The sequence below is a fragment of the Serinicoccus sp. CNJ-927 genome (assembly GCF_001942435.1).
Lineage (GTDB): Bacteria > Actinomycetota > Actinomycetes > Actinomycetales > Dermatophilaceae > Ornithinicoccus > Ornithinicoccus marinus.
Window position 1 is genome coordinate 56190 of record NZ_MKKF01000044.1, and the last position, 169738, is coordinate 225927.

The 169738-nt window shown below is 72.9% G+C and carries 171 protein-coding genes, 7 pseudogenes and 1 riboswitch (1 of these 179 running past the window's edge); of the genes and pseudogenes, 101 read left to right on the top strand and 77 right to left on the bottom strand.

The features are described 5' to 3' along the window. On the bottom strand, window positions 1-167 hold the beginning of the coding sequence (locus BJF86_RS11410; protein ID WP_075819053.1) for an NAD(P)/FAD-dependent oxidoreductase. The gene continues 961 nt to the left of window position 1, outside the view; only the first 167 of its 1128 coding nucleotides appear in the window; it begins with the start codon at window positions 165-167; its stop codon lies off the left edge, out of view. A 117-nt stretch (window positions 168-284) separates the two neighbouring features. On the opposite strand from BJF86_RS11410, the gene BJF86_RS11415 reads away from it, so the two are divergent. Beyond that, a complete protein-coding gene (locus BJF86_RS11415) occupies window positions 285-1349 on the top strand; it encodes a LacI family DNA-binding transcriptional regulator (protein ID WP_075819055.1) in 1065 nt (354 codons plus the stop codon). 36 nt (window positions 1350-1385) lie between these two features. Here the strand turns inward: BJF86_RS11415 and BJF86_RS11420 are convergent, their stop codons facing one another. From BJF86_RS11420 to BJF86_RS11435, 4 genes and pseudogenes are all read right to left on the bottom strand, one after another. Next, the gene (locus BJF86_RS11420) at window positions 1386-2849 is read right to left on the bottom strand and encodes a protein adenylyltransferase SelO (RefSeq protein ID WP_075819057.1); all 1464 of its coding nucleotides are present in this window, start codon (window positions 2847-2849) and stop codon (window positions 1386-1388) included. Window positions 2850-2874: 25 nt separating this feature from the next. Next, window positions 2875-3240, bottom strand: a pseudogene (locus tag BJF86_RS11425) (DUF2252 family protein); the annotation flags it as partial. A 969-nt stretch (window positions 3241-4209) separates the two neighbouring features. Further along, complete coding sequence (locus BJF86_RS11430; protein ID WP_143553822.1) at window positions 4210-4953, bottom strand: hypothetical protein; 744 nt, start codon at window positions 4951-4953, stop codon at window positions 4210-4212. Window positions 4954-5109: 156 nt separating this feature from the next. Next, window positions 5110-5463: a hypothetical protein gene (locus tag BJF86_RS11435; RefSeq protein WP_075819063.1), complete on the bottom strand. Its 354-nt coding sequence runs from the start codon at window positions 5461-5463 to the stop codon at window positions 5110-5112. Between the two features lie 148 nt (window positions 5464-5611). Between BJF86_RS11435 and BJF86_RS11440 the strand changes: the two genes are divergently transcribed. The 8 genes from BJF86_RS11440 to BJF86_RS11470 all read left to right on the top strand — a co-directional run bounded on the left by BJF86_RS11440 (window position 5612) and on the right by BJF86_RS11470 (window position 9481). Then, window positions 5612-5836, top strand: a complete 225-nt coding sequence (locus BJF86_RS11440) for a hypothetical protein (RefSeq protein ID WP_075814566.1) — start codon at window positions 5612-5614, stop codon at window positions 5834-5836. A gap of 127 nt (window positions 5837-5963) precedes the next feature. Next, window positions 5964-6371: a VOC family protein gene (locus BJF86_RS11445; RefSeq protein WP_321166183.1), complete on the top strand. Its 408-nt coding sequence runs from the start codon at window positions 5964-5966 to the stop codon at window positions 6369-6371. A 234-nt stretch (window positions 6372-6605) separates the two neighbouring features. Next, window positions 6606-6746, top strand: coding sequence for a hypothetical protein (locus tag BJF86_RS17975; RefSeq protein ID WP_158068412.1), 141 nt, complete (start codon window positions 6606-6608; stop codon window positions 6744-6746). 31 nt (window positions 6747-6777) lie between these two features. Further along, window positions 6778-7689, top strand: a complete 912-nt coding sequence (locus BJF86_RS11450) for an alpha/beta hydrolase (protein ID WP_075819065.1) — start codon at window positions 6778-6780, stop codon at window positions 7687-7689. After that, window positions 7686-8078, top strand: coding sequence for a PH domain-containing protein (locus BJF86_RS11455; RefSeq protein WP_075819067.1), 393 nt, complete (start codon window positions 7686-7688; stop codon window positions 8076-8078). The genes BJF86_RS11450 and BJF86_RS11455 overlap by 4 nt, the downstream gene beginning before the upstream one ends. A gap of 45 nt (window positions 8079-8123) precedes the next feature. Then, window positions 8124-8339: a DUF2945 domain-containing protein gene (locus tag BJF86_RS11460; RefSeq protein WP_075814743.1), complete on the top strand. Its 216-nt coding sequence runs from the start codon at window positions 8124-8126 to the stop codon at window positions 8337-8339. Between the two features lie 25 nt (window positions 8340-8364). Further along, window positions 8365-8787, top strand: a complete 423-nt coding sequence (locus tag BJF86_RS11465) for a hypothetical protein (RefSeq protein WP_075819069.1) — start codon at window positions 8365-8367, stop codon at window positions 8785-8787. 274 nt (window positions 8788-9061) lie between these two features. Next, a complete protein-coding gene (locus BJF86_RS11470) occupies window positions 9062-9481 on the top strand; it encodes a DoxX family membrane protein (protein WP_022925139.1) in 420 nt (139 codons plus the stop codon). Between the two features lie 27 nt (window positions 9482-9508). On the opposite strand, the gene BJF86_RS11475 is transcribed toward BJF86_RS11470, so the two are convergent. The 8 genes from BJF86_RS11475 to BJF86_RS11510 all read right to left on the bottom strand — a co-directional run bounded on the left by BJF86_RS11475 (window position 9509) and on the right by BJF86_RS11510 (window position 16507). Beyond that, entirely contained in the window at window positions 9509-10297 is a 789-nt protein-coding gene (locus BJF86_RS11475; RefSeq protein WP_075819071.1) for an SDR family NAD(P)-dependent oxidoreductase, read from the bottom strand. Window positions 10298-10361: 64 nt separating this feature from the next. After that, a complete protein-coding gene (locus BJF86_RS11480) occupies window positions 10362-11552 on the bottom strand; it encodes an acyl-CoA dehydrogenase family protein (protein ID WP_075819073.1) in 1191 nt (396 codons plus the stop codon). Window positions 11553-11634: 82 nt separating this feature from the next. Further along, window positions 11635-12831 (bottom strand): ATP-binding cassette domain-containing protein, encoded by a 1197-nt coding sequence (locus BJF86_RS11485; RefSeq protein ID WP_237768192.1) that lies wholly within the window; start codon window positions 12829-12831, stop codon window positions 11635-11637. Beyond that, the gene (locus BJF86_RS11490) at window positions 12828-13622 is read right to left on the bottom strand and encodes an ABC transporter permease (RefSeq protein ID WP_202817346.1); all 795 of its coding nucleotides are present in this window, start codon (window positions 13620-13622) and stop codon (window positions 12828-12830) included. The genes BJF86_RS11485 and BJF86_RS11490 overlap by 4 nt, the downstream gene beginning before the upstream one ends. A gap of 29 nt (window positions 13623-13651) precedes the next feature. Then, complete coding sequence (gene modA / locus BJF86_RS11495; protein WP_202817347.1) at window positions 13652-14500, bottom strand: molybdate ABC transporter substrate-binding protein; 849 nt, start codon at window positions 14498-14500, stop codon at window positions 13652-13654. Continuing rightward, window positions 14497-14892: a TOBE domain-containing protein gene (locus tag BJF86_RS11500; protein WP_022925145.1), complete on the bottom strand. Its 396-nt coding sequence runs from the start codon at window positions 14890-14892 to the stop codon at window positions 14497-14499. The genes modA and BJF86_RS11500 overlap by 4 nt, the downstream gene beginning before the upstream one ends. Before the next feature lie 53 nt (window positions 14893-14945). Next, entirely contained in the window at window positions 14946-15833 is an 888-nt protein-coding gene (locus BJF86_RS11505) for an SGNH/GDSL hydrolase family protein (RefSeq protein WP_321166184.1), read from the bottom strand. Further along, complete coding sequence (locus BJF86_RS11510; protein ID WP_075819323.1) at window positions 15830-16507, bottom strand: uracil-DNA glycosylase; 678 nt, start codon at window positions 16505-16507, stop codon at window positions 15830-15832. The genes BJF86_RS11505 and BJF86_RS11510 overlap by 4 nt, the downstream gene beginning before the upstream one ends. Before the next feature lie 239 nt (window positions 16508-16746). Between BJF86_RS11510 and BJF86_RS11515 the strand changes: the two genes are divergently transcribed. Both BJF86_RS11515 and BJF86_RS11520 read left to right on the top strand, forming a co-directional pair. Further along, entirely contained in the window at window positions 16747-17037 is a 291-nt protein-coding gene (locus tag BJF86_RS11515; protein WP_075819077.1) for a DUF3263 domain-containing protein, read from the top strand. Between the two features lie 90 nt (window positions 17038-17127). Next, entirely contained in the window at window positions 17128-18795 is a 1668-nt protein-coding gene (locus BJF86_RS11520; protein WP_075819079.1) for a formate--tetrahydrofolate ligase, read from the top strand. Here BJF86_RS11520 and BJF86_RS11525 read toward each other — a convergent pair. Together BJF86_RS11525 and BJF86_RS11530 are read right to left on the bottom strand one after the other, a co-directional pair. Continuing rightward, window positions 18792-20468, bottom strand: a complete 1677-nt coding sequence (locus BJF86_RS11525) for a sodium:solute symporter family transporter (RefSeq protein WP_083652998.1) — start codon at window positions 20466-20468, stop codon at window positions 18792-18794. The genes BJF86_RS11520 and BJF86_RS11525 overlap by 4 nt on opposite strands. Beyond that, window positions 20465-20908, bottom strand: coding sequence for a universal stress protein (locus tag BJF86_RS11530; RefSeq protein WP_075819081.1), 444 nt, complete (start codon window positions 20906-20908; stop codon window positions 20465-20467). Before BJF86_RS11530 ends, BJF86_RS11525 begins: the two co-directional genes overlap by 4 nt. 148 nt (window positions 20909-21056) lie before the next feature. Here BJF86_RS11530 and BJF86_RS11535 point away from each other — a divergent pair, with 148 nt between their 5' ends. Both BJF86_RS11535 and groL read left to right on the top strand, forming a co-directional pair. After that, entirely contained in the window at window positions 21057-21893 is an 837-nt protein-coding gene (locus tag BJF86_RS11535; RefSeq protein ID WP_075819327.1) for an MBL fold metallo-hydrolase, read from the top strand. A 256-nt stretch (window positions 21894-22149) separates the two neighbouring features. Further along, the gene (gene groL / locus BJF86_RS11540) at window positions 22150-23775 is read left to right on the top strand and encodes a chaperonin GroEL (RefSeq protein ID WP_075819082.1); all 1626 of its coding nucleotides are present in this window, start codon (window positions 22150-22152) and stop codon (window positions 23773-23775) included. 221 nt (window positions 23776-23996) lie between these two features. Here groL and BJF86_RS11545 read toward each other — a convergent pair whose 3' ends face one another. Continuing rightward, on the bottom strand, window positions 23997-24293 hold the full coding sequence (locus BJF86_RS11545; RefSeq protein WP_022925154.1) for a WXG100 family type VII secretion target: 297 nt from the start codon (window positions 24291-24293) through the stop codon (window positions 23997-23999). Window positions 24294-24399: 106 nt separating this feature from the next. Here BJF86_RS11545 and BJF86_RS17590 point away from each other — a divergent pair. Beyond that, window positions 24400-24570, top strand: a pseudogene (locus BJF86_RS17590) (DUF4031 domain-containing protein); the annotation flags it as partial. Here BJF86_RS17590 and BJF86_RS18190 read toward each other — a convergent pair. Then, entirely contained in the window at window positions 24540-24806 is a 267-nt protein-coding gene (locus BJF86_RS18190) for a hypothetical protein (RefSeq protein WP_187345623.1), read from the bottom strand. The pseudogene BJF86_RS17590 and the gene BJF86_RS18190 overlap by 31 nt on opposite strands. 33 nt (window positions 24807-24839) lie before the next feature. Between BJF86_RS18190 and BJF86_RS17595 the strand changes: the two are divergent. Further along, window positions 24840-25178: pseudogene (locus tag BJF86_RS17595) on the top strand (NUDIX domain-containing protein); the annotation flags it as partial. Between the two features lie 216 nt (window positions 25179-25394). Here the strand turns inward: BJF86_RS17595 and BJF86_RS18990 are convergent. The 5 genes and pseudogenes from BJF86_RS18990 to dnaA all read right to left on the bottom strand — a co-directional run bounded on the left by BJF86_RS18990 (window position 25395) and on the right by dnaA (window position 31421). Further along, window positions 25395-25709 carry a DUF721 domain-containing protein gene (locus BJF86_RS18990; RefSeq protein ID WP_237768193.1) on the bottom strand — a complete coding sequence of 105 codons (315 nt, stop codon included), beginning with the start codon at window positions 25707-25709 and terminating at the stop codon, window positions 25395-25397. A 222-nt stretch (window positions 25710-25931) separates the two neighbouring features. Continuing rightward, window positions 25932-27194, bottom strand: a complete 1263-nt coding sequence (gene recF, locus BJF86_RS11560) for a DNA replication/repair protein RecF (protein WP_414819945.1) — start codon at window positions 27192-27194, stop codon at window positions 25932-25934. A 15-nt stretch (window positions 27195-27209) separates the two neighbouring features. Next, window positions 27210-28216: pseudogene (gene gnd, locus BJF86_RS11565) on the bottom strand (phosphogluconate dehydrogenase (NAD(+)-dependent, decarboxylating)). Between the two features lie 42 nt (window positions 28217-28258). Then, window positions 28259-29392: a DNA polymerase III subunit beta gene (gene dnaN / locus BJF86_RS11570; protein ID WP_075811510.1), complete on the bottom strand. Its 1134-nt coding sequence runs from the start codon at window positions 29390-29392 to the stop codon at window positions 28259-28261. 523 nt (window positions 29393-29915) lie between these two features. Continuing rightward, window positions 29916-31421 (bottom strand): chromosomal replication initiator protein DnaA, encoded by a 1506-nt coding sequence (gene dnaA / locus BJF86_RS11575; protein WP_075819086.1) that lies wholly within the window; start codon window positions 31419-31421, stop codon window positions 29916-29918. 426 nt (window positions 31422-31847) lie between these two features. Here dnaA and rpmH point away from each other — a divergent pair, with 426 nt between their 5' ends. Genes rpmH through rsmG form a run of 6 tightly spaced genes read left to right on the top strand, consistent with a single transcriptional unit; the run spans window position 31848 to window position 35121 of the window. Next, entirely contained in the window at window positions 31848-31985 is a 138-nt protein-coding gene (gene rpmH / locus BJF86_RS11580) for a 50S ribosomal protein L34 (RefSeq protein ID WP_028130745.1), read from the top strand. A gap of 28 nt (window positions 31986-32013) precedes the next feature. Continuing rightward, entirely contained in the window at window positions 32014-32388 is a 375-nt protein-coding gene (rnpA, locus tag BJF86_RS11585; protein WP_075819088.1) for a ribonuclease P protein component, read from the top strand. Next, complete coding sequence (gene yidD, locus BJF86_RS18995; RefSeq protein WP_083653001.1) at window positions 32385-32762, top strand: membrane protein insertion efficiency factor YidD; 378 nt, start codon at window positions 32385-32387, stop codon at window positions 32760-32762. Before rnpA ends, yidD begins: the two co-directional genes overlap by 4 nt. A 7-nt stretch (window positions 32763-32769) precedes the next feature. Then, a complete protein-coding gene (gene yidC / locus BJF86_RS11595; protein ID WP_075819093.1) occupies window positions 32770-33744 on the top strand; it encodes a membrane protein insertase YidC in 975 nt (324 codons plus the stop codon). Between the two features lie 59 nt (window positions 33745-33803). Beyond that, on the top strand, window positions 33804-34400 hold the full coding sequence (locus BJF86_RS11600; protein ID WP_075819094.1) for a protein jag: 597 nt from the start codon (window positions 33804-33806) through the stop codon (window positions 34398-34400). Window positions 34401-34407: 7 nt separating this feature from the next. Further along, window positions 34408-35121 carry a 16S rRNA (guanine(527)-N(7))-methyltransferase RsmG gene (gene rsmG / locus BJF86_RS11605; RefSeq protein ID WP_075819096.1) on the top strand — a complete coding sequence of 238 codons (714 nt, stop codon included), beginning with the start codon at window positions 34408-34410 and terminating at the stop codon, window positions 35119-35121. Window position 35122: 1 nt separating this feature from the next. Here the strand turns inward: rsmG and BJF86_RS11610 are convergent, their stop codons facing one another. The 9 genes and pseudogenes from BJF86_RS11610 to BJF86_RS11650 form a co-directional block, all read right to left on the bottom strand. Then, window positions 35123-36253 carry a ParB/RepB/Spo0J family partition protein gene (locus BJF86_RS11610; RefSeq protein ID WP_075819098.1) on the bottom strand — a complete coding sequence of 377 codons (1131 nt, stop codon included), beginning with the start codon at window positions 36251-36253 and terminating at the stop codon, window positions 35123-35125. Beyond that, window positions 36250-37265: pseudogene (locus BJF86_RS11615) on the bottom strand (AAA family ATPase). The gene BJF86_RS11610 and the pseudogene BJF86_RS11615 overlap by 4 nt, the downstream one beginning before the upstream one ends. 127 nt (window positions 37266-37392) lie before the next feature. After that, window positions 37393-37716: a thioredoxin gene (gene trxA / locus BJF86_RS11620; protein WP_022923472.1), complete on the bottom strand. Its 324-nt coding sequence runs from the start codon at window positions 37714-37716 to the stop codon at window positions 37393-37395. Continuing rightward, on the bottom strand, window positions 37713-38756 hold the full coding sequence (trxB, locus tag BJF86_RS11625) for a thioredoxin-disulfide reductase (RefSeq protein ID WP_083653002.1): 1044 nt from the start codon (window positions 38754-38756) through the stop codon (window positions 37713-37715). The genes trxA and trxB overlap by 4 nt, the downstream gene beginning before the upstream one ends. A gap of 130 nt (window positions 38757-38886) precedes the next feature. Next, window positions 38887-39801, bottom strand: a complete 915-nt coding sequence (locus tag BJF86_RS11630; protein WP_075819100.1) for a hypothetical protein — start codon at window positions 39799-39801, stop codon at window positions 38887-38889. 144 nt (window positions 39802-39945) lie between these two features. Then, entirely contained in the window at window positions 39946-40509 is a 564-nt protein-coding gene (sigM, locus tag BJF86_RS11635) for an RNA polymerase sigma factor SigM (protein WP_075811492.1), read from the bottom strand. Then, window positions 40506-44240, bottom strand: a complete 3735-nt coding sequence (locus BJF86_RS11640; RefSeq protein ID WP_083653004.1) for a lipid II flippase MurJ — start codon at window positions 44238-44240, stop codon at window positions 40506-40508. The genes sigM and BJF86_RS11640 overlap by 4 nt, the downstream gene beginning before the upstream one ends. Beyond that, window positions 44237-46606 (bottom strand): DUF6049 family protein, encoded by a 2370-nt coding sequence (locus tag BJF86_RS11645; protein ID WP_075819104.1) that lies wholly within the window; start codon window positions 46604-46606, stop codon window positions 44237-44239. The genes BJF86_RS11640 and BJF86_RS11645 overlap by 4 nt, the downstream gene beginning before the upstream one ends. 61 nt (window positions 46607-46667) lie before the next feature. After that, the gene (locus tag BJF86_RS11650) at window positions 46668-47153 is read right to left on the bottom strand and encodes an NUDIX hydrolase (RefSeq protein WP_022923478.1); all 486 of its coding nucleotides are present in this window, start codon (window positions 47151-47153) and stop codon (window positions 46668-46670) included. An 81-nt stretch (window positions 47154-47234) separates the two neighbouring features. On the opposite strand from BJF86_RS11650, the gene BJF86_RS11655 reads away from it, so the two are divergent. Genes BJF86_RS11655 through BJF86_RS11665 form a run of 3 tightly spaced genes read left to right on the top strand, consistent with a single transcriptional unit; the run spans window position 47235 to window position 51584 of the window. Beyond that, window positions 47235-48710 carry a CCA tRNA nucleotidyltransferase gene (locus BJF86_RS11655; protein WP_075819106.1) on the top strand — a complete coding sequence of 492 codons (1476 nt, stop codon included), beginning with the start codon at window positions 47235-47237 and terminating at the stop codon, window positions 48708-48710. Continuing rightward, window positions 48703-49287 (top strand): hypothetical protein, encoded by a 585-nt coding sequence (locus BJF86_RS11660; protein ID WP_075819108.1) that lies wholly within the window; start codon window positions 48703-48705, stop codon window positions 49285-49287. The genes BJF86_RS11655 and BJF86_RS11660 overlap by 8 nt, the downstream gene beginning before the upstream one ends. Then, complete coding sequence (locus tag BJF86_RS11665; RefSeq protein ID WP_075819110.1) at window positions 49284-51584, top strand: acyltransferase family protein; 2301 nt, start codon at window positions 49284-49286, stop codon at window positions 51582-51584. Before BJF86_RS11660 ends, BJF86_RS11665 begins: the two co-directional genes overlap by 4 nt. Here the strand turns inward: BJF86_RS11665 and BJF86_RS11670 are convergent. Next, window positions 51533-52888, bottom strand: coding sequence for a hypothetical protein (locus BJF86_RS11670; RefSeq protein WP_075819112.1), 1356 nt, complete (start codon window positions 52886-52888; stop codon window positions 51533-51535). The genes BJF86_RS11665 and BJF86_RS11670 overlap by 52 nt on opposite strands. Then, the gene (locus BJF86_RS11675; RefSeq protein ID WP_083653006.1) at window positions 52885-55086 is read right to left on the bottom strand and encodes a transglycosylase domain-containing protein; all 2202 of its coding nucleotides are present in this window, start codon (window positions 55084-55086) and stop codon (window positions 52885-52887) included. The genes BJF86_RS11670 and BJF86_RS11675 overlap by 4 nt, the downstream gene beginning before the upstream one ends. A 122-nt stretch (window positions 55087-55208) precedes the next feature. Here BJF86_RS11675 and BJF86_RS11680 point away from each other — a divergent pair, with 122 nt between their 5' ends. Together BJF86_RS11680 and BJF86_RS11685 are read left to right on the top strand one after the other, a co-directional pair. Continuing rightward, on the top strand, window positions 55209-56276 hold the full coding sequence (locus tag BJF86_RS11680; RefSeq protein WP_075819117.1) for an inositol-3-phosphate synthase: 1068 nt from the start codon (window positions 55209-55211) through the stop codon (window positions 56274-56276). A gap of 22 nt (window positions 56277-56298) precedes the next feature. After that, entirely contained in the window at window positions 56299-58431 is a 2133-nt protein-coding gene (locus BJF86_RS11685) for a glycosyltransferase family 4 protein (RefSeq protein WP_075819119.1), read from the top strand. Window positions 58432-58535: 104 nt separating this feature from the next. On the opposite strand, the gene BJF86_RS11690 is transcribed toward BJF86_RS11685, so the two are convergent. The 5 genes from BJF86_RS11690 to BJF86_RS11710 are packed head-to-tail and all read right to left on the bottom strand — an operon-like array spanning window position 58536 to window position 65233. Then, window positions 58536-59759, bottom strand: coding sequence for a hypothetical protein (locus BJF86_RS11690; RefSeq protein ID WP_075819121.1), 1224 nt, complete (start codon window positions 59757-59759; stop codon window positions 58536-58538). Next, complete coding sequence (locus tag BJF86_RS11695; protein ID WP_075819123.1) at window positions 59752-62439, bottom strand: hypothetical protein; 2688 nt, start codon at window positions 62437-62439, stop codon at window positions 59752-59754. Before BJF86_RS11695 ends, BJF86_RS11690 begins: the two co-directional genes overlap by 8 nt. Then, window positions 62440-63549: a non-hydrolyzing UDP-N-acetylglucosamine 2-epimerase gene (gene wecB, locus BJF86_RS11700; protein ID WP_075819125.1), complete on the bottom strand. Its 1110-nt coding sequence runs from the start codon at window positions 63547-63549 to the stop codon at window positions 62440-62442. Next, the gene (locus BJF86_RS11705; protein WP_075819127.1) at window positions 63546-64175 is read right to left on the bottom strand and encodes a hypothetical protein; all 630 of its coding nucleotides are present in this window, start codon (window positions 64173-64175) and stop codon (window positions 63546-63548) included. Before BJF86_RS11705 ends, wecB begins: the two co-directional genes overlap by 4 nt. Continuing rightward, window positions 64172-65233 (bottom strand): glycosyltransferase, encoded by a 1062-nt coding sequence (locus BJF86_RS11710; RefSeq protein WP_075819331.1) that lies wholly within the window; start codon window positions 65231-65233, stop codon window positions 64172-64174. Before BJF86_RS11710 ends, BJF86_RS11705 begins: the two co-directional genes overlap by 4 nt. 81 nt (window positions 65234-65314) lie before the next feature. Between BJF86_RS11710 and BJF86_RS11715 the strand changes: the two genes are divergently transcribed. Genes BJF86_RS11715 through BJF86_RS11730 form a run of 3 tightly spaced genes read left to right on the top strand, consistent with a single transcriptional unit; the run spans window position 65315 to window position 69548 of the window. Then, window positions 65315-66580, top strand: coding sequence for a nucleotide sugar dehydrogenase (locus BJF86_RS11715; RefSeq protein WP_075819129.1), 1266 nt, complete (start codon window positions 65315-65317; stop codon window positions 66578-66580). After that, window positions 66577-68412 (top strand): ATP-binding cassette domain-containing protein, encoded by a 1836-nt coding sequence (locus tag BJF86_RS17010; protein ID WP_083653008.1) that lies wholly within the window; start codon window positions 66577-66579, stop codon window positions 68410-68412. Before BJF86_RS11715 ends, BJF86_RS17010 begins: the two co-directional genes overlap by 4 nt. Further along, window positions 68409-69548, top strand: a complete 1140-nt coding sequence (locus tag BJF86_RS11730) for a glycosyltransferase (RefSeq protein WP_075819131.1) — start codon at window positions 68409-68411, stop codon at window positions 69546-69548. Before BJF86_RS17010 ends, BJF86_RS11730 begins: the two co-directional genes overlap by 4 nt. Here the strand turns inward: BJF86_RS11730 and BJF86_RS11735 are convergent. Next, window positions 69498-70784 carry a glycosyltransferase family 4 protein gene (locus BJF86_RS11735; protein ID WP_075819133.1) on the bottom strand — a complete coding sequence of 429 codons (1287 nt, stop codon included), beginning with the start codon at window positions 70782-70784 and terminating at the stop codon, window positions 69498-69500. The two genes, BJF86_RS11730 and BJF86_RS11735, sit on opposite strands and share 51 nt — an antisense overlap. A 4-nt stretch (window positions 70785-70788) precedes the next feature. Between BJF86_RS11735 and BJF86_RS11740 the strand changes: the two genes are divergently transcribed. Next, window positions 70789-71115: a hypothetical protein gene (locus BJF86_RS11740; protein WP_075819135.1), complete on the top strand. Its 327-nt coding sequence runs from the start codon at window positions 70789-70791 to the stop codon at window positions 71113-71115. Between the two features lie 47 nt (window positions 71116-71162). Here BJF86_RS11740 and BJF86_RS11745 read toward each other — a convergent pair whose 3' ends face one another. Then, window positions 71163-72617 carry a hypothetical protein gene (locus BJF86_RS11745; protein ID WP_075819137.1) on the bottom strand — a complete coding sequence of 485 codons (1455 nt, stop codon included), beginning with the start codon at window positions 72615-72617 and terminating at the stop codon, window positions 71163-71165. Next, complete coding sequence (locus BJF86_RS11750) at window positions 72607-74604, bottom strand: glycosyltransferase family 2 protein (protein ID WP_075819139.1); 1998 nt, start codon at window positions 74602-74604, stop codon at window positions 72607-72609. Before BJF86_RS11750 ends, BJF86_RS11745 begins: the two co-directional genes overlap by 11 nt. Window positions 74605-74735: 131 nt before the next feature. Between BJF86_RS11750 and BJF86_RS11755 the strand changes: the two genes are divergently transcribed. From BJF86_RS11755 to BJF86_RS11770, 4 genes are read left to right on the top strand one after another with little or no spacing between them, the layout of a single operon-like run. Beyond that, window positions 74736-75134, top strand: coding sequence for a hypothetical protein (locus BJF86_RS11755; protein WP_075819141.1), 399 nt, complete (start codon window positions 74736-74738; stop codon window positions 75132-75134). Then, a complete protein-coding gene (locus BJF86_RS11760; protein WP_075819143.1) occupies window positions 75131-75742 on the top strand; it encodes a hypothetical protein in 612 nt (203 codons plus the stop codon). Before BJF86_RS11755 ends, BJF86_RS11760 begins: the two co-directional genes overlap by 4 nt. Continuing rightward, the gene (locus BJF86_RS11765) at window positions 75739-78183 is read left to right on the top strand and encodes a glycosyltransferase (RefSeq protein ID WP_075819145.1); all 2445 of its coding nucleotides are present in this window, start codon (window positions 75739-75741) and stop codon (window positions 78181-78183) included. The genes BJF86_RS11760 and BJF86_RS11765 overlap by 4 nt, the downstream gene beginning before the upstream one ends. Continuing rightward, window positions 78180-79316 (top strand): ATP-grasp domain-containing protein, encoded by a 1137-nt coding sequence (locus BJF86_RS11770; RefSeq protein ID WP_075819147.1) that lies wholly within the window; start codon window positions 78180-78182, stop codon window positions 79314-79316. Before BJF86_RS11765 ends, BJF86_RS11770 begins: the two co-directional genes overlap by 4 nt. Before the next feature lie 20 nt (window positions 79317-79336). Here BJF86_RS11770 and BJF86_RS11775 read toward each other — a convergent pair whose 3' ends face one another. Next, on the bottom strand, window positions 79337-81397 hold the full coding sequence (locus tag BJF86_RS11775; RefSeq protein WP_158068413.1) for an acyltransferase family protein: 2061 nt from the start codon (window positions 81395-81397) through the stop codon (window positions 79337-79339). A 45-nt stretch (window positions 81398-81442) separates the two neighbouring features. Next, the gene (locus BJF86_RS11780) at window positions 81443-82609 is read right to left on the bottom strand and encodes a nucleotide sugar dehydrogenase (protein ID WP_075819151.1); all 1167 of its coding nucleotides are present in this window, start codon (window positions 82607-82609) and stop codon (window positions 81443-81445) included. A 319-nt stretch (window positions 82610-82928) separates the two neighbouring features. Between BJF86_RS11780 and rpsF the strand changes: the two genes are divergently transcribed. From rpsF to rplI, 4 genes are all read left to right on the top strand, one after another. Further along, window positions 82929-83216, top strand: coding sequence for a 30S ribosomal protein S6 (gene rpsF / locus BJF86_RS11785; RefSeq protein WP_075819153.1), 288 nt, complete (start codon window positions 82929-82931; stop codon window positions 83214-83216). A 62-nt stretch (window positions 83217-83278) separates the two neighbouring features. Next, on the top strand, window positions 83279-83899 hold the full coding sequence (locus BJF86_RS11790) for a single-stranded DNA-binding protein (protein ID WP_075819155.1): 621 nt from the start codon (window positions 83279-83281) through the stop codon (window positions 83897-83899). An 86-nt stretch (window positions 83900-83985) separates the two neighbouring features. Continuing rightward, window positions 83986-84222: a 30S ribosomal protein S18 gene (gene rpsR / locus BJF86_RS11795; RefSeq protein WP_066639385.1), complete on the top strand. Its 237-nt coding sequence runs from the start codon at window positions 83986-83988 to the stop codon at window positions 84220-84222. A gap of 24 nt (window positions 84223-84246) precedes the next feature. Then, window positions 84247-84696: a 50S ribosomal protein L9 gene (gene rplI / locus BJF86_RS11800; protein ID WP_075819157.1), complete on the top strand. Its 450-nt coding sequence runs from the start codon at window positions 84247-84249 to the stop codon at window positions 84694-84696. 440 nt (window positions 84697-85136) lie between these two features. Here the strand turns inward: rplI and BJF86_RS11805 are convergent, their stop codons facing one another. The 3 genes from BJF86_RS11805 to BJF86_RS11815 form a co-directional block, all read right to left on the bottom strand. Continuing rightward, complete coding sequence (locus BJF86_RS11805) at window positions 85137-86105, bottom strand: hypothetical protein (RefSeq protein ID WP_075819159.1); 969 nt, start codon at window positions 86103-86105, stop codon at window positions 85137-85139. Between the two features lie 211 nt (window positions 86106-86316). Further along, window positions 86317-87657, bottom strand: a complete 1341-nt coding sequence (locus BJF86_RS11810) for an MATE family efflux transporter (protein WP_075819161.1) — start codon at window positions 87655-87657, stop codon at window positions 86317-86319. Window positions 87658-87688: 31 nt separating this feature from the next. Continuing rightward, on the bottom strand, window positions 87689-88144 hold the full coding sequence (locus BJF86_RS11815) for an Hsp20/alpha crystallin family protein (protein WP_022923508.1): 456 nt from the start codon (window positions 88142-88144) through the stop codon (window positions 87689-87691). Window positions 88145-88641: 497 nt separating this feature from the next. Here BJF86_RS11815 and dnaB point away from each other — a divergent pair, with 497 nt between their 5' ends. After that, window positions 88642-90873 (top strand): replicative DNA helicase, encoded by a 2232-nt coding sequence (gene dnaB / locus BJF86_RS11820; protein ID WP_414819946.1) that lies wholly within the window; start codon window positions 88642-88644, stop codon window positions 90871-90873. 55 nt (window positions 90874-90928) lie between these two features. On the opposite strand, the gene BJF86_RS11825 is transcribed toward dnaB, so the two are convergent. Next, window positions 90929-91504 (bottom strand): DUF402 domain-containing protein, encoded by a 576-nt coding sequence (locus BJF86_RS11825; protein ID WP_158068414.1) that lies wholly within the window; start codon window positions 91502-91504, stop codon window positions 90929-90931. Window positions 91505-91842: 338 nt separating this feature from the next. Here BJF86_RS11825 and BJF86_RS11830 point away from each other — a divergent pair, with 338 nt between their 5' ends. The 9 genes from BJF86_RS11830 (at window position 91843) to BJF86_RS11870 (ending at window position 96774) form a co-directional block, all read left to right on the top strand. Further along, window positions 91843-92124 (top strand): hypothetical protein, encoded by a 282-nt coding sequence (locus BJF86_RS11830; protein ID WP_075819167.1) that lies wholly within the window; start codon window positions 91843-91845, stop codon window positions 92122-92124. A 22-nt stretch (window positions 92125-92146) separates the two neighbouring features. Further along, window positions 92147-92806, top strand: a complete 660-nt coding sequence (locus BJF86_RS11835) for a hypothetical protein (RefSeq protein ID WP_237768194.1) — start codon at window positions 92147-92149, stop codon at window positions 92804-92806. Window positions 92807-92831: 25 nt separating this feature from the next. Continuing rightward, the gene (locus BJF86_RS17980) at window positions 92832-93065 is read left to right on the top strand and encodes a hypothetical protein (RefSeq protein ID WP_075819171.1); all 234 of its coding nucleotides are present in this window, start codon (window positions 92832-92834) and stop codon (window positions 93063-93065) included. Next, window positions 93058-93465 (top strand): PIN domain-containing protein, encoded by a 408-nt coding sequence (locus tag BJF86_RS11845; RefSeq protein WP_075819173.1) that lies wholly within the window; start codon window positions 93058-93060, stop codon window positions 93463-93465. The genes BJF86_RS17980 and BJF86_RS11845 overlap by 8 nt, the downstream gene beginning before the upstream one ends. Window positions 93466-93507: 42 nt before the next feature. Beyond that, on the top strand, window positions 93508-93849 hold the full coding sequence (locus BJF86_RS11850) for a PIN domain-containing protein (RefSeq protein ID WP_321166186.1): 342 nt from the start codon (window positions 93508-93510) through the stop codon (window positions 93847-93849). A gap of 197 nt (window positions 93850-94046) precedes the next feature. Beyond that, window positions 94047-94538 carry a hypothetical protein gene (locus BJF86_RS11855; RefSeq protein WP_075819177.1) on the top strand — a complete coding sequence of 164 codons (492 nt, stop codon included), beginning with the start codon at window positions 94047-94049 and terminating at the stop codon, window positions 94536-94538. Beyond that, window positions 94535-95533: a hypothetical protein gene (locus tag BJF86_RS11860; protein WP_075819179.1), complete on the top strand. Its 999-nt coding sequence runs from the start codon at window positions 94535-94537 to the stop codon at window positions 95531-95533. The genes BJF86_RS11855 and BJF86_RS11860 overlap by 4 nt, the downstream gene beginning before the upstream one ends. Before the next feature lie 14 nt (window positions 95534-95547). Beyond that, a complete protein-coding gene (locus BJF86_RS11865) occupies window positions 95548-95946 on the top strand; it encodes a hypothetical protein (protein WP_075819181.1) in 399 nt (132 codons plus the stop codon). 219 nt (window positions 95947-96165) lie between these two features. Then, on the top strand, window positions 96166-96774 hold the full coding sequence (locus BJF86_RS11870) for a GNAT family N-acetyltransferase (protein ID WP_075819183.1): 609 nt from the start codon (window positions 96166-96168) through the stop codon (window positions 96772-96774). 37 nt (window positions 96775-96811) lie between these two features. On the opposite strand, the gene BJF86_RS11875 is transcribed toward BJF86_RS11870, so the two are convergent. Continuing rightward, on the bottom strand, window positions 96812-97366 hold the full coding sequence (locus BJF86_RS11875) for a helix-turn-helix domain-containing protein (protein WP_075813522.1): 555 nt from the start codon (window positions 97364-97366) through the stop codon (window positions 96812-96814). Between the two features lie 76 nt (window positions 97367-97442). On the opposite strand from BJF86_RS11875, the gene BJF86_RS11880 reads away from it, so the two are divergent. Then, complete coding sequence (locus tag BJF86_RS11880; RefSeq protein WP_075819185.1) at window positions 97443-99086, top strand: FAD-dependent oxidoreductase; 1644 nt, start codon at window positions 97443-97445, stop codon at window positions 99084-99086. Here BJF86_RS11880 and BJF86_RS11885 read toward each other — a convergent pair. Both BJF86_RS11885 and BJF86_RS11890 read right to left on the bottom strand, forming a co-directional pair. Next, window positions 99064-100080, bottom strand: a complete 1017-nt coding sequence (locus BJF86_RS11885) for a zinc-dependent alcohol dehydrogenase family protein (RefSeq protein WP_075819187.1) — start codon at window positions 100078-100080, stop codon at window positions 99064-99066. The two genes, BJF86_RS11880 and BJF86_RS11885, sit on opposite strands and share 23 nt — an antisense overlap. Window positions 100081-100304: 224 nt before the next feature. Further along, entirely contained in the window at window positions 100305-100487 is a 183-nt protein-coding gene (locus BJF86_RS11890) for a sigma factor (RefSeq protein ID WP_075819189.1), read from the bottom strand. Window positions 100488-100616: 129 nt separating this feature from the next. On the opposite strand from BJF86_RS11890, the gene BJF86_RS11895 reads away from it, so the two are divergent. Together BJF86_RS11895 and BJF86_RS11900 are read left to right on the top strand one after the other, a co-directional pair. Further along, a complete protein-coding gene (locus BJF86_RS11895; RefSeq protein ID WP_075813598.1) occupies window positions 100617-100871 on the top strand; it encodes a type II toxin-antitoxin system VapB family antitoxin in 255 nt (84 codons plus the stop codon). Next, window positions 100868-101260 carry a type II toxin-antitoxin system VapC family toxin gene (locus tag BJF86_RS11900; protein WP_075819191.1) on the top strand — a complete coding sequence of 131 codons (393 nt, stop codon included), beginning with the start codon at window positions 100868-100870 and terminating at the stop codon, window positions 101258-101260. Before BJF86_RS11895 ends, BJF86_RS11900 begins: the two co-directional genes overlap by 4 nt. Window positions 101261-101290: 30 nt before the next feature. On the opposite strand, the gene BJF86_RS18375 is transcribed toward BJF86_RS11900, so the two are convergent. Continuing rightward, window positions 101291-101494, bottom strand: coding sequence for a hypothetical protein (locus BJF86_RS18375; protein WP_202817348.1), 204 nt, complete (start codon window positions 101492-101494; stop codon window positions 101291-101293). 227 nt (window positions 101495-101721) lie between these two features. Between BJF86_RS18375 and BJF86_RS11910 the strand changes: the two genes are divergently transcribed. The 3 genes from BJF86_RS11910 (at window position 101722) to BJF86_RS11920 (ending at window position 105095) form a co-directional block, all read left to right on the top strand. Then, on the top strand, window positions 101722-102918 hold the full coding sequence (locus BJF86_RS11910) for an MFS transporter (protein WP_075819193.1): 1197 nt from the start codon (window positions 101722-101724) through the stop codon (window positions 102916-102918). A 12-nt stretch (window positions 102919-102930) separates the two neighbouring features. Beyond that, window positions 102931-103968 carry an alcohol dehydrogenase catalytic domain-containing protein gene (locus tag BJF86_RS11915; RefSeq protein WP_075819195.1) on the top strand — a complete coding sequence of 346 codons (1038 nt, stop codon included), beginning with the start codon at window positions 102931-102933 and terminating at the stop codon, window positions 103966-103968. A gap of 131 nt (window positions 103969-104099) precedes the next feature. Continuing rightward, window positions 104100-105095, top strand: coding sequence for a GTP pyrophosphokinase family protein (locus BJF86_RS11920; RefSeq protein WP_075819197.1), 996 nt, complete (start codon window positions 104100-104102; stop codon window positions 105093-105095). Window positions 105096-105252: 157 nt separating this feature from the next. Here the strand turns inward: BJF86_RS11920 and BJF86_RS11925 are convergent, their stop codons facing one another. The 4 genes from BJF86_RS11925 to BJF86_RS19850 all read right to left on the bottom strand — a co-directional run bounded on the left by BJF86_RS11925 (window position 105253) and on the right by BJF86_RS19850 (window position 109347). Beyond that, the gene (locus BJF86_RS11925; RefSeq protein ID WP_075819199.1) at window positions 105253-105774 is read right to left on the bottom strand and encodes a hypothetical protein; all 522 of its coding nucleotides are present in this window, start codon (window positions 105772-105774) and stop codon (window positions 105253-105255) included. A 94-nt stretch (window positions 105775-105868) separates the two neighbouring features. After that, window positions 105869-106729: an SDR family oxidoreductase gene (locus BJF86_RS11930; protein ID WP_075819201.1), complete on the bottom strand. Its 861-nt coding sequence runs from the start codon at window positions 106727-106729 to the stop codon at window positions 105869-105871. 30 nt (window positions 106730-106759) lie between these two features. Continuing rightward, a complete protein-coding gene (locus BJF86_RS11935; protein ID WP_075819203.1) occupies window positions 106760-108955 on the bottom strand; it encodes a catalase in 2196 nt (731 codons plus the stop codon). 122 nt (window positions 108956-109077) lie between these two features. Then, window positions 109078-109347, bottom strand: a complete 270-nt coding sequence (locus tag BJF86_RS19850; protein WP_083653038.1) for an antitoxin — start codon at window positions 109345-109347, stop codon at window positions 109078-109080. A 128-nt stretch (window positions 109348-109475) separates the two neighbouring features. Between BJF86_RS19850 and BJF86_RS11945 the strand changes: the two genes are divergently transcribed. Next, window positions 109476-110447, top strand: coding sequence for a TIGR03557 family F420-dependent LLM class oxidoreductase (locus tag BJF86_RS11945; protein ID WP_075819205.1), 972 nt, complete (start codon window positions 109476-109478; stop codon window positions 110445-110447). A 359-nt stretch (window positions 110448-110806) separates the two neighbouring features. Here the strand turns inward: BJF86_RS11945 and BJF86_RS18380 are convergent, their stop codons facing one another. From BJF86_RS18380 to BJF86_RS11960, 5 genes are read right to left on the bottom strand one after another with little or no spacing between them, the layout of a single operon-like run. After that, window positions 110807-111304 (bottom strand): 2Fe-2S iron-sulfur cluster-binding protein, encoded by a 498-nt coding sequence (locus tag BJF86_RS18380; RefSeq protein WP_202817349.1) that lies wholly within the window; start codon window positions 111302-111304, stop codon window positions 110807-110809. A gap of 8 nt (window positions 111305-111312) precedes the next feature. Further along, window positions 111313-111456, bottom strand: coding sequence for a hypothetical protein (locus tag BJF86_RS18385; protein ID WP_202817350.1), 144 nt, complete (start codon window positions 111454-111456; stop codon window positions 111313-111315). 21 nt (window positions 111457-111477) lie between these two features. After that, window positions 111478-111921 (bottom strand): FAD-binding oxidoreductase, encoded by a 444-nt coding sequence (locus BJF86_RS18390; RefSeq protein WP_202817351.1) that lies wholly within the window; start codon window positions 111919-111921, stop codon window positions 111478-111480. Then, a complete protein-coding gene (locus tag BJF86_RS11955) occupies window positions 111918-113201 on the bottom strand; it encodes an aromatic ring-hydroxylating oxygenase subunit alpha (RefSeq protein WP_075819207.1) in 1284 nt (427 codons plus the stop codon). Before BJF86_RS11955 ends, BJF86_RS18390 begins: the two co-directional genes overlap by 4 nt. Before the next feature lie 24 nt (window positions 113202-113225). Beyond that, complete coding sequence (locus BJF86_RS11960; RefSeq protein ID WP_075819209.1) at window positions 113226-115319, bottom strand: NADH:flavin oxidoreductase; 2094 nt, start codon at window positions 115317-115319, stop codon at window positions 113226-113228. 73 nt (window positions 115320-115392) lie between these two features. On the opposite strand from BJF86_RS11960, the gene BJF86_RS11965 reads away from it, so the two are divergent. After that, window positions 115393-116292, top strand: a complete 900-nt coding sequence (locus BJF86_RS11965; protein WP_075819212.1) for a LysR family transcriptional regulator — start codon at window positions 115393-115395, stop codon at window positions 116290-116292. An 18-nt stretch (window positions 116293-116310) separates the two neighbouring features. On the opposite strand, the gene BJF86_RS11970 is transcribed toward BJF86_RS11965, so the two are convergent. Beyond that, window positions 116311-116604 carry an antitoxin gene (locus tag BJF86_RS11970; RefSeq protein WP_237768195.1) on the bottom strand — a complete coding sequence of 98 codons (294 nt, stop codon included), beginning with the start codon at window positions 116602-116604 and terminating at the stop codon, window positions 116311-116313. Window positions 116605-116714: 110 nt separating this feature from the next. Beyond that, window positions 116715-117584: a LysR family transcriptional regulator gene (locus BJF86_RS11975; protein ID WP_075819216.1), complete on the bottom strand. Its 870-nt coding sequence runs from the start codon at window positions 117582-117584 to the stop codon at window positions 116715-116717. 68 nt (window positions 117585-117652) lie between these two features. Between BJF86_RS11975 and BJF86_RS11980 the strand changes: the two genes are divergently transcribed. The 6 genes from BJF86_RS11980 to BJF86_RS12000 all read left to right on the top strand — a co-directional run bounded on the left by BJF86_RS11980 (window position 117653) and on the right by BJF86_RS12000 (window position 123644). Beyond that, window positions 117653-118570, top strand: a complete 918-nt coding sequence (locus BJF86_RS11980; protein WP_083653019.1) for an EamA family transporter — start codon at window positions 117653-117655, stop codon at window positions 118568-118570. 122 nt (window positions 118571-118692) lie between these two features. Continuing rightward, window positions 118693-119154 carry an SRPBCC family protein gene (locus tag BJF86_RS11985; protein WP_075819218.1) on the top strand — a complete coding sequence of 154 codons (462 nt, stop codon included), beginning with the start codon at window positions 118693-118695 and terminating at the stop codon, window positions 119152-119154. 264 nt (window positions 119155-119418) lie between these two features. After that, window positions 119419-119886, top strand: coding sequence for an SRPBCC family protein (locus BJF86_RS11990; RefSeq protein WP_075819220.1), 468 nt, complete (start codon window positions 119419-119421; stop codon window positions 119884-119886). A gap of 175 nt (window positions 119887-120061) precedes the next feature. Further along, on the top strand, window positions 120062-121570 hold the full coding sequence (locus BJF86_RS11995; protein ID WP_075819222.1) for a SulP family inorganic anion transporter: 1509 nt from the start codon (window positions 120062-120064) through the stop codon (window positions 121568-121570). Window positions 121571-121647: 77 nt separating this feature from the next. Further along, the gene (locus BJF86_RS19390) at window positions 121648-122127 is read left to right on the top strand and encodes a BCCT family transporter (RefSeq protein WP_269087278.1); all 480 of its coding nucleotides are present in this window, start codon (window positions 121648-121650) and stop codon (window positions 122125-122127) included. Then, window positions 122097-123644: a BCCT family transporter gene (locus tag BJF86_RS12000; protein WP_269087279.1), complete on the top strand. Its 1548-nt coding sequence runs from the start codon at window positions 122097-122099 to the stop codon at window positions 123642-123644. The genes BJF86_RS19390 and BJF86_RS12000 overlap by 31 nt, the downstream gene beginning before the upstream one ends. Here the strand turns inward: BJF86_RS12000 and BJF86_RS12005 are convergent. Beyond that, window positions 123636-124793 (bottom strand): hypothetical protein, encoded by a 1158-nt coding sequence (locus tag BJF86_RS12005; RefSeq protein ID WP_075819224.1) that lies wholly within the window; start codon window positions 124791-124793, stop codon window positions 123636-123638. The genes BJF86_RS12000 and BJF86_RS12005 overlap by 9 nt on opposite strands. A gap of 54 nt (window positions 124794-124847) precedes the next feature. On the opposite strand from BJF86_RS12005, the gene glsA reads away from it, so the two are divergent. The 8 genes from glsA to BJF86_RS12040 all read left to right on the top strand — a co-directional run bounded on the left by glsA (window position 124848) and on the right by BJF86_RS12040 (window position 133251). Beyond that, on the top strand, window positions 124848-126005 hold the full coding sequence (gene glsA, locus BJF86_RS17025; RefSeq protein WP_083653021.1) for a glutaminase A: 1158 nt from the start codon (window positions 124848-124850) through the stop codon (window positions 126003-126005). Continuing rightward, the gene (locus BJF86_RS17030) at window positions 126002-126643 is read left to right on the top strand and encodes a cyclic nucleotide-binding domain-containing protein (RefSeq protein ID WP_083653024.1); all 642 of its coding nucleotides are present in this window, start codon (window positions 126002-126004) and stop codon (window positions 126641-126643) included. The genes glsA and BJF86_RS17030 overlap by 4 nt, the downstream gene beginning before the upstream one ends. 416 nt (window positions 126644-127059) lie before the next feature. Beyond that, a complete protein-coding gene (locus tag BJF86_RS12015) occupies window positions 127060-127980 on the top strand; it encodes a DUF559 domain-containing protein (RefSeq protein WP_237768196.1) in 921 nt (306 codons plus the stop codon). Window positions 127981-128213: 233 nt separating this feature from the next. Beyond that, window positions 128214-128885 carry a PAQR family membrane homeostasis protein TrhA gene (gene trhA / locus BJF86_RS12020; protein ID WP_075819228.1) on the top strand — a complete coding sequence of 224 codons (672 nt, stop codon included), beginning with the start codon at window positions 128214-128216 and terminating at the stop codon, window positions 128883-128885. Next, window positions 128882-129526: an alpha/beta fold hydrolase gene (locus BJF86_RS12025; RefSeq protein ID WP_075819230.1), complete on the top strand. Its 645-nt coding sequence runs from the start codon at window positions 128882-128884 to the stop codon at window positions 129524-129526. Before trhA ends, BJF86_RS12025 begins: the two co-directional genes overlap by 4 nt. Before the next feature lie 4 nt (window positions 129527-129530). After that, complete coding sequence (locus tag BJF86_RS12030; RefSeq protein WP_075819232.1) at window positions 129531-130115, top strand: 2Fe-2S iron-sulfur cluster-binding protein; 585 nt, start codon at window positions 129531-129533, stop codon at window positions 130113-130115. Next, on the top strand, window positions 130112-131113 hold the full coding sequence (locus tag BJF86_RS12035; RefSeq protein WP_075819234.1) for an FAD binding domain-containing protein: 1002 nt from the start codon (window positions 130112-130114) through the stop codon (window positions 131111-131113). The genes BJF86_RS12030 and BJF86_RS12035 overlap by 4 nt, the downstream gene beginning before the upstream one ends. Beyond that, on the top strand, window positions 131110-133251 hold the full coding sequence (locus tag BJF86_RS12040) for a xanthine dehydrogenase family protein molybdopterin-binding subunit (RefSeq protein WP_075819236.1): 2142 nt from the start codon (window positions 131110-131112) through the stop codon (window positions 133249-133251). The genes BJF86_RS12035 and BJF86_RS12040 overlap by 4 nt, the downstream gene beginning before the upstream one ends. A 427-nt stretch (window positions 133252-133678) precedes the next feature. On the opposite strand, the gene BJF86_RS12050 is transcribed toward BJF86_RS12040, so the two are convergent. Beyond that, complete coding sequence (locus BJF86_RS12050) at window positions 133679-134335, bottom strand: DUF2461 domain-containing protein (RefSeq protein WP_075819238.1); 657 nt, start codon at window positions 134333-134335, stop codon at window positions 133679-133681. Between the two features lie 74 nt (window positions 134336-134409). Between BJF86_RS12050 and BJF86_RS12055 the strand changes: the two genes are divergently transcribed. From BJF86_RS12055 to BJF86_RS12070, 4 genes are all read left to right on the top strand, one after another. Continuing rightward, complete coding sequence (locus BJF86_RS12055; RefSeq protein WP_075819240.1) at window positions 134410-135102, top strand: hypothetical protein; 693 nt, start codon at window positions 134410-134412, stop codon at window positions 135100-135102. Then, window positions 135099-135545, top strand: a complete 447-nt coding sequence (locus BJF86_RS12060; RefSeq protein WP_075819242.1) for a helix-turn-helix domain-containing protein — start codon at window positions 135099-135101, stop codon at window positions 135543-135545. The genes BJF86_RS12055 and BJF86_RS12060 overlap by 4 nt, the downstream gene beginning before the upstream one ends. 61 nt (window positions 135546-135606) lie before the next feature. After that, window positions 135607-136332, top strand: coding sequence for a class I SAM-dependent DNA methyltransferase (locus tag BJF86_RS12065; protein ID WP_075819244.1), 726 nt, complete (start codon window positions 135607-135609; stop codon window positions 136330-136332). 50 nt (window positions 136333-136382) lie between these two features. Next, the gene (locus tag BJF86_RS12070) at window positions 136383-137063 is read left to right on the top strand and encodes a nucleoside/nucleotide kinase family protein (RefSeq protein WP_075819246.1); all 681 of its coding nucleotides are present in this window, start codon (window positions 136383-136385) and stop codon (window positions 137061-137063) included. Between the two features lie 145 nt (window positions 137064-137208). On the opposite strand, the gene BJF86_RS12075 is transcribed toward BJF86_RS12070, so the two are convergent. The 3 genes and pseudogenes from BJF86_RS12075 to BJF86_RS19855 all read right to left on the bottom strand — a co-directional run. After that, window positions 137209-137475 carry a YdeI/OmpD-associated family protein gene (locus tag BJF86_RS12075; RefSeq protein WP_075819248.1) on the bottom strand — a complete coding sequence of 89 codons (267 nt, stop codon included), beginning with the start codon at window positions 137473-137475 and terminating at the stop codon, window positions 137209-137211. Window positions 137476-137535: 60 nt separating this feature from the next. Continuing rightward, window positions 137536-138276: a PLP-dependent aminotransferase family protein gene (locus tag BJF86_RS18395; protein ID WP_202817352.1), complete on the bottom strand. Its 741-nt coding sequence runs from the start codon at window positions 138274-138276 to the stop codon at window positions 137536-137538. Between the two features lie 538 nt (window positions 138277-138814). After that, window positions 138815-139165: pseudogene (locus BJF86_RS19855) on the bottom strand (GntR family transcriptional regulator); the annotation flags it as partial. Here BJF86_RS19855 and BJF86_RS12085 point away from each other — a divergent pair. Next, entirely contained in the window at window positions 139164-139823 is a 660-nt protein-coding gene (locus tag BJF86_RS12085; RefSeq protein ID WP_075819250.1) for a pyridoxamine 5'-phosphate oxidase family protein, read from the top strand. The pseudogene BJF86_RS19855 and the gene BJF86_RS12085 overlap by 2 nt on opposite strands. Here the strand turns inward: BJF86_RS12085 and BJF86_RS12090 are convergent. Continuing rightward, window positions 139804-140382 (bottom strand): TetR/AcrR family transcriptional regulator, encoded by a 579-nt coding sequence (locus BJF86_RS12090; protein WP_075819252.1) that lies wholly within the window; start codon window positions 140380-140382, stop codon window positions 139804-139806. The two genes, BJF86_RS12085 and BJF86_RS12090, sit on opposite strands and share 20 nt — an antisense overlap. A gap of 90 nt (window positions 140383-140472) precedes the next feature. On the opposite strand from BJF86_RS12090, the gene BJF86_RS12095 reads away from it, so the two are divergent. Then, window positions 140473-140949, top strand: coding sequence for a hypothetical protein (locus BJF86_RS12095; protein ID WP_075819337.1), 477 nt, complete (start codon window positions 140473-140475; stop codon window positions 140947-140949). Between the two features lie 158 nt (window positions 140950-141107). Here BJF86_RS12095 and BJF86_RS12100 read toward each other — a convergent pair whose 3' ends face one another. Further along, a complete protein-coding gene (locus tag BJF86_RS12100; protein WP_075819254.1) occupies window positions 141108-143150 on the bottom strand; it encodes an NADPH-dependent 2,4-dienoyl-CoA reductase in 2043 nt (680 codons plus the stop codon). Between the two features lie 97 nt (window positions 143151-143247). Between BJF86_RS12100 and BJF86_RS12105 the strand changes: the two genes are divergently transcribed. From BJF86_RS12105 to BJF86_RS12115, 4 genes are all read left to right on the top strand, one after another. Then, window positions 143248-143808 carry a hypothetical protein gene (locus tag BJF86_RS12105; protein WP_075819256.1) on the top strand — a complete coding sequence of 187 codons (561 nt, stop codon included), beginning with the start codon at window positions 143248-143250 and terminating at the stop codon, window positions 143806-143808. A gap of 107 nt (window positions 143809-143915) precedes the next feature. Beyond that, entirely contained in the window at window positions 143916-144800 is an 885-nt protein-coding gene (locus BJF86_RS12110) for an alpha-amylase family glycosyl hydrolase (protein ID WP_237768197.1), read from the top strand. Between the two features lie 11 nt (window positions 144801-144811). Beyond that, on the top strand, window positions 144812-145159 hold the full coding sequence (locus BJF86_RS19000) for a hypothetical protein (protein WP_237768198.1): 348 nt from the start codon (window positions 144812-144814) through the stop codon (window positions 145157-145159). Window positions 145160-145193: 34 nt separating this feature from the next. Beyond that, the gene (locus tag BJF86_RS12115) at window positions 145194-146228 is read left to right on the top strand and encodes a lactonase family protein (RefSeq protein ID WP_075819258.1); all 1035 of its coding nucleotides are present in this window, start codon (window positions 145194-145196) and stop codon (window positions 146226-146228) included. A gap of 36 nt (window positions 146229-146264) precedes the next feature. Here the strand turns inward: BJF86_RS12115 and BJF86_RS12120 are convergent, their stop codons facing one another. Continuing rightward, the gene (locus tag BJF86_RS12120) at window positions 146265-147266 is read right to left on the bottom strand and encodes an NAD-dependent epimerase/dehydratase family protein (RefSeq protein WP_075819260.1); all 1002 of its coding nucleotides are present in this window, start codon (window positions 147264-147266) and stop codon (window positions 146265-146267) included. Between the two features lie 45 nt (window positions 147267-147311). Beyond that, window positions 147312-147719: a VOC family protein gene (locus tag BJF86_RS12125; RefSeq protein WP_075819262.1), complete on the bottom strand. Its 408-nt coding sequence runs from the start codon at window positions 147717-147719 to the stop codon at window positions 147312-147314. A gap of 102 nt (window positions 147720-147821) precedes the next feature. On the opposite strand from BJF86_RS12125, the gene BJF86_RS12130 reads away from it, so the two are divergent. Then, complete coding sequence (locus BJF86_RS12130; RefSeq protein ID WP_075819264.1) at window positions 147822-148304, top strand: MarR family winged helix-turn-helix transcriptional regulator; 483 nt, start codon at window positions 147822-147824, stop codon at window positions 148302-148304. Between the two features lie 40 nt (window positions 148305-148344). Beyond that, on the top strand, window positions 148345-149745 hold the full coding sequence (locus BJF86_RS12135) for an MFS transporter (RefSeq protein ID WP_237768199.1): 1401 nt from the start codon (window positions 148345-148347) through the stop codon (window positions 149743-149745). A gap of 123 nt (window positions 149746-149868) precedes the next feature. Here BJF86_RS12135 and BJF86_RS12140 read toward each other — a convergent pair whose 3' ends face one another. From BJF86_RS12140 to BJF86_RS12155, 4 genes are all read right to left on the bottom strand, one after another. Continuing rightward, entirely contained in the window at window positions 149869-150885 is a 1017-nt protein-coding gene (locus BJF86_RS12140) for an LLM class flavin-dependent oxidoreductase (protein WP_075819268.1), read from the bottom strand. 286 nt (window positions 150886-151171) lie between these two features. Further along, complete coding sequence (locus BJF86_RS12145) at window positions 151172-151774, bottom strand: rhomboid family intramembrane serine protease (RefSeq protein ID WP_075819270.1); 603 nt, start codon at window positions 151772-151774, stop codon at window positions 151172-151174. A gap of 108 nt (window positions 151775-151882) precedes the next feature. After that, window positions 151883-152290: a hypothetical protein gene (locus BJF86_RS12150; RefSeq protein ID WP_075819272.1), complete on the bottom strand. Its 408-nt coding sequence runs from the start codon at window positions 152288-152290 to the stop codon at window positions 151883-151885. A 16-nt stretch (window positions 152291-152306) separates the two neighbouring features. Further along, window positions 152307-153449: a citrate/2-methylcitrate synthase gene (locus BJF86_RS12155; RefSeq protein WP_075819274.1), complete on the bottom strand. Its 1143-nt coding sequence runs from the start codon at window positions 153447-153449 to the stop codon at window positions 152307-152309. Window positions 153450-153500: 51 nt separating this feature from the next. Between BJF86_RS12155 and BJF86_RS12160 the strand changes: the two genes are divergently transcribed. Both BJF86_RS12160 and BJF86_RS12165 read left to right on the top strand, forming a co-directional pair. Then, window positions 153501-154787 (top strand): citrate synthase, encoded by a 1287-nt coding sequence (locus tag BJF86_RS12160; protein WP_083653026.1) that lies wholly within the window; start codon window positions 153501-153503, stop codon window positions 154785-154787. A 34-nt stretch (window positions 154788-154821) separates the two neighbouring features. After that, window positions 154822-155982: an alpha/beta fold hydrolase gene (locus tag BJF86_RS12165; RefSeq protein ID WP_083653027.1), complete on the top strand. Its 1161-nt coding sequence runs from the start codon at window positions 154822-154824 to the stop codon at window positions 155980-155982. Between the two features lie 25 nt (window positions 155983-156007). On the opposite strand, the gene BJF86_RS12170 is transcribed toward BJF86_RS12165, so the two are convergent. Next, window positions 156008-156586 carry a TIGR03086 family metal-binding protein gene (locus BJF86_RS12170; protein ID WP_075819276.1) on the bottom strand — a complete coding sequence of 193 codons (579 nt, stop codon included), beginning with the start codon at window positions 156584-156586 and terminating at the stop codon, window positions 156008-156010. Between the two features lie 101 nt (window positions 156587-156687). Here BJF86_RS12170 and BJF86_RS12175 point away from each other — a divergent pair, with 101 nt between their 5' ends. The 7 genes from BJF86_RS12175 (at window position 156688) to BJF86_RS12205 (ending at window position 160349) form a co-directional block, all read left to right on the top strand. Beyond that, window positions 156688-157662, top strand: coding sequence for a helix-turn-helix transcriptional regulator (locus tag BJF86_RS12175; protein ID WP_075819278.1), 975 nt, complete (start codon window positions 156688-156690; stop codon window positions 157660-157662). Window positions 157663-157879: 217 nt separating this feature from the next. Next, window positions 157880-158368, top strand: coding sequence for a DUF2087 domain-containing protein (locus BJF86_RS12180; RefSeq protein WP_075819280.1), 489 nt, complete (start codon window positions 157880-157882; stop codon window positions 158366-158368). 184 nt (window positions 158369-158552) lie between these two features. After that, on the top strand, window positions 158553-158741 hold the full coding sequence (locus BJF86_RS12185) for a PspC domain-containing protein (RefSeq protein ID WP_075819282.1): 189 nt from the start codon (window positions 158553-158555) through the stop codon (window positions 158739-158741). 29 nt (window positions 158742-158770) lie between these two features. Next, window positions 158771-159010, top strand: a complete 240-nt coding sequence (locus tag BJF86_RS12190) for a type II toxin-antitoxin system VapB family antitoxin (protein ID WP_075819285.1) — start codon at window positions 158771-158773, stop codon at window positions 159008-159010. Between the two features lie 2 nt (window positions 159011-159012). After that, on the top strand, window positions 159013-159342 hold the full coding sequence (locus tag BJF86_RS12195) for a type II toxin-antitoxin system PemK/MazF family toxin (RefSeq protein WP_075819287.1): 330 nt from the start codon (window positions 159013-159015) through the stop codon (window positions 159340-159342). Further along, a complete protein-coding gene (locus BJF86_RS12200; protein ID WP_075819289.1) occupies window positions 159339-159734 on the top strand; it encodes a VOC family protein in 396 nt (131 codons plus the stop codon). The genes BJF86_RS12195 and BJF86_RS12200 overlap by 4 nt, the downstream gene beginning before the upstream one ends. Before the next feature lie 36 nt (window positions 159735-159770). Then, window positions 159771-160349 carry a sulfotransferase family 2 domain-containing protein gene (locus tag BJF86_RS12205; RefSeq protein WP_075819291.1) on the top strand — a complete coding sequence of 193 codons (579 nt, stop codon included), beginning with the start codon at window positions 159771-159773 and terminating at the stop codon, window positions 160347-160349. A 63-nt stretch (window positions 160350-160412) separates the two neighbouring features. Here the strand turns inward: BJF86_RS12205 and BJF86_RS12210 are convergent, their stop codons facing one another. Further along, entirely contained in the window at window positions 160413-161114 is a 702-nt protein-coding gene (locus BJF86_RS12210; protein WP_075819293.1) for a M50 family metallopeptidase, read from the bottom strand. Window positions 161115-161208: 94 nt separating this feature from the next. Between BJF86_RS12210 and fdhA the strand changes: the two genes are divergently transcribed. From fdhA to BJF86_RS12260, 10 genes and pseudogenes are all read left to right on the top strand, one after another. Then, entirely contained in the window at window positions 161209-162423 is a 1215-nt protein-coding gene (gene fdhA, locus BJF86_RS12215) for a formaldehyde dehydrogenase, glutathione-independent (RefSeq protein WP_075819295.1), read from the top strand. 69 nt (window positions 162424-162492) lie between these two features. Continuing rightward, window positions 162493-163062 carry a DUF664 domain-containing protein gene (locus BJF86_RS12220; RefSeq protein ID WP_075819297.1) on the top strand — a complete coding sequence of 190 codons (570 nt, stop codon included), beginning with the start codon at window positions 162493-162495 and terminating at the stop codon, window positions 163060-163062. A 1-nt stretch (window position 163063) separates the two neighbouring features. Beyond that, window positions 163064-163393, top strand: a complete 330-nt coding sequence (locus BJF86_RS12225) for a TfoX/Sxy family protein (protein ID WP_075813407.1) — start codon at window positions 163064-163066, stop codon at window positions 163391-163393. Next, window positions 163351-164538, top strand: coding sequence for a DNA glycosylase AlkZ-like family protein (locus BJF86_RS12230; RefSeq protein WP_237768200.1), 1188 nt, complete (start codon window positions 163351-163353; stop codon window positions 164536-164538). Before BJF86_RS12225 ends, BJF86_RS12230 begins: the two co-directional genes overlap by 43 nt. Before the next feature lie 44 nt (window positions 164539-164582). Beyond that, a pseudogene (locus BJF86_RS19005) lies at window positions 164583-164654 on the top strand (type II toxin-antitoxin system prevent-host-death family antitoxin); the annotation flags it as partial. A 381-nt stretch (window positions 164655-165035) separates the two neighbouring features. Next, window positions 165036-165243, top strand: a riboswitch (cobalamin riboswitch). A 40-nt stretch (window positions 165244-165283) separates the two neighbouring features. After that, window positions 165284-166369 (top strand): homocysteine S-methyltransferase family protein, encoded by a 1086-nt coding sequence (locus tag BJF86_RS12240; RefSeq protein WP_075819299.1) that lies wholly within the window; start codon window positions 165284-165286, stop codon window positions 166367-166369. Continuing rightward, window positions 166366-166884, top strand: coding sequence for an acyl-CoA thioesterase (locus BJF86_RS12245; RefSeq protein WP_075819301.1), 519 nt, complete (start codon window positions 166366-166368; stop codon window positions 166882-166884). Before BJF86_RS12240 ends, BJF86_RS12245 begins: the two co-directional genes overlap by 4 nt. Window positions 166885-166955: 71 nt before the next feature. Next, entirely contained in the window at window positions 166956-167576 is a 621-nt protein-coding gene (locus tag BJF86_RS12250; protein ID WP_075819303.1) for a thioesterase family protein, read from the top strand. Between the two features lie 110 nt (window positions 167577-167686). Next, a complete protein-coding gene (gene cobA / locus BJF86_RS12255) occupies window positions 167687-168922 on the top strand; it encodes a uroporphyrinogen-III C-methyltransferase (protein ID WP_075819305.1) in 1236 nt (411 codons plus the stop codon). After that, window positions 168919-169629, top strand: coding sequence for a sirohydrochlorin chelatase (locus BJF86_RS12260; RefSeq protein ID WP_075819345.1), 711 nt, complete (start codon window positions 168919-168921; stop codon window positions 169627-169629). The genes cobA and BJF86_RS12260 overlap by 4 nt, the downstream gene beginning before the upstream one ends. Window positions 169630-169738 lie beyond the last annotated feature (109 nt).

Below are 169738 nucleotides of genomic sequence, written 5' to 3' on the forward strand. Positions count from 1 at the left end.
TAGGAGTTGAGCCAGGAGAGCGAGCGACCCGAGGCGCCGCTGGACGGCTTGGCGTCCGTGATGAGGGTGACCTGCGCCCCCTCTTTCGTCAGGGCTGCGGCGGTCGCGGCTCCGAGGACGCCGGCGCCGACGACGGCGACCCGGGAGGCGTGCACGCGTTCTGTCATCTGGTTCTTCCTCTGCATGAGTGGTTGAGAACGTTCTCAAGTGGACGAGGTGATAACGTTCTCACCACGGTCTGCGGATCGTCAAGGGGTCGGTAGACAATTTTTTGGAGGGCCGCCATGGGCAAGGGACGCACACGACGCGACCAGGTCTCCATACCGCAGGTGGCACAGGCCGCCGGAGTGTCGACGGCGACGGCGGGCCGTGCGCTGGGGGGCTACGGGTCGGTCAGCCAGGAGGCCCGGGAGAGGGTGCTGGCCGCGGCCGCAGAGCTGGGCTACCAGCGCAACGACCTGGCCAGGGCGATCATCACCGGCCGCAGCGACACCATCGGCCTGGTGGTGGCAGACATCGAGAACCCGTTCTTCGCCGCGGCGGTGCGCGGTGTGAGCGATGCGGCCCGGGCCGGGGGGTACGAGGTGCTGCTCGCCAACACGGACGAGGACCCCGCGCGGGAGCGGTCGGCGGTGGACGTCCTGCTCGCCAAGCGGGTCGACGGGCTGATCGTCGCCCCCACCGCGGGCAGCGCGGAACACCTGGTCCGCGCGCAGCGATCGGGCTGCCCGGTCGTTCTGCTCGACCGGCGCGCCGAGGGTGTGGAGCTCGACACGGTGCTGGTGGACAACGACAGGGCGAGCGCCGACGTGGTGGCCCATCTCCTCCAGGCCGGGCACCGGAGGATCGCGCTGGTCACCGGCGGCATGCGCGCCGCGGACCCGGTGGCGTCCGACCAGACCGGCGTGTCGACCGGTCGCGACCGAGTCGAGGGTTTCCTCCGCGGGATGCGCGATGCAGACATCCCGCAACCGGAGCGCTACCTGAGGACGGCTGCCGGCACTCCGGAGCGAGCCTATGCCGCCACCCGCGACCTGCTGGCCACGGCCGAACCCCCCACAGCGCTATTCGCCTCCGACAACCGCGTCGCGCTCGGGGTCCTGCGGGCCGTCCGCGAGGCCTCGCTGCGGGTGCCGGACGACATCTCGCTCGTCGCGTTCGACGACGCCGACTGGACGCGGGTCGTCACCCCCGCGATCACCGTCGTCTCCCAGCCCGCCCAGGCGCTCGGTCAGCGCGCCGGCGAGCTTCTCATCGCTCGCATAGCCGGCTCCGAGGAGCCGCCCCACAGCGAGCTGATGCCGACCACGTTCGTCGAGCGGGAGTCCGTCGCAGCGCCCTCGAGTTGACGACTGCTTGGTCCTGCGGGCTCGGTATGCGGTGAGTCAGGTGCCGCAGTACGTCCGGTAGCGACCGAAGTCGGACGGCGCAGGCTCGGCATACCGCTCGAGGCCGGGGCGCTCCCGGTAGGGGTCGGTGACGGCGTGCAGGAGCCGGACCATCGGCTCGAGGTCACCATCGCTGCCGGCTGCGAGAGCTTCCTCGACCAGGTGGTTGCGGGGGATGTAGACGGGGTTGACCCGGTCCATCTGCTCGGCGCGCGGATCGAGGGCGAGCCACCGCTCGGCCCAGGCGTCGAAACCCGCCAGATCCACGAAGAGGCTGCGGGCCGGCTCGGCGTCGCCGCGGACCGCGTCGCCGAGTCGGCGGTAGAAGGAGGTGTGGTCGACATGGTTGTCCTGCAGCAGGCTCAGCAGCTCGGCGACCAAGGGCTCGACGACCTCGACGCTCACCGAGTCCGCCAGGCCCAGCTTGGCCCTCATGCCGCTCGACCAGGCCGATGCGAACTGCGCAGAGAACGTGCCGAGGGAGCCCATCGCCAGATCGACCGCCTGCTCCTCCTCGGTGTGCAGGAGGGGGAGCAGCGCCTCGGCGAGGCGAGCGAGGTTCCACCGGGCGACGCCGGGCTGGTTGCCGTAGGCATACCGGCCGCCGGTGTCGATCGAGCTGTAGACCGTCGCCGGGTCGACGGCCTCCATGAAGGCGCAGGGGCCGTAGTCGATGGTCTCCCCGGAGATCGTCATGTTGTCCGTGTTCATCACCCCGTGGACGAACCCGACGAGCATCCACCGGGCGACGAGCTGTGCCTGGCCGACGACGACCGCCTCGAAGAGCGCGAGGTAGGGGCTCTGAGCCGCGGCGGCGTCGGGGTGGTGGCGGCGGATCGCGTGGTCGGCGAGGCGGCGCAGGAGATCGGTGTCGCCGGTGGCGCGGGCGTACTGGAAGGTGCCGACGCGCAGGTGGCTGGAGGCCACCCGCGTGAGCACCGCTCCGGGCAGCAGCGTCTCGCGCTGCACCGGACGTCCGGTGCCCACCACGGCCAGGGACCGTGTGGTCGGGATGCCCAGAGCGTGCATCGCCTCGCTGATGACGTACTCGCGCAGCATCGGACCGACCGCTGCCAGTCCGTCACCGCCCCGGGCGAAGGGCGTGCGACCGGAGCCCTTGAGGGCGATGTCGACCTTCCGCCCCGCCGTGTCGTCGACCTCGCCGAGGAGGAGGGCGCGGCCGTCGCCCAGGCGGGGGGAGTAGCCGCCGAACTGGTGCCCGGCGTAGGCCTGCGCCACCGGGGTGGCGCCGTCGGGGACGAGGTGACCCGTCAGCAGGCGCAGACCCTCAGGACTGCGCAGCCAGGACGGGTCGAGGTCCAGCTCGGCAGCCAACAATTCGTTGAGCACCAGGAGCCGGGGGTCCGGGGTGTCGTCGGCCTGCCACGGCACGGCGAGCTCCCCCAGCTCACGGGCGAACTGTCGGTCGAGGGACACGGTCTGCCGAGGCACGACACTCATCCATCGAGCGTAGGCGAGAGACCCCTCAGGGGCGGAAGGCGGAGCTCGCGCCGTCCAGCGCGCCCTCCTGGACGGGGAGCTCGCCGCGGGTGACCGCGGCCAGCAGCTGCTCGTGGTCGGCCTCGGTCTGGTCGGCATACAGCCGGGCGAACATGCTCAGGGCGACGTCCACCTTGTCCGAGCCACCGGCATACCCCGCGATCATCGATGCCCCGCTGGTGCGGGAGTGCCCCTTGGCGAGCAGGTGACCGACGATGCCGGCGTAGTCGGCCAGCGCCGGCGCGTCGATCGCGTCCAGGGGGATGGTGCCCTTGCTGTTGCGGAACTGTCGCACGTAGTAGGTGTAGTCCTCGCCGACGGTCGCCCACCCCAGCAGCGGGTCGCTGACCGCTCTCCGCCGTCGCCGTCACGCCCGCTGTCCCCGTCGTCCTCGTCGCATCCGGTCCATTCGGCCCACGCGCTGCATGCCGCACCCTCCGGGACGCCACGGCATGCACCCCTGACGGTGGCGGCTCGGGTTGCCAGACCCGGACGGCTGCCTAGGGTCGAGGGGTGAGGACACAGCGGGGAGAGAGTCGGTCCGGCCGTGCGCGTGGGCTCAGCCCGCGGGGCCCAGTGCGACAGGAGGGGCGGCCATGATGTCGTCAGGACAGCGGGCAGAGGACCCGCCCGAGCGGGAGCTGCTGCAGATCTACCTGGAGGACCACCTGACGGGTGCCACGGGGATGGTCCAGCGGCTCACGATGATGCACCAGAACTACGGTGACCTGCCGGTCGCCGGGGAAGTCGCCCAGCTGCTGCAGGAGGTGAGCGAGGACCGCAGCCGGCTCGTGGCGGTCATCAGGTCGTTGGGCCTGGAGCGCAGCGGCGCCAAGCTGCTGCTGGCCCGCACCGGGGAGCTGGCCGGGCGGCTCAAGACGAACGGCCGCCTCCGGCGTCGCTCACCGCTGACGCCCCTTCTGGAGCTCGAGCTGGTCCAGTCGGGCATCAGCGGCAAGTCCGGGTTGTGGCGCTCGCTCACCGTCCATGCCGACAGCCTGGCTTGGACGCCGAGGAGTTCAGGAGTCTGGAGAAGCGGGCCTACCGGCAGCTGGACGACGTCGTGGCCGCCCACCGCCGGCTCACGCGTGAGGCGTTCAGGGCGGACAGTTCGGCCGCAGGCTGAGCCACGGTCGGCACCGGTCGTGACCCGGTCCGGTCCGCCCCTGGTTCGCCCGGCCGGGGAGGGTTCGCCCACCTCGGAGCGTCGTCGTCCTTGGCCTGCGCGCGGTCGTGGCCCCTCAAGGGCCACCACCGCACACGGACCCAGCCCGTCGAGCACCTACCTAGCGCCACCGCGCCCGGACGGGCCGGCCGACGCTCAGGCCGGGGTGAACCCGAAGCCGGTGACGGTGACCTCGAAGGGCGCGGTCGCGGTCTCGTCGTCCTCGTTGGCCGAGGTCACCCACAGGTTCACGTGCACGCGCTCGGCAGCGGGGACCGGCAGGGCCGAGCTGTCCACGCGGGAGGAGGCGATGAGCGTGGTCGCGGCGGTGGCACCGGCATACGTCGCGAAGGACACCGAGCCCGGCCCCCACGTCATCGTCGACCGGAAGACCCGCAGGCCCGTGGGCGGGGACTCGTGGTGGCTGAGCACGTTGGTCGGTCCCGGCAGCCAGTAGCCGGCCGTCAGCCGCGGGGCGATGCCCGGGACGCCCCAGGCCGAGATCTCGCCGGCGTCGATCTCGTTGTGACTCGCGTCCCATGGGTGGGTCGAGTCGTAGGTGAACAGGTTGCCCCACACCACCGACTGCGACACCACGTCGAAGTCGGCCCGGCAGTCGAGCGAGTAGCTGCCATAGCCCCAGCCGGTGCGCGTCGACAGCAGCTCGGCCGCCACCGGTGACCCACCTGGGTTGGAGAGCCGCAGCGTCACCGTGCCGTCGCCGTTGAGCACGACGTTGTCGCCGGACCACTGGCCGTTGTAGTGCGGTGCACCCGGCCAGGTGCGGCGCAGCCAGTCGTAGCCGCTGAAGGAGAAGTCGCCCGCGCCATGTTGCCTCGCCGTGTCGTGAGACTCTTCTCCCGCAGGAGAGCGGCATGCGCGGTGGCCAAGACGAGTCATGAGGCGCCAGCCAGGATGCACGAAACGGTCCGGACGTCTCTTGTTGGGCTGTTTGTGCAGGTCAGCGCGTTGCAGTAGGGAGTCTTGTCAACAGGTTGATGGACGATGTCCCCGCGCCGCTCCAGCACCTAGGCAGAGACGGGTGTGCAACGAGAGTCAGCGACCTCGACGGTCTAGCAGCAACGCCGCTGTATTCAGGGCACCCCATGCCAGCGGCACGCCCGCAAGCTTGCCGCGCGCCGACTCCGGCCCGGTGGAGCTCAGGATCGCCGCGTCACCCACGTCCCCACTGATGCGCAGCACGGCGGCGACGGGCGCCATACCGGGCACGAAGGCCAGCGCCGACGTGCTCAGGTCGCGCACGGCATACGTCCACGCGAGCCGGTCCGTCTCACGGGCGGCTTCGCCACTCTCTTCCAGCGCGTGAGAGAGGTGATGTGGGCGGAGGGCGGCGAAGACGGCATACCCCGCGGTGCCCAGCGCCATGGCCTTGGTCAGCGGATAGCTCATCGCTCCAAGGTAGGACCGCCCGTTGCGTCTCACCCGGCGGAGCGCTCCACGGGCAGACCAGTGCCAGCCGTCTCACGCTGCGCCCCGCCACACCCCGGGTGACGATGGAGGCTCCCAACCCCGCGACCCCTACCCAAGGAGAAGCACCATGCTCAGCACCCTCTCGTCCTACGGGGTCCGCTCGGACCACTGCTACGTCGCCGGCTTCGCCTCGATCGGCCTGTCCTTCGTGAGCCACTTCATCTCGCGCGGCAAGGCCGACGACAGCAAGGCCCAGGCCGACCGGTGGGGCCTCTTCGTCGGGGAGTGGGCGCCGACCTTCTTCGCGCTCGGGGTCGCCCTCAAGCTCGAGGAGTCGACGACCGTCCTCTGACGCCACGTCGGGCACCGAGGCGACGCCTCGGGGCTCGCTCGAGTGTGCCCTGCCAGGCCTGACCTGGCAGGGCACACCTGTTCACCGAGGTCGTCAATGTCCCGCTGTCCACCGGCGCACCACCCCCGTGCCTGGATCTCGACATGCACGACTCGCGGTCGCAGACTGGCGCCATGGACATCACCATGCGGGTCGTCGTCTTCGACGCGGCGGACCGGAGACCGAGGCCACGTTCTGGGCCACCCTGCTGGGCGGCACCGTCGACCACGAGGAGGACGACTGGTGGTCGGTCCGCGTCGGCGACGACGAACCCGTCTGCGTCCAGCTCGCCCCGGACCACCAGCCGCCGCAGTGGCCCGACGGCCTGCCGCAGCAGGTCCACCTCGACCTCGTTGTCCCTGCGCTCGGCCCCGCGCACGACGAGGCCATGGCCGCTGGAGCGACGCTGCTCCAGGCGGCCGACCAGCCCGACGCCGAGCACGGCTTCCAGGTGTATGCCGACCCCGCGGGCCACCCGTTCTGCCTCTGCTGGTGAGTCGGTGACCCACCTCGGGGACGAGGAGCGGCGGCGCCGGATCGCCGTCCGCCACGGGCTCCACCCGCAGCACCGGTATGCCGACGCCCTAGCCTGCGCGCGGAATCGCCGCGCTGCACGCCACCGACGCCTCCACGACCTGGCGCTCGCCGCCCGTGTCGAGGGACCACGCCCGGGCGCTGGCTCGGCGACGTCGAGCCCGACCTGCGCGCGGAGGAGGGCTACGCGCACCTGGTGCAGCGCTACCTGCGCGCCTTCGGCCCCGCCACCGGCGCGCTCGCCGCCGAGGCGGGTCGCCTCACCGACTGGCTCGACGGGCGGGTCGTCAGCGACGTCTACGCCGCCAAGCAGGCCGCCGGCCAGGTGCTCGGCTGAGGGCGGGCGAGCCCGCGCATACCCTGTCGTCATGGACATCCGCGACCTGCGCCCGGAGGAGGGCGAGGGCGACCCCGCGCCCCCGACGCACCTGCCGCCACTCACCGGCCAGCACGTCGCCGGCGCGCGCAGCTGGACCGGGCTGACCTACGCGATCCTCTACGGCTACCGCTACCTCACGCTCGACCTGCACGTCCCCGAGGGCGTCGAGCGGCCGCCGCTGGTGGTCTGGATCCACGGCGGCGGGTGGAACGAGGGCGACCGGCGCTACCTCCCGCTGTGGTGGCCGGAGCAGTCGCTCTTCGAGAAGGTCGTCGCCTCGGGGATGGCGGTCGCGACCATCGACTACCGGCACCTGCGCGAGGCGGTCTTCCCCGCGTGCGTCCACGACGTGCACGCGGCGGTGCGCTACCTCGTGCGGTATGCCGACACCCTCGGCGTCGACGCCTCGCGCCTGGGGTTGTGGGGCGAGTCGGCGGGCGGTCACCTCGCGTGCCTGGCGTCCTTCGTGCCGCCCCGCGTTGCCGCTGATGAGGTGGTGGACGGGGTGGACCTCGTCGGATCGGTCGGGGTCGGCGGACCGCAGCCGACGCCCGAGGCGCTCGTCTCCTGGTATGCCCCGAACGAGCAGTTCCGCGACTTCCTCGCCGGGTGGGACGGGCAGGGCGCCGACCCGGTGATCGTCGACGCGCTGCTGCCGGTGTCGCAGGTCAGCGCTGCTGCGCCGCCGACGCTCGTCGTGCACGGGACCGACGACCAGGTCGTGCCGCTCGCCGACGCCCACCAGATCCACGGGGCGCTCCGCGATGCCGGGGTCGAGGCGGAGCTGTCGGTCGTCGAGGGTGCGGACCACTGCTTCGTGGGGCGGCCGATCGGGCCGATCCTGGACGAGTCGGTGGCCTTCCTGGCGCGGCACCTGGGGGCGGAGGGGGCGGCCCGATGACGTGGACCCGGCACCGGCCCAAGGCGCTGTCCTGGGCGCTGCTGCTCGCCTTCGTGCTGGTCATCGGGTTCACAATCGCGCGCTACGTCGGTGGCGAGGTCTCCGTCGGTGACGACGTGCTCGGGCTGGTGCTGCGATTGGCGGTGCTGGTCGTGGTGGTCGTCGCCTACCTGCGCTCCGGCGGCAGCACGACCGCCTCGACCGACGGGCTCGTCGTGCACAACGGGGTGCGCGCCACCGAGGTGCCCGCCGCCGCGATCAAGGGCGTCGAGGAGGACCCACGCCGGGGTGGGGCCGTGGCGACGCTCGCGGCCGGGGGAGCGGTCGAGCTGCCCGGCGTGCCGGCCGCCGACGTGCGCCAGGTGCGGCGCGCGCTCAAGGGGCGCTGAGGCGACCGCCGGGGCACACTGGGAGCCCCGACGAGAGGAGTGGTCATGGCGATCAGGACAGGCACGACGGTGCGCTGGGAGTGGGGCGACTCGCACGCCGAGGGCACCGTCACCGAGGTGCACCACGACAAGGTCAGCCGGACCACCAAGGGCAACACGGTGACCCGTAACGGCAGCGAGGACGACCCCGCCTACGTCATCGAGCAGGACGACGGCACCACGGTGCTCAAGCTGCGCAGCGAGGTCGAGCGCGCGGAGTGAGCGGGCGGCATACCTCTGCAGGCGCGTGAGTGCCCCCGACCCGGCGCGGGAGTGGCTCATGCAGCCGCGCTGGCTGCCCACGATGCGCGCCGCCATCGGGGTGGCGGTGGTGCTCAGTGCGGTCGCCGCGCTCGCCCTCGCGTGGCCCTGGCGGGTGGTCGAGGTCGTGCTGGCGCTGCTGTGGCTCGGGTATGGCGTCTTCCTCGTCTGGGCGAGCCGGCGCGAGCGCAGTGGCACCCGGCTGGAGCAGGACGCGCTGGTCGTGACCGCGGGGCGTGAGGTGGAGCGGCTGACCCGGGCGGACATCCTCGACCTGCGCACCGACCAGCCGGGGGAGCGGGCCTGGCGGGTCCAGGCGGTGCACCGGGACGGACGGCTCATCACGCTGCTCGCCGTGCCGCCGGGAGAGCTGGACCGGCTGCGGCGCTGGCACGTGGGCGCCGAGTGACCGTGGATCTCTGGCCATGGGCGGACTCTCACGGTCGGTGGCGCTGCGGGCCGGGCCGGGTGACCGTGGTTCTGCTGCCATGGGCGGACTTCCACGGTCGGTGGCGCTGCGGCCGGGCCGGTGACCGTGGTTCTCCTGCCATGGGCGGACTTTCACGGTCGGTGGCGCTGCGGGCCGGCTGGGTGACCGTGGATCTCCTGCCATGGCCGGACATCCGCAGTCAGGCGGTGGGGTCTGTGGCGCGCCTGTCGGTGGGTCCGCATACGCTCACTGCATGAGCATCGGGAGCATCGCGCGGACCGTCGGCCGGCTCGCCCTGGGCGGCACGCTGATCTTCACCGGGGTCTCGCACCTCACGGTGGCACGCGAGGAGTTCCAGGCGCAGGTGCCCTCGTGGGTGCCCGTCGACCCCGACCTCGTCGTGGTGCTCTCTGGCGTGGCCGAGGTCGGGCTCGGGGCGGCGCTCGTGGCGCTGCCGCGGTGGAAGGTGCCGGTCGGGTGGGCCACCGGGGCCTTCTTCGTCGCGATCTTCCCAGGCAACATCGCGCAGTACGTCGAGGGCAAGGACGGCTTCGGCCTCGACACCGACCAGGCGCGGCTCACCCGGCTGTTCTTCCAGCCGGTGCTCGTCGCCTGGGCGCTGTGGTCGACCGAGGCGTGGAAGACGTGGAGGGAGGGGCGCAAGAACAGCTGACGGGTATGCCCGGGTCGGGCTGCCACCTCAGCGCGGGGGCATGCGCAGGGCGCCGTCGAGGCGGACGACCTCGCCGTTGAGCATCGGGTTGTCCACGATGTGGGCGACGAGGGCGGCATACTCCTCGGGCTTCCCGAGCCGGGAGGGGTGCGGGACCATCGCCTCGAGCGAGTCCTTCACGTCGTCGCCGAGGCCAGCCATCATCGGCGTCTCGAAGACGCCGGGGGCGATGGTCATGACCCGGATGCCCTTGTCCGCGAGGTCGCGGGCGGCGGGCAGGGTGAGCCCGGCGACGCCGGCCTTGGAGCTGGCGTAGGCCGCCTGCCCGATCTGGCCGTCGAAGGCCGCCACGCTGGCGGTCATGACGATGACGCCGCGATCGCCGTGCTCGGTCAGGTCGGGCTCGTTGGCGACCATCGCCTCCGCCGCGAGGCGCAGCACGTTGAAGGTGCCGACGAGGTTGATCTCGACGACGGTGCGGTAGGCGTCGAGGTCATGGACGCCGCGGCGCGACAGGATGCGGCCCGGCGTGGCGACGCCGGCGCAGTTGACGACGATCCGCAGCTCGCCGAGGTCGGTCGCGGCCCGGACGGCAGCGGCCACCTGGTCGGCGTCGCGCACGTCGGCGGGCGCGAAGGCGACGCGCCCCTCGCCGTGCTCCCCGGAGAGCTCACCGGCCAGCGCCTCCCCGCGACCACCGGGCAGGTCGACGAGCAGGACGCGCGCCCCGGCGTCGAGGAGCCGGCGGGCGCTCTGCTCGCCGAGCCCGCTGGCGGCTCCGGTGACGAGGGCGACGGTGCTGTCGGTGATCTGCATGCTCGGTCCTTTCGGGGGCGCGGTGCGTCCAGTGTGGCGGAGGTTCCGGTCGGGCGGGAGCCGCTCAGCGGCTGTCGGTCAGCAGGTGGCGGGAGATGACGACTCGTTGGATCTGGTTGGTGCCCTCGAAGATCTGGGTCACCTTGGCCTCGCGCATGAGCCGTTCGACCGGGAAGTCGGTGGTGTAGCCGTAGCCGCCCAGCACCTGCACCGCGTCGGTCGTGACCTTCATCGCCGCATCGGTGGCGACGAGCTTCGCGATCGAGCACTCCTGGCTGTGCGGCTGCTCGGCGTCCTTGAGCCGGGCGGCGTGCAGATAGCTCGCCCGCGCCGACCCCACGGCTGCGGCCATGTCGGCGAGGAGGAAGGCGAGGCCCTGGTTGCTCGCGACGGGCCGGCCGAACTGCTCGCGCTCCTGGGCGTAGTCGGTCGCGACCTCGAGCGCCCGCTGCGCCAGGCCGGTGGCCGCGGCGGCGATCCCGAGGCGGCCGGCGTCGAGGGCGGCGAGCGCGATCGGCATACCCTGACCCTCCTCACCGATGCGGTGCGAAGCGGGGACGCGCACGCCGTCCAAGAGGACCTCACGCACGGTGTCGCAGTGCAGGCCCATCTTGCGCTCGGGCTCGGCGAAGGTCAGACCCTCGGCATCGGCGGGGACGTGGAAGCAGGACAGGCCGCGGCTGCCGTCGTCGGAGGTCCGCGCGAAGACCGTGTAATAGTCGGCGTGACCGGCGTGGCTGATCCACGACTTGGTGCCGGTGAGGACGTAGTGGTCGCCGTCGCGCACGGCGCGGGTCCGGATCGAGGCCACGTCGGAGCCGGCCTGCGGCTCGGACAGGCAGTACGCGCCGAGCTGGCCGCCGGAGAGCATGCCGTGCAGCCACTGCTCCTGCTGCTCGGCCGTGCCGAAGGTGGCCATGGGGAAGGCGGTGAGCGAGTGCACCGAGACGCCGACCGCGATCGACATCCAGCCGCGCGCGATCTCCTCGACCGCCTGGAGGTAGACCTCGTAGGGCTGGGCGCCGCCGCCGAACTCCTCGGCGTAGGGGAGGGAGAGCAGCCCGGCCTGGCCCAGCATCGCGAAGACCTCCCGCGGGAAGCGGGCGGCCGCCTCGGCCTCGTCGACATGGGGCAGCAGCTCCTCGTCGGTGATCTCGCGGACCAGCGCGAGCAGGTCGGCGGCCTCCTCGGTGGGCAGGACGCGGGAGACGGGCGCGGGGCCGGAGACGGGTGTCGCGCGGGCGGCGGGCGGCATACCCGGCACGCTAGCCCTGGACGTCGCGTCACCACCTAACCGATCGACCGCGCGGTCGGTGTCGGGTCGGGGGCAGGCGGGCTCAGGCGGGGTAGGTGTGGACCTCGGTCGCCTTCACGCCGGCCCACAGCTCCCGCCCGGTGGTGATGCCCAGCGCGGCGACGGCGCCGATCGTCACCTCGGCCACGAGCGGCACCTCACCGGCGAGGTGGATGCGCGCCCGTTGGCCGGTGACGGTGACCGCCTCGACCGTGAGCCGCCACAGGTTGCGGGCCGAGGTCGTCGGGCGGTCGGTGAAGAGCGCCACGGCCTCCGGGTTGACCGTCGCCCAGACCCGGTCGCCCTCGCCGGCGCCGTCCGGCGGCTCGGCCAGGACGAGCCGCGCCGCTCCGCCCTGATGCCCGGCGAGCGCGACCGCCCAGCCACCGTCACCCGTGTCGGTGGCTGTACCTGTGCCGGCCCGGTACGACACCTCCATCGTCCGGGCGACGGACGCGTCACGCCATTCGCGCACCAGCGTCCCGGAGAGCAGGTTGAGACCGACGAGCGAGGCGACGTATGCCGTCCGCGGCCGGGCGACCACCTCGCCCGGTGTCCCGGTCTGGGTGACCCGCCCGGCCTCGAGGAAGACGAGCTGGTCCGCGAGGGTCAGCGCGTCGAGCGGGTCGTGCGTCGTCAGCACCGTCACCCCGGGGTAGTCGCGCAGCCGGTGGGCCAGGTCGGCGCGGGTCCGCGACCGGGTCTCGGGATCGAGCGCCGACAGCGGCTCGTCGAGCAGCAGCAGCTCGGGATCGGTCGCGAGCGCGCGAGCCAGGGCCGCGCGCTGGGCCTGCCCGCCGGACACCTGGCCCGGACCTCGGCCCGCCAGGTCCGCCAGGCCGACCCGGTCCAGCTCCTCCCGGGCACGCTCGCGGGCCCGGGCCCGCGGCATACCTCGTGAGCGGGGACCGAAGGCCACGTTGTCCAGCAGCGTCAGGTGCGGGAACAGCATCGGCTCGGCGAGCACGAGCCCGACGCTGCGCCGCTCCGGCGCCCGGCCGCGACCGGTGCCGGCCCACTCCTGCGACCCGAGGCGCACGTGCCCGTCGGTCAGACCGACCAGCCCCGCGAGCCCGAGGAGCGCGGTGGTCTTGCCCGACCCGTTGGGCCCGAGCAGCGCGGTCACGCCGTGCGGCGCGCGCAGCTCCGCGTCGAGCACGAAGTCGCCCCGGTCCACCACCACCCGGGCGTCGAGCACCAGCGCGGGTATGCCGGTGCGCACCCCGGCGTCGGCGCTCACCGCAACCACCGGCTGCGCAGCGCGCCCAGCACCAGGACGCTGACCGTCAGCATCACCACCGAGAGCGCGATGGCGGCCTGCGGGTCCTGCTCGAGCGCGGCATACACCCCGAGCGGTGCCGTCTGCGTGCGCCCCGGGAAGCTGCCCGCGAAGGTGATCGTCGCGCCGAACTCGCCGAGCGCACGTGCCCACGCCAGCGCTGAGCCGGCGGCGATGCCGGGCAGCACCATGGGGACGGCGACGGTGAGGAAGGTGCGCACCGGACCGGCGCCGAGCGTCGCCGCGACCTGGTCGTAGCGGCGGTCCAGGCCGCGCATCGCGCCCTCGACGGAGACGACGTAGAACGGGAGGGCGACGAAGAGCTCGGCCATGACCACGGCGACGGTCGTGAACGGCACGCTGATCCCGAACCACGACTCGAGCGGGCCGCCCAGCACCCCGCGCCGTCCCCAGGCGAGCAGCAGCGCCACGCCACCGACGACCGGCGGCAGCACCAGGGGCACGGTGACCAGCGCGCGGGCCCAGGCGGTGAGGCGGCTGTCGGAGCGGGCCAGCAGCCAGGCGAGCGGTGTGCCCAGCAGCCACACCAGCACGATCGTGACGCTCGTCGTCACGGCGGACAGGCGCAGCGACTGACCGACGACCGGCGCCGAGAGGTGGGTGGTCAGGCCCGCCCAGTCGGTGCGCAGGAGCAGCGCGACCAGCGGCAGCAGGATGAAGGCGAGCCCGATGCCGGCGGGTATGCGCAGCGACCAGCCCGACCCACGCCCGGCCGGGCGGTCCGCGACCACCGTGCGCGGATGTCGGGTCGTCCCCGGTGTCACGGGTCGGACGGGGCCGCGCCGAAGCCCGCGTCGGTGAGGGTCCGTTGGGAGGTGTCCGAGAGGAGGTGGTCGACGAAGGACCGGGCCAGCTCCTGCTCCGAGACGGCCACGGCGGGGTAGTGGTTGACGACGTTGCGCTCCTCGGGGATCGCGACGCCTCGCACCCGGTCTGCCGCGGCGGCGACGTCGGTGCGGTAGACCAGCCCGGCGTCGGCCTCGCCGAGCTCGACCTTGGTGAGCGTGGCCCGCACGTCCGGCTCGTAGGAGGCGATCTGCACGGTGATGTCCTGCCTCTCGAGCAGGGTGGCGGCCGCCTGCCCGCACGGCACCTGCTCGGCGCAGGCCACCACGGTGAGCCCGTCCTGGGCGAGGTCGTCGAGGCTCTCCACGGCGCCGGGGTTGTCCACCGGCACGGCGATCTCGAGCTGGTTGGTGGCGAAGATCGTGACGTCCCCGTGACGGTGCTCGTCGGCCAGCGGCTCGAGCGAGGACTCCCCGGCCAGGGCGACGACATCGGCCCCGGCGCCCTCGTTGACCTGCTGGACCACGGTGGAGCTCGCGGCGAAGCTCAGCTCCACGTCGACGCCCGGATGATCGCCCTCGAAGCCGTCGGCGATCGGCTCCAGCACGTCGGTCAGCGAGGCCGCCGCGAGCACGGTCAGCGTCAGTGCCTCGGCCGGTTGGCCCGCGCTGTCCTGGCCCGCTGCGCAGGCGCCGAGCGGGAGGGCGGCCAGGGTGACTGCGGGTGCCAGCGTGCGCAGGGGGGAGGAGGCTCGGCGGTCCGCGACCCGAGGTATACCGGCGCGCCGGGGGTGGCGTCGTCGTCGGGTGCCCGCGCCGTTCACGCCGGCAGCCCCACGCTGACGTTGGTCGCCTTGACGCTGGCGATGGCGACCGAGCCGACCTCCAGGCCCATCTCGCGCACCGCCTCGGTCGAGAGCAGCGAGACCAGCCGGAACGGTCCGGCCTGGATGTCGACCTGCGACATGACGGGGTCGCTGACGATCCGCGTCACCACTCCGCGCAACTGGTTGCGGGGCGAGGAGAGGCCGACCGCGCCCACCTCGGCCGGGTGCGCCTGCTGCTGCGCGAGGGCGGCGACGTCGGCTCCCTCGACGACGGCCCGCCCGCCGGCATCCTTGGTGCTGGGCAACCGTCCTGCCTCGATGGCCCGCCGGACCGTGTCGGGGGACACCCCGAGCAGCTCGGCCGCCTCCGAGACACGCATCTGCGTCATGCAGGGCAATCTAGACGTGCATCTGCGCCGGCACAAGGCTCTGTGGTCCTTGCTCACTCCTCGCGGGCCAGCTCACTCCCCGAGGGGTCGGAGCTCTGGCCGCTTGGCCAGCACGTGGTCCCCGGAGGAGCGACCGGTGAGGCGCCGCTGCACCCAGGGCCCGGCATACTCCCGCGCCCACCGCGCATGCCCGCGGAGCGTCTCGACGGTCCCGGCCGGCGCCTGCGGTGGCAGTGCGCCCGCCAGTCGGCCTCGTCGGCGGTGTGCCCGAGCGCGACGTAGGCGGTCAGCGCGATCCGGCGGTGACCCTCGGGCGTCATGTGGATCCGGTCCTGCGCCCACATCCGCCAGTCCTTGAGGAAGTCGCACGCCCACTGGTTGAGCACGAAGCACCCGTGCCGCTGCGCGATGGACCAGATGTGCGCGATGTATGCCGCTGCCCGCCCCCGGGTGCGGCCGATGATCGGGGCGCCGGACGGGTCGGTGGGGGTCGCCATGAGCACGTCCGCGCCGGTCGCGCGCGCCCGGGCGACGGCCGCGTCGAGCTGCGCGGCGAGGTCGTCGATGTCGGCCTTGGGGCGCAGGATGTCGTTGCCGCCGCCGACGATGCTCAGCAGGTCGGGCTGCAGGGCGAGGGCGGCGTCGAGCTGCGGGCCGGCGACGTCGGCGAGCTTGCGGCCGCGCACCGCGAGGTTGGCGTAGGAGAAGTCGTCGACGTGCGGCGAGAGCAAGGCCGCGAGCCGGTCGGCCCAGCCGACGTAGGCGCCGGGCGTGGCCGGGTCGGGGTCGCTCATCCCCTCGGTGAAGGAGTCGCCGATCGCCACGTAGCGGCCCCAGGCGCGCGGCTCGGGCCGGATGCTGCCGGCCTGCCCGTGGACCGTCGGGCCGACGTCGCCGTGGACGAGGCGCAGCGGGTGCTCGGTCGTGTTGCGGTCGCTCACGGCAGCCTCCAGTCGATCGCCTCGCCGCCCTGCTGGCGCAGCAGCTCGTCGGCCCGGCTGAACGGCCGGCTCCCGAAGAAGCCGCCCCGCGCCGACAGGGGCGAGGGGTGTGCGCTCTCGACCCGGGGCACGTCGCCGAGCCGGGAGGCGAGATCGCGCGCGTCTCGGCCCCACAGGATCGCGACGAGCGGTCCCCCGCGGCGCACCAGTGCGTCGATCGCCAGGTCGGTGACCTTCTCCCAGCCCTTGCCGCGGTGGCTGGCCGGCGTGCCCGGGCGCACGGTGAGCACCCGGTTGAGCAGCATGACCCCCGCATCGGCCCAGGGGGAGAGGTCGCCGGTGGTGGGGCGCGGTATACCCAGGTCGTCGACGAGCTCGGTGTAGATGTTCTGCAGGCTGCGCGGCACGGGGGAGACGTCGGGCGCCACGGAGAAGCTGAGGCCGACGGCGTGCCCGGGCGTGGGGTAGGGGTCCTGCCCCACGATGAGCACGCGCACGTCGTCGAGCGGCCGGGTGAAGACGCGCAGCACGTGGTCACCGCCGGGCAGATAACCGCGGCCGGCCGCCACCTCCCCGCGCAGGAACTCGCCCAGCTCGGCCACGGTCTCCTCCACGGGCGCGAGCGCCTCGGCCCAGCTCGGGTGCACCAGGTCGCGCAGGGGGGTGGGGGTCACCACGCCAGGGTATGCCCGCCCCCGCCAACCGTCGCCCCGCGCCCGCCGAGCCACCGGGCGTCGCTTGTGGTTGCCGGCCCAACCATTCGCGGCGCTCGGTGGGAAGAAGGAGGGGAGGGAAGGGGGCGGCAGGGAGTAGCCGGGGACGCGCGCGGGCAAATGACACGGCTGTAAGTCGTGTGCCCTAGACTGGCTCTCGATCCGGCCAGATCAAGCGTTGTGACGAGAGGACATCACCCATGGGCGCTGCCAGGCACGTGCAGCAGGTGGAACCCCCCGCCGGCCTGTCCGAGCGGGACCAGGAGATCCTCGACTTCGAGAACCGTCACTGGACCTATGCCGGCTCCAAGGAGCAGGGCATCAAGGACCTCTTCGACCTGAGCTCGACGCGCTACTACCAGCTGCTCAACCAGCTCATCGACGACGAGGCCGCGCTCGCCTACAAGCCGCTGCTCATCAAGCGCCTGCGCCGCGACCGGTCCCGCCGCCAGCGTGCCCGCTCGATGCGCCGGCTCGGCTTCGAGGGCTGACGCGCGACACCCGCCAGGCCCACTGCCCCTCCGGGCGGTGGGCCTTGTAGTTTGTGCGGACGATCACCGGCTGCGAGGAGGCAGGCAGGGATGATGACCGACGTTCAGATCGCGCAGGGGGCCACGCTCGAGCGGATCGCCGACATCGCGGCGGGGTTGGGGCTGACCGAGGACGAGTTCGAGCCCTACGGGCACGACAAGGCCAAGATCGCGCTGCAGGTGCTCGATCGCCTGGCCGACCGGCCGGACGGCAAGCTGATCCTGGTCACGGCGATCAACCCGACCGCCGCGGGGGAGGGCAAGACGACGACCAACGTCGGCCTGTCCATGGCGCTCAACCGGATCGGCGCCCAGGCCATCACCACCCTGCGCGAGCCCTCGCTGGGCCCGTGCTTCGGCATGAAGGGCGGCGCCGCCGGCGGCGGGTATGCCCAGGTCGTCCCGATGGACGACATCAACCTGCACTTCACCGGCGACTTCCACGCCATCACCTCGGCGCACAACCTGCTCGCCGCGCTGCTCGACAACTCGCTGCACCAGGGCAACCCGCTGGGCCTGGACCCCAAGCGCATCACCTGGACCCGCGTCCTCGACATGAACGACCGCGCCCTGCGCAACATCGTCGTCGGCATGGGCAAGAAGGGCGACGGGGTGGTGCGGGAGTCCGGCTTCGAGATCACCGTGGCCAGCGAGATCATGGCGGCGCTGTGTCTCGCCACGGGGTTGGAGGACCTCAAGGAGCGCTTCGGGCGCATCGTCGTCGGCTACACCTACGACAAGGAGCCGGTGACCGCCGGGCAGCTCGAGGCGGCGGGCGCCATGGCCATGCTCATGAAGGACGCCGTCAAGCCCAACCTGGTCCAGACCCTGGAGAACACCCCGGCGATCATCCACGGCGGCCCCTTCGCCAACATCGCGCACGGCAACAACTCGGTGCTCGCCACCCGCACCGCGCTCAAGCTCGCCGACTACGTCGTCACCGAGGCCGGCTTCGGCGCCGACCTGGGGGCCGAGAAGTTCTTCGACATCGTCTGCCCGGCGGGCGGTCTGCGCCCCGACGCCGCCGTCATCGTCGCCACGGTCCGCGCGCTCAAGCTCAACGGCGGCGCGCCGAAGTCCGACCTGGGCACCGAGGACGTCGAGGCCCTGGGCGCCGGGCTGGCGAACCTCGAGCAGCACCTGGAGAACCTCGCGAAGTTCGGCGTCCCCGTCGTCGTCGCGCTCAACCGCTTCCCGAGCGACAGCGACGCCGAGCTCGACCTGGTGCGCGAACGCTGCGGCCAGCTCGGGGTGGAGGTGGCGCGCTCGGAGGTCTTCACCCGCGGCGGTGAAGGCGGCGAGGAGCTCGCCCGCGCGGTCGTCCAGCTGTGCGAGCGGGGCAGCGACTACGCGCCGCTGTATGCCGCGGACGCGGACCTGCAGACCAAGATCGAGACCGTGGCACGCGAGGTATACCGCGCCGACGGCGTCTCCTTCGCCCCGGCCGCGCAGACGCAGCTGACCCAGCTCACCGAGCAGGGGTACGGCGACCTGCCGGTCTGCATGGCCAAGACGCAGTACTCCTTCTCCGACGACCCGACGCTGCTCGGGGCGCCCCGCGGCTTCACGATCACCGTCCGCGACCTGGTCGTCAACGCCGGCGCCGGCTTCGTCGTCGCCCTCACCGGCGACATCATGCGCATGCCCGGGCTGCCGAAGGTCCCCGCTGCGCTCGGCATGGACATCGCCGAGGACGGCACCATCACCGGCCTGAGCTAGGCCCAGATCACCACGATCACCGCCGTCGTGACGAGCAGGACGATCGAGAGCACCCGGTAGTTCGCCCAGACCGCGGTGCCCTGCAGCGCCTGGCTCTCCTCGGTCCAGTAGTCGCTCTTCCACGTGAGCTCGGCCGTCTTGGACTCATCCGGCGAGGGTCCGAGCAGACTGATGACGACCAGCAGCAGCACCGAGGCCGCCGTGCTGATGCCCGCGGCGTAGAGGAACTGGATCGAGGGCTCCTCCGGCAGCACCTGGGTGAGGATGAACATCAGCAGCCCGAGCGGCTGCATGATCACCAGCGTGAGGAAGGCCGCCGTGGCGCTGATCCGCTTCGAGGCGATGCCGACGAGGAAGACCGCGACGACCGGCGGCACGAGGAAGGACAGCACCGACTGCAGGTAGTTGTAGAGCGTGTCGAACTGGGCGATGAAGGGCGCCCAGACGATCGCCACGACCAGCGCGACGACGGTGGCGACCCGACCGGTGAGCACCAGACCGCGCTGCGAGGTGTTGGGGCGCAGCGTCTTGACGAAGTCCATCGTCACGATCGTCGAGGCCGAGTTGAGGATCGAGTCGACGGTCGAGGTGATCGCCGCGATGACCGCCGCAAGGATGAGGCCGCGCAGGCCCACCGGCAACAGGTCGAAGACGAGGGTCGGGAAGACCGTGTCGGGACTCTCGAGGTTCGGGTACAGCGAGAGCGCCATGACCCCGGGGAAGATGAAGAGGAAGAGGAAGGCCAGCTTGATGAAGCCGGCCAGCAGCGAGCCCCACCGGCCGTGGTCCAGCGACTTCGCACCCAGGGTGCGCTGCACGACGAGCTGGTTGGTGGTCCAGTAGTAGAGCCCGACGATGAGCACCCCGGTGAGCAGCCCCGGCCACGGCAGGTCGGGGTGGTCCGCGGGCAGGATGAGGCTCATCTTCTCGTCACCCGCGACCTGCGCCATGGAGTCCCACGACTCGATCGCATTGAAGGTCGCGATGAGGACGATCACGCCGCCCAGCAGGGTGACGGTCGCCTGGATCGAGTCGCTCACCATGACCGCGCCCAACCCGCCGATGACGGTGTAGATCGCGGCCAGGATGGCGAGCACCGCGACCGAGACGATCATCGGGATGTCGGGGTAGAGCACCTTGACGACGACGGCGCCGGCGAAGAGCGCGGCGGCCATGTCGATGAACATGTTGGCGAAGAGGTTGAACCCGGCGAAGGCCATCCGCGCCCGCCGGTCGTAGCGCTGCTCGAGGAACTCCGGCAGCGTGAAGACCTTGGAGCGCAGGTAGAACGGCAGGATGAAGAAGATGAAGACGACGAGGATGATCGCCGACATCCACTCGTAGGCAAAGATCGAGATGCCCTGCTCGTAGGCCCCGCCGGCCAGCCCGACGAAGGTCGCGCCGGACATGTTGGTCGCCACCAGCGAGAGCCCGACGAAGGGCCAGATGAAGTTGCGACCCCCGAGGAAGTAGTCCTCGGAGGCGTCGCTCTCCTTGCCGCTCGCCTTCGCCTCGGCGTGCGCCTTCTTCTGCATCCGGGAGCCGACCACCAGCGGGATGATCCGGCTGAGCACGAGGTAGCCGATGATGACCGAGAGGTCGAGCGCGCGGACGGTGAAGTCCGGCATACCTCCTCCGGCGTCGGCGAGCGGGAGCATCACGTCGGCGGTCATCGGGTCTCCTCCTCGGTGCGGACGACGAGCACGGCGCAGGGCGCGTGCCGGACGATGCCCTCGGCGTCGTTGCCGAGCAGGACGCGCACGAAGGCGTTCTGCCCGCGGCTGCCGATGACGACGAGGTCGGCGTCGATCTCGTCGCGCAGGCGCAGGATCTCGTCGGTGGCGCGGCCGGTGCGCAGGTGGCTGCCGGCGACGGCGACGTGCGCCCCCTGCAGCTGGCTGACCGCGTCGGCGAGCACCGGTCTGGCCTCGGCCACGACCCGTTCGCGCAGCGAGGGGCTCAGCGGCGTCGGGTTGGTCCACGGCGAGACGAGGGCGACGTGCACGACGTGCACCTCGGCCTCGGTATGCCGCACCAGGTCGATCACGCGCTCGCGGGCGAGGGCCGCGCTGGGCGAGCCGTCGGTCGCGAGCAGGATCCGGGTCGGGAACATGTGGTGCCTCCCGTGGGCAGGTCGTGTCGGCGCTGACGGGACCCAGCCTGACAAGCCGACGCGGTCCGCGCCCGCTGAAATGACGCGGCGTCAAGTCGGCTCCGGGGCCGGGCAGCCGCGGGCCGGGCAGCCCGTAGACTGGCGCGGCATGAGTGAGGCGACCTGGCGAGAAGTGGCTCCGGGGGTCCACGTCCGTCGGCACGAGGAGCTCAAGCTCAACTGCGGCCTGGTCGTGGGGGAGGAGCGCTCGCTCGTCGTCGACACCCGCAGCTTCCACGCGCAGGGCCAGGACCTGCTGGAGGCGGTGCGCCGCATCACCGACACCGAGCTGGTCGTGGTCAACACGCACGCGCACTACGACCATTGCTTCGGCAACGCCGCCTTCCGCGACTCCCAGATCTATGCCCACTCCGGCGCGGCCGAAGGGCTGCGGCGCACCGGCGAGCACCAGCGGCAGCAGGTGGTCGACCACCTGCGCTCGACCGACCGCGAGCACCTCGCCGAGCAGGTGGAGGACACCGAGATCGTGCTGCCCTTCTACCTCATCGAGGACGACACCGCGCTCGACCTGGGTGGTCGGACCGTCGAGCTGCAGTATGCCGGGCGCGGGCACACCGACCACGACCTGGCGGTGGGGGTGCCCGACGCCGGGGTCGTCTTCGCCGGCGACCTCGTCGAGGAGGGTGCCGACCCGGCGATGGAGGACGCCTTCCCGATGGAGTGGGCGCCGACGCTGCGCTCGCTGCTCGAGCGCCGCTCCGGGGAGACGGCGGACACCTGGGTGCCCGGGCACGGCCACGTCGTGGACCGCACCTTCGTCGAGGCGCAGGCCGAGCAGCTCGCCGCCATGGCCGAGCGTTTCACCGAGGTGCTGGGCACCGGGATCGCCGGCGTGGACTCGCTGGCCAACGCGGGCCGCGGCCTCGGTCTCGGCGAGGACACACTCCGGCTGGCCGCCATCCGGGCGCTGGAGCTGCGGCACTGATTCCCGTCCGGGGACCGGGCGATCCACGGTGGTGGCGCCGGCCAGCCCGGGCGCCTCCGGGCATACCGGCCGCGTCATTTGCACTCGGAGGCCCCGAGTGCTCATCATGGTCCTAGCACTCTCACCATGAGAGTGATAATCCGACCGGCCTGTCGAGGGTCGGGAGCCGGGGAGACCTGATCCCCGCGCCTCCGGCTCGTCCGTCGCGGGCGGCACCCGGTCACCCGTCCATCCGCATGTGGAGGAAGCAGCTCAGATGGCCAAGACCATTGCTTTCGACGAGGAGGCTCGCCGCGGGCTCGAGAAGGGTATGAACACCCTTGCCGACGCCGTCAAGGTGACCCTCGGCCCCAAGGGCCGCAACGTCGTGCTCGAGAAGAAGTGGGGCGCTCCCACCATCACCAACGACGGTGTGAGCATCGCCAAGGAGATCGAGCTCGAGGACCCCTACGAGAAGATCGGCGCCGAGCTGGTCAAGGAGGTCGCCAAGAAGACCGACGACGTCGCCGGTGACGGCACGACGACGGCGACCGTCCTGGCCCAGGCCATGGTGAAGGAGGGCCTGCGCAACGTCGCCGCCGGCGCCAACCCGATGGCCCTCAAGCGGGGCATCGAGGTCGCCGTGAAGGCCGTCAACGACGACCTGCTCGAGATGGCCAAGCCGGTGGAGACCAAGGAGCAGATCGCGCAGTCCGCGTCGATCTCTGCGGCCGACACCGAGATCGGCGGCATGATCGCCGAGGCCATGGACAAGGTCGGCAACGAGGGTGTCATCACCGTCGAGGAGTCCAACACCTTCGGGCTGGAGCTGGAGCTCACCGAGGGTATGCGCTTCGACAAGGGCTACATCAGCCCCTACTTCGTCACCGACACCGAGCGCATGGAGTCCGTCCTCGAGGACGCCTACGTGCTGGTCGTCAACTCCAAGATCTCGTCGGTCAAGGACCTGCTGCCGCTGCTGGAGAAGGTCATGCAGTCCGGCAAGCCGCTGATGATCATCGCCGAGGACGTCGAGGGCGAGGGTCTGGCGACCCTCGTCGTCAACAAGATCCGCGGCAACTTCAAGTCCGTGGCCGTCAAGGCCCCGGGCTTCGGTGACCGCCGCAAGGCCATGCTGGCCGACATCGCCATCCTCACCGGCGGCCAGGTCATCTCCGAGGAGGTCGGCCTCAAGCTGGAGAACGCCGAGCTCGACATGCTGGGCACCGCCCGCAAGGTCGTCGTCACCAAGGACGAGACCACCATCGTCGAGGGCGGCGGTGACGCCGACCAGATCGCCGGCCGGGTCTCCCAGATCCGCACCGAGATCGACAACTCCGACTCCGACTACGACCGCGAGAAGCTGCAGGAGCGGCTGGCCAAGCTGGCCGGCGGCGTCGCCGTCATCAAGGCGGGCGCGGCGACCGAGGTCGAGCTCAAGGAGCGCAAGCACCGCATCGAGGACGCGATGCGCAACGCCAAGGCGGCCGTCGAGGAGGGCATCGTCGCCGGTGGTGGCGTCGCCCTCATCCAGGCCTCCCGCGCCTTCGACGGGCTGTCCGTCGACGGCGACGAGGCCACCGGCGCCAACATCGTCAAGGTGGCCATCGAGGCGCCGCTCAAGCAGATCGCGATCAACGCCGGTCTCGAGGGTGGCGTCGTGGCGGAGAAGGTCCGCGGGCTCACCCCCGGCGAGGGCCTCAACGCCGCGACCGGTGAGTACGGCGACATGCTCGAGTTCGGCGTCGCCGACCCGGTGAAGGTGACCCGCTCTGCGCTGCAGAACGCCGCCTCCATCGCCGCGCTCTTCCTCACCACCGAGGCGGTCATCGCCGACAAGCCGGAGAAGGCCCCGGCCATGCCGGCCGGCGCCGACGGCGGCATGGGTGGCATGGACTTCTGATCGATCCCGTGATCAGACGCTAGGCGCGCTCGCGTTCCTCGCGGGCGAACCACCACCGACGGGCGGTCCCTCCACTGCGGAGGGGCCCGCCCGTCGGCCTGTGCCGGGGAGCTCGCGACGGCGGGGCTGGGGACCCCTGCGCCCGCGACGCCTGCCACGGCGCGCGGCGGTGCCGTCACTCGGGGTAGGTCGCTCGACCCGGACATGTCACCCTGCAGCGGTCACGCCGGGGTGAAGCGGGTGCGGTTGGTCTGCTCGACCAGCTCGTAGTCCTGGCCGGCCGTGCGCAGCGTCGTGGAGATCTGCTGCAGCGAGGTGCGGACCTTCTCCTGGGTGGCGCTCCAGTCCTGGGTGACGCTGTGGAAGCTGCCGGCCGCTGACCCGCGCCAGCAGTCCTGGAGCGCGTTGAGCTTGGCCATCATCGCGCGGACCTCGCCCTCGATGCTGGTGGCGATGCGCTCGATGTCGCCGGAGGCGGCGGCGATCCGTGCCGTGTCGACGGCGAAGGTGTTGCTCATGGGTTCCCTCCCTCGTGACGGTGGCCGGGTGGCCACCTCGTGCCTCCGACGCTAGGCGGTGTCGCGCCTGCTCCGCAGAAGTTGTCCACAGGTAGGGTCTGCGGTCATGACCGTCCTCGTCGACCCGCCGCTGTGGCGGGCCCACGGCAGGCTCTGGTCGCACCTCGCGAGCGACATCTCGCTCGCCGAGCTGCACGCCTTCGCGCAACGGTCGGGCATACCCCGGCGGTCCTTCGAGGGCGACCACTACGACATCCCCGAGGAGCGGTATGCCGAGGTCGTCGCTGCGGGCGCGGCCGAGGTGAGCGGGGGCGAGCTGGCCCGGCGGCTGCGGGACAGCGGGTTGCGCTTCCGCAAGCGCAAGGGGGAGCGGCCGCTGGCCCGGGTCGAGGACGGGCTGGCGGGGGCCGCGCCGACCCCGCACCTGCTGGAGGTGGTCGCCTCCCCGCTGGAGCGTCTCGGCGCCGGGGCGTCGGTGGTGCTGGCCCGGGCGCAGGGGGTCCCGGAGCGCATGGCCCTCGTGCGCAACTCGACCCGGGAGGCTGGGGCGCCCCCGGCGGCAAGCGCGAGGTCACCGATGCCTCCGCGCGGGCGGCGGCCGTGCGCGAGGTCGCCGAGGAGATCGCGGTCGAGCTGGAGCAGGAGCGGCTGGTCGCCGTGGGCTACCAGCGGATCACCCTGCCCCCCGGGCACGGCGCCCGCAGCTGGGACGAGGGCGACAACTACGTCCAGGTGTATGCCGCCACGCTGCCCTCCCCGGTCCCGCTGCGGCCGGACGGGGTCGAGGTGCTCGAGGCGCGCTGGCTGAGTCTGGCCGAGGCGCGGGGTGTCGCGGGCCAGGCTGCTTGGTGGCCGCTCGCCGAGTGGTGGTGGGCCCGGGGGTAGGGCTCCGCAGGTCGTGCCTCCGGCAGGTCTACGGGTATGCGGGTCTACTGGGCCCGGCCGGACGGCGGCGTCCCGACCGGGAGGTCCGAGGAGCAAGTCTAGGGGGAGGCCGGTTGTGAGCGATGCGACCCCGGATCAGGGGTCCCCCCACGTGCGCGACGCCCCGACGCTCCCGCGGGGCGTCCGCCGTCGAGCACCGTCGCCGATCCCGACGGCTCAGCCGTAGGTGTCCCGCGGCCCGCGACCGCCGGAGGAGAGCGGGCCCTTGCGCCAGTGCGGCCCCGCCGGTCCCTGCACCACGATGTCGCGCACGACGTCCTCGCCGATGAGCTCCTCGATCCGCCCGAGGACGGTGGAGGTCAGCAGCCTCATCTGGGTGGCCCACGCGGTCGACCTGGCCCGGACGGTCAGCGTGCTGCCCTCGAAGGCGACCACCTCGACGTTCGAGGCCACCTGGTCGCCGACGATGGCACGCCACCGTCCCACCACCCCGCCGACCTGCACGTCGTCGGCCCAGCCCCGGCCGGCCACGAGGCGGTCGACCTCGTCCCCCAGGAGCTGCGGGTCACGCCGGCCGTCGGCACCGGGCTCGGTGGACGCCGCCCCCCGGTGGCGCCGGGCCCGCCCCGCGCGCCCGGACGCAGCCCTTTGTCGCGGGCCGTCCGCCGCGCCCGGGTGAGGGCCTCACGCGCGGCGTCCATCGGCTCCGGCACCGCCCCCGGGGCGCCGTCCGGTTCGTCCCCCGAGGTCTGGTCAGGGGCCTGTTCGGGGGTCACGGCGCTGCGCCCGGGGCCCGCTCGCGGCGGGAGACCGACCCGAGCTCCACGTCGAAGACCCTGGACCCCTCACCGAGCAAGCGGTCCGGGACGTCGGCCGCGACCGCCGCGGTGACGAGCACCTGCTCGCAGTCGCCCACCAGGTCGGCCAGCCGCTCACGCCGGCCCGAGTCCAGCTCGGCGAAGACGTCGTCCAGGACCAGGACCGGGTCGGTGCCCAGGTCGTGGCGCAGCAGGTGGAAGCCGGCCAGCCGGAGCGCGAGCGCCAGGCTCCACGACTCCCCATGACTGGCGTAGCCTTCGCCGGGAGGTCACCCAGGGTGAGGGTGAGGTCGTCACGGTGCGGTCCGACCAGGCATACCCCGCGCTCCTGCTCCTGGCCGCGGAGCTCCTCGATCGAGCCCAGGAGCGCGGTGACCAGCTCGGTCTGCTCGGGCACCTCTGCGGCCGCGAGCCCACGAGCCGTCTCGGACCCCTCGGTCAGGCTGCTGCGGTAGGTGGCGCGCGCTGGGGTGTCGCTGTCGCTGATGGTGCGGTATGCCTCGTCGAGGTAGGGCTGGAGGTCCCGCAGCAGCCGCAGCCGGGCATACAGCAAGGCGCCGCCAATCTGGGCCAGCTGGTCGTCGAAGACGGCCAGCGTGGCCAGCGCGGAGGAGCGCGCGTCCTCGAGGCTCTCGCCGGGTGCCAGCCGGGGTCCGCCGGACCGACGGGTGGGTGCCCGCCAGAGGTGGGCGGCCTGCTTGAGCAGCGCACCGCGCTGCCGGACCGTCCGGTCGTAGTCGGCCCGCACCGCCGCCCACCGCGGCTGCCGGGCGACGAGCAGGTCGTCCAGGAACCGCCGCCGTTCCCCGGGGTCCCCCTTGACCAGCGCCAGGTCCTCGGGGGCGAAGAGCACGCTGCGCAAGGTGCCGAGCACGTCCCGTTGCCGCGCGACCGGCGAACGGTTGAGCCGGGCCCGGTTGGCCCGACCCGGCACGATCTCCAGCTCGACCAGGGACTCGCGGCCGTCGCGGACCACGGTCGCGCGGACGATCGCCGCACCCGGGGCGCCCGCCCGGACGAGCGGGGCGTCCTGGGCCACGCGGTGGCTGCTGAGGGAGGCGACGTAACCGGCGGCCTCGACGAGGTTGGTCTTGCCCTGCCCGTTGCGCCCCAGCAGCACGGTGACACCCGGGGCCAGGTCGACGTCGGCGGCCGGATAGCTCCGGAAGTCGGCGATCCCGAGATGACTCAGGTGCACGCGCGTCGAGTCTGGTCAGGGCCGACTGCGGCGGCGGCCGTGCTCAGGAGTCGTCGCCGGGGCGGGACTCGCCCGGCTCGGCGTGCTTGGGCTCGGCGCCTGGTGCACCTCGACCTGGTCGGCGTCGCGCGTCCCCTCGTCGTCGAGCATGCGCACCGCGTGCCCCCCGAACTGGCCGCGCAGTGCCGCCACCGCCTGCATGGCGGGGGAGTTCTCCTGGCGGGAGGCGAAACGGGCGAAGAGCGCGGCGCTGATGACCGGCATGGGCACGGCGTTGTCGATGGCCTCCTCGACGGTCCAGCGCCCCTCGCCGGAGTCCGTGGTGTACTCGTCGATGCCCTCGAGCTCGGGGGTCTCGCCGAGCGCGTTGACCAGCAGGTCCAGCAACCAGGAGCGGACCACGGTGCCGCGGCTCCAGGCCTGGAAGCAGCCCTTGACATCCTTGACGATGTCCTTGGCGAGGAGCAGCTCGAAGCCTCGGCGTAGGCGTGCATGAGGCCGTACTCGATGCCGTTGTGCACCATCTTGGCGTAGTGGCCCGCACCGACGTCGCCCGCGTGGACGAAGCCCTCCTCGCGCGGGCCCTCCGGGCGCAGCGCGTCGAAGACGGGCATGGCCTTCTCCACGTCGGCCTCGCGGCCGCCGCACATGAGCCCGTAGCCGTTGTCCAGGCCCCAGATGCCGCCGGAGACCCCGCAGTCGACGTAGCCGATGCCCTTGGGCTCCATGAGCGCGTCCAGCTCACGGTCCTCGGTGTACTTCGAGTTGCCCCCCTCGATGATGAGGTCGCCCTCCTGCAGCAGCTCGCCGAGCTGCTCGACGGTCGACCGGGTCGGCTTGCCGTGCGGCACCATGACCCAGACGACGCGTGGCGCCTCGAGGGCCTCCACCATCGCCTCGACGCTGTCCACGTCGCGCACCTGCTCGTCGAGGTCGAAGCCCACGACTTCGTGCCCCGCGCGGCGCAGCCGCTCGCGCATGTTGCCGCCCATCTTGCCGAGGCCGATCATGCCGATCTTCATGGTGCTCCTCCTTGGTCGAAACTGGACTGGCGCGTCGCCGCCTCAGCCGGCGAAACGCACCGGCATCAGGACGTAGCGGTAGCTGTCGTCGGCCTCGCCCTCGAGCTCGGGCTGGCCGGAGATGACGGCGGGACGGGAGGGCTGGGTGAAGGACAACCGGGTGTAGGGCTGCCCGAGCACTCCCAGGCCGTCGAGCAGGAACTGCGGGTTGAAGGCGATCTCGATCTCCGGTCCCTCGAGCGTGGACTCGACCGCCTCGCTGCCCTGGGCGTCGTCCCCGGTGCCGGCCTCGATCGCCAGCTGACCCTCGGAGAACCGGAGGCGGACCGGGGTGTTGCGTTCGGCGACGAGGGCGACGCGGCGCACCGCCTCGATGAAGGCCTGCGTGTCGACGACGGCAACGGAGTCCACCGAGGACGGGAAGATGGAGGTGACCTTCGGATACTCACCGTCCAGCAGCCGCGTGGTGGTGCGCCGCTGCCCTGCCTCGAAGGCGACCAGACCGTCACCGCGACCGGCCTCACCCAGGGAGAGGTCGACCGAGGCGCTGGCTCCCAGGGACTTGGCGGTCTCGGAGAGGGTGCGGGCCGGGATGAGGCAGACGTGGTCCGCGTCGCTGCTGCCGGGGGACCACGTGAGCTCACGCTGCGCCAGCCGGTAGCGGTCCGTGGCGAGCATGGTGATCTTCTCGCCGTCGATCTCCACCCGGACCCCGGTCAGGATGGGCAGGGTGTCACCGCGGTCGGCCGCGATCGAGACCTGGTTGACGGCCTGGGTGAAGGAGTCGCCGGGCACCGACCCGCTGGTCTCGGCCTGGCCAGGGAGCTGCGGGTAGTCGCCCACGGGCATCTGGATGAGGGAGAACCTGCTGGAGCCGCAGGTCAGCGAGACCTTGCTGCCGTCCGTGGAGACCTCCACCGGCTTGGCCGGCAGGTTCCGCGCGATGTCCGCGAGCAGCCGCCCGAGGACGAGCACCTGGCCGCCCTCGGAGACCTCTGCCTCGACGGTGACGGTCGCTGAGACCTCGTAGTCGTAGGCGGAGAACGTGAGGGTCCCCTCCGGGTCGGCAGTCAGCAGCACACCGGCCAGCACCGGGACGGGCGGACGGTTGGACAGGCCGCGGACGACCCACGCCACCGCCTCGGAGAGCACATCGCGCTCGACACGAAACTTCACGACACCTCGAACCTTCCGGACATGTTGGTCTTCGGGGCAACTCTGCCACGTCCGTCGGCCCCGCGCTGCCGCACGTCCCCAGGGACGCAGGGGAATGATCCGGGGATGACAAGGAACTCGTCATCGTCATCGGGGTTGTGGATGCTGTGGACAACCACGTCCGCGGAGCGGCGTCCTCGCTGGTGGCGGGCCGACGCGCCATGCCTGTCGAGCTGTGCATGCCCGGTGGACGTCCTGCGCGGTCGCGCGGGGCCTCCTGGGGACGGTCGCGCAGCATCCCCAGCGCGAGATCCATCGCTCACCGCTCCTCCCCAGCCTGACCTGCGATGATCCGCAGTCTGTCCACACCCTGCGCACAGGGCCGGTGAGCGTCGCCTCCGACGGCGGACGGCATCCCGATCGAGACTGATGTGACGAAGGTGAACGCTGAGCAACAACGCACAGGGTTATCCACAGGTGTGGATACCGTCGGGTAAGGTGCGGGTCTCGACGGTGCTCGGTTCCGCGCACCGCAGGCCTCGGCTCAGCGCTGCGAGGCCCGGCGGATGCCGCCGGTGAGCTCGGCGATCTGGTCGTAGAGCGCCCGCCGTTCACCGATCTGGGCCCGGATCTTGCGCTCGGCGTGCATCACCGTGGTGTGGTCCCGACCGCCGAACTCCTGACCGATCTTCGGCAGCGACAGGTCGGTCAGCTCGCGGCAGAGGTACATCGCGATCTGGCGGGCGTTGACCAGGGTGCGCGAGCGGGAGGTCCCGCAGAGCTCGTCCACCGTGATCTGGAAGTACTCGGACACCTCGCGGATGATCGTCGCCACGCTGATCTGCGCCGTGTCGCTGCCGGGGACGATGTCCTTGAGGACGTGCGCGGCCAGGTCGGCATCGGCTCGTTGCGACGACAGCGACGCGAAGGCCGTGACCCGGATCAGGGCGCCCTCGAGCTCGCGGATGTTGGTGGTGATGCGGCTGGCGATGTGCTCGAGCACCTCGTCCGGCAGCTGCATCCCCTCCTGCGCCGCCTTCTTGCGCAGGATGGCGATGCGCGTCTCCAGGTCGGGGGGCTGCACGTCGGTGAGCAGTCCCCACTCGAACCGGCTCCGCATCCGCTCGGCGAAGCCGGACAGCCGCTTGGGCGGCTGGTCCGAGGTGATCACGACCTGCTTCTCGCTGTTGTGCAGCGTGTTGAAGGTGTGGAAGAACTCCTCGACGGTCTGCTCCTTGCCCTGCAGGAACTGGATGTCGTCGACGAGGAGGAAGTCGACGTTGCGATAGCGCCGCTGGAAGGCGCCGGCCTTGTCGTCGCGGATGGAGTTGATGAAGTCGTTGGTGAACTCCTCGGAGTTCACGTAGCGCACCCGCACGCCCGGGTAGAGCCTGCGGGCGTAGTGGCCGATCGCGTGCAGCAGGTGGGTCTTGCCCAGCCCGGACTCGCCGTAGATGAACAGCGGGTTGTAGGCACGGGCGGGGGACTCGGCCACCGCGAGCGAGGCGGCGTGCGCGAACCGGTTGGAGGGGCCGGAGACGAAGGTGTCGAAGGTGTACTTCGGGTTGAGCCGCGCCTCGTCGGCCGCGCCCGTGACCGCGGGACCGGCTGGCGTCGCCGGTCGCGGTATGCCGTTGGTCGCCGCCGACCGGGAGACGGCGGGGATGTCCTGCTCGCCCGGATCGGGAACGGAGCTGGAGCTCGGCCCGGACGCCGGCCGGGTGAGGGACTCACGGGTCAGGGAGTCGTCCTCGGAGTCGTCCGCCTCGTCCTCCACGCGCTGGCGCAGGGCGTCGTCGACGGTGATCGCGACCCGGATCTCCCGGTTCAGCTCGCGCGACAGCCCGTCCTCGATGGGGCGGCGCAGGCTCGTCTCGAGCATCTCCTTGGTATGCGAGTACGGCACCGCTAGCAGCACCGTCGTGTCCAGCAGGCCGACCATCTGGGTGAGCTGCAGGAAGGCGCGTTCCCGAGCACCGATCCCCCCGGTCTCCAGCTCGTCCACCACCCGGGCCCACACGTCCTCGGAGGTCGGCGCGGGCTGCGACATGGGCGGGCTCAGCCCCTCTCGGACCGGGTCAGGAAGCGACGGTGACGGTTGTCCACACACTTGTCCACAGGATGTGGATGACAGGGTGGGCATGTGCCGGAAGCGCCGACGCTAACAAGCGCGGCCCGCGACCCGCAAGTGCCGGCGGACGACGGATCTGCACCGCTCGGCGTGTCGTGCGCGAAGGTGCTGGTCGGATGCGTGAGGATGCCCGGTTCGGGTGTCTCGGCCGCTGGACGGCGGCGCGTTTGACCGGTACGGACCGGCTCCCGTACCGTTGAGCAGTCCGTGCGGCCGCTTTCGCCTGCCCGTGCATCACCCGACCGAGGCTCGACCCCCGTGGTCCCGACGTGGCAGATGACGGGCTTCCGTTGGCGGCCGAGCCGGCGCACCGACCCGTACGTCACCACCACCACCGGAGCAGCGATGAGCAAGCGCACCTTCCAGCCGAACAACCGCCGCCGCGCCAAGAAGCACGGTTTCCGTCTGCGGATGCGGACCCGCGCCGGCCGCAGCATCCTCGCCGCTCGCCGGCGCAAGGGCCGTTCCGCCCTGTCCGCCTGAGTCCGCAGCAGCGTTCCCTCCGACGGCGATGCTGCCACGCCGGCACCGGCTGACCTCGGGCCAGGACTTCCGGTCTGTCCTGCGGGGCCGCGGCGACGGGCGTCGGCGGCGACGAGCCGGTACCTCGCTGCTGGTGGTGCACGCCTCCTGCCCTGCCCCCGACGACGGCTCGACCCGCTGCCCGCGGGTCGGCCTCGTGGTGTCGCGGGCCGTCGGCAACGCCGTGGTCCGCAACCGCACCGCCCGTCGCCTGCGGGCGCTGGTCGGCGCACGACTGGCCACGATGCCCTGCGGGACCGACCTCGTCGTCCGGGCCCTGCCCCCGGCGGCATCGGCCACCTCGACCGAGCTGGGCTCCGCGCTCGACGACGGGCTGGCGCGCGCGCTGCCGCGGCTCGTATGAGTGAGGCCCAGCTCCGTGACGTCCACCGGGGAGGCGTGGGCGAGGGGGAACCTCGTAGCGTCCTGGCTCGTCCTCTGGTCTGGATGATCCGGCTCTACCAGTGGACGATCTCGCCGTTGCTGGGTCCGGTCTGCCGTTACTACCCGTCCTGCTCCGCGTACGGTGTCACCGCGCTGGAGCGCCACGGTCCCCTGCGGGGCGGGTGGTTGACGGTGCGCCGTGTCCTGCGCTGCCACCCGTGGGCGGCCGGCGGGGTGGACCACGTGCCGCCCCGTCCCGGCTCAGGGGCCGGGGACCGCACGGACCCGACCGTGGAGCAGCACGCTCCGACGACCACCCCGGGCGACGAGACCGCCGTCGCCCGCCGAGACTGAGGACCCCATGGGATTCTTCGACACCATTCTGTTCCCTTTCATCTGGTTCGACTCCGCGATCCTCGTCGGCTTCGAGTGGCTGCTCACCCAGCTCGGTATGCCCGACACCAGCGGGTGGACCTGGGTCCTCGCCATCGTCGGGCTGGTCGTCACCCTCAGGGCCCTGCTGACGCCGCTCATGATCCGCCAGATCCGCAGTCAGCGCCGGCTGCAGATCGTGCAGCCCGAGCTGATGAAGATCCAGGCGAAGTACAAGGGCAAGAAGGACCAGGCGAGCCAGAAGGCCTTCCAGGAGGAGACCTTCGGGCTGTACCGCGAGGCGGGTGCCAACCCGTTCGGTGCCTGCCTGCCCATCCTCATCCAGATGCCGTTCTTCTTCGCCCTCTTCCGGTTGCTCAACACCGCGGAGACGGTGAGTCGCGGCGACGTCGAGCCGCTCGGGCTCTTCACCCGGGAGCTGGCGACGAAGATGGCCGGCTCGGAGATCTTCGGGGCCGGACTGACCTCGACCTTCCTGCACGACCAGGACCTGTCAGCGAAGATCCTGTCCCTGGTGCTGATCCTCGTGATGTCGGCGACGCAGTTCATCACCAGCCACCAGCTGATGCGCCAGAACATGTCGCCGGAGGCCCTCAACAGCCCGATGGCCCGGCAGCAGCAGATCCTCATCTACGTGCTGCCCATCGTCTTCGCCGTGACAGGCGTCAACTTCCCGGTGGCGCTGCTCATCTACTGGACGGTCAGCAACCTGTGGACCATGGGCCAGCAGTTCTTCGTCATCCGCAACATGCCGGCGCCGAACACGCCGGCCGAGGAGAAGTACAAGGCCCGCATGGCGCGCAAGGGCAAGACGGCCACCGGGATCCAGTTGAAGAACCCGAACTTCATGGCCGAGCGCGAGGCGGCTCGCACGCAGGTGCAGGCCCGGACGGCGGGTCAGCGGACCCAACCCAAGAGCAAGAAGCGCAGCAAGAGGCGCTGAGCCACCGATCCCGCGCCCGTCCGGGCGCACGTCCCATCCCGACGACCGAGGAGTCCTTGATGACCCTGCCGAACGACACCGAGACCCAGGCGACCAACGAGGGCGCAGATGTGACGCAGATCACATCTGCGCCCGTGGAGAGGGCCGCCGAAGAGCAGCAGGAGTCCGGTTCGACGGAGGGTCGCTCCGCGGACCTCGTCCGCGAAGGGGAGGTGGCGGCCGACTTCCTGGAGACCCTCCTGGACATCGCCGACCTGGACGGGGACCTCGAGGTCGACGTCGACGGCGACCGGGCCGCGGTCGCGCTCGTGGACTCCGAGGACGGGGCGGCACCCCGGCGGCTCGTGGGCCCGGGCGGGTCCGTCCTCGAGGCGCTGCAGGAGCTGACGCGCCTCGCGGTCCAGGCCAGCACGGGGGAGCGCAGCCGGCTCATGCTCGACGTCGCCGGATACCGCGCCGATCGCCGCAGCGCCCTGGTGTCCGAGGCGCAGGAGGCGGTCGCGCAGGTGCGCGACACCGGTCAGCGTCGGGAGCTGGAGCCGATGACCGCCTTCGAGCGCAAGGTCGTCCACGACGAGGTCCTGGCAGCCGGTCTGCGCTCGGAGTCGGAGGGTACCGAGCCCTCTCGCTACGTCGTCGTCCTGCCGGCCGACTGACCGCTGCATGGGCGCGCCCCGCCATGCACCCGAGCCTCCTCCACAAGCGCGAGAGGTCTTCGGGTCGAGGCTCACCCTCGCTGCGGAGTATGCCGACCTGCTGGCCACCACGGGCATCGAGCACGGCCTCATCGGCCCCCGTGAGGCCGAGCGGTTGTGGGACCGTCACCTGGTGAACTGCGCCGTGCTCGGTGAGCTGCTGGACCAGGGGTCCTCGGTCATCGACCTCGGGTCCGGAGCGGGCCTCCCTGGCATCGTGCTCGCGATCGCCCGACCGGACCTGCGGGTGGAGCTCGTGGAGCCGCTGCTCCGCCGGACGACCTGGCTGGAGCGCACCAAGGCGGAGCTGGGGCTGCCCAACGTGCGCGTGCACCGGGGGCGGGCCGAGGAGCTCGCCGGGGTGCTGTCGTCGCCGGTGGTGACCGCCCGGGCGGTCGCGTCCCTGGACAAGCTGGTAAGATGGTCGGTGCCGCTGCTCGAGGAGGGCGGGCGGCTGCTGGCCCTCAAGGGCGAGGCGGCGGAGCGTGAGCTGGAGGAGGCGGCGCCGATGCTGCGGCAGCGCCGCGTCGACAGGTCCCGGCTCCATGTGCTGGCCGAGGGCACCCCCGCCGGGCCGGTCCGGGTCGTGGAGGTCGTCCGGCCGGCGGATGCTCCGGCGTCGCGCTCCGGCGCACCACGCTCCGGCGCACGGCGCTCAGGGCGGCGCCGACAGACTCGTTAGGTCACTCGCCCGAGCGGCTGTCCAGCAGCTGCAGGATACGGTCGAGATCGTCCTTGCCCGCGAACTCGATCACCATCTTCCCCTTGCGGCGTCCCATCGAGACCTGGACCCGCGTGTCCAGCCGTCCGGACAGCGTGTCGGCCACCTCCGCGAGCTCGGGGGACGCGACGGCGCTGCTGCGCCGGCGTCGAGGAGCCGCGTCGTCCGAGCCGAGCGTGATGATCTCCTCGACCGAGCGGACCGAGAGTCCCTCGGCGACGATGCGCTGGGCCAGACGCTCCATGGCCGCTCCGTCCGGCAGCGCGAGCAGCGCCCGTGCGTGACCGGCGCTGAGCACGCCGGAGGCGACGCGACGTTGGACCATGGGCGGCAGCTTGAGCAACCGGATGGTGTTGCTGATCTGCGGTCGCGACCGCCCGATGCGGCCGGCCAGCTCGTCGTGCGTGCAGCCGAAGTCCTCGAGCAGCTGCTGGTAGGCCGCCGCCTCCTCCAGCGGGGTGAGCTGGGCACGGTGCAGATTCTCCAGGAGCGCGTCCCGGAGCATGTGCTCGTCCTCGGTCGCACGCACGATGGCGGGGATGGTGTCCTGGCCGGCCGCCTGGGAGGCACGGAGTCGACGCTCACCCATGACCAGTTCGTAGACCGGCTCGCCGCCCTCGGCCGTCGGCTCCGTGCGGCGTACGACGACCGGCTGGAGGACGCCGAGCTCCCGGACGCTGGTCACGAGCTCGGCCAGCTCGTCCTCGTCGAAGACCTCCCGGGGCTGGCGCGGGTTGGGCCGCACCTGCTCGACCGGGATCTCGGCGAAGACCGCGCCCGGGACCGGGGTCAGGGCGGCGGAGCGGTCGTCAGGGGCGGTCGCGGCCTCGTCTTCCGCCGTCCGAGCAGGCGCGGTCTGGTCGGTCGGCCGGGTGTCGTCGCCGTTCTCGGTGGAACCGTTTCCCGTGAAACCCTCGAAGGAGCCGATCGCGCCGAGGGAACCGCGGTCCGTGCCGCCGTCGTGCGTAGGCTCCGACCCTTCCTCCGCACCCCGGGGGAAGAACACGTCCCTCGGCCGCTCGCGTTCTCCCTCGGTCGCGGCAGGGATCAGGGCTCCCAGGCCCCGACCCAGTCCTCGTCGACGCTCGCTCATGCAGGCTCCTTCATCGTGCGCATCTCGGCCGCGGCTTCTGCGTAGGACAGGGCACCGGTGCTCGTCGGGTCATAGGTGATCACGGTCTCGCCGTGGCTCGGGGCCTCGCTGATGCGCACCGACCGCGGGATCGCCGTGCGGAGGACTCGTTCCCCGAAGTACTCCCGCACCTGTTCGGCGACATCGGCCGCCAGGCGCGTGCGCCCGTCGAACATCGTCAGCAAGATCGTGGAGACTCCAGGTCGCTGTTGAGGTGCTGCTGGATCAGCTCGACGTTCTTCAGCAGCTGGCTCAGGCCCTCGAGGGCGTAGTACTCGCACTGGATCGGGATGAGCAGCTCGCGCGCGGCCACGAAGGCGTTGACGGTGAGCAGTCCGAGGCTGGGTGGACAGTCGATGACCACCAGGTCCACCGCCTCCGCCTGATCCTCCAGATACGTCGTGAGTGCCCGGCGGAGCCGGTTCTCCCGCGCCACGAGGGGAACCAGCTCGATCTCTGCGCCGGCGAGGTCGATGGTCGCCGGGGCGCAGGAGAGACCGGGCACCTGAGGACAGTCCTGCACCACGTCGGCCAGGGGGACGCCGTCGATGAGCACGTCGTAGATCCCGGACGTGCCGCTGGTGTGGGGGATGGACAGGGCCGTGCTGGCGTTGCCCTGCGGATCCATGTCGATGACGAGAACGCGCAGGCCACTGGTGGCCATGGCGGCGGCCAGATTGACGGCGGTGGTGGTCTTGCCGACTCCGCCCTTCTGGTTGGAGACGGTGATGACGCGCGTTCCCTGCCACGGTCGTGGCTGGGTCGTCGCCGCTGTGGGCGCGCCGGTGGTTTCCCGTGAAACCGAGGGAGACGCTGTCGCCTTCACGGTCGCGATCGGGCTCTCTGGTGTTTCCCGTGAAACCCGGGCGTCAGAAGATGGCCAGCTGACAGGAGACCACACGTGATGGGGAGAAGAGGGTGGACGATCGTGAGCCGAGGACGGCCATCCCAGGCGTGGAGCAGCGGCAGTCATGAGGAGACCATCATCGCTGATCAGGTGCGGCACACCAAGCCGACCCACGCACGACGACAGCCGTCCACAGGGTTGTGGATAAACCCCGTGGACGGCTGTGGACGACCTGCGACGCTGTCGTCGAGCGTCAGGTGGTGTACGGCTCCAGCTCGGAGGCCAGCTTCTTCTTCGGCAGCGCACCGACGATCGTCTTGACGACCTCGCCGCCCGAGTAGACGTGCATCGTCGGGATACCCGTGATGCCGTAGCTCCCGGTGGTCTCCGGGTTCTCGTCGGTGTTCAGCTTGACCACCTTGAGCTTGTCGCCCCACTGCTCGGAGAGCTCCTCGAGGATGGGGGCGATCATCTTGCAGGGGCCGCACCAGGGGGCCCAGAAATCGACGAGGACGGGACCGTCGTGCTGCAGCACGTCCTCGGTGAAGGTCGCGTCCGATGTGTTGGTGATGCTCATGAATCTCCTTCTCTCGCAACAGATGTCGAAACAAGCTCGGGTACTGCGGGCACGTCGTCGAGGGCGGCGAGGTAGCGCTCGGCGTCGAGAGCGGCCGCGCACCCGGTCCCGGCGGCCGTGATGGCCTGCCGGTAGGTGTGGTCCACGAGATCACCGCAGGCGAAGACGCCCTCGACGTTGGTCGCCGTGCCCCGGCCCCGGACGAGGACGTAGCCCTCGTCGTCGAGGTCGACCTGACCCTGGAGGAGCTCGTTGCGCGGGTCGTGACCGATCGCGATGAACAGGCCGCTCGCCTCGACGTCCCGGGTCTGGCCGGTGCGGGTGTCGCTCAGCGTCACACCGGTGAGCTTGTCGTCACCGTGCAGGGCGGACACCGCGGAGTTCCACGCGAAACTGATCTTGTCGTCGGCCTCGGCGCGCTCGGCCATGATGCTGCTGGCGCGCAGCTCCCCTCGACGGTGCACCACGGTGACCGAGCGGGCGAACCGACTCAGGAAGGTCGCCTCTTCCATCGCGGAGTCACCGCCACCCACGACGAGGATGTCCTGGTCGCGGAAGAAGGCACCGTCGCAGGTCGCGCACCATGACACGCCGTGCCCGGAGAGTTCCTGCTCCCGCGGCAGCCCCAGCACGCGGTAGGCCGACCCCATGGCCAGGACGACGGAGCGAGCCTGATGCACCGTGCCGTCGCTGTCGGTGACACGCTTCACCGGACCGGTGAGGTCCACGGCGACGACGTCTTCGCGGACGAGCTCTGCCCCGAAGCGCTCGGCCTGCTCACGCATGTCCATCATGAGCTGCGGGCCGAGGATGCCCTCGGGGAACCCGGGGAAGTTTTCCACCTCGGTCGTGTTCATCAGTGCTCCACCTGCGGTCACGGACCCCTCAAACACCAGGGGGGCAAGGTTGGCCCGCGCGGCGTAGACCGCAGCCGTGTAGCCGGCGGGACCGGAGCCGATGACGATGACCTCACGCAGGGCGGGCCGGTCCTCCCCGGCTGGTGAGGGATCACCGAGACCGGAGATCAGGTCGATGCTCATGAGGGCCTTCCTGGACGGACGTTGGGGGGTGCGCTGCGGCGACACCCGGATCAACCGATCGTAGGCCGTCATTGTTCCAGTCCTCTGACGGACCGCCACGACCCGGGCCGGACGCGCGGGTCGCCGAGCCTCAGGGTCCTTCGACCAGCTCTCCGGAGCTGTCCACCGGAGCCACGTCGGGGGTCGTCAGGCACTCGGCCGGGACGGCCCAGGCCCGACCGCTCTCGCCGTCGACCCCGAGGAGGAGGACGACGTCTCGCGTGGTCCCGCTCTCGCCGAGCAGGGTGGCCGTCGTGGCGAACCGGTCCGCCCACGACTGCTGGGCGTCCTCGTCCAGCGTGGCCCAGCACTGGATTGCTCCCGCCTGGGTCAACCCACCCGCGGCGCCAGGAGCGGCGCCGGACGAGCCCGCGGCCTCGGCGCTCTGGCTGGCGCCGTGCACGGCCTGCGCGTAGTCCGTCGCGGGGATCTCGCCCAGCGGGTAGAGCAGCGTCGGGACGACGGGCTCGACGAGGAGATCATCGGCGCCTGCGAGGTCCGAGTCCCCTCCGGCAGCCTCCCCCGTGTCCGACCCCTCCCGGCCGGACTCCGCCAGGCCACCGGACGCACCCTGCTCCTGCCCGTCGGCGGCGTCGGCAGCCTCGTCCTGCCCTGCCCCCGACTCCGCCCGAGAGGGGTACTGCGCCACGGCTCCGCTGTCGCTGCTGGCCCCGCCCCCGAGCACCTGGGTGAGGGCCACCGTGGTGACGGCCAGGCCCGCGGCAGCAGCCGTGAGGATGCCGAGGGTCCGGCCGGGACGCCGCCGACCGCGTTCCTCGGCCAGGTCGACGACCCGGTCGGCGGGTGCGGTGAGGGTGTGCCCGGGGCCGGTGCTCTGCCGGTGCTCGCGCTCGACCTCGAGCCGGGCGGTGATGCGCTCGACCAGGTGGTCGGGCATGGGCCCGGGATCGGGCAGCGCGCCGAGGAGGTCCCGGACACCGGTCGGGTCGTGCTCCTGCGCGTGCTGCGGGTCGCCAGGCTCAGGGCGTGGCGGGTGCGACGACATACCGGGTCCTCCTTCGTCGTGTCGTCCGGGTGGTCTCCGAGGGGGCCGGCCGCGCCCGGCACGGCCCACGGGAGTACGACGAGCAGGACACCGGACGGGTTCCCCGTCCTGGCGCGACCCTCGTGGGGGCGTGAACGGAAGGCGTCATGCGTCCTCCCCGAGCCCCAGGATCCGGGCCATGGCCTCGCGGCCGCGGGAGCAGCGCGACTTGACCGTCCCCTCGGCCACCTCCAGGACCTGGGCCGCCTCGGCCACGCTCAGACCGTGCATGTCCACGAGCACGAGCGCCAGCCGCTGCCCCTCGGGCAGCTGGTCCAGGGCGTCGCGCACGTCCAGCCGCACCTCGACCGAGCGGTGCCGGTCCCGCGGCTCGACCGGCTCGTGGTCCTCGAGGTCCGCCGTCGGACGCTGCCGACGCAGCCGGTCCAGGCAGGCGTTGACCGTGATGCGGTGCAACCAGGTGGTGACCTGGGAGTCACCCCGGAAGGAGCCGGCGCGCCGGAAGGCGTTGAGGAAGGCGTCCTGCACGGCGTCCGCCGCCACCTCGGGGTCGCGCGACGTCCGCAGCGCCACGGCCCACATGCGGTCCCGGTGCCGTCGGAAGATCTCGCCGAAGGCCTCGGTGTCGCCGTCCTGGTGCCGCCGCAGCAGGGCCAGGTCGTCCAGCTCCGCGAGCTCGGCCGTCGTCACGATGTCCGCCGGGCTCACCGCACGGTGATCTCGGCCACCCGCACGATCTCGCCCTCGGGCGCGGTGTAGGCCCGGGTGAACCACAGGATGAGGTAGCGCCCGGTGGCGGGCTCGTCCGGCGTCACGGTCCAGGTGCCCTCTGCGGCGTCGTCGCTGCCGAGCTCGGACGCGCCGTCCAGCGACGGCTCGTCGGCGAGATAGACGGTGGCGCCCATGTCGCCCTCGCCGAGGACCACCTCGACCTCACCGACGGTGGCGTCCTCCCCCAGGTCGAGAACCAGGCCGGTGCCGCTCTTCAGCGAGCCCCAACCTGGGGAGAGGTAGGTGTGCGACGTCCACTCGGTCCCCTCGTCCCCGTCCACCGCCAGGGGAGCCAGGTCGTTGCGCTCGTCGCCGTCGCCCTCGGGGTCGAAGGACGTGATGCCCTCCACGGTGACCCCGGATGCGGGCTCCGGAGCCGGCTCGGTGCCGCCCTCGTCGGTCGGCGCGGCCGCGCTCGCGGTCGAGGCGTCCTCGTCGGGTGCGGGCTCGCTCGCGCTCGGTGAGCTCGTCGGCCCTGCACCGGCGGGGTCGTCCTCGCCGCCCCCCAGGCCCCGCAGCGCCAGCCAGCCCAGGAAGAGCGCGATCCCGAGCAGCGCCACGATGATCACCGTGACCATCGCCGTCTGTGCGCCGGTGCCGCGCTCCTCGCTCAGACCCCCGTCGTCGTCGCGACGTGTCGCGAGTGCGGTGGCAGGGCCGGCATGGGCCTCGTCCGCCCTGGCCTGACGTGCCTCCCCGCCGCGCAGCAGCCCGCCCATCGTGTCGTCCTGACGGGCGGCGGTGGGGGCTCCTGCCGGCACCGCCACCGCGCCGGACCCGGAGTCGTCGGCTGAGCGTGCCTGGGTACGGTAGTACGGCTGGGGCACCTCGTCGGTGGCCTCGCCGGACGGCGTCGAGGGCCCGTCGTCGGCGTGGCTGGGGCGCGCGGCGGTCGCGGCCGCGGAGGCCCCGGCCGCACCACGGAGGGCGTCCTCGGCCCGATGGTCACCCGGCCGCCCCGACCGGGGAGCCTCCAGCTCGCCCGGGCGTGCGGCCCGCACGATCTCCGAGGCCCATGGTGAGAGCTGGCGCACCAGCTCGCCCGGGGTGTGCGGCGCGGACTGCAGGTCGGCCTCCGACCCGTGGGCCAACCGGCACAGGGCGTCCAGGTCGCCCGGCACGTCGGAGACCAGCTCCGAAGGCGCCGGCAGGGTGCCGTCGGCCAGCCGACGGGCCGGCCGGACGCCGGCCAGGTCCTCGCCCGGCCACCGGCCGGTGAGCGCGGTGTAGAGGAGCGAGACGAGGTCGGCGGCATCGATGAGGGATGCCTCGTCCGCGGTGACGTCGTCGGTGCCCTCCAACGCCGAGGCGACCCCGACGCCCGACACCTTGACCGTCCCATCGGTCGTCCGCAGGACCGAGTGGGGGTTGAGGTAGAGGTGGTGCAGCCCTCGGCGTCGGGCCGACTCCAGCGCTGCGGCGCTCTCGCCGACGATCCGTCGGGCCTCCTCGGCCGGGAGCGGGTGCTGCTCGACGAGGGAGGCGAGAGACTCCGCCTCGGAGAGTCCTTCCTCCACGATCCAGCACAGCCCGTCCTGGTCTCCGACGTCGAGGACGCGGACCAGCCGGGGGTCGTCGACCGAGGCGACGCGGCGGGCGCCGTCGAGCACCGCCTCCGCGACGTCCGCGGCAGGCCCCTCCGAGGGCAGCACCGTGACCGCGACCAGGCGGCCGAGGGTGCTGTCCCGGGCGGACCAGTACTCCAACCCCCCGCCCTCACGCTCGGCCAGCAGCTCGTCGAGGACGTAGCGGTCACCCAGGCGGGTGCCGACCTCGAGCCGATCCATGCTGCTGTCCTCCCGTGGTCGCGGTTGTGGGCGCGGGCGATCGCGGTCCCACCCTAGTGTGCCGCCAGCAGCCCCCTGGTCCGGCGGCGCCGCGCCGGTGGGTGGTGTGCTGTCCGACGGGCCGGCCGCCGCGGCGCCGCCCGGGACGGCTTGGCCGTCGTCCACGAGGCCGGCCCCGGCCGCGGGGGCGTAGCGACGCAGACCCGGGAGACGCCGCAGGACGGGCGCCGCCACCTCGCCGACCTCGCGCACCCCGAAGCGGTGGGCCAGCAAGGCATACGCCGCGAGGAAGACGAGTCCGGCCACGGCGAGGGTGAGCGCTGCGCTGAGGAAGGCGCCGACGCCCTGGGGCTCCATCGAGGTGGGATCCGGCGGGGCCCCCGGGTCGAGGAGCCGGACCACGATCCAGGCCGGCACCAAGGCGAGGGCGGAGGCTCCCGCCGCCCGCAGGTAGGTCGACCCGGTGCTGCGCAGCCCGAGTGCCGGGAGCCGACGTCGAGCCGCCCGCAGCCCCAGCACCGCCGCGGTGGTCTGGCCCAGGGCCTGACCGAGGCCCAGCACGACGGCGACCCAGGCCGGTGGGGCGAGGGTGGCGAGCAGGCAGACCACCAGCAGCACCGAGGTGATCGACACCTGGAAGAGGAAGGGGGTGCGCGCGTCCTCGAAGGAGTAGAACACGCGGGAGCACAGCAGGTAGACGCCGTAGGGGACGAGGCCGACGACCATGGCCAGGACGATCAGGGTCACAGCGCGGTGCTCGGCGGGAGTGCTCCCGAAGTAGACGACTCGGACGACGAGCGGGGCCAGCAGCATCATCCCCAGGGCGATCGGCACCATGGCGGCACCGAGCAGCCGCAACCCCCGGCTGGCGTGCTCGGCCATGGACTCCAGGTCCTCGGCAGCCGCGTCCTTGGACAGGACGGGGTAGATCGCGGTCAGGAGCGACAGCGCGATGAGGGAGTGGGGCAGCACGAAGACCGAGAAGGCGTAGGCATACGTGATCTTGCCCGGCGCGTCAGGGACCCGGTCGATGACGTCGCTGAGCAGGTTGGTGACGACGAGCATGCCGCCCTGGGAGACGGCCATGTCGGCGATCGCCCACCCGGCCATGACGGCCGCGGTCCCGAGCCCCACGCCGCGCAGGCCCCACCGGGGCCGCCAGCTGAACCCGGTCGCGCGGACGGCCGGGATGAGGACGAGGGCCTGGACGACGATGCCGAGCGTGGCGGACCCGGCGAGCAGACCGATCATGCCGGCGGTCCACTCCTGCAGCGGGATGACCCCGGCGTCCGGGTAGCGCCGCATGAAGACCCCGATGCCCACGATCGCGATGATGTTGGCGATCGCCGGGCTCCACATGAAGGCGGCGAAGCGGTGGTGGGCGGCCAGGACCTGCCCCATGATCGTGTGCAGTCCGTAGAACAGCATCTGCGGGATGCAGAGGTAGGCGAACAGGATCGCGAGCTGGAGCTTGGGGTCGTCCCACGCCCACGAGAGGGCGTTGAGCTTGGTCACCAGCGGCGCCGCCGCCACGAAGAGGACCGTGGCCAGCACCAGGATCGTCACCGACAGCGTGATGAGCCGGTCGCTGTACTCCTGACCCTCCCGGCCGCGGGTCATGGCACGGGTGAGCTGCGGCAGGAGGAGGACGTTGAAGACTCCTGCGGCGAGGAGCAGGTAGATGGTGTTGGGGATGGTGTTGGCGGTCTCCCACACGCTGCCGGCGGGCGTGAGCACACCGATGGCGATCCCGAGCAGGGCCATCCGGGCCATGCCCAGCAGCCGCGAGGCGAGCGTGCCGGCGGCCATGACCGCGCTGGAGCGGGCCAGCGACGAGCTGGACCCGGCGGAGGAGGACCCTGCGGCTCGGTCCTGACTCATCGTCCCTCCTCCGGCCGGGTATCGCTGCGGCCGGAGGCACGGGGTCCGCGACGGACCGCGCGGGCCAGGCCCAGCACGAGCACGACGCCGGCCAGCCCGCCGAGCACCCAGTAGACCCAGATGCCCGTGGGCTGCACCCGCACCTCGATCGGCGCGGGCTCCCCCAGGGTCGTCCCGTCCGGGGTGCGCAACGTCGCGGTGAGCCGCGTCTCCCCACGGGTGATCGACCGTGCCTCGAAGGAGACCGAGGCGCGACTGTCCGCGCCGATGCTGACCGGGTCGGGCTGACGGATCACCTGCAGCCGCCCGTTGGAGGCCACCACCTCGAGCACGAGATCGTCCAGCGCGACACCGAGGTCGTTGACGACGGTGACGCTGATCTCGCCCTGGTCGGTGAGGAAGTTGACCGTGCTCGGGGTCACGGTGACACCCTGCAGCGCCGAGCGCACGTCCTCTCGCACCACGGCGCGGGCCGTGCTCCACTCCTCCTCGTGCGAACGCCACCGGCTCGACCACAGCGCGGCGAGCGAGGCGCGCCACGACTGCGTGGCCGTCGTGTCACGGACCACCTCCTCGAGGTCGTCCAGCTCGCCGGCGTTGCGGGCCAGGGCGGCAGTGCGCTCCCGGTCCAGCGGGCTGCGGCCGGGCGCGAGCAGCTCGGCGAGGTCGCCCAGCACGGCCTCCTGCGGGCGCTCCCCGGTGAGCTGGACGGTGTCGCCGGTCCCGGCCCGCTGCACCAGCTCCTGGGCGGTGACCGAGCGCAACCAGGGCGCGGTGCGCCACCCCTCGCTCAGCTGGGCGAGGACCTCGGGAGGAGCCGGGGTGAGGCGGGGCGGGGCGATGACCAGCTCGCGAGCGGCACCCGGGTCCTCCAGGTAGGTGCCGAGGGTGTGCGCGAGCACCTGCTGGGCGGCTGCGCCCGATCCGCTCTGCTCGGCCTCGGCCTGGCTCCGGGCGACGAGCGCCGAGGTCCAGGAGTCGGCGCCCAGCCCCACCACGTCCTCGGGTTCTTCCAGCGGGACCGCGCCACGTCGCGGCGCAGCAGCGCTGTCCGCCGTGAGGCTCTCGCGGGCGAGGAGCACCATGCCGAGACCGGGGGCGGTGTCGTCCTCCTCCCTCGCGCTCCGGAACAGGTCGGAGATCTGGGTCACCGCGTCGGCGTCCGGTGCCGGGTCCACCGGCCAGGCCACATCGCGCCGACCGGTGCTCAGCAGGGGCGCCAGGGTGTCCTGAGCCCCGGCGGGCTGGGTCGAGAGCAGCCTGCCGAGCTGGTGCTGGGGCGGTCGGTCCGCGACCATCCGGACGACGTCGGGGTCCTCGCTCGGCAGCCACCACACCTGGTCGTCCGGCAGCCCGGCCAGCTGGGTCCGCAAGGTCGCCACCGCCTGGTCGACCTCGGCCGCGGTGGCGGGGGCTGCCTCCGCCTCCTCGGTCTGGGCAGGGGGACTGGCGGACTGCGTCGTGGCCGGGTCGTCCGGGACGGGGGCCGGGACCGTCTCCGACGCCGCGTCGGTGCCGCCGTCCGGGTCCTCCGTCGTCGAGGTGACCGCGTCCGGCGACGGTGCCGTGAGCGGGTCGGGCCCGGTGTCGGCGGGATCCGTCCCCTGCTCGGGTGGCGTGCGCAGCGCCGGTGCCGGCCGAGCGCCGACGAGCGTCGACGGGTCGACGACATAGGTGACGCCGGGAACCGCCAGGTCCGTGACCCAGCCGCTGATCGCCGAGTCCGGACCGACGGCGGAGACCCAGGCCTGCGCGTGGGTCTGCTCGGTCGGGCTGAGCAGATCGGGGTCCGGGGGGAGGGTGAGCGGGACCACCCACGAGGTGTCGAGAGGTTCCTCGACCTCCTCGCCACCCGCGCTGACGAGGGTGCTGCGCAGCCGGACCGGGTGGGCCGCGGCCCCGCCCGGCTCCCGCTCGTCCCCCGCGCTGATGACCAGCGGCAGCACCTGCGGGCCCTCCGGCAGGTCATTCGTCACCGCTGCGGGCACCGTCACGGAGAAGGGGACCGCTCCGGCCGCCGCGACCACCGGGCCCACGGTGTCGTCGCCGAGCGTCGTCGTCCGGTCGAGATCGAGCTCGTCGTCGAGCCATCGGTCGACCTCGCTGCGGGACGTCAGCGTCGTACCGGACACCGTGGCGGTGAGGCTGGTCACCCGGTGCGGGACGGCACCCTGGTTGACCAGCCGCCCGGTGAGCGTCAGCGGCTCGCCGGGTGTCAGCACCACCGGGTCGACCTCGTCGAGCACGATCGCGACATCGTCCCCGGTGTCGGCGGGCAGCAGTGCGGACGGGGGCCGCGTGCCGCTCGCTGCCGCCGGTATGACGGCCAGCGGGCCCGCGAGCAGCCCGGTGCACAGGGCGAGCACGGGCAGGGTCCGGGGAGGGACCGCCCTCGGGGCGCGAGCGGGGACTCTGGTCACGGAGGTCTCAGGCGCTCCGGGTGAGGCGTGACCACGCCTCGCGGGCGATACGCCGCTCGTTGGGGAAGGTCAGGGTGCGGTGCACCTCGTCCAGCGGTGCCCAGACCGCGTCGATGGCCTCGTGGTCCGGGTCGTTCTCGATGGTGAGATGCCCACCCGTCGCCTCCAGGAGATAGTGGTGCACCATCTTGTGGATGCGGTGTGACGGTGTGGTGAACCAGTACTCGATCGTCCCCAGGGTCACGAGGACGCGACCCTCGATCCCGGTCTCCTCGGCCACCTCCCGCTCCGCCGTCTGCACCAGGGTCTCGCCGGGCTCCACGTGCCCCTTGGGCAGGCACCACTCCACCCGTCCCGAACGGTTGCGACGCGCGATGATGGCGATACGGGCCCGCCCGTCCACGACATCGATGACCACGCCCCCTGCGGACGTCTCGTTGACCGACGGCAACCGTCTCGCGCCCAGGTGCTGGCGCGGCGGCGTGGTGGTCATCCACCCACTGTAACGAGTGGGCAGGGCACGGAACGGGAGCGACGGCACCCGCGCACCGACCGGCCGACTACCCTGGATCCGATGTCCGCCACCCAGATCACGAGCGACGGCGCGCTGCTCCTGCGCGCCCTGCGTGAGCTGACCCCGGCCAGGGAGCTGCTCACCGAGGTCGGCGGGCTCTTCGCGGACGCCGGCCACGACGTCGCCCTGGTCGGCGGCCCGGTGCGGGACGCCTTCCTCGGGCGGTCCTCGACAGATCTCGACTTCACCACGTCCGCCACCCCGGACCAGATCGAGCGGACGCTCGGTGGCTGGGCCGACACGACCTGGGACGTCGGGCGCGCCTTCGGGACCATCGGGGCCCGTCGGGCCGGGGCGACCCTGGAGTTCACCACCTACCGTGCCGACGCCTACGACGGGCAGACGCGCAAGCCGGTCGTCGCGTTCGGGGAGTCTCTGGAGGAGGACCTCGTCCGTCGGGACTTCCGGGTCAACGCGATGGCGCTGCGGCTCCCCGACCTCACCTTCGTCGACCCGCACGGTGGGCTGGCGGACCTGGCGCACCGCCGGCTGCGCACCCCGCACCGTCCCGAGGTCTCCTTCAGCGACGACCCGCTGCGGATGATGCGCGCCGCCCGTTTCACGGCGCAGCTCGGGTTCGTCCTCGACGACGAGGTCCGGGAGGCGATGACCGACATGGCGCAGCGCCTGCGGATCGTGTCGGCCGAGCGAGTGCGTGACGAGCTGGTCAAGCTCATGCTGAGTGCGGACCCGCGTGCCGGGCTCGAGGTCATGGTCTCCACCGGCCTGGCCGACGAGGTGCTCCCCGAGCTCCCGGCGTTGCAGCTGGAGGTCGACGAGCACCACCGGCACAAGGACGTCTACGAGCACAGCCTCACGGTCCTGCAGCAGGCCATCGACCTCGAGGACGCGCCGGGAGCGCAGGACGAGGACGCGGTCCCCGGTCCGGATCTGGTGCTGCGCCTGGCCGCGCTGCTGCATGACATCGGCAAGCCGGCGACCCGGCGGTTCGAGCCGGGCGGAGGCGTCAGCTTCCACCACCACGAGGTCGTCGGGGCCAAGATGACCCGGGCCCGGCTCCGGGCGCTGCGCTTCGACAAGGAGACGGTGAAGGCAGTCACTCGCCTGGTCGAGCTGCACCTGCGGTTCCACGGCTACGGCACGGGCGAGTGGAGCGACTCCGCCGTGCGCCGCTACGTCACCGACGCCGGCCCGCTGCTCGGTCGCCTGCACAAGCTCACGCGCTCGGACTGCACCACCCGCAACCGCCGCAAGGCGGCTCGGCTGGCCGCCAGCTACGACCACCTGGAGCAGCGGATCTCCCGGTTGCGCGAGGAGGAGGAGCTGGCCGCCGTGCGACCCGAGCTGGACGGTCACCAGATCGGGGAGGTCCTCGGGATCTCGCCGGGCCCGGAGCTGGGCCGCGCCTACCAGCATCTGCTGTCGGTGCGGCTCGACCAGGGTCTGCTGGGTGAGGACGGCGCGCGCGCCGAGCTGCTGAGGTGGTGGGCGGAGCAGGAGCGCAGCAGTGGGTAGGCACAGCCGCACCCGGCACGGCCAGGACGCACCGACACGGTGGACCCAGCGGCTGTCCGGCATCCCCTGGATCACCGCGGTGCTGCTGCTCACCCTCCTGGTCGGGGGATGGGACCTGCTGCGTCCCCTGACGTATGCCGCGGAGGCCACCGTCGCCGCGGGCCAGGAGCGGGTCGCCGACGAGGTCGCCGTCGGCATGACCGACCCCGACCTGGAGCGGGACGTCGAGCGGGCCGTCGAGCTGGGCCCCGACCTGCGGGGGAGCGTGCAGCTCACGGTCCGGCACGAGCAGGGCGACCTGCGCGTCCACGTCCGCGCGGAGGCGCCCGACCCGCGGCTGGCGGCCGTGGCGGCGGACACCGCGGCCGCGCTGACCGTGCAGGGGCGACCGGACGAGCTGGAGCTGGTCGCGGCCGCCGAGGTGCCCACGGACCCGGTCGATTCCGGGGGGGCGGGCTGGCTGGTGCTGGCCGGGCTGGGTCTGCTGGCGGCGGCGTGGGCCGAGGGGACCCACCGGACGTGGCGGCGTCATCCGGTGGCCGGAGCAGGTGCCGAGCGACCGGTGGGTGCCCCGTGACCTCCGACCAGGCACCGCTCACCCGGACCCGTGCCAGGGCGCTGCACGCCGCGCGGCACGCGCTGCGGGTGCCACCCGTCCCTCGCGGCTTCCGCGCCGACATCGAGGGCATGCGCGCGCTCGCGGTGCTCGGGGTCATGCTCTGGCACGCCGGGGTGACACTGCTGCCCGGTGGTTTCGCCGGGGTGGACGTCTTCTTCGTCGTCAGCGGTTTCCTCATGACCTCCCTCCTGCTGGAGGAGGGGCGGGCCCGCGGGCGGATCGACCTCGCCAGGTTCTACGCGCGCCGCGCCCGCCGACTGCTGCCGGCCGCTCTCGCCGCGCTCGCCGGGACGGCGCTGCTCACGGTGGTCTTCCTGCCGCGTGGCCGGTGGGCTGAGGTGGGTGGTGACCTCGTCGCCTCCGCGACCTACGTCGTCAACTGGCGCATGGCGTGGCGCTCGGTGGACTACCTCGACCTGGAGCGCGCCCCCAGCCCGTTGCAGCACTACTGGTCGTTGTCCGTCGAGGAGCAGTTCTACCTCCTGTGGCCGGTGATCCTGCTCGGCCTGCTCGTGTATGCCGCGGGCCGGGCCCGCGTCTTCCGCGCCGCCTCCTGGGTCGTCACCCTGGCACTGTTCGGCGCCTCGCTCGCGCTGTCCTGGTGGTGGACGCTCGAGGAGCCGGCCGCCTACTTCGTCACCCCGACGAGGGTGCACGAGCTGATGCTGGGCGCGATCGTCGCGCTCGGGGCCCGTGCCTGGCCACGGCTGCCGCGGTGGGTGGCGGCGGTGGCCGGCTGGACCGGGCTGTCGCTCATCGTCCTCTCGCTCGTCGTCATCACCCGGGAGACGCTCTTCCCCGGCCTCTGGTCGCTGCTGCCGACGGGTGGCACCGCGCTGGTCCTGCTCGCTGGACCCGCAGCCGGGCGCATGGGGCCGGTCCTGCTGCTGCGCTGGTCGCCGCTGCAGTGGCTGGGTCGGCTGTCCTACAGCCTCTACCTGTGGCACTGGCCCTTCATCGCGGTGGCCGCCGAGCTCGTCCACGTCGGTCGGGGCGGTCCGGACACGCTGCCGGTGGGCTGGGGCCTGCTGGCGCTCGCGCTCGCCGTGGTGCCGGCCTGGTTGTCCTTCGTGCTGGTGGAGGACCCGGTGCGACGTCACGGTCCGGTGCTCGCGGCTCGCCTCACGCCCGGGCAGGCGACGTGGCGAACCCTGCGCCTCGGGCTGAACTGCACCCTGGCGGGGGCCGCGCTGGGCGTGGCCGTGATCGCCGTGGCGCCGCCCTCGCCGACGGAGAGCGCCGCCCGGTGGCGGACCCCGGCCGTGGTCGACGAGATGCGGTCCCCGGTCGGGGCCGACACCCTCGCGGTGGGGGTCGACGACCCGGCGACGACGACGCCGGCAGATGTCCCGGTCGAGGCCGCGGCGGCCGGCAGCGGGGTGTCGGGCGCGCTCGGCGAGCCACCTGCCGTGGTCGAGGTGCCCCAGGAGGTGGGTGAGCCTGCGGTGCCGTTGGAGCAGGTGCCCGACGACGTCCCGGCGCTGGAGCCGGAGGACTGCTTCGTGGGGCTGAGCGGGACCCGCGTCGGGGTGTGCGAGGCCGGGGACCCGGACGGGACACGCACCTTGGCCCTCATCGGTGACAGCCACGCGAGCATGTGGATGACGGCACTGGACCAGATCGGGCGCGACCGCGGCTGGCGCGTCATCGCCATGACCAAGTCGTCCTGCCCCCCGGCGCGCGGGCTGACCATCGAGCGCACCGGGGGGGCCGGGGACTACCGGCAGTGCAGCACGTGGCAGGACAACCTCGACGAGGTGCTCCTGGAGCAGTCACCGGATGTCGTGCTGCTCTCCAGCGCGTCCTACGGCACCACCGGGGCGGAGAAGGTGGCTGCCGGTCTGGGTCGGCGGATCGACATGCTGGACGAGGCCGGGATGCGCGCGGCGCTCATCCGGGACGTCCCCCGCGCGCCCTTCGACGTGCCGGCCTGCCTGCTGGAGAACCAGGAGGACGTGCCGCAGTGCTCCTTCGACCGGCAGGACGGTCTGGACGCCTCCGGCACCGGGCACGAGCTGCTCGCCGAGCAGCGTCCCGGGCTACCGGTCCTGGACCTCACCGCTGCCGTGTGCCCGGGCCGCACCTGCAGCCCGATCGTGGGGGAGGTCGTGGTCTGGCGCGACAGCAACCACCTCTCGGCGACCTACGTCCGCTCGCTGCGGGACGTCGTGGAGGAGCAGGTGGTGCCGGTCGTCCGTGCCGATCAGCTCGGGGAGACGGTCCGTGCCGGCGTCGAGGTCGGCATCGGGCGCTGAGCCACGACCTGCGGCGCCGGACGCGTGCCCACCCGCCACAGGATCCAGGCCCAGGCCGCCGCGCGCAGCACGACGGTCAGGGCGTAGGCGTCCCCCGGGAGGCCACGTCCAGGGTCGCTCGCGAAGGCGATGTGCAGCCAGGTGGTAAGGAAGACCAGGCCCTCCGCGAGCGCCCAGAGGAGGTGCTCGGCCCACCGGATCGCGGCCGTCGCGAGGAAGGGCAGCACCCACAGCCCGCTCTGGACCGACACCGAGGCCGCGGTCAGGGCCACCACGAGGAGCATCAGGGCGGTGACCTGCTCGACGTCGAGCTCGGGCCGCCGGGACGCACGGAAGCCTACGACCAGGGCGACCACCCACCCCGTCACCGCCACGGCTGTCGTCACCCAGGTGGGGACGGTGGACCCGAGCAGCCGGGGGATCATCTGCAGCGCGCCGTACCCGGCGGGCTGGCCCCACCACAGCTGGGCGGCGGAGAGCGACTCGGGCTGCAGGGTGACGAGGGGGAGCAGCACGACCAACGCCCCCAGCACCGTCCCGACGAGTGCCTGGAGGGCGGGCAGGGTCTGCCCGCGGCGCACCCCGACCAGCAGGATGGCCGCCAGCAGCAGCAGCGGGAAGGGACGGACGAGCAGCGCCGCCCCCAGCAGCAGGCCGCAGACCCAGGGGCGGTCCCGTCGCCAGGCCCACAGCCCGAGGACCATGAGGGTGACCCCGAGCAGGTCCGTCGACACGTGCGCCAGGAGCACCAGCACCGGGCTCGCCGCCAGGTGCGCCGCCCGCCACGGCGCTCCGGGGGACAGGCTCACCAGGGCCAGGACGGCCACGGCCACCAGCGGCACGCAGACGAGTGCCCAGAGCGTGAAGATCCACTGCTGCGCGGCGACGCCGTCGCCGGCGGCGGGCGAGACACGGGCGAGGAGCCACATGACGGCCCCGGCAAGCGGGGCGGTGCCGGTCGCGGCCCCCTCGCCGACCCAGGGCAGGGCCCGCTCGGCGAGCGGGGAGCTGACGTGCACGACCGGCAGGTCGGAGTAGCAGGCGCGCCAGAACTGGTCCGGCGTGTTCCAGCCCTTCATCAGGCAGTGACCGGATCGCCACACGCCGAGCGACAGCGCGATCGTCCCCAGCGCCACCAGGGCGGCGGCCACCCCGGCCAGACCTGCTCCGCCCACGACGGCGAACCGGCCGAGCGGGCCCCCCAGCGCGCCGGTGGCCCGCGCGACCACCGGGTCCGACCAGGACGGGACGTCCCAGGGTGGATCGCCGTGGCGGCGGTCCGGGAAGGGCGAGCGGTCGCTCACCCGGTCGGCGAGGGGGACGACCCCTCGGTCGGGTCGGGGCTCGTGGGGGTGGGCGCCGGGCTGGTGGGTGCGGGGGTGGTCGGCGCCGGGCTCGACTCGGTCGGCTCGGTGGTCGTCGGCTCCTCCGAGGTCGTCTCGGTCGGCTCCTCCGAGGTCGTCTCGGTCGGCTCCTCAGACGTCGTCTCGGTGGGCTCGGTCGTCTCCTCGGAGGTCGTCGGCTCCGGGGCCGGCGCCTGCGTGGTGGGGGCGGGGGTGCCGGTCGGTCCGCTGGTCCCCACCCGCGGGGAGAACTCCTGGATCTCCTCGCCCTCCATGGCCTGGCGCATGAACTCGCCCCAGACCTGGGCGGGAAAGGTGCCACCGGTGATCTGGTCGATCCCGGCCACGTCCTGCATCGGCACCGTGCCGTCGCCCTTGTACATCACGACCCCGGCGGCCAGCTGCGGGACGAAGCCGTCGAACCAGGCCGACACGTTGCGCTCGCTGGTGCCGGACTTGCCGGCGGCCGGCCGGCCGAGCTCGCCGGCCGACATGCCCGAGCCCTGCTCGACCACGTAGGTCATGGCGTCGGTGACGTCGACCGCGGCGTCACGGTCCACGGCCTGGGTGGTCTCCGGCTCGGCCTCGTAGGTCGTGTCGCCGGCGACGGTCTCCACCCGGGTGACGAGGTAGGGCGTGGCCCGCTCTCCCTCGGCGGCAATGGTGGCGTAGGCATTCGTCATCTGCAGCAGGGTCGGCGAGGCCGTGCCGAGCACGTTGGTCAGGTCGGTGTCCAGCCCCGGGGTGTCCTCCGGCAGCCCGAGGTCGACCGCCGCCTGCCGGGTCGCCTCGGGGCCGATCTGCTCGTTGAGCTGCACGTAGATCGTGTTGACCGACTCCGCCAGGGCGATGCGCAGGTCGATCACCCCGAAGCTGAGGTCGCGGAAGTTGTTGACCTCGAGGTCGCCGGTGTCGCCGAAGGACATCGGCGTCGGCCCCTCGAAGGTCTGGAGCGTGTCCACCCCCTCCTGCACGGCGGCCAGCAGCGTGACCGGCTTGAACAGCGAGCCGGCCTGGACCTGGGCGTCGGTCGCGGCGTTGAGCTGCGTCTCCTGGTAGTCCTCGCCGCCGTACATCGCGGTGACGGCACCGTCCCCGGGGCGGACCGACGTCAGCGCGACGGTGATGTCGTCGGTGCCCTCACCGGTGGGGCGGTAGAGCTCCACCGCCTCCGCGGCAGCCTCCTGGTGGTCCTGCTCGATGGTGGTCGTCACCCGGAGCCCGCCCCCGTCGATCTCGGCGTCGTCGACGCCCAGCACCTCCTTGAGCTCGTCACGCGCCTCCTGGGCGATGTAGCCCTCGACGCCCTGGGCCGCGGTCGAGGGCTGTGGCTCCTGGATCTCGGGCAGGCCCAGCCCGTCGCGCTCCGAGGCGTCCAGCCAACCCTCCTCGACCATGCCGTCCAGGATGTAGGCCACCCGCTCCTGCGCGCGCTCGTCGTTGCCCTCGGCGTAGTCCGGGTCGAACAGCGACGGCGCGTTGGTGACCCCGGTGAGGAAGGCACCCTCCTCCACGTCGAGCTCGGACACGTCCTTGTCGAAGTAGGCGCGGCTCGCGGTCTGGATGCCGTAGGCGCCCCGCCCGAAGTAGATCGTGTTGAGGTAGTTCTCCAGGACCTCGTCCTTGGCCAGCTCGTTGTCGATCTTGATCGCGATGATGATCTCGGTGAACTTGCGCTGCAGCGTCTGGTCCGCGGTGAGGTAGTAGTTCTTGACGTACTGCTGGGTGATCGTCGAGCCGCCCTGCAGGCCGTCGCCGGTCAGCGTGCGCCAGGCCCCCCGCGCGGTACCGGTGACCGAGACCCCCTCGTTCTCGTAGAAGGAGCGGTCCTCGGCCGACAGCATGGCGTAGCGCACGTGCTCGGGCACCTCGGACAGCGGGACCGACTCGCGGTCGTAACCCCCGGTGAACCGCGCCAGCTCGGTCTCGCCGTCCGCGTAGTAGAGGATCGAGCTCTGCGCCTCGGCGAAGTCGTTGGGCTCGGGGACGTCGGTCCGGGCATACGCCCACGCGAAGACCCCCACCGCCAGCAGGACTGCCAACAGCCCCAGGCCGGTGATCCACAGCAGGACGCGGCGGATCACGCCACGGCGACCCCCGCGGCGCTTCCGGGTGCCGGACGGGCGGCGGGAACGGGGTGTGGTGCTGGAGCTGCTCACGCCCCCATTGTGCCCCGGTGCCTGCGGCCGCCCCGGAATGCCCGTGCGGTCGGCGGCGTTGGCAGGTCACGAGAAGGGGCGGCCCAGGTGGGCCGCCCGCGCCGTGTCAGCAAGGAGTCCTCATGTCGTCGGTGAGAGTGGCGGTCGTGGGCGTGGGCAACTGCGCCAGCTCGCTCGTGCAGGGAGTGGAGTACTACCGGGACGCCGACCCGGACGGCTCCGTGCCCGGCCTCATGCACGTGCGCTTCGGCGACTACCACGTCGGTGACCTGGAGTTCGTCGCCGCCTTCGACGTCGACGCCGCCAAGGTGGGTCAGGACCTGTCCAAGGCGATCCAGGCCGGGGAGAACAACACGGTCACCTTCGCGCAGGTCCCGGACACCGGGGTCATGGTGCAGCGGGGTCCGACGCTGGACGGCCTGGGCAAGTACTACGCGCTCACGGTCGAGGAGTCGCTGGAGGAGCCGGTGGACGTCGTGCAGGCGTTGCGCGACGCACGGGCCGACGTGCTCGTGTCCTACCTCCCGGTCGGCAGTGAGGAGGCGGACAAGTTCTACGCCCAGTGCGCCCTCGACGCCGGGGTGGCCTTCGTCAACGCGCTGCCCGTCTTCATCGCGAGCGACCCGGAGTGGGCGGCGAAGTTCACCGAGGCGGGGGTCCCCATCGTGGGGGACGACATCAAGAGCCAGGTGGGGGCCACGATCACGCACCGGGTCCTCGCCCGGCTGTTCGAGGAGCGCGGGGTGGCGCTGGACCGGACCTACCAGCTCAACGTCGGCGGCAACATGGACTTCAAGAACATGCTGGAGCGGGAGCGGCTGGAGAGCAAGAAGGTCTCCAAGACCCAGGCGGTGACCTCCAACATCTCCACCGCGCTCGCGGACCGGGACGTGCACATCGGCCCGTCCGACTACGTCCAGTGGCTGGACGACCGCAAGTGGGCCTACGTACGGCTCGAGGGCCGTGCCTTCGGTGACGTCCCCCTCAACCTGGAGTACAAGCTCGAGGTCTGGGACAGCCCGAACTCGGCAGGCATCATCATCGACGCGATCCGGGCGGCCAAGATCGCCAAGGACCGGGGTCAGGGTGGACCGGTCGTCGGGGCCAGCGCCTACCTCATGAAGAGCCCGCCGGTGCAGATGCCGGACGACCAGGGGCGCGCCGAGGTCGAGGCCTTCATCCGCGGCTGACGGACGTGGGTAGGGTCGGGGAGTGCCCGCCGAGCCGCCCGATCCCCGCTCCAGCCCGCCCGGCGTGCTGACCGGGCCGCACGCGGGTCCACGTCGGGTCGTCGCCGTCGCCCGGTATGCCGCCGAGCTGGACGAGGCGGCGCCCCGGCTGCGTTCCCTGACCGACCACGGGCACCGGGTCGTGCTGGTGTGGGCCGAGGGGGAGCCGGGGCCCTCGTTGCGTTCCTTCCGCGGCCGGGTGCGCGTCGGCGCGGCCGACGCAGGCGGTGCGCGACAGGCGTTGCGCCGTGCGCTGCGACCCGCTCCGGCTGCCTGGTGGCGTGACCGCGGGGTCCTGGCCCGGCGGCTGCGCGGCGACCTGCGCGCCCGACGCACCCTGCACGCCGCCGACCTCCTGCTGCCCGTGGGATCAGAGGCACTCCGCCTCTTCGGTCGGCCCGGTGCCGCGCCGGTCACGGTCCTCACGCACGCCGAGCTGGAGGCCACGAAGCGGCTTGACGAGGTCTGGGTGGGGCTCCGGCGGCGGGTCCGCGCGGGGGCCCACCGCCTGGACCCCGAGCTGGCGACCGAGCTGCTCGACCACGTCGGGCGCACGGGTGGTCGCGTGCCGGCACGGCACCAGCCGCTGCTCGTCCCGCTCGTGGAGGCCCTGCACGCGACCGGGGAGTATGCGCTCGCCCACCGGGTCGTCGGCCTCCTGCCTGCGGCCGCGCCCGGCGGTGATCCCTCGGAGGAGGCGCTGCGCCGTGGTCTGCGGCAGCTGGTCGAGATCTCCCGCTCCGGGCGGGACCAGCCCGGCACGGCCGACGCCGTCCGGTCGCTGCTCGCGGCCGCCGACGAGGAGCTGAGCACCGCGGCACCGGACGTCGAGGCCGTCGCGCGACTGACCGGCCTGGCGCTGCAGCTGCTCTTCCACCGCGAGCTGCACGCCGACGGGGTCTCCTCCGCGCTGGTGACCGAGCCGGACGCCTACCTCGCCGACTGGCGCGCCTCGCGCGTCGGCCGGCTCCTGGCCACCCCGGTCCCCCGGGCCCCGGTCCTGCACCGGGCCGCCGGACGGACCGCGGCGACCCGGGACAACTCCTCCGGGGTCGGGCCGCGGGTGGTGGTGGTGCCCGGTTCCTACCCGCAGTTCGCCGTCCCGGTCCGCCGCGCCCTGGAGGACCGCGCGCAGGTGCACCTCGCCGAGCTGCGGACCCGGGACCAGCTGCGGGGGCTGGGCACGCGCCGTGAGCTGGTCCGCGCCCGGCTGGGCCAGGCCCTGGGGGAGGAGTGGGTGCCGGACTACGAGCTGCTGGAGGAGCTGGAGGCGGCCGACGCCCTCTTCGTCGACTGGGCCGACCGCGGGTCGATGGCGGCGGTCATGAGCGCGCCCGCCGGGGTCCGGGTGACCCTGCGCATCCACAGCATGGACGCCTTCTCCCCGTGGATCCACCTGCTCGACTGGAGCCGGGTCGACGTCCTGGTGCTGGTCAGCGACCACCTGCGGCGGATGGTCCAGACCCTCCTCGGCGAGCGGTTGCGGGACACGCAGGTGCGGGTCGTGCCCAACCTCCTGGACCCGGCACGCATCCCCACCGAGAAGGTCGAGGGCCATCGTCGCCGGCTCCTCATGGTCGGCTGGGCCCAGCGGGTCAAGGATCCGCTCTGGGCGGTGGAGGTCCTGGCCCGGCTCCGGGAGGACGACCCCGCCTGGACGTTGACGCTCGTCGGCACCGACTTCCCGGACGGCACGATCGCCTCGCAGCAGGCGTATGCCCGCGCGTTCCGCGAACGGATCACCCACGAGGACGTGCGCGGCGCGGTGCGCTTCGTCGGCTTCACCCGGGACCTGGCGCCGCACCTGGCGGCGTCGGGTGTCGTGCTGTCGACAAGCCGGCGTGAGTCCTTCGGCCTGGCGCTGGTCGAGGGTGCCGCCTCCGGCGCCGTGCCGGTCGTCCGCGACTGGCCGGTCTTCGCCCCGCTGGGCGGGGCCCGGGGGCTGTTCGGCGACTGGGTCGTCGACACCGTCGACGAGGCCGTCGCCCGGATCCGGTCGGTCGCCGAGGAGCCGGGGTGGTCCGCGGCCTCGGAGCAGGCCCGCGCACTCGTCGAGCGACGCTTCACGGCGGGAGCGGCCGGCTCCGAGCTCGTCGACCTGATCCTGGGCTCCTGACCGGGGAGATCGCGCCGGGGCGTGACTTTCCCGGTCGGTGCTGCTCGGGTGCTGGTCACCGACCGTAGAAAGTCGTGCCGGGGCCCGACGTCACCGGTCGGTGGTCAGCCTCTGGCGATCTCGGCCAGCACCTGCACCGCGGCCGAGGTGTGCTCCACCGGCGAGCGGTGCTGCAGCGGCTGGGCGTCGAGCACGGAGCCGGGCTCCACCATGCCCCACACCGAGGTGCCGCTGCCGCGGTAGTCGCTCCACTTGCTCGGCAGGAAGGGGTTGGTCGCGAGCAGCCCGTCGGTCACCGCGTCGCTGACGAGGAGCACGTCCATCCGGGTGCAGAGGGCGAGGAAGTCGAGGTAGCCCACGAACGGCCCGACGCGCACGCAGTCGCCGAGACCGCGGCGCTCCACCTCCCGCTCGACCTCCTCGCGCCGCCCGGCGAAGACGTGCAGGCCGACCTGCGACCGGAGCCGGCCCGGCAGCGCCTCCAGCGCGGCCAGCACGCTGCCCATCCCGCGGGTGGCGTAGAAGTTGCCGAAGTAACCCAGGTGCCGACGGTCCGGGTCGAGCGGGTAGTCGGGGTCGGCCATCGTGTAGAACGACGGGGGCAGCGTCGGGTGCGGTGAGACTTCGCTGCGCCCCCGGACCCGCTCCACGAGCTGGTCGTCCTCGACCGTCTCGAGCATCAGCTCGCGCTGGTGCTCGTTGGTGAAGACGAGCGTGTCGGCGAGGGCGAAGGCGAGCTGCTCGGCCCACTGGAAGGAGTTGCCGGTCGTCGGTGGCCGGAAGCCGGCGCGCGAGATGCCCTCGCCGAGCACCTCCAGCAGCGGCCCGTCCTGCGCGGGCGCGTGCCGCACCGCCCCGGTGACGTCCCGGGACAACGGGTCGGAGAACTCCGCGGTCCACCGCATCCCCGGCCGGAGCAGCGCCAGTCGCGCGGCGAGGACGTGGCTGGCGGTGAAGTGCGCGCGGCTGTAGAGGCGGGCGTACCCGGCACCCTCCCGGTCCCACTGCAGGGCCCGTTGGAGGCCGCGCTGGGTGAAGCCGGTGATGCCGCGCCAGGAGGAGAACAGCGTGGGGGACGGCAGCTGGTGGCGGCGGACCACGAGGTGGTCGGCGATGCTCGCCAGCCCGGGGTCGGTGCTGCGCTGGCTGGACATCTTGTTCTGCAGCACGTCGACCGACCGCCCCGCCTCGCGGACCCGCTTGGCGGCGACGATCGCCGAGGTGTCGACGTAGGGCGGGAAGCAGTAGGAGACGACCAGGTCCTCGGCGGGGCCCGACGAGGGGTGCTCGTCGGCGGGGTCGGGCGCCGCGGGGGTCGTCTCAGCCATCGCCCCGCACTCTACTGGCGTCCGCGAGCGCCGCGGCCGGGCCGCCCAGCAGGTCGAGCACGCGGTCGCTCCACGGCAGCGCCACCGGGCGGACCCCCGCGACGAGGTCCAGCGCGCCGGGCTCCTCCCGGTCGGGGTCCGGCGAGGATCCCAGCCCGAGCCACAGGACGGCCCCCGGGTCGATCTCCTGGTCCAGCGTGGTGCTCCAGTCCGCTCCCGCGGCGCGGCTGAGCAGCCGCAGCTCGCGCCGTGCGGCGAAGGCCCGGTCCGTGGCGTGCAGCATCGTCAGGGTGCCGGCCTGGGTGGAGGGGTCCCAGCACGTCACCGCTGGTGCGCTGTCCGGCACGGGCTCCAGACCGAGCAGGCTGGCCTCCGGGCCGGCGCACAGGACCGCCGGACCGCGGCGGAGCAGCAGCTCGACATGCCGGCGGAGGCGCTCCCGCGCGGTGGTGCCGAGCCGCTCCGCATACGCGTCGAGCTCGGGCAGCGGCCCAGGCCGCCACGTGCGGCGCCCGCCCGACCCGGAGGAGAGCAGGGCCGAGCGCGCGCCCAGCGTCTCGGGCGGCGACGGTCCGTCCGGCAGGAGGGCGGCACCGCTCGCCAGGGTCGTCCCGTCCGTGCTCAACCAGGGGCCGAGCGCACCCACCGGGTCGCCGAGCACGAGGGACCCGTCAGGTCCGCCCAGGACCACGGCCCAGGCACCGGTGAGGGCTGCGGCCCGCGTGGCGGCGCGGTCGAGCGAGGGGTCCTCGACGACGAGCTGGTGCAGGAGGTCGGCGACCGGTGCCGGTCCGTCCCGTCCGTCCGGCAGGTCGCACGGCTCGCCCAGGACCAGGGCGAACCTGCCCTGTCGGCCCGAGAGCGCCGCCGGGAGCGACGGATGCCGGTGCAGGCCGAGTGATCCGGGCAGCTCGGTGTGCAGAAAGCCGTCCGGGATGCTGGTGCTGGGCGATCTCCGGGCGACGAGGGCGTATCCCCAGGGCAGGCCGGGGCCCTGCGGTGTCGGGTCGGCGTCGTGCGGCCCTGCCGGGTCCGCTGGGCGCGGCGTCCGGCGCCACGGCAGCAGGTCGGTGAGGCGTCGCAGCCGGGTCGGTCCTGGAGGTGTCGGGGCTGCCACTCCCGGCCGGGCTGGCGAGGCGCGCTGCGGGGCCGCCGGTCCTCGGGCGGGCTCGCGGACACCCAGGTCGTCCAGGAGCCGGTGGAAGAGCACCTTGTCGCGACGCAGCGGGTAGGGCAGCGAGATCATCGTCTCCAGCAGCCGCCGGTCGTTGAAGGGGAGCAGCACCCGGTGCCCGAAGTCGCCGTCGCAGAACTTCTGCCATCCCCAGCGGCCCATCCGCTGCTCCCAGTAGACGAGGTCGTAGGCGTCGTGGCCGAGCAGGTCGGCCTCCGACAGCGGCGCCTGCTCCAGGTAGTCCCCGTAGAGCTGCTCGGCGAGGTCGTCGTGCGCCCCTGGTCGCCCACCGGCGAAGATCCGCGTGAGCCACCGGGCGTCCAGCTCGTGCGGCGGGCGGGTCACCGCCTTGGTGTAGGTCGTGGCGATCTCGGCGCCGTTGCTCTGCAGCTGCACGAGGTCGGCGGGCAGGTCCGCCCACATCGCGTGGGCGGCGCCGCGTGAGGTGATCCGCGGGGCGTAGGTGCGCCGGCTCACGACGTCGAAGGTGCCCCCGCGGGGCGGCTGCCGCCAGCGCAGCACGCGGTGCGGCAGCCGGAGCTGCCCGGCGACGTCGCGGGCGCCCAGCACGTCCTGCACGGCGGCGTCGCTGCCGACCGCCTCGCGAGGGTTGACGTAGGTGAAGGCGAACCCGTCCCGCGCGCGCAGTGCCGGTGCCGCTGCCGCGGCGCTCACCCTGCTGTCCAGCCCACCGGTGAGGCTGACCGCGGGGCGACCCAGGTCGGCGAGCAGCCGGAGGTGCGCGGTGAGGCGCTCCCGGAACTCGGCGTGGACCGTCTCCACGTCCGGGTCCTCCACCCGGGGCTGCCACGGCCAGAAGCGCTCGTAGCCGGTGACCGGCCCGTCCGCGCCCACCCGTAGCCGGAGCATCGTGTTGGGCAGCACCGCCCGGACTCCCCGGTAGGCGGTCCGGACTCCCGGCAGATAGCTCACCCGGCCCGCCATCCGTTCCCGCAGCGTGGCGAGCAGGGCCTCGGCCTCCGGATCCACCTCGAAGCGGAGAGCATCGGCGACCAGCACGGGTGAGCTGCCGACGGCGGCCCGGTCGGCGGTCCGTCCGACGAGCACGGGCTGGCTCGCCATGGTGTCCGGGACGACGAGGAGCTCCGGGTCCGGCCCGCGCCCCGCGACCGCCTCGTCGCCGGTGCGGCCCGCGGTTCGCGCCACGAGGGTGAACCTGCCCCCGAGGTATGCCGTCTCCCGCACCAGGGCCTGCTCGCCGCCGGTCGCCCAGGTGTCGGCGAGCCGGCGCGCGACGGTGGGGCCGTCGTGCGTGCCGCGGGCGACGTCGACCGGGTGGCCGAGGAGGATCAGGTGCCCGCGGTGCGAGGACGCGCTCGTCGCGACGGTCCGGGGCTGCAGCCAGAGCGTCGCCCCGGGCAGGCTCACGGTGTCGCGGCGCCATCCCTCGACCTCGCTCGGCGCACCGTCCCGGCCGGCTCCGACGAGGAGCAGGTAGCCGTGCGGGTGGGTGCCCGCGAGGACCGCGGCAGGGTCGACGTCCACTCAGGCCAGCCCCAGGGAACGGGCGAGGACGGCGGCGATGCGCGGCCCCGCCTGACCGTCCCAGAGCGGCGGCACGGGCGTGGACCCGGGCGCCGGGCGGCCGGCCGCCAGGGTGCCCGCGACCGCGGCGGGCAGCTCGTCGTGGGTGGTCAACGTGTTGGTGCCGTGGGTGATCGTCACCGGTCGCTCGGTGTTGGGGCGCAGGGTCAGGCAGGGCACGCCGAGCACCGTGGTCTCCTCCTGGACCCCCCCGGAGTCGGTCACGACGACCGCGGAGCCCTGCACGAGCGAGAGGAAGTCGAGGTAGCCCAACGGGTCCACGGCCCGCACCGCGGGGTGGTCGGTCAGCCCGGCGGCGGCCAGCTTGGGACGGCTGCGGGGATGCAGCGGGAGCACGACCGGGCACTGGTCGGCCACGGCGTGCAGCGACGCCACGACGGTGCGGGCGTAGGCCTCCTCGTCCACGTTCCCCGGACGGTGCAGGGTCGCGGCGACGTAGGACGACGCGTCCAGGCCGATCGCGCCGGCGACCCGGGCGGGGTCGAGCCGGTGCCGGTGACGCAGCAGGGTGTCGATCATGGGGTTGCCCACGAGGTGGACCGCGGCGGCGTCCACGCCCTCGGCCGCCAGGTTGTCCGCGGCGTCCTGGCAGGTCACGAGGAGCAGATCGCTGATCCGGTCGGTGACCATCCGGTTGATCTCCTCCGGCATGCGCCGGTCGAAGGAGCGCAGACCCGCCTCGACGTGGGCGACGGGGACGTGCAGCTTGGTGGCCACGAGCGCGGCGGCCACCGTGGAGTTGACGTCGCCGTAGACGACCACGAGGTCGGGACGCCGCTGCGTCAGCACCTGCTCCAGGCCCACCATGGCGGCGGCGGTCTGCGCACCGTGCGGTCCGGACCCCACCCCGAGGTCGACGTCCGGGCGGGGCAGGCCGAGCTCGGTGAAGAAGACCGTGCTCATCCGGTCGTCGTAGTGCTGACCGGTATGCACCAGGAGCTGGTCGACGTCGTGTGCGCCGAGCCCCTCGATCACCGGCGCCGCCTTGGGGAAGTTCGGTCGCGCGCCGGTGACGTGGACGACGAGCGGCCGCGGCCGGCTCGTGCTCACCGGTGCTCCCCGACCGGTCCCGCCCGGAGGTCCTCCGGCAGCCGGGCACCGATGGCGCGCACCAGGCGCTCGTCGAGAGGGTCCAATCCGTCTGCCCCCGCCCGCGCGAGGTGCCACAGCTGGTAGTGGTCGACGATGCCCGCGACCCGCCGGGCGACGTGATCCTCCCAGCCCGCCGGCCCGCCGAGGCCACCACAGGCGAAGGCGGCGCGCGGCACGAGCAGCTCGAGGACGACGTCGTGACGCCGCGCCGCGGCGAAGACCGGCCGGTCGAGGACGAACAGCGGCCGGAAGGTCGCCAGCTCGGCCTGCAGCGCGGCGACCCGCTCGATCAGCCCCTCCGCCTCGGCCTCCTCCAGACCGGTCGCCAGCACCCCGACCACGGGCAGCCGCGAGACGTCGGGACCCGTGACGTGCCGGCCGCCCCGCAGCGGGACGTCGACGTGCCCGGCGCCGTGCCGGGGGGCGAAGACGCGCCACGCGAGGTCGGTGAGCGTCGGGCTGCGCCGCACCCGGGGCAGCACCTCCTCCAGCGCCAGTCGGTAGCCGGGGGCGCGTCGCAGCAGGCCCGCCAGCCGGGCCATGCGCTGCTGCTGCCGACGCTGCGCGTCCGTCGCCGCGGTCATGCCGCGCTCGCCACGTCGAGGATGGCCGCCGCCGCGGCCGCCGCACCGTTGCCGGGATCGGCCGCCCTCGCGGCCTCCGCCAGCTCCGTCCCGTGGTCCAGCAGCTCACCGACCAGTGCGCCCGCTCGGCCGCCGGTGAGCGTCGGGGCGCTCAGGGCCCAGCCGCGGCGGGCCGCCTCGTCCGCACGCCCCTCCTGGTCGTCCAGCGAGGTGTGGCGGTTCGGGACGAGGATCGTCGGCACGCCGAGCCGCAGCGACTCGTGGACCGAGTTGTAGCCCGCCGCAGCGATGACCAGGTCGAAGGCGCGGTAGTGCTCGGAGAGCGGGAAGTGCCGCACGAGGTGCACGTCCCCGGAGTAGGCGTTCTCGGCGATGGCGGGGGCGGTGACGCAGACCCCGATCCCGCGCTCGGTCAGCGCCGCGGCCGCCGCCCCGACCTCGTCACCGGTGTCGTTGATGTTGCCGGCGCCGAGCGAGACCAGCGCCAGCGGGCCGTGCTCCGGGAGCCCCAGCGCGGCCCGCGCGGCATCGCGCTCCTGCAGCTGGTCGGCGTCGACGAGCGTCACCGGCGGCACCCGGACCACCTCGGTGTCCGGCACCTGCGCGGTCGCGCCGCGGTCGGCCGCCGCGCACAGGTCGCCGGGCTCGAGGACCGCGTCGAACCAGGCGCCCTTCTCCAGCTGGTCGGTGTTGCGCCCGGGCCGCCACATCCCGCGCCGCGACCAGACGGCGCGGGTGCGCGGATGGCTCGCCAGGGCCGCGTCCAGCCCGGAGTATGGGTGGGTCCCGTCGAAGACCAGCACGTCGGGGTCGACCCGGTCCAGGATCTCGGCGAGCTGGTCGGCGAAGAGCCGGCGCCAGGCGGCCGGTCGGAGCCCGGAGGACCCCTGCGAGACGAGGTACTCCCAGGGCAGCCCCTCGGCGCTGACGACCGGCACCGCCTGCGACAGCGACACGACGTGACGGTGGTCGTCGGGCATCCGTCGGGCGTACGCCAGCAGGCGAGTCAGGTGCCCCATCCCCGCGCCGTTGCTGGACAGCAGGAGCACCGACGACATACCGGCGATCATGGCACAGCGCGATATGCTCAGGGCGCGCGCGTTCGCACCCCACCCCCGTCTCGAAGGAGTCCTGCCACCGTGGCTGTCGACGCTGTCATCATCGGCCTGGGATACGTCGGCCTCCCGCTGGCGCAGGAAGCGACACGGGCGGGCATGCGCGTGCTGGGATTCGACATCCACCAGGGGGTGGTGGACGCCCTCAACGAGGGCCGGTCGCACGTCGACGACCTCGCCGACGACGACATCGCGCAGATGCGTGACGGGGGCTTCGAGGCCACGACGGACGAGGCGCGGATCGCGGAGGCGGGGACCGCCGTCATCTGCGTGCCGACGCCGCTGTCGCCGGAGGGCGGTCCGGACCTGCGGGCGGTGGAGTCGGCGGTCGCCGCCGTGGCCCGCAACCTGCGCCCGGGGATGCTCGTCGTGCTGGAGTCCACGACCTACCCCGGCACGACCGACGAGGTGGTGCGGCCCGTCCTGGAGGCCGGCGGGCTGGTCGCGGGCGAGGACTTCCACCTGGCCTTCTCGCCGGAGCGGATCGACCCCGGCAACGAGCGCTTCGGTGCCAAGAACACCCCCAAGGTGGTCGGCGGGCACACGCCGTCCTGCAGCGACGCGGCGGCCGACTTCTACGGCCGCTTCGTCGACACCGTGGTCCGGACCAAGGGCACCCGGGAGGCGGAGACCGCCAAGCTGCTGGAGAACACCTACCGGCACATCAACATCGCGCTGGTCAACGAGATGACCCGGTTCTGCCACGAGCTCGGCATCGACCTCTGGGACGTCATCGGGGCCGCCAGCTCCAAGCCGTTCGGCTTCCAGGCGTTCTACCCCGGTCCGGGCGTCGGGGGGCACTGCATCCCGATCGACCCCAACTACCTCTCCCACAACGTCCGGGCCCGGCTGGGCTACCCGTTCCGCTTCGTCGAGCTGGCCCAGGAGATCAACGCAGGTATGCCGGCCTACGTCGTCGGGCGGGCCCAGGACATCCTCAACGCCGCGGGCAAGCCGCTCAACGGCTCGACCGTGCTCCTGCTCGGCGTGACCTACAAGCCGAACATCGCCGACCAGCGCGAGTCGCCGGCGGTGCCGCTGGCCCGGCTGCTGGCCGCCAAGGGCGCCTCCGTGCTCTACCACGACCCGCACGTGCAGGAGTGGCACGCGGCGGGCGACTCGGTGTCCGGTCGGGTCGAGGACCCGGCGACCGCGGCCGGCGAGGCGGACCTGACGATCCTGGTGCAGAACCACCGGGGCTACGACGTGGACGCCCTCGCCGCCGCCTCGCAGGCCTTCTTCGACACCCGCGGCGCCGCCGCCGGGGGAGAGAAGGTCGTCCGGCTGTGAGCGCCGACCTCGGGCCCGAGCCGCACCACCAGCCGCTCGCGCTGGATCACGACGCCGCGGCCGACCTCGCGCGCCGCCACGGCATGGAGCAGGTCGCCACCCGGCCCACGCTGCGGGAGTACGTCGGCGAGATCTGGCGCTACCGGCACCTCATGTGGTCGCTGGCCAAGGGCGAGGTGATCAGCCAGCACCGGGACAACTACCTGGGCATCCTCTGGTCGGTCATCAACCCGATCATGCTGGGCGTCGCCTACTACCTCATCTTCGGCAAGCTGCTCGGCCTGGAGCGGGACGTCGACAACTTCGTCAGTTTCCTCACCATCGGGCTGTTCACCTTCACCTTCATCTCGGCGACGCTCACCTCCGGCGCCCGGGCGCTCATGGGCAAGGTGGGCATGATGCGCTCGCTGGCCTTCCCCCGGGTGCTGCTGCCGGTGGTCGTCGTGGTCTCCGAGTTCGTCAACAACATCCCCGCCTTCCTCGTGCTCGTGGTCATCGCGCTCATCAGCGGTGAGCCGATCACGTGGGAGTGGCTGCTCTTCCCGGTGGCCCTGCTGGTGGTGGTGATGATGGGCCTGGGGCTGGCCATGCTCATCTCCCGGCTGGTGCACGCCGTGCGCGACCTCAACAACATGGTCCCCCTCGTCGTCCGGCTCATGCGCTACGTCTCCGGGGTCTTCTTCTCGATCGACGCCCGCTTCGGCGACCTCGACGGCGTCCCCGACTGGGTCGGGGCGGTGCTCGCCTACCAACCCGTCGCGGTGAGCCTGACGCTGGTGCGCGAGACGCTCATGGAGGCTTCCCGGTCCGGTGGGAGACGTGGGCGGTCGCCGGGGCCTGGGCGGTGCTGCTCTTCGGCGTCGGCTTCGTCGTCTTCTGGCGGGGGGAGGGCACGTATGGCCGCGCCTGAGCAGCGGCAGCCGCCCGGCGGGGCCGAGCAGGTGTCCGTCGAGGGAGAGCGGATCCCCTCGGTCGTCGTCTCGCACGTCGACATCAAGTACCGCATCTACGGCAGCCCGAAGAAGCAGGACCAGCCCGAGGACGAGGCGGAGTCCGCCCTGCGGCGGCTGTTCAGCCGCAGCACCCCCGGCCTGGGCGTGCAGGAGGTGCATGCGGTCAAGGACGTGTCCTTCGTCGCCTACCGCGGGGAGTCGATCGGCATCATCGGGCGCAACGGGTCGGGCAAGTCGACCCTGCTGCGCTCGGTCGCCGGGCTGGTGCCTCCGACCAACGGCACGATCTGGTTGGGTGGCAAGGCGGCGCTGCTCGGGGTCAACGCCGTCCTGCAGCGCAAGCTCAGCGGCCGCGACAACATCTGGATCGGTGCCCAGGCGCTCGGTCTCACCCCGGCCCAGGTGCGACGCCGGATGGACGACATCATCGAGTTCGCCGACATCGGCGACTTCATCGACCTCCCGATGAGCAGCTACTCCAGCGGGATGGCGGCCCGGTTGCGCTTCGCGATCTCCACCGCTGTCGTGCCCGACATCCTCATCGTGGACGAGGCGCTGGCCACCGGCGACGAGCACTTCCGCGCCCGGGCCACCGAGCGGATCGAGCAGATCCGGGAGCAGGCGGGCACCGTCTTCCTGGTGGCCCACAGCCGACGTCGCATCAACCAGCTCTGCACCCGGGTCCTGTGGATGGACGACGGGCGGTTGCTCGGCGACGGCCGGCCGTCGGTGATCAACGGCCTGTACGGTCGCAAGTACGGCAAGCACCGCCAGGTGTGGCGCGAGCGTTACGAGGAGATCAACCGGGTCATGCAGGAGCAGGGGGCCGACGCCGCCCGGGACCTGCTGCGCAAGTGGGAGCCGGAGGGCAACTGGTGACCTCCCGCCGGATCCTCGTCGTCACCGTCGTCCATCACCCGGAGGACGCACGCATCCGGCACCGTCAGATCGCCAGCCTCCTCGCCGCGGGGTGGGAGGTCACCTTCGCCGCGCCCTGGACCGGGCACGGCGTGCAGCCCCCCGACGACGGGACGGTGCCGGGGCTGACGGCGCTCGACCTGACGCGCTCCAGCGGACGCCGACGGTTCGCCGCGCAGCGGGATGCCCGCCGGGTGATGCGCGAGCACGGCCCCCGGCACGACGTGGTGCTGCTGCACGACCCCGAGCTCGTGCCGAGCACCTTCGGCATCTCGCTGCCGCTCACGGTGTGGGACGTGCACGAGGACACCGCGGCGGTGGTCGACCTGCGGTCCTGGGTGCCGGCCCGGCTGCGCGGGCCGCTGCGCTCGCTGGCCGCGACGATGGAGCGCAGCGCCGAGCGTCGGATGGTCCTCATCCTCGCCGACGAGGACTACGCCCAGCGTTTCGCCCAGCCGCACCTGGTGGTGCCCAACACCACCCCGGTGCCCCCTGACCCCCCGCCTGCCGGGACGCCGGACGAGCAGGGGCGGCTGCGCGTGGTCTACCTCGGCAGCCTGACGCGGGAGCGCGGCGTGGGTGAGCTCGTGCGGGTGGGTGAGCAGCTGGCCGCCCGCACCGAGGGCCGCGCGGTGCTGGAGATCGTCGGTCCGGCGCACGGGTCGGCCACCACCGAGCAGCTGCAGGCGGCGCAACGGGCGGGCCACCTGGAGTGGTCCGGGTTCCTGCCTGCCGACCGGGCCCTGGACCGGCTCGACGGGGCGCTCGCCGGGCTCTCGCTGCTCCACGACGTGGAGAACTTCCGGCCGAGCATGCCGACCAAGGTGGTGGAGTACCTCGCCCACGCCGTCCCGGTCATCAGCACCCCGCTGCCCCGGGCGGTGGACCTCGTCGACCGCAGCGGTGCCGGCACGGTCGTCCCCTTCCACGACGTCGAGCAGACCGTCGAGCAGCTGCTGGCCTGGGTGGCGGACCCGGCGGCCGCGGCGGAGCTCGGACGGCGCGGGCACGACCTCGCACGCCGCGAGCTCGACTGGGGGGTCCACTCAGCGGAGTTCGTCACCGCCATGGAGCGGCTCGCCGAGGCCCCCCGCTGACCCTCGGGTCGCGAGGGCGTACGCCTCGTCGTAGCGGGCCGCCAGCGCCCGCCAGGTGCGGTGCTCGCGCACCCACGAGCGGCCCGCGGCGGCGAGCTCGGCACGCCGCGCGGGATCCTGCCGCAGCCGGTCGAGCACCTCGGCCAGGGCGGCGGCGTCGCCTGCGGGGAAGGCCACGCCCCGCTCGGCGTCGCCGACGATCTCCAGCAGCGCGGGCAGCGCGGAGACCACCACCGGCAGCCCCATCGCCATCGCCTCGTAGGGCTTGAGCGGGGTCACGAGGCGGGCCGCCCGTTCGTCGATGCGCGGCACGACGAAGACGTCGAGCAGCGCGTAGTAGTCACCGACCTCGGCGTGCGGCACCTGCCCGGTGAGCACGACGTGCTCGACGACCCCGAGGTCCGCGGCGCGCTGCCGCAGGGACTCCGCTCGCTCACCCCCGCCGACCAGCACGGCGGTCACCGGTATGCCCCGCCGGCGCAGCTGCGCGACCGCCTCGACCAGCACCTCCTGGCCCTCCCGCGGGTGGTCCAGGTTGCTGACGTAGCCGACCACGAAGGCGTCGTCGAGCCCGAGCCGTCGGCGCAGGTCGGCCCGCGGCGTCCGGGGAGCGATGGCCTGGTCGTCGACGCCGTTGGGCACCACCACGACCCGCGCCGGGTCGATCCGCCCGCCCTGCCCCGGGCGGTCGAGGATGTCCTGGCGCATCGACTCGCTGAGCGTGACCACCGCTGCCGCCTCGCCGAGGACCCTCGTCTCCAGCGCACGCCGTAGCCGGTAGAGCTCGCTGTCGGTGGCACGCTCGACGTCCGAGGTCCACACCCCCTCGAACAGCCCCCGCACCTCGTAGACGACGGGTATGCCGGTGGCCCGGCCGACGGCGAGCGCCACGAGCGCCAGCTCGTAGCCCCGGTGGCCGGAGTGCGCGTGCAGGAGCGCGGGGCGGTGCCGCACGACCTCGGCCAGCAGCCGTCGCGCGAAGGCGTCGAGGTAGGCGTCCGCGCCCTCGCGGGCCGGGACCTCCTCCCGGGTGAGCCGCAGGTGCCGGACCCCCGCCACGGTCTCCACCGGGGGCGCCGGCTCGCCCGGGAAGTCCAGCGCGGTCGCGGCGAGGACGTCCTCGCCGCCCCGGGCGCGCTCGCCCAGCAGGTAGGCCGAGCGCACGGCATACCCGCTCGTGCGCTGGGGTAGGGACACCTTGAGCAGGTGCAGCACCCGGCCGGGCTCGGGATCCACGGGGGTGGGGGGCAGGTCGCCGGGCAGCCAGCCGGGGGAGAACGTCGCGCAGCCTCGCCTCCTGCTCGGTGACCAGGGCACGCACGTGCGGACGGGGGTCGATCGCGGCCCATCGTCGCAGCACCTCCAGCCGCAGCGTGGGCTCCCCGGCGCGGGTGGTGGTCAGGGCCGCCTGCTGGAGCAGGGCGGCATCGGGGCGCCCGGAGCTCTCCGCCTCGTCCAGGGCGTGCCGCACGAGGGACATCGCCTCGTCGTGCCGGCCGGTCGCGCTCAGCGCCCCGAGGCGACCGAGGTCCCCGAGGACGGTGGACCGCAGGGCCTCGCGCGCTGACGCGTCCGGGGCCTCGGTGCGCAGGCTGGCGAGCCCGGGCACGACCCTCACCGGCGGGAGCTGTGCGTCGTGCCGCTCGAGGCGGTCCCGGACCCGGGCGCCGTGTCGTCGTCCTCGACCAGCAGCGCGTGCCAGCGTCCCGCATCGAGCAGGTCGAGCCACGGCGCGTCGAGGTCGGCGGGCCGCACGAGGGCGACCAGCCGGCAGGAGCGGGGCAGGGCGAGCGAGGCCAGCACCGCCCGCTGGTCGGCGCCGTCGACGAGCGCGACCTCCGGGTCCTGGTCCCGCAGCGCCGCGGTGGGACCGGGGTAGCCGGTCCAGGGCAGGCCCAGCCCGGCGCGCAGCCGCGCCTCGACCAGGGCGTCCGGGACGGTGTCACCGCGCAGCGAGGAGGGGATGTCACCGCTGCTCGGCGACAGCACGCGGACCGCGGGGGACAGGTTGAGAAGCGCCCGCAGGGACGGGCCCGATCCCCCGGCGGGCAGCAGCAGCACGCGGCGGGCCGCGCCCCGGCCCTGAGCCCGCTCCTCGCCGTCCGACCCTGCGTCGGTCGGGGTCGTCCCGGGCTCGGGCGAGGTCGCGACGGAGGGGGGCGGGTCGGTGAGGAGGCTCCACGTGCGGCTGCCCGTCGGGGCGGGGTGCTCCTCGGGTGTGCCGACGGGGGCGTCGTGACCGGGGGGTCGCAGGCGCAGCGCCAGCGCGGCCCACCGCGCGGCGGTCTGCGGCTCGGCGTCCAGCACCTGGTCGGCCGCCAGGAGCAGGTCGGCCGCGGCCGCGAGCCGCTGGGCCTCGGCAGGCACCTCCCCGTCTCCGGCCAGGACCTCCCGGTGCAGGGTCCACGCCCGCAGCACCGGGTCCTCGGCGCCGAGCACCGGCGCCAGGACGCTGAGCAGCGCGTCGCGCTGGTCGGTGTCCCGGGTCAGCCACGGGGTCGCCCGCAACCGCTGCCGCACCGGCCCCTGGGGCCGGGCGGGCCCCGCGAGCACCGCGATCGCGGTCAGCAGCCGGTCGAGCGTCCCGGTCGGCAGCACCGGTCGTGGCGCGGCACCGAGCTGCGGCAGGGTGCCCAGCGCCAGCTCGGTGCACAGCCTCCGGAGAGCGGGCGTGCCCTCGAGGACCGGGACCTCGGCCGCGAGCTCGTGCGCGGTCCGGGCGATGGCGCGCCCGCCGGGACCCAGCACGACGAGGACGTCGGTCTCCCGGAGACCTTCGCGGAAGCGGGGGTCGAAGCGGGTGGCGAGGCCGGCCCGGAGCCCGCGCGGGACCACGCGCTCGGCGCCGGCCAGCAGCGGGCGCCGCCACGACGAACGGGTGCGGCTGGCACGCAGCTCGTGACCCTCCGCCAGGTCGGGGGCGGCCGGCCCGGTCCGCAGCAGCACGGCTCCCGGCAGCAGACCCCGCAGCAGGTCCAGGGCCTCGCGCGTCCCGGGGCTGGGCCGGCCGGTGACGAGCACCAGGGCCGAGCTGACGTCGCGACGGTCGGTCGCCGGGTCAGCGGGCACCGGCGACCTCACCGGCCTGCGCCGCCATCACGTCGAGCCCGGGCAGCGCCTCCCGGACCATCGTCTGCTCCCGCTCGTCCAGCCACGGGGCCAGCACCCAGCGGGGACGGAGGCCGAACCACGACGAGAGCAGGTCGGAGGCCCCGAGGAGATCCTCCGGCAGCCCTGTGGGGCCCGGGGTGACGTCCTCCGGTGCGAGCCAGACCTCGACGTCATCGGCGCGCACCCGGACCTCCTGGTCGCGCATGAGGGAGAGCACCGAGGGATCGAGCACGACCAGCCGTCCGGCAGTGATCCGGTCCAGTCGCGAGACGAGCCAGGCCTGCCCGTCGAGCAGCGGGTCGTCGAGGGCGCGGTCGAGCTCGGGCCGGCGCAGCTCGGTCGTGGCGCGCAGGTCCTGGTGCCACACCCCGGCGGGGGCACCGGGGGTCCCCTCGCGCAAGGCCCGCATCAGCCAGTCCCCGCCGCGGCTGCCGTGCGGCTGGGAGAAGGAGCCGAGGTAGGCGGTGCCCAGCCGGTCGGGGACGAGGTCGGCGGCGGGGAGATCCCGCACCCACGCGGCCGGGACGGGGAAGGGCAGGGTGGCCAGCTCGGCGTCCTGCACCCGCAGCTCGCCGGGCTCCTGCCGGCGGCGCCGGGCGAGCCGCCGGTGCCAGGCCATGAAGCTGGAGCGGAAGGCACGGCGCTCCGGTGCGGTCCAGGAGAGGGTGAAGTCACCCCGGGAGAGCGAGCCCGAGCGCAGCCGCGTCACCGCCAGCGGCTCCCGGACGTCGACGATGGCCCCGTGCACCCGGGCGACCCGCTCCGCGAACTCCGAGTCCGCGCCCTTGCGGATCGGCGCGAAGCCCCCGGTGCGGGCCAGGATGCTGCGGCGCAGCAGCAGCGAGGAGGCGTTCTCGCGGACCGCGCGGTAGCCGAGCCACTGGTGGGTGAGGTCGTCCTTGGCGCGCACCGCGCGGCTACGGGTCATCGGGGTGTCCGGTCCGGCCTCCTCCAGCGCCGCCACCTGGAGCTCGACGCGGGACGGGTGGGACCAGTCGTCGGCGTCCTGGAAGGTGATGAGGCTGCCGCGGGACGCCTCGATCGCCGCCGCACGACCGAGGTAGGAGCCGCCGTTGCGGTCCATCGTCAGCACCCGGACCCGTGGGTCGAGGGCGGCCACCCGGGCGTAGGTCTCGGCGTGCTCGGGACCCGAGCAGTCGTCGACGACGACGATCTCGAGATCGGCATACGTCTGCGCGCAGATGGACCGGACCGCGGTGACCAGGCCCTCGTCCGGCCGCCAGCTCGGCATGATGACGGTCACCAGCTCTCCACCCGCGGTCCCCGGTCGTGCCCCGGGGGCCTCGAGCCGGTCGAACGGGCTGCGGGCCTCCGCTCCCGCGGCCTGCCCGTCGCCCTGGAGGCTGGGGGCGGCCAGCCCGCGCTCGGTGAAGCGCTGCGCGAGCAGCTCGTCCCACTGCTGCTCGTCGGCGGTGGCCGTGGCCGGACCGTGCGGGTTGGCCAGGTCCACCCGCAGGTAGTGCTCCGCGTCCGGGTGGAGGTCCCGCACCGCGGGGAGCAGCGCGGCGAGCGGCTCGTGCCGCCCGGCGAGGAAGAGCGTCTGCAGCCCGGTGAGCCGTAGCTGCGGCCCGAGCCAGGTCAGGCCGTCGCCGGGCCAGAGCGCCTCGAAGACCAGGGCGGAGGCCAACAGCTCCTCAGGGGTGCGCAGCATCCCGGCCCAGCCGAAGGCGACCCCTGCCAGCGCGCGTCGCCGTGCCGGGCGCAGCGAGTCCGCCGGGGGTGCACCCTCGGCGAGCACCTCCGCGAGCAGGCCCTGCGGGGACTGCCGGCCGCCGGTCGCGAGCTCGGCGAGGGCGTCCAGCCCAGCCCTCGACCGGGTGCGCAGCGTCTGGTGGAAGAGCGGGACGGGGTCGACCGCCCCGGCGCCGTGCCGCAGCTGCCAGGCGAGCCACGCCTGGGACGGGTCGTTGCTCTGGCTGGTCACGAGGGTCTGATGCTCTTTCTCACGGCAGTGCGTGGTGCCGGACCGCAGCGCCCGGCCCCGGGTACAGTGAACACCGTCTCGACCGGTGCCCGAGCACCGACACCCCCAACCCGCGCAGGAAGGTCGGCCGCGTGCCCGCTCGCCTCGTCCCTCTCGTCGGCAGTGCAGCCGGGATCGCCCTGGCTCTGGTCCTCGTGCTCGGGGTGGCGCTGGAGCTGCCGGTGCTGGCGGCGGCCGCCGGAGGGCTCCTCGGCGCCGGCATCCTCGCGGTCCAGCTGGACTCCTGGCGCCGGGTGCGGTCGATGCGCAACTACCTGCGTGACGAGATCCGCCGGGCGGCCGGCTCCGGGCAGGGGTCTGCCGCGAGCCCCGTCCCCGTCCCGCAGGCAGCACCGGCCGACGTGCTCGGCGCCGTGCAGGTGCTGCAGGCGCAGTACACCGGCCGGTTGGACCGGATGCAGGTCACGCTGGACGAGGCCCTGGCCCGGCTCGCCGCCGGTCGCCCAGCACACGACCACGACCCCCGGTGACCTCGCCCCGGTCCACCACGCAGGGGGTGGCGGCCGACCACGGGCGGATCGCCCGGCGGCGCTCGCGGGCGCTGGCCGCGACCGCACTGCGGACCCGGTCGGTCCACGCCCGGGAGGTGCTGGCCGAGCTCGCCTGGCCCGGGCACACCCCGGCCGACCTGGCCGACTGGGCGACCCGGCCCGCGGACGCCGGCCCGCCACCCGGCGCGGACCCGCTCGGCGTGGCCGACCACGCGCGGGTGCTCGCGGTCCAGACCGGGGAGGCGGACGACGTCGCCGTGGCCCGGGGGCTGCTGGAGCAGCTGCTCGCCCCCGGATCGACGGTCATGGGCGGGCTGCGCCGTGAGCACGTCGAGATGCTCGCCCAGCTGCGGGTGCTCGGCGGCGACCCGGAGGGGGCCGTCCGGCTGGTGGCCGACCGCCGGGTCCGCCCTGGCGTGGCCTCCTCGGTGCGCGCCGACGCCCTGCACCCGCGGCTGAACCCGGCCGCCGCGGACCGGGGCCAGGACTGGGCGCGGGCCTTCTCCGCCGCCCTGGGCAGCGGACGGCTGGCCCAGGTCCTCCCGCCCCTCCGGGATCGGCGCCGGACCTGGACCGGCTCGCGGTGAGCGGGACCGAGCCGGTGCGCGACACCGGCCTGGTCACCGTGCTCATGAGCAGCTACCGCCCCGGCCCGGCGCTGCTCACCGCGGTGCGCTCGGTCCTGGCGCAGACCTGGGCCGACCTCGAGCTGCTCGTCGTCGACGACGCCTCGGGGCCGAGCCCCGGTCACGCGGCGCTGCTCGCCCAGGTCGAGGCCCTCGACCCGCGCGTCCGGGTGATCCGCAAGGCCGTCAACGGCGGCACCTACCGGGCGCGCAACACCGCGCTTCGGCAGGCGCGCGGGGAGTTCGCGATCGTCGTGGACTCCGACGACTGGTGGCACCCGCAGACGCTGGAGACCTGCCTGGGGCCGCTGCTCGCCGATCCCGGCCTGCTGGCCACGCGCGCCCAGGGGGTGCGGGTCAGCCCCGATCTCGTGCTCACCCGCCCGGGCTACCAGCCGCGCTTCGCCTCGGCCGCGACGGTGTGCTTCCGGCTGCGCCCGGTGCTCTCCCGGATCGGCTTCTTCGACCCGACCCGCAAGGGCGCCGACACCGAGTTCGCCCGCCGCCTGGAGGCGGCCTGCGGACCGGTGATCCGGGACATCGAGGAGACCACGACCATCCTGCGCGGCGGCGGCAGCACGCTGTCCTCGGAGGAGTTCGCCAACGGCTACCGCCACCCGGCGCGGCAGCAGTACAAGGCGCTCTACACCCCCTGGCACGAGGCCGTCACGGCCGGGGCGCAGCGGGCATACCTCGACCCGGAGCAGCCGCGGCGCTTCCCCGAGCCGCACCGCTGGAGCCGCCCCACGCACCCGCTGCTGCGGACCACCCCGGAGACGCTGGACCTGGTGATCGCCGGTGACTGGCGCAAGTTCGGCGGACCGCAGCGCTCGATGATGGAGGAGATCCGGGCCGCCCTCGACGCGGGGCTGCGGGTCGGGGTCATGCACCTGGAGGCGCTGCGCTTCATGTCGGCGCAGGACCAGCCGCTGGTCGCGCCGTTCACCGAGCTGGTGCGCTCCGGCGCGGTGAGCTGGGTGCAGCCGGACGACGACGTCGACATCGACGTGCTGCTCGTGCGCTACCCCCCGATCCTGCAGTACCCGCCTCGCCTGAGCCGCGTCGCCCGGGTCCGCCAGGTGCTGGTGATGGCCAACCAGGGACCGGTCGAGCCCGACGGCACCGACCAGCGCTACGTCGTCGCGGACGTCACCGGGCGCGCCGGCGAGCTCTTCGGCGCCCCGGTGACCTGGGTGCCGCAGAGCCCGACCATCCGACGCGTGCTGCGTGAGCAGGACCCCTCGGTCCCGCTCACCGACTGGGACAACCCGGGCCTCATCGACGCCGACGCCTGGGCGGTCCGACCGACCGACCGGGCACCCGGTGCCGGCGGGACGGTCGTCGTCGGACGCCACTCGCGCGACGACCGGATCAAGTTCCCCACCTCCTGGGCCGTCCTGGAGCGGGGGTATGCCTTCGGCCCGGGGCACGAGGTCCGCATCCTCGGCGGGGAGCAGACGGTGGAGGCGCTGCGTGCGGCGGCGGCCGACCGGGGCGAGCCGCCGCAGCTGCCCGCGGGGTGGCGGGTGCTGCCGGCCACGACCGAGGACGTGCGCCCCTTCCTGGCCGACCTCGACTTCTACGTCTACCTGGACAACCCGGACGCGCACGAGGCCTTCGGCAGGACTTTGCTCGAGGCCGCCGCCAGCGGCGTCCTCACCATCGCCGACCCCAAGCACCGGCCCACCTTCGGCGACCTCGTCGACTACGCGGCGCCCGGCGAGGCCCAGGCCCTGGTGGCGCGGTATGCCGCCGACCCGGCCGCCTACCGCGCCCGGGTGGAGCGCACGCTCGCGCTGGTGCGGGAGCGCTACGGCCGCTCGGGCTTCGTGGACCGGATCCGGCCGCTGCTGCAGGACGCTCCCCCGACGCCCGGTCCGGCGGCACCCTCGCCGCTCACCCTCCCGCTGCGCAGCGCGGGTGACGCCACCCGTGCCGACGCGCTCCGGGTGGAGCACGACGCGCTGTCGTCCGACGTGCTCGCCGCGTGGCTGGTCGAGAGAGTGCCCGACCCACCCGGTCCGGACTGGTCGCCGGCCGGGGTCCTCGACGGGGCTCCGGAGGGGGTACGCCGGGTGCGGCTGGAGCAGGGCGGTCTCGTCCTGGAGGCCACCCGGGACCGCGACAGGGCCGATAGGCGCCCGGGGAGCGGTGCCGTGACGCTCGACGACGGTGCCCGCGACACCGGTGCGACCGACGACGAAGGGGCCGACGAGGGCTCCCGGGACCGGGCATACCGGGCCTGGGGCGAGCCACCGCCGGGCTGGACCTGGACGGCCCGGCCCCGCTGGGCGCAGCGCCCCGACGGCCTCGACGACCAGCACACCGCCGACCATCCCGACCACGAGACCGACGGGGCGGTCGACCACGCCCCGGCACCCGTCCGCGAGGAGAGCCCATGAACCTGCGCCGCGAGGTCGTCAAGCGCGTCCCACCCCTGGCGAAACGGGACGCCGAGCTGCGCGCTCGCAACCGCCGCATCCGGGAGCTGGAGCGCACCCGTGACGCCCTGGAGCAGCAGCTCGCGGACGAGCGGGACCGCGCCGCGAAGCTCGTCGACCCGGACGAGCTGGCGCAGCGCTCGAGCTTCACGCAGCACCTCATCACGCTCCGAAGGATGACGGAGGACCTGCGCCAGCTCGACCCCGAGCGGCGCCACCCGCTGCGGCACCTGCCGTTCAAGCTGCGCAACTACCGACTTGCGGCCAGCCACGGCATCCCGGTGCCGCAGGTCCTCGCGGTCTGGGAGGATGCCGCGCAGATCGACCTCGCCGAGCTGCCGGAGGAGGTCGTGCTGAAGTCCGACGGCGGGGCCGGCAGCCACGGCGTGCTCCCGCTGCGGCGGCTCGCGGAGGGCCGCTACGAGACCATCGACGGCGTCCGGCGCCTGACCGGTGACGAGGTGCGCGCGCACTTCGTGGACCGGGCCTCCCGCGGTCGGATCAGCGGCCCGTTCTTCGCCGAGGAGGTGCTGCGGCAGCCCGGCGGGGGTCCGATCCCGGACGACGTGAAGATCAACGTCAGCTACGGCGAGGTGCAGCACGTGATGCTGCGCCGCGTGCCGCGCCACGGGCACCTGCGGTCGATGGGGTTCCGCTACGTCGACGCCGAGGGCGCCGACCTCGGCGCGGTGATGATCGGCCGGGACTCCGACGACAGCATTGCGCCGCCCCACGACCTGCCCGAGATGGTCGGGATCGCGCGGCACCTCTCCCGCGCCGTCGGGCTGCCCTTCGTGCGGGTCGACCTCTACGGCACCGAGCGCGGGGTGGTGCTGGGCGAGCTGACCCGGACACCTGGCGGTCGACAGCCCTTCAAGCCCCATCATGACGACGCGATGGGTCGCGGCTGGGAGCACGCCGCGAGCCGGCTCGAGCTCGACCTCGTGGCCGGCCGTCCGCCGGGGATCCTCCACGGGCAGCACCCGATGCCCGAGCTCTACCCGCAGGGGCACGTGTCGCGCTCGGCGGAGCCGGGTGCCTGGGCGCCGCGCATCGTGCCGTGCGCGCAGTGGTGCGGCCCGGGGCGGGGCTGACGCGGTGGCGGTGCCGGCGGTCACCGCGCGTCCCCCGGCCGTGCCGGAACGTCGTCGAGCGCGATGTTCCGGGCGGAGGCCGCGGTGAGGCCCAGCTCGGCGAGCCCGCGGTAGAGGAAGGGGGTGAGCGAGCGGGCGTAGGTGTCGGTGATGTGGCTGCCCTGCCGGTAGACCAGCTGCCCGCCGATCGCCACCGGGCAGGTGTCCTCCTCGGGGCAGATCCACGGGTTCGGGTCGATCACCGGTGCCCCCGTGGCCTCGTGCACGAGCGCGAGGGAGGGGCGTCCGTCGATGCTCTGGGGAGGCCGCTCGCACGCCAGCAGGTCGCGCGGGTGCTCCGCGGCGCACTCATAGGCCGCCTGGCCGGGGTGGGGGTTGTCGTCCACGACGACGACGTCGATCCCGGCGTCGGTCAGCGTGCGTGCGCCCTCGACCATGCCCTCCTGCTCCGGCTCCTCGGAGCCGCCCGAGCCGATGAGAACGAGGTGCGGGGGGTCCTCCAGCAGCTGCTCGACGGTGGCGCGGCCGAAGGCGTTGCAGTCCTCCTCCGCCCCGGAGACCGTGGGCGAGCAGGCGCTCTTGAGGTAGTACTCCAGCCGCCACGATTCCCGCAGCGCGATGGCGTCCAGCGCCGAGGCGTACTGCCCGAGCTTGGAATCGCCCCACAGCGCGACCACCGTCTCCGCGTCGGGGTCGCCGTAGACACAGCTGGTGTCGAACATCGCGACGCCGTCCTGGATCTGGCAGCCGTCGTCGTAGTAGGTGGGCACGTCCTCGCGAGCCAGCGCGGGATCGGGCTGCAGCGGGCCCTCGGTGTCGTAGGCGGAGCGCGGGTCCTCACGCAGCTCCCACCTCGAGTCCCACGGGTCGGCGACCAGCGCCGCGGGGCCGGCGGTCGTCGTCTCGCCGAGCGTGGGACGGGTCGCCCAGGCCACACCGGCGGCGACTGACAGCACGGCCATGCCCGTGCCGGCGGCCACGAGGGTCCGTCCGGGCCGGCCGGCCAGCCCGGAGCCGAACCGGACCGGGTCCTCCACCAGCACCCGCATGAGCGCGGCGAGCCCGATCGTGCCGACGCCGACGAGGGTGAGGCCGACCGGCCCGAGCGCCCCGCGCTGCTCCTCCACCAGCACGAGCAGCGGCCAGTGGATGAGGTAGATGCTGTAGGACAGGCCGCCGAGCAGCACCATCGGCGGCAGGCCCAGCACCCGAGACACCAGGGTGGGGTGTCCCGTCGAGCCGGCCGCGACGACCATGGCGCTGCCGAGCACCGGGAGGAGGGCGGCCGAGCCCGGCCAGGGTGTCGAGCTGTCCACCGCGAGGACGGTCGTCACGACGAGGGCGAGCCCCAGCAGGGCCATCACCTGGGCCGCCCCGGCCGGCCACCGGCGCAGCGCGGGGACGGCGAAGGCGAGCAGCGCCCCGGCACCCAGCTGCCACAGCCGCGTCGGGGTGACGAAGTATGCCGTCGCCGGGCTCTGCGCGGTCGCCACCACGGACCAGACGAGGGAGGCGACGGTCAGGGCGGCGAGCAGCGCGAGCAGGACCCGGCGGGGGGCATACCGGCTGCGTGCGGCGAGCGTCAGCCCGAGCAGGACGAGCAGCGGCCAGACCAGGTAGAACTGCTCCTCGACGGCCAGCGACCAGTAGTGCTGCAGCGGGGAGACCCCGGAGCCTTCGGCGAGGTAGTCGACGGACCGGGCGGCCAGGACCCAGTTGACGACGTAGAGGGTGGAGCCGAGGACGTCGGCGACCAGGTCCGGACGGGTGGTCGGGGACAGCACCACCCAGGAGGCGGCGAAGGTCAGGGCGATGACCACCAGGGCGGCCGGGAGGAGGCGGCGCGCGCGCCGGGCGTAGAACTCGCGCAGCGAGACCCGGCCGGTGCGCTCGACCTCCCGCAGCAGCAGCCCGGTGATGAGGAAGCCGGAGATGACGAAGAAGACGTCGACCCCGGCGAAGCCGCCGCCGGTGCCGGGCACGCGCAGGTGGTAGAGCAGGACCGCCAGGACCGCGATCGCCCGCAACCCCTCGATGTCGCGACGACGGTCCTGGCTCGTGGAACCACCCGATCGCGGCATGCCGCCCATCGTGCCAGGGATCGCCGGGGGTCCAGGTCGAGCAGGTCAGTCCCGGCCGTAGAGGTCCCGGGTGTAGAGCTTGTCGCCGAAGTCGTCGCTGTGCTCGTCCAGCCGGTTGGCGATGATGACGTCGGCCGCCTCGGTGAACGCCGGCAGGTCGCGCAGCACGCGGCAGCCCTGGAAGGTCTCGCCCTCGAAGGAGGGCTCGTAGATGACGATCTCGACCCCGCGCGCCTGGAGCCGCGACATGACGCCCTGGACGCTGGAGGCGCGGAAGTTGTCGGACCCGGCCTTCATGATGAGGCGGTAGATCCCGACGCGTCGCGGGTGCCGGTCGAGGATGTCGGCGGCGATGAAGTCCATCCGGGTCGTGTTGGCGTCCACGACCGCGGTGATGAGGGTCTGCGGCACGGTGCCGTAGTTGGCGAGCAGCTGCCGGGTGTCCTTGGGCAGGCAGTAGCCGCCGTAGCCGAAGCTCGGGTTGTTGTAGTGCGCCCCGATGCGCGGGTCCAGACCCACGCCCTCGATGATCTGGCGGGTGTCGAGCTGGCGGGTCACGGCATACGTGTCGAGCTCGTTGAAGTAGGCGACGCGCATCGCCAGGTAGGTGTTGGCGAAGAGCTTGATCGCCTCGGCCTCGGTGGAGCCGGTGAGCAGCACCGGCACGTCGTCGTGCAGGGAACCCTCCAGGAGCAGGTCGGCGAACTCCTGACCGCGCTCGGTGGTGTCGCCGACGATGATCCGGGACGGGTGCAGGTTGTCGTGCAGCGCGCGGCCCTCGCGCAGGAACTCCGGGCTGAACAGGATGGTGGCGCCGGGGTGCTGCTCGCGGAGGCCCTCGGTGTAGCCGACGGGGATCGTGGACTTGATGACGATCGCGGCGTCGGGGTTGATCCGGCGGACGTCCGCGACGACCGCCTCGACGCTGCGGGTGTCGAAGAAGTTGGTCACCGTGTCGTAGTCGGTGGGGGTCGCCACCACCACCCACTGCGCACCCGCGTAGGCCTCCTCGGGGTCGGTGGTCGCCCGCAGGTCCAGCTCGCGCGTCGCGAGGTAGTCGCTGATCTCGGGGTCGTGGATCGGGCTGCGGCGCGCGTTGATCTCGGCCACCTTGGCGGTGTCGATGTCCAGCGCGCACACCTCGTGGTGCTGGGCCAGGACGACGGCCAACGAGAGCCCCACGTAGCCGGTGCCGGCGATCGCGATCTTCATGCTTCTCCCTCTGCTCGGTCCGGCACAGTATGTCGTGGCGCGGGTGAGAAGCCGATGAGGCGGCGCCCGGTGCGCCGTCGCGCAGGAGCCGACCGGGATGAGGCAGGAGACGAGGTGCGGATTAGGTGGCGCGCGACGGCGCCCGGTATCGTGGTCGGGTTCACCGCGGTCCGCGTCGCTCGGCGAGTCCTGCGGCTGTGGACAACTCCTGCACGGCTCACCGCTCGGTGGCATGCTGGCAGGGCAGCGGTGCGACGTATGACCCTCCTGTCACGGAGAGACCGTGACCGCTACAGACCGAAGGAGGTGGGTCTTCCGCATGCGTCAGTACGAACTCATGATCATCCTCGACCCCGAGACCGACGAGCGCACGCTCCAGCCCACGCTGGAGAAGATGCTCGCCGTCGTCGGCAAGGACGGTGGCTCGGTCGACGACATCGACGTCATGGGCCGCCGCCGGCTGGCCTACGAGATCAAGAAGCAGGCCGAGGGCATCTACGCGGTGGTCAACCTCACCGCCGAGCCCGCCACCGCCCAGGAGCTGGACCGCCAGCTGGGCCTCAACGAGTCCGTCCTGCGGACCAAGCTGCTGCGCCGCGACGCCTGAGTCGCGACCCCGCACACCCCGAACTCCTGACCTGACCGACAGCAACGCGAGGAGCACCTGACATGGCCGGAGAGACTCCGATCACCGTCGTCGGCAACCTGACCGCCGACCCCGAGCTGCGCTTCACCCCCAGCGGTGCGGCCGTCGCCAACTTCACGGTGGCGTCCACCCCGCGGCAGTTCGACCGCCAGACCAACGAGTTCAAGGACGGCGAGACGCTGTTCATGCGGTGCTCGGTGTGGCGCGAGGCGGCCGAGCACGCGTCGGAGTCGCTGCACCGCGGCGACCGCGTCATCGCGACCGGCCGGCTGGTCTCCCGCTCCTGGCAGACGCCGGAGGGCGAGAACCGCACGGTCATGGAGATGCAGGTCGACGAGGTCGGTCCGTCCATGCGGTATGCCACCGCCCAGGTCACCAAGGCCCAGCGCGGCCAGGGTGGCTCCGGCGGCGGCTGGCAGGGTGGCGGCCAGCAGGGCGGTCAGGGCCAGGGCGGACAGGGTGGTCAGCAGAGCGGCTACTCCGGCGGCGGCAACGCCGGCGGGCAGCAGTCAGGGGGCCAGCAGGCCCCGGCCAACGACCCCTGGGCGACCGGCGGCGCCAGCAGCACCGGCGGCAACTCCGGTGGCTCCGGCGGGGGCTCGGGCTGGGGCGGCGCGCCGTCCTACGACGAGCCGCCGTTCTGATCGGCCACCCTCCACAGCACCACCACGAACACACCCACCATCCCGAGCGATGAGCTCGGGCTCTCACGAAAGGGGAGAGCACCACGATGGCCAAGCCCGTCATGCGCAAGCCGAAGAAGAAGGCGAACCCGCTCAAGTCCGCCAAGATCGAGGCGATCGACTACAAGGACACCGCGCTGCTGCGCAAGTTCATCTCCGACCGCGGCAAGATCCGTGCCCGTCGGGTGACCGGCGTCTCCGTGCAGGAGCAGCGCCGGATCGCCGGTGCCGTGAAGAACGCCCGCGAGATGGCGCTGCTGCCCTACAGCAGCTCCGCCCGCTGAGCCCGGTCGCATCAGGAGCGCATCATGAAGATCATCCTCACCCAGCCTGTCACCGGTCTCGGTGACGCCGGTGACGTCGTCGACGTCAAGGACGGCTACGCCCGCAACTACCTGCTGCCCCGCAAGGTGGCGACCGCCTGGACCAAGGGCGGCCAGAAGCAGGTCGACTCGATCAAGGCGGCCCGCGACAAGCGGGCCGTGAAGAGCGCCGAGGACGCCGCCGCCGCCAAGGCCCGGCTCGAGGGCGCCGAGATCACCGTCGAGGCCCGCGCCGGGTCCGGTGGCCGCCTCTTCGGTGCCGTCACCCCGGGCGAGATCGCCGAGGCGATCGCCGCCAGCGGTGGCCCCGAGGTCGACAAGCGCCGGATCGAGGTCCGCACCCCGATCCGCAGCGTCGGCGACCACCCCGTGCACGTCCGCCTGCACGAGGACCTCGCCGCCGACGTCACCGTCAGCGTCGTCGCCTCCGCCTGAGCGGCCGGCTGCACGCGCAGCACACGCCGTACGGCCCCGTCTCCCCCGGGAGGCGGGGCCGTTCCGCGTCCGCCCGTCGGGGCGCCGCTCGCTGATCGCCGCCCCGTGACCGTGGAAGTCTCGCCATGGCGCCTTTTGCCCGGTCGGGTAGCGGTCGGCGGGCGGGTGCGACCGTGGAAATGCTGCCGTGGCGCGCCTTTGCCGGTCGGCGTTGCCCTCGACAGCGGTTGTGACCGTGGAAATGCTGCCCCGGCGCGCTTTTGCCGGTCGGCGTTGCCTCAACAGCGGTTGCGACCGTGGACATGCTGCCGCGGCGCGCCTTTGCCGGTCGGCGGGCGGGTGCGACCGTGGAATCGCTGCCGGGGCGCAGCTTCCCCGGTCACCGGGCCCTCTGACGTGGTGCCGACCGTGGAAGTCTCGCCGGGGCGCACCTTTCCCGGTCAGCCGGCCTGTCCGAGCCGTCGTCGGGCCGCCTCGAGGGCGGCTCCGAGCTGCCGGAAGAACGGTTCCGGAGTCGTCCGGAGCCCCAGCACCGGGATCTGCAGGCTGACCATGGTGCGGTCCCTCAGCTGAAGGTCGTTGTGCCGCAGGGCGTCGTCGAGACCGGCTGTGCCCTGGAAGTGCTGGGCTCCGTGGATCTCGACATGCACCCCGAGATCCTCCCAGAACACGTCCAGGTAGACCCGTCCGTTCCGGCCCGTCCGCACCGCCTGCCGAGCCGGCTCCGGAAGGCCACGGCGACGGCACTCGGCGGCGAAGTCCAGCTCGTTGAGCGAGTGAGCCCCGTCGCAGACGTCCCTGATGACCTCGTCGAGCACTGAGGTCTCCCAGGTCCGCCTCATCTGCTGCCAGCGGACGAGCAGAGCGTCCGGCGCCACGAGTCGCTGCTGCACGGTCATCGCCACGAGGGTGGCCGCCTGCCGGTCGGTCCTGGCCCATCGCGCCGCGCGGACCACCGCGACGTCGGGTGGTGTGCGCCGAAGACCCGAGGTGGTGCGCGGCCCCAGGTCGCGCAGGCGGTGGTGGCAGACCCCTTCCAGTCGACGGACCGTGGCGTTGTTGGGCACGGCGACGTGGATGACCGGATCCTCCCAGTGCTGCAGCCCGGTGGCCAGCAACGCCGTCGCGCCGTCCAGGACGCTGTGGGTGCCGGACTCCCAGACGGCCCACCACCACAGGGCATGGCCGCTCGGCACGTCCGAGGTGATGCAGAGGGTATGCGCTCCCGCCCGACTCCACGCGCCGTGGTCGATCTCCGTGGCGATCTGCCCTGGTGTCAGCCCGGCTTCCAGGAGCATCCGCCTCGTGACCACCCCGTCGTGCGGCTCGGCCAGGTCTCGCGCGAGCCGGTGCCGCCGGGCACGTTCGAGCCGCTGGTTTGTCCTGCGCTCGGCGCGCGTCGTGGGCATACCCCAGTCTGCGACGCACTGACGACGCCTCGCTGAACCTATCCACAGGCCACTCCTGGACCGTCGAAGCGTCGCCACGGCAGCAGTGTCACGGTCGGCTGGGGGCTGACAGCGGCTGCTGACCGTGGATGCGCCGCCGGGGCGACACTTCCACGGTCGGCCGAGGCCTCGAGGAACGGCGCCAAGCCCGCCGGGCACTGCCCCCTGCCGCTCACCGCTCGGCGCCGACCACCATCCACCGCTCCCCGCTGGCCCGCCGCCACATGAGCAGGGCCCGGACGCTCATGAAGCCGGTGAAGGCGACCCACAGCCAGACCAGACCGGTGGTGCCGTCGACGCCGGTCAGCCGCACGGCGAGCACCATCGGGAGGTAGGCCACGGTCGCCGCGGTCTGCGCCCACGCCAACCACCGGGTGTCGCCAGCGCCGATGAGCACACCGTCCAGGATGAAGGCGATCCCGGCGATCGGCTGGCCGACCGCCACGACGAGCAGGGCCGCGGCCAGGGCGGCCCGCACGTCGGCGTCCTGGCTGAAGCCGAGCGGGATGACGCGGTGCAGCGCGACGATGAGCACGGCCAGGATCACGCCGAACCACACCGACCACCGCACCATCAGTGCTGTCGCCTCCCGCGTCCCCGTGACGTCGCTCGCGCCGAGCGTCTTGCCGGTCAGCGCCTGCGCGGCGATGGCGAGCGCGTCGAGGGCGAAGGCGAGCGTGGACCATACCGTCAGCGCCACCTGGTGCGCCGCCAGCTGCTCGTCGCCTAGCCCGGCGGCCGACCAGGTGGTGAGCAGGAGCGCCGCGCGCAGCGCGATGGTCCGCACGAGCAGGGGTATGCCCCCCCGCGCCGCCCGCAGCACCCCCGCGCCGTGGAAGGTCAGGGACGACCCCAGCCGCCGGGCCCCGCGGACGACGACGAGGACGAGACCGAGCGCCATACCGGTCTGCGCGATGACCGTCCCGATCGCGGCGCCGGCGATGCCCCACCCGACTCCGTGCACGAGCATCAGCGAGAGCGCCGCGTTGCCGGTGAAGCCGACGACGGAGGCCACGAGCGGGGTCCGCGTGTCCTGCAGCCCGCGCAGCACCCCGGTCGCGGCGAGCACGACGAGCATGGAGGGTATGCCGAGGGCCGACCAGCGCAGGTAGGTCACCGCCTCGGCCACGACCGCGTCGCCGGCGCCGAAGAGCTGGACCAGCGGCTGCGCGAGCAGAGCGGTGAAGACGGCGCCGACCGCGCCGAGCAGCAGCGCGAGCCAGACCCCGTCGATGCCGGCGCTGACCGCGCCCCGTTCGTCTCCGGCGCCAAGCCGGCGGGCGACGACCGCGGTGGTGCCGTAGGCGAGGAAGATGAAGATGTTGACCGCGGTGAGCAGCACGGCGCTAGCGACCCCGAGACCGGCCAGCGCGGCGGTGCCGAGGTTGCCGACGATCGCGGAGTCGGCGAGCAGGAAGAGCGGCTCGGCGACCAGGGCCAGGAAGGCGGGCACGGCCAGGCGCAGGATCTCTCGTGCCTGACCGTGCCCGCCGTGCGCCCGGTCCTCGGTCACGAGAGCCGGGACGTGATGCGGTGGTCGATGGTCAGCTCGCTGCCTCCTGGTCGTGGCCGCCCTGCTCGACCGTCTGGCCCTCGATGCTGTGCTGTCCGCCGTGCGAGACCTGGATCTTGCGCGGCTTGGCCTCCTCGGCGACCGGGAAGGTCAGGGTCAGCACGCCGTCGCTGTAGTCGGCCTCGATCCGGTCGAGGGCGACGCCGTACCCGAGGGTCAGCTGTCGCGCGAAGGTGCCGGCAGGGCGCTCGTGCGAGAGCCACTGCTCGACGTCCCTCTCCTCGCTGCGCTCGGCACGCAACGTGAGGGTCCGGTCCTCGACGTCGATGTCGATGGACGACGGATCGACTCCGGGCAGGTCGACGCGGGCGACGTAGCGCTCGCCGGTGCGGTAGAGGTCCATCGGCATCGCGGCGGCGGCCGTGGGCGGGGTGCGCATCTCGGACATCAGACGGTCCATCTCGCGCAGCGGGTCAAAGCGGGTCATCGTGTCCTCCCTTGTCCAGTTCTCTCGAGGTGCGTTAGCACTCTCAGTAATAGAGTGCTAACGCCGCGACGTTTCGTCAAGTCCGTGCGGTGTGCGGGCCTACCAATTTTGATCCACAGCCGGGGTGTCGCGTCGCCGCAGGTCACAGCCCTGATGTGACGAAAGTTCCGTGAGTTTCCACAGTGTTGTCCACACGCCGTGCTGGGACGTGGGGTGGGTTGTCCCCACGGCCTCCACACCGTGTCCCCAGGTCGTCCACACGGGGATGCTGCGGGTCGGTGACCTCGGCCGTACGGTAGGCCGATTGCGGGTCTGTCGGCGGTGGGTGCTGGACTTCTCGCACAGGTTGAGCACGTGCTGACGACGGGCGAGGAGGCGGTATGACGCTGAGCGAGATGGACGTCTACGGACCGCCGGACCAGGGTGCGCCGAGCGGCCCGGAGGACCGTCTTCCTCCTCAGGATGTCGCCGCCGAGCGCAGCGCGCTGGGCTCGATGATGCTGTCCAAGGACGCCATCGCCGAGTGCTCGGAGATGGTCAAGGCCCAGGACTTCTACCGCCCGGCGCACGAGGGCATCTTCGAGGCCTGCGTGGACCTCTATTCCCGCGGCGAGCCGGTCGACGCGATCACGGTCGGTGACGAGCTGACCAAGCGCGGCGACCTGCAGCGGATCGGCGGGACGGCATACCTGCACCAGCTCATCGCCGAGGTCCCGACCGCCGCCAACGCCGCGTTCTACGCCGAGATCGTCGCCGAGCGCGCGGTGCTGCGGCGGCTCGTGGACGCCGGCACCCGGATCGTGCAGATCGGCTACCAGGGGGGCGACGTCGAGGACATCGTCAACGCCGCGCAGGCCGAGGTGTATGCCGTCGCCGACAAGCGCGGGGGCGAGGACTACCAGGCGCTCGGCATGCTCATCGAGCCCACGATGGACGAGATCGAGCACGCGGCCGGGTCCTCGGGGGAGATGACCGGTGTGCCGACTGGGTTCACCGAGCTCGACGAGCTCACCAACGGCCTGCACCCCGGGCAGATGGTCATCATCGCGGCCAGGCCTGCTGTCGGGAAGTCGACCATCGCCCTGGACTTCGCCCGGGCCGCGGCGATCAAGCACCAGATGGCGACGGTCGTCTTCTCCCTGGAGATGAGCCGGACCGAGATCACCATGCGCCTGCTGTCGGCGGAGTCGGAGATCCCGCTGCAGAACATGCGCAAGGGCAACATGCGCGACCGCGACTGGACCCGGTTGGCCGAGACCCAGGGCCGCATCACCGACGCCCCGCTCTTCATCGACGACAGCCCCAACATGTCGCTCATGGAGATCCGCGCCAAGTGTCGCCGGCTCAAGCAGCGCAACAACCTCAAGCTCGTGATCATCGACTACCTGCAGCTCATGAGCTCGGGCAAGCGGGTCGAGTCGCGCCAGCAAGAGGTCGCGGAGTTCTCCCGCGCGCTCAAGCTGCTGGCCAAGGAGCTCGAGGTGCCGGTCATCGCGCTGTCTCAGCTCAACCGAGGTCCGGAGCAGCGGACGGACAAGAAGCCGCAGATGAGCGACCTTCGTGAGTCGGGCTGCCTCACCGCTGACACGCGCGTGCTGCGCGCCGACACGGGGGCCGAGGTCACGCTCGGTGAGCTTCACGAGCAGGGCGCAACCGACGTGCCGGTGTGGTCCCTCGACGAGTCCCTGCGGTATGTCCGGCGTCATCTCACCCACGTCTTCGCCACCGGGACGCGGCCGGTCTTCCGACTCACTCTCACCTCGGGCAAGACCCTGACAGCGACGGAGAACCACCCCTTCCTGGCCTACGACGGCTGGAAGGCCCTCGGCGACCTGCACGCCGGCGACCGCATCGCCGTGCCGCGCCACGTCCCTGCGCCGGAGCGGCACGAGCCGTGGGCCGACGACGCCGATGTGGTCTCCCTGGCCGACGATCTCGTCGAGGGTCGGGCGTCTCGGCTCCCGGACGAGGCGTGGTTCATGTCCAAGCGTCAGATCGCCGTGCTCGTCGCTGCGATGTGGTCCCGCGAGGGGCAGGTGGGTGTGAGCCCGCACGAGGAGCGACCCACGATCTCCCTTCCCGGGAACCCGTCGGTGCTCGATCAGATCGCCCGACAGTTGCTGCGTTTCGGAATCAGCACGGAGCAGCGGAGTTCAGTGGCCGGCGCCGTCCTGGGCGTTGTGGAGCGGGACGACCAGCGCCGCTTCCTCCAGGAGGTCGCGCCTCATGGCGACCTGGGGCCAGACGTGGCGGGGGCTCTCGCGCTGGTGCGAAACGGTGCAGGCCACGCCGCCGCGCCTCGGCTGTCGGAGCCTTCTCCGCTGTGGGCCGAGGTGGGCAAGGTCATGAGGCGTGCTGAGGATACTGGCTCGTTGAGCTCGGTGGTCGATGTGCTGGACAAGGAGGAGCTTGATCTCGCAGCCGTCAACGACGTGCTCTTCGGGCAGATCCAGTCGGTGGAGCTGGTGGGCGTCGAGGAGGTCTACGACGCCACCGTGCTCGGTGGCCACAACTTCGTCGCCAACGGCATCGCGGTTCACAACTCGATCGAGCAGGACGCCGACGTCGTGATCCTGCTGCACCGCGAGTCGCTCTACGAGCGGGAGTCGCCTCGCGAGGGCGAGGCGGACGTCATTGTTGCCAAACACAGGAACGGCCCGACTGACACTGTGGTCGTCGCCTTCCAGGGCCACTACAGCCGATTCACGAATATGGCCAGCAACTTCTGAGCCTCCTCTTGTCGACGTGAGACCACTACCAGGTAGCAGGTAGCGAGTTGCCGCTTCATCCTCCTGCTGCTACTCCGGGCAACCCCAGATCTCCCGGCGTCGGCCCCTCGTGTGGTGAGCGATCAAGGCTGTGGAGCCACGGCACGGCGGCGTGCCCGAAGGGCTCCACTTGGCGCTCCACGAGCGGCAGCAGCGACCGAGCGGTCTCTTCCGCGGCCCGCACGGCCTCGTCGACGATGAGGCCAGACCCAGCCAGAAGGTCCCACTCGTCCTGGTCCACGAGCCCCGCCCGACCATCGGGCCTCCGGAACAGGTCCAGTTCCAGATCGATGAAGGACCACGTCTCGTCCTCGAACGTGAGTGGTGTGCAGACGTCGATGGTCAGATCTGTCTCGGCTGTGAACCAGAACGCAGGCAGACTCCACGAGCGCTCGATGACCAGCCAGACAGCAGCGTTCTGCTGCAGCTCAACGCCGCCATCCGGCTGGTGCACAGGAGTTCCCTGGCGGGACCCGAGCCAGGTTCCGTGTCGATCGGTCCCCAGGATCTCGACCGGCCAGCTGAATGCCTCCCTGCAGCGCCTCCCGGCAATGTCCCACTTCTGCTTTGAGAGCCGCACCACGGTTCCCATCATGTCAGCGTCGCCCGTTGTGACGGCGGCTTATTAACCAGGCACTGGCCAAGCACCGAAGGCCCTGATGGCGTCGACGAGTGGAGTCCACCCGGGGTGGTGTGCGACAGGCCCGGTCAGCGTGGACCTGCATGGCTCTCGCTGCGGCGACATGTCGCTGTGCTGCGCTACCTTCCTAGCCCGGCTGTGCGCGCGGAAGGGGCTACTGCCGAGTCTCTGAGGGGAGTGCCTGGCGTGGCATAGCAGCAGGACCGCCGTGCCCCCACGGCTACAGCCCGTCAGCAGGGCTCTGTGAACAACTTCGGAGGGAAGACCGCGGGTCGCGGCATCCTGGCCGGATGAAGAAGACGATCGAAGCCATGGTCGGAGACATCGACCACCGGCTCATGGATGTGCTGCTCACGTTGCTCCAAAACGGGCCACAGGATCTGGAGTGGCTGTCGGCTCGCGCGCGGCGACAACTGCAGGACGTGCGCGTCGATGAGTATGCCGCGAGCAGGGCCGTCGAGACCTGCACCTTGCTCATCGGAAGACCGGACGGCTCGGTGGTCCGCCTCGTCGACGCCCTGGACGGCCGGGCTGACGCACCGGGTGACGGGGGCGCATCCTGGTCGAACTGAGCTGTGGAGTGTGCTCGCGCTCATGCCGCTCGTCGCGTGCGCCGGTCAGGCGCCCTTGCGGCTCGCCTCGGGTGGTGAGGTGATGACAGCCGCTTTCGGGCACAGTGCGCTCGTCGGCCCGCCGGGATGGCTGCCGGACGCCGCTCCCGGCCAGTTGCTCGGCCTGCGCCTCGAGGGCGGCCTGTTGTCGGTCGAGGTTCATGACGCGACGGTGATCAGCGAGGAGCGTGACCGCAGAGTTCGTCAGGTGTTGACAACCCACTACCGCACGGAGGAGTGGTTCGCCGAGGACGAGCTGGAGGCCCGCCCCGGAGCGCTGAACCGTGCCATCGGTTACGGCCTGCTCGAGGATCCAGGCCTGCTGACCTCGCCTGTCACGCCGCTCAACGAGCTCCTCTACGACGCCCTGCACGAGGTCGACCGCGTGAGCCAGTCCCGGGACCGGCAGGCGTGGGAGGCAGGAGACTGCGTCACCTTTGGCATATCTGGTATGCCGGAAGCCCTCTGCACCGAGTTGTCCCGCCGCGCTCACACCTACGGTATGCCGCTGGACCAGTACGTCATCCTGGCCCTCGGGCATCTCGCCTGGCGGACCCCGTTCGCCGAGGATGTCGGGCCGTGGGAGTCATGGGTCCCTGACCCACCCGAGCCTCTCGACCACCCCCGCGTGCGATCCGTGTAGCACGGGATCAGCGCTACACTTAGCCATGCCCAACCTCACGATCACCGTTGACGCCGCGACCCTGAAGCGCGCGCGAGTGCGCGCGCTGCAGCGGGACGAGTCGGTGAACGCCTTCCTCGCGCAGGCCCTGGCTCGGTATGCCGACGGAGACGACGCGGCCGGGCACATGGACCGAGTGCTTGCCGCTGCGGCGGCGACGAGCCAGGGATCAGGCCCGGGGGGCCGCACCTGGACGCGCGACGAGCTGCACCGTGGCTGACTTCCTCGACACGAACGTCGTGGTCTATGCCTTCGACGACGACGAGCCGGTGAAGCAGGCGCGGGCGCGGCAGCTCATGCGAGAGCGACCGGACGCGGTGATCAGCACCCAGGTGCTGCTCGAGTGGTACGCCGTCGTGACGCGCAAGTTTGCTCCCGCCATGCCGCTTCATGCCGCCGCCGGGGCGCTGGCTTCGCTGGCCGCCCTTCACGTCGTCGACGCGGACGCCGAGCTCGTCGTCCGCGCCGCTGAGCTCGCTGCGCAGCACCAGATGTCCATCTGGGACGCCATCATCGTCGAAGCGGCGAGTCTGGCGTCGTGCGAGACACTCCTGAGCGAGGACCTGACTGACGGGGCGTCGCTCCGAGGCGTCTCCATCCACAACCCTTTCGCGGGCTGACCCGGCTCGCGGCAGGGCGATGCCGCCTCGTTCGCCGCGGTGGTGGCAGCGATCGACGCCAGCGCCGACCCTCTCGTCGTGTCACCGTTCGTCGTGGCCGAGCTCGACTACCTCGTCCTGACCCGCCACGGGTCAGACGCCGAGCATGCTGTGCTCGCTGAACTCGGTGGTGGTGTGTGGGAGCTCGCCGGCATCGATCGCCGACGCCTGGCGGAGGCTACCCGGCTCGTTGAGGCCTACAGGGACGTCCCCATCGACGTCACCGATGCTGCCAACATCGTGCTCGCACAGGCATACCAGACCCGCGAGATCGCGACGCTCGACCGTCGGAACTTCACGATCCTGCGTCTTGACGATGGTTCCGCTCCGCGCCTTCTGCCCTGAACCATCCTGCGCCTGCCGGGAACTCATGCCTCCCGACGCTCTCCGATCCTGGTCTGTCTGGAGGTCGGCCTGAGCGACTCCCGCCAGCGGGGGGCAACCGTATGCTCTCGGTGAGCGAGTCCTTGATATGTTCGCGAGATCGTCAGGCGTCCTCGGGGGATGACCGAGGCTGGGCGACACGAGATGGGGGAACGAACATGAAATACCGCTGGGTGGCTGGCATTTCTGCGATCACCTTGCTGGCTGCTTGCTCCGGAACTGCTGATGATCCGATCGATCTCGATGTCGAGAATGCCGCCGCGCTGATCGAGGAGGCCGACACCGCGTTCGCCGAGGGGGTCCTCGCGGGCCTGGACCCTGTGACAACAGGTGACGAGGCGACGTCGAGGTGCTACTTCTCTGGTCCTGCGCAGTTGTCCAGTGCCATCTCCTGCGGTCCGCTCCGCACTCTGGGCACTGACGAACCGACGTGGTATACGGCTCCTCTCATACGCAAGCAGAGTCGGGAGGGCATACGACTGTCCCTCGCGGCCACCGAATGGACTGTCGCTCCAGCGGGTGAGGATCTCCACCGGCCGGACGGTCTCGAGCCAGCGCCGATCGCCGCTCTCCCCGAACCCCAGGCACCGACCCTGCCCGAGAGCAACGTCGCCCGCTGGTTCCCGGAGGCACCCTCGATGCCGACGTGACCTGGGAGCCCCTGGAGGGCGTCTCCATCCATGCCCCCGCAGCGACGTTCGAGATCACGGGCACAGCCGAGTTGGACGAGGTCCCGGCGTCCCTGGCGTACGACGGCGCTGCCGACGAAGACGCTGCGGTGTCCTCCTCACCGTTCTACGTCCCCGCCGAGGGACAGCGTGTGACTGCCTGGCAGCTGGAAATCTCGCCGTCCGTGGTTCCGGGCTTCGAGCCGGTGGGATGGGGTGGACCTGAGACCCGGGACGCGACAGCGCGGCTCTCTGTGAGCTCTGGTGCACAGCGCCTGCCGATCGAGCCTCACGAGGACACCCAAGATCCCCTCGGTGCCAGTTGTACTGCTGGGTTGCCCTGCAGCCACATCACCCCAGGTCGCTACGTAATGGTGACCTCCGTCGCGAAGGAGGGCCCGCAGGAGCTGATCGTCTCTACGGACGGGGAGGACCAGGTCCTCGATCTGCAGAGCGGGGAGGTGACGTCGTCGGCGTCACTCCTCGCGGAGCAGCGGTCCGACTTGGAGCTGCAGACGTCCACGACGTGGCCGCGAGAGGTCTACACGATCCTCACCGAGGCCGAGGCTGACGAACAGGGCTACCGGTGGACGTACAGCGACGTCGAGCTCACCTATGCGGGAAGCGTGAATTCTGTGCTGCTGGTTCCGTACGACGAGCACCTAGGGTGGGCCCAGGAGGGGCGGGCGTGGTTGTCCGTGCAGATCACGGATGATCCACGTCGGCTGCAGCAGGGAAGTGAGCTCCAGTACGACCGGGGACGGACCTTCCAGCTCATGGTCGGTGACGAGAGCCTCACACCGGTCGGCGATGAGGCGATGACGGACTACCTGGTGTTCGACGTCCCTTCTGACTTCACCGCGGGGGAGTTCCGCTATCGACCGACAGGAAGCTTCGTGCTCGACGACTCTCCGCTCGAATTTCAGGCTGAGAACAGTTTCACGCTGGAGATCCTGTTCGAGGGGGAGCGCCGATGAGGGCTCGGGGAGTCGTGCCGGTCGGTGTTCTGGCCTTGAGCGGCATTCTCGTGCTCGCGGGCTGTAGCCCAGAGTCGGGTCGGGCGCACCCGATCGATGCCGCGGAAGCCTTCCTCGCGGCTCTCGCCGACCGGGATCCGCAGAATGCCTGCGCGATGTTCGCCGACGAGAGCGGCCCGATTCCTGATGGTGAACGTGCTGACTGCGAGGCGTGGCTGAACAGATCGTTCGCCCAGATGACGGACTCTGAGGCAGACGCGATCGGAGATGCCACGGTGGAGACGGTGACCCTGACGCAGGATCCGAGTCGCGCACGGGTGCGGTCCGATGACTTCGAGACACCGGGCGAGGCCTTGCCGACGCTCGAACTGATCAAGGTCGAGGACCGCTGGTACGTCACGGACATGCCGTAGACGCAGCTCCACGCACTGTCGCCGGAGCATCTCCCTCTCCAGCGGATTGATCCTCTCGCCCGGTCCGCCCCCCGCGGTCTCCTGCTCACGTGCTCACCGAGGTCGAGCACCCGGGTGACACCGCGCCGCTCGATGGGCTTCTCATCCTCCGAGCCTTGTACCAGCCGGGACGCACCGCGTAGGACGCGAGGTGTCCGGCATACCCCCTAGGTTGTGGGCATGAGCACCGACACGGGCGACGTCGCCCAGCTCCAGGTCCGCGCGCTGACGCCCGAGACGTGGCCGGCCTTCGACGACCTCGTGCTGCGGCACAACGGCATCTTCGGGGGGTGCTGGTGCACCTACTTCCAACCCTCCTGCGAAGACCGGCTGCCGGGCGCCGAGGGCAGCAGGGCGATGAAGCGGGAGTATGTGGAGTCGGGCCTCGCGCACGCCGCTCTCGTGATGGACGGAGACGAGGCGGTGGCCTGGGCGGAGTTCGGGACGCCGGAGGAGCTGCCCAACATTCACCACCGCAAGCAGTACGACAAGGAGAAGGACCGCGACCCGGACTACCGGATCACCTGCGTCTTCGTCGACCGGCGGTACCGGCGGCGAGGCCTGACGGAGGTGGCGATCCGCGGTGCGCTCGACCTCATCGCGCAGGCCGGCGGGGGCGTGGTCGAGGCCTACCCGCACGACCTGACGCACCAGACGAAGAAGATGTCCTCCTCGTTCCTCTACAACGGCACCCGCCGGCTCTACGAGCGACTGGGCTTCACCTACGTGCGCCCCAAGGGCCTGAAGAACTGCGTGATGTCGATCGAGGTGTCCGCGCCGACGACCTGACGGTCCGCAGTCCGTGCCCCGGGTGCGGTCTGCCGCGTCACTGGTGCACGTGCGCCCGCTGCCCCTCGCGGTCGAAGATCATGATGAGCTCGGCGGGCCCGCCCACGGCCCGGATGGCGTGCGGGGTCATGGTGGAGAACTCGGCGGCCTCCCCCGTGCCGACCTCGATCTCGCGCTCCCCGAGCAGCAGGTGGACCCGTCCCTCGATGACCGCGAACCAGTCGTGCCCGGGGTGGACCCTCTGCTCGGGAGCGCGTGGCGAGGGCTCGAGGCGCATCTTGATGGCCACGGTGCGACCGTCGGGCCGGCTGAGCGGCCACGTGGTGTGCCCGCCCGAGCTGTGCGGTGCCGGCCGGATGACCACGTCCTCGTCGCCCGGTCGCTCGAAGAGGGCGTCGAGGCTCACCCCGAGGGCCTGGGCCAGCGGCACGAGGACGTCCAACCCGAGCGTGCGCTTGCCGGTCTCGATGCGGCTGATGGTCGAGGGGCTGAGGTGGGTCCGCTCGGCGAGCTCCTCCAGCGAGTAGCCCAGGGTGCTGCGCAGGCTGCGCAGCCGGGTGCGCGCCAACGTCTCGACATCGGTGGTGCTCATCCGGACAGTCTGCTGGCGTATTGCGAATCCTGCAAACTCTGTCCCGTATACCGCATGCGGTCGGTAGGGTAGAGCCATGACGACGCCCCAGCATCCTCACCAGCACGAGTCCCGTGCGCAGGGCCACGACCACTCCGGGCCCACGATGGAGCGCCGTTGCGACGTCGCTGTCATCGGCGGCTCGGCGGCCGGCCTCGCCGCCGCGCTGCAGCTCGCCCGGCAGCGGCGCACCGTGGTCGCCGTCGACGACGGGACCCCGCGCAACGCCCCGGCCGCCCACATGCACGGCTACCTCGGTCGGGAGGCCGCGGCGCCCTCCGAGCTGCTGGCGGTCGGTCGCGAGGAGGTCCGCGGCTACGGCGGCGAGATCCTCACCGGTCGCGTGCTCGCCGTCCGACCAGGGGAAGACGGTCGCTTCCGCGTCGAGCTGAGCGGCGGGCATACCCTCCTGGCCCGGCGGGTGCTCGCCGCCACCGGCATCAGAGACGACCTCCCCGACATCGAGGGGCTCGCGCCCCGCTGGGGTCAGGACGTCATCCACTGCCCGTTCTGCCACGGCTACGAGGTCCGCGACCAGCGCCTCGTCCAGATCGTCACACACCCGATGGGCCTGCACCCGACCGCGCTGCTCCGCCACCTGACCGACCGGCTCACGGTCGTCCTGCACGACGTGGCGGGCGTCGACGAGGCTGCTCTCACCGCGCTCGAGGTCGCCGGTGTGCCCGTCGTGCGCACCGGCGTGCGGCGCGTGGTCACCGGGTCGGACGGCGCCGTGACCGGCGTGGAGCTGGTCGACGGGGCGCTGCTGGAGGCCGACGCGGTCCTCGTCGGCACCCGCTTCCACGCCCGCGTCGAGGCGCTGGCGCCGCTCGGGATCGAGGCGAGCGCGCACCCGAGCGGTCTGGGTGAGGTGCTGCAGGTGGACCCGATGACCGGGGAGACCACGGTGCCCGGGGTGTACGGCGCGGGCAATCTCACCGACCCGTCCTTGCAGGTGCTGCCGTCGGCCGCCCACGGGAGCCGGGTCGGCGCCATGATCGCCTTCAGCCTCGCCGACGAGGACCTGCGCTCGGGGCAGCGCACCGCGGGCGAGGAGGGTGACTGGGACGCGCGCTACGGCACCGGGGAGCGGATGTGGAGCGGCAACCCCAACGGCACCCTCGTCGCCGAGGTCGAGGGTATGCCGCCCGGCCGGGCTCTCGACGTCGGTGCCGGTGAGGGTGGCGACTCGTGGTGGCTGGCCGAGCAGGGGTGGGACGTCACGGCTGCCGACATCTCCGGTGCGGCGCTGGAGCACGTCGGGGCGGAGGCGGAGCGCCGTGGGCTCGCGGTGCGCCTGCTGCACCGGGACGTCAACGCCCCCGACGCCGTCGGTAGCGAGACCTACGACCTCGTCTCGCTCCAGTACGGCTCGTTCCTGCGGACCCCGGAGCAACGAGGCCTGCGCACCCTGCTGGGTGCCGTCGCCCCGGGCGGGACGCTCCTCGTGGTCGGCCACGACCTGTCCCCGATGCGCGAGCCCGTGGACCCCGCCGAGCAGACCCGCATGTTCGACCCCGAGGCGTATGTCGGTGTCGAGGAGGTCGCCGCAGCGCTCGCGACGCAGGACGGGTGGACCGTGCAGGTGCACGAGACCCGTCCCCGCCCGTCCGGCGCCGTGTCGACCCACCACGTCGACGACGTGGTCCTGCGGGCGGTCAGGGCCGCAGCAACGCCTTGATCGCCCTCCGCTCGTCCATCGCGGCATACCCCTCGGCGGCCTGCTCCAGGGGCAGCTCCAGGTCGAAGACCCGGCCCGGGTCGATCTCCCGGTCCAGCACCAGACGCAGCAGGTCGGGGAGGTAGGCGCGCACCGGTGCGATGCCGCCGCGCAGCCCCACGTTGCGGTAGAACATGTGCTCCTGCGGGATGTCGGTCACGTGCGGGACGCCGACCCAGCCGACCATCCCGCCCGGCCGCGCGGACTGCAGCGCCTGGACGACAGAGTCCTGGGTGCCGACGCACTCGAGCACGGCGTCAGCGCCGATCGCGTCGGTCAGCTCGCGGACGGCGGCCACCCCCTCGTCGCCGCGCTCGGCGACGACGTCGGTGGCCCCGAACTCCCTGGCCAGCCGCTGCCGGTCCTCGTACCTGCTCATGGCGATGATCCGCTCGGCGCCCATGACGCGCGCCGCGAGCACGCCGCACAGGCCCACCGCGCCGTCACCCACGACGACCACGCTCCCGCCCTCGCGCACCCCAGCGCAGACCGCGGCGTGCCAGCCGGTCCCCATGACGTCGGAGAGGGCCAGCAGGCTCGGGACCAGGTCGTCGTCGGGCCGGCCGGGGGTGGCCAGGAGCGTCCCGTCGGCGTTCGGGATGCGGATGCGCTCGGCCTGGCACCCGGCATACCCACCGCCGTTCTGACAGTTGGCGTGCTGGCCGACCCGGCAGACCGGGCAGGTGTTGTCGCTGTGCAGGAAGCCACCGACCACGAAGTCCCCCGCCTGCACGGTCGACACCTGCGACCCGGTCTCCTCGACGACACCGACGAACTCGTGGCCGATGGGCCGGGGCTCGGCCACCTGCGAGATCCCGCGGTAGGGCCACAGGTCGGACCCGCAGACGCAGGCGGCGACCGTGCGGACGACGGCGTCGGTGGGCTCGGTCACGGTGGGGTCCTCCCGGTCCTCCACCCGGATGTCCCCCGGTCCGTGGATGACTGCTCCGCGCATGCTTCCTCCTGTGCTGCTGGTCCGTGCTGCTCGTCCCGGGTGGTCCGGCGGGTGCCGGCCGACCGTGGTGGACCCTACCCCGGACGTCAGCGGTGGCGCCGTCCGACGGGCCACCTGACGGGCCCGCCGCAGCACTGACCCCTGGCCCAGCCGGGCTGCGGCGGCTCCGGGAGATCCGCGCGCTCACGCCGGTGCCGTGCCGTCTCGGAACGGACGTGGTCCAGTCACCGGCGCCAGGCGACGGTGACCCGCCACGCCTGCGGGTCGGACGGCATACCCTCCGGCCAGCGGTCGACCGCCTCGATGAGGGCCTCCTGCACGGCGTCCTCGGCCAACGCGAAGTCCGCCCCACGCCGGACGAGGACACCCAGGACCCGCGGCCCGAGCCGCCGCAGCAGATCCTCCACGGGAGTCCGGCTCAGGCGTCGGTCTCGGGGTGGCGGCTGAGGAAGGGACGCACCTGACATCGGCGACGACCCCATCACCGTTGTCTACCTTCTCGGCCAAGGGTGGACGACGGAGGTAGAATGGTAGACATGAGCCTGAACATCAAGAATCCGCGCGTCCACGATCTCGCGCGGCAGGCGGCGGCCCGCACCGGACGTTCCCAGACCAGTGTCATCGAGCTCGCCCTCCGACAGCTCCTCGACGGGCTGCCGACGGATGACGCCGCGAGCGGTAGGACCCGCGTCGACGCAATACTGGCCGACCTGGACGTCCACCTGGGTCGGCACGACCTGACGGTCCTCGACCACGACGACCTCTACGACGACGCCGGTCTGCCGACGTGATCGTCGACACGTCCGCGATCGTGGCGATCCTGCGGGACGAGCCCGAGCGGCCCGCGATGCTCGCAGCGCTCGCCGGGGCGCCGGTGGTGCGCATGTCCGCCGGGACGCGGTTGGAGCTGGCCATCGTCATCCGACGTCTCGAGGACCCGGTCGTGGAGCGGCGGGTCGAGGATCTCCTGGAAGCGCTGCGCATGAGTGTCGAGCCCTTCACCGTGGCCCACGGCGCCATTGCGCAGCGGGCCTTCGCCGACTTCGGCCGGGGAAGCGGGCACCCGGCCCGACTCAACTTCGGTGACTGCTTCGCGTATGCCCTCGCCCGCGAAAGCGGCGAGCCATTGCTCTTCAAGGGTGATGACTTCACGCATACCGACGTCGCGCCAGCGCTCTGACGTCCACCGGAAAACCCCGGGGTGCGGCCCTCACAGCTCTGAGGCCAGGTGCACGACGCCCCTGCCGAAGCGGTGCACGTCGACCAGGCGCAGGTCGAGCCGCAGGTCCGCGGGCAGCCATGGGGTGCCAGACCCGATGACGACCTCGGGGCGGCTGCGCCACTGCTCGCCGTACTGCCGCTCCTCCGGGCTCGCCTCCGGTCCGGTGTCGTAGGTCTCCCAGACCTTCATCACCTCGTAGAGGCGGCGGCGGTAGAGCTCGGCGGTGACCTGCTCGTCCCGTTCGTTGAGGTAGGCGTGGAGCTCCGCGTCCGGCGCGCCTCAGTCGAGGTCGACCTGCGCGTCGGCGACGTAGCCGTCCAGCGACCCGATCCCGGCAGACACGAGGCGTCGCATGGGCCCATCCTCGCCTCGGGACCACCCCGGCGCCAGCGAGCTCTCGGGAGCTCTATGGTCAACGCATGACGACCTCCCCCCGGCGGGCCGTCGCCACGATCGTGGTGGCGATGCTCCTCGGGAGCTCGGTGTGGTTCAGCGCCAACAGCGCCGCCGACGGGCTGCGCGTGGAGTGGGGCCTGGACGCCGGCGGGGTCGGGCGGCTGACGCTGGCCGTGCAGCTGGGGTTCGCGGTCGGCACGATCGCCATGGCCATGACCAGCCTGGCCGACCGCTTCCGGGCCAGCCGGGTCTTCGCGGTCTCGGCGGTCGTGCCTGCCGCGGCGAACGCCGGCTTCGCGCTGCTCGCCTCCGGCCTCGCCGAGGGGATGCTCTGGCGTTTCTTCACCGGGGCCGCGCTGGCCGGGGTCTACCCGCTCGGGATGAAGATGGTCGTCTCCTGGGCGCCGGAGCGCGCCGGCGCCACGCTCGGGTGGCTCGTCGGGATGCTCACCCTCGGCACCGCCCTCCCGCACGGTATCCGCGCCGTCGGCGTCGGTCTTGACTGGTCCCAGGTCATGCTCACCTCCTCGGGGCTCGCCCTGGTCGCGGCGGCGGTCGTGCTCCGGCTCGGCGACGGCCCGCACCTGCCCACCGCCTCCCCGGACGGGCTGCGCTGGGGCGCGGTGCTGAGCGCGTTCACCGTGCCCGACTACCGCTTCGCGGCGCTGGGCTACTTCGGCCACATGTGGGAGCTGTATGCCCTCTGGACCGTGGTTCCGCTGCTGGTCGCGGACGCGCTGTCACCGGCCTCGTCGGGGGTGTCGGTATGGTCCTTCGCCGTCATCGGCGTGGGCGCGGTCGGCTGCGTCGTCGGCGGGCGGCTGTCGGCCGCCTGGGGCAGCGGGCGGGTCGCCACGGGGGCGCTCGCGGCCTCGGGCGCGGTGTGCGCGGCATACCCCGTGCTCGCGGGCGGCCACACCTGGCTCGTCCTGGTCGCCCTCCTGCTGTGGGGCGTCGCGGTCATCACCGACTCGCCACAGTTCTCCGCGCTCAGCGCCCGCGCCTGCCCGCCGCACCTCGTGGGCAGCGCCCTCGCGATACAGAACAGCGCGGGCTTCGCGATCAGCGCGGTCTCCATCGTGCTCGTCTCCGCCGCCTATGCCGCCCTCGGCCCGGCGGTCGCCTGGCTGCTGCTCCCCGGCCCGGTGCTCGGGCTGCTGGCGATGGCTCGCGAGCGCCGCCGCGGGCGGCCGATGCGGGCGCTGTCACCCGAGGTGTGACACGCTCGGGCCGTGAGAGCCGTGGTCGTCGACGCCGTGCAGAGCAGGCCCGAGGTCCGGGAGATCCCAGACCCGCGCCCGTCGCCGGGCGGCGTCGTCGTCGAGGTGCGGGCGACCGGGTTGTGCCGCAGCGACTGGCACGCCTGGGCGGGGCACGACGACCTGGCCTATCCGCACGTCCCTGGGCACGAGCTGGCCGGGGTGGTCGTGGAGGTCGGCCCGGACGTCCGTCGCTGGCGCGCCGGTGATCGCGTCACCGTCCCTTTCGTGTGCGGCTGCGGCGGGTGCGAGTGGTGCCGTCGCGGTGAGGCGCAGGTGTGTCCTCACCAGCAGCAGCCCGGCTTCACCCATCATGGGTCGTTCGCCGAGCAGGTCGCACTGCATGCGGCCGACACCAACCTGGTGGCGGTCCCGGAGACCATCGACCTGCGGACGGCGGCGAGCCTGGGGTGCCGCTTCGCGACGGCATACCGGGCCGTGGTCGACCGCGCGAAGGTGAGCGAGGGCGAGTGGGTGACGGTGGTCGGCGCGGGAGGGGTCGGCCTGAGCGTGGTGATGATCGCCCGCGCCGTGGGGGCGCGGGTCGTCGCCGTGGACCGCCACCACGGGGCGCTCGACGTCGCCCGAGACCTCGGTGCCGAGCACACCGTGCTCGCGGACGGCACCGACGTGCCGGAGCAGGTGCACGCCCTGACCGGGGGCGGTAGCCAGGTGTCGGTGGACGCTGTGGGCAGCGCGCAGACCTGCGGCGACGCGTTGCTGAGCCTGCGCCGCCGCGGGCGTCACGTGCAGGTCGGGCTCCTCCCTGCCGCGCAGGGCCATCCGCAGGTGCCGCTGGAGCGACTCATCGGGTGGGAGCTGGACCTGCTTGGCAGCCACGGCATGCCTGCGGTCGACTACCCAGGCATGCTCGGTCTCATCGAGAGCGGAGCGCTGGCCCCGCAGCGGCTGATCGAGCGCACCATCGGGCTGGCCGAGGCTGCGCAGCTGCTCCCCGGCTTCGACCGGGCCAGCCTGGCCGGTATGACGATCATCGACCCCAGACGCTGAATCGTCCTGGGGTCCGAGCTCCCCGGCATGAGCAGATGCGTGCCCCTCGCGCATGGCTCGTGGCCCGTGCCTGAGACGGTTCGACTCATCGTGTGCCAGCCCGCCCGCCGACGATGCGGCAGGCTGGGGGCATGGCGAGCAACCAGTCGACGCGGATCCGGCGGGCGGTGGCGCGGTATGCCGCGGGCCACGACGCCCTCAGGGCCGCCACCGACGCCTACGTCGGCGTCGTCACCCGGCTCCTGGACGACGCCGGCATTAACTACCTCGCGGTGACCGGGCGCACCAAGAGCGTGGAGTCCTTCGCCGGCAAGGCGGCCCGGCGCAGCCGCGGCGGTCGGCTGGCCCACCCCAAGCCGCTGACCGACATCACCGACCAGATCGGGGTGCGGGTGGTGACCTACGTCCAGGCCGACGTCGAGGCCGTCGCGCAGCTCCTCGCGGCGCAGCTGGACGTCCGCGACGACCGTGACATGGGCCAGGAGACCGCGGCCGAGGGGCGCTTCGGCTACTCCAGCCGGCACCTGCTCGTCGCGCTGGACGAGGAGCGGGCGCGGGAGGCAGGCATACCCCCGCAGCAGCCGGCGTCGGTCCAGATCCGCACCGTGCTGCAGCACGCCTGGGCCGAGTTCGAGCACGACATCCGCTACAAGGGGTCGGTGCCGGAGGAGCACGCGCACGACTTCGACCGCCGTTTCACCCTGGCCGCCGGGCTGCTGGAGCTGGCCGACCAGCAGTTCACCGCGATCCGCGACCGGCACCGGGAGGAGCTGACGTCACCGGCCGACGCCGCCGACGACGACCCGCGGATCAGCCCGACCGATCTCGCGGCCTTCCTCGCTGGGCAGTTCGCCGACGCCGGGTGGTCGCGCACCGACCACTACGCCTGGATCAGCGGGCTGCTGCTGGAGCTGGGGATCACCTCACTGTCCGAGCTGCGCGAGGTCATCCGCGACGTCGACGTCGAGCAGATCGAGGCACGGATGGGCTACCGCTACCCGCCCGGCGCGGTCCGCCGGCTGGACGACTCGCTGCTGCAGGTCTACGGCGGGCGCTACGTCGGGCTGCACGGCAACGCGCACCGGCAGGATCTGCTCACCGCACGCCTCGACCGGCTCACCGGCTGAGCGCTGCCAGACTGGCAGCATGCGCGCCATCGTCCGGTCCGCAGCCCGTGCGACGCCGGAGGCGTCGGGCTCAGCCGTCGTCGCCGGGATGACGCTGATCGACCCACGCCGCTGACCTCGTCGACCCCTGGCGGCCATGCTGGACGACGGGGCGTGGTCAGCCGTCCTGCGGCCGTTCGTCCAGCCGGGCGACCATGATGTCGAGCCCCTGCCGAGCCGACTGCTCGGCCTGCCGGACCCGCTCGTGCATCTGGCGAGCCGCCTCGAGCGCCAGGACGGCGCGCCGTTCCGCCTCCCGACAGGCCTCCACGCCCTGCTCCTGCTCCTGGCGGTCGGCGGACCGGTCGTCGTGGTAGCGCTGGACCTCCGCCGCCGCCAGGTCGACGGTCCGGTCGACGAGGAAGCGGTAGGACGCGCGCACCTTCTTCTCCGTGGTCTTGCGCGCGAGGCCGTCGACCTCCTCCTGCACCCCCTGCCGCATGAAGGGCAACGGGTCCGAGATGTAGGCCGCCTCCTGCACCGCCTGCTCGGCGGCGGCCAGCCGCTCCCGGGCGTCGGTCAGACCACGCTCGGCCTCGCGCACCGCGGCGGTGGCTGCCTCCAGGTGCGGTCCGAGGCGCGAGTCGAGGGTGTAGGTCAGCTGCTCGCGCTCTCCTGGGTCGAGCCCGTCCGCCACCATCGCTGCGCCTCCTTCGTGTCCCGGTCGCCCCACCTTCTCATCCAGGGGCGGTCGGGATCGAGGCCCGTCGCGCCGGCGACCGCGGCCGCCGGGCTCAGAAGACCGGCTTGCCGCCCGTCACCCCGAGCACGGTGCCGGAGACATAGCTCGCCTCGTCGGAGGCCAGGAAGACGTAGGCCGCCGCGACCTCGACCGGATGGCCGGCCCGACCGAGCGGGGTGTCCGACCCGAAGCCCTCGACCTTGTCCGCGGCCATCGTCGAGGGGATGAGCGGGGTCCAGATCGGGCCTGGTGCCACGGCGTTCACCCGTACGCCGCGCTGCCCCAGCTCGGCGGCCAGGTTGACTACGAGGTTGTTGAGCGCAGCCTTGGTGGCGGCGTAGTCGAGCAGGTGGTCCGAGGGCGAGTAAGCCTGGATCGAGGTCGTGACGATGACCGACCCACCCGGGCTCAGCTCGTCGGCCAGCGCCCGCACCAGCCAGAACGGCGAGAAGACGTTGGTCGCGAAGGTCCGCTCGACCTGCTCGGGAGGGAACTCCTCGAGCAGGTCGTGGGTCATCTGGTAGGCCGCGTTCGCGACCAGCACGTCCAGCCCACCGAGGGCCTCGACGGCGTCCCGGGCGACCTGCTCGTTGGCCTCCCGGTCCCGCAGGTCGACGGCGAACAGGTGGCAGGTGCCCCCGGTCTCCTCGACCAGCTGCCGGGTGCGCTCGGCGTCCGCCTGCTCCTGCGGCAGGTGCGCCACGGCGACGGCGGCGCCCTCCTTGGCGAAGGTGAGGGCGACGGCACGCCCGATCCCGGAGTCTCCGCCGGTGATGAGCGCACGTCGCCCCGGGAGGCGGTCCCGACCCGTCCAGGACTGCTCGCCGTGGTCGGGCTGCGGGTCGAGGTCGGCGACGGTGCCGGGCCAGTCCTGGTGCTGGCCGGGGAGCGAGGACAGGTCTGCTCGGGTCATGGTTCTCCTCCGTACGTGCTGGTGGTCGGATCAGACGTCTCGGGCCCAGTGGCGCAGCGCGCCGCAGGCCTCGAGGAAGTCCTGGGGGGTGGCGGTCCCCAGGTCGTGGCAGGCCTCGTCGAGGCTGCCGTCGATGCCCCCGGCCCGCAGCAGCGCCTGCGCGCCGGGCAGGTGGCCGATGACCTTGTAGTGGCTGAAGGCGTCCGAGACGAAGTCACGGGTGGCGGGGTGCCCGGCGAGCTCGTCGGCGGCACCGTCCGCGCCGAGCAGCGCGACGGCGTCGAAGAGGACCGAGGGTGCTCCGTCGATCTTGTGGTCCACCGGTCGGCGCTCGCCGTCGGCGAGGGTGACCCCGCCGACCTTGAGGCCGATCGTCTCGACGAGGGCACCGCCCTGCTCGAAGGTCTCGCGCAGGCCGTCCAGGACCTCGGCGTCCACGCCGTCGGTGACGAGGATCCCGAGCTTGCGCCCGGCGAAGCTCTGCGGTGCCCGCGACATCATGCTCAGCGCCGGCGAGTCGGGCAGGTCGTGGTTCGGTTGCACGTGCGGCGGCGTCGCCTCCGGCAGGTCCATCCCCAGGCCGTCGGCGACCGCGGCGGCGAGCCCCTCGTCGACGTTGCGCAGGTTGGCCACCACGCGGGTCCGGATCTGCGGGATCTCGCACTTGGAGAGCTCGAAGACGAAGGCCATCCGGATGTGCTGCTGCTCGGTCGCGCTCTGGCTGCGCCAGAACTGCCCCGCCTGGGAGTAGTGGTCGGCGAAGGACTCCGGGCGGACGCGACGGGTGTCGCCGCTCTCGTGCCGGGGCACGCTGCGGTAGCCCCGCTCGGCGTCGGCCCGCGGGCCGGCCGCCGCCCCGGTGAAGGAGTTGGGCTCGTAGGTGGCGCGGCCGGACTGCGCGCCGGTCTGCATGTGCCCGTCCCGCTGGAAGTGCGCCACCGGGCACCGGGGCGCGTTGATGGGCAGCTGGGTGAAGTTGGGGCTGCCCAGCCGCTTGAGCTGGGTGTCCAGGTAGGAGAAGTTGCGGCCCTGCAGCAGCGGGTCGTTGGTGAAGTCGAGGCCACGCACGATGTTCTGGGTGCAGAAGGCGACCTGCTCGGTCTCGCTGAAGACGTTGTCGACCACCCGCTCCAGGCGCATGGTCCCGATGACGCGCAGCGGCACCTGCTCCTCGGGGATGATCTTGGTCGAGTCGAGCACGTCGAACTCGAACTGGTCGGCGAACTCGTCGTCGAAGGTCTGCACGGCGAGGTCCCACTCCGGCAGGTCGCCGTTGTTGATGGCCTGCCACAGGTCACGGCGGTGGAAGTCGGGGTCGGCCCCGTTGATCTTCACGGCCTCGTTCCACACCACGGACTGCAGGCCCTGCCGGGGCACCCAGTGGAACTTCACGTAGGTGCTGCGGCCGTCCGCGTCGACCATCCGGAAGGTGTGCACCCCGAAGCCCTGCATGAAGCGGAAGGACCGTGGGATGGTGCGGTCCGACATCTGCCACAGCAGCATGTGCGTGGACTCGGGCATGAGGCTGGCGAAGTCCCAGAAGGTGTCGTGCGCGGACTGGGCCTGCGGCCAGCCGCGGTCCTGCTCCTCCTTGACGGCGTGGACCAGGTCGGGGAACTTCACCGCGTCCTGGACGAAGAAGACGGGGATGTTGTTGCCGACGAGGTCCCAGTTGCCCTCGTCGGTGTAGAACTTCGTGGCGAAGCCGCGCACGTCGCGCGCGAGGTCGAAGGATCCCAGGTTGCCGGCGACGGTCGAGAAGCGGACGAAGACCGGGGTCTGCTTGCCTGCCTCGGCGAAGAGCGAGGCGCACGTCAGGTCGGACAGGTCCTCGGCCGCGGTGAAGGTGCCGTGTGCGCCGTACCCGCGGGCGTGGACCACCCGCTCCGGGATGCGCTCGTGATCGAAGTGGAAGATCTTCTCGCGCAGCGCGAAGTCCTCGAGCAGGGTCGGGCCGCGGTCACCGGCCTTGAGGGAGTTCTGGTCGTCGGCGAGCGGCAACCCCTGCGCCGTGGTCAGGACCTCCTGGTCGGGTCCGGGCCGTTGGTGCAGCTCACCGCCCTGCCCCGGCTCGGTCCGGTCGGTGTAGAGCGGGTTGTCGGCGGCCTGTCCCGCGGTGCTGGGGCTCGGCGGGCGGGGCACCTCCGGCGCCGGGGGGTAGGACGGAGCGGCCGGCTCGTGCCGGTGCGCTGCGGGGACGGTGGCGTCGTGCTCGCTGTGGGCCATGTCGGTCTCCTCGGTGGTCGGTAGGCACGCCCGACGGCCTGGTCGGTCGAGGGTGCGGGCCTTCGTCGACGCTAACCACGCTCGTGGGGTCCCGCGCGCTCATCCGCCACGAGCGGACGGGGCTAGGGGCGCGAGCCCTCTGGCCGGTCCTCGTCGCGCGGGCGCGGGCGACCCTCGTCTCCCAGGGCCGCCTGACCGGCCGTGTCGCAGACGGAGCGGATCTGGCTGGTGTACTTCCCCTTCGTCTGCCGGTCGGCGAAGTCGGCGGCCTTGTCGAGGAAGGACCGCGTCTTCTCCGGTCCTTGCGGGCGAAGCGGCGGGCCGCGTCGGCGGCGGCGCCCAGGGTGGCGATCTTGCGCAACGGCATGTTGCGTCCTCTGCTGGCGGGGTATGGCGGTCCTGTCACCGGCTCAACGTCCCGGCGTCGCTGATGTCCCCGCGCGACGCCCACGCCGCGCACCCGGCCCAGCCGCCCGTGGGCACGCCGCGCGGCCGGGGGCGCGGCTCCTAGGCTGGAGCCATGCAGATCGGATTCAAGCTGTTCGCCGAGAACTTCTCCCCCACCGAGCTCGTGCGGCAGGCCGTGGAGGCCGAGCGCGCGGGCTTCGACTTCGTCGAGATCAGCGACCACTTCCACCCCTGGCTGCCCGAGCACGAGCACTCGCCCTTCGTCTGGTCGGTGCTCGGCGCGATCGCCGCGTCGACGGAGCGCATCGGGCTGGCGACCGGGGTGACGTGCCCGACCATCCGTTACCACCCGGCGATCATCGCGCAGGCCGCGGCGACCACCCAGATCCTGTCCGGGGGGCGTTTCACCCTCGGGGTGGGGTCGGGCGAGCGGCTCAACGAGCACGTCGTCGGCCAGGGCTGGCCCGAGGTGCGCGACCGGCACCAGATGCTGCGCGAGGCCCTCGAGATCATCCGCCTGCTCTGGCAGGGCGGCTACCACTCCTACCGCGGGGAGTTCCTCACCATCGAGGACGCCCGGGTCTTCGACCTGCCCGAGACGCTGCCGGACATCGTCGTGGCCATCGGCGGGCCGCAGGCGGCCCGGGTGGCCGCCCAGCAGGGCGACGGCATCTTCGCGACCGACCCGGACGCCTCGCTCATCGAGGCCTTCGAGGAGGCCGGCGGGTCCGGCCCGCGCTACAACGAGGTGCCGCTCGCCTGGGCCCCGGACGAGCAGACGGCGGCCGAGTCGGCGCACCGGATGTTCCGCTTCGGCCTGGGCAGCTGGCGGGTCAACAGCGAGCTCCCCAACCCGCCCCACTTCGACGCCGCCACGCAGTTCATCACCCCGGACTCGATGCGCGAGGTCTTCGCCTGCGGCCCCGACGTGGAGCGCCACCTGGAGGTCGTGCGGCAGTTCGCCGACGCGGGCTTCGACCACCTGGCGCTCATCAACGCGGGGCCGGACGTCGACGGCTTCATGCGGTTCTTCAGCGAGGAGCTGCGCCCGCGGTTGCAGGACCTCTCGGCCGAGGTGTTCTGACCGGACGGGTCGGTACACCTAGGCCGACGCCCGAGGGCGGGACGGCGGGTGGCGCGACCGCACCGATCTGCAGCCCGTGACTTCCCGGACCGTCCCCGCCACGTGCGTCACGTGGGCACCACGCGCAGCACGCTGCAGGGATAAGTGCGCACGCCCGGGAGATAACGCGCGCGTGTGGACAGATTGCCGCAGCCTGTGGCTCGTGAGGTCCGTGAGGCTGCAGCCGAGCGGCCCGGCGCCGTCCGCGGTGGCCCCACGCCGGCCGCGTCGCCCGGCGCCGGGCGCGGTCGCTCGGCGAGGCTCACCGGACCCGGCCGCTGAGTGGGAGAAACCATGCCCCGGCATGCGCGACCGGGACCTCATGCCTCGATGACGCAGTCCTCCAACGGCGTGGAGCAGCACAGCAGCACCTTGTCGGCGGCGATCTCGCGGGGCCGGATGCCACCGCCGTGCCGCATGTCGACGCTGCCGGTGAGCAGCTGGCTCTTGCAGGTGCCGCACACCCCCTCCGCGCAGGACGAGGGCAGGCTCAACCCGGCCTGGGCGGCTGCGGCCAGGATCGTCTGGCCGGCGGCGCAGGGCACCTCCCGGCCGCTGCGCGTCAGGGTCACGGTATGCGTCGCCGTCCCGGCGGCGTCCCCGTCGCCCACGCCCTCGTCGGACGCCGGGACGTCCGGCGCGGGTGCGTCGCCTGCCACCACGCCCCCGCTGGTGTCGAGGACGAAGGACTCCTGGTGGCACCGCTGTGGGTCGCACCCGAGCTCGGCCAGCAGCCCGCGCACGTCGTCCATGTAGGGCGCCGGCCCGCAGGTGAAGACCTCCCGGCCGGCGGCGTCGGGCACCAGCTCACGGAGCAACCCGGCGGTCAGTCGACCACGGGCACCACGCCATACCTCGTCCTCGCTGTCGCCCTCGCAGCCACGGCGACTCGCAGCCAGGGCAACGCCGCCTCCAGCTGCTCGAGCTCGCGGCCGAAGATGATGTCTGCCGGCGTCCGCGCGCTGTGCACGAAGACGACGTCGTGCGGTCCCTAGACCCGGGCGAGCCTCCGCAGCATCGACATCACCGGTGTGATGCCGCTGCCCGCCGACAGCAGCAGGTGCGCGGCCGCCGGGTGCTCGTCGGTGCTGAAGACCCCCATGGGGCCGCTGACCCGCAGCCGACCACCGGGCTCGAGCCGGTCGTGCAGCCACCCCGACACCGGCCCCTGCCGCTTCACCGTCAGCGTGAGGGTGCCGGTCTGCAGCGGGGAGGAGGCGATGGTGTAGCACCGGCTGAGCGGCTTGCCGTCCAGCTCCACGGTCACCGTGACGTACTGCCCCGGCCGGAACCGCAACGCAGCATCGTCCGGCACCGCCAGGGTGAGGCTGCGCACGTCGTGGGTCACCTGCTCCACCCCGACACAGACGAGCTCCCCGTCCACCTGGTCCCGGGAGGCCGGCGCTCGCGTCTCACGGACCAGCACCTCGGTCATCGGGCCACCTCCTCGCGCAGGCGGGCGACGTACCACGCGACGAAGGACTCGACCTGCCGCTCGCTGGGGGAGTATGGCCCGGGCACGTAGGCGGGGTCGCCCACCCCCTGCTGGGCCCGGGCGCAGAACTCGCCGTCCTCCTCGTTGGTGTGGTCCCACACCTCGGTGAGCCGCCCGAGGTCGTAGTGCTCGCCCTCCACGGCGTCCTCGTGCACTAGCCAGGTGGTGCGCACCAGGGTCCGGTCGGGGGCCAGCGGCAGCACCGCGAAGGTGACGACGTGGTCGGAGAGGAAGTGGAACCACGCGTTGGGCTGGGTGTGCACCGAGGCCCGCCCCAGCCGCGCCGTGTCGAAGTCGGCCAGGAGGCGGCGGGAGGCGACGGCCCCGTCGACGGTGTAAGACTCCCCGGCGCCGTCCAGCGCCTCGCGCTGGACCCGGAAGGCGGTGGACCGCTCCTCCTCCAGGGCCTCGACCTCGGCGAAGGCCATGCCCCGCTCGCGGCAGGCGGTCTCCAGCGCGGCCTCGGCCGCGAGGTAGCGCTCGTGCGCGGGCATGAGGCGGGCCGGGATCTTGTCGCGGTCGTAGCCCCAGGTCGGGAAGAAGGTGCAGGTCAGCTCGGGGTGCCCACCCTCGCAGTGGTAGCACTCCCGGTTGTTCTCCATCACCAGCTTCCAGTTGGCGTGCTCGATGAGGTCGTGCTGGGCCGCGACCTTGGTGCGCAGCGGCTGGTGCGGGTCGAGATAGGGAGCGACGGTCGCCGCCATCTCCTCCCAGTCCTCGGGCGGGTCCTCGGCGAGGCTGACGAAGACGAGCCCGGAGACCGTGCGCACGTGGACCCCTCGCAGCCCGAAGCAGGACGTGTCGAACGTCGGTGCCTGGTCGCCGGCGTGCAGCAGGGTGCCGTCGGTGGCGTAGGTCCACCGGTGGTAGCCGCAGACGATGTTGCCGACCGACCCGGAACGCTCGGTGAGCACCCGGGAGCCACGGTGCCGGCACACGTTGCGCAGCGCGCTCACCTCCTCGTCGTCGTCGCGCACGACGATGACCGAGTGCGGACCGATGTCGACGGTGACGAAGTCGCCGGGCTCGGCGATCTCGGCCTCGGTCGCGACGAAGATCCAGCACCGTGCCCACACGGCCGCCAGATCGGCCTCGAAGACTTCCTGGCTGGTGTAGAAGGGCGCGTCCAGGCTGAAACCCGGCACCCGCCGGGCGACCAGCTCGGCGAGGTCGGTGGTCCCGGTCGTGGTCTGCGTGGGGGTGCTGGTGAGGGTGGTCATCGGGTCCTCCTTCGGGTATGCCGGTCAGATGGCCAGGCAGAGGCGGAGCGCGTCGTAGATCGCGGCGTGGATGTTGCGGCTGGCGACCGCGTCGCCGATCCGGAAGAGCTGGAAGCCCGAGCCGGCAGGCTGGGGCAGGTGGGAGGCGACCGACCGGCCCCCGGCCTGCCCGCCCGCGGCGCCGACCCCGACGAGCTGCGGCCGCACGGCGAGCAGCGCGTCGTGGTCCACCGCGCCGGCGTTGACGGACAGCGGCACGAGCTGGTGGTAGAGGTCGTCGAGCGGGAGGGTGCCGTGCTCCACGACCACCTGGTCGACCCGGCGCTCCGTCTCGGCACCGGAGTAGTCGTGGCGCAACCGGGCGACGAGCCCGCCCTTGGGGTGGCGCGTGACGCCGACCAGACGGGTCGCGAGGGTGACGGCGACGTCGTGCTCGTCGAAGGCCCGCAGATAGGCAGGTGAGTTCATCCCCCCGACGAGGGGCGCGATCATCCGCTCGGGCGTGACGAACTCCACCCTGGCCCCGCGGCCCGCCAGCAGCTCGGCGGCGTCGACGCCCGGCTCGGCGCCGTTGTCGTCGTAGACGACCACGCTGCCGCCCTCCCGCACCTCGCCGGACATCACGTCCCAGGTGTCACGCACCAGCCCGGCGCCCTCGAGCAGGAAGTCGTGATTCGGCATACCCCCGGTGGCCACGATGACGACGTCCGGCTCCTCGGCGAGCACGGTCTCGACCTCCGCGAAGACGCCGAGGCGCAGGTCGACACCGGTGTGCTTGAGCTCACTGACCCGCCAGTCGACGACCCCGACGAGGTCGCGCCGGCGGCCCGGGCGCGAGGCCAGCTTGACCTGGCCCCCCGGGAGGTCGTCGGCCTCCAGGACGACGACGTCGTGACCGCGCTCGCCGAGCACCCTGCCGGCCTCGAGCCCGGCGGGACCGGCGCCGACGACGACCACCTTGCGGCGCACCGGTGCGGGCGGGACGACGTGGCTGAGCGTGAGCTCGCGCCCGGCCGCCGCGTTGTGCAGGCACTTGGCGTCGCCCGAGGCGTAGATCGCGTCCAGGCAGTAGTTGGCGCCGACGCAGGGCCGCACCCGGTCCTCCTCACCGGCGGCGATCTTGGCGACGAGATAGGGATCGGCGATCTGCGGGCGCGTCATCCCCACCAGGTCGAGCAGCCCGTCGCGGATCGCGTGCCGGGCGGTCGCCGCGTCGGAGATCCGCGAGGCGTGCATGACGGGGATGTCGACCTCACGGCGGATCTCCCCGGCGAAGTCGAGGAAGGGCGCGGACGGGGTGCCCATCGAGGGGATGACCCGGGCGAGCGTCGCGTCGCTCTCGATGGTGCCCTTGATCACGCTGAGCAGGTCCACGCCATCCTGCGTGAACGCATGCAGCGCGGTGAGCGCCTCCTCGCGCTGCAGGCCGTCGGGCCGGTCCTCGTCCATGGACATGCGGATCGCGAGGACCGGCTCCGGCCCCAGCGCGGCACGCACGGCACGGATGACCCGCCGGGGGAAGGCCATCCGGTGCTCGAGGGAGCCGCCCCACTCGTCGTCCCGGTGGTTCGTCGCGGGGGAAAGGAAGGCGTCCAGCAGGTGGCCGTAGCTCTGCAGCTCGATGCCGTCGAGCCCGCCCTCGACGCAGCGCTGGGCGGCGCTGACGTAGTCCTCGACGATGCGGTCGAGGTCCCACGCCTCGGCGACCTTGGGGAAGGCCCGGTGCGCCGGCTCGCGCAGTGGCGAGGGGAAGACCGTCGGCAGCCAGTCGCCGGTGTAGTTGCTGGTCCGCCGCCCAAGGTGGGTCACCTGGCACATGACGGCGGCACCCTCCTCGTGCACGGCGTCGGTGAGGCGGCGCATCCAGGGCACGATCTCGTCGCGGTGCAGCTCGAGGTTGCCGAAGGCGGGCGGGCTGTCGCGGGCGATCACCGCCGAGCCACCGATCATGGTGAGACCGACACCGCCTCGGGCCTTCTCCACGTGGTAGGCGAGGTAGCGCTCGCGCGGCAGCCCACCCTCGGCGTAGGCCGGCTCGTGGCTGGTGCTCACGACCCGGTTCCGCAGCCGGAGCCCCTTGATCGTGAAGGGGTCCAGGAGCGGGTCGAGGGTGCGCATACCGCGAGTCTGCGGTGCGGGTCCTCGCGCGCACCAGCGCCGGAAAATGCACGATGTCGTGCACACTGGCTGCATGATCGACCGGCGCCTGCAGGTGCTGCGGATGGTGGCCCAGCGCGGCACGGTGACGGGTGCCGCCGAGGCCCTGAGCTACACCCCCTCGGCGGTCTCCCAGCAGCTGCGGACCCTGGGCCGGGAGCTGGGGGTCGACCTGCTGGTGCACGACGGGCGCGGCGTGCGGCTCAGCCCCGCGGCGCAGGTGCTCCTGGACCGCACCGACGACCTGGTATGCCGGTGGGAGCAGATCCGCGCCGAGGTCGCCAGGGTGGCGCAGACCGGGGGCGGGGTGCTGCGCCTGGCCGGCTTCTCGACCGCCGCCTCGGCGCTCCTGCCCGAGGTGGCGGCGCGCGTCCACGCCGAGCTCGGCGCCGAGGTCCAGATCGTCGAGGCCGACCCCGAGGAGTGCTTCGAGCTGCTCCTCACCGGGCGGGCCGACGTCGCCGTCGTCGTGGCGCTCTCGACCCTCCCGCCCAGCACGGACAGCCGCTTCGAGCAGCGCCCGCTGCTGGAGGACCCGATCGACCTCCTGGTGCGTGCGGGCGATCCGCTGGCGAGCCGGGGGTCGGTGCCCCTGCGGGATCTCGCGGGGGAGCGCTGGATCATGGACCGGCCGGGGCGGCCCTACCACGAGCTGCTCCAGACCGCCTGCACCGGCGCCGGCTTCACCCCGACGGTCGCGCACTACGCCGCGGAGTGGGACACCGGCGCGGCGCTCGTGGGGGCAGGCCTGGGCATCGCGCTCGTGCCGCGCCTGGCCCAGATCCCCACCGCCTACCCGGTGGTCAGGGTGCCACTACACGGTGATCCGGCGCCGGCGCGCTACCTGCGGACCGGCATCCGGCGTGGCAGCGCCGACCACCCGGGCATCGCGACCGCGCTCGGGGCGCTCCGGGAGGCGGCCGCCGCCCGCTGACCGCGCCCGGTCAGCGGCTCAGGCGGACGGCGGCGGGGGCGGCGGCGTGCGGCTGGTCGAGCCGGTGTCCCGCCCGTCCTCGACCGGGCGGTCCTGCGGGTCGCTCGCCGGGTCGCGACCGTCCCTCCCCAGCGCCGCCTGGCTCGCCTTGTCGCTGGCCGAGCGGATCTGCGAGGAGTACTTCCCCTTGGTCTGCCGGTCGGCGAAGTCGGCGGCCTTGTCCAGGTAGGACCGCGTCTTCTCCGGGTTCTTGCGCGCGAAGCGGCGGGCCGCATCCAGGGCGGCGCCGAGCGCGGCGGTCTTGCGGGGCAAGCTCATCCTCTCGTCGGACTGCTCTCGAGGCGTGTCAACGCCCCGCCGGGTCAGGAGTTTCCCGCCGCGCGCTCAGGCCGGCTCGGGCAGCGCCGCGGCGACGGGGCGAGTCAGGCGGTCCGCGCGTAGGTCTCGCGGATCACGGCCACCAGCTCGTCGAGCCAGGCCGGCGGGTCCTGCCGCCACCAGATGAGGTGGACCGCCACGGTCGGCGCGTCCCGGACCCGGCGGAAGACCACCCCGGTGCGGGAGTACTGCGCCGCCGTCGCCTGTGAGGTCAGCCCGATCGCCCGGCCCGCCGCGATCGCGGTGAGCCACTCGTCGGTGCCCCGGACCTCGCGGTAGGACCCGGGAGCCTGCTGCGGGGTCCAGAGGTCGGGGGTCGTCGTGCCGGTGGCGACGTCGAGGGCCACGGTCTGACCCGCGTAGTCGGCCATCCGCAGGCTGCGGCGGCGCGCGAGCTCGTGCTCGACGGGCAGCGCCGCCATCCGGTCCTCGTGGCCGAGCAGCGCGCTCGCCAGCTGCGAGACGCCGGGGTCGCGGCGCACCACGGCGACCTCGGCGATCCCCTCGGTGAGGCCGGCGAAGCGCGTCGTGCTGTTGACGAAGGTCAGCTCCGAGCCCGGGTGCCGCCGGGCCCACTCCCGTTGCACGGTCGCGGTGTGCACGCCGAGCGCGGCCCAGGCGAACCCGACCCGGACCTCGCCACCCTCGTCCTGGGCCGCCCGCACCAACCCGGCGGCCTCGTCCTGCAACCGGCGGGCGTGCGCCACGACGCGACGCCCGGCGACGGTGAGGGTCACGACCCGACCGCCACGCTGCAGCAGCCGCACGCCGAGCGCCTGCTCGAGCGCCCCCACGTGGCGCGAGACCGACGCCTGCGTGGTCCGCAGCGCGATCGCGGCGTCGGTGAAGGTGCCCTCGTCGACGACGGCGAGGAACGAGCGCAGGTCGCGCAACGACAGGTCGGCCGGAGGCATACGACAAGTGTATGCAGATCAGGGCTCGTGCATTTCTCGTATGCCTCCGTGCGCCGGAGACTGCGGGGATGTCGGTGACCCAGCCCCCCGCTCCCGCCGCCGTTCGCCCGCCCGCGTCGCGCACCAGCCCGCGCGACGTGCTGCTCATGCTCACCGCCGCAGGCAGCACGCAGGTCGGTGCCGCCTGGGGCAGCCACGCGTTCTCGGCGATCGGGCCCGCCGGGGTGGTCGCGGTGCGCCAGCTCGTGGCCTCCGCGGTGCTGCTGCCGCTCACCCGACCGCAGGTCCGACGGCTGACGCGGGCCCAGTGGCTGCGCGTCGTCTGGCTGGCGGCGATGTTCGCCGGGATGAACCTCGGGCTCTACGCCGCGGTCGAGCGGATCGGCCTCGGTCTCGCGGTGACCCTGGAGTTCCTCGGCCCGCTGGCGGTGGCGCTGCTCGGCTCCCGGTCGGCGCGGGACCTCGCGCTCGCGGTCGCGGCCGGGATCGGGGTCTACGTCCTCGTGCTGCCCGGCCCGAGCAGCGACTATCTCGGCGTCGCCTTCGGTCTGGCTGCCGCGGCCTGCTGGGGCGGCTACATCCTCGCCAACCGCGCGGTCGGCGCGGCGCTGCCGGGGGTGCAGGGGACCGCGCTCGCGACCGCGGTCTCGGCGACGGCATACCTCCCGGTCCTGGTCTGGCTCAGCCTCACCGACCGCTTCACCACCGCGGCCTTCGGGTATGCCATCGTCGCCGGCGTCCTGTCGACGGTCGTGCCCTACACCCTCGACCTGCTGGTGCTGCGGCGGGTGCCGGCCGGGGTCTTCGGCATCGCGATGAGCGCCCACCCGGTGCTCGCCGCGCTCGTCGGGGTCGTCCTGCTCGGCCAGCTGCTCGCGCTGCACGAGTGGGTCGGCATGGCGGTCATCGTCGTCGCCAACGCGGTGACCATGGCTGGTCGGGGGGCGCGGCCCGTCCCGAGACCCCGTCCGGCTGCCCGTCGCTGACCCGTGGGGCATGCTGGTGCCTCACCTTGCGACACATCCGTGCCCCGGGGCACGCATGGGTCGCGAGGTCAGGCACCAGGCTGGGCACAAGCGTGCTCAGCGGGGACGGAGGAGGCGGATCGATGCGACCCCTGACCGACGAGGTCACCCTGCACCTGGACGCCCCGCCCGAAGAGGTGTGGGCGCTGGTCAGCGATGTCACCCGGATCGGGGAGTTCAGCCCGGAGACGGTGGCGGGGCGGTGGACCGGGGGCTCCACCGGGCCCGAGGTCGGCGCGACCTTCGCCGGCAAGGTCGTGCGCAACGGGGTGGGCCCGACCTACTGGGCCGCCTGCCGGGTCACCCGCTGCGAGCCGGAGCGGCTCTTCGAGTTCTCCGTGGGCACCAAGACGGTCGCCGTCAACAACTGGGGCTACCGGCTGGAGCCGAGCGGTGGGGGCACCGACGTGACCGAGTACTACCGGCTCGAGCCGATGCTGCCGCTGCGGATCTACTGGGCGCTGCTCGGGAGGCTGCGCGGCCGCACCAACCTCCGCGGCATGCGCACCACCCTGGAGCGGATGAAGGCAGTCGTCGAGGCCTGACCCGATCGCGGGGCACGCTCGTTCAGCCGAGCAGCTCGCGCAGCGCGGCGGAGAACTCCGCCGGCCGGCCCGCGGGCTGCCCGTAGATCTCGCCCATGAAGCCGCTGGCTGCTGCTGAGAGGAGTCGTCGATCGGGCCGTCCACCATGACCAGGGTGACGAGCTCGGCCATCGCCACCCCGTGACCGTCGCGGTGCCGGGTGTGACACGCCTCCGCGGACTCATCGCTCGACGCGCACCGGCCCGGGACGGTTGACTGGTGTCCATGAGCAGCGAGCAACCGCAGACCGAGCAGCGCGTCGTCACCGCCAGCCGCGAGATCGAGGCACCGGCGGAGGTGATCTTCGAGCTCATCGCCGACCCGCGCCGCCAGCCGGAGTGGGACGGCAACGACAACCTCGACGAGGTGGTCGGCGGCGAGCGGATCCGGGCCGTGGGCGAGGTCTTCTCCATGCGGCTGACCAACGGCAAGGTGCGTGACAACCACGTCGTGGCCTTCGAGGAGGGCCGCCGGGTCGCGTGGCGTCCGGCGAGCGAGGGCCAGGACCCGGCCGGGCACGAGTGGGGCTGGCAGGTCGAGCCGCTGGGGGAGGGTCGCTGCCGCGTCACCCACGTCTACGACTGGAGCGAGCTGACCGACGAGTCCCGCATGGACAAGGCGCGGAGCACGACCACCGACCACCTGCAGGCCTCGCTGGGCCGGCTCGCGGAGGTGGCGGTCGCCCGCGGCTGAGGCCGACGGAGCAGCCCCGGGGCCGGAGCCGGGAGGACGGCGCACGACGGCGGGCGGGGGCGTCGCGGCGCGACGGTAGACTGGTGACGCCGCCGGCGGTGGGCGCCCGCCCGGACCGGACCACCGGCATACCTCCCTGACACCACCGACGATCCTGCGAGGACTCGCCCTGTCCATGCTGCCTGCCCCCGCGCCCTCCACCACCAGCACCCCCGACCCGCACTCGGTCCGTGCCGCGCTGCGCTCCCCGGCGCGCCTGCGCACCGAGATCCTCGCCGGCCTCGTCGTGGCCCTGGCCCTCATCCCCGAGGCCATCTCCTTCTCGGTCATCGCCGGCGTCGACCCGCGCGTCGGGCTCTTCGCGTCCTTCACGATGGCGGTGACGATCGCGATCGTCGGCGGCCGCCGGGCGATGATCTCCGCGGCCACCGGCGCGATCGCGCTGGTCATCGCACCGGTCGTCCGCGAGCACGGCCTCGACTACCTCATCGCGACCGTGCTGCTCGCCGGCGTGCTGCAGATCGTGCTCTCCCTGTCGGGCGTCGCCCGGCTCATGCGTTTCATCCCCCGGATGGTCATGGTCGGCTTCGTCAACGCGCTGGCCATCCTCATCTTCACCGCGCAGATCCCGCACCTGGTCAGCGTTCCCTGGCTGGTCTACCCCATGGTGGCCGCCGGCATCCTCGTCATGGTGGCGCTGCCCCGCGTCACGACGGCCGTGCCCGCCCCGCTGGTCGCGATCGTGGCGCTCACCACGCTCGCGCTCACCGCACGGATGGGGCTGCCGGACGTCGGCGACGAGGGGCAACTGCCGGACAGCCTGCCCTCCTTCGTCCTCCCGGACGTCCCGCTCACCTGGGAGACGCTGCAGATCATCGCTCCGTATGCCCTCGCCATGGCGCTCGTCGGCCTCATGGAGTCGCTCATGACCGCCAAGCTCGTCGACGACATCACCGACACCGGGTCGGACAAGACCCGCGAGGGCTGGGGCCAGGGTGTCGCCAACGTCGTCACCGGCCTCTTCGGGGGCATGGGCGGCTGCGCGATGATCGGCCAGACGATGGTCAACGTCAAGGCCTCGGGCGCGCGCACCCGGATCTCGACCTTCCTCGCGGGTGTCTTCCTGCTGATCCTCGTCGTGGTCCTCGGCGACCTCGTCGCATCCATCCCCATGGCCGCCCTCGTCGCGGTGATGATCATGGTCTCGGTCGCGACCTTCGACTGGCACAGCATCGCGCCGTCGACGCTGCGCCGGATGCCCAAGAGCGAGAACATCGTCATGATCGCGACCGTCGCCACCACCATCGCGACCCACAACCTGGCGATCGGTGTGGTCGTCGGCGTGCTCACCGCGATGGTCGTCTTCGCCCGCCGCGTGGCGCACTTCACGCAGGTGGTCAGCGTGCCGAACGACGACCCCGAGGTGGCGACCTACAAGGTCGTCGGCGAGCTCTTCTTCGCCTCGAGCAACGACCTGGTGCACCAGTTCGACTACGCCGGCGACCCGCGAAGCGTCGTCATCGACATGACCGACTCCCACATCTGGGACGCCTCGACCGTCGCGGCCCTGGACGCGATCGAGCGGAAGTATGCCGCGCACGGCACCACCGTCGACATCCGCGGCCTCAACGACTCCAGCCTCACCCGGCACCGGCAGCTCGCGGGGCACCTCGGCAGCATGTGATCACCGGCGCGGTCGACAGGTCCCCCCGGCTCCGCGAGACTGAGGGGCGTCCGAGGTCCCTCAGGAGGTAGCCGCCGATGTCGTCGCCCACCCAGTCCCCGCCGGAGTCGCCGGCCGAGCCGACCAGCCCCGGGGGTGGGTGGTCGGCGATCCTCAAGCCGGTCTTCATCCCGGCCTCGGTCGTTATCTTCGGCCTCATCATCGCCACCATCGTCTTCGCCCGCTCCGCCGGCGACGCCCTGGAGAGCGCCACCACCTCGCTCAACACCGCCATCACCGACGGGGTGGGCTGGTGGTACGTCATCGCCGTCAACCTCTTCCTCGGCTTCGTCATCTACTGCGCGGTCTCCCGGGTGGGCCGGATCCGGCTCGGCCGTGACCACGAGCGGCCCGAGTTCGGGGTCGTCTCCTGGTTCCTCATGCTCTTCAGCGCGGGTATGGGGATCGGTCTGGTCTTCTTCGGTGTCGCCGAGCCGCTCTGGCACTACATCGCCCCGCCGGAGCCTTCGGCAACGCGCCGGAGTCGATGGGTGCCGCGCAGGAGTCGGTCGGGCTGATGATGCTGCAGTGGGGGCTGCACCCGTGGGCGATCTACGCGGTGGTGGGTCTCGGGCTGGCCTACATGTCCTTCCGCCGTGGTCGCCCGCTCGCGGTGCGCTGGCTGCTCGAGCCGCTCATCGGGCGCGAGCGGGTCGAGGGCTGGATGGGGCATACCATCGACACCGTCGCGATCGTGGGCACCCTCTTCGGGGTCGCGACCTCCTTCGGCTTCGGCGTCAGCCAGATCCTCGGTGGGCTGGAGTTCCTCGGCTGGGCCGAGCGCTCGACCTGGCTCATCATCGGCCTCATCGGCGGCATCACCGCGGTCGCCGTGTGGTCGGTCGTGTCCGGCGTGCACAAGGGCCTGAAGTGGCTGTCCAACATCAACATGTCGGTGGCCGCCCTGATGGCGCTGATCGTCTTCGTCCTCGGCCCGACGATCTTCCTGCTCAAGGCCATCCCGCAGAACCTCGGGCAGTACCTCAGCCTGCTGCCCCAGACCGCCCTGCACGTCGGCCCGTTCTCCACCGACGGTTGGGAGGGCGCCTGGACCATCGCCTACTGGGGCTGGTGGACCAGCTGGGCGCCCTTCGTCGGCATGTTCATCGCACGCATCTCCCGGGGCCGGACCATCCGCGAGTTCGTCCTCGGCGTCCTGCTCGCCCCGACGGCGGCGAGCCTGGTGTGGTTCACGATCTTTGGTGACGCGGCCATCCTCTTCCAGCGGGAGTCCGGCTCGCTGGCGACCGACGACGGCGAGGGCGGCCTGACGCTCAACAGCGACACCGCGCTGTTCCAGTTCTTCGAGTCGATGCCCGGTGCTCTCACCACCGTGCTGTCCGTCGTGGCGATGTGCGTCGTCATCCTCTTCTTCGTCACCTCCTCCGACTCCGGCTCGCTGGTCATCGACATGCTCGCCTCGGGCGGCAGCACCGAGACCCCCGTCACCACCCGGGTCTACTGGGCCGTGCTGGAGGGCGTCGCTGCGGCCGCCCTGCTCGTCGTGGGCGGTGACGTCGCCCTGACGGCGCTGCAGACGTTGTCGATCTCGACCGCCGCACCCTTCTCGATCATCCTCGTCCTGGCGTGCGTCTCGCTGCTGCGGGCCTTCCGCCACGAGGTCGCCTCGATGCCGCACTACATGCAGGTCATGCCGAGCGGCACCCACGAGGAGCCCGAACTGGCCGAGGGCGGGCCTCAGCCGGCCACCCGGGGTCGTCGGCGCACCGTCCGCGAGGAGCTGGGGTCGGTGTCGTCCACCCTCGCCGGCTTCGAGCCGGACAGCACGCCGCACACCAACGGTGACGGTCCGGTCGTCTCCTACCGTCCGCTGAGCAGCAGCGAGGTCCGCATCGACGAACGCACCGGGCAGACCGAGGTGGAGCGGGTCGACGACCCGCTGGCCGGGGAGGTCTTCGACACCCCGGAGTTCACCTCGTCGCAGGAGTACCTCGACCAGGGCGGGTCGGCCCCGTCGCCGCAGGCCGATGAGGCGCAGGAGTCCGAGCCCGCAGCTCGGGGCGCCTCAGGCTGAGCCGGCGACCTCGCCCGGGTCGACCCAGGCGGTGAAGATCGGGAGGTGGTCCCACGGGCTGCCGTCGTGGAGCGCCACCGCCACGACGGCGTGCGGCCGGTCCAGGCGGACGTGGATCCGGCGGACCAGCACCTCCTGCTCCAGCGGCATCCCGGCCGCGCGGACCGCCATACCCGTCACCGCAGCCGCCTCGAAGCCGGTCGCGGTGTAGGCCGCGACCGCGCTCTGGCGGACCTCGCAGTCGGACGGGCGCTCGGCGGGGAGCACGAACGCCTCGAGCGCCGCGGCCGCCGCCCCGAAGCCGGGGGCCGTGGTCAGGTCGTGGTCGCTCACGAGGCGCCACGGAGGCACCCAGCCGGTCCACTCCTCGATCACGTCCCGGAAGGAGGGGCGCGTCTCGCGGTGCTCGGTGACCGTCCAGGCGTGCCCGTCCCGGGTGACCTCGAGACCGGCCGGGGCGCGCCGTGTGGTCATCTGCGCAGCCGCCTCGTGCGCGGCGGCGAGCACCTGCCCCCGAGGCACCTGCGGGTCGGCGATCACGCTGACGACCGCCAGCCCCGAGGTGGACCGTGGCGCGACCACCCCGACCGGACCCGCCGCCTGCGTGTCGAGGACGACGTGCCGGGCGGTGCTGCCCACCGTGCCCAGCCCGCCGTCCTCGAGCTCGGTGAGCGGGATGCTCCAGGAGATCCGGGTCGCGAGCGCGGAGGCGAGGACCAGCCGCGTCAGCTCGGTGAGCTGCACCGGGAAGTGCTCGATGAGGCCGTCGGTCCGCTCGCTCGCCCATCGGTCGGCGCCCCCCTGGTCGGGCAGCGGCCCGTCCTCGACCCGGTCGGGCACCGACCACGCGGCGAAGTCCTCGGTGAGCCGCTCCGCGTCGGCCCAGCGCGCGACCGCCGCTGCGACCGCCGGGTGCGGGTCGTCCAGCAGCGCGGTGAGCGCCTCCACCGCCTCGTCGGCGGGCAGGCCGAGCGCTTCCTCGAGCGCAGCCGCGTCATCGGCCCGGGCCGGGCCGCTCCCGGCCACGAGGGCCAGGAGCAGCCAGGCGCCGAGCCCCGAGCACACGCCCGGCCCGGTGAGCACCTGCGCGTCGACCGCGACGGCATACCGGCGGACGGCGTCGACGACCCGGCTCGGATCTGCTCCCATCCCCCCCATCCTGGCACCCGTAGGCTCACGGTGTCGGACGTCAGGAGGAGGCACATGCGCAACCCGGTGCAGGACTATCTCGAGCAGATCGTGGCCCAGTGCGGCGACGCCGGGGGTGAGGTCGCGGGCTACATCCCCGAGCTCGCCGCGGCCGACCCCGATCGCTTCTCGCTGTGCCTCGCCACCGTCGACGGCCAGGTCTACGAGGTCGGCGAGAGCGACCACCGCTACAGCATCCAGTCGATGTCCAAGCCGTTCACGTATGCCCTCGGCCTGCACGACCAGGGGATCGAGGCCGTCGCGCGCAAGGTCGACGTCGAGCCCTCCGGCGACGCCTTCAACGAGATCAGCGTCTCCCCGGACACCGGGCGGCCGAAGAACCCGATGATCAACGCCGGGGCGATCACCGCCTCCTCGCTCGTCGCGGGCGACTCCGGGGACGAGCGGTTCGCGCGGGCGGTCGAGTGGTACGGCCGCTTCGCCGGGCGGGAGCTGGAGCTGGACTCCTCCATCTACTCCTCGGAGCTGGGCACCGCCCACCGCAACCGGGCGATCGCGCACATGCTGCGCGAGTTCGGGATCCTCGAGGGGGATCCCGAGGAGGTGCTCGACCAGTACGTCCGGCAGTGCTCGGTCGCCGTCGACACCCGGGACCTCGCGCTCATGGCGGCCACCCTCGCCAACGGGGGCCGGCAGCCGCGCACCGGGGAGCAGGTGCTGGACCCCGCGCTCGTGGAGCACGTGCTCTCGGTGATGACGACGTGCGGCATGTATGACGCCGCCGGAGACTGGGTGACGGCCGTCGGGATGCCGGCGAAGAGCGGGGTGAGCGGCGGGATCATCGGCGTGCTGCCGGGCCAGGTGGGGATCGCGGTCTTCTCGCCGCGGCTGGACCCGCACGGCAACAGCGCCCGCGGCGTCGCGCTCTTCGAACGGATGTCGACCGACATGGAGATGCACCTCATGCACGTCAGCCGGGGCTCGCGCAACGCCGTGCGGAGCAGCTACTCGCTGGCCAGCGCCCGCTCCAACACCCACTGGCAGGGTGCCGACGAGGAGGTGCTGGACCGGGTCGCGGACCGGGCGGTCGTCTACGAGCTGCACGGCGACCTGCTCTTCGCCGGGGCGGAGAAGATCGTGCGGACCGTCGTGGAGGACGGCCCCGAGCTCGCGTCTTCGACTTCACGCACGTCAACGACATCGCCGACGTGAGCCGGCTGACTCTGCTCGCGCTGCGCGACCGGCTGCGTGAGGAGGGCAGCGAGGTGATCGCGGTCGACCCGAGCGGGGTGATCCCCGACCCGGCGGAGGGCACCGACGAGGCCTCGCCCCGGTTCACCGACCTGCCGTCGGCGATCGAGTGGTGCGAGCAGATGCTCATCCGCACCTACTGCGGCCCGCGCGAGGAGCCCGACCCGGTGGAGGACCACCCGCTCATGCGCGACCTCGACGAGACGGGGCGGGCCGCGCTGGACGCGGCGATGACCCGGCAGGCCGTGCCGGCGGGGGAGGTCGTGCTCGCGGAGGGCACCGACTTCGCCGGGATCCACGTCATCGTGCGTGGTCAGGCGGTCGCCCAGGACAGGGGGCCGGACGGCGAGGTGACGACGCTGGTCCAGCTGGGGCCGGGCACGTCCTTCGGCGAGCTGGCCCTCGGCACCCGGGACCGGCAGGAGACGACGATCCGGGCCGAGACGGAGCTGGAGCTGCTCGTGCTCTCGGCGGCGGACCTGGAGCGGATCACCGCCGAGGACCCGGCGGCGGCGCTGCAGATCTGGCGGGCGATCGCCCGCGACGGCTACCGCGTCGCCGACCGGGCGCTGCGCCGCAGCGCCGTGCGGGTGGGCTGAGGGCCCGGAACCCGGTGAGGGCCCGACCGGCCATCGCATCGATCTGTTGTCCACAGGATGTGCACATCCTGTGGAGAACTACACCGGTGTAACTCGCCGGTCGCGGGAGGCCGGACGCAGCGCGGCGCCCGGACCGGCATACCCTCCGGTGTGCCGTCGGGGAGCACGTCAGTGGTGACGCCCACCGATGCCTCGCCGCCCGGTCACGGGCCCGACCCACCGCGAGTCTCAGCACCCAGGGCACCACGATGCGGGGATATGTCCGGATGCCGGGGCTATGACCCCAGCATCTGAACATCTCTCCGCAGGCGGGGGACGGTGGGGCGAGAGTGCCTGGGGTGGCGAGCTGCGCGGGCCTGTGGACAGCCGCCGAGAAGGGCGTCCGGTTCGGGCATGCTGGGCCGATGCGGGGGGACATGGTGAATCTGCTGGACGGTCTGGGGCACGTCGCTGCCACGGCCGATCTGGCGGCGTTGGGGGTGGGGCCGCGCGAGACGCGGGCGATGGTCGCGGACGGGAGCCTGGTGCGGCTGCGTCGGGCCACCTTCGTCGCTGGACCGGTATGGCGGGCAGCCGCGCCGTGGGCGCGTCACGAGCTGCGGGCGAGGGCGGTGCTGCGGGGGCTCGGCCCCGGCGCTGGGGTGGCGTTCGGCCTCCACAGCTCGCTGACCGTGCAGGGGGTGGGCGTCCACGGGGTCGATGACCGCGCTCACTTCTGCCGCACCGATGGTGGCCGCTCTTCGCAGGATGCCGTGATGGTCATGCACCGTCGGGTGCCCCGGGAGTTCCTCGTGGATCTCGAGTGGGGGCCCGCGGTGACGCTGGCCCTGGCGCCGTTGCAGGTGGCGGCCCGCTTCGGGGTCGAAGCAGGCTTGGTCAGCGCCGATGCGGTGCTGCGCGATCGGCGGGTCACCGTTGCGCAGCTGGAGGAGGCGTTGCCGGTCCTCGGTGGGGGTCGGGGCTATCTCTCCGCCGCGCGAACCGTGGCGCTGGCCTCGCCGTTGAGCGAGTCGGCCGGCGAGTCCCGTTGCCGCTGGGTGGTGCTGACCCTGGGCCTGCCGTTGCCGGAGCAGCAGGCGGAGATCGTCGACGGTGATGGGCGTTTCGTGGCTCGGGTGGACTTCCTCTACCGGGCCGAGAAGGTGGTCGTGGAGTTCGACGGGATGCAGAAGTACGACGACCCCGCAGCGCTGCGCCGCGAGAAGCTCCGGGAGGACCGCCTGCGGGAGCTGGGCTACGAGGTCGTCCGGCTGACCTGGGCCGACCTGGACGACCCTGCCGCCGTGGCCCGCAAGATCAAGGGCGCCTTCGCGCGGGCCCGTGCCCGTCGCCGCTGAGGGTCGCCCCTCGCCACCCCTTGCGGCCGGGCGGCATACCTCGGATCTCACCCGTCTCGTGGGCACCACGCTGCGGAGGTATGCCCGTCCGCGGGGGTTATAGACCCCGCGGATGTGCACACCTCTCGGCAGGACGTGACGCGTGTGACCGCGGGGGCTCGTGGGTGAGCCCCACCAGGCTGGTGTCGCGTCTACCCTGGTGGGGCAGGGCATACCTCCACCGGAAGCGAGCGATGGACACAGCGCAGCGCAGCCGTGACGGCAGCGTCCACGTCACCGACGAGCGGATCAACACGATCTCCCACCTCGTCGGCTCCTGCTTCGCGCTGCTCGGCGGCGGGTTGCTCGTCGCGCAGGCCGGCGCCGAGGGCGACCCCTGGAAGGTCGTCGGGTTGTCGATCTATGCCGCGTCGCTGCTCACGCTGCTCGTGGCGAGCACGCTGCACCACGGGCTCGACCTCAGCCCGCGCACCAACGAGGTGCTGCGGACGCTGGACTACACCTCGGTCTTCTTCCTCATCGCCGGGACGGTCACGCCGCTGGTCCTCGTGCTGGACCGCACCGTCTTCGGCTGGACCGTCCTCGGCGCGGTCTGGCTGATCGCGGCGCTCGGCATCGCGGCCCGGTCGGTCTGGCGGGACCTGCCCAAGTGGGTCACGAACACGCTCTACATCGTGCTCGGCTGGATGCCCGTCGTGCTGGTCCTCGGCGGCCTCAGCCTCCCCCTGGGTGCGCTCGTGCTCATGGCGGCCGGCGGTGTCGTCTACAGCGTCGGCTTCGTCATCTTCATCCTCGAGCGGCCCAACCCGGTCCCGGGCGTCCTCGGCTTCCACGAGATCTGGCACGTCCTGGTCGTCATCGCCGCGGCGCTGCACTTCCTGCTCATGTACCTCTACGTCCTGTGACGCCCCGGCTCCGCACGGTCCGGCAGCACCGGGACGAGCGCGCCCACGTCCTCGTCCTGCACGGCGGCCAGCAGCACAGCACCGAGCCGACCAGCTGGCGCCAGCTCTCGGTCCTGCGGAGCCGCCTCTTCGCCTCCGCCATGGCCAGGGCCGGCGCCCGGCACCGGATTGGCGTCTCCTTCCTCCGGTATGCCCGCCGCGGCTGGAACGACGGCGCGCCGCTGCGGGACGCGGTCTGGGCGCTGGAGCGGGTCAGGGACGAGCACCCGGGCAGACCGGTGGGGCTGCTCGGCTACTCGATGGGTGGTCGGGCGGCGCTGCGCCTGGCCGGCGAGGTCGACGCCCTCGTCACGGCGGCCGCCTGGGTGGAGGAGTCCGACCTGCCGCTGCTGCGCCCACCGGCCAGCGGGCGCGCGCTGCTCCTGCACGGCACGGAGGACCAGCTCACCTCGCCCGAGGGCTCGCTGCGCGCCACCGAGCGGCTGCGCGAGCTGGGCGCGGAGGTCACCCTTCGTGCCGATCTCGCCGACACCCACGGCATGATGCGGCACCGGGCGAACTGGCACCGGCTGGCCACCGCTCACCTCGTCGACGCCCTCACGACATCGGCATGCGCGCCCGGAGGTCGCGAGGCAGACTGAGGGGATGGAGCACGACACCGGCGGAGTCAGCACCCTCTCCACCAAGATCGTCGTCAACGGCACGCCCCAGGAGCTCACCCACGACGTCCGCACCACGCTGCTGGACGCGCTGCGCGACCACCTGGGCGTCACCTCGGCCAAGAAGGGCTGCGACCACGGCCAGTGCGGTGCCTGCACCGTCCTCGTCGACGGGCGACGCGTGGTCTCCTGCCTGTCGCTCACCGCGTCCCTGGACGGCACCGAGGTGGTCACCGCCGAGGGGCTGGGGAGCCCGGAGGACCTCAGCGACCTGCAGCAGGCCTTCGTCGACCGCGACGGGCTGCAGTGCGGCTACTGCACGCCCGGGCAGGTCTGCTCGGCGCAGGCGATGCTCGCCGAGGCCGCGGCCGGTATGCCCAGCCACGTCACCGACCCCTCGACGCTGGCCGACCCGGACGCCGCCGTCGAGCTCAGCGACGCCGAGATCCGCGAGCGGATGAGCGGCAACCTGTGCCGCTGCGGCGCCTACGTCAACATCGTCGCCGCGATCCGCGACACCGCCGCGCAGCGCGCCGCCGCGACCGGGCACTCCGAGGAGGAGACGTCGTGAGGCCGTTCACCTACGAGCGGGCGACGAGCGTCGCCGACGCACTGCGCCGCACGGCCGGCGCCACCGACGACGGGGCGAGCGCGGCATACCTGGCGGGCGGCACCAACCTCATCGACCACCTGCGCCTGGGGATCCGCGAGACCGACCGGCTCATCGACGTCAGCCACCTCGACCTCACCGAGGTGACCGAGCTGGAGGGTGGCGGGTTGCGGGTCGGGGCGCTGGCGCGCAACGCCGACGTCGCCGCGCACCCGCTCGTGCGTCGACGCTTCCCCGTCGTCAGCGCCGCGATGCTCGCGGGGGCCTCCGGCCAGCTGCGCAACATGGCGACCATGGGCGGCAACCTGCTGCAGCGCACCCGGTGCGTCTACTTCCAGGACCCGAGCACCCCGTGCAACAAGCGGGAGCCGGGGTCGGGCTGCTCGGCGATCGAGGGGCTGGGCACCTACAACGCCCTCATCGGCGCCTCCGACGCCTGCGTCGCGGTGCACCCCTCCGACCTGTGCGTCGCGCTCGCCGCGCTGGACGTCACCATCGTCGTCGAGGGACCGCTCGGCGAGCGCCGGATCGACTTCGCCGACCTGCACCGCCTCCCCGGCGACCACCCCGAGCAGGACACCACGCTGGACCGCAGCGAGCTGATCACCGCGATCGAGATCGCCGGTCCCGGCTTCGCCGCGCACTCCCGCTACCGCAAGCTGCGCGAGCGCGCGTCCTACGCCTTCGCCACCGTCTCCGTCGCCGCCGCGCTCGACGTCCAGGACGGCCGGGTCGCCGACGTGCGGCTCGGGCTCGGCGGGGTCGCCCACAAGCCGCACCGCGCCCGTCGCGCCGAGGACGCCCTGCGCGGCGGCCCGGCCACCCACGAGGCCTACGCCGCGGCGATCGCCGCCGAGCTGGAGCAGGCCCGCCCCGGACCGGACAACGCCTACAAGGTGCTCCAGCTGCAGCGCGCCGTCCCGGCAGTGCTGGACGCGCTGGCCGAGGAGGACGCATGAGCGATGCCGCGACCGAGCAGGGCCGGGACCGCGCGCGGGTCGACGCCCCGCTCAAGGTCGCAGGTCTGGCGCCCTACGCCTACGAGCACGAGGTCGGCGAGGCGCTCTTCCTCGCTCCCGTCCTGTCCACGATCGCCGCTGGCGAGATCTCTGGCATCGACACCGAGGCGGCGAGCGCGGTGCCCGGCGTGCGGCTCGTCCTCACCCACGACAACGCCCCGCGCCTCGCCCTGCCGACGCTGCCCACCCTCACCGTCCTGCGCAAGCCGCGGGTGCGCTACCGCGGCGAGATCGTCGCCGCGGTGGTGGCTGACAGCCTGGAGACCGCGAGGTATGCCGCCTCGCTCGTCCAGGTCGACTACGCCCCCGGCGAGCCAAACGTCCGGGTCGACGAGCACGGTCGGGACGTCCGGTCGCTGCGGCGGGTCATGGGGATCTACCCAGGTCAGCACACCGTCGGCGACGTCGACGCCGCCCTGGCTGGGGCGGCATACCGGGTCGCGGGCGACTACGCGACCCCCACCAACCACCACAACCCGATCGAGCCGCACAGCGTCGTCGCGCTCTGGCACGTGGAGCACGATCGGTGGGCGAGGCTGCAGCCGCGCACGACGCGGCTCACCGTGTGGGACAGCAACCAGGGCGTCGTCGCGCCGCAGGGCGTGCTCGCGGGCGCCTTCGGGCTGCTGCCGACCCAGGTCGAGGTGGTCTCGCCCTACGTCGGCGGCTCGTTCGGCACGAAGGGTATGCCGCACCCCCACCTCATCGTCACGGTCATGGCGGCGCGGATGCTGCCCGGGCAGGCGGTCAAGCTCGCGCTGACCCGGCCGCAGATGTTCGCGGGCACCGGCTACCGTCCCGAGACCCGGCAGCGGGTGGCGCTCGCGGCCGACGAGCAGGGGCGGCTGCAGGCCATCGAGCACGACGTCTTCGCCCCCGTGTCCCGGGTCATCCCGTGGATCGACCCGACCGCCGGCCCGAGCCTCGCGATGTACGACTCCGCCACCCGCCGCATCGGCTACCGCGCGCAGCACCTCGACATCGCGCCGGGCACCTTCATGCGCGCGCCGGGGGAGTACACCGGGATGTTCGCGCTGGAGACGGCGATGGACGAGCTCGCCCGGGAGGCCGGCATCGACCCGGTCGAGCTGCGGCTGCGCAACGAGCCGGAGGTCGACCCGGAGTCGGGCAAGCCGTGGAGCAGCCGCCACGTGAGCACCTGCCTGACCGAGGGTGCCCGGGTCTTCGGCTTCGAGCAGCAGCGGGAGCCGGGCGGTCGGCGCGAGGGCGAGTGGCTGCTCGGGCAGGGCCTGGCGTGCGCGGCCTTCCCGCAGATGGGCATGGGCCCGAGCCTGGCGCGGATCACGTATACCGGCGGGCGCTACGTCGTCAGCATGCAGGCCAGCGACATCGGCACCGGCGCGTGGACCGTGCTGGCGCAGATCGCCGCGCAGGCGCTGGACGTGGCGCAGGACCAGGTCGAGGCGCGGATCGGCACCACCGACGCGCCCTACGCGATCATCGCCGGCGGCAGCACGGGCACCTTCGGGTGGGGCTCGGCGGTGGTCGAGGCGGCGCAGGCCTTCCGGGAGGAGCACGGCAGCGCGCCCGCCGAGGGAGCCACGGCCCGCGCGCGCACCCGCATGCCCAAGGGGGTGCGTGGCGTGACCCGGATGGCCTTCGGCGTGCACTTCGCCGAGGTGGCGGTGAGCGAGGTGTCCGGTGAGGTCCGGGTGCGGCGCCTCTACGGCCACTTCGACGGCGGCCGGATCATGAACCCGCGCACCGCGCGCAGCCAGCTCGTCGGCGGTATGACGATGGGCCTGTCCGGTGCCCTCTTCGAGGAGTCCTACCGCGACCCGCGCTTCGGCCACGTCGTCAACGCTGACCTCGCGGGCTACCACGTGGCGGCGCACGCCGACATCGTGGACATCGAGGTCGGCTGGGTCGGCGAGCCCGACCCCTGGATGGGCGCGACCGGCGCCAAGGGCATCGGCGAGGTCGGGATCGTCGGGGTCCCGGCCGCCATCGGCAACGCGATCTTCGACGCGACCGGGGTCCGGCTGCGCGAGCTGCCGTTCACCCCGGGGCGGGTGCTCGAGGCGTGGGAGTCGGCGACGTCGACCTCCACGCGATGACCGGACGCCGTCCACCACGTCGGGCGGTGGTGGCGTCGCACGACGCCTGCTCGTCCTGACGCTGGCCACCGCCATCCTCGGGACCACGGCGGCCTGCGACGCCGGGCCGCAGGGGAGCCGAGCCCGGAACAGGTGGCCACCGACCTGGCCGCAGGGCTGGAGAGCGGTGACCTCTCCGCGGTGTCGCTCGTCGACAGCACCCCCGCGGACGCGACAGCCCAGCTGGAGCGCGCGCACGCGGCCCCGGCACGGCGGGCGTCCTCGGCGCGCAGCGAGGAGACGGCCACCTGCTCCAGCGAGGTGACCTCGACGAGTCAGACCCCGGTGCGCAGCCGTGTGCCGACCTCGACCCGGGGACGGTCCCACCGGCGGAAGGCCAGGTCGACGTCGCCAGCCCTGATCCCCGCCAGCTCGGCGGGGCGGATCATCATCGGGCGGCGGCTGCTGGTCGACCGGCGTCGGTCGCGGCCAGCCAGTCGACCAGCGGACGCACCTGCTCCCAGCGCTCACGGACCTCGTCGACGAGCCGGGGCGTGGTGACGATGTCGCCGTCCTCGACCCACCGCATACTGGCGAGGTCCTTGTGCCGCAGCAGCTCGATCCGCTCGTGCTCCCGGTCCCACCCGCGCGGCGCCGTCCTGACCCGCTCGCCGCTGATCTCCCAGTCCCCGCCGCGCAGGTCGGCCACGATCTGCTCGAGCTGCTGGCCGGTCCCGGGCGAGTGGACCGCGGCTCGGTAGGCCCGCAGCCGGGGGGAGTCCATGTGGTAGCAGCCGCCGCCGAGCAGCAGCCCGTCGGCGGACACCTGGACGTACCACCCGGTGGCCTCGGCCGTCTGCACGTAGGCACCCTGGTGCGTCTTGTAGGGGCTCTTGTCCTTCGAGAAGCGCACGTCGCGGTGCGGGCGGAAGAGCTTGGCCTCGCCGAACTCCGGCGCGAGCGCCTCGGTCAGCGCCACCAGCGGCGCCCGGACGTGCCGCTCGTAGTCCTCCTTGTGCGCAGCCCAGAACTCCTTGGTGTTGTCCTCCTCGAGCCGGGCATAGAAGTCTGTCGCGGCGTGCGGGATGCCGGTGAAGGAGGACATGTCTCCAGTGTGCCCGCACGAGCGGCGCGGCGGCAGGCTGACAGTGAGTTATCTGTTCCGATAACATCCGCAACATGGACGTCGACCTGGACGCAGTCCTCGCCTCTGCAGCTCGACTGCAGCAGATGGTCCCTGAGGCCGTCCTCGTCGGGGGGACCGCAGCTGCCCTGCACGCTGGACACCGTCTCTCCCTGGACCACGACCACGTCCTCAGCGATCTGTCGGAGCGGTATGCCCAGGTGGTGGAGGCGGTGGAGGCGAGCGAGGGATGGGTCACCAGTGTTCGCGCAAGCACGCCGCCGCTGACGTTGCTGGGTTCGTTGGACGGGATCGAAGCGGGGTTGCGTCAGTTGCGTCGCACCCGCCCGCTCGAGGTCGAGGAAGTCCCGGTCGGCGGTAGCGCCGGCACGGCGGTCCGCGTGCCGCCTCTTCCGGAGATGCTGCGGATCAAGGCATACCTCGTGGTGCAGCGCAACGCGGTGCGCGACTACCTGGACACCGTGGCGCTCGCCGACCGGCTGGGGCTCGACGAGGCCACCAGCGTGCTGGTCGGCATCGACGACTACTACGCCGACCGCTCGGGCGAGGCAGACTCGGTGCTGACAGCACTGGTGGAGCGACTCGCCGCCCCGCGGCCGCGCGACCCTCGGGTGATCGAGCAGCTCGGCAGCTACCGGGGTCTGGATGCGCGATGGCACGACTGGCACGCCGTCGAGAGCGTGTGTCAGGAGTTGTCCGACGGGCTTCTCCGGGCGGTGGAGTCGTGACGACTCGTCCTCCCCGCAATGTCGAGGTCGACCTTGGGCAACCGGTCGACACCTGGCCCTACGAGGCGGTCGTCGCACTGCTGGAGCGGGGAAGGGTCCGTGACTGGGCCAGGATCACGGCGCGCATCCGCCAGGACCCGTGGGGGCCGGTGGCGCGTCAGGTGGAGGACTACCTCGGCTACGCCGATGCCTCGGGAGTGACCGCGTTGCTGGGTCGCGCGATCGACACTGCCCGCTCGGAGGCAGCGGCCGCGGAACGCGCTGAGGTCGGCGACGAGGTCACTCGCCTGATCCGGGCGAGCGGTCTGACGGCGGGGGACTTCGCCCGCCGGATCGGCACGTCCCCCTCCCGGCTGTCGACCTATCGTTCAGGCTCGGTCGTGCCGTCGGCCGCGCTGCTGATGCGTATGCGGCGGGCTGCCGACGTCGCGGCCTCCCGCTAGCGGCCCGCTCAGGCTCCGAAAACTTCTCGCGCCCTGGTCCCTCCCGCGCCAGGCTGTGCGCATGACGACGAGCGACCTGTGGGACGAGGCGACGGCCGCGAGCTACGACGAGGCCTCCGCCGCGATGTTCGCGCCGGACGTGCTCGACCCGACGGTCGACCGGCTCGCCGAGCTGGCCGGTGAGGGTCGCGCGCTGGAGCTGGCCATCGGGACCGGGCGCGTGGGCATACCCCTGGCGGAGCGGGGGGTGGAGGTCGTGGGGATCGAGCTGTCCGAGCCGATGGCCGAGCAGCTGCGTCGCAAGGCGCCCGACCTCCCGGTGACGATCGGCGACATGGCGACCACGCAGGTCGAGGGCACCTTCGCGCTGGTCTACCTCGTCTTCAACACCATCGGCAACCTCACCACGCAGGACGAGCAGGTGGCCTGCTTCGCCAACGCCGCGCGGCACCTCGGGCCCGGCGGCCGCTTCGTCGTCGAGGTGGGGGTGCCGGCGCTGCGGCGGCTTCCGCCCGGCCAGGTCGCGATCCCCTTCGACGTCTCCGCCGAGCACGTCGGGCTCGACACCTACGACCCGGTGACGCAGCAGGCGATGTCGCACCACTACTCGCGCGAGGCGAACGGGTCCTACAGCTACTGGCCGCACCACTTCCGCTACGTCTGGCCCAGCGAGCTCGACCTCATGGCCCGCCTGGCGGGGCTGCGACTGGAGAGCCGGACCGCGGACTGGCGCGGCGCACCGTTCACCGCGGAGAGCGAGAGCCACGTCTCGGTCTGGCGCGCCTGATCCGGGCAGGTCCACGAGGGAGAGCACCGGTCGTCTGCGACGCTGAGGGTATGCCGCTCGCCCCGCACCTGCTCGACCTCGCCGATGCCCTGGTCCCGGCGCGAGGGCGCGCCCTGCTCGGCGTCGCCGGGCTGCCGGGCTCGGGCAAGACGACCTTCGCGCTGGACCTGGTCGCCGCTCTCGCGGAGCGGCACGGGTCCGGCCACGTAGGGCACGTGCCGATGGACGGCTTCCACCTCGCCGACGCCCAGCTGGAGCGGCTCGGGCTGCTGGACGTGAAGGGAGCCCCGGAGACCTTCGACGCCGAGGGGTATGCCGCGCTCCTGGCCCGCCTGCGCGACGACACGACCGACCCGGTCTACGCCCCCGGCTTCGAGCGCACCCTCGAGCAGCCGGTGGCCGCGGCCCTCGTGGTGCTGCCCGCGGTGCGGCTCGTCGTCACCGAGGGCAACTACCTGCTGGACCGGCACCCGCGCTGGCGGACCTCGCGGGCCCGGCTCGACGCGGTCTGGTGGGTCGAGGTCGACGAGCAGCTGCGGCAGACCCGGCTGGTCGAGCGGCACGTCGAGTTCGGCAAGACGCCCGAGGAGGCCCGCGCCTGGGTCGAGCGGGTCGACGAGGCCAACGCCCGCGCGATCCGGGACCGGTCGGACGCCCCGGACCTGGTGGTGCAGGCGGGCCCGGACGGGACGTGGGTCGGGACAGAGGGGTGTGTCGGCGCTGCTGGCTAGGCTCGGGACGTCACCGGATCACGGGGAGCCCGCATGAACACCACGAGTCCGCTGCGGGGGGTCGCCACGCTGAGCTACGTCGCCGACGACGTCACCCAGGCCCGCGACTGGTATGCCGAGCGCGACCTAGCGCGGCTGGGCCTGGTCAGGACCCGGTCCTCTCCCGGTGGCTGCAGCCGGGCCAGCAGCACGGGCGCCGCATCCCCTCCTGCAGCTCCTCCCGGGTCCGGCGGATCCGCCGGGCACGCGTCCGGTCCTGCTTGGCGTCCTCGACCCAGCAGATGAACTCGTTGCGAGCCAGCGGCGTGATGTCGAGCCACGCCTCGAGCGCGTCGCCGTGGTCGGTCAGCTCCGCGCGCAGGTCCTCGGGCAGGTCGTGCACCGCGCCGCCGGGCACCGTCGTGGTCGCCATGCTCCCGACTGTAGGGACTGCGCAGCGCAAGCGCGACACCCCCGAGGTGACGGATCCCGCTCAGCGGGGCACCGCCTCGGCGACCGCCGCAGCGACGGCTCGGGCGACGTCCGTCACGCGCGACTCCGGCATCCGGGCATATCCGATGACGAGCCCGGCTCGCGGCGTGGCGAGGTAGTAGTCGCTCAGCGCCTCCACCCGTATGCCGCGCTCGAGCAGCCGGGACGCCGTCGCGCGGTCGTCCGCGGCCGGGTCGGCCAGCAGGAGCACCAGGTGCAGCCCTGCCTCGACGCCGCTCACCCGCAGGTCGGGCAGGCGGGCCGAGAGCGCGGCCACGAGCGCGTCCCGCCGGGCGTGGTAGAGCCGTGCGGCCCGAGCCAGGTGACGGCCGAGCGCTCCGGTGTCGATGAGGTGGGCGAGCGCCCGGGCCGCGACCGGTGAGGCTCCCAGCGACAGGCTGTCCTGCGCCTCGCGCACCGCCGGCAGCACCGGGCGCGGCGGCACGAGCCAAGCCAGCCCGAGGTCGGGGGTGAGGATCTTGCTGGCCGTCCCCACGTAGGCGGTGCACGCCTCCGCGCCCCGGATCGAGCGCAGCGCGGGCAGCGGCGGCACGCCGTAGCGGAACTCCCCGTCGTAGTCGTCCTCGACGACCAGCTGGCCCCAGGCGCGGGCCCGCTGCACGAGCTCGACCCGCCGCGCGACCGGCATCCGCGCGCCCAGCGGGTAGTGGTGGGCCGGCGTGACGTAGACGGCAGCGTCGCTGTCGTGCAGGAGCGCCGGGTCGAGCCCGTCGTCGTCCACCGGGACGGGGCGGACTCGGGCGCCTCCTGGACGAACGCGGCCCGCGCCGGCGGTAGCCGGGGTCCTCCAGTGCCACCGTCCGGTCGGCGAGCCCGGCCGCGGCGCTGAGGATGCGGAAGGCCGCGCTGGCGCCCGGGACGACGACCACCTCGTCCGGGCTGACCACCAGCCCGCGCATCCGGCGCAGGTGGTCGGCCAGGGCGGCCTCGAGCTCGGGGTGCCGGGCTCGGCTGAGCGCCTCGGCACCCGGTGTGCCGGGTATGCCCTGCCGCCACGCCGCGCGCCAGTCCCGGTCGGAGATCAGGGCGGGCTCAGTGTGCCCCGGCCGGAGGTCGAGTGTGCCCGCAGCCGACCGGACAGGCCTGCTGTCCGCCTGCATCTGCGGCCGGACACCCCGTCCGTCCGCGTCTCCCTCCGACCGAACACCCCGTGGGTCCGCCGTCTCCCCGGACCCGCGCGGACGCACGGGGTGTCCGGTCGGGTCCGGCAGGTGTGCCGCGCGGGCCGCGACGTCGGCGCCGGGCAGGACCACCGTGCCGCTGCCCCGGCGAGCCTCGACGTAGCCCGCGGCCGCCAGCTCGTCGTAGGCATGGACGACGACGCCGCGGCCGACCCCGACCTGCGTGGCCAGCGCGCGGGTCGAGGGAAGCGCGTCCCCCGGCGCGAGCTCACCGCTGGCGATCGCGGTGACCACGGCGCCGCTCAGCCGGTGCGGCAGCGACCCGTCTCCGGCCGGGACCGAGATGGGCCCGGGCCACCGGACGGAGGGACGTCGGGCGGTGGTCCGGGTGGCGGGCAGGGGCATACCACCGAGTCTAGAAGTGGTCCGCCGATTCGTGCGTGGAGTGGATCTGGCGCAGGACCACCTGTCGGGGGAGGGTGGAGCCATGACGGACCTGTCGACCCCGACCCGCAAGCCCGAGCGCTACACCGACGACCGCGCCCGCCTGGACGAGCTGCTCGACGAGGTGCCTGTCGGCGTGCTGGCCACCGTGGTCGACGGTCTGCCGTGGACGGTGCCGATGCTGACCGCTCGGGACGGCGACCGGGTGCTCCTGCACGGTTCCACCGGCGCCGGTGCGCTGCTGCACCTGCGGGCCGGCGCGCCCGTCACGCTCACGGTCATGTCGATGGACGGGCTGGTCGTGGCCGAGAGCGCCTTCGACTCCTCGGCGAACTACCGCAGCGCCGTGCTGCGCGGGACGCCGGTCGAGCTCACCGGGGAGGACGCCCGGGCCGGGCTGGACCGGCTGACCGAGCGGCTGCTGCCCGGGCGCACGCGCGAGGTGCGCAGCAGCACGCGGCGTGAGCTCGCCGCCACGACGTGCCTGGCCCTGCCGATCGAGCAGGGGGCGTGGCTGTTCAAGGCGCGGACCGGCGGCACCGACCCGGCGACCGACGCCGACGTCTGGTCCGGGGTGATCCCGCTGCGCGTCGTCGCGGGTATGCCCGAGCCCACCCCCGGCGTCACCGCGCCGGTGCCGCCGTCGGTGCAGGCGGTGCTCGACGCGCACCCGGCCACCCCGGTCAGCGCACCACCGCGCTGACCGCCTGCTCCACGGTGGGGAGCACGTCCTCGACGGTGAAGATCGTGCCCGGCGTGATGAGCTGGACGCAGATGCCGTCCAGGACGCTGAGCACGAGCCGCATCGCCCGGTCCCGCTCCACGAGCAGCGCCCCCTCCTCCTCGAGCCGGACGAGCCAGCTCTCGATCCGGTCGCGGGACAGCGCGGCCATCCGCTCCAGGGTGCGGGTGCCGTGGTCGGTCGCGCCCGGGCCGACCGCCACGGCATACGACGCGAACCACATGGCGGTGTGCTCCGGGCGCAGGAACTCTGACGGGAAGTACTGCATCAGGCACTCGGTGAGCCGGCGGCGCGGGGCCACGCGGCGGTCCGCGATGCGCAGGTCGGGGAGCATCCGGTCCAGCGCCGGCTCGAGCAGCACGTCGAAGAGGTCGGCCTGGGTGGGGAAGTAGTGCCGCAGGGTGCTGGCGCCGATCCCGGCCTCCCGCGCCACGGTGCGCACGCTGATCGACTCGAGTCCCGACCGGTCGACCAGGCGTCGGGCGGCGTCGACGATCTGCTGGCGGCGCTCCTCGCTCATCCGGCCTCCTGGGTAGCACGGCGTACTAGCACAGTGTGCTAATCTTACGTTAGTACACCGTGCTAGACAACGCCGAGAGGGGACGTGACCGTGATCGAGGGTCTTCAGGAGTGGACCGCCGGGCTTCCTACCGTGCTGCAATGGCTGGGGGTGATGGCGGCCGGGGCGATCCCCTTCGTGGAGAGCTACCTCGGGTCCGTCATCGGTGTCGTGGCCGGGCTCAACCCGGTCGTGGCTGTGCTGGCCGCGGTCGTCGGCAACATCGTCACGATGACGCTGGTGGTGCTCTCCGCCGACTCGCTCCGACGTCGCCGCGGCACCGAGGCGCCCGAGCAGATGTCGCTCCGCAAGCAGCGCCTCCGCAGACTCTTCGACCGCTTCGGGGTCCCGGGCGTGAGCCTGCTGGGTCAGACCGTCCTGCCCAGCCAGATCACCTCGGGCGCGCTCGTGGCCTTCGGTGCCAACACCCGCGGGGTCATCGTCTGGCAGGTGGTCTCGATCATCCTCTGGGGCGTGCTCTTCGGCGTCCTGGCGACCCTCGGCGTCGACCTGCTCGCGACCGCCTGAGCGCTCTGCCCCGCGGCACTGGAGCCGGTGCCGCGGACCGGCTGCCGGGTCAGGACCTACTGGCCGGGTGCCCAGGGCGTGGAGGTCGACCTCGACGACGGGTCGACGCTCGCGGCCGACCTGCTCGAGGCCCACCGCGTCAGGCCACGCCCGGCGCCTCAGAGCCGGGCGGCCAGCTCGGTGGCCTGCGCGATCGCGCGCTTGGCGTCCAGCTCGGCGGCGACGTCGGCCCCGCCGACCACGTGGACCGGCACCCCGAGCGCGGCGAGCGGCTCGGCCAGGTCGGTCACCGACTCCTGGCCGGCGCACAGCACGACCGTGTCGACCGCCAGGACGTGCGGGCGCCGCTCGCCCTTGTCGCCGCCCTCGACGGGCAGCGTGAGGTGCAGGCCGTCGTCGTCGATCCGGACGTACTCCGCCCCGCCGACGAAGCCGACACCCGCGTCTCGCAGCTCGGTCCGGTGCACCCAGCCCGAGGTCTTGCCCAGCCCCGTGCCGTGCCGGGAGGTCTTGCGCTGCACGAGGTGCACCTCCCGCGGCACCGGCGGGTGCTCCTTGTCGCCCAGCCCGGCGCGCTCCTCCCACGGGTCGGCGATGCCCCACCGCTCGCGCCACTCGTCCACGGTCTCGTCGGGCTCGTGCAGCAGCGCCCGGCTGACGTCGAAGCCGATGCCCCCGGCGCCGATCACCGCGACCCGGCGCCCGGCCCGGTCCGGCTCCCGGATCGCCTCGGGATAGGTGAGCACGCTGGGGTGGTCGATGCCCTCGATGTCGGGCACCCGCGGCGCCACACCGGTCGCCACCACGACCTCGTCGAAGCCCTCGAGGTCCGACGAGACGACGCGCATACCGAGGTGGACGCGCACACCGCGGACCCCGAGCATGTGCTCGTAGTAGGCGATCGCCTGGCGGAACTCCTCCTTGCCCGGGATCTGCGCGGCCAGCCGGAACTGCCCGCCCACCTCGTCGGCGGCCTCGAACAGCTCGACGGTATGCCCGCGACCCGCCAGCTCGACCGCGCAGGCGAGCCCTGCCGGCCCGGCGCCCACGACGGCGACCCGCCTGGCCGACCGGGTGGGGCTGAGCACGAGTTCGGTCTCGTGCGCGGAGCGCGGGTTGAGGATGCAGGTGGCGCGCTTGTTGTCGAAGGTGTGGTCCAGGCACGCCTGGTTGCAGGCGATGCACGGGATGATCTCGGCCTCCCGGCCCTGCTCGGTCTTGCGGACCCAGTCGGCGTCGGCGAGCAGCGGGCGCGCCATCGACACCAGGTCCGCCTCCCCGGCCGCGAGGATCTCCTCGGCGACCTCCGGGCGGTTGATCCGGTTGGAGGCGATGACGGGCACGTCGACCTCCTGCCGCAGCCGGGCGGTGACCCAGGTGAAGGCGGCGCGGGGCACCGAGGTGACGATCGTGGGGATGCGCGACTCGTGCCAGCCGATCCCGGTGTTGAGCAGGGTGACCCCGGCCTCGACCAGCCGGTGCGCGAGGTCGACCGTCTCGGCCCAGCTCTGGCCGTCGGGCACCAGGTCCAGCAGGCTCATGCGGTATTGCACGACGAAGTCGTCGCCGACCAGCTCCCGGGTGCGGCGCACAATCTCCAGCGGGAAGCGCATCCGGGCGGCCGCCGAGCCGCCCCATTCGTCGGTGCGGTCGTTGGTGCGTGCCGTGAGCATCTGGTTGACGAGATAACCCTCGGAGCCCATGATCTCGACGCCGTCGTAGCCGGCGCGCTGGGCCAGCCGGGCCGAGCGGGCGAAGTCGTCGACGGTGCGTCCGACCTCCCGGGTCGACAGCGCCGAGGGCCGGAACGGCGTGATCGGCGACTTCTCCCGGGACGCCCCCTGGGCGAACGGGTGGTAGGCGTAGCGCCCGGCGTGCAGCAGCTGCAGCAGGATCGCGCCGTCGTGCTCGTGCACCGCGTCGGTGACCGTGCGGTGCCGCCGCGCCTGCGCCGTGCGGACCATGCTCGAGCCGAAGGGGAGCAGCCAGCCGCGCCAGCTCGGGGCATACCCACCGGTGACCATGAGCCCGACCCCGCCCTCGGCGCGGGCACCCAGGTAGGCCGCGAGCTTGTCGATGTCGCGCGCGCGGTCCTCGAGCTTGGTGTGCATCGAGCCCATCACCACGCGGTTGCGCAGCGTGAGGGGGCCGAGGTCCAGCGGGCGCAGCAGGTGCGGGTATGCGCTCGCGCTGGGGGTCATTACCCCACAGTAACCGCCGGTGCATCGGTATCTGGCGGCAACCTTCCGCCTCCTCGGTGCGACATGGGCATACCACTGTCACGACGAGGAGGTCGTCATGAGAACCACACCACGCGCCCTGCTGGCCAGCGCCCTGCTGGCGGGCCTGGCGCTCACACCGGTCACGCTCGCGGCACCCGCCGCCACCGCCGCGCCCTACTGCGGCATCACCTGGGGCTCGCTGCCCAAGGTCACCGGCTACGACACCGAGCCCGCGCCGCTGACGGACGTCCGGGCCGGGCGGCACTCCTGCTTCGACCGGGTCGTCCTCGACGTCTCCGGCGACGCGGGGGAGTACTCGGTGCGCTACGTCAGCACCTACCGCGCCCCCGGGAGCGGGCAGGCGCTGTCGCTGCGCGGCGGGGCCAAGATCGAGGTCGTGGTCGGCAACCCGACCTACGACGGCGACGGCGACCCGGTCTACGACCCGCGCCGCCCGGCTGAGCTGGTCGGCACCGACGGCTACCGCACGCTGCGCCAGGCGCGCCTCGGCGGGAGCTACGAGGGCCAGACCTCGATCGGGCTCGGGGTGCGGGCGCGGCTGCCCATGCGGGCCTTCGTGCTCGACGGCCCCGGGTCGGGTCAGCGGCTGGTCATCGACGTCGCCCACCGCTGGTGAGCACGCCCTTGCCCGCGGGTTCGTCGGCTGTCGGCCTGCTCGTGCTGGTTGGCGGCTGACGGACCGGCTGGCAGTGCGGGGAGGAGGACCTGCGAGAGGATGGGCCCATGGCCCACACCCCAGCCCCCGGCGCCCAGCGGCTGCTCGACCACGCGATCTGGTGGCACGTCTACCCGCTCGGTGCGCTCGGCGCTCCCGCCGTGCTGGAGGGCGGGGTCGACGCGCCGGTCGAGCACCGGCTCCCACGGCTCGTGGCCTGGCTGGATCACGTCGTCGAGCTCGGCTGCTCGGGGGTGCTGCTCGGGCCGGTCTTCGCCGCGTCGAGCCACGGCTACGACACCCTCGACCACGACCGGGTCGACCCCCGGCTGGGCGACGAGGGCGACCTGGACCAGCTCATCGAGGAGGCCCGGGGGCGGGGCCTGTCGGTGCTGCTGGACGGGGTCTTCAACCACGTCGGCGCCGACCACCCGATGGTCCACGACCCGGACCGGGCGCACTTGCTCAAGCAGGGCGAGGACGGCCGGCCCGCGGCCTGGGAGGGGCACGAGGGGCTGGTCGAGCTGGACCACGGGAATCCCGATGTCGAGCAGCTCGTGGTCGACGTCATGCTGCGCTGGCTGCGGCACGGGATCGCCGGGTGGCGGCTCGACGTGGCGTATGCCGTGCCGGCCGACTTCTGGGCGCGGGTCACCGCCCGGGTGCGCGAGGAGTTCCCCGACGCGCTCTTCGTCGGCGAGGTCATCCACGGCGACTACGCGCAGGTCGTCGCCGACAGCGACCTGGACACCGTGACGCAGTACGAGCTGTGGAAGGCGGTCTGGAGCTCGATCCACGACACCAACTGCTGGGAGCTCGCGCACGCGCTGGGACGGCACGACGCCCTGCTCGACTCCTTCGTGCCGCAGACCTTCGTCGGCAACCACGACGTCACCCGCATCGCCACGCAGGTCGGCGAGGAGGCGCGGCGCTCGCGCTCGCGGTGCTCATGACGGTCGGGGGCATGCCGTCGATCTACTACGGCGACGAGCAGGCATACCAGGGGCTCAAGGAGGAGCGGCTCGGCGGCGACGACGCCATCCGCCCCGAGCTCCCGGCCACCCCCGCCGACCTCGACCCGGCCGGGGAGTGGATGCGATCGCTGCACCGCGGGCTCATCGGGCTGCGGCGCCAGCACGCCTGGCTCGCGCGCGCCCGCACCGAGGTGGAGACGCAGAGCAACGAGGCGATCACCTACGTCTCCTCAGGGCAGGACCAGTGGCTGCGGGTGGAGCTCTCGCTCGCGCCGCAGGCGCAGGTGGTCGTGACCGGCGCCGACGGAGAGCTCTTCCGCTGGGCGGCGGGCGACTGACCACGCTGTCCGCGCGACGGCATACCGTGGAGGTATGACCGAACTCGTCCTCGTGGCCAACGCCGGCGACAGCACGGTGAGCACCTTCCGGGTCGACCCTGACGGGCCGGCGCTGCAGCGGATCGCGGTGAGCGAGGTGGGGCAGGGGTGCGGCACCTTCGTGATCGACGCCGAGCGCGACCTCGTCTATGCCGCCGCCAAGGGCGACCCGCCCGGCATCGACGTCTTCGCGCTGGAGCGCAGCAGCGGCCGGCTCGAGCACCTGTCGCGGACCGACGTCGAGAGCTCGATGACCTATCTCGCGCTGGCCCACGGCGGGACCCTGCTCGTCGGGGCGTCCTACGGCGGGGGGAGCGCGCAGGTCTTCGGCGTCGACGGCGACGGGCACGTGGAGGAGCCCACCGCCGCCGTGAGCTGGCCCAACGCGCACTGCGTCGCGGTCGCCGGCGACGGCCGGCACGTCTACGTCGTGTCCCTCGGGGGCGACGTGGTCGCGCAGTACGCCCTGTCGCCCGCGGGCGTGCTGTCGCCGCTCGCGCCGCCGACGGCCGCCGCGCCGGAGGGGTCCGGCCCGCGGCACCTCGTGCTCGACGCGGACGAGTCGCACGCCTACGTCATGACCGAGTTCTCCGGGGAGGTGCTGACCTACGCCCGGGACGGCAGCGGCGACCTGGTGCTGACGGGCCAGGTGCCGGCCTATGCCCAGGACCGGGGGCTGAGCCGCAGCGAGCTCGGTGCCGACCCGATCGAGGGACACCTCATCTGGGGCGCCGACCTGCACCTGGCCCGGGAAGGGCGGGTCCTGCTCGCCAGCGAGCGCTGCGAGTCGACGCTCGCGAGCCTGCCGGTGGCCGACGACGGGTCGGTGGGCGAGCCGGTGTCGTTCATCGACACGGTGACCCAGCCGCGCGGCTTCACCGTGCTCGCCGGGGGCGAGCTCGCCGTCGTCACCGGTGAGCAGGACACCGACGTGGCGCTGGTCTCGGTCGGCGCCGACGGCGTGCTCACCGAGATCGGCCGCTACGACACCGGCGCCGGCGCCAACTGGGCCCGCTCGATCACCGTCTGATTCCCACCGAGCGTCGCGAGTGGTTGGCCTGTGGGATCAGGCGCGGGTGTCGGGGCTGTCCAGCCTGGCCCGGATCTCCTGCTCCTCGGCATCGGTGAGCCCGGCCGCGCGCGGGGCGTCGCGGGTCCCCTCCCAGGCCAGCGTGTCCGCGAGCGTCTCGGCCAGCGGCCGTAGCCGGAGCCCCGACGCGACGGCGCGCGAGATGTCCAGGGCCGTGGCCTGCCGCAGGTCCGGGTCGTCGATCCACAGCGGCAGTGACCGTGGGCCCATCCACGCGTTGACCCCGAGCTCGGCGAGGGTCGGCAGGTCAACGGGCCGCGCCGGGACGCTCGCTCCGGCCGCCCGGGCCGCGGCTGCGAGCATCTCGCCCAGCGGCACCACCTCGCCGGTGACGTTGAAGGCCCCGTCCAGCCGCTGCTCCGCGGCGTCGGCCAGCCACGCGGCGAGATCCCGGACGTCGATCACGGCCACGGGGAAGTCGGGGTCGTCCGGCACGATGACGTCAGGTCCGCTGGGGTGCGCGAACCGCCACGGCCAGTAGCCCAGGCGCCCGGAGACATCGCCCGGCCCACCGATCAACCCGGCACGCGCCAGCGTCGCGCTCCCTCCGGCGGCGGCCATCCCCTCCCGCACCGCCTTCTCGCAGGCCACCTTGGCCGGGCCGTACTCCTCCATCGACCCCATCACGTCACCCGCCAGCGGCTCGACCAGCGCGTCGGTCTCGACCGGACGGACGCCCGGCGCGGGGGCATACACGTTGGCGGTGGAGACGAAGACCCAGTGCGGCGTGCGCAGCTCGGCCACCGCGCGCCGCACCTGGCCGGGCTGCCGCGTGACGTCGATCACGGCGTCCCACTCCTCGTCCCGCACCTGCGCCAGGCCGTCCGGCTCGTCCCGGTCACCACGCACGAAGGTGACGTCGTCAGGTGGAGGTGCGCTGCCCCGGGCGAGGCAGGTCACGTCGTGTCCGCGGCCGGTGGCCTCGGTGGCGACGGCGCGGCCCAGGAAGGCGGTCCCGCCGAGCAGCAGCAGTCTCATGGCTCAGGTCTACCAGCCCCGCCCCCTGGGCGGCCGGGGCCCCGCTCACCCCTCCCGCTGGATCACCGAGTGCACGTTGCCGGCCGGGTCGGTGAACCACGCGATGAGAGGGCCGCCACCGGTCATGACGCCGAGCTCGTCGTGCGGCATACCGTCGTAGCGCAGGAACTCCAGCCCGCGGTCGGTGAGCTCCTGCACCGTCGCGCGCACGTCGTCGCTGGGGAAGTTGAGGACGGTATACGACGCGGGGGTGTGCGCCGGGCCCTTGGGGTAGACCAGGATGGACCGGGCGCCGAGGCGGAGCGAGAGCATGGCCATCGGCTCCTCGCTGCGCTCGACAGGTATGCCGAGGGTGTCGCGGTAGAACGCCTCCGCGGCGTCGAGGTCGTCGACGGTGAAGCCGTTGAAGGCGTCGTCCAGGCCGAGGAGGGCGGGAGGCAGATCGGTGCTCATGCCTCAGTGTGACCCCCGGCCGGTGGGAGAGTCATCGGTCGGGCCCGTAGACCGGGGCTGGACGCCGGGCGCTGATCTTGACAGCGCTCTTATATTAGCGCTATGACATCACCTGACCCGACCCGTGAGAGCCGCTTCGAGCAGCTCTTCGCCGTGCTGGGGGACATGGATGCCGCGGTCGCTGCTGTCTATCGGGACCGGGGCGAGGGGGAGGTGCGACCGCGTTTCGCGCTCCCTCTCATCCGGCTGGCCCGCCTGGGGCCGATGACGATCACCGCGCTCGCGGCCGAGGTCGACCGCAGCCACTCGGCCCTGTCCCAGACCATCGCGCAGATGCGCCGAGCCGGTCTCGTGACCAGCGAGGCGGGTCAGGACGGCCGCACCCGCATCGTCAGCCTGACCGATCGCGGTCGGGCGCTCGTCCCGTTCGCCGAGGCCGAGTGGCGGGCCACCGAGGCCGCGATCGCCGAGGTCGAGGCCGAGCTGCCGTATGCGCTCAGCCAGGCCGCCGCGGACCTGGCGGCGGCACTGGAGCGCCGGTCGTTCGCCGAACGGTTGGCGGACCACCTGAACGGGCCGGAGTGAGCCGCGCAGCCACCAGTCGCGACGCCCGGTGGGGCGGGAGGTGAGTCCGCGCGGCGCCCTGATCGACCTGACGCCGCTGCGGCACAGCCAGGCATACCGCCGCATCTGGGCGGGAGGTGCGCTCTCGGGGCTGGGCCACCAGGTCGCGGTGGTCGCCGTGCTCTTCCAGGTCTGGGAGATGACGCGCAACCCGTTCTCGGTGGCGTTGATCGGGGTGGCTCAGGCGGTGCCGATGATCGTCTTCGGGCTGGTCGGCGGGCCGGTCGCGGACGTCCTCGACCGGCGCCGGGTGGCGCTGGCCGCCACCACCGGACAGGCCCTGGCGGCGGCCACGCTCGCCGCGCAGCTGGTCGTCGGGCTCTACCCGCTCCCGCTCCTGCTCGGCGTCCTGAGCCTGCAGACGGCCTGCAGCGCGCTGGGCTCGCCGGCCCGGCGCACCTTCATCGTGCGGCTCCTGCCGCGCACGCTCGTCCCTGCCGGGATCGCGCTGCACATGATCAGCTTCCAGGCCGCGATGATGGTCGGCCCCGCGCTCGGCGGTCTCCTGCTCGGCGTGACCTCCCCGGCGGTCTGCTACCTCGTCAACGCCGTGGCCCTCGCCCTCAGCGCCTGGACCGTGTGGGCGCTGCCCGCGCTGCCGCCGGAGCGGGGCGAGTCCTCGGACCGGGGGACGCCGCCCGAGCAGGACACACCTCCAGAGCGGGGTACGTCCTCGGACCACGGCAGCGACGCCGCCCTGCATCGCCGCCCGGTGCCCCGCACCGAGACCGGTGGGAGGGCATACCCCGGAGCGCGGGGTGCCCGGCTGCGTCGACGCGTGCGCACCGCCCTCGTCCTGCTCGCCGAGGGGGTCGCGCAGGTGCGGCGTGACCCGGTGCTGCGCGGGTCGTTCCTGCTGGACCTCGCGGCGACCTTGCTCGCGTTCCCGGTCGCCCTCTTCCCGATGGTCAACCAGACCCTGTTCGGCGGCGACCCGCGCACCCTCGGCCTGTTCCTCACCTGCATCGCCATCGGCGGGGTGAGCGCGGGCCTGATGTCCGGGCTGGTCACGCGGCGGCGTCGCCTCGGCGTCGTGCAGCTGCTGGCCGTCGGGGTCTGGGGGCTGGCCCTGCTCGGCTTCGGCCTGGCCGCGCTCACCGGGCTGGCGTGGGCAGCGCTCGGCTCGCTCGTCCTGGCCGGGGCGGCCGACACCGTGTCGGTCACCTCACGCGCGGCGATGGTCCAGCTCGCGACGCCGGACAGCCACCTGGGCCGGGTGTCCTCGGTGGAGCACGTCATCGGTGTCGCGGGCCCGGACATCGGCAACGCCCGCGCCGGCCTGGTCGCCGGGCTCACGACCCCGGCCTGGTCGGCGCTCCTCGGCGCGCTCACCTGCCTGGGCGCCGCCACCTGGGTCGCGCTGACCCACCGCGAGGTCGCGGCCTTCCGGGTCGACGACTGACCCGATCACGATCACGGGCTCCCCCCCGTCCTCGGCCGGAGTGTGGTCGGTCTCGTGCAACCTTCATCGCCCTACAGCCCGAGGTAGGTCAGGCAAGACCGACCGCACCCCCCGGCCTACAGCTCAGCGCCAGCCGAGCTCGGCCGCCACCTCCAGCACGCCCTCGATGACGTGCGCGCAGTAGTCGACGCCGAGCTGGTTGGGGACCGTCAGCAGCAGCGTGTCCGCGGCGGCGACCGCCTCGTCGGCCGCGAGCTGCCGCGCGAGCTCCTCGGGCTCGGCGGCATACGTCTTGCCGAAGGTGGCCCGTGCACCGTCGATGATGCCGACCTGGTCGGTGCTGCGCCGCTCCAGCCCGAAGTAGGCGTGGTCCTGGTCGGTGCGCAGCGGGAAGACGCTGCGGCTGACCGACACCCGCGGCTCGCGGGTGTGCCCGGCCGCGGTCCAGGCGTCGCGGTAGCGCTGGATCTGCTCGGCCTGCAGCTGGTGGAAGGGGACGCCGGTGTCCTCGGTGAGCAGCGTGGACGACATGAGGTTCATCCCCTGCTCGGCGGCCCACTCGGCGGTCCCGCGGGTGCCGGCACCCCACCAGATGCGCTCGCGCAGCCCCTCGGAGTGCGGCTCCAGCCGCAGCAACCCCGGCGGGTTGGGAAACATCGGGCGCGGGTTGGGCTCGGCGAAGCCCTCACCGGAGAGCGCCTCCAGGAAGCGCGCGGTATGCCGTCGCGCCATGTCGGCGTCGGTCTCGCCCTCCGCGGGGTCGTGCCCGAAGTAGCGATAGCCCTCGACGACCTGCTCGGGGCTGCCGCGGCTGATGCCGAGCTGCAGCCGACCGCCGGAGATGAGGTCGGCCGCGCTGGCGTCCTCGGTCATGTAGAGCGGGTTCTCGTAGCGCATGTCGATGACCCCGGTGCCGATCTCGATCCGCTGTGTCCGCGCGCCGACCGCCGCCAGCAGCGGGAACGGCGAGGCGAGCTGCCGGGCGAAGTGGTGCACCCGGTAGTAGGCGCCGTCCGCGCCGAGCTCCTCCGCGGCGACGGCGAGGTCGATCGACTGCAGCAGGACGTCGGAGGCCGACCTGGTCGCGGACTGCGGGTGCGGGGTCCAGTGGCCGAAGGAGAGAAAGCCGATGCGCTTCATACCCAGGTCAACGCGCGGGGCTGCGCGGCATTCCTCCGGCCGTGCGCCACAGTGTGCGTCATGGTCGACGTCCTCATCCTGGTCGTCGTGGTGGCGCTGGTCGTGCTCGTCTGACGCGCTGACCGTGGAATGCCTGCCCCGGCGAGACTTCTACGGTCACCACACTCGCTGCGGCCGCCCGCTGACCGTGGAATGCCTGCCCCGGCGAGACTTCCACGGTCGGTGGGCAATGACCCCGCGGTCGGTGGACTCAGCTCGTGCGGCCGGTCGGGGTGCTGGCGTCAGATCACCGAGAGGCCACCGGCACGCGCGAGCGGTCCCGGCGGCCCAGCCAGACCGCCAGCGCCACCCCCGCAGCAGCGCCGAAGAGGTGCGCCTGCCAGGAGACGCCCTCGCGCACCGGCAGCACGCCCCACAGCATCGAGCCGTAGACCACGACCACGAGCAGCCCGAGCACCGCCTGCCACACCCGGCGGGCGACGAAGCCGTAGACCGCGAGGAAGGCGGCATACCCGTAGACCACGCCGCTGGCCCCGATGTGCACCGTCCCCGGCCCGCCGAGCAGCCAGACCCCGAGCCCGCCGAGCAGCACCACGCCGCCGGTCACGAGCCACAGGTGGCGCGTCGTCAGGGCGAGCAGCGAGCCGAGCACGAGCAGCGTGACCGTGTTGGCGAGCAGGTGCCCGAAGCCGAGGTGCAGGAACGGGCTGAGCACGATGCCCGCAAGATGCCCGGGGTCGCGCGGCCGGATGCCGAACTGGTCGAGCCGCAGCGGCAGCACGAGGTCGACGATCTCGCTGACCCACATCAGCGCCACGAGCACGAGGACCGGTATGACGCGCCGCGCCCAGGCGGGCAGGTCGGGTCGGCGGGTGGCGGGCTGGCTCATCGCCCCAGTCTCCCACCGCGGCGGCGCCGGGTGGCGGTCACGGCGGTCAGGAGGTGCTCAGCCGCCACAGCGTGCACGAGGTGAAGGTCTCCGGGGCGAGGGCATACCTCACCTCGACCTCGACCTCGACCTCGCCCGGGAAGCGTGGTCGCCGTCGGGCGAGACGAGCCCCCACGTGACGTGGGCCGGACCCTCCTCGACGAGCCGCCACTCCTGCAGGTCGAAACCCGCCGCGCCGCCGTGCAGCGTGTCGCCGCGGTCGTTGACCGTGAGGTCGTATGCCGTGCCGTCCAGCTCGAAGGAGCCGCCGGCGATGCGGTTGCCCACCCGGCCGATGGTGGCACCGAGGTAGCCCCCGCGGGCGTAGGAGCGCAGGTCCCGGTGGCCCAGGACCACCTCGGTCCACCCGCCGTCGGCGTCCTCGACCTCGCAGGACGTCACCGAGGCGCCGGTCGCGAGCGTCGACAGGCGCAGGCCCGCGGTGGTCAGGGTGCGCTGCGTGGGGTCGGGGCTCACCGCAGCAGACCAGGGCTCAGGGCAGCGGCGCCGGGGCGGGTGGCCCGGCGTACTCCGCGGACGGCCGGATGATCCGCGGGTCCTCGGTCTGCTCGAGGATGTGCGCGCCCCAGCCGACGACGCGCGCCACCGCGAAGGTCGGGGTGAACATCGCCCGCGGGATGCCGCACTGCTCCATGACCACGCCCGCGTAGTACTCCACGTTGGTGTGCAGCTCGCGGCCCGGCTTGAGCTCGGCGAGGGCGCCGACGACCTCCCGCTCGACCGCCACGGCCAGCTCGGCGAGCGGCCCACCGAGGCGCTGCACGTGCTCCCGCATGAGCACGGCACGCGGGTCGGTCGTGCGGTAGACCGCGTGCCCGAAACCCATGATCCGCTCGCCCTTCGAGACCCGCTCGCGGACCCAGTCGCGCGCGCGGTCCGGCGTGCCGATCTCGTCGAGGGCGTCGAGCGCCCGGTCGGGTGCTCCGCCGTGCAGCGGCCCGGAGAAGGTGCCGAGGGCGGCGCACACCGCGGACGCGACGTCCGCACCCGCCGACGTCACCACGCGGGCGGTGAAGGTCGAGGCGCTGAAGCCGTGGTCGACCGTGCTGATGAGGTATGCCGTGACCGCCTCCGCGTGCTCGGGTGCCGGCTCCTGCCCGGTGAGCATCCACAGCCAGCTGCCGGCGGCGCCGAGCTCCGGGCGGGGCTCGAGCGGCGGCATACCCGCGCGCAGCCGGAAGAGCGCTGCCTGGAGCACCGGGACCGCGCCGACGAGCCGGAGCACGCCGGCCCGAACCTGCTCCTGGGTGGCGCCGTAGGTGGCGGGGAAGTCCTCCACCGAGCCGAGCAGCGACACCGCCGTGCGCAGCCGGGCGAGCGACGCACGGTCCGGGCCCGAGCGGGCGATGGCCAGCAGCTGCTCGAGCAGCTCGTGGGGGAGCATCGAGGCGGCGGCGAGCTCGTCGGCGAAGGCGCGTGACTCCGCCGCGTCGGGCAGGTGCCCCTCGATCATGAGGTGGACGACGTCCTCGAAGGACCGGTGCCGGGCCAGGTCGAGCGCGGAGTACTCCCGGAAGTGGTAGAAGCCCTCCTGCCCCTCGACACCCCCGGTGCGGGTGCGGGCGACGACGAGGCCCTTGAGGCCGGGCGGGGCGTGCTGCACGGTGCTGGTCATGAGGGGAGACTGCCGCTAGGTTGATCGGGTGTCAACGTTGATCGGATCAATGTGAGCGGCCCGGTCGGACTGCTGACCACGGCGCAGGCGGCCGACTACCTCGGGGTCAAGGTGCAGACGGTGTATGCCTACGTCAGCCGTGGCGTGCTGACGCCGATGCGGCGCGAGCCGGGGGTGGGCAGCCTCTTCGACGTCGAGGAGGTGAGCGTGCTCGCGGGCCGTCCTGGGCGCTCGGGGCACCGGGGGAGCCGCGGCGTGGGGCGCGCCACCAGCGATGACGTGCGTACCCGGATCACGCAGGTCGGGCCGGGGTCGCTCGCCTACCGGGGTCACGACGTGCGAGACCTGGCGGGGTCGCGGACCTTCGAGGAGGTACGCGACCTGCTCACCGGCGTGCCGCTCGCCGACGCCTCCGGGGCGTCGGACGTCAGGGGTGCCCGGTCGGGTGAGGGACCGGACGGGAGGGGTATCCGGTCGGGGGTGCTCGCGGCGCTGCCTGCGGGGACGCCGTCGCTCGACCGCATGAAGCACGCCGTGCTCCTCGCGGCGCAGGAAGACCTGGGCCGGCACGACCGCAGCGCCGAGGGGTTCGCGGCGGCCGGGGCCCGGGCTGCGGCAGCGATGGCCGGCTCGCTCGCGTCATCCGGCGCCGGTCCGGCGCGGGCCAGCTCTGGGCCGAGCGCTGCGTGCGGGTCGGACCCGTCCACGGGGTCACCGGGGGCGGGTGCGCTCGCGGAGGCGCTGCGGGCATACCTCGACCTGCCGAGTGACCTGCTCGACGTGGCGCTGGTGCTGCTGGCCGACCACGACCTGGCGGTGTCGACGACGGCCGTGCGGGTCGCCGTGTCGGCCGGGAGCGATGCCTACTCGGGGCTGCTCGCGGGGCTCGCCGCCGCCGACAGCCCGCTGCACGTCGGCGCGTCGATGCGCGCTGTCGACTGGCTGCGGCCGGCGCTGCAGGACCCGCGCTCCGCCCTTGACGCCGCGCTCACCGGCGGGCCGCCGCCCGGCTTCGGCCACGTCGTCTACACCGAGCAGGACCCGCGGGCCCAGCTGCTGCTGGAGCGGATCCTGCCCGGCGCTGCCCCGGAGGTTCGCGCTTCGCTGGAGCTGCTGGAGGGCGAGCTGCTCGAGCGACGTGGCTGGGTCCTCACCGTCGACGTCGCACTCGCGCTGCTCACCCTGGAGCACGGCCTGCCACGCGACGCGGGCGCCGTGATCTTCGCCTGCGCCCGCACCGCCGGCTGGGCCGCGCACGCGATCGAGGAGCTCGCGGAGCCCGGGATGCGCTTCCGGCTGCGCGGGATCTACACCGGTCCCCGACAGGCGAAACCCTGAGGCGTGCCGTTCCACGATCTGCCAGGGTGGTCTGATGACGTGGGACGACCTCCTCAGGGCCATCGGCGGGCTGCTGGCGCCCTTCGGTGGGTCCTGGGCGCAAGGGGACGTCGGCCTGGACGGGGGAGGCCCGTCGGATGTCGGCTTCTGCTGTGCCCACGACCTGCTCGCCGACGCCCTCCCCCACATCCCGCAGATCACGGACGTCTCCGGCAACGAGGGCGGCTGCGTCGACCTCTGGTTGACCGGCGAGGGCGACCACCTTCTCGCGGCACACTTCGAGGGGTTCAGTCCGGGAGAGAGCCTGGCCAGGCTCGGCCTGCTCGCCGAGGCACGGAGGTATGCCGCCTCCGCGCCCGGGCCGGTCGACCTCGCCGGGCCGGCACTCGTGCGGGCGCTGACACTGATCCTCACCCCGGACGATCTCAGGGGTGTCGAGGACGCGCCCTACCGCGTCGTCGGCGACGGTGATCCACTCGTGGTGCTGCCTGGCGGGCCCGTGCGGGATGGGCACTACCTGGGAGACCTCGGCGGTCTGGCTGCCTCACGCCAGCTGGTTGTTCCCGTCCTTCCGCGCACCAGGGTGGAGGACCTGGTCCCCGTCGTCGAGGCAGTGCGAAACGACCTCGGGCTCTCCCGCATCGACGTGCTCGCGCACTCGGCCGGCGCCGTGCTCGCACTCGCCTACCTCGCGGCGCACCCCGATCGCGTCGCTCGTCTCGTCCTGATGAGCCCCGCGGTCCGGGCCATGGGGATTGCTGACGATGTCGACGGTGCCGCCCGGATCGTGCGGGCCCGACGCGCGGAGCCCGGCTTCGAGGAGTCGCGGAAGGTCCGCTGGCTCGAGGGCGCGACCTACCCCGAGGAGTTGCGGCTGACCTTCGGTCGGTGGGACGACCAGGTGGCCGCCCTGGCGGGCACAGGCTCGGTCGACCAGGGCGAGCGGTTGGCCGCCTACTACGCCGCCCCCCGGCCCGACCCCGGCCGACTCCGCGCGGCAGCGACGGCCTTTCCCGGGGACGTCACCGTCATTACCGGACGCCTCGACGTCGGGCCCACCCCGCGCCAGGCCGACGAGCTGGCGACGCTGTTCCCGAGAGGCCGGGTCGTGGAGATCGAGGGCGCCGCCCACTATCCCTGGCTGGACGCACCGGAGGAGGTCTGCAGGGCGGTTCTGTCCGGGTTGACCCCGTAGCGCCACTGCCAACCCGAGGCCTCTCTCAGCGGGTCGTGCGTCCGAGCCAGTTGGCCAGCCGCTCGGTGGGGCCGGCGTCGGAGGCCGGCTCGACCGGCGCGTCGAAGGGGATCCAGTCCTCGGACCGGGTCTGCGCGGGAAGGAACTCCTTGATCATCGGCAGCACCTGCTCGGACACCTCGGCCAGCGCCTCGCCGTCCTGGCCGGTGGCCGACGCGAGATCCCACCCGTGCACGAGGTGCTCCTGCACGTAGCCGCCCAGCACCGCGCGGCCCGGCATGGTGCCCCACGGCGGCGAGAGCTGAGCGTCCATCACCGCGTCGTCGGCCCACGCGTCCTGGGCCCGGCGCACGGCGTCGCGGAACCCCGCGGAGACGTCCTTCGGCAGCGGGATGGCGACCGGCTCGTCGTCGACGGTGCCCTTTACGGGCAGGACCGCGACGCGGTGCTCGACGGCGAAGAGGTGCTCGACGAGCTCTGCGACGTCCCACTGCGCGCACGGCGTCCTGGTCTGCATCTGATCGGCGCGCACGCCGTCCACGAGGTCCGCCACCCATTCCTGGGTGCGTGCCAGGACGGGGCGCAGGTCGGGCTGCTGGGTCATGGTCGTCTCCTTCGTCTGGGTGTCGGGAGGTCCCCCGATGCACCGAGTCTCGACCGGTATACCTGACACCTGGTGTCACCGTTCCGTGCCATTCTCGACCCGTGCGCACCGAACGCCTGCTCCAGCTCGTGGGGCTGCTGCGCGCCCACGGGAGGCTCAGCGCGACCGAGCTGGCGCGTCGGCTGGAGGTGAGTCGCCGCACCGTCATGCGCGACGTCGAGGCCCTCTCGCTCGCCGGCGTCCCGGTGTATGCCGAGCGTGGGCGGGGCGGCGGCTACGCCCTGCTGCCCGGCTACCGGCCCGACGTCGAGGAGCTGACCGACGCCGAGTCGCGCGCCCTCTTCGTCGCCGGCGGCGCGGGGGTGGCGGACGCGCTCGGGATGGGGCAGGACTACGCGGCCGCGCTCCGCAAGCTGGCGACGGGTCTGCCCCAGCGCCGTACGGGCGACATCGGCCACGCCCTGGAGCGCGTCGTGGTCGACCCGGGCGGGTGGTCGGGTAGCCGGCACCAGCCGGCGCGGCTGCGCGAGCTCATGGCGGCGGTCGAGGCGGACCGTCGGATCAGGGCGGTCTACCGTGCGGCGTCCTCGGACTGGAGCGGGCGACGCACGCTGGACCCCTGGGGCCTGGTCCTCGCCGGGCAGAGCTGGTACCTCGTCGCCGCCCACCGCGGGCGCCCGCACACCTACCGGGTGGACCGCTTCGAGCGGCTGGAGGTGCTGGACGTGCAGGCCCGCCGGCCGGCAGGGCTGGACCTGCTGGCGACGTGGCACGAGCTGCGCGACACCTGGCAGCATCGCCTGAGCACGCCGGTGACGCTGCGGGTGCGGGCCGACCAGGCGGACCTCGCGCGGCGGCAGCTCGCGATGGTGCTCCGCGGACCCGTCGAGCGGACCGACGACGGACCCGGCCATGTGCTGCTGCGGGCCCCGGTCGGCTCGCTGCGCGGCCTGGTCGGGATGATGGCCGGCTTCGGCTCGTGGGTGCAGGTGGTCGAGCCCCCGGAGGCGGTCGCGCTCATGCGCGAGGTCGCGCGGGAGGTGCTTGAGGCACACCCGGCAGAGCCGACCAGCTGACGGCGCAGGGCGGTGCCCACGGCAGGCCGGGGCGTGCCGGCATCGGTCGGTATGCTCGGACCCACGGCGGCGCTGCACCGCCGAGCCCGACCCGCCCCCAGCCGGCCGGTCACCGGGGCGAAGGGGAGCGGATCCTCGCAGGCGAGAGACGGCATACCTGTCTGGAACCCGCAGCAGGATCGGCCGCGGCTGGGGCGACGATCCGGGAGCGAGTGACATGACGATCGATGCCGACCTCAAGGCCCGGGTGCGTGAGCGGATGGCCCGCACCGGCGAGAACTACACGACTGCCCGCGCGGCGCTGCTCGCTGCCCCACCGCCCCACGCCCTCGTGGTGGAGACCGACCTCGCCGCGGACCGGGCCGTGGGCTCCTTCTTCGACGGCGAGCGGCTGCGCTCGATCCCGACCCGGCGGCGCCCTCGGGCCGCCGTGCTCATGGAGCTGCTCACCCGCTTCGAGCGGGGCCGCGAGTATGCCGAGCGAGAGGTCAACGCGATCCTCGCCACCGCGCACGACGACGTCGCCTCGCTGCGTCGTGAGCTCGTCGACTACCGGTGGTTCACCCGGACCGACGGCGTCTACCGAGTGGCCGACGAGGTGCCGCAGCGCCACCCCAACGAGGCCCAGGAGGTGCCGACCGACGAGGTCGCCCGGCTGGCCCGGGTGCCGAGGGCAGCGGCCCGGCACACCCCCACCCGGGACTGACCACGGGATAGCACGACCTCCATCGGCGAACTTCCCGATGGAGGTCAGGCTAGGCCGACGTCGGTCCGGCCGCGGGACGCCCGGAAGCTCGCCCCGTGGGGCTGTTGGAACGGGGGACAACCCCACCGCGATCCGGTGGCGACCCCGATGGCCGCCACCCCGCGGCGCGCCTAGCGTGGTGGTCATGGCTTCTGCACCCGCCCTCGCCCGTCCCCGCCACGACCGTGTCATCGCCGGCGTCTGCGCCGGCCTCGGCCGCCGCTTCGGCATGAGCCCGACGCTCGTCCGGGTCCTGTTCGTGCTGTCCTGCCTGCTCCCTGGCCCGCAGGTCCTGGCCTACCTCGTGCTCTGGGTCGTCATGCCGTCCGAGTGACCGTGCCACGTGCGTGGCATACTGGTGGCATGGCACGGGTGAGGATCAGCACGACCGTCGACGCCGACCTGCTGGCACGGGCGCGAGCGCTGGGCACGGGCACCACCGAGTCCTCGCTCGTGGAGCGGGCGTTGACAGCGCTGCTCCGTGAGCACCGTGCCGCGCAGATCGACCGCGAGTATGCCGAGGGCTATGCCCGGCTGCCCGCGGACGTCGCCGACGAGTGGGGAGACGTGCCGGCCTTCCTCGACGCCGCGAGCCGGAGCTGACAGTGGACCTGCCCGAGCGCGGCGAGGTCTGGTGGGCCGACGTCGAGGTGGGCGCCCGCCCGGTGGTCGTGCTCAGCCGCGACGCCGCGATCCGTGGCCGTCGACGCAGCATGGTCGCGGCCTGCAGCACCACGGTCCGCGGCCTCCCCAGCGAGGTGCGGCTGGAGCCTCAGGACGACCCGGTCCCCACCTCCTGCGTGGTGCAGCTCGACGCTGTGGTCGACGTCGCGACCCAGGTGCTGACCCACCGTCTCGGACGCCTCGGCTCCGCCCGGATGAGCCAGGTCTGCCGCGCCCTCGCCGTCGCCACCGGCTGCGAGGGGCCAGCATGAGGAACCCGGTCCACCACATCGAGCTCTGGACCCACGACCTCGACCAGGTCGAGGCGTCCTTCGGGTGGCTGCTGCCCCGGCTGGGCTGGGCGGCCGACCACGACCCGGCTTGGCCGCAGGGGAGGGTGTGGCGTCACGCCAGCGGCGCCTACGTCACCCTGGAGGAGTCGCCTGCCGTAACCGGCCCGCACGACCGGATGCGCGCCGGGCTCAACCACCTCGCCCTGTGCGTCGAGGACCGCCCGACGCTGGACGCCCTGCGTGCGGAGGCCGCTGGCCATGCCTGGTCCGAGCTCTTCGCCGACGCCTACCCGCACGCGGGCGGCCCGGGGCATACGGCGCTCTTCGTGGAGAACGTGCAGGGTTTCGAGCTGGAGATCGTCGTAGCCTGAGCCCTGCTGCCCGACCCCGACCGTGAGGAGACCCGCGTGCCCGTCTACCGCAAGGACGGCCGGTCCGTGCTGTTCGTCCACATCCCGAAGACGGGCGGCACCTCGGTCGAGCACCTCTTCCGCGCCAACGGTTGGCAGCAGTCGTTCTTCGACGCGAAGTACGGCCCCGGCACCCGCAACGCCCTGATGTGGTGCGGCCCGCAGCACCTCCACGGGGAGCCGCTGCAGCAGCTCTTCCGGGTCGAGCGCTTCGACCTCGTCTTCGCCGTCGTCCGCGACCCGGTGGCCCGCTTCCGCTCGGAGTATGTCTGGCGGCACCGCAAGAAGGACGAGGTCGACCTGGGCGGTCGCGCGGTGCAGCAGTGGTTCGAGCGGGTGCAGAAGCGTTACGCGAAGAACCCCTACCTCTTCGACAACCACGTCCGGCCGCAGCACGAGTTCCTCGTCCCCGGCACGACCGTGGTGCGTCTCGAGGACGGTCTCAGCGCCGCGATGAGGCGGCTGAGCCGGGAGCACGACCTCGGCCTGGAGGGCGGCCCGGAGCAGTTCAAGGACAGCAGCTCAGGCCCGCGCCGCTCGGCCGACGTCGAGATCACGAGGGCACCCGCCGGATGATCCGGCGCTTCTACCGCGGCGACTTCCGCGAGCTCGGCTACCGCAAGCCCTGACCGTCCACCCTCACGACAGAGGCACGAGCTCCCGGGCACCGAGCACGAGCGCGGCGACACACACCAGCCAGAACAGCCCGAACCACACCGCCCCGGGCACCCTGGTCAGCCGCGCGAGCTGGTCGACGTCGCTCCCGCGCGCCCCCCGGCGCCGCTGCCGCTGCACCTCGACCACGGCCCGTGGCGCGGCGAGCAGGACCGACCACACGACGAGGTATGCCGCCGCGGACAGCACCGTGCCCGTCGCCGACCACGACAGCAGCGCGACGCTGGCCCCGGTCGCGGCGACCACCCACAGCCCGTAGAGGTTGCGGATGAGCACGAGCATGAGCGCGCAGGTGAGCACGAGCGCCCAGAGCAGGCCGGCGGCATACCCCTGGCCCAGCAGCAGCGCCCCACCGAGGCCGACGAGCGCCGGTGCGGGGTAGCCGGCGAGCACCGTCGCCACCATCCCCGGGCCGCGGGGCCGCCCGCGCGAGACGGTGACCCCGGAGGTGTCCGAGTGCAGCTGGATGCCTGTCAGCCGCCGGCCCACGAGCGCGGCGACCAGGGCGTGCCCCGCCTCATGGACCAGGGTGACCAGGTGTCTCACCAGGCGATAACCCGCCGGGCTCCACGTCAGCAGCAGCGCGAGCACTCCCAGGAGCAGGCTGACCTGCCACGGCAGCGGCGGCTGCGTGGTGGTCGCCCGGTCCCACAGGTCGAGGAGCACGCAGGTGAGCGTGCCAGAGGAGGCTGAGCGGTTGCGGGGAGCGTGGGCCGGGTCCAGGCTGGATTTCCCACCCGCGACACAGGAGTCGAGAGCCATGGCAGAAGGAAATCGCGTCGTCGTCTACACCGGCCCGGGGGAGGTGGCCGTGGAGTCGGTCGACTACCCCAAGCTCGAGATCCCCGGGGAGGTCGCCGACCACTTCGGGATCGCGAAGGCCGCCCCGCACGCGGCGATCCTCAAGCTCGTCACCACCAACATCTGCGGCTCGGACCAGCACATGGTGCGCGGCCGCACCACCGCCCCGGTCGGCCAGAGCCTGGGCCACGAGATCACCGGCGAGGTGGTGGAGAAGGGCGACGACGTGCTCTTCGTCGACGAGGGCGACATCTGCTCGGTGCCGTTCAACATCGCCTGCGGCCGCTGCCGGATGTGCCACGAGGGGCATACCGGTGTCTGCCTCAACGTCAACCCCGCCCGTGCCGGCGCCGCCTACGGCTACGTCGACATGGGCGGCTGGGTCGGCGGGCAGGCGGAGTACGTCATGATCCCCTACGCCGACTTCAACCTGCTGAAGTTCCCGGACCGGGACCAGGCGCTGGAGAAGATCCTCGACCTCACGATGCTCAGCGACATCTTCCCGACCGGCTACCACGGCGCCTACACCGCCGGGGTGACCACCGGGTCGACGGTGTATGTCGCGGGCGCCGGTCCGGTCGGCCTCGCGGCGGCGCACGCCGCGCAGCTGCTCGGCGCGGCCGTCGTGATGGTGGGCGACATGAACGCCGACCGGCTCAAGCAGGCGGAGAGCTTCGGCTGCGTCGGACTCGACCTGTCCTCCGGCGGTGAACTCGTGGACCAGATCGAGCAGGTCGTCGGAGAGCGCGAGGTCGACGCGGCCGTCGACGCCGTCGGGTTCGAGGCCCGGGGCCACGGCGAGGGCGCGGACGAGGCGCCGGCCACGGTGCTCAACGACGCGATGACGGTGACCCGCGCGGCCGGCGGGATCGGCATACCCGGCCTCTACGTCACCGGTGACCCGGGCGCTGTCGACGACGCCGCCAAGGAGGGCACGCTCGGTGTCCGCCTCGGTCTGGGCTGGGCCAAGTCGCACCACTTCACCACAGGTCAGTGCCCGGTCAAGCGCTACAACCGGCAGCTGATGAACATGATCCTGCACGACAAGGCCCAGATCGCGAAGGCCGTCAACGCCCAGACGATCAGCCTGGACGACGCGCCGCGCGGCTACGCAGAGTTCGACCAGGGCGCGGCGACGAAGTACGTCATCGACCCGCACGGCATGGTCGCCTGACCCTGCCCTGACACCTCAGGATGTCCGCGGCGGACACCGCCTGTCCGCCGCGGGCACTACTGTCCTGTCATGAGCGATGCACCTCCCTGGGAGCCCCCGGTCGCGGGCGACGAGATCGGCCACCTCCTCGGCGCGCTGGACCGGCAGCGCATGACGTTGTGGTGGAAGGCCGAGGGCCTCGACGCCGCGGGGCTGAGCGCCCGGGTGGGGGCCTCGTCCCTCACCCTCGGCGGGCTGCTCAGGCACCTCACCGGCGTCGAGGTGACGGCCGGGACCTGGCGGATGGACGGCTCCTCGCCCGGCAGCCCGTGGACCGACGTCGACTGGGAGGCCCAGCCGGACTGGGACTTCACCAGCGCCGCGGACGACAGCCCCGAGCAGCTCTACTCGGGCTATGTCGAGGCCGTGGCCGCGACGCGGGCCCGGCAGCGGGCCTACATCGAGGAGCACGGCCTGGATCACATCATCGAGTGGGGCAAGCAGTGGGGCGTCGACATGAGCCTGCGCCGGATGCTTTTCGACATCCTCGAGGAGTATGCCCGGCACACCGGCCACGCGGACCTGCTGCGCGAGGCGGTCGACGGCCGGGTGGGTGAGGACCCACCGCCGGACTGGGCGCCGCCCGCGGAGTGGACCTGAGGTGGCCTACGACGAGGGGCTGGCGCAGCGCATCCGCGACCTGCTCGCGGGGGAGCCGGGGGTCACCGAGAAGGCGATGTTCGGCGGTCTGGCCTTCCTCGTCGACGGGCGCATGGCGGTCGCGGCCACGGGGGACCAGGGGGTGATGATCCACGTCGAGGAGGCGATGGCGCGCGAGCTGTGCGCCCGTGAGGGCATCGCGCCCATGGAGATGCGCGGCCGTCCGATGCGGGAGTGGGTGCGCAGCGAGGACGTCGGGGCGGACGACCACCTGCTGGAGGAGATGGTGTGGATGGGGGTCGGGTGGGCGCGGGCGCAGCCGCCGCGGTGAGTCCCGGCCGCGACGTGGTGCACCGGCTCTCCCGCCGGGACGCCCGGCGCATCGCGGTGCGCGCCCAGCTGCTGACGGCGCAGCGGCCCGGCGACGTCGTGGAGACGGTGCGTGAGCTCACCCTGCTGCAGATCGACCCGGTCAAGGCGGTGGCCCCGGCCCAGCACCTCGTGCTGTGGAGCCGGCTCGGCAGCGCCTACGACCCGGGCGAGCTGGACCGGCTGCTGGCCGAGCGCACCCTCGTGGAGATCCTCGGCTTCGTCCGGCCGGGCGAGGACGTCGCGCTCTACCGCGCCGAGATGGAGCGGTGGCCGACCCCGTCGCGGCGGGACGGCTCGCTGCGCCCCTGGCAGGAGTCGAACGCCCGGTGGGTCGAGGCCAACGACCGGGCCCGGCGCGAGATCCTGGCCCACCTGGAGGCCGAGGGGCCAACCCCCACCGGCGCGCTCCCGGACGCGACCGAGGTGCCCTGGCGCTCCAGCGGGTGGACCGACGACAAGAACGTCCAGCGGCTGCTCGACTTCATGGTCGCCCGCGGGGAGGTCGCCGTCTCGGGCCGCGAGGGAGGGCAGCGTCTCTGGGACCTGGCGCAGCGGGTCTACCCCGACGCGCCCACGCTGCCGCTGGAGCAGGCGCGGGCCGAGCAGGACGCCCGCCGGCTCGTGGCCCTGGGCCTGCTGCGCTCTCGGGGTCCGGAGTGCCCGGTCGAGCCGGGCGACGCGCGCGTGGCCGGGGAGGAGGCGACCATCGACGGGGTCACGGGGACCTGGCGGGTGCACCCGGCATACCTCGACCCGGACGACCGCTTCACCGGGCGCGCGGCGCTGCTGTGCCCGATCGACCGGCTGGTCTTCGACCGCGACCGGATGGCCGACCTCTTCGCCTTCGACTACGTGCTGGAGATGTACAAACCGAAGGCCAAGCGGCGGTTCGGCTACTACGCGCTGCCCGTGCTCGACGGCGACGAGCTGGTCGGCAAGCTCGACGCCACCGCGGAGCACAAGCGCGGGGTGATGCGGGTCGACGCCCTGCACGAGGACGGCGACTGGAGCGCGGCGCGGCGCGACCGGGTGGTCGCCCAGGTCCACGACCTGGCCACCTGGCTGGGGCTCGACCCCGAGCTGCCCGCCCACCTCGGCGGGTGACGGGTATGCACTTGGTCAACGGGACTAAGTCCATGACATCGGACATGGTGGTCAACGTCCACGAGGCCAAGACCCATCTGTCGAGGCTGCTGGAGCAGGTGAGCGCCGGCCGGCGGGTGACGATCGCGCGGGCCGGCACGCCGATCGCCGACCTGGTCCCGCACCACGAGACCGAGCTGGTCTTCGGGACCCTCGAGCTCGACTACTCGGACGAGCCTTCCATGAGGCCGACGACGAGGTTGCCAGGCTGCTCGGTTCGCCGTGACCCGCGCCCTGCTGGACACCCACGTCCTGCTCTGGCTGTTGACCGACGACGCGCGCCTGGGTGCAGGTGCGCGAGCGGTTGGAACGCGCCGAGTCGGTGCTCGCTTCGACTGCGAGCCTGTGGGAGCTGTCGATCAAGACGGCGGACGAGCAGATCCTTGCGGCTGGGGTGGCAGGTGTCTCGACGCCCGGACCGAGGGCCCTGGCGGCACCTGACGACGGCAGGCGCTGGAGTAGCATCGTCGCGTCGCGGTTCGACCCCCTCCGGAGGGTCGTCGCAAGAGGGAACCAGGTGCGAGTCCTGGACTGCCCCGCAGCGGTATGTGGGAACGAGCGCGTCACGAAGCACTGGGCGGATGTGCCTGGGAAGCGACGCCGGTAGGTGCCTTGCACGAGGCGAGCCCGCGAGTCCGAAGACCTGCCGTGACCGCAGGGCCTGCCCGGGCCCGGTGCCCGACGAGCTCGCGAGGGATGAGCACGGATGACCGACACGCATACCCCCAACGACCCCACCACCACTCCTGCACCCGGCCTGGTCGAGCGCCTCGACGAGGGCCCGGTGATCTGCGCCGAGGGCTTCCTCTTCGAGCTCGAGCGGCGCGGCTACCTCACCGCTGGGGAGTTCGTCCCCGAGGTGGCCCTGGAGTTCCCCGACGCGCTGCGGGCGCTGCACCGTGACTTCCAGCGCGCCGGCAGCGACATCGTCGAGGCGTTCACCTACAACGGCCACCGCGAGAAGATGCGGGTCATCGGCAAGGAGGAGCTGCTCGAGCCGCTCAACCGGGCCGCCCTGCAGATCGCCCGGTCCGTGGCCGACGAGTTGCCCGGCAACCTCGTGGCCGGCAACATCTCCAACAGCAACCTGTGGGACCCGAGCGACCCCGACGCCCAGCGCGAGGTGCGCTCGATGTTCGAGGAGATGGTCGGGTGGGCCGTCGAGGAGGGCGCTGACCTCATCGTCGGCGAGACCTTCTACTACGCGGGCGAGGCGCAGGCCGCGCTGGAGATCGCGAAGGCCAGCGGCCTCCCCGTGGTCCTCACCGTCGCGCCGATGGCCGGCGAGCAGATGCGCGACGATGTCGGGATCGTCGAGGTGTGCCAGCGGCTGGAGCAGGCTGGCGCTGACGTCGTGGGCATGAACTGCTTCCGCGGCCCGGCCACGATGCTGCCGTGGCTGCGGCAGATCCGGGAGGCCGTGAGCTGCCACGTCGCTGCGCTGCCGGTCCCCTACCGCACCACGGACGCCGAGCCCACCTTCTTCAACCTCACCGACGACAACGGCGTGATGGTGCCCTCGCCGCACGGTCGCACCTTCCCGACCGCCCTGGACCCGCTGTCCTGCAACCGCTACGAGGTCGGGGCCTTCGCCGCCGAGGCCTTCGCGCTCGGCATCAACTACCTCGGCGTGTGCTGCGGCGCCTCCCCCATGCTCGTGCGCCAGGTCGCCGAGGCGGTCGGCCTGACCACCGAGGCCAGCCGGTTCTCGGAGAACATGCAGAACCACTTCATGTATGGCGACAACGTCCGGCTGCCGGAGCACATCAAGGCGCTCGGCGGGACCGCGTGACGCCTGCCGGCAAGGCGCCGGAGGAGTCGCGGCTCACCCTGTCGCAGATCATGGGTGCCACCGACACCAACCTCCTCGGGACGGTGCACGGCGGTGTCCTCATGCGGCTGGCCGACTCGCTCGCCGGCGTCGTCACCGCACGCCACAGCGGTGGCCCGACCGTCACCGTGGCCATCGACGAGATGGTCTTCGTCACCCCGGTCCAGGTCGGCGACGTGCTGCACCTGCACTCCCAGGTCAACTGGGCGGGGACGAGCTCGATGGAGGCCGGGGTGCGGCTCATGGCCGACCGGTGGGACCGCACCGACCTGCCGATCCACGTCGCGAGCGCCTACCTCGTCTTCGTCGCGGTCGACGAGGAGGGCAGCTCGCGCCAGGTCCCCCCGCTGCTGCCGCAGACCGAGGAGGAGCGGCGGCGGTTCCGGGAGGCGGAGATCCGGCGTTCGCACCGCCTCGCGCGCCGCGACGCCATCGTGAGTTCGCGTGCGATCGCCCCGGAGCCGGCGCAGGGGTAGCGGGTTTCGTCCCGACGACTCGCCCGTCCGGATCGGCTCCAGCGTTCACGTGAACGCTGGAGCTGTTGGCGATGGGCGCGTCGCCGGGACGAAGCGGCTGCCGGGGCGCTGGAAGGGCTCGGAGGTGGCCCAGGGGGTATGCCGCCGACCTCACCGACGGGTGGGCCGTCGGTGGCGGCCTCAACGGTGGCTATCTGCTGGCCGTCAACGGCAACGCCCTGCGGGCAGCCAACCCGACGAAGCCGGACCCGATCTCGATGTCGGCGCACTACCTCTCGGCCTCGGTCGCCGGCCCGGCGACCGTGCAGACCCGCACCGTGCGCGAGGGCCGGAGCACCACCACCGTCGCGGCCGACCTGGTCCAGGGCGAGGAGGTGCCGATCACCGCGCTGGCGACCTACGGCGACCTCTGCCGGCTCGCCGACGAGGTCGCCACGACCGCCGACGGGCTCGTCCTGCCCCCGCCCGAGGAGTGCGTGCCGAACACGATGGCACCCGAGGAGCTGCGCCGGTTCGCGCCGACCATGGAGCTCACCGCGCACGTCCGCGCGGTGCCGGCACCCGGCTGGCTGCGGGTGCGGCACGCGACCTGCACCATCGCGGGCGGGATGTTCGAGGAGGACTGCGGGGTCTGGGACTCCGCCGGGCGCCTCGTCGCGCAGTCCCGCCAGCTCGCCCGGGCCCCGCGCTAGGGTTGCCGACCGGGGCGGTGGGCCAAGGGGTGGCAGGCGCCGACCGACGGCGCGGCCACAGGCATACCCAAGACTTGGTGACCGTTTCGGTAACGGTGCATGATGGTCCCATGTCGCCCGGTCCCTTCCTGCTCGGCCTGTCGCTGGGCGGGCGCCGGGTCGTCGCGGTCGGCGGGGGAGCCGTGACCGTGCGCCGCGTGCGCGACCTCCTCGACGAGGGCGCCGTGGTCGAGGTCGTCGCGCCGCAGGTGGCGCCCGAGCTCTCGGCATGGGCGGAGCGCAGGAAGATCACCTGGACCCCGCGCCGGTACGCCGGTGCCCCCGACCTCGACGGCGCCTTCCTCGTGCACACCGCTACCGGCGACGCCGGGACCGACCGGCGCGTGGCCGCCGACGCCGAGGCGCGGCAGACCTTCTGCGTCGTGGCGGGTGACGCAGCCGGCGGGAGCGCGCAGGTGCCGGCCCGCGCGGCGGTCCCGACGCCCACCGGCGAGGTCCGTGTCGCGGTCCACGCCGGCGGTGACCCGCGCCGGGCCGCGGCTGTGCGCACCGGGCTCGTCGACCACCTGACCAGCGGGGTCGTCGACCTGCGGGGCCGTCGCCCGCACGGAGGCTGGGTCGCGCTGGTCGGTGCCGGCCCCGGGGACGAGCAGTTGCTCACCCGCCGCGCCGCAACGCTCCTGGCCGCCGCCGACGTCGTCGTCACCGACCGGCTCGTGCCCCGCGCCCTCCTCGCCCGCCTCCCGGAGAGCACGCGCGTCGTCGACGTGGGCAAGTCGCCGCACCACCACCCGGTGCCGCAGCACGAGATCAACCGGATCCTCGTCGAGGAGGCGCTCCGGGGCCGGGGCGTGGTGCGCCTCAAGGGCGGGGACCCCTACGTGCTGGGCCGCGGCGGCGAGGAGCGTGCGGCTTGCGAGGCCATGGGGCTCTCCGTGGAGGTCGTGCCCGGCATCACCAGCGCGGTCTCGGTGCCGGCCGCGGCGGGCATCCCCGTCACGCACCGCGGCCTGGCCCGCGGCTTCACCGTCGTGACCGGCCACGAGGAGCTGCCCGGCCTGCCGACCGGCGGCGACCACACGCTCGTCGTGCTCATGGGCGTCGCCGGGCTGCGCGAGACCGCCGCCCGGCTGGTCGGGGCGGGGCGTCCCGCGAGCTGCCCGGTCGGCATCGTCGAGAACGGCTGGACCCCGCAGCAGCGGGTCACCCTGGGCACCCTCGCCGACATCGCGGACCGCGCCGAGCGCGTCGGCGTCGCCTCGCCTGCCGTGGTCGTCGTCGGCGACGTCGTCACCCTGGCGCACGGGTGGCCGGCCCGGGCGGAGGGCGCCGGGGCGGTCGCGTGAGGCGGCCGCTCGTCGTCGCCGCGCACGGCACCGCGAGCCCCGAGGGGCAGGCGGTCGTGCGTGCCTGCGCCGCCCGGGCGGGCGAGGTGCTGGGTATGCCCGCCCCTCCCGTCGTCGGCTTCGTCGACGTCTGCGGCCCGACGCTGGAGGAGGTGCTCGTCGGGCTGGAGGACCCCGTCGTCGTGCCCTTCTTCCTCTCCTCGGGCTACCACGTCAACCACGACGTGCCCGCGGCGCTCGCCGACGTCCCGGGCGCGACGGCGACCCCGGCGCTCGGGACCGCCGACGAGGTCGTGCAGGCCCTGGCCGCCCGGGTGCGCGAGACGCTGCCCGCGGGGGAGCCGCCCGACGCCGTCCTCGTCCTCGGCGCCGGCAGCAGCGACGACCACGCGCGGGGCGAGGTCGCGACGGTCGCCGAGCGCGTCGCGGAGCACCTCGGCTGCGCCGCCGGCACCGCCTTCCTCAGCGGACCCGGGCCCCGGCCCGAGGAGGAGCTGGCCCGGCTACGGGAGGACGGGCATACCCGGGTCGCGGTGGCCGCCCACCTGCTCTCCCCGGGTTTCTTCCTCGACAAGGCGCACGCGGTCGCGCGGTCCGCGGGGGCCGCCCCCACCGGACCGCTGGGCACGCACGACCTGGTCGTCCGCCTCGTCGCCCGGCGCTACCGCGAGGCGCGGCTCCCAGACGTGGGTCCGAGGAGCTCCTAGTGTCGCGCGTCATTAATTCATTGACAGTATGGGATGATGGCGTATGCCGTCACCTGCTCTGGAGATCAGCGATGAGGATCGTGCGACCCTGACCTCGTGGACACGGTCG

Coding starts and splice junctions, on each gene's coding strand:
- BJF86_RS11545 (WP_022925154.1), bottom strand. CDS start 24,293: ATGAGCAACACCTTCGCCGTCGACACGGCACGGATCGCCGCCGCCTCC.
- BJF86_RS11450 (WP_075819065.1), top strand. CDS start 6,778: ATGGACATCCGCGACCTGCGCCCGGAGGAGGGCGAGGGCGACCCCGCG.
- dnaB (WP_414819946.1), top strand. CDS start 88,642: ATGCTGTCCAAGGACGCCATCGCCGAGTGCTCGGAGATGGTCAAGGCC.
- BJF86_RS12050 (WP_075819238.1), bottom strand. CDS start 134,335: ATGTCCTCCTTCACCGGCATCCCGCACGCCGCGACAGACTTCTATGCC.
- BJF86_RS11910 (WP_075819193.1), top strand. CDS start 101,722: ATGACGACCTCCCCCCGGCGGGCCGTCGCCACGATCGTGGTGGCGATG.
- rnpA (WP_075819088.1), top strand. CDS start 32,014: ATGCTGCCACGCCGGCACCGGCTGACCTCGGGCCAGGACTTCCGGTCT.
- BJF86_RS11965 (WP_075819212.1), top strand. CDS start 115,393: ATGATCGACCGGCGCCTGCAGGTGCTGCGGATGGTGGCCCAGCGCGGC.
- BJF86_RS11790 (WP_075819155.1), top strand. CDS start 83,279: ATGGCCGGAGAGACTCCGATCACCGTCGTCGGCAACCTGACCGCCGAC.
- BJF86_RS11535 (WP_075819327.1), top strand. CDS start 21,057: ATGAGTGAGGCGACCTGGCGAGAAGTGGCTCCGGGGGTCCACGTCCGT.
- BJF86_RS19000 (WP_237768198.1), top strand. CDS start 144,812: ATGCCGTCGATCTACTACGGCGACGAGCAGGCATACCAGGGGCTCAAG.
- rpmH (WP_028130745.1), top strand. CDS start 31,848: ATGAGCAAGCGCACCTTCCAGCCGAACAACCGCCGCCGCGCCAAGAAG.
- BJF86_RS11630 (WP_075819100.1), bottom strand. CDS start 39,801: ATGTCGTCGCACCCGCCACGCCCTGAGCCTGGCGACCCGCAGCACGCG.
- BJF86_RS18390 (WP_202817351.1), bottom strand. CDS start 111,921: ATGACCGAGGTGCTGGTCCGTGAGACGCGAGCGCCGGCCTCCCGGGAC.
- BJF86_RS19390 (WP_269087278.1), top strand. CDS start 121,648: ATGTCGTCGCCCACCCAGTCCCCGCCGGAGTCGCCGGCCGAGCCGACC.
- fdhA (WP_075819295.1), top strand. CDS start 161,209: ATGGCAGAAGGAAATCGCGTCGTCGTCTACACCGGCCCGGGGGAGGTG.
- BJF86_RS11515 (WP_075819077.1), top strand. CDS start 16,747: ATGGGCGCTGCCAGGCACGTGCAGCAGGTGGAACCCCCCGCCGGCCTG.
- BJF86_RS11470 (WP_022925139.1), top strand. CDS start 9,062: ATGAGCATCGGGAGCATCGCGCGGACCGTCGGCCGGCTCGCCCTGGGC.
- BJF86_RS11930 (WP_075819201.1), bottom strand. CDS start 106,729: ATGACCCGAGCAGACCTGTCCTCGCTCCCCGGCCAGCACCAGGACTGG.
- BJF86_RS12000 (WP_269087279.1), top strand. CDS start 122,097: ATGGGTGCCGCGCAGGAGTCGGTCGGGCTGATGATGCTGCAGTGGGGG.
- BJF86_RS12105 (WP_075819256.1), top strand. CDS start 143,248: ATGAGAACCACACCACGCGCCCTGCTGGCCAGCGCCCTGCTGGCGGGC.
- BJF86_RS11870 (WP_075819183.1), top strand. CDS start 96,166: ATGAGCACCGACACGGGCGACGTCGCCCAGCTCCAGGTCCGCGCGCTG.
- BJF86_RS11975 (WP_075819216.1), bottom strand. CDS start 117,584: ATGCCTCCGGCCGACCTGTCGTTGCGCGACCTGCGCTCGTTCCTCGCC.
- trxA (WP_022923472.1), bottom strand. CDS start 37,716: ATGAGCATCACCAACACATCGGACGCGACCTTCACCGAGGACGTGCTG.
- yidD (WP_083653001.1), top strand. CDS start 32,385: ATGAGTGAGGCCCAGCTCCGTGACGTCCACCGGGGAGGCGTGGGCGAG.
- BJF86_RS12155 (WP_075819274.1), bottom strand. CDS start 153,449: ATGACCAGCACCGTGCAGCACGCCCCGCCCGGCCTCAAGGGCCTCGTC.
- BJF86_RS11775 (WP_158068413.1), bottom strand. CDS start 81,397: ATGCCGCGATCGGGTGGTTCCACGAGCCAGGACCGTCGTCGCGACATC.
- BJF86_RS11460 (WP_075814743.1), top strand. CDS start 8,124: ATGGCGATCAGGACAGGCACGACGGTGCGCTGGGAGTGGGGCGACTCG.
- BJF86_RS11690 (WP_075819121.1), bottom strand. CDS start 59,759: ATGGCTGAGACGACCCCCGCGGCGCCCGACCCCGCCGACGAGCACCCC.
- BJF86_RS12120 (WP_075819260.1), bottom strand. CDS start 147,266: ATGAGACTGCTGCTGCTCGGCGGGACCGCCTTCCTGGGCCGCGCCGTC.
- BJF86_RS17980 (WP_075819171.1), top strand. CDS start 92,832: ATGCCCAACCTCACGATCACCGTTGACGCCGCGACCCTGAAGCGCGCG.
- BJF86_RS11920 (WP_075819197.1), top strand. CDS start 104,100: ATGGCGAGCAACCAGTCGACGCGGATCCGGCGGGCGGTGGCGCGGTAT.
- BJF86_RS11440 (WP_075814566.1), top strand. CDS start 5,612: ATGCTCAGCACCCTCTCGTCCTACGGGGTCCGCTCGGACCACTGCTAC.
- BJF86_RS11520 (WP_075819079.1), top strand. CDS start 17,128: ATGATGACCGACGTTCAGATCGCGCAGGGGGCCACGCTCGAGCGGATC.
- BJF86_RS11475 (WP_075819071.1), bottom strand. CDS start 10,297: ATGCAGATCACCGACAGCACCGTCGCCCTCGTCACCGGAGCCGCCAGC.
- BJF86_RS11680 (WP_075819117.1), top strand. CDS start 55,209: ATGTCGTCGGTGAGAGTGGCGGTCGTGGGCGTGGGCAACTGCGCCAGC.
- BJF86_RS12040 (WP_075819236.1), top strand. CDS start 131,110: ATGAGCGATGCCGCGACCGAGCAGGGCCGGGACCGCGCGCGGGTCGAC.
- trhA (WP_075819228.1), top strand. CDS start 128,214: ATGGACACAGCGCAGCGCAGCCGTGACGGCAGCGTCCACGTCACCGAC.
- BJF86_RS12200 (WP_075819289.1), top strand. CDS start 159,339: ATGAGGAACCCGGTCCACCACATCGAGCTCTGGACCCACGACCTCGAC.
- BJF86_RS11955 (WP_075819207.1), bottom strand. CDS start 113,201: ATGACCACCCTCACCAGCACCCCCACGCAGACCACGACCGGGACCACC.
- BJF86_RS11780 (WP_075819151.1), bottom strand. CDS start 82,609: ATGAAGATCGCGATCGCCGGCACCGGCTACGTGGGGCTCTCGTTGGCC.
- BJF86_RS11420 (WP_075819057.1), bottom strand. CDS start 2,849: ATGAGTGTCGTGCCTCGGCAGACCGTGTCCCTCGACCGACAGTTCGCC.
- BJF86_RS11990 (WP_075819220.1), top strand. CDS start 119,419: ATGAGCAGCGAGCAACCGCAGACCGAGCAGCGCGTCGTCACCGCCAGC.
- BJF86_RS11610 (WP_075819098.1), bottom strand. CDS start 36,253: ATGAGCGAGCGTCGACGAGGACTGGGTCGGGGCCTGGGAGCCCTGATC.
- BJF86_RS12250 (WP_075819303.1), top strand. CDS start 166,956: ATGGGCGCGTCGCCGGGACGAAGCGGCTGCCGGGGCGCTGGAAGGGCT.
- BJF86_RS12170 (WP_075819276.1), bottom strand. CDS start 156,586: ATGACCCAGCAGCCCGACCTGCGCCCCGTCCTGGCACGCACCCAGGAA.
- BJF86_RS11525 (WP_083652998.1), bottom strand. CDS start 20,468: ATGACCGCCGACGTGATGCTCCCGCTCGCCGACGCCGGAGGAGGTATG.
- BJF86_RS11925 (WP_075819199.1), bottom strand. CDS start 105,774: ATGGTGGCGGACGGGCTCGACCCAGGAGAGCGCGAGCAGCTGACCTAC.
- rplI (WP_075819157.1), top strand. CDS start 84,247: ATGAAGATCATCCTCACCCAGCCTGTCACCGGTCTCGGTGACGCCGGT.
- BJF86_RS12185 (WP_075819282.1), top strand. CDS start 158,553: ATGGCTTCTGCACCCGCCCTCGCCCGTCCCCGCCACGACCGTGTCATC.
- BJF86_RS11480 (WP_075819073.1), bottom strand. CDS start 11,552: ATGCCGCCCGCCGCCCGCGCGACACCCGTCTCCGGCCCCGCGCCCGTC.
- BJF86_RS11885 (WP_075819187.1), bottom strand. CDS start 100,080: ATGCGCGGAGCAGTCATCCACGGACCGGGGGACATCCGGGTGGAGGAC.
- BJF86_RS11500 (WP_022925145.1), bottom strand. CDS start 14,892: ATGACGCAGATGCGTGTCTCGGAGGCGGCCGAGCTGCTCGGGGTGTCC.
- BJF86_RS11770 (WP_075819147.1), top strand. CDS start 78,180: ATGAACCTGCGCCGCGAGGTCGTCAAGCGCGTCCCACCCCTGGCGAAA.
- BJF86_RS11985 (WP_075819218.1), top strand. CDS start 118,693: ATGCGACCCCTGACCGACGAGGTCACCCTGCACCTGGACGCCCCGCCC.
- BJF86_RS11650 (WP_022923478.1), bottom strand. CDS start 47,153: ATGACCACCACGCCGCCGCGCCAGCACCTGGGCGCGAGACGGTTGCCG.
- BJF86_RS11655 (WP_075819106.1), top strand. CDS start 47,235: ATGTCCGCCACCCAGATCACGAGCGACGGCGCGCTGCTCCTGCGCGCC.
- BJF86_RS11710 (WP_075819331.1), bottom strand. CDS start 65,233: ATGTCGTCGGTGCTCCTGCTGTCCAGCAACGGCGCGGGGATGGGGCAC.
- BJF86_RS12100 (WP_075819254.1), bottom strand. CDS start 143,150: ATGACCCCCAGCGCGAGCGCATACCCGCACCTGCTGCGCCCGCTGGAC.
- BJF86_RS12065 (WP_075819244.1), top strand. CDS start 135,607: ATGACGACGAGCGACCTGTGGGACGAGGCGACGGCCGCGAGCTACGAC.
- BJF86_RS11430 (WP_143553822.1), bottom strand. CDS start 4,953: ATGACTCGTCTTGGCCACCGCGCATGCCGCTCTCCTGCGGGAGAAGAG.
- BJF86_RS11960 (WP_075819209.1), bottom strand. CDS start 115,319: ATGCGCACCCTCGACCCGCTCCTGGACCCCTTCACGATCAAGGGGCTC.
- BJF86_RS11835 (WP_237768194.1), top strand. CDS start 92,147: ATGCCGCTCGTCGCGTGCGCCGGTCAGGCGCCCTTGCGGCTCGCCTCG.
- BJF86_RS12130 (WP_075819264.1), top strand. CDS start 147,822: ATGACATCACCTGACCCGACCCGTGAGAGCCGCTTCGAGCAGCTCTTC.
- rsmG (WP_075819096.1), top strand. CDS start 34,408: ATGGGCGCGCCCCGCCATGCACCCGAGCCTCCTCCACAAGCGCGAGAG.
- dnaA (WP_075819086.1), bottom strand. CDS start 31,421: ATGTCGCAGCCCGCGCCGACCTCCGAGGACGTGTGGGCCCGGGTGGTG.
- BJF86_RS12220 (WP_075819297.1), top strand. CDS start 162,493: ATGAGCGATGCACCTCCCTGGGAGCCCCCGGTCGCGGGCGACGAGATC.
- BJF86_RS11855 (WP_075819177.1), top strand. CDS start 94,047: ATGAAATACCGCTGGGTGGCTGGCATTTCTGCGATCACCTTGCTGGCT.
- BJF86_RS12140 (WP_075819268.1), bottom strand. CDS start 150,885: ATGAAGCGCATCGGCTTTCTCTCCTTCGGCCACTGGACCCCGCACCCG.
- BJF86_RS11980 (WP_083653019.1), top strand. CDS start 117,653: ATGTCGGTGACCCAGCCCCCCGCTCCCGCCGCCGTTCGCCCGCCCGCG.
- BJF86_RS11705 (WP_075819127.1), bottom strand. CDS start 64,175: ATGACCGCGGCGACGGACGCGCAGCGTCGGCAGCAGCAGCGCATGGCC.
- trxB (WP_083653002.1), bottom strand. CDS start 38,756: ATGAGCATCGACCTGATCTCCGGTCTCGGTGATCCCTCACCAGCCGGG.
- BJF86_RS11455 (WP_075819067.1), top strand. CDS start 7,686: ATGACGTGGACCCGGCACCGGCCCAAGGCGCTGTCCTGGGCGCTGCTG.
- BJF86_RS11880 (WP_075819185.1), top strand. CDS start 97,443: ATGACGACGCCCCAGCATCCTCACCAGCACGAGTCCCGTGCGCAGGGC.
- BJF86_RS11945 (WP_075819205.1), top strand. CDS start 109,476: ATGCAGATCGGATTCAAGCTGTTCGCCGAGAACTTCTCCCCCACCGAG.
- BJF86_RS12240 (WP_075819299.1), top strand. CDS start 165,284: ATGACCGACACGCATACCCCCAACGACCCCACCACCACTCCTGCACCC.
- BJF86_RS12030 (WP_075819232.1), top strand. CDS start 129,531: ATGGAGCACGACACCGGCGGAGTCAGCACCCTCTCCACCAAGATCGTC.
- BJF86_RS11530 (WP_075819081.1), bottom strand. CDS start 20,908: ATGTTCCCGACCCGGATCCTGCTCGCGACCGACGGCTCGCCCAGCGCG.
- BJF86_RS11815 (WP_022923508.1), bottom strand. CDS start 88,144: ATGACCCGCTTTGACCCGCTGCGCGAGATGGACCGTCTGATGTCCGAG.
- BJF86_RS12180 (WP_075819280.1), top strand. CDS start 157,880: ATGACGATCGATGCCGACCTCAAGGCCCGGGTGCGTGAGCGGATGGCC.
- BJF86_RS12005 (WP_075819224.1), bottom strand. CDS start 124,793: ATGGGAGCAGATCCGAGCCGGGTCGTCGACGCCGTCCGCCGGTATGCC.
- rpsF (WP_075819153.1), top strand. CDS start 82,929: ATGCGTCAGTACGAACTCATGATCATCCTCGACCCCGAGACCGACGAG.
- BJF86_RS12090 (WP_075819252.1), bottom strand. CDS start 140,382: ATGAGCGAGGAGCGCCGCCAGCAGATCGTCGACGCCGCCCGACGCCTG.
- BJF86_RS12165 (WP_083653027.1), top strand. CDS start 154,822: ATGACGTGGGACGACCTCCTCAGGGCCATCGGCGGGCTGCTGGCGCCC.
- BJF86_RS18190 (WP_187345623.1), bottom strand. CDS start 24,806: ATGCGCTCCGGGACCCCCTGCGCCCGGGCCAGCACCACCGACGCCCCG.
- groL (WP_075819082.1), top strand. CDS start 22,150: ATGGCCAAGACCATTGCTTTCGACGAGGAGGCTCGCCGCGGGCTCGAG.
- BJF86_RS12110 (WP_237768197.1), top strand. CDS start 143,916: ATGGCCCACACCCCAGCCCCCGGCGCCCAGCGGCTGCTCGACCACGCG.
- BJF86_RS11875 (WP_075813522.1), bottom strand. CDS start 97,366: ATGAGCACCACCGATGTCGAGACGTTGGCGCGCACCCGGCTGCGCAGC.
- BJF86_RS11415 (WP_075819055.1), top strand. CDS start 285: ATGGGCAAGGGACGCACACGACGCGACCAGGTCTCCATACCGCAGGTG.
- BJF86_RS11895 (WP_075813598.1), top strand. CDS start 100,617: ATGAGCCTGAACATCAAGAATCCGCGCGTCCACGATCTCGCGCGGCAG.
- BJF86_RS11640 (WP_083653004.1), bottom strand. CDS start 44,240: ATGAGTCAGGACCGAGCCGCAGGGTCCTCCTCCGCCGGGTCCAGCTCG.
- cobA (WP_075819305.1), top strand. CDS start 167,687: ATGTCGCCCGGTCCCTTCCTGCTCGGCCTGTCGCTGGGCGGGCGCCGG.
- yidC (WP_075819093.1), top strand. CDS start 32,770: ATGGGATTCTTCGACACCATTCTGTTCCCTTTCATCTGGTTCGACTCC.
- BJF86_RS11825 (WP_158068414.1), bottom strand. CDS start 91,504: ATGGGAACCGTGGTGCGGCTCTCAAAGCAGAAGTGGGACATTGCCGGG.
- BJF86_RS12145 (WP_075819270.1), bottom strand. CDS start 151,774: ATGAGCCAGCCCGCCACCCGCCGACCCGACCTGCCCGCCTGGGCGCGG.
- BJF86_RS11935 (WP_075819203.1), bottom strand. CDS start 108,955: ATGGCCCACAGCGAGCACGACGCCACCGTCCCCGCAGCGCACCGGCAC.
- BJF86_RS11995 (WP_075819222.1), top strand. CDS start 120,062: ATGCTGCCTGCCCCCGCGCCCTCCACCACCAGCACCCCCGACCCGCAC.
- BJF86_RS12015 (WP_237768196.1), top strand. CDS start 127,060: ATGGTGAATCTGCTGGACGGTCTGGGGCACGTCGCTGCCACGGCCGAT.
- BJF86_RS11600 (WP_075819094.1), top strand. CDS start 33,804: ATGACCCTGCCGAACGACACCGAGACCCAGGCGACCAACGAGGGCGCA.
- glsA (WP_083653021.1), top strand. CDS start 124,848: ATGCGCAACCCGGTGCAGGACTATCTCGAGCAGATCGTGGCCCAGTGC.
- BJF86_RS11830 (WP_075819167.1), top strand. CDS start 91,843: ATGAAGAAGACGATCGAAGCCATGGTCGGAGACATCGACCACCGGCTC.
- BJF86_RS11805 (WP_075819159.1), bottom strand. CDS start 86,105: ATGCCCACGACGCGCGCCGAGCGCAGGACAAACCAGCGGCTCGAACGT.
- BJF86_RS12070 (WP_075819246.1), top strand. CDS start 136,383: ATGCCGCTCGCCCCGCACCTGCTCGACCTCGCCGATGCCCTGGTCCCG.
- BJF86_RS12125 (WP_075819262.1), bottom strand. CDS start 147,719: ATGAGCACCGATCTGCCTCCCGCCCTCCTCGGCCTGGACGACGCCTTC.
- BJF86_RS12085 (WP_075819250.1), top strand. CDS start 139,164: ATGACGGACCTGTCGACCCCGACCCGCAAGCCCGAGCGCTACACCGAC.
- rpsR (WP_066639385.1), top strand. CDS start 83,986: ATGGCCAAGCCCGTCATGCGCAAGCCGAAGAAGAAGGCGAACCCGCTC.
- BJF86_RS11435 (WP_075819063.1), bottom strand. CDS start 5,463: ATGAGCTATCCGCTGACCAAGGCCATGGCGCTGGGCACCGCGGGGTAT.
- BJF86_RS12115 (WP_075819258.1), top strand. CDS start 145,194: ATGACCGAACTCGTCCTCGTGGCCAACGCCGGCGACAGCACGGTGAGC.
- BJF86_RS12190 (WP_075819285.1), top strand. CDS start 158,771: ATGGCACGGGTGAGGATCAGCACGACCGTCGACGCCGACCTGCTGGCA.
- BJF86_RS12055 (WP_075819240.1), top strand. CDS start 134,410: ATGGACGTCGACCTGGACGCAGTCCTCGCCTCTGCAGCTCGACTGCAG.
- BJF86_RS12075 (WP_075819248.1), bottom strand. CDS start 137,475: ATGGCGACCACGACGGTGCCCGGCGGCGCGGTGCACGACCTGCCCGAG.